The following is a 220,925-nucleotide window of genomic DNA, read 5'->3' as shown; positions in this document are numbered from 1 at the left end:
CGGACCACAACTCGACCGGGCCGCGACTCGGCCGCACCATGGCTCGGGATGCCCGCCGACCGGCGACGCGGGTCGCCGGACCGCACTCGCCAGACCGCCGCTCGCGATGTCCGCCAACCGACCACACCGGTCGCCCGGACCGCGGCTCGGGATGCGGCTAACTGCCCGCAGGTCGGCGAAGCGTGGCTCGGGATGCCCGCCAACCAGCCACGCGGTCACCCGGGCTGCAGCTCGGCCGGACCGCCGCCCGAGATGGCCGCTAACCGACCACGCAGGTCAGCTGAAGCGTGGCTCAGATGCGCTACTGACCACGCAAGTGGGCCGAAGCGGCGCTCGGACGCACTGACCAGCCACGCCGTACGGCAGGATGCAAGATCGGGATGCCCGCAAGCTGACAACGTGGTCGCCTGGACCGCGCCTCGACCAGACCACAGCTCGGCCAGACCGAGACCCAGGATGCCCGCCAAACGACCACACAAGTCGGCTAGACCACGACTCGAGACTCTCGTCGACTGACCACGCGAGTCAGCTACGGAACACCCGCCAACCGACCACGCAAGTCGGCCGAGCATCGCTTGGGATGCCGCTAACCGGCCACGCGGGTCAGCCAGGAGCGCAGCTCCGTGGCCAGCTTCACCGGGGCGTCCAGCTGGATGAGGTGTCCTGCCGCCTCCACCTGGGCGAACGTGGCGCCGGGGATGCCTGCCGCCAGCCGCTTGCCCGTGGCTATCGGGATCCAGGTGTCCTCGGTGCCCCACAGCACTCGTACCGGGAGGTTCAGCCGGGCCAGTCGTTCCTCGTTCGTGGCCAGGTAGGTCTCGTCGTACGCGGCGATCTGGCGGTAGAACGCCGGCTGTCCCTCCTCGCCGAGCCATGGCGCCGTCAGGGCGGCCAGGTCCGCGTCTCGCAGCTGGTGGAAGCTTGCGTTGCTGATGTAGGCCCTGACCAGCGCTTCGTGGATGTACGGGGGCACCTGGGCGAGCACGTCCGGGTGCTGCTTGACCAGCCGGAAGAACGGCGATCCCGCCGGCGGGATCGCCACCACGTCGGCCAGCAGGAGCGAGGCGTACGGCATGCCGTGGACCAGGGTGGTGCGCAGCGACACCGCGCCGCCGTAGTCGTGGGCAACGACGTGGGGGCGGTCCAGGTCCCAGTGCTCAAGCAGGGCCTGGAACGCCTCCGCCTGGACGCCGAAGTCGACGGCGTGCGCGGGGTCCTTCGAGGACCGGCCGTAGCCCGGCATGTCCCAGAGGTACACCTTGAAGTCGCCGCTCAGCGCCTCGGCGAAGGGCCGCCACAGCCACGACGACCACGGCGTGCCGTGGCAGAACACCACCGCGGGCCCGGAACCCGCGGCTTCCCAGGCGATGCGGCGCCCCTGCCAGTCGAAGGTCTCCATGAATCCCAAGCTAGGTCAGCGCGGGGTCAGCACGCAGAACTCGTTGCCCTCCGGATCGGTCAGCACGCGCCACGGCAGGCTGGGCGCACCGACGTCGGCCGGGGACGCCCCGGCCGCCAGGATCTCCGACACCGCGGCCGCGTGGTCGGCGCCCGCCGGGGGTGCCACGTCCAGGTGCACGCGGTTCTTCACCCGCTTCACGTCCTCGTTGCGGAGTAACTCCAGCCACGGGCCGCGGCCCGACGGCGCGCGCAGGCCCACGATGACCTCGCCCTCCCGGGACCGGACCGGCCAGCCCGTGATCCCGGCCCAGAAGTCCGCGAGCCGCGCCGGGGACCGGGAGTCGACCAGGATCGAGGCCACCGCGCCCGTGTCCGCGTACTGCTCGCGCGGTTCCAGGACGCAGAACTCGTTGCCCTCCGGGTCCGCCAGCACCACCCACGGCACCGCGCCTTGGCCGACATCGACGCGCCGGCCGCCCAGCTCCAGCGCGCGTGCGACCAGCTCCTCCTGGTGCGCGGGTGTCTTGCTCGCCAGGTCCAGGTGGACGCGGTTCTTGACCAGCTTCGCCTCCGGAACGGGAACGAACACCAGGTCCAGGTCCCAGCCGTCGGTCTCCGGGGCCCGCACGTCGACCTCGTCCGGCTCTTCGATCGCGACGCGCCAGCCGAGCAGCGCGGCCCAGAAGTCCGCCAGGACCCTCGGCCGCGCCGCGTCGATCACCAGGTTGACCAGGCGAGTGCTCATGCGCCGCACGCTAGCGCCCGCCCCCGACAGTTCCGGTTCGGCTTCCCCGCCGGCCGGTCATCGGGTCGCGAGCCGCAGCAGCGCCCACAGCTGGGCCGCCTGGTCGTGCACGCCCCGCACGGTCACCGAGGTCAGGGACGCCCGGCCCCAGAGCCACAGGTAGATCCGCCAGGGTTCGGCCGTGACGACGTCGTCCGCCGCTTCGGCCTCCTCCGCCGAGCAGTGCCAGGCCTCGGTCGTTTCCGGGCCAGCCCGCGCGATCCAGCTGTGCCCGCCGGCCTTCACTCCGACCGAGCCCGCCTTCGTGCCGGTGAGCCCGAGCAGCGGCAGCTTCTGCCCGAACCAGAGGATCAGCGCCTCGTCGATGCCGTCGAGCGCGAGGTCCTCGGGCACCTCACGCTCCTCCACGCCCGCCGCCTGCTCGACGTCGACGCGGTGCACCACGGTCTCGTGCACCATCCGCCGCCGCCAGAAGCCGTACGTCGGGTCGGCGGGCCACCACGTGTCGGCGGGCTCCGCCGGGTCGTGCGCCGCCAGCTCGTCGATCAGCTCGGCCAGCCCGGTCTCCAGGTACCGCGCCAGGCTCTGGCCGGGTTCGGGGTCACGCTGCCACTCGTCCGGGACGCGGCCTTCGACCAGCCGCCGCCGGACCATCCGGTAGCGGCTGCCGACGTGGCGGGCCACCTCGCCGAGCGACCAGCCCGGGCAGGCCGGCACCGGCGCCTCGAGCGGTGCCGCACGCACCGCCTCGACCAATACCGCGCCTTCGCTCTCCAACGCCGTGAGCAGCCGCCCTTGGTCGACCAGGGCGTGCTCAGGCGACATGGGCGTCCTCGGCGATCGGCAGGCCGTGCACCAGACGGCGGACCAGTTCCAGGAACGGGTGGGCGGCGCGCACCAGGTCCGCGGCCGACTCCGCGGTGACCTTGCCGGTGATGCCGGCCTGAGCGTCGGCGCGCATGGCCGAGTTGCTCGCGAAGAAGGCGGACCACTCCCGCAGCTCGGGGGCGTCGGCGTCGAGCAGGACCCACGTGCTGGCCGGGCGCGACCGGCCCCGGTGCGGGCGGCCGTGGGCGGCGAGCACCGCGGCGGCACCGCGCAGCGCAGCGAGGTACGCGCCGATGAAGCGCTCCGCGGGATCGGTTTCCCGCTCGGCTTCGGCGAGCCCGCGCCGCGCCTGGGCGAGCAGGCCGGCCGCCGCCGGCGAGGCGGGCGGGCGCAGCGACAGGGGCAGCTGGGGCTGCCCGGGATCCGCGGGGGACACGACCGAGACGGACATGACGACCCTCCTCCTGCGCTTCGTGAGCCCGGTCGATGACCGGCGCCGGGCGCTTCCCCCGCCCCGCGCCGGTCACTGACCGGTGCGCGCTCACCAGATGTCGAACGTCTGTTCGAACAATTTCCAGAGTAACCCCGGACGTGGCGTCCGCTCAACCCCGAGGGTGGAATCCCCGGACGTGGTGCGGGACACCCCGTCGCCGGCGTGATCTCATAGGTTCATGAGTTCGCTGGACCACCCCGCCGTCGCCAAGGTGGCGGCCGCGCTGTCCGAAGCCGGGCAGCACGCCGCCGCCGAGGGCATCCGCGTCCTGCCCGCCGAGGTCCGGACCGCCGCCCAGGCGGCCGAGGCACTCGGCGTGCCGGTGGGGGCCATCGCCAACAGCCTCATCTTCCGCGTGGGGTACGACAAAAACGCGCACGCGCTGCTCGCGCTGACCTCCGGCGCCCACCGCGCGGACCCGGAAACGCTCGCCGAGCTGGGCGGCGTCGAGGCCGTGGGCAAGGCCGACGCCGACTTCGTGCGGGCGCACACCGGGCAGCCGATCGGAGGTGTCGCCCCGGTCGGGCACCCCACGCGGCTGACCACTCTCGTCGACACCGCACTGGCCGCCCACGACGTCGTCTGGGCCGCCGCGGGGCACCCGAAGACCGTCTTCCCGACGACCTTCGCCGGGCTGGTGGCGTTGACCGGGGGTACTCCGGGCGCGCTCGCCGGCGCGGAGGAGAATGGCCAGCCGTGACCGCGATGCGCTCCCGTTACGTCCAGCTCTCCGCGGAGGAGTTCCGCGCGCGGCTGCCCGAGGCACTGGACATCTACGTCCGCGCGATGCGGTACCCGGCCGGCACCGCCGAGCAGCGGGCGCCGATGTGGCTCACCCACGCGCTGCGTGAGGGCTGGCGCTGCATGGCCGCGTTCGACGCCGACGACGTCCTGCTCGGCCTGGCCTACGGCTACCGCGGCCGGCCGGGGCAGTGGTGGCACGAGCAGGTGCGCCACGGCCTGAGCCGCCGGTCCGGGGCCGCCGAGGCCGACCGCTGGCTGCTGGACTACTTCGAGCTGACCGAGATCCACGTCCGGCCGGAGAACCAGGGCCACCAGATCGGCGAGGACCTGCTGCGCGGGCTGCTCGACAGCGTGCCGAGCGCGCACGTCCTGCTGTCGACGCCGGAGGGCACGAGCCGGGCGTGGAAGCTCTACCGCCGCACCGGGTTCGTCGACGTCCTGCGCGACTACCACTTCGCCGGCGACCCGCGGCCGTTCGCCATCCTGGGGCGGGCGCTGCCCCTCGAGCCCCTCGAGCCTCGCTGAGGGGCAGCGCCGGGGCTCACCTCGGTTCGGGCCGCCAGTAGCCGACGGCCAGCGCCGCGACCAGCACGGCCGCGCCGCACCACGCCGTGACGGCGAGCCGTTCCCCGAGCAGCACCGCCGAGAGCACCGCCGCCGTCAGCGGCTCGAGCACCGCCGACAGCGCGCCGAGCACCGGGTGCGCGCCGGTGAGGCCGCGCAGGTACGCGGCGTACGCGAGCGCGGTCGGCACCACGCCGAGGTACAGCGCGACCGCGAGAACGTCCAGGTGCAGCGGCAGCGCCATGCCGGACCAGCTCGCCACCGGCGTCAGCAGCAGGCCGCCGAGCAGGCAGCCGAACGCCGTCGTCGACAGCGGGTCGAGGCTCTCGACCGGCTTGGCGGTGACCAGGGTGAGCGTCGCGAAACCGGCCGCCGCGAGCAGCGCGAACGCGAGCCCGCCGAGGGACGCCGTGGTGTCCGGCGACCAGCGGAGCAGCACCAGGCCGGCGAGGGTGCCGGCCAGGGAGACCAGCGTCCAGCGGCCGGGACGCCGCCGCTTGGCCAGGGTGACCACGACGGGCGCCGCGCCGATCGTGGTCATGGTCGCGACGCTCACCGAGCTGAGCGCGACGGCGGCGAAGTAGCTCGCCTGGAACAGCGCGAACAGGCCGCCGACGGCGAGCAGCCGCTTCGCCGCGGCGCGGCCTCGTGGCCGGGCTTTGACGAACAGGCACGCGACGGCGCCGCCGACGAGCAACCGCCAGGCGGCGACGGCGAGCGGATGGAGGCCGGCGAGTTCGCCGAGAAGCGAGCCGGCCAGGCCGCCGGTGCCCCACAGGACACCGGCGAGGACGAGCGCGGCCGACGAACGGGCGCGCACGGGTAGGGCGAGGGACATCGGAAAACGCTCCTGCGTCGAAGGAATCGGGATCGACGACGCGGGACGATCTGCTTCGGAGCACCACGAAGAAGCCGCGGGTCACGCGGCGAAGACCACCCCGCTCAGGCGCGGGGCGGCGGGGTGACGAACAGGATCCGATGCACGGCTTGAAGCTAGTGGCGGCCGGCTGGTGGGCGCGACCGGTTTTCGGGCCGGGCCCACGGACCACGCAGGCAGTAGGATGTCGTCATGGCAGCGGCCGGTGTTGACCTCCTCGGACTTCGGTCCGTTGTAGAGGCGGTAGCACTTCGGTACGAATTGATGGTGACGCGTGAGGCGAAACCGCGCCGGAGTCGCACGAGTCCTTTCGGAGAGCACCGCGTTCCTTCGACGGTTATTCCGTACCCGAAACAGTTCATCACTCACCAGAACGGCACTGGGAAAACCGAGTACCTCTGGCAAATACTGCAGGAAATCCTTCACCGGACGCCCGCCCTCGCCCCGCTGCTCACGGCAAGCGGACCGGATGCGACCGAGAGCAACGCCCCGAAGCCCTGTGACTGCCCGGCTTGCGCCGAGCTCACCGCAACGGCGAGCTGCCTGGGTTCACCCGATCGACTCGACTCGCGCCTGAACTTCGAGAGCTGGAAGACGGATCCTGCCGGTTTCGCGGCGCCGCACGTAGCGGCGCTGATGAATGTTCCGGCCCTGGAAATCGCCGCGGTCCTGGACGACTGGGCCGGCGACATCTTCGACCGAGCTCATCGCGACACCGGGGAATGCTCGTATCCGGTTCACCTCATACTGCCTTGGATCCTGCTGCTCCACCGTCTGCTCATCCTGTCGTGGCGGTCCGGCGCGGCACAGGCATCGCGTGTCGGCCTGGACCGGATCAGGCGTCGTTCGCGAGATCTTCACCCACCAGGTGAGGTCAAATCACGTCCTCGATGTGCCGGTCGTGCGCCCCGAGGCCCCAGCGCACCGCGGATGTCCAGCTCGTTGGTCATCCGCGGCGGAGTGGTGCGCTAGTTCGGCAGCCGGCTCCCCCGCTCATCCGGCAGGGAGCCGTCATGGACTTCACCAAAATCATCGTCGCCGCGGTCGAGTCGGGCGCGATCGGTCACGCAGTACTGCTGTTCGTCGGTGTGCTGGTCTTTCGCGTCGTGCGGCAGGCCCTGGATCCCGCGGTGATCCGGGAGCTGAGCCGCCGGCGGGTGGTGAAGCAGATCCAGAAGTCCGCTCGGGGCAGGTTCACCCCGGCGCAGCTGACGGCACTGCTCGCGCTGCTGGAACTGCACGCCGCGGAGCGCTCGGATCCTAGACGCGAAGAGCCACCGTCCGGGGAACCCTGACTCTGTCGTGCCCCCGCCGCCGGAACGGCGAGGGGCACGACGAAGCTCAGTCCAGCTGGGCCAGCTGGTCCCGCAGCGTGTCCAGGCCCATGCCGCCCATGTTGAGGGCCTGGGTGTGGAAGCGCTTGATGTCGAACGACGCACCGGCGCGCGTCCGGGCGTCGTCGCGGGCGGCCAGCCAGAGGCGCTCGCCGATCTTGTACGCCGGGGCCTGGCCCGGCCAGCCCAGGTAGCGGTCGATCTCGTCGCGCAGGTGCGCGGGGTCGGTGATCGTGCGGGTCAGCATGAACTCCAGGCCCAGGTCCGGGGTCCACGTCGAGCCCTCGTGGAAGCCCGTGCCGGCCGGAATCGTCAGCTCCAGGTGCATGCCCAGGTCGATGATCACCCGTGCGGCGCGGAAGAGCTGCTCGGACAGCATGCCCAGCAGGTCGCCGTCGTCGGAGAGGTAGCCGAGGTCCTGCATCAGGCGCTCGGAATACAGGGCCCAGCCCTCCGCGTGACCCGACGTGAACGCCATCAGCCGCTGGTACTTGTTCAGCGCCTCCGACCGGTCGACCGCCGTCGCGATCTGGAGGTGGTGGCCCGGCGCGCCCTCGTGGTAGACCGTGCTCGTCTCGCGCCAGGTGATGAACTCGTCGCGGCCCGGCGGCAGGGACCACCACATGCGGCCCGGCCGGGCGAAGTCCTCGCTCGGCCCGGTGTAGTACGCGCCGACGCCACCGCCCGGCGGGGCGATCAGGCACTCCAGGCCCATCACCCGGTCCGAGATGTCGAAGTGCTTGCCGCGCAACGACTTCAGCGCGTCGTCGGACAGCTTCTGCATCCAGGCCTCGAACTCCGCGCGGCCCTGGACGCGGTAGCGCGGGTCGGCGTCGAGCTGGGCCGCGGCTTCCGCGGGGGTCGCGCCGGCCTTGACGCGGTGCGCGACCGCGCGCATCTCGGCCTCGATGCGGGCGAACTCCGCCCAGCCCCACTCGTAGGCCTCGCGCAGGTCGAGCGCCGCGCCGACGAAGTACCGCGACCACAGGCGGTAGACGTCCTCGCCGACGGCGTCCTTGACCGGGGCCTTCGGTGCCAGCTCGGCCCGGAGGAACCCGGCGAACTCCGCGAACGCCTCTTCGGCGGCCCTCGCGCCGCGCGTGAGGTCGGTCTTGAGCGCGTCACCCTGCTTCTCCGCGCCGCCGACGAGCTCGCTGAAGAAGCCCTTCTCCTCCTTGAGCCCGGCCCACGTCTCGCACTGCGTCGCGACCTTCGCGACCTGACGCAGCGCCGCGACGTGGCCCGCGTCGGACCCGGCCAGCAGGCCGGTGCGGATCCCGGCCAGTGCCTTCGGCACCTCGCCGATCCGGGTCGCGATGGCCGACCAGTCGGCTTCGGTGTCGACCGGCATCAGGTCGAAGGCCATCCGCAGTTCCTGCACCGGGCTGGAGATCACGTTGAGCTGCGCGACGTCCAGGCCGGCTTCGTGGATCTCCAGCTCGAGCCCGATCCGCTCGGTGAACACGGCCTTCGCGGAGCGCTCGCCCGCGTCGGCGGGCTCGGCCGCGGTCACCGCGGTGAGCGCCCGCGCGGCGATCCCGGCGCGCTCGTCGAACCCGGCGGGTGAGTAGTCGGTCAGCCGGTGGTCGTGGCCGGTGATGCCGAAGGAGGTCGCGGCGACGGGGTCGGCGGCCGCGAAGTCGTCGACGTAGCGGTCACAGAACCCGTGCACGCCATCGGAAGAGGAAGCCATGTCCGGCACGCTACCGGTCCACCAGGGCAGGTGGTACGGACTTAAGTGCGGGCCGGCACCAGTCCGAGGCGCGCGATCACCTCGCGGGTCGCCTTCGACCGGTTGAACGTGTAGAAGTGCAGGTTCGGCACGCCCTCGGCGATCAGCTTCTCGCACAGCTCGGTGATCACGTCGATGCCCGCGGCGCGGAACGCCTTGGGGTCGTCGGCGTGGGGTTCGAGCCGGTCGAGCAGCTTCGCCGGGGCCGGCGCGCCGGACAGCTTGATCGTCGTCTGCAGCGTCCGCAGCGTCGTCAGCGGCATCACGCCGGGCAGCACCGGGACGTCGCAGCCGGTCGCCGCGACGCGGTCGCGCAGGCGCAGGAAGTCCTCGGCGTCGTGGAACAGCTGCGCGATCGCGAAGTCCGCACCCGCCCGCAGCTTGCGGACCAGGTACTTCGTGTCCGTTTCGAGGTCGGGCGAGCGGGGGTGGCCGTAGGTGGACGCCGAGACGCCGACGCAGAAGTCCCCCAGCTCGCGCACGAGCTGGACCAGCTCCTCGGCGTAGTTCAGGCCCTCGGGGTGCGGGACCCAGTCGCCGTAGACGTCACCCGGCGGGTCGCCGCGCAGCGCGAGGACGTTGCGGACGCCGACCGAGGCGTACCAGCCGATGACGTTGCGCAGCTCGGCGACGGAGTGGTTGACGGCGGTCAGGTGCGCCATCGGCACCAGCGTGGTCTCGGTGGCGACGCGGGCGATGCTGCGGATCGTGCCGTCACGGCTGGAGCCGCCGGCGCCGTAGGTGATCGACATGTAGGCCGGGTCGTAGGGCTCGAGCTCCCGGATCGCCTTCCACAGGACGGCCTCGTCCGCCGGGTCCCGGGGTGGGAAGAACTCGATGGAGAACTTCGGCCCGTCTCCTCGCAACCGCTCGATCACCGACGTCATACCCGAATGTTAAGGGCCCGTGCCCGGCATGCGGGAGCCCCCGTCCGCGTCGCGAGACTGACAATCGAGTCACGTTCGAGGCCTAGACTGCCCCAGTGCGGGACGACGACGCGAACTGGGACGAAGACGTGCGCCTGGCCGTCTACCGCGCCTTCGCCGACCGCGGGCGCGGGCCGAGCGCGCCAGAGCTGGCCGACGCCGCGGGCGGATCGCTCGCCGTGGCCAAGCAGGCGCTGCACCGCCTCGCCGACGCCCACCACCTGGTGCTCGACGAGTGGGAGCACGTCGTGCTGGCCCACCCGTTCGCCGCGCGGTCGCTCGGCTTCTCCGTGATGGGCGCGCGCACACTCTGGTGGGGCGGCTGCGCCTGGGACTCGTTCGCCGTCCCGCACCTGGTCGCCGCCGAGCCGGAGGTGCTGATCGCGACCCGCTGCCCCGGCTGCGGGCAGCCGCACGCGCTGGTCGTGAACCGCGCCGCGCCGCCGGAAGGCGCCCAGGTGGCGCACTTCCTCGTGCCCGCCGCGCGGATGTGGGACGACGTGCTGCACACCTGCGGCCACCAGCGGCTGTTCTGCGACGAGTCCTGTGTGGACGCGTGGCTCGCCGCGAGCGGTCACCCCAAGGGGTCCGTGGTCGACCTGGTGACGCTCTGGCGCCTGGCCCGCGGCTGGTACTCGGGCCGGCTGGAGCGCGGTTACCGGCGGCGCGAGCCCGCCGACGCGATCACCTACTTCGCCGAAGCCGGACTCACCGGGCCGTTCTGGGCGCCCGGCGGAAGAGTCTGATTCACCACATCCGGGCGCCCCGGCGGCCCGGCCGCGGCCGGGTTCGGCGAGGATGAGGGCATGAACGCGCCCGTCTCCGACGTCGATCTGCCCGCCAACGTCGAGCGCGCGCTGGCCGGGTTCCTCGGCCGGGCGGGCGAGCGGATCATCGAGACCGAGCCGACCGTGGCCGCCGGGATCGAGGCGCTCAGCGGGTTCGTGCTGACGGGTGGCAAACGTTTGCGGCCCACGTTCGCGTGGTGGGGCTGGCGCGGCGCGGGCGGCGACCCGGCCGGGCCGGACGCCGAAGGCGTGCTGCAGGCGGTGTCCAGCCTGGAGCTGATCCAGGCGTGCGCGCTGATCCACGACGACCTGATCGACTCCTCCGACTCCCGCCGCGGGTTCCCGACCGTGCACATCGCCGGCGCGAAGCTGCACGCCGACCGCGGCTGGCTCGGCTCCCCCGCGACGTTCGGCCTGGCCACCGCGGTGCTGGTCGGCGACCTGGCGCTGGCCTGGGCCGACGACATGTTCGCCGACGCCCCGCTGCCCGCCGAGACGCTCGCCGCGGCCCGCCCGGCCTGGCGCGCGATGCGCACCGAGGTGCTCGCCGGGCAGTACCTCGACGTCCGCACGCAGGCCACCGGCGACGCCTCCCCCGAGGCCGCGCTGAAGATCGACAAGCTCAAGACCGCCGCCTACACCGTGCAGCGGCCGCTGCACCTGGGCGCGGCGCTCGGCGGCGCCTCCCCCGAGCTGATCGAGACGCTGCTGGAGTTCGGCGGCGAGGTCGGCATCGCCTTCCAGCTGCGTGACGACCTGCTGGGCGTGTTCGGCGACCCGTCGGTCACCGGCAAGCCCGCCGGCGACGACCTGCGCGAGGGCAAGCGCACCCTGCTCGTCGCGCTCGGCCTGCAGCTGGCCGCCGAGAAGGGCGAGGAAGCGGCCGCCACCGTCATCGCGGACGCGATCGGCGACGCCGACCTGTCCGACGAGGGTGTGGAGACCGTGCGGATGGCGTTGCAGCAGGTCGGCGCGGTCGACGCGGTGGAGCACCGGATCGACGAGCTGACCACCGCCGCGATGGCCGCGCTCGAGCGCGCGCACCTGGCCGAGCCGGCTCCCGCCGCGCTGACCGGGCTGGTCGTCAAGGCCACCCAGCGGACGTACTGACGTGCGGCGCGTGGAGGGGTCCACCGACCACGTCGTCGTCATCGGGGCCGGGCTGGCCGGCCTGTCGGCGACCCTGCACCTGCTCGGCGCGGGCCGCCGGGTGACGCTGCTGGAGCAGGCGGACACCCCGGGCGGGCGCGCCGGGCAGCAGACCTTCGACGGCAACGCCGTGGACACCGGCGCGAGCGTGCTGACCATGCCCGAGCTGCTGGACGAGGCGTTCGCCGCCGTCGGCGAGTCGCTGTCCAAGAACCTGCGCCTGACCCGGTTGGACCCGGCGTACCGGGCGCGGTTCGCCGACGGCAGCGCGCTTTCCCTGCACACCAGCGGCGACGCGATGGAAGCCGCGATCCGTGAGTTCGCCGGAGCGCGGGAAGCGGCGGGCTACCGGGCACTGCGACGCTGGCTGACCGAGCTGTACACCGTCCAGAAGGACCGGTTCCTCGCCACGAACTTCGACTCGCCGCTCGACCTCGCCCGCCCCGAGCTGGCGAAACTCGCCGCGCTCGGCGGGTTCGGCCGGCTCGGCCCGCGCGTCGCCCGCTACCTGCGCGACGAGCGTGTCCGGCGGCTGTTCACGTTCCAGGCGCTCTACGCCGGCCTCGACCCGGCCCGCGCGATCGGCGCGTACGGCGTCATCTCGTACATGGACACCGTCGGCGGCGTGTACTACCCCGAAGGCGGCATGGGCGAGATCGGCCGGGCGCTGACCGGCGCGGCGGTGCGGGCGGGTGCGGACGTGCGGTTCGGTACCGAAGCCGCCTGGCTCGAGCGCGTCTCGTCCCGGGTCCGCGCGGTCCGCACGCGCTCGGGTGAGCGGATCCCGTGCGACGCCGTCGTGCTCGCCACCGAGCTGGGCACGGCGTACCGGCTCATCGGAGCGCGGCCGCGACGGCCGCTGCCGCTGCGCTACTCGCCCTCGGCCGTCGTCCTGCACGGCCGCACGGCGAAGGCGTGGGACCTGGGGCACCACACGATCTACTTCGGCGCCGCCTGGGAACGGACGTTCGCCGAGATCATCCGCGAAGGACGGCTGATGAGCGACCCGTCCCTGCTGGTCACGCGGCCGACGGCGACCGACCCGGGGCTCGCCGGCAACGGCGGCGAGATCGTCTCCGTGCTCGCGCCCGCGCCGAACCTGCGCCGCGGGCCGATCGACTGGGCCCGGGTTCGCGGGCCGTACCGCGAAGAGCTGCTTCGCACGCTCGAGGCGCGGGGGCTGACCGGGTTCGGCGACGAGTTCACCGTCGACGAAACGCTCACCCCGGCGGACTGGGCCGCCCGCGGGCTCACCGCCGGGACGCCGTTCTCGCTGGCGCACACCTTCACCCAGACGGGCCCCTTCCGGCCCGCCAACCTGGTGCGCGCGGCGGGCAACGTGGTGCTGGCCGGGTGCGGCACGACGCCGGGCGTCGGCATCCCGCCGGTGCTCATCTCCGGACGGCTCGCGGCGGAACGGATCACCGGGAAGTGAACGAGCTCGACGCCGCCGGCATCACCGACCCGGCCCTGCGTGCCTCCTACGTCGCGTGCCGCCGGCTCAACGCCCACCACGGCCGCACGTTCTTCCTGGCCACCCGCCTGCTGCCGGCCCGCGCCCGGCCGGCCGCGCACGCGCTGTACGGCTTCGCGCGGATGGCCGACGAGCTGGTCGACAACCCCGAACCGGGCACCGACCCGGCGGCCGAGCTGGACCGCGTCGGCGCCATGGTCGACGTCGTCTTCGACGGCGGCACCCCGGACGACCCGGTGCTCGCGGCGCTGGCCGACACGGTCCACCGGTACGGCATCACCCAGGACCTGTTCGACGCCTTCCTCCGCTCGATGCGGCTGGACCTGAAGCCGATCGAGTACGCGACGTTCACCGACCTGGGTGAGTACATGTACGGCTCGGCGGCGGTGATCGGGCTGCAGATGCTGCCGGTCTTCGGCACCGTCGGCCCGCTCGCCGACGCCGAACCGGGGGCGATCGCGCTCGGTGAGGCGTTCCAGCTGACCAATTTCCTGCGCGACGTCGGCGAGGACCTCGACCGCGGCCGGCTGTACCTGCCGCTGGACGAGCTGGCCGCGTTCGGCGTCACGCGTGAGCTCCTGGAGCAGCGCCGCCCGGACCCGCGGATCCGCGCGGCGATGGCGTACTTCGTGGCACGGACCCGCGCGGTGTACCGGCGGGCCGAAGCCGGGGTTCCGTTGCTGCGCCCGGAATCGCGCCCGTGCGTGCGGACGGCACTGACGTTGTACGAGGGCATCCTGGACGAGATCGCCGCGCTGGACCACGACGTCCTGACGCGGCGGGCGGTGGTGCCGAAGACGCGGCGGCTGGTGGTCGCGCTCCCCGCCTTCGCCGCGGTCTTGGCGCGCGAGACCCTCGGTGCCGGTCGTAGGCTGCGATCATGACCTCAGCAGCAAAGCGACCGATCCGGATCGGGCTGCAGCTCCAGCCGCAGCACGCCGACTACGACACCATCCGGCGCACCGCGTCGGCCGCCGAAGAGCTCGGCGCCGACATCATCTTCAACTGGGACCACTTCTACCCGTTGTACGGCGAGCCCGAGGGCAAGCACTTCGAGTGCTGGACCATGCTCGGCGCCTGGGCGGAGTCGACGTCGCGGGTGGAGATCGGCGCCCTCGTGACCTGCAACAGCTACCGCAACCCCGAGCTGCTGGCCGACATGGCCCGCACCGTCGACCACATCTCCGGCGGGCGGCTCATCCTCGGCATCGGCTCCGGCTGGTTCGAGAAGGACTACGACGAGTACGGCTACGAATTCGGCACCGCGGGCGGGCGGCTCGACAACCTGGCGGAGTCGCTGCCGCGGATCGAGGCGCGGCTCGGCAAGCTGAACCCCGCGCCGACGCGCAAGATCCCGGTGCTCATCGGCGGCGGCGGCGAGAAGAAGACCCTGAAGCTGGTCGCCAAGCACGGCGACATCTGGCACGGCTTCGGCGACCCGGACGTCGTCGAGCGCAAGGTCAAGATCCTCGACCAGCACTGCGCCGACGTCGGCCGCGACCCGGCCGAGATCGAGCGTTCGTGCGGCGTCCAGGGTGAGCCGGACGAGCTGGGCCCGAAGCTGCTGGGCCTGGGCGTCTCGACGTTCACCGTCGGCGTGGGCGGCCCGGACTACGACCTGGGCCTGCTCAAGTCGTGGATCGCCTGGCGCGACAAGAACAACGGCTGAGTGTTGTTCCCGTGAAGGCCACCTCTGCCGGAGGTGGCCTTCACTTTTTGGTGCGGTGGGCGGCGACGCGCTCCCGGGTCGCGCAGCGGGGCGAGCAGTAGCGGCGCGGGCTGCCGCCGCCGAGGTGGGCGAACGGCTTGCCGCACGACGGTGACGCGCACAGGCCGCCCGGCGGGCCCTGGCGGTCCGCCAGCAGGGTCGCCAGGCCCAGCGCGGACGACGTCACCAGCCAGCGGTCCCACGGGCCGTCGTCGGCGGTGTCGATGTGCAGGTGCCAGCCGAAGCCGTCTTCGTGGTCGGTCAGGCGGGGCGGGCCCGCGTACGCCGCGAAGAGGCGGTTAAGCACTGAAGCCGCTTCGGCGACGTCGGACGCTGCGAAGACTTCGCGGAGTTCTCGTGCTGCTTCGCGCAGCTTCGCCAGGTCTGTCTCCGAGAGCGTCGTCGGAGGCTCGCCGTGGGCTTGGAGCACGCGCCCGACCTCCGCCGCCTCGGCGTGCGGGGGCAGCAGCACGGCGAGCAGGTCCACGGCGCGCTGGACGGAATCCCGGTGCGGAACGGCCATACCCCACTGTAACGTCTTGGCGGTGCCAAGCCGTTACAGACTCGCCGGGTACCTCACCGGCGCAACGCTCGCCCGGACCGGCGACGAGCTGTCCGGGCCCGCGCTCCTGCTGCTGGGCCTGACGGCCGGCCCGGGTGCCGGATCGGCGCTGCTGGCCGGGCTGACGGCGGCGGCCGCGGCGGGTAGCCCGGTGTTCGGAGTGCTGCTGGACCGCAGCCCGGCGCCCGGCCGGCTGCTCGCGGTCGCCTTGGCCGGGTACGCGGGTGGGATCGCCCTGGTGACGGTGGTGTTCGGGCACCTGCCGCTGTGGTCGGTGGTGGGGCTGGCGGTGCTGACGGGCCTGCTCAACCCGGCCATCGCGGGCGGTTGGACGGCGCAGCTGCCCTCCGTGGTGGGTGGGCGGCCGCGCTCAGCCGCGAATCGCGGACCGGCTCAGCTGCCCTCGGTCATGGATGTCGAGCCGGACCGGCCACTCTCGGCCGCGAACAGCGGATCGCACCCGGTCGCACGTCGCGGGTCCGCTCAGCCGCCCTCGGTCGCGAGCAGCGAGCCAGACCGGCCGCTCTCGGCCACGAACAACGGATCTCACCCAGCCACAAGACGCGAGCCGGATCAGCTGCCGACGGTCCTGAGCAACGAGCCGAACCAGCCACCCTCGGCCGCCAACAGCGAATCGCACCCAGCCACAAGACGCGAGCAGGGTCAACTGCCGGCGGTCGCGAGCAGCAAGCCAGACCAGCCGCCCTCGGCCACGAACAACGGATCGCACCCAGCCGCACGTCGCGGGTCCGCTCAGCCGCCCTCGGCCACGAGTGGCGAGGCAGATCAGCCGCCCTCGGCTGCGAGAGGCAGCTCGCGCGGGTGGCCTCAGCTGACCTCGACCACCGGTGACCGGGAGCCCCAGCCGCGCTCGGCCGCGGGCGAACCGCCGACCCGGCCATTCTCGGCTGCCGACAAGCCCTCAGCAGCGGGCACCGCGGCCTCGATCAACCAGCCACCGCCGGTCGGCAACCCCGTCCTCGCGACCGCGAGCCGCCTCGATGCCATGACCTTCACCGCCGCTGCTCTGGCCGGACCGGGGCTCGCCGGGCTGCTCGCCAACCTCGCCGGCGCCTCGACCGCCCTCGCCGTCGCGGTCGCCATGGTCGCCGCCGCCCTCCCCGTCGCGTGGCGACTCCCCCGGAGGCCCCGGCCGAAAGCCACCCGGCTCGAGGAACAGCTCAAGGCCGGCTTCACCGTTGTCCTGCGCAACGCGCCGCTGCGGCGGGCCACCATCACGTCCACACTCTCGTGCGCCGGGATCGGTATGGTCACCGTCTGTTATCCCCTGCTCGGTGCCGCGCACCTCGGCGGGGCCGCGAACGGCGCGCTGCTCATGACCGTGCTCGCCGTGGCGTCGCTGCTGGCCAACGCCGTCTTCCGGGGGAAACCGGACACGGTCGTCTGGGCGAGCACCTTGGTCCTGGCCGCGAGCTGCGCTTTAGCGGCAACAGCGAACAGCCCAGCACTCCTGATCGCCGCCGCGGTACTGGCCGGATTCGCCGAAGGGTCGCAGCTCACGGCCCTGTTCGCGATCCGGCACCGGGAGACTCCCGAGCTAGTCCGGGCTCAGGTGTTCACGACGGCGGCGAGCGTCAAGATCACCGGCCTGGCCGTCGGAGCGGCCGTGGCCGGGCCGCTGTCGGCCGCCGGCACGGGAACGTGCCTGATCACGGCCGCAGCGATTCAGCTGCTGGCCGCGTTCAGCCAGGTCAGAAGGCCATCGCCTGGGCGCGCCGCTTCACCTCGGTGCCGTGGCTCGTCCGCAACGCGTTGACCGGGGTGCTGCCGGGCAGCGAGTCGTCGGTGGTGAAGAGCCAGCGGAGCATCTCGGTGCGGCTGAAGCCGGAGTCGGCGAGCACCGTTATCGTGCCGGACAGGCCCTTGACCACGCCGTCCTTGACGAGGAACGCGCTCGGCACGACCAGTTCGCCGCCGCGTTTGAGGGCGATCAGCTCTCCCTCGCGCAGCAGCTGGCGGACCTTGTTGACCGAGGTCCCGAGGGCGTTCGCCACTTCCGTCAGCGGCAGCACCGCGATGTCGGCGGCGAGGACGTCTTCGGCGACAGGAATCCCACTCACAGGTGACACTGTGCCACATTCGCCCCCTTCTCCCGCTACTGCGCTCGGGTGACCCGCGAGGTCTCCTCCACGCGGCGTGCCGGGTTCCGTACGATCCCTACTCGTGACACGCACCCATCCCAGCCTGGTCGGCACGCTGCTCGAGCGGCGCTACCGCGTGGACAGCCTGCTCGCCCACGGCGGGATGTCGGCGGTCTACCGGGGGACGGACACCCGGCTGGACCGCCAGGTCGCGATCAAGATCATGGATCCGCGCTTCGCGGACGACCGGTCGTTCGTCGACCGGTTCGTGCGGGAGGCGCAGTCCGCCGCCCAGCTGCACCACCCGCACGTCGTGGCGGTGCACGACCAGGGCGAAGAGGGCGGCGTCGCCTTCCTGGTGATGGAGCTCGTCGACGGCGGCACCCTGCGGGACCTGCTGGACGAGCGGGGCCCGCTCGAAGTCGCGCTCGCGCTGAGCGTCGCCGAGCCCGTGCTGTCGGCGCTGGCCGCCGCGCACCGGGCCGGGCTGGTGCACCGCGACGTCAAGCCCGAGAACGTGCTGATCGGCCGGTCCGGGCCGAACACCGGCGGCGTGGTCAAGGTCGCCGACTTCGGCCTGGTGCGGGCCGTGGCCAGCGCCGGGACGACCAGCTCGAGCGTCATCCTCGGCACGGTCGCCTACCTCTCCCCCGAGCAGGTCACCACCGGCGCGGCCGACTCGCGCGGCGACGTCTACTCGGCCGGGATCCTGCTCTACGAAATGCTCACCGGCCGCGCGCCCTACACCGGCGACACCGCGATCTCGGTGGCCTACCGGCACGTCAACGACGACGTCCCGCGCCCGAGCGAGCTGCGCCCGGACCTGCCTCCCGCGCTGGACGAGCTGATCACCCGCGCCACCCGGCGCGACCCCGCGCTGCGGCCCGCCGACGCCGGGGAGTTCCTCACCGAGCTGACCGCGGTGCGCGCGCAGCTGGGCCTGCTGCCGGTGACCGTGCCGGTCCCGGTGTCGCACGGCCTGGGCGACGTCGCCGACACCGAGCGCACGCTGCCGCGGATCCCCCAGGTGCTGCCCGACACCGCCAAGACGATGCCGGTGCATCGCCCGAACGCGACGCGGGCGCTGAACCACCCGGGTACCCCGCCGCCGGGCCTGCCGGCGGCCGGCAACGTCCCGCCGCGACCACCCCGGCGCCGCAGCGAGCCGGAACCCGAGAAGCCGAAGGACAACCGCAAGCGGATCGCGCTGATCGCCGGCGCCGTGCTGCTCTTCGGCGGGCTGCTCACGGCGTTCATCTTCATGCTGACCGACACCGGCGGCGACAAGACCTCGACGGTGCCGCAACTGGTCGGGCTCAACCAGGCGGCGGCGGGTGACGCGCTGCGCGCGGCGAAGCTGACGCCGCAGTTCAGCCAGGAGTTCAGCAACACCGTGCCGTCGAACACCGTGCTGCGCAACGAGCCCGCCGTGGGCACCACGCTGACGCCGAACTCGACGGTGTCGGTCGTGCTGTCCAAGGGCCGCCCGACGGTGCCGGACATCCGCCCCGGCACCGCGCTGCCGGACGCCGAGCAGGCGATCAAGACCGCGCAGCTGACCCCGGTCCGCGGCACCGACGACTTCGACGCCGACGTCCCGCAGGGCGCGGTGATCCGCACCGAGCCGTCCGCGGGCAGCCAGCTGAACATCAACGGCCAGGTCACGATCATCGTGTCCAAGGGCCCGATCCCGCTGCCGCCGGTCCCGGACGTCGCCGGGCGGAGCAAGGACGAGGCGTTCCAGGTCCTGCAGCAGGCCGGGTTCGAGCCGTTCCAGGCCGGCGAGGAGTTCAACCAGAACGTCCCGGGCGGCGCCGTCACCCGGACCGACCCGCCGGCCAACTCGCCGGCGAAGGCGAAGCGGATCGGCGTGTTCGTCAACAACGCCGTCCAGGTGCCGGACGTCCGGTTCAAGTCGTTCGACGACGCCCAGAAGATCCTCGAGCAGGCCGGGCTCCAGGCCGATCGCGACGGCGGCCGCGGCCGCGGTGGTGGCGGCGGGTTCGACTTCGTCTTCCAGCAGGACCCGCAGCCGGGTTCGTTCGTCCAGAAGGGCTCGAAGGTCAAGCTGAAGGGCTTCGGTGGATGATCGGCAGCCGCGGCCGGGTCACCGGCACGATCGGCCCCGGCCTGATCGGTGAGGTGCTGCTGAACGTCCGCGGCGGGACCGAGGCGTTCTACGCCTACCCGATCGACCCCGAAGCGACCTTCAGCTCGGGCACCCAGGTGCTCGTCGTGGACTTCGAACCTCCCCGCACGGTTTATGTCGAACGGTGGCAACCACTGACGCGTTAGCGGCGTCGAAGGGCTACCAACAACAGAAGACTGAGGGGTGTGGGAGGCCAATGAACATCCTGCTGATCGTCGGCATCGCCGTCGTGGCCGTGATCGTGATCTTCGGACTGCTGCGGATCCTGTACAAGGTCGCGGAGCCGAACGAAGCGCTGATCGTGTCCGGCTGGGGGATCCGCGTCGAGCGCAGCGAAACGGCGGACAGCCTGGGCTTCAAGATCATCACGGGCCGCGGCGTGAACGTCATCCCCGGGTTCCAGACCGCGCGGCGGCTGTCGCTCGACACCCGGGGCGTCAACCTGCAGGTCTCGTGCGTGACCCGGCAGGGGCTGCCGGTCACCGTGCGGGCCGTGGTGATCTACAAGGTCGGCGACGACTTCTCGTCGATCGCCAACGCCGCCCGCCGGTTCCTGGACCAGCAGAAGGGCATGAACGACACGATCCACGAGCTCTTCTCCGGGCACCTGCGCTCGATCGTGGGCGGGCTGACCATCGAGGAGATGATCCACAACCGGGACGCGCTCACCGGCGAGGTGCGCCAGTCCTCGGCGACGGAGATGATCAAGCTCGGCCTGATCGTGGACTCCCTGCAGATCCAGGAGATCGACGACGAATCGGGCTACATCCTCAACCTCGGCAAGCCGCACGCCGCCGCGATCGCCGCGTCGGCCCGCATCGCCGAGGCGCAGCGCGACCAGGAGGCCGCCGAGGTCGAGCAGATGTCCGCGGCGAAGAAGGCGGCCGCGGTCCGCGAAAGCCAGATCCAGCAGGCCGGCTACCAGGCCGAGGTCGACCAGGCGCGGGCGAAGATGTCCCAGTCGGGTCCGCTGGCCGAGGCGACCGCGCGCCAGGAGGTCGTCGTCCAGGAGACGCGGGCGGCCGAGCTGGAGGCGGCGCTGGCCGAGCAGCGGCTGCAGTCCCAGGTCCGCAAGCCGGCCGACGCGAAGGCGTACGACACGCGTACGACGGCGGACGCGGCCCGTGACGCTTCGATCGCGAAGGCGCAGGCCGAGGCGAAGGAGACGGAGCTGCGGGCGGCGGCGGACGCGACCCGCGTCAAGACCGCGGCCGAAGCCGAGGCCCAGGCGACGAAGGCCCGTGCGGAAGCGGCGGCCTCGGCGACCCGGGCGACCGGTGAGGCCGAGGCGGCCTCGGCCAGGGCACGCGGTCTCGCCGACGCGGAGGCGGCGCAGGCGAAGGGTCTCGCCGAAGCCGAGTCGGCCCGGGCGAAGGGCCTCGCCGAGGCGGACGCCATCAAGGCGCGCGCCGCGGCGCTGGCGGAGAACCAGGAAGCCGTCGTCGCGCAGCAGCTGGCCGAGCGCTGGCCGGAGATCGTCGAGGCCGGCGCGAGCGCGTTCGGCAACATCGACCACATGGTCGTGCTCAACGGCGCCGACGGCATGTCCGACATGTTCGCCAAGGCGCTTTCGCTCGGCGGAACCGGTGTCGGCCTGGCTCGTCAGCTGATGGACGCGATGTCCAAGCCGACCGACCGGGAGCTCGACGAGGCCGCCCGGAAGAACGGCGAGCTCAAGTTGAGCGAGGGTGACCTCAAGCTGAGCGACTGACCGTTCACTCTGCGTACGGCCCCTGTGTCCCGGATCACGGGAGACCGGGGCCGTACGCCCGTTCGGGGGCGGAAATTCTCGTGACGTTGTCCTACCGTGGGCGCATGGCGCGGGACTCCTTCTTCAGTGGCGGTCCCCGCGAGCGTCCCCTGTTCCCGGTGCCGGAGCAGGAGCTGTACGCCTTCAACGGCCGGCACTGGACCGACGCCCCGCGCGAGCACATCGTCCCGGCCGTGCTGCCGTGGGCGCGGCCGCTGGGCCGGTCCGAACGCACGATCGTCGCGCTGCGGGCCGTCGAGGTGTGGCCGGAGGCGGTCACCCTGCGGATCACCGTCTACTCCCGCGAGAGCCTGGTCGACGACCCCGCCGAGGGACTGATCGACCACCGCCGGGTGGCCGACTACAACGGCCTGCTGATCGGCGTGCTCTACGCCGACGGGAGCCGGGCCAGCTCGGAGACCGTTTCGGTGCCGTCGGCCAGTGAGCCGGACGGGCCGGTGCTGCGGGCGCAGGCGGTCGGCGGGACGCGGTTCGCCGTCGAGCACGAGGTGTTCCTGTGGCCGCTGCCGTCGGCGGGGCCGCTCAAGCTGGTCGTCCAGTGGCGCGACCGGGGCATCGAAGAGACCCGGACGACGCTGGACGGCGGCGCGATCCGCGCCGCGGCGAAGGACGCCGCGGAGATCTGGCCGGGGCTGGGCAAGCGCCAGGCCGGCGGCCTGCCCGTGCGCCGGGTCGGCAAGCAGGTGACCCTGACCCCCGACTGGGGGACCGCCGTGGCCCGTGCGGACGCACCGGAAATCGCGCCCGGGGAGTAAAAAACCGTAAATCTGTGACTCCGGGCACCGCTGACCGGGGTATATCGAATGGATGAACGGGGTGCTTAGTTAGCGTCGACGAAACACGTCGACCACCCGCCCGTCATGTCGGGCTGGTGCAGTGGCTCTCTCCTCCCCCTCGTCGCACGTGGACGTGCAGACCCCGCGAACGCCTGATGGGAAAGGTCGCTTATGGCAGGCTCGCCGCTCAGCGCACTCGACGTCGCTTTCCTTTGCCTGGAAAGCGAAAAGTCCCCGATGCACATGGGCGCGGTGATCACGTTCACCGCGCGACGGCCAGTGGATCCCTCAGCGTTGACCGCGATCCTCGCCGAACGTGCCGCGCAGCTGCCCAAGCTGCGGCAGCGGGCGCGTTCCGAGCTCTTCCCGCCGGGTGCCGCGAGCTGGGCCGAGGACCCGGATTTCGCTGCCGCGGACCACGTTCACCACGAGGCGCTCAGTTCGCTGTACGAGCCGGACCCGCTGGCGGCGTACGCGTCGCGGTGGATCGCCGAGCCGCTCGACACCGGACGTCCGCTGTGGGACCTCACGCTGGTCACCGGGCTCCCGGACGGGAAGTTCGCGCTGCTGATGAAGCTGCACCACGCGCTCACCGACGGCGCCGGGGCGTACGCGGTCGCGGCCGGGCTGCTCGACGGCGTCAAGCTGCCGGAGCGGAAGTCCGCGCCCGCCCGGATCCCGGCCCAGCGGTCCACTTTGGACACCATGAAGGGCGCGCTCGGCACGGTGTGGGACCAGGCGAACGAGGCCGCCGGCATCGCGTCGTCGGTGGTGCGGGCCACGCGCCCGTCACTGTCCCCGGTGTCGGCGCCGTCCTCGGCCGAACGGCGGCTCGGCTTCGTGCGGCTGCCGCTGTCGGAGCTGCGGCAGGTGCGCCAGGCCCACGGCGGCACGACCAACGACGTCGTACTGGCGGTGCTTTCCGGCGCACTGCGCGAATGGCTGGTGAACCGCGGCCACCGCGCCGACGGCCGCACGCTGCGCGCGCTGATCCCGGTGAGCGTCCGCGGCCGGGCGGGTGACCAGCTCGGCGGCAACAAGCTGTCCGGTTACCTGTGCGACCTGCCGGTCGGCGAGGACGACCCGGTCGAGCGCCTGCGCGTGGTCCGCCGCGCGATGACCCGCAACAAGGCAGCGGGCCCGAGCCGCGGCGCGGGTGCGCTGCCGCTGCTGGCCGACCGCGTCCCGTCGCTGCTGCACCGCCTGGGCACGCGCACCGCGGGCCAGGCCGCGCCGCTGCTGTTCGACCTGGTCATCACCACGGTCCCGCTCCCCCCGGCCCGCCTGTCGATCGACGGCGCGGAGCTGTCGGAGGTCTACCCGTTCGTCCCGCTGGCCCCGCGCCACGCGGTCGGCATCGCGGTGGCCACCTACCGCGACTCGGTCCACATCGGACTCCAGGTCAACGGCGCGGCGGTCCCGGACATCGGCTCGTTGCGGGACGCGGTCCTGAAGTCCGCGTCCCGCCTGCTCGACGCCTCCTGACAACTTCTTACTCGCCGCGTGGGGTGTCATTCCCGAGCTGTTTGCCGATGCTTCGCACTTCACGCGCGATGGCGGTGTGGGTCTTGCTGATCGATTCCAAGTACTTGACGGCCTGTCTGAGGCGTTCCTCGGGTTCCCGGGTGGATGTGACGAAGGTGCGCTCACGAATCAAGTCGACGTCCAGCACAAATCGGTCCGTGTGCTGCTGCCCATCAGGCGCGGTCGACTTGATCGTGACCGTGACCTGGTCGGGGAAGGGATCACGGTTCTTCCAGCCACCCGCACCGTCACCTTCGCCATCGAAGTAGATGTTGTCCAGTTCCATGCCAGGCACCAAAGTGGAAATCGGTTTCGCGTAACGTCGCTTGAGGAACGGCCCAACGCTCTCGTGCGCTCGTTCAGGCGGCGGATCTCCCAGCGGCGGGTCGAACGTCACGGAGACGTCCCGGGCAACCGTCGGCCCATAGTTCTTGATGACCAAGATCTGGGTTCCCGGAGAGTAGGGCTGGTCTCGCAGCTCAGCTGCCACCATCGGCCGCGTCCGCGCCCTGGCTGTCACGGTCAGATCGCTTCAACGTCCGGTTGCCATTCGTGGCTGACCAGATAGCCGCGAGCGAACTGATCACCGCACCACCACCGGCAATCCACGCTGGTTCGATCGCCATCTTCACGTCCTCTCGACGAGTGCTGAAAGCCGTCAGGGCCGCTCCCGAAAATTCGGAAGCGGCCCTGACGCCGAGTGGCGGTCCAGGCTCAGCCGCGGAGCATCTCCGCGACCAGGAACGCCAGCTCCAGGGACTGCTGCGTGTTCAGGCGCGGGTCGCACGCCGTCTCGTAGCGGCCCGAGAGGTCGACGTCCGAGATCTCCTGGGCGCCGCCGAGGCACTCGGTGACGTCCTCGCCCGTCAGCTCGACGTGGATGCCGCCCGGGTAGGAGCCCAGCTCGTGGTGGACCTCGAAGAAGCCCTGGACCTCGTCGACGATGCGGTCGAAGTGGCGGGTCTTGTAGCCGGTGGACGACTCGTGCGTGTTGCCGTGCATCGGGTCGCACTGCCAGATGACCTTGTGCCCGGACGCCTCGACCGCCTTGACGATGCCCGGCAGCACCTCGCGGACCTTGCCGTTGCCCATCCGGGCGATCAGCGTCAGGCGGCCCGGCTCGAAGCGCGGGTCGAGCCGCTCGACGTACTCCACCGCCTGCTCGGGCGTGGTCGTCGGGCCGATCTTCAGCCCGATCGGGTTGGCCAGCAGCTCGGCGAACGCGATGTGCGCGCCGTCCAGCTGGCGGGTCCGCTCGCCGATCCAGAGGAAGTGCGACGAGAGGTTGTACAGCTTCGGGTTGGCCGCGTCGGCGTTGTCGAGGCGCAGCATCGAGCGCTCGTAGTCGAGCAGCAGCGCCTCGTGGCTGGCGAAGATCTCGGTCGACTGCAGCGACGTGTCGGTGACGCCGCAGGCCGACATGAACCGCAGGCCGCGGTCGATCTCGTTGGCCAGCGCCTCGAAGCGCTGCGCCGCCGGCGACGCCGACACGAAGTCCTTGTTCCAGTCGTGCACCTGGTGCAGGTCGGCCATGCCGGCGCCGGTGAGGGCGCGGACCAGGTTCATCGCCGCGCCCGCGTTCGCGTAGGCGCGGATCATCCGGCCCGGGTCGGGCACGCGCATCTCGGGCTTGGCGACCAGCGAGTTGATGATGTCGCCGCGGTACACCGCCAGGCCCAGCGCGTCCGTCGCGGCCGAGCGCGGCTTCGCGTACTGGCCGGCGATGCGGCCGACCTTGACCACGGGCAGGCTCGCGCCGTAGGTCAGCACGACCGCCATCTGCAGCAGGGTGCGCAGGTTGGCCCGGATGTGCGGCTCGGTGTTGGACTCGAACGTCTCCGCGCAGTCGCCGCCCTGCAGCAGGAAGGCCTCACCCTGCGCGACCATCGCCAGCCGGCCCTTGAGCCGGTCGATCTCCGCCGGGACGGTGATCGGCGGCACGCTCTCCAGGACACCGCGGACGCGGTTGGTCAGCTCGGGGTCGGGCCACTCCGGCTGCTGCGCGGCCGGGAGGGCGAGCGCCTTGTCCAGGCGGGCCCGCAGTTCGGGCGGCAGCGGCGGCAGTTCGGGCAGCGTGTCGACGGGGACGTCCACAGTCCAGTTCACAGGCTCCAGGATAAGGTTCGCGCCGTGTCGCGTTCCGCCCGGTGGGCCACCGAGCTCCTGGCCCCCTGGGTGTGGGTGCTCACCCTGCCCCTCGCCCTCGCGTGGGACGCCACCGGCCACCGGTGGCTGCCCGCCCTGAGCTGGGGACTCCTCATCGCCGTCACCGGCTCGCTGATCCCGATGGCCGTCATCGTCCGCGGCGCGAAGCGCGGCGAATGGGACGGCCATCACGTGACGAACCGGGCCGGGCGCCGGGTCCCGCTGCTGGTCGCCGGGCTCTCCCTCGGTCTCGGGTTCGTCGTGCTGCTGGTCTGGGACGCCCCGGCGGCGCTGGTCGCGCTGGCCGCGTCGATGCTGGCGAGCCTGGTGGTGGCGGTGGCGATCACGTTCGGGTGGAAGTTCAAGATCTCGCTGCACGCGGCGGTCGCGTCGGCCGCCGTCGTGGTGCTGACGCTCACTTACGGCCCCTGGGCGCTGCTGCTCGCCCTGCTCGTCGCCTGGGTGGCGTGGTCGCGGGTCGAGCTCCGCGACCACACCGCCCCGGAGGTGCTGGCCGGGCTGGTGATGGGCGTCGTCGTGGGCGGCGGCGGTTACTGGGCGCTGCTCACCGCGCTGACCTGAGCCGGGCAGGACGCGTCGGCCGCCGGGAAGACCCCGTCGCGCAGGTAGCGCAGGACGACGTTGTTGCCGCACGCGTTGTCCCGGGTGAACACACCGTGCCCGCCCGCGTCGACCGTCACCATCCGCGCCCGGTTTCCGAACGCCGCTCGCGTTTCGCGCGCACCGGAGAGCGGGGTCGCCGGGTCACGCCGGTTCTGCACCAGCAGGACGTCCGCCGGGCCGGGGCCGCCGACACGCACCGGCGGCTCGGTGCGCTCGACCGGCCAGAACGCGCACGGGTTCACGTTCGCCGCGGCCGGGCCGAACATCGGGTGCGCGACGCGGGCCCGCTCGACCGCGCGCTGGTAGTACCCCACCTGCTCCGGCCAGTCCGAGTCGTTGCACAGCACCTGCAGCTGGAGGGCGGCGCGGTTGTCCCCGTCGAGCGGGCCGGCCGCGGTACGCGCGGTGCCGGCCCATTCCGCGGCCAGCGCGGGGAAGTTCTCGTCGGCGTAGAGGGCGTTCCACGTGTCCGAACGGAACTCCGGCCCGCGCGCGGCGGCCAGTTCGGCGAACTTCGCCGTCACCGCCTCCGGCGTCCGCCCGAGGTGGTAGACGTCGTCACGCGCGGCCGCCCACGCGGCGAAGTCCGGGAACCGGTCGTCGAACCCTTCGGCGAAACGCTGGTTCGCGCGGACGTCGAGGCCCCGCAGGCCGAGCACGCTGTCCAGCACGATCCGGTCGCTGTGCCCGGGGAACATCGACGTGTAGGCCGCCCCGAGGTAACTGCCGTACGAGACGCCGTAATAGGAGATCTTCTTCTCGCCCAGCGCTTCCCGGATGCGATCGAGGTCCCGCGCGGTGTTCGCCGTCGTCATGTGGGGCAGCATGTCCTTTGTGGACGCATTGCCGCACTGCCGCGCCACGGCCCGCGCGGTCGCCGCGGTGGTGACGACGTCTTCGGGGTTGTCCGCGTACGGCCCGAGGACGGCGCCACGCTCTTCCGCGGTGGTCATGCCGCACGTCACCGGGGTGCTGTAGGTCGTGCCGCGAGGGTCGAAGCCGATGACGTCGTAGGCATCCGGCAGGCCGGAGTCGCCCATCCGCTGCATCAGCTGCGCGGGCATGGCGAGCCCGGGACTGCCCGGGCCGCCGGGGTTCATGAGCAGCACGCCGCGGCGTTTGCCCGGGGTGGCGGCGTGCCGGGAGATGGTCAGCTCGATGGTGCGGTCCGGGTGTGCGTAGTCCAGCGGCACGCGCAGGGTCGCGCAGTCGAGCCCGGCGGTCGGCGACGGCGTCATCCCGTAGTCCGGACACGACGTCCACGCGAGCCTCGGTGCCGCGGTGGCCGGCGGCGCGGCGAGCAACGGCAGGAAAGCCAGTAGTACCAGCGTTTTTCGCATGCCCCGAGCCTGCCCCGGCCGGGGCGCGCAAGCGTCAGCCCAGGGGCCGGACCCGCAGGTCCTCCCCTGGGCTGACCGTGCTCAGACGACCGCGAGCGGCAGGGCCGTCGGGTGCACCGGGGACGGGAGGTCGGACGCGCCGGTCAGGTAGGTGTCCACCGCGTTGGCCACCGAGCGGCCCTCCGCGATCGCCCAAACCACCAGGGACGCGCCGCGGTGGGCGTCGCCGCAGACGAACACGCCCGGCGTCTCCGTCTGCCAGTCCGCGCCGCACGAGAGCGTGCCGCGCTTGGTCAGGGAAAGACCCAAGCCGTCCAGCAGCGGCATCTCCTCGACGCCCTCGAAGCCGATCGCCAGCAGGACCAGGTCCGCCGGCACCGTCTCGACCTCGTCGTTGACCGCGATGACCTCGCGGCGGCCGGTCGCCGGGTCCTTCTGGACGCGGACCTGCTGCAGCTCGACCGCCGTGACGCGGCCTTCCGAGCCGACGAACCGCTTGACCGCGACGGCGAACTTGCGCTCGCCCGCCTCCTCGTGCGCCGGGTAGGTGCGAAGGATGTACGGCCACGTCGGCCACGGCGAACGGTCGTCGTCCCTGGTCGACGGTGGGGTCGGGTACTGGTCCAGCTGTGTCACCGAAAGCGCGCCCTGGCGGGTGGCCGTGCCGTAGGAGTCGGCGCCGGTGTCGCCGCCGCCGATGATCAGCACGTGCTTGCCGCGCGCGTCGATCGGCGACGGGCCGTCACCCTCGACGAACTTGTTGGCCGGCACCAGGTGCTCCATCGCCAGGTGGATCCCGGCCAGCTCGCGGCCCGGGGTCACCTTGTCGTCGCGGCCGCGCAGCGCGCCGACCGCGAGCACGACGGCGTCGTAGCGCTCCCGCAGGTCCTCCACCGTCAGGTCGACGCCGACCTCGCAGCCGGTGACGAACTTGGTGCCCTCCTTGCGCAGCTGCGCGAGGCGCCGGTCGAGGACCTTCTTCTCCATCTTGAACTCGGGGATGCCGTACCGCAGCAGCCCGCCGAGCCGGTCGTCCCGCTCGAACACGGTGACCTCGTGGCCGGCGCGGGTCAGCTGCTGGGCGGCGGCGAGCCCGGCCGGGCCGGAACCGACGACCGCGACCCGCTGCCCGGACGACACCTCCGCCACCTGCGGCTGGACGTAGCCCGCTTCCCAGGACTGGTCGGCGATCGTCTGCTCGACGCGCTTGATCGACACCGGCCCGCCCGAGAGCGGCGAGATCGACAGCACGCAGCCCGCCTCGCACGGCGCGGGGCACAGCTTCCCGGTGAACTCGGGGAAGTTGTTGGTGGCGTGCAGCCGATCACTGGCGGCGGCCCAGTCACCGCGGCGGACGAGGTCGTTCCACTCCGGGATCAGGTTGCCCAGCGGGCAGCCGGAGCCACCGGAGTGGCAGAACGGGATGCCGCAGTCCATGCACCGCGACGCCTGCTTGCGGACGTCTTCGTTGCGCTCGCCCGGATCGACGTCCGCGTAGACCTCGCCCCACGAAGAAAGCCGCTCCTCGTAAGACTTCTTCTTCGGCTCGTCGCGGTCGTACTTGAGAAAGCCCGTCGGGTCAGCCACGAGCTGCCTCCATGATCGCCTCGTCGACGTCGCGGCCCGCGGCTTTCGCCGCCTTCGCCGCGTCCAGGACCCGCTGGTAGTCGCGCGGCATCACCTTGGTGAACGCCACGCTCCGGCGCGGCCAGTCGCCGAGCAGCGACGCCGCCACCGCGGAGCGGGTGAGATCGTAGTGCTGTTGCACGGTTTTCTTGAGCCAGACCAGGTCGTCCGCGGTCGGCTTGAGCAGGTCCACCATGTCCTGGTTGACCTTCTTGCGGTCGACGTCGAGCAGGAACGCGATGCCGCCGGACATGCCGGCCGCCAGGTTCCGCCCGGTCGGGCCGAGCACGACGGCACGGCCACCGGTCATGTACTCGAAGGCGTGGTCGCCCACCCCCTCGGCGACGACGGTGGCGCCGGAGTTGCGGACGCAGAAGCGCTCACCGACCTGGCCGCGCAGGAAGATCTCGCCGCCGGTCGCGCCGTAGGCGATCGTGTTGCCCGCGATCGTCTGCGCCTCGGCAGCGAAGGACGCGGCCGGGTCGGGACGGACGATGATCCGCCCGCCGGACAGGCCCTTGCCGACGTAGTCGTTCGCGTCGCCGACCATGTCGAGGGTGATGCCGCGCGGCAGGAACGCGCCAAGCGACTGCCCGGCGGACCCGGTGAGCAGCACGTGGATCGTGCCCTCCGGCAGGCCTTCCCCGCCGTACCGACGGGTGATCTCCGAGCCCAGCAGCGTGCCGACGGTCCGGTTCACGTTGCGCACCGGCAGTTCGAGCCGCACCGGGTGCGCGTCCTCCAGCGCCGCCTCGGCGAGCTGGATGAGCGTGCGGTCCAGAGCGTGCTCGAGGCCGTGGTCCTGGCCGCGGGTGCGCCGCTTCGCGCCGCCGTACGGCGTCTCGGCCGGCACCTCGAAGATCGGCGCCAGGTCCAGACCGGACGCCTTCCAGTGGTGCACGGCCTCGTCGGTGTTCAGCAGCTCGGCGTGCCCGATGGCCTCGTCGAGCGTGCGGAAGCCCAGCGCCGCAAGGGTTTCGCGGACTTCCTGGGCGATGAAATTGAAGAAGTTCACGACGTGCTCGACCTGGCCGGTGTAGCGCTTGCGGAGCTCGGGGCTCTGCGTGGCGACGCCGACCGGGCAGGTGTCGAGGTGGCAGACGCGCATCATGATGCAGCCCGCGACGACGAGCGGGGCCGTCGCGAAGCCGTACTCCTCGGCGCCGAGCAACGCCGCGATGACGACGTCGCGCCCGGTCTTCATGGCGCCGTCCACCTGGACGGTGATCCGGTCGCGCAACCCGTTGAGCAGCAACGTCTGCTGGGTCTCGGCCAGGCCGATCTCCCACGGCGTGCCGGCGTGCTTGAGCGAGTTCATCGGGGACGCGCCGGTGCCGCCGTCGTGGCCCGAGATGAGCACGACGTCGGCGTGCGCCTTGGACACGCCCGCCGCGACCGTGCCGACGCCGAGCGAGGACACCAGCTTCACGTGGATGCGGGCGTGCTCGTTGGCGTTCTTGAGGTCGTGGATCAGCTGGGCGAGATCCTCGATGGAGTAGATGTCGTGGTGCGGCGGCGGGGAAATCAGGCCGACGCCCGGCGTGGAGTGCCGGGTCCGCGCGATCCACGGGTACACCTTGTTCGGCGGCAGCTGGCCGCCCTCGCCGGGCTTCGCACCCTGCGCCATCTTGATTTGGATGTCATCGGCGTTGACCAGGTACTCGCTGGTGACGCCGAACCGTCCCGACGCGACCTGCTTGATCGCACTGCGGCGCTCGGGGTCGTAGAGCCGTTCCGGGTCCTCGCCGCCCTCGCCCGTGTTGGACCGGCCGCCGAGCCGGTTCATCGCGATGGCCAGGGTTTCGTGCGCCTCGGCCGAAATCGAGCCGTACGACATCGCGCCGGTGTTGAAGCGCTTGAAGATCGCCTCGGCCGGCTCGACCTCGTCGAGCGGCACCGGCTCGCGGACGCCGTCGCGGAAGGAGAACAGCCCGCGCAGCGTGCCGCCCTCGCGGTAGAGGCGGTGCACCTCGTCGGTGTACTTGCGGTACACCTCTTCACGGCCGGTCTTGGACGCGTGCTGCAGCAGGAACACCGTCTCCGGCGTGAACAGGTGCAGCTCGCCCTCGCGGCGGTAGGCGTACTCACCGCCGGTGTCGAGTCCACGGTGGACGCGGTCGGTCGGGTTGTCCGGGTACGCGCGGCGGTGCCGGACGGCGACCTCTTCGGCGAGCACCTCGAGGCCGACCCCGCCGAGCTTCGACGACGTCCCGGTGAAGTACTCGTCGAGCAGGTCCTGGGCCAGGCCGAGGGATTCGAAGACCTGGGCGGCGGTGTACGCACCGACCGTCGAGATGCCCATCTTGGACATGATCTTCAGGACGCCCTTGACGAGCGCCTGCACGTAGTTGCGGATCGCCTTGCCCGGCTCGATGCCGGTGACGGCACCCTGCCCGATCATGTCCTCGATGGTCTCGAAGGCCAGGTACGGGTTCACCGCGGCGGCGCCGTACCCGAGCAGGACCGCGATGTGGTGCACCTCGCGGGCGTCCCCGGTTTCGACGACCAGCGCGACCCGCAGGCGTTCCTTGGTGCGGACCAGGTGGTGGTGCACCGCGGAGACCAGCAGCAGCGACGGGATCGGCGCCATCCGGTGGTCGGAGTCGCGGTCGGACAGCACCAGCGTGCGCGCGCCGGCGGCGATCGCCTCGGACGCCTCACGCCGGACGCGCTCGATCGCCAGGGCCAGCGCCTCGGCGCCACCGTCCACTTCGTACAGTCCGGAAAGGACACTGCACGCGAAGCCCGGCAGGTCGCCGTCGTCGTTGATGTGGATGAGCTTGGCGAGCTCGTCGTTGTCGATCACCGGGTACGGCAGCTTCAGGTGCCGGCACGAGGCCGGGCCCGGGGCCAGGAGGTTGCGCTCCGGGCCCATGATCCGCGCCATGCACGTGACGAGCTCTTCGCGGATCGCGTCCAGCGGCGGGTTGGTCACCTGCGCGAAGTTCTGCTTGAAGTAGTCGTAGAGCAGCCGAGATCGCTGGGACAGCACCGCGGGCGGGGTGTCGGACCCCATCGAGCCGATCGGCTCGGCACCCTTCTCGGCCATCGGCGCGAGCAGGATCTTGAGCTCTTCTTCGGTGTAGCCGAAGGAAAGCTGGCGCCGCAGCACCGAGTCGTGGCTCTGCACGACGTGGTCGCGGTCGGGCAGCTCGGCGAGCTTCAGCAGGCCGGCGTGCAGCCAGCCCTCGTACGGCAGGTCCTTGCCCAGCTCGGACTTGACCTCTTCGTCGTCGACGATCCGGCCGGCGTCGGTGTCCACCAGGAACATCCGGCCGGGCTTGAGCCGTCCTTTCGCGACGACGTCCTTCGGCGCGACGTCGAGAACGCCGGCCTCGCTGGCGAGCACGACGCGGTCGTCGGCGGTGCGCCACCAGCGTGCCGGGCGCAGGCCGTTGCGGTCGAGGACCGCGCCGACCAGCGTGCCGTCGGTGAAGGTGACGCAGGCCGGGCCGTCCCACGGTTCCATCAGGCTGGCGTGGAACTGGTAGAAGGCGCGGCGCGCGGGCTTCATGGTGGCGTGGTTCTCCCACGCCTCCGGGATCATCATCAGCACCGCGTGCGGCAGCGACCGGCCGCCCAGGTGCAGCAGCTCCAGGACCTCGTCGAACGACGCCGAGTCCGACGCGTCCGCCGAGCAGATCGGGAACAGCCGGGTCAGGTCGCCGGGGATGAGGTCGGATTCGAGCAGCGCCTCACGGGCCCGCATGCGGTTGCGGTTGCCGCGGATGGTGTTGATTTCACCGTTGTGGGCGACGAACCGGAACGGGTGCGCGAGCGGCCACGACGGGAAGGTGTTGGTGGAGAAGCGGGAGTGCACCAGGGCGATGGCGCTTTCCAGCCGCTCGTCGCGCAGGTCGGCGAAGAACGCGGGCAGCTGCTCCGGGGTGACCATGCCTTTGTAGACGATCGTGCGCGAGGACAGCGACGGGAAGTACGTGCCGCAGCCCGCGATCCCGCTCTCGTGCTCGGTGCGCTTGCGCAGGCAGAACGCGAGCCTGTCCAGCTCCAGGCCGGCGGCCCCGCTGCCGGAGACGAAGAGCATGGCGAAGTGCGGCATCACCGAGCGGGCGCTCGGGCCGATGTCGGCGCGGTCGGCGTCGACCGGAACCTCGCGCCAGCCCAGTACTTCGAGTCCTTCTTCGACGGCGATGCGTTCGGCCAGCTCGACGGCCTTGCGGCGCTGCTCGGCGTCGGCGGGCAGGAAGGCGATTCCGGCGGCGTAGCGGTGGTGGCCGCGCTCGTCGGGTCCGGGCAGCTCGAAACCGGCTTCCGCGCGCAGCAGCTCGTCGGGCAGCTGCAGGAGGATGCCGGCGCCGTCGCCGCTGGTGGGTTCGGCGCCGGCGGCGCCGCGGTGGTCCAGATTGGTCAGCGCGGCGAGGCCGTCGGTGACGATGCCGTGGGAGCGGCGTCCGCGGATGTCGGCGACCATGGCCACACCACAGGAGTCCTGTTCGGTCTCCGGATCGTAGAGACCCTGCTTGCCGGGAATGGCGGAGAAGATCATGAAGGGACCTCCTTCGTCGTCTGTTCGTGCTGGCCGGGCTACCGGCCGGGAAGCTTGCACGGGACGACGATGGCCCGTTCGTTAGCGCGACTTTAACACCTGGGAAACATGCCAGCATCAATTCAGAGCGCCCCGAACGACGTCGGACGGTAACGATCTGGCCGCGTGGAACGACGTAGTTCCTGATGGGTTCCTGGTAGTTCGCTCTGCTAAGTATACGACCCGGAAACCTCCGTCAAGTCTAACGTGACAAGGCCGACGCCGGCCCGTCGAACCGCCGCCACCGCCGGTTCACCTCCGCCGTTCACACCCTGCCGCAACCAACTAGAACGTGTTACTTTTCCTCGCATGATCCTCGACCGGTTCCGGCTGCCAGGACAGGTCGCGGTGGTCACCGGCGCCGGACGAGGGATCGGCGCGGCCACCGCCGTGGCCCTCGCCGAAGCGGGCGCCGACGTGGTCATCGCCTCCCGGACCGCGGCCCAGCTCGAAGAAGTGGCTTCCCGGGTGTTCTCGTCGGGCCGCCGCGCCCACGTCGTCCCCCTCGACCTCGCCGACCCGGCCGCCGCCGCGACGCTCGCCGCGGTGGCCGTCGAGGAGTTCGGGCGGCTCGACCTGGTGGTCAACAACGTCGGCGGCACCTACCCGCGACCCCTGGCCGAGACGACACCGGAGTTCCTCGAGGAAGCGTTCCGCTTCAACGTCTCGACGGCGCACGCGCTGACCGTGGCGGCGGCGCCCTCGCTGGTCAAGACGGGCGGCTCGGTCGTCAACATCTCGTCGATCATGGGCCGGGTCAGCGGCCGCGGCTTCGTCGCGTACGGCACGGCCAAGGCGGCGCTCGCCCACTGGACCCGCCTCGCGGCGGCCGACCTCGCCCCCAAGGTCCGGGTGAACGCGATCTCGGTGGGCTCGGTGGCGACGTCCGCGCTGGAGATCGTGGTCGGCAACCCGGAGCTCAAGGAGAAGATGGAGTCCGCGACGCCGTTGCGCCGGATCGGCGAGGCGGAGGACATTGCGGCGACCGTGGTCTTCCTGGCCTCTCGCGCCGGCGGCTACATCACCGGCAAGATCCTCGAGGTCGACGGCGGGCTCCAGTCGCCCAACCTGGACCTGGGCCTGCCGGACCTCTGACCCTCAGCTCTCGTCGGCCTTCTTCGGTTCGTCCACGACCGGGGTCTCTTCCGCGGGCTTCTCGGCCGGAGCCTCCGCGGGCACCTTCACGGCGTCTTCGTCCTCGGCCACCGCTGCGTCCACTTCCGGCTCCGCTTCCGGCGCGGGCGCCGCGAGCGCGTCCTTGCCCGCCAGCAGCTCCGGGGCCTCCCGCGGGCCGCGCTTGGCCGCCAGCACGAAGTAGATCACCGCGGCCAGGAACAGCAGGATCGACGTCCAGACGTTGACGCGCAGGCCGAGGATGTGGTTCGCGGTGTCGGTCCGCATCATCTCGATCCAGCCGCGGCCCACCGTGTAGCCCGCGACGTACAGCGCGAACACCCGGCCGTGGCCGAGCTTGAACCGGCGGTCCGCCCACACGATCACGGCCGCGACCAGCAGGTTCCAGATCAGCTCGTACAGGAACGTCGGGTGGACCGGGCTCTCCGGCAGCGGGATGTGCCCGGTCGCGACGCCGTTGAGCAGGTTGTCCGGGTCCTCCGGGTTGAAGCGCTGGTAGACCTCCAGGCCCCACGGCAGGTCGGTGTGCGCGCCGTAGAGCTCCTGGTTGAAGTAGTTGCCGATGCGGCCGATGGCCTGGGCGACGACGATGCCGGGGGCGATCGCGTCCGCCATCGCCGGCAGCGGGACGCCCTTGCGGCGGCACGCGATGAGCGCGCCCACCGCGCCGAGCGCGATGGCACCCCAGATGCCGAGGCCGCCGTCCCAGATCGCGAACGCGTTCCAGGGATTCTTGCCCTCGGTGAAGTACAGCTCGGGGTCGGTGATCACGTGGTACAACCGGCCGCCGACCAGGCCGAACGGCACGGCGTACACGGCCATGTCGATGACCATGCCCTTGGTGCCGCCCCGGGCGGCCCAGCGCCGCTCCCCCCACCAGATCGCCACGATGATGCCGGCGATGATGCACAGGGCGTACGCACGGATCGGGATCGGTCCCAGGTGCCACACCCCGCGGTCGGGGCTGGGGATCGTCGCGAGGTAGGCGGAAATCACCGGGCCACCGTAGCGCTAGCCCGGCTCCGCATCCACAGCGGCCAGGTAGCCCGCCACCAGCGCGTGCGCCACCTGGACGACGGCCTCGTCGCGCGGGAGGAACCGGTCGTCGTGGAGGCTGGGCACGCCCGCGGTGTCGCCGAGGCCGACGAACAGCATCAGCCCCCGCGTCGCGCCGCCGCAGTAGTGGGCGAAGTCGTCCGCGCCGAACGAGCGGAACTGGTCGTCGACGGTGAACCCGCCGTGCCGCAGCCAGCGCTGCGCGCCCGCGGCCAGTGCCGGGTCGTTGTCCAGCACCGGCTCGCACGGGTTGATCTTCAGCTCGGCCGTGCAGCCGTGCGCCTTCGCCGTGCCGTGCACGATCTCCGCCAGCGTCTCCAGCGCGCGCTCGCGGTCCTTCTCGCGCATCAGGCGCAGCGAGCCGAGCGCGGTCGCGCTGTTCGGGACGACGTTGGCCGCGGCGCCGGCCTGGATCCGGCCGATCGAGCAGACCGCGCCGAACACCGGGTCGATCCGGCGCGACGCGAGCTGCTGCAGGCTCACGACCAGCTGCGACAGCGCCAGGATCGGGTCACGCAGCAGGTGCGGGTAGCCCGCGTGGCCGCCCTGGCCGTGCATCGTCACCTCGAACTCGTCGGTCGAGGCGTTCACCGGGCCGGGCACCGCCGACACGACGCCGTGCTCGATCCGCGGCTGGACGTGCGCGCCGATCACCGTGGCCACCCCGGCCTCGGCCAGCACGCCGGACTCGACGATGTCGAGCGCGCCGGGCGGCGACGTCTCCTCGCGCGGCTGCAGCAGCGCGAGGATCGGCCGCGGGACGCCGACGCGCACCGCGGCGCGGGCCACCGCGACCAGCGCGGCGAGGTGGACGTCGTGGCCGCACGCGTGCATCAGCTCGTTGCCCGACGCCCAGGGCACGCCGGTGCCCTCCAGCACCGGGAGGGCGTCGAGCTCGGCCCGCAGCGCCACGCCCGGGCCCGCACCGCCGGGCAGCGGGATCGCGCGGCCGGTCTTGGCGACGCGGACGCCGTCACCCGCGCCGATCGCCTCGGTGACCAGCCGGGCGGTGTCCTCCTCGTCGCCGGAGCCGCGCGGGTCGGCGTGCACGGTGTGCCGGAGGGCGACGGCGGCGGGCAGCTCGTCGTCGATCGCCCGGGTCCACCGGGTCCACAGGTCGCTCACGCGTGCTCCAAGCGGTAGATCCTCTTCGCGTTCTCGTGTCCCACCAAAGCACACAGCCGGACGGCGTCCACTTCGGACATCCGGTCGGCGGCCAGCGCGGCACGCACGAAGTCGGACAGGCCCTGCCGGAACAGGGCCGTGCCCAGGTGGTACAGCTCGGCCAGGCCGAACGCGTCGGTCGAGAAGAGCACCTTCCCGAACGGCGCGAGCTCCAGCAGCTCGGCGAGGATCGCGGGCGCCCGGAACCCGGCGTTGTGCGTGATGAGCCCGGCGTCTGCGAACACGTGCTCGAAAACCTGCGCGAGGTACGCGGCGTTGCGGTGGAACGGGTAGTTGTGCAGCAGCAGGATCGGCACACCCCGATCGCGGGTCGCCCGCAGCAGCCCGGTGAGCAGCAGCGGGTCGCAGCGGTGCAGGTCGACGTCGGAGTCGCCGTACCCGACGTGGAACTGCACCGGCAGGCCCAGGTCGAGCCCGGTCCAGACGAGGTGGCGGTGCAGCACCTCGTCGGCCAGCCGGGCGTTCCCGGTGCGCAGCCAGCGTCCGGCCGCGGCCGCGACCTCACCGGCCGTGGGCCGCTCGGGGTTCAGGTCGAGGCCGACCCGGTAGGCGGCGATCGATTTGAACCCGACGGCGGTGGCGGCGCGTTTGCCCAGCTCATCGGCGAAAGCGCTGGCGAACCCGTCCGCGGTCGTGCCCGGGAGCACCGCCTCCGCGACCTGTTCCAGCCGGACGACGTCGTGCACCCGGGCCGCGGCGAGCGCGCCGAACTCCGGCGTCGTCGTCAGCGCGTCCGGGAGGAACCCGCCGTCCAGCAGGAAGTCGGTCGTGCCGGTGCCGCGCAGGAAGCGCCGGGCCACCTCGGCCGCGCCCAGTTCGGCGCGGCGGGCGAGGTAGGCGTCGGCCGGGGCGTGCTTCGGCAGGTCGAGCACGGGCGCGCAGCGTTCCCGGACGGAGAGGCCGATCAGCGAGTCGAACAGGCTGGTGCCGAGCGGCGACGTCGTGTCCGCCTCGGTCAGCATGGCCTCGAAGCCCGCGCGGGCCACGTCTTCGGTGACGACGCCGTGGCAGTGGTGGTCCACCAGCGGCAGGTCCGCGACGAACGGGAGCAGCTCGGTCATGCGCCTCCGTCCAGGGTGCCGATCCTCTCCCCCACCCTACGAGCGTAGGCGGGCGCGGCCAGCACCAAGATCACCGCGAGCACGAGGACACCACCCGCGACCAGCGGGAACCACCGCGCCGGTCCTTCGGTGGGGTACGGCACGACGTTGACGTACACGGTGTACCCGAGCACGGCGAGCGCACCGACGGGGAACACGAGGTGCCACACCGGCACCCGCATCCGGCGCTTGACGAACAGCAGCAGGATCGCGCCGAGCGTCGTCAGCAGGTAGATCACGAGCAGGATCAGCGTGCCAATCGTTCAACAAAGCACCACCCGACTACACAAGAAAGTGCTGGTCAGAGCCCTGGTGCGTAACAGCCGGCCAGGCTCCGGCGAGCTAGTGCCCGTCCCGAACCGAGGAGAAGACCATGTCCCACCCCGTGCGCATGTCCGCCAGCGACGCCGCGCAGAGCCGCATCCTGAACGACGACGACCCGATGCTGCAGGCCGCGTTGGAGCAGCTGGCGGTGACCTACTCGATCAGGACGATCCTGCTCTGGACCCTGGTCATCGCGCCCATCGTCTTGACCATCATCGGCATCGTGCTGGCCATCGTGCTCCACACCCCGGTCGATGACCACGGCATCGCCAGCGTGCCTGATCGGCCGTGACTGGTCCGGCCCCGCCCGAGAAGGCCGGAGCCTGCAGGACCGGTGGGCTCGCCCCTAGGCTGCGTTCATGGCTGTCCACCTTCTCGTGACGACGACCACCCCGGACCGCGCCTCGGGCGCGAAGATCGCCGGATCGGCGGTAGCCGCGCGCTTGGCGGCTACCGCGCAGGTCACCGGCCCGGTGGCATCGTTCTTCTGGCACGTCGGCGAGCAGGGCGAAGGCGAAGAGTGGAACGTGACGTTCAAGACCACGGGCACCCGCTACGCCGAGTTGGAGGCGCACATCATCGCCGAGCACCCGTGGGACAAGCCGGAGGTGACCGCGGTCGAGCTGGTCCGTGGATCCGCCGACTACCTGCGATGGGTCGAGACCTCGACCGGCTCTGAGCCCTAGGCGCCTAGTCGGGTCAGGAGGTCCGCGACGACCGGCGTCGACCGGTACCGCGCCAGCCGCCGAGCAACCACGCCGATCCGGACCGCCGGGCGCACCGAGCTGACTCCGGCGGCCAGGTCCGCAGCGCGAGCAAGGGTCGCGGCGGCCTGCTCGACCTCCCGAGCCTCCAGGTAGGACGTGGCCAGCCAGGTCAGGTACAGCGCCTTGTCCCGGGCGTGGGTGTCGTCGAACCCGGACAGCACCCGTTCCAGCACAGGCACGGCGCGCAACGGCCGACGCAGTTCAGTCCAGCACCGACCAGCCATGATGTCGATCTCGGCTTCGTCGACCCAGAAGACCCAGTCCGGCTCCGGCCGGTCGTCCCGGGTCTGGAGGGCCTCGCGCGCCAGGTTCAGGGCCCTGTCGGCCTCCTGAGCCTCACCCGCTGTCGCGTGTGCCCAAGCCTTCCGTTCGAGCAGCAAGGCGTTCACCTTCGGCGTCGCCATCGGCCGAGCGACGTCGCACGAGTCGATGGCCAGCGCGGTCCCGCTCTGCGATGTTGCGGTCTGCTGGTAAGCGGCATACGCCAGGGCGTTGCCTGCCAAGTCGAGCGCACCGGCTTCTTCGGCGGCCTGCCGGCTATCGCTGTACAGCCGCTGAGCAAGCGCGTGCTGACCGTGGTCGAAGGCGGCCCAGCCCGCCTGCTGCTGTTGCTCGGCCAGCAGCGCTCGCAGCTGCTGTCCGATCTCGATCGCGTGGCTGGATTCGCGGAGCAGACGCTGGGTGAAATCGACCTCGGCGGTGTACACCGGATACGTCTCGGCACCGCCCATGATGTTATCGAGGCGACGGAGGCGAGCTGTCCGGCGGCGCAGCTCGTCTATGTCGGACTGTCCGATGCGGCGCGTGGTCGGCTGTTCGGTACGGGCCAGCGGGATCGCCAGGGCAGCCATTGCTCCGATGAACTCGCGCCGCTGCACTACCTCTCCCGTCTTCGCCCTACGCCGTTCCGCACGGGTTGCCGCGACCGCTCGCCGGATTGCCTGCGCATCGACGTCGAAGCTCGCGGCGAAGTGCGTCTGCCAAAACGGCGTTACCAACCGTCGCTCCGACTCCCACCGCGAGACCTCGTTCCGGGTGACCGCCCGCCCGGACAGCTCGGAAAGCACCTCGGCCTGATCGCCCTGAGAGCGGCCAGCTCGCTCGCGCAGGAGTCGCAGCAGTGCGCCAACTCCTTGCTGATCCACTCGTACTCCTCGCGATCGTGCTCTGCCAGGTGGCCATCATCGCCCCGGCCACCAGTTCTGGCCACCCCATGCAGATGGCCACCTCTCCGGGCTCCTCCTATCAGCCATTATCGCTCCTAGCGTCAACTGCGTGACGGCGCGCGAAGCTGATCAGCCCTTCCCCGACGGGGGTGACGAGAGCGACCTGGTTCCTCTTCAGGAACGGGCCGACGACGATCTCACCCACTCCGCGCCGTCACGCCCGAAGGGGTTCCGGTTCACGATCGACGGCGCGCCGTTCCGCCCGGCCTCGGAGATGTCCGCCCGCGAGTGGGAAGCAGCCGCGCGCGACGTCGCAATCAACTGGCCCAAGGTGAACCGGCGGTACGGCTCATGACCGTGCTCGACGAGCGGCCGAAGTCCTTCGCCCTGCCGCCGCTGAACCGGTGGGAGTGGCACCTCTTCGAAGCCGACGGGTGGGCCCACCTGTATCCCGTCGCGGAGCTAGCGAACCGGCGGTTGGAACTGCTGCGCCCGTGGTGCTTGCTCGGTGCCCCCTTCCCGTTGGAGCACGAGCGGTCGAGCATCGACCCTCAGCCCCTGTTGATCCTGCGGCGCAACTGCTCGCATGTCTGCCCGGCGTGCACGGCGCACGAGTGGGCCGCCGTCCCGCACCCCCGAGCCGGAACGCTCCTCGTGGGCAAGTTCGCCGGTGACCTGGTCGAGGTGGTGACTCACAATGGACGCTCGTGATCGTCAACTGCTGGCCGGTCTCGCCGCAACCAACCAGGAGATCGGCGCGGTAACCCTCCAGCTGCTCACCCTGCAGCCCAACGACGCCAAGTACGCGGCGGCCTTGCGTCACCTCGGCCGGGACCTGGTGCGGATCGGCGCCGAGATGGCCGCACGCGCGGGCGAACTCGACGGCCGGGTACTCGATCCCAGCGAACTCCTGTCGACGGTAGAGCAGCCCGACGGGTCGCCACCCCTTTGATTCCCTGCCGACGAGTCTGACCACCCTCCCTCTGAGGTCGGGCGCGTCGGCAGGGTTCCAGTCCGCCGTACAGGGCGAGCCCCTATCGGACCGACAGACCGAAAGGAAACGGGTATGAAGATCAGGCGTGCGCCGAGCTTGTGGCGGCATGAGACCGAAGACGAGCGGGACGACAGCATCGCCGAGGAACGGACCAAAGACCAGAGGCTCGACCCCGGCGACGACTGAGTGAAACGACGAAAGGCCCCATCCTCCGGCGCGGGAGGATGGGGCCTCTTTGTGCTGTCTAGCCGAAGCTCGGTTCGGCGATCTCGTCGATGTTGAACACCACGATCGCGGTGAGCCAGTGCTTCCCGTCCTTGTCCTGCCCTTCGGACATCGCCATGGACGCTACGGTCCACTCCGGGTTCCGCTCCAGCTCCAGACCGATCTTCAGCGCGATGTCGTCCGCGTTGTCTTCGAAGAATGCCTTCGCGTCCTGCTTCGCCACGTTGCCTCCACGGTAGGGTTCTACCCGAGTAGTCGCCTGCGATCCGGCCGCTGCTACAGCCGGGACATACCCCACCGCTCCAAGTCGAGCTTGAGTCCGCGCCCCGTCACGACGGTCACGCTCTAGCTCAGGTTCGGTTGACTGCTGAGCCTGCCGGAGGACCGCTTCGCGGTTCTCCGTGTTCTCCTGTGCCCTAGCTACGGCCAGGGCATGGAACCGAGCGAAGTCTTCCCTGCGCCGTTCGGCCTGCCAGTCAGTCATCGTCGCCTCCGGTCAAGTACTGCTCGACGTCGTCCAAGTCGAGGGCGGAGAAGCCGAAGTCGCCCACGACTGCCCAACCGTCCTGCGCGATGACCCACCCGCCGTACCCGATGGCGTCTGGGTCACGCAGGCGGGACTTCACCAGAGTGAGGCCCTGCCTCTTCGCCTTACGACGCAACCGGTTCTCGCGAACCTTGATGCTCGACGCGGTGTCCGGGGTGATGCTGGAAGTCATGCCCTGAGTATCCATATCGCCTATCCCTTGTCTGACTGCAAGGTTTTTGAACAGCAAAGAAGGCCCCCGTGCTCAACCCGGCGATCGAGTGCCAGGGAGCGCGGGGGCCTTGGTGACCCGCGTCAGGGCGGGTCGTCTTCGTGGTGCCGGGACCACAGCGGTCAGCGCTTGCGGGTCGGCTTGTCCTGCGTGTTGTCGTCGGGCTCGGCCTTGGCCGGCGTCTGCTCCGCCTTCGGCTCGTCCTCGGCCGTCGGGATGGCCACGTGCTCTTCGGCGAACGCGCCTTCCTTGTACGCCTGCACGATGCCCGCCTCAGCCGGTGGAGCCTGGTCCGGGTCGGTGAAGTCGCGGACGATCTGCGCCTCGGCAGGCAACTGAGGCGGCTTCGGGCCGTTCGCCCAACCGGCGTTGTCCGGGTGGGCCGGGTTGAACTGGGCGCTCGGGTGATACTCCTGCTCGCTCAAATGCGGGGCTTCCTTTCTCTTCGATGTCGCGGGTGCCAGCAAGGGCAGCCCGTCTGGTAACGCGGCCGTGGACCGAACCGACTCAGTGAGGAAGCCGATCAAAGGAACTCAGATGACCCACCTGTGGGAGTACGCTCACGTCACCCGGCTCGTCATCAAACAAGTGCCTACGAATGTGACGTTGTACGCAGAGATCGAGGCGCAGACGACCTGGTCAATCTCCTACATCATCCACGGTCCCGAAGGGACGACACTCACAGAGCCCACCGTCTATCAGGCCGTCGAGCCAAACTACGCTCAGACCTTCGTCGTGTTCATGAATTCCATGGGCCAAAAAGGGTGGCAGTACATGAAGGACGGCGGCGCAAACACCTTCCAATCCCACGATAATGAAGCAAAGGTCAAGGCTTTCAGCACCGAGGAGTACAGCTGGTTCACTCGGCCGGTCCAATCACCCGCCCCGGCGTGAGGTAGCCGGCCAGAGTGGAGGCCGAGCCGACGATGACCGCGGCAAGGGTCGGGTCAACCTCCCAGCCGAAGGCGTGCCCGATGGCGATCACCCCGGCGGAGGTCAGCGCGCCGAAGGCCGTAGCTACGATCTTCCGGATCGGACGCCAGCTCACGCGGCCCAACCCATGAAGTCGTGGTCCGCCGTGTACTCGACGACCACGTGCCGAACGTTCTCTGGAAGGCCGATCGGTCCTGGCCGGTCCGGATCAAGCTTCATCGGGCCGGTGACGCTGGTGGTCTGCGGTTTTACGTTGGTGTCGTGCACGGCCGTGATCCCGTTGATGGCCACCGCGTGCCCGTACGCCGAAGCGAGGAACAACCCGCGCTTGCCGTTGACCGGGACCACTTCGTAGGTCTTCATCGGCTTGCCGTTCGAGTCGAACGAGGCCTTCAAGTTGACCGACATGTCTTCCTCCTCGCTCGGCGTCGGTGCCGGAGTGATCTGCGTGAGCTTCGCCAGAACGGCTGCACAGCGTGCTTCGCTGGCGTTGATCTCGAAGTGCATCGGGTCCTTGCGGCCTGTGTAGTCCCCGCCCCACCGAATGCATCCCTCGGTCTGCGCGACGATCGTGTGGATCGTCGAGATCTGTCCCGTGGTGAAGTTCGAGGACGGGTTGGTGCCAAGCGGGTGCTTCGGGGCGTTGAGGTCCAAGGCCGTACCGCTGGCGTGGTTCGACAAACCGGTAGAACCTCGGATGTCGCGGTAGGCATAGCCCCAGCAACCCGGCCACACCAGAGGCTCGACCCGGGCGTGGAACTGGCGGCCCACCCAGGCGAGCAGGTCCCCGGTCACTCCGGCTCGGAGCGGAACCCTGCCGCCGGGCAGGTCGCGGCTGACCGGAGTGATGGGAGCGGAGAAACCATTCTGGCTCGTGGGCATCAGGTAGCACCCCTCAGATGATCGATCTCGGCCTGCTTCGCCTGGACGTCCTTGGTCAGCCGCTCGAACTCGCCACGGAGCTGCTGGACCTCTGCCTGCGCTTCACGGAGTTGTTGTGTCACGTCGTCGGCGCGCTTCTCGGCCCCACGCAACTTCGTTGAGAGGTCGTCTACTTGGGATTCAGCATCCCGAAGCCGTCGGGTCAGAGGCTCGATCATCGTGGCCGCCGCCTTCCCCAAGACGTCCATCGCGTTGGCTTCAGTGAGATCGGCTTCGGCGCCGATCTTCTTGGCCTGCCGACGGACGGTGATCAGGGAAATGAGCGTGCCGCCGCCGAGGAAGCTCAAGACGCCCACGATGACGGGAATCCAACTATCCACCTGCATCACCGTCCAAAGGGGCCAGTGAATCGATGACAGCTGTCTCCCGTGCCTCCCGACCGATCTGCCAAGCGCGAGCCAAGGACATCACAGCCACCGCGAGCATGTAGCCACCGAACTGGATCCCACGTGCGCCCGAGTTGACCAAGACGGCCCCGCCGTAGCCGATGACCCAACAGGCAAGGGAGACCAAGCCGATCCTCTCAATCAGGAGGCCGGTCACGCCCTTGGTCCACACGCCCCCGAAGGCCACACCTGCGGCCAAGGCCGTGCCGCCATACATGAGCCGGCCGAGGACGGGTCCAAGCTCGCGCGCCGTAGTGGTCGAGACGGACTCGAAGAAAACCATCGGGATCAGTGAAATGAACAGGAGGGCAAGTAGCACGCCTACTTGGAACGGGGAACGGCTGCGCCGCAAGGTAATCGTCATTAGGTCTCCCCTACGTGGCGCCGTTCGAGACGGCGGTTGCCCGGGAGATCCCGGTGGCGAACTGCGGCACCAACGCGACAGCGGAGCTGGCGCCGCCCTGCTTCATCCGGGCCAAGATGTCGATGTAGAGCCGCTGCCCGATGACAGTCGCGGGAAGCGTGAGCGCCCAGGGCGTCACGTACTCAGTCGCTGATCCAGCGCCGACCGTGGCCGAGGTGAACGTCGGCGACACCTGAGCGTAGCTACTGTCCTCGTTGGACAGACGCATGTACGACTCACTGATTGCCGACGGTGCGACGCCGCCGTAGCTGGTGTTCACCACCCACTTGCCCATGAAACTGGAGTTGAGAGCGGTAAATTGGCCCGTCCACAACTGCGTGAAGGCGGTGTTGCCGGTGAAGACGAGCCCAGGGATCGCCTGATACAAAGGAACTGGAGTCTCCGGGGCAGCCAGTCCGAACTTCGCGTCCGGGTCTGTCCGGAACAGCACGTGCCCCGCGCCGTCATAGATCGACACGATCGCCCCGGAGTTGTCAGCGTTTGGCAGAACCGTGAGATCCGGCACCCCAGCGTGCGCTATTGAGACCGGGTACTTCGACTGGCGGGTCAGCTCGTCGACCTGTCGCTGAAGATCACGAAACTGGTTGATCAGGAAGTCCGTCGACTTGGGGCGTTCAATCGGTTGATTCGCAACCACTCACGACCCCCTGACCGCTTGCAGCTGGTGCAGGACCTTGTCCCGCTCGGGCCCGTTCGAGATCCCGAGGATGCGGTAGGAGTACTTGCCGTTCTTCAACCAGTGGTGGTCCTTCACGCTGTAGTCGGCGAAGTGTCCCGGCAGGTACGAGCCAAGTCGCGGTTCCGCGTCAGCGAGCACGGTCGCCTGCCACTGCTCCGGCTGCGAGTTGAACAAGCCCACGTCAGCAGTCGCCCAGCTGTCCAACGTGGACTGCTCGGACGCCGAGGTATGACCGGAGTCGACCATGTCCAGCATCGGCCAGCCCGCCGAAACCAGCGTGGTGTCGGTCGAATAGCCGTACAACTGGCCGGCCTCGTTACCGGTGCCCTTCACGAACGCGGTGTTCGCCTGGTCCGAGCCGTCCCCCGCGATGGTGAGCTTCACGAGGTTCGACCTGTAGTCGAACAGCAGCGGCACGCCCGGTTGCACGAGGTACGGGTTTCCGATCAGCATCCGATGGCGGATGTACCGCAGCCCGTCGACGACGGTGAGGTACGGCTGGAACAGCACGTCCGGGCCGCCGTCGACCTGCGTCAGCTCCTGAAGCCGCTGGCCGGCCATCGCCATCTCGTAGCCGTGATACGTCCGGGTGTTCGTCCCGGTCGGGAACAGTATCGGGAAATCCAGCGGCAGCGCCGAACCGGGCCGATACAGCATCGACGTGGCGTGATAGGCGATGTTGATCGCGATGTTCGGCAAGCTGTCGGTGACCGTGAGATCCGCCGAGCTGTCGGTGATCCGCGCCGTGGCTGGATTCCAGGCGCGGGCGTGACACAGCCGGTGGTTCAGGTTCTCCCAGAACCCTTTGCCGGACACCGTGTGCACCGGGCTGTCGTCATCCGGTGCATAGGGCAGGATCGGCCCGGCCTGGCACACCGTGTCACTCGGTACGCCGCGTCCGCGCACGATCGCGACGGAGAACCGCCACGGCGCGCACCACTCCCGGACCTTCGCCGCTTGTGCCGACCCGTGCAGCGGAACGGTGATCTTCCAGCCGCCCACGTCGTTGATCCGCGCCGACCACTCCGGCTCCTTCGTCAGGTCCAGGTCGAACAGCACGCGGCCGGTGACGGTGTCGTAGGCCAGCGCGGTGTAAGCACGCTCCACGGTGGCCATCAGGCCGCCGCCTGTTGCTTCCAGATCTTCGCCATCGCGTTGCGCAGCGCATTGTTGATCGTCGTGGCTGAGCCGTTGTCGTAGAAATAGAAGCAAAACTGCTGCCCGGCCGCGAGATACGCCGTACCGCTCAATGCGTAGTCCGTGCCGTTGGTGAAGCCCAGGAACGGCACGATGTGTGTGGCGTCGGCATATGTCGTGGCACCTACGCAGATGCCGCCATTGACCCCCGCCGTTGAGCGCAGCTGGCCGAAGAACGAATAGGGCCCTGCTGTCTGGCACGTCCAAGTGTCGGTGCCGTTGAACGTCAGCCCGTTGGGCGGGACGACGTTCGTCGCGAACTGCAGCTTGTTCGCGCCGGTGGACAGCGCGGGCGTCGTCCGGGCGTCCTTCCACTCACCACCGATGTCAACGCCGTAGCGCAGCTTCTGCCACGTGCCGTCGCTCTTCAGGACCTCGAACAAGTCCGTGCTCGGGTTGTACCGCGTGTCCCCGACCTTGCCTGCGGTATCGCTGTCGCCCTCCATCAGCGCGCGGGTGGCGCCGATGACGCCGACCGAGCGACGCAGCCGCGTCAGGGTGATCACGCCGCCGGTGGAGACCTGGGCCCGCGCGAGCGGGATGCCGACGCCGCCGCCAGTGGTCGGGAAGCTGGTGTAGACGCCCAGGCTGTTGACGGTGATCGGGTCGGCCGGGACCGCGCCGGGTGAGCCGGTGATGATCTCGATGCGGCACGGGTTGCCGTCCGGAGATGTGTCGCCCTGCGTCGAGTCGTACCAGCGCATCACAACGATGTCGTTGCGCGGGTTCGTGGCCGGCGCCGGGTCGCATGTCACCGAAGCCGCAGCAGTCAGCCAGCCTTCGTAGGGGCCCTGTCCGGCACGATGGGCCGCCGCAGCGCCGGGTGCGACGCTCATCGTCAGCCCCGAGGTGACCGTCACGAGCAGGTCGGAGAAGCGGAGGTTCGCCACGTCCCACGTGGTCGGTACTACACCGGAGCGGGTTCCGTTCATCGGTGTGGCGTCGTTATTCTGGTAGACGGCCTGGAGCAGGGCACGACCCTGGCGCGCGTTGTTGACGCGCGAGCCGCTCGGCATCGCGGTCCAGAAGCCGGTCGCGACTGCGTTGGTGGGCATCGGGCCCCCTCTCAGTTGTAGGCGTACTGCCAGGTGGCGGTGACGGTTCCTGCACCGGTGCCGGAGAACTGGACGGTCACCTGGCCGCCGGACGGGATCTCGATCCACTGGGCGGAGGCAAGAAACCCGAAACGGTCGACGCCGTTGAGCGCGACCGAGCGTGTGAACGGGCTGGTGTCAATCACCAGCGTCTGTCCGGTTTCGACGGTCCCGGTGTAGGCGATCAGGTCGCCGGTGGCCGGGTTGGTGAACGTCGGGTTGGTCAGCGGCCCGGTGACGGTGAAGACAGGCCACGTCGTTGCGGTGCCGGGGTTGCTGAGCGACAGCACGCCGCTGTTCCCGCTGCTGCCCCAGTCCAGCCCGCCGTTCGCCCAGTCCAGGCCGCCGCTGCCCCAGTCGAGACCGTCAGTGGCAGCGCCGATGACGGTGAGCGGACCGGCCGTTTGCACCGCGGTGTCCAGCCAACGCGGATCGGCGGCGTAGAGCGACAGTTGCCAGTCGAAGCCTTGCGCATCAGCCCAGGGCTCGATCTTCACCGCGGTCGCGTCCAGCTCGACCTTCAGTTGCCGCGCGGATAGACCGTCGGATTTCACCAGCGTGGCTTGGCCACCGTCGGAAAAGACGCTAAGCAACCGGTCACGTGCGGCAGCCGCACCGGTGAAGTCCGGCGCTTGGCACCAACCTTGCAAGGTGTCTGAGCGGGCCGTCAGGTACGAGCGCGCGCGATACGCACCCATCCCGAACGGCCGCTCAGTGGCGTGCGTCTTCCGAGCAGATCCGCTGTGCAGGGTCTGCGAGGTGACCACCCAACGGCAGCTGAAGTCATCGTCCACATTGGCCGACCAACTGCCGATCGTGTACGTCGGCATGATCACCAGAGAAGGCATGTCAGCCTCCCCTCATCGCCCAGCCAAGTTCGCTCGACGTCGCTGCGGCAACGGTGTACGGATCGGAGCTGGCCATGTTCACGGTGACGTTGTTGACGACTCCGCCGCCGCCGGCCATCGCCGGTACTCGGCCCATCCGCGCATTCGTCTCGTCGAGCAGTCGCTGCGACCGCGACGAACGGGGATCGATCGGGATATACGCTTCAGGGAAACGCTGGTTGTCACCGACGACTCGCCATGTGTCCGGAGGGACCACCGTCGCAAGTGGAGACATCGGCGTCAGCGTCCGGCCGAGGTCGTTGAACGCGATGCCGCCCTTCGCGAAGGCAGACACGATGGCACCCTCGGCAAGCCCGAAGGTCGACGCTCCTCGACCTGTTGTAGAAGCGGGGATGTAGACACCCTGGATGTACGCAGTCCTCGTGCGTGCTGCGTTGTTCAGAGATGCTTCAGCAGCGCTGACGTCAGCCCGTGCGTGCGTCTCCGCCCATGTGCCGTCCGCGTTTTGCTTCCACACCCGCACCTGGCCGTTGGCCGGGTTGATGTCGGCGTAGGTGTGCGTCGTCGCGCCGGTGGCGTCGGTCGTGGCCTTCCACTGGCGCACCATCCCGTTCGCCGGGTCGGTGCTCGTGTAGGTCGTCGTCCTGCCGTCCGTCGCCGTGGTCACGCGCTGCCAGTTGGTCACCGCGCCGTCGGCGGGGCTGGTGTTGGCGAAGACCGTTGCCGTGGCGTTGCGGGTACCGATGTGGGTCAGCAGATCCTCGGCGGCCTTTCGGCCCGGCTCGGTATTGGCGAAGACCGCGAACTTTCCGTTCGGCAGCTTCACCACCGTGTCGCCGAGCTGGCCGAGCTGCGCAATAGCCTGATCGGTCAGAGCGTCGACCTTCACGCCCTTCTCCGGGGGCACGGATTTCAGCTGGTTGACGATGTTCGTCAACTGCTGCTGAGTCTCGGTGTCGCCTTCGAGGCCGAGCTGCGTCACGACCTTGTCCGGCAACATCCCGTAGTGGTCGAGGACCTTGCCGATCTGCGTGTCGTTGAGCCCGAGCTGCCGAAGCTGCTTCTCGAACTCGCCCCGCATCGCCGCCAGCTTGGGCGTGATCTCCGCCGCCGGGGTACCCGCGTCCTTGAGCGACTGGGCGTAGCTGGCGAAGTCGGTCACGCCCTTCTGGACGGTGTCCTGGAGCTTCGACCCGGACTCGGTCACGGTGTTGATCGAGCCCGAGACGTCCACCAGGTCCTTCGCGTGGGCCTTGATGTCCAGGCTCTTGAAGGCGTCCCCGATGCCACGCAGGTCGTCGTTCCACGCCTGCAGAGCCTCTTCGACGCTGGGGGTCTGCCCAGCGAGCCGCAGCATCACCTCGATGATCGCCTGGCCCTTGGCCGCCACGTCGCCACCAGCGGTGTTCAAGGCGCCGAAGGCGGTCTCCAGGTCGGCCGTCGCGGCCTTCGCCGCGTACATCGCTGGGGTCATCCCCCGAGCGGTGATGGACTCCACCTTGCGGAGCCCGGCTTCCAGGTCTGCAGCACGCTGCGCGCCCTCAGCGGACGCACCGGACTGTTCGTTGATCGCCCTGACGTTCTGTAGGGTGGTGACCAGCTCGGCCTTCTGCGCGTCGTTCAGGTCCAGCGAAGCCATGCGCGTGGCGGTCATCTTGTCCACCACGTCTTGGGCGGACCCGCCCTGCTTGATGAAGGCGTCGGCCTGCCGCATCACCATGTCGGTGACGTCGCCACCATGCTGGTTCGCCTGGATCAGGCTGGTCAGGTAGCCGTGGAAGTGGTCGTTGACCGTCTTCAGTGCGTCCGCCTGGCCGAGGCCAGCCGCCGAGACCGTGCCCATCGACACACCGAGGCGATCGTTCGACAGGAAGGCGTTCTTGTCCGACAGCGCCTTGAGCGCGGTCTGGCGGACGTTCTCCCCGATGACGCCGTTGTCCCTGCGGTACGCCTCAGTCATGTCGTTGACTGCCTGCGTGTGCTGCGCGGCTCGTGCAGCTGCTTCGGCCTGCTTCTGCCCAAGTACGCCGAGGATCAGCCCGAAGACGCCCACGGCTGCGGTGACCGGGGTGACCCCGGCGACCAGGCTGCCGAGGCCCGTCAGGAACTTGCCGCGCACCCCGTCGGCCGCCTTGATGTCCTGGCCGATGCCCTTGAACCCTGCGCCGACGTCGATGCCGAAACGGCTCGCGATCATCCCGGCCGCCGTCAGCGACCCGGCGAACTGGCCGATCTCCGGCGGCAACATCGAGACCAGCGAGAGGAGCAAGCGCAGCATCGTGACCGTGCCGGTGCCCGTGCTGGTGAAGCCGGACAAGAACCCGATCGCCGCCGAGCCTTCCGCCGTCATGTCGTTCAGGCCGCCTGTGACCTGGTCGACGATCACGTGAAGGGAAGACAGCGGTCCGGCGCTGCCGTTCGCCAGGTTCGCGAAGAGCGTCCCCAGCCGTGCTTCCAGCAGGCCTACGGTGCCGCCCAGGATGGTCAGACCACGGCCGGCTCCCTCGCTGCCAGCCGACAGGTTCGTGAAGAACAAGCCGAGCCCGGTCCCCGCCTGTGAGGCGAGGCTGTGCAGGCCCTTCAGCGCAGGCTCGGAAGCCTTCACCGCGGTGACCACACCCGGCATCGCGTTCTCGGCGAAGTCGGTTGCGGCCCCCGTCAGCTCCCGCACTGCCGGGGCCGAAGCAGCGACTCCGGCGCGGATCTGCGGAGCGAGCCGGTCCCACGCTTGTCCGGCCGAGTCCACTGCCGTGACGGTCTCGTCCTCCAGTACGGAGGACAGACCACGCAGGTCCGAGCTGGCGTGGTTGGACAGTTCCTGGACCTTGGTCTGCACCCGATCCGAGGAGAGCGCCGCATACACACCGAGGGCAGCGAAGCCCCCCGCCACGAGAGCCAGAGACACCGTTGCTCCGGCGGCGCCCACAGCAGCTGCAGCCGGGAGGCCGACCGACAGGCCGGTGAACTTCAGGGCGTCGAACTGCGCGTTCGCCCGCTTCGCCGAGCGTCCCAGCTCGTCCTCTGCGGACTTGCCCGCCTTGCGCGCAGAGTCCCGGGTGGACTTCTCGTCGACCTCCGGCCTGATAACCGGCTTGGTCTCGCGCTCGATCTTCTCCTTGAGGAGTTTGGTGTTCTTCGGGTCCTTCAAGGCGGTGTCGAGCTTGACGGGCTTCTCGCCCTCGATCTTCGCCCGGATCTTCTTCTCGTCGCCGGAGGTCTCGTCCTTCAAGTGGACTTCGACGTAGGCGCCGGCCAGCTTGAAGTCCCCGCCAGGTGCGGTCACCGAGATCTCCTCTCGGTCAACCGAACTGGAAGACGCTCGCCTGGTTCACGCCCTGCGGCCCGTACTCACGGGTCTGATTCAGGGCCTTGAGCTCTTCGGTGGTGTGCGTCCGTACCGGAGCGGACTGCGCCTGCCGTGATGTGGACGCGGGTGTCTCTTCGGCGACGCGGAGCATCGTGTGGCGTACGGCACCGTCGTAGCGAACGAGCCGGACCATGCGCGGCAGGAACACAGCCGCAGGAAGCTGGTCCAACTCGTCGATCCGATGAAAGACCGACATGTCGCTCAGCACGTCGTCGAGGTGCTCGAAGAACCACCCCACGAACGAGAGCCGTTCGTGCCAGGCGTCGGTCACGCTTTTGGGCCGATCGCTCCGCTCGGCAAGATTCGCTCAACCAACGCGTTGAGTACGGTCTCCCACGCCGTCGGCGTCACGGTCTCGCAGTCACCCAGCGCATCCCACGCCTCAGAGGTGAGCAGCTTCTCCACCGCGAACGACAAGGCCGCGGCCTCACCCTGTTCGGTGGCGAGCTTGTACGCCTTCACCGACCATGACGGCGGGACCCGCTTCGGGATTGTGTATGTGACGCCGCCGATGGTGAACAACGGTTCCCGGTCGGAGATCAACTCATCAACTTCCGCTCGCGCGGCTGCATCGTCGAGCACCAGGCCCAGCTCGACAGGCTTCGCCGTTGCACGCTTGCGTGGTGCGGTCTTGCGGGTGGTTGGCTTTCGTGGCGCGGATGCAGCCATGGCGCGGTCCTCCTGACAGGACAAAGGAATGGGCAACCCCGTGCCCGCGGTGGTCAGGCACGCACGGGCAACGGAGCTGCGTTTGGGGAGCTAGCTGGTCTGATCGATAACCCGGATCGGGCTGATCGCCTCGGTGATGAAGAAGGCCTGAAACTCAGCGGCGAGAACCTGCTGATCGGTCTTCGCCCAGTTGAGTGCGGTGTTGCCCGAAGGCAGGCACTTCCGCAGGATCAACCGGCGCTTGAGCGAGGCAGAGCCATCGGTCTTGTCCGGCCCGAGGCCGTCAACCATCAACGTCCGGTACGGCGCGCGGTTCGCGGTCTGACCCGCATTCAGGTCGGACACCGCGTAGTTCGCGCCGGTAGCGCCGGGCGCCATGTTCCAGGCGTACGACAGGTTGACCCTGGTCATCTCGGCGAAGTTCGCGGTGACCTTGATGTCCCGGTCGGTGAGGCGAGCACCGAGCTTGTCCACTAGCTGGTCGCCCTGCAGGGGTGTCCAGGTGGGCGAGATCGTCACGTTCGCGCCGCCGAGCGTGATTCCCGTGTCATACCAGGCGGATGCCGCCGGAGTCAGGTTCACGTCGGTCAACGACGGCTCGTAGCTCAGCGTCGGATCGAATGCGTTCTTGTAGATGTACAGCCGGGCCGGGCCCATGACGAGGTTGCCGGGCTCCAGGCCATTGGTGTCGGCCATGAGGACTCCATGAAAAGGGGGACCGAACGTCCCGAAGGCTTGGGATCGGTTCCCCTCACGGGGTGCTCTTGGCGACTGGCACCCAATGCAGCGCCAGATTCATCGCGTACACGGCGAAGTCGCCGAAGTCGCCGTACGCACGCCTCGGCTTGCCGAGGACGTAAGCCGTCTTCACGACGGCGTTCTCGCTTGCCGCATCGAGCGGTACGAACCACGGCTCAAGCCGGTAGGTTGCCGCCTGGATTGCGAGTGCGAGGTTTCGAGCTTGGTTCCACGGGGGCTCGTCGGTACCCGGAGACGTCGCCCACGTTCGGACGTCCATCACCGGGGACTCGAAGCGGAATTCCGGGACGGTGTCCCCGCCGGCCACTGCGACGGTGACGAAGCCCGAGCCAGACCACGTCGAGACGTCACGGGGCAGCCGCTCGCCGACCATCCCGGTCGTGAAGCCGCTGATCTGCGCGATCCACGCGCGGGTCACCAGCTCGTCCGAGGCAAACAGGAACGGGGGCATCAGGCACCCCGCCTGCGGTAGAGCGCCGGACGAAGGTAGGGCTGAGGCGGGACCACGTCACCCGTGAAGATGGTCTCCCCGTCTGGACCGGCGTAGCCGACCCGGTGGCCCTCTTCGACGTACAGGGCGTAGTTCAGGTCCGCCCCGATCCGCGCGGTGTCGCCGTTGATCTCGCTGGACAGCGACTCGCGCAGGTGACCGGTGTCGACCGGCACCAGACGCTTCGCATCTTCGAGGACGTCGCCGACGAGCTGACCGAACAGCTCACGGACATCGGCGGCGATCTGCTGACGCCAGTCGGGTGCCTCGTGGTACTCGGCCACGGTTCACCCCCCGTCGTCGCCAAGCCGCTTGAGTTCGAGGCGGGTGTCTGGGGAACGACCGGGCATTCGTGGACGGGTGACGTTCTGGACCAGGTACAACACGCCGTTGAGGTCGTCTCTGATCCGGTCGCCCGTGCGGATGTCGGTCGTGGACGGAACAGTGCCGACGACGGTCCGGACCACCCGGGGCGTCTGCGTCGCCGGGTCCCACACGTGGGAGCCCTTCTCGTCCACTGCCAGGAGCACGCCCGTATACAGAGCGGTCACGTTGTTCGGCACCGGGTCGCCGTAGTCCGACGGAGTCGTGCCGCGGTAGATCGAAGCTCGGCACGTCGCGAGGACCCACATGATCAGCCCCCGATCGGGTGCCAGGTGCCCGGCTCCAACTGGTCGTCATCCCCGTAGATCTCTCGGCGAAGGCCGGCCAGCTCGTTCGGCGCTCGGACGTGCACGGACTGCGACCCGAACCACGACACCCGACGCAACGCCTGCGCTGCGTGGGGAGCCAAGGTCAGCCACGTGTCCGTGCCTTGTGTCGACTGGCTCCCGCCGGTCGACGTGATGTCCTGGCGCTCAAACTGATCGGGCTGCGCGGCCTGCCACGCTGCCTGATACGCCACGGCCAGCCTCAACCAGTACTGATCCTTGCTGCCTATCCGATCGGCGTCCGCCGGGATCAGGCCCGTATATGTGTCGATCACCGCCTGCGCCCGAAGCACCTCTGCGTCGTCCACGTCGGACTTCGCGTAGGTCAGGACGTCGGCAGCAGTTGCCCAGGTGTCCGGCATGACGTCCCCCTTCCGGGAGCGGGACCACGCAGTAGGCCCGTGTGGTCCCGCCAACCGAACGTCAGCCGATCACCAGCATCGAGAACGCACCTGGTGCACCGACCGCGAAGCCTTTGCGGGCGCGGAAGTACAGCACGTTCTCGTCGGTGTCGACGCCGACGCCGTTCTTGGCGTCTTGGAAGTTGACCGACAGCGGGTCACGGTCGCCGACCTGCAGAAGCTGCCGGTTGCCGATCACGACGAACGGCTTGCCGGTCGGGCTCGCCGAGCCAGCCGCGCTGGTCTTCGCGCCCATCGAGAACTGCATGTCGTAGCCGAACAGCTTCGACGGAGTCGGAGCCTGGCCACCACCAGCAACGCCCGCAGTGGACTCCTGGAAGATCGGGTCACCGTTGCTGTTCTTGATGCCGCGCAACGCAGCCTTGAAAGACGGGTGCGCGATGACGATGGCTTCGGACTCGTCGAAGTAGTCGCTCTGCTCGTGCTGGCCCAGCAGCGTCGACAGGTTGTCGTACGTGGCAGCAGTCGCGCCGGTCGTCAGGTTGGTGTTGCCGGTGTATCCGGTGACCGTGTCGTTCTGAGTGAGGACGTAGTACAGCGAGTCGAACAGCCAGCCGCTCGTGCCCTTCGCGGCGGTGATGCCGAGGCACACGTTGTCGAACAGCTTCGCGTACGAGGTCGCAGCGTCCACGCTCTTGGTGTCCACAATGGACGCCAGCGAGTCAGCCATGTCCTCCTCGGCCACGGTGACCTTGCCACCGATCTTGTCCGCCGCAAGCAGGATCGAGTCGTTCGCGGTGCTGTCCGCCGGGGCACTGGTGGACTTGGCCCACCGACCAAGGACCACGCCACCGGAGCGGGGGGTGTACTTGGTCGCCGAGCCCATCGGCACGTGATTGCCGAAGCGCTCAACAGCAGAAGTCTGCTGAACTTTTTGGACCACATCGGGGTTGGTCTCGATCGGAATCCAGCCCGCCCCGGTGAAAGAGACAGCCGCCATGACAGCTCTCCGTTTCTGTTGGGATTAGAGGGAAAGGACCGCGAGCCGTCACGGACGCGATCGGTTTTGCCCTCACGGGCTGCTCTGGTACAGATGGGCAGACTGGCGTTAGCTGCCGTAACGGGCAGCGATGATCTCGCCCGCAGTCTTTTCAGCGCTGGAGGTCTGCTTGCCGCCAGGCGTGAGCTTTCCGGGACGGGGCTTGCCGTCGTCCTCGGACTTGAAGAACTCGGGGTACTCGGCGCGAACGCGCTTCACCTCGGCGTCGAGACCGGTGATCTCGCCCTTGTCGTCGATGTCCAACTTGGACATGTCGAGCAGGCCGGCCAGAGCGGTGACGCGCTCGGTCTTCGCCTCGGCTTCCAGGAGAGCAGCACGGGCGCCCGCTCGAACCGCAGTGGGCTTATATCGAGCGGCAGCGGTCTCCTCGGCTTCGCGGCTTGCCTTCTCCGCATCGCTCTCGTTCTTCTGCTTGAGTTCCTTCAGCTCGACCCGGCGCTTCGCGGACTCGGCGTTCACGCGAGACAGCTCGGCCTCGCGCGCCTCCCACTCCTGTTTGGTGGGCGGCTTCCACTCCTGTGTGGCGGTGTCCTTGTCGGACTCTCCACCGCTTTCAGGGGCGTTCTGGGTCTCGTTCTCGTCCGCCATCCCGGCGTCTCCTCTGATTCGTCGGCCCGTCTCGGGCACTACTTGCGACCGGTCGGAACCGACCGGGTGGCGAACGTCCCGTTCAGAAGGGCGCGTTCGGCCCGCTTCCTCACCGAGGCGGGCACGCGCCAGCCGGATGGAGAGCGGGAGTTCTTTCCGGTGCCGATCCGATTCAGCAACCGGTCTGCTGCCTGAACCCGGACTCGCTCGGACTCCGTCGGCAGGGCGTAGCCGTTGAGGACCGAGCGCTCAGCCTCACGCCGGAGAGCGGCGGGAAGGTCGAAGACGGCGGACTCGGAGGCAGCGGCAGCAGCACGACGAGCGGCGTCTGCCGCCACGGTGTCGCCCTTGGCTTCCGCGTCCCGGAGCGCCTCGGCCCAGTCGTGGGTGACTGCACGGGCTGCGTCTTCGTCGTGACCGAGCCACGGCGACACCCGGCATCGGCAGTAGGGATGCCGTGGTGGTCTCTCCAGCTCGATGTCGACCAGCTCGCCGGACTCGTCATAGTCCCTCGGCTGGTAGGCCTTGGACCCGAAGGTCAGCCGCCAGTCGAAGGCGTCTCCGGGTTCGACGACGTGGCCGGACAGGGCCAGGCACATCACGCAGGCGTCGCGCTCGGCGATCCAGACCAAACGGCCCTTCACGTGCTCCGCTGCAGCGGCAAGGCCTTCGTTCAGCTCATCGTTGGTGACCGTCCGCGCGGTGCGCTCGACGATGTTTCCGACCTGGTCGGCAACGGCGAGCTGACGGTTGATGGTCTTGAAGCTCCCGCGCTTCAGGTTCTCCACCCGGTCGGCCGCCTCGGCGAGCTTGGCGTTCGCCCGGTCGACGGCATCGGCAATGTGCTTGCGGGTCTCCTCGCGGATGTCGTCCCCGAGTTGCCGTTGCGGGGCTCCGGCCTCGATCAGGCCTTGCGAGACGCCGAGCACCCGAGCCCGCTGGGCGAAGTCGAGCAGTACCGGGGCCGGGTCGATGCCGACGACTCGGATACGGGCTGCCAGCTCGGCCGTGAAGACGTCGAAGTCCTCGCCGGACCGCAGGCCCGCAGGCTTGCCGAAGCGCTTGGACCAGGTCACGTGCGCCCACGAGAGCGCCGACTTCAAGGCGTCCCGCACGGGGCCGGCCGCGGCGATCGCTGCCGCGTCCTCCAAGGACAGGGCTTCGCCATCGTGCTCGACGATGACGACGGGGATCGCGCTAGCCGGTGCCGTCATCGTTCGAGCCCGTCACGTCGCCGAGCAGCTTCGTGATCACCTGCTGCACGGTGGCTTGGTCCATCAGTCCAGCAGCAACGGCGGATGCGAAGTTGCCCATGGCGTCGCCGAGCTGAGCCAGGAGGTCAACCCGCTGCGGCAAGCCGCCGTCGGTGTCCATCCAGCCCTCGACGTCCTCGGCCTTGTAACCCAGCTCCTTCAAGGACTGGTTGACCGGGACGCCGATGTCCTGCTTCTGCTTTGCCTGGTCGAGCTTCGTCGTCTCGTCCGTCGACTCGATCGGTGCCCAGCTGACCGTCACCGAGGCGTCATCGTGCCCGAGGATCGTCAGGACGAAGCGGTAGAAGTCGTGCCACGTCGGGTCGAAGGCGTTCTTGCGGGTCTCCGCTTTCGCGTCCAACGGGTCGTTGGCGGTCTTCAGGCTCTCCCCGCTGGGGATCTGCCCGGTCCGGTCGAACAGGTGCAGCGGCGTCGAGCTGGCCACTGAGCCTTCACGGAGGTACGCCGCGCGTGGGTCCAGGAAGACCTTCGGGTCTCCGGGCTCCAGCTGCTTGACGTCGCGGTAGCCGTCCAGGTCCCAGAACGAGCCGGGCTCGCTGGACAACTTCGAACGTCGGTCCTCCAAGCCTGTGGACTTTGTCGAACCCCCGTCCGGGCTGACCTCGAAGTCGTCCAAGTCCAGGTCATCCACGGGTGATGGCCCGGGTGTCCCGGCGTCACGCAGACCGAGCCGCTGCGGGAGCGTGTTGAAGTCCACCCCCGCCATGTGCGAGGCCTCCAACTTGATGAGCTTGTTCTGAGTGCCGTAGAAGGTGGCGTGCTCGGGCGTGCCGTACTCGCCGACCAGGCCTGTGCCCTGGAAGTGGAAGACCGGAAACCCGTACGGGTTGGCTTCCACCGCACCCCGGCCGTCGTCCTCGTAGAGCTTGAAGTCACCGGCCTTGCTCGACCGCGCGCCCTGCGAGACGTAGTGCTCGATGCGGTCGGCGTAGAGCAAGTCGACCCGGGTGCGCTTGCCCGCCGGGGTCTTGACGGCCCACTTCTGGATCGACACCCGGGGCTTCTCCGGCTCGTCTTCGTCGTAGAGCACCCGCATCTCACAGGGCCCGTAGACCGATACGCGGACCTTGCCGGGAATCAGGTTGCCGCTGTCGTCGAGCGCCGGCCAGGCAGACAGGTAGCTGTCCCCCAGCTGCAGCGCCCGACGCATGACAGCTGGCCGGACCTGGGCCATGCGGTTGTCCGCGTCCACCTCGGCGATCAGCGCAGTGCGCGCGTCGTCGTTCGGGACGACCACCGCGGTGATCTTCAGCTTGTTCGCCACGGCATCGATGACCACGTTGCCGAGGAGCGTCTGGAAACTGACGCCCATGTCCTGCAGGAGGCGACGCACCCGACGAGAGGTGAAGACCTCCTCCACCGGGCCGTCGGAGTAGGCCTTCGCCCTGCAGTACTTGTCTTCCGCGTCGGCCATCGACTTCAGGGCGTCGTCGAGATCAGTCACGACTCACCCCCTCAAGCAGCGCGTTCACGCACGCTCACCCGCTGCGGCGGGGCGTCGGTCTTCAGGAACGCCTCGACACCGGTTCCCACGGCGTCCACCAGGTCGTCATGGGCATCGAGCGGGAACTTCAGCATCTGGGCTTCGAGCTGGTGCAGCCGTTGCTCGTGGTACACCCGGCCGCGCTGGTACTTCGCCAGCAGGGAGCCAGCTCGGACTTCCTTCGGGCGGGACTGGTGCACCGTCCGGACCCTCACGGGCAGGTCATGCAAGATCGCGGTCCAGGTGTCGCCACCCTGGTTGGTCTCCACCACCACCGCGGCGATCTCCGGATAGGCGTCGAGTACCTGCAGGACGTGGGCGCGCAATTTCTCCCCCGGCGGGATCTTGACCTGCCGGGCGTACCGGACCACGCAGACGCTCTCCGCGCGGCTGTAGCCGATGACGGCCAAGGCGGTGAAGTCGGACTTCTCCTTGGTTGTCACCGCCGGGTCGATGGACAGCAGCTGGTGCGTGATCTCCACGTCGTCGCGGATCACGAAGTCGTTGCCTGACCAGAAGGCGGTGTCGGCTGCCATCGGGTCGTTGCGCATCTGCGACTGGAACGACCGGGTGTGCCGGACCGTGTTGATCCAGTCCATCGACCAGCGCTCCGGCCAGAGCGAGCGTTCGTTGCCGTGCTCGTCGGTCTGGATCACGTCGAAGTACCGCGGTGTGAACCGCTCGTCATCGACCCATTCCGGGTACTGCTCGCCACGCTGCTTCGCGGCGATGTCGTCGATGATCGCGCCCGGGATCGCCACGGTGCCGGCCATCGTCACGGAGGCCCGGTTGTTCATCGGCAGGATGCCGGACACCAGCGTCTTGAGCCGGGAGTCCTTCTGTGTCGGGCTGTAGTTGCCCTCCGTGCCCTCGATGTCGTCGAGGACGATGTGGTCCGGTCGGCGGGAGCCGATCTTCAGGCCGAGCACCTGCGAGTCGATGCCGCGCCCGGTGAACACGAAGCCGGACTCGGCGATGTACATCCGCTGCGAGTCCGAGATGGACACGCCGGACGGCCGTTTGGCTGGTGCGCAGAGCTTCGGGAAGTCGGACCGCAGCAGGGCGTTGGTCTCGACTTCCCTCTTGAACGTCCCCAGGTGGTCCGTCGCCTGCGTGTCGCTGTTGGCGAACGCGGCCAAGAACTTCCGGTGGCCGTGCGCGGCCATCCACATCGGGAAGACCAGGAACCACCACGTGCTCTTGCCGAGACCGCGCGGGGCGATGATCGCGTCACGCAGTTCCCCGGGCTCGAACGTGTTGATCGGCCGGATGTACCTCTTCGCCAGCTCGCACCACTCGAAGTGGGCTTCGCTGAAGCTGGTCGCGTCTCCGGTCTCCGGGCTACGCAGGTGGTGCGGCAGGTAGATCAGGGCGAACAGCAGCGGGTCCAGCTCGGTCAGGACTCGTCGCCCCTCAGGCAGCGTCAGCAGCCTCTCGTCGATCCCGGAAAGCAGCTCGGTGAGGTCGAACATCGGCCTCACCCACCTGTAACAGCCTCGCCAGTGCTCGCGATCTATCGGGAACCAACTCAGCGAGGAGTGATCAATGGCCGTCGAGGTGCGCACCAGCCGCAACTACGAGGACACCTATCCGAACGGCGAGTACTTCGAAGCCGCGCGCGCCGAGGGAATCCTGTACGTGTACGGCGGCAAGGACTCCCGTGGAGACGACAAGGTCATCGCCATCTACTCGTCGGGGAACTGGCAGTCCGCGAAGATCACCGAGAGCAGTGCGGGCTGACGCCCTCCGCGTCCTGCCCGTGAACGGGCCTGGGCCGAGGGCTCTCGCTACCTCCGGGAGCGAGCCGCCGTCACCACGTCGCCGAGAACAACCGCACGTTGGGGTTCTCGGACGTTAGATCGTGGTGGTCCTGCGGGTGCCACAGCTGGATCAGCGCGGTACCCGGGTAGGCCTGCGGCTTGGTGCGCGGAGTGTCCCGCTGCAGGCGGTACCAGAAGTCCACGTCCTCATACGCCCAGCCCTGATACCGCTCGTCGAAGCCACCGACTCGTTCGAAAGCCTGGCGGGTGAAGGCGATGGGTCCGACGCACGGAGACTGGAAGACCTCGGGTTCAGCGTGGTCGAACTCGTGGCCGGCCACCACCCACCCCTTGGTCCCCGCCTCGCTCACCGACGCACCCCGGTCGAACAGTAAGGTCCACGGCTCGGTATCCAGCTCGGCGGCAGCCCACTCGACGGTCGGCAACGACGGGAACATGTCCGCCCCGAAGCACACGAACCTGTCGAACTCCGGCGGGGCGTGCTTCACGGCGCTGTTGATGGCCCGCGAGACCGAGAACTTGCCTCGCACCCTGAACTGCGGGTCAGCAGACACGATCAGGTTGCACCCGGTGCGCTCCCACTCGGCGCGGAGCTTCTGCCAGACGCCTTCGCGGATCTCTCCGGCTTCACCCTGGGGGCGTCCGAAGGGGACGATCACCGCGGTGGTCGTCAGCACGGCCCACCAGTGCCAGCGTCGAGGATGGAAGTGACGTAAGCCGACGCGATCCGGAACGGTTCTACCTTCGGCTGATCTCCAACCACGCGCCACGCACTGGGCTTCACACCGTGCGGCTGCTTGCCGCCGTTCTCGATCGCCTTGACGATTTGTTCCCAGCGCGCCGGGGCTTCCGAGATCTCGGCCTGTTCCCGCGCTGCCTGAGCCAAAACGGACCGTTCCGCCGGGGTGAGGTCGCTGAAGTAAGTGATCACGATGAGTACGCCTCTTCCCAGCGGTGAATGTTCGCTTCGATCGTTCGGGTGGCGGCCCACTCGCGGGCCTGCTTGCCGAGCTGCGTGCGGGCCTCGGGGTCGTCGACCAGGTCCCGGAGTGCGCCTTGCCAGTCCGGGCGTTTGCTGGTGCCGTTGAGCACGAGCACGCTAGGTGCGCCGGCCATGTGAGCCTCGGCGTACGGGCCGACTCCGGACATCACCGAGGGGATGCCGAGCGCGGCCATCTCGACCAAGGCCAAGTCCGACTTGCACGCGTTGAAGACGGAGTCGCGGAGCGGGATCACGGCCAGGTCGAAGTCCACCGCGCGGAGGAAGTCCGCCACGCTGACGTGCCATCCGGTCCACCGAGTACGGCTGTGGTTGCTGGTGACCCGGGGCGTGTAGTCCGCCCCCATGCAGTGCAGCTCCATCCGCTCGCGGTTACGCGGGTGCTGCAGGAACGACCGGAGCGGTCGGGCCAGCTCACCGAAGTCGCGGTCGTGGCTCTTGCCGCCCCGCCAGCCGATCGTGATCAAGCTCGGATCCGGGGTCGCGGGCTTCTCGTGGTCGAGCAGCCAGCCGGGCACCTGGTTCGGCAGGACGTGGATCTGCGCGGTCGGGTTGACCGTCCTCGCGTGCTCGGCCAAGCGGTCTGTGGTCACGGTGATCACGTCGGCCATGGCCATGTTCTCGTGGTACCGGCGGACGGTGTCCGCGTCGTAGAAGAGCACGGCCTGCTTGTTCGACGGGTCGACCTCGGACAAGAGGTCGTCGGTCTCGAACACCAACTTCGTGTGGCCCGCCTTCGCCAGCTTCTTCCAGGTGACCGACGAGCCCTCGTTGCAGATGCGCTGTCCCACGATCACGTCGCACTCACCAGCGTGGGCGTCGGCGGGAACCACTCGACCGTCGGCCATCACATCGTGCCCGCGCTTCGCGAGCTCGCTACCGGGGAGCAAGCACCGGTAGAAGCCGCACCCGGAGTAGTCCGCGACCCAGTAGAAGACCCGCATCGCGATCGACCCCCGATCGTGACCACCGAGACGAAACGAATACGTATCTGCTGACGACTAGTCAGCATGGCCGTTCGCTTTCAGTACTCCGGCGCTCTCTTCCAGATAGATGGTTGGGAGCCAGAACAGCTTCAGCAGCACATAACGGAGCGACTACAACCCGGCCCGTTCTGGCTCGATGCCCGCGATCCAACCAGCTTCCCGGATGAGCGCGGCGCCAGACGCTTGTTAATCACTTCCGGCGTTTCCTTGACTATCTGGCTCGGACCGATTTAAGGCTGCCTTTGGAAACTCCGCCCGGGTTGCCGCGTTGCGCTCTCGGGCCTGACGGATCATGTCGGCCAGCTCCGGCGGTGCCTCGGTGACCGTGGCGTCCACAGTGGCGTCGACCTTCTGCGGAGCGTCCAAGCCCATCAGGCGGGCCATGCGCTCCTCGATCTTCACTAGGCGGTCCACGGCCTTGAGGACGGGCTCGTCGTCCAAGATGGGCTCACCGCGGCCCGGGGCGATCTTCGCCACGGGTTCGCCGGTGTCCTCGTCGAAGTCCACGAAGGGCTCACCGTCGCGGACGATGTGCCCGTGGCTGATGGTCACGTGCGCTCGCTCAAGCACATCGAGCACGGCCTGACGGGCTTGGCCGAGGCGTTCGAGCTGGACCTGCCGCCACTCGTCAACCTTCGGGGCCACCAGTGCTTCGGCGGCTTCCCTGGTCCAGTTCTGGATCGTCGTGTGACTGACTCCCAGCTCGGCAGCGGCAGCTCGGTCGGACAGGCCGCGCAGCTTCAAGTCCCACGCCTTCGCCTGCAGCTCCGCCTTCTGCACCCGGTTGCCTCGGGATTCGTTCCGAGCGCCCACGGCAACCTCCCGGGTGGCAAGGGTCGATCTACTCGTGGTCGTCGCGCAGTTCGGTGGGCGGCACGATCGGGAGGATCTCGTAGTCGGCTTCGACGCAGTGGCGGTTGATGAACAGCTGGGCCAGCTCCTTGTTGGAGAACGGGCCGACATTGCTGGGCATCGACGGCACGCTGATGGTGAAGCGGATGAGCCACCAGACCATCAGAGGACTCCACCGGCCACGAGGGCGGCCAAGACGAAGCATGCGGCCGAGACCACGGTCACGGCGATGCGGGCCGTCACGTTGGAGATCAGGCCGGCCACCACGAATACGGCAAGGCCGATGGCCAACAGCACATCAAACAGGTCCATCCGACACCCCCACGGACAATACGTAACGGTTGTCATGGCGCAAGGGATACTCGCACCATGAACAAGAAGTGGCGGTGGACGATCGGCATCAGCAGCGTCGTCATAGTGTTGGTCGTCTTGACCATCATCAAGATTGGCACGACACAAGGCGCGAAGCCAGACTGGTACAGCGCGTGGGCGTCGGCAGCCAGCTCACTGATCGCCCTGATCGCCCTGGTTGCCGCTGCGGTGGCAGCGAACGCGACCATCCAGACCAACAAGACTCAGACACGTCAGCTCGCGAAGCTCGAAGAGACGCAGCAAAGCGACCGCGCATCGAAATTCGCAGTATGGCGGGCCTTGCATCCCACCAGAGATAGCCAGATCTACCGAACGTTTTTCCACAACGCCGGACCGCTTCCCATGTACGACGTGATCATCCACTATTTCGTGAACGGTCACGAGTACACCTCTAAAGAGGAAACTCTGCCACCTACCAGCACACCCGAACTAGTCAAGAAATCCGACAACAACCTCGAATGGTTCATCAAGAAGCTTGCCATCGAGGAGTATGGGCTCTACCAACCGAAAACGAAAGAGGAGGTCGCCGCAATAGCAGACCTTAAGAAGCGAGCGGAAGCCGAGAATGTCCGAATCGAGCTAGTTCGGGCGATAAATGAGGGAAAGAACCGCTACGTGAAAGATATTCGGATCGAGACAGGCGTCAGCTTCTCAGACGGGGAGAACACTTGGTACCGAGCCCCCAACGGGCGCCTCGAACGCACCTCATGACAGGGACCGCACGCCAGCTCTCACCCGAGACTTCGGCACCAGTGAAAGCTTGACCACAACGCCATCGAACGAGGTCAGGGGCCGGACACCAGCAAGACACCGAAGAGGTTCATCACGGGTTCCTCTCGGATCGATCACGAGGGCAACGTGGGCGGCTTCCCGGACGACTCGTCGACATGGCGCTTGCTGACGAACCGAAGATCACCGACTGGCTGAGCGTGTGGTTCTCGCTGGGGTCCGGCGTGATCGCCCTGCTTGCACTGATCGCTGCAGCCGTCGCCGTACGGGCAACGATCCAAACGAACAGGACTCAGTCAGCACAGCTGCAGACGCTGGAGCAGGATCGCCGCCAAGAGCAGGCCGCGAAATTTTCAGCGTGGCTCACAACAAGCGAAAACGGATCAAGACAATCGATGGTCTACAACGGATCCGGACTTCCAATACACAACGTCCTACTAATAGTAGGGATACAAGAAGACCCTGGCCAACCAGGGAAAGACTGGAAATTGATAATCGGACGCGCCGGTACTGTGCCGCCGACCCCTCAGCCGATAGAATATTCAGATACCACGATCCGGCTCCGATATGCAGCAGAGGCTATCGCCAACTATCAAAACAGGAAATATGCAGACCCGCTTAGCGACTCGTCATACGCGACAGCGGAACATGTCTCCAGTTCGGCGGAAATTGCAGTTCAATTCGAGGACAACAATGGTGTGCCGTGGATCAGATACTCGACCGGCCAGCTTGAATCGCGAAATGACGGCTTCCAAGCAGTCCTCGACGCACTCGAACGAATGAAAGAATCTTCCCCATTAACTAACATTCAGCGGGCGTCGAGGGCCCCAACGAGAGGATCACCCGCTCGACAAGAAACTCCGCCGCAGGAGGAGTGACCCCGTTACCCAACTGACGGACCTGCTCCCGCTTGGTGCCGGTGATGACGTACGACGATGTGAAGGCCATCGCCGCTTGGATCTCCTTCACTGCGAGCATCCGAAACCGGCAGTCCTCCACAGTCGGCGGGAGCGTCGGTTCCACGAGCATGTGGTGGTTGCCGTTGGCGCACACGGTGGCCAACGGGTCCCGGACGCTGCGGGCCTTCGACCCGCCGCCCCGGAGTTCAGCGACGAACGCCAGCGCTGCCCGGTCCACCGTGGTCATGGTGGGCATCGGGTGCGTGGCGGGACGGGCCACAACAGTCCGGTAGTACGGCACCACCAAGGCCGTCTCAGCCCGCGCGGTCTGCGTCCGCATCGGGTTCCAGGTCGGGAACGCTTGCTTGCCGTCCCGGCCTTCCACCGGCACCAGCAAGCCCTCGGACTCCCGGGTGGTGCGGGTGCGGAACGGGTCGGTCACCGGGGTGGTTCCGTCGTTCCAGCTGCCGCCTGCGGGCACGAGCTGCGGGAACACGTACTTCTCCAGGCCGATGGCGATGCGGGCCATCGTCTTCGGGGAGAGCGGCTTCTGCCGGTCCCCGATCCGCTGCGCGGGCAAGTCGAAGTCGATGACCGAGCTGGCCGGCTCGGCGTAGGGCTCAACAACGGTCTTGCACTTCGCGAAGCGAGGACACCGGTAGGCGTACTGCTGGCGGTACCTGCCGACGGTCCGACCTGGCTTCCAGGACTGGACCGCGTGGACCTCCTGCTCACACGTCGGACACCAGGCAACCGGGCGGATGTCGAGGTCGGGACGCCGGTTGCCTTTCCTGCTGAAGACCACGTACATACGGTCTCGGCTCTGCGGCGCCCTCGGGGCGTTGACCGCTGGGGCGAACATCGAGTTCAGCGAGACGATCTGGTGGTCGTACCCGAGCGAGTCCATCGCGCCGAGCCATGCGTGGAACGGTGGCCACTTGGCCGCGTCCACCACGTTCTCGACGATGACCGCCTGGTACCGGTGGACCTCGGCGAACCGCGGTACGTCCCACATCGTCGACCGAGACCGCTGCGCCACGTCGGCGGACAGCGTCTCGCCGTTCTCGTCGGGGCCGTAGCTCTTCTTCCGACCCTGGGCGATTGAGTGGTTCGTACACTCGGGACTCGCCCAGAGGATGTCTGTGCTCCGATATCGTCGGGGCTCAACCTGGCTGATGTCCGCGCAGTCGTGCTCGGCGCCCGGGAAGTTCAGCGAGTGCGTCTCGATCGCACGTGGACTGTGGTTCGCGGCCATCACCAGTTCGACGCCGGGAACCGACGTCGCACCAAGCCCTGAACCACCTGCGCCACAAAACAAATCCGTAAGGGTGTAAACCATTTGCGCCTTGCCCCTGACAGCAAGAAGCCCCCGCCGGGTGGCTCCGACGAGGGCCAGCGAAGAATGCATTTAGGAAAATGCGCAGAATGCGTCTTATCGAGAGCGTAGCTCTCCTGCTCCTATCCAGAGAGTTTAAGCGCTCACCACGGTCAATGTCACCTTGCCCCGCCTTCGTGTCTGCTTCGTGATCACCAGGGCTACCAGGTCGTCCACGAGGAACAGGGAGTGCCCGCGCTCATTCCTGCCAGCTGGGATCAGCTGCCCTTTACGCACCCAGGTCTTCACGCTCTCCACGGAGATCGGGCGGCCGAGGAGGTCCGGCAGCGCGCGGGCCAGCTCGGTGACAGTGCCCTTCTGGGAGCCGACCGCGTTCAGCAGGATCCGGCGACGCTCCTCTACATCGTGCAGCGAGCCGCACTCCCGACACTGAACGAAGGCCTTATCCGGCGGTGCGTACAAGTCCGCTTCGCAGGGTTCTCGGTCATCGTTCAACGTCGAGCAGATCCCGAGGAACCGGTTCATCGGCTGCGTGTCGATGACCTTGCGGACTTCCTTGGCCAACCAGATCACCTCGTCGGCCAGCTGCCCACCGTCCGGCATCACCGAGATGCGTCCGACGAAGAGCGAGAGCCAGCCGGCCAGCTCGCGCGGGGTTGCCGCACTGCCGGGGTGCCGAAGCTCGGGCTGATCAGCGTGCACCTCCCGGGCCCATGCCCGCAGGCTGTTGGCCGCGGTGTCTGCCAGCGAACTGGCCGTTGCATGGAACATCAGCGCCGAGGTGGCCGAGCGGGAGACCGTCCCGGTGTTCGCCGTGGACCTGCTGAGCCGCCAGCGGGTGACGTTCAACTCGGTCAGCAGATCGTCCGCGAGATCCCGAAGAGCGACACGAAGCTCATCCTGATGGGTTCGACAGACGAAGTCTTCGGCAGGACGGATGCAACCGTCCACAGTGCAGTCGTTCATTCCTGGTGCTCCTCGGTCAGTCGAGTCTCGTCGCCGTACTCGCGTAGGACATCGCAGAGCGAGGGTTCCTTGCAGAGCTTGATCCGCACGATGTCGATGCGGGCGGCGATCCGGGCCAAGTACTCGAACGTCAGCCCGTTGGCCACCAGATCGTTCGTCTCGTCGTCGTCGAGTCCGAAGACGATGCGAGACCCGGCGAGATCGGCAGCGAAGGTCCGGTCCTCGTTCAGGCACGCGAAGTGCTTCTCCCACAACTCGGCGTCGGTGGCGGTTCGATAGCGGAATTCAGTCACGAGCCGTCTCCTTCAGCTCTCGGATCTCCTCGCGGAGTCGGTCAATCTCTTGCCGGGCGACAAGCGTTATGAGCACGGCCAGCCCGACGACGAGCCACAGCAGCACGGTGGCGAAGACGGCGCTCACCGCTGGCTCCGTGTCCGTGCAGCGGACCTGCGGGCGTTGTCTTCGATGTGGAGCAGGAACAGTTCCTTCGGGGCAGGCTCCCGGCGGCGGAGGCAGGCCGCCACCAGCTCGGCCCGCAGCGCGGGTGACATCAAGGCGAACGGGTTTTCGTGGTCAAGCTGACAAGGGTTCATCGGTTCTCCCAAGGAGTTCATTGGTCCTCACCACTTAAGGGGTTCTGGGGCTGGCCGGACAGGACGGGGCGGTCCGACCGCGCCATTTCCTTTACAGGCGAACGGTTTATAAGCGGAGCGGGGACTGCCGGTTACCGAAGTTACGGGGTTGGAAGTTGTTCCAGATTTTTTTGGATGGCTGATCTACTGGTTATCACTCGCGTACGTGAAGAGTGATCAATAGGGATGTCCCAACCTGGGCTTTTAGGTGGTTCTCCCATTCCGGTTCCTTAGGTGACTCACAACCGCCCGACCGAGCCAGGGGAATTTCGGATCAACCTCCAGCCCCGTAACTTTTGTAACCGGTCCGGGTTTCCCCTGCTCAGCCCCAGGTCAGGGGGTGCTTGGCGGGCCTGGCTGCCCCTGACCCGGGAAGTAAGGTTCACCTAACTTCTCGGCGATCCTCGTCAGGGGAGTGCACGACACTCAAGTGCGGCTCGTTCTCGCGCCGCCAACGGAGCCCAACCCAAGCTCGCACCGTCTTGTTGCTCGCGGGCACGGTCACCCCTCCGAGCGTCGTCACGGTCCAGCTCGTGCCATGCTTGATTGCCTTGCGCTGCACCCCCGCAGCCCGCAGCGCGGGACTGGCCTCCAGCCGACGGGCGAACAGGTCCGCCGACCAAGCGGACTTCCCCGCGTCGCCGAGGAAGGTACGGAAGCCTTCGAACAACTCCGTGATCCGCACCGCGCAACCTTCCTCGATGACAAGGTTTTCTTCGATGAATCGACCCACGTGATCCTCGTCGTTCCGCCACTTCGTCGTCAGCGCGATGACCGACTCCGGCGTCTCGGGTAGCCCTTCTTGCGCGAACCAGTTGACGGCACCTTCGACAACCCACGCCAGAACGGCTTCACGTGCCCCGGGTTCGCTCGCGAGACGCCGCTTCAGGGTCGGGTCCCCCCGAAGGTCCGTCGGCCCTCCCAGAGCCACGCCACGCGGCCGGAACGTGTGCGGCCACGGAAGTGCTGCGAGCCGTCGCCATGCGCCGTGACCCGGTTCGGCGATCTGCGGCAGGAAGTTCGTGTTGATCAGCAACGTGTGCGTCAGCGTGAAGGTCAACGGATCCTGTCGCATTGCCCGAGCCTTCAGGCTCGGGCTGTCAACGAGCTGCTTGAAAATGTTCGGGTGCAGGTGCCTGCCCTCAGGAAGCTCTTCCAGGACGGCGAGCCGAGCCCCACGCCATTCCATCATCTCGGTTGCGTGGTCACCCTTGTTGGCCTGCAAGGCTTTGTGGTGCACTGTTGTGTGGTAGTCACCGAGCGCGGAGGCAAGCGCGCCCATCACCAGCGACTTGCCGTTGGAGCCGTCGCCGACCGAAACCAGCAGCTGCTCGCCGACGTATCCGGTCACCGCCTGGCCAACAAAGGTTTGCAGCCAGGCAATTGCATCAGGTGCCACAGCTCGAAGAGCCTGCGTCCACAGGGGATCGGTGTACTTCGGGCGGTACGCCGTCGGAGCAAGCTTGGTGATCTTCCGTGCCGGGTCGTGAGGCAGCAACTCCCCCGTGCACAGGTCGACGACGCCATTCAAGCAGCACAGCCACTCGCGGTCCTGGTCGAATTCGGCTCCGTCCGCGAAGACGCCTTCGATTTCCGCCACGAACCGCAGGATCGCCGTCAGCCGGCCGAGCTTCAACAGCTTGCTGCCGAGGTGCTCGACGGCGACCCACACGTCACGAACCCGGTCGAGTTCCCGCAGCCGAGCACCCTCCTCGGAGAGCCCATAGAACCGCTGCTTCAACCGCTCGATCTGCTCGACGCTGGCGTCCGCTCCGCCCTCCGCTTCCAGGAAGCGCGACCACAGGTCGTCGAGGCGCTGGTACTCGTCGGTCTCCAGCAGGTCAGCAACTCGGACACCCGCGACGCACTTCATCTCGATCGCGAACTGCCGCAGGTGCTCCTGCGGCGTCACCGCGGTGATCTGCGCCCATCGCCTGCTGTCCCACATCAGCCACCCGAGTCCACGCGCGTGCACGTACCGACCGACGAAGGCGCGTTCAGCGACCCACTCAGCAACGAGCCCTTCTTCCTCAACGGGAGGTGGAGCATCCCAATTCGACAGTTCGTCGAACGCTGGCCACTCGTGAATCATCGGTCCCCTCGATCGCTGTAGCGCTGCACCACAAGTGCGGCGGCTTGGTCCCGGGTCAGGCGGAAGGGCCGCGAACGGCCCCGCTGCTTGGCTTCTCGTTGTGCCCGCCACTCATGAGCAGACACGCCAAGACGTTCTTCGGCTTCTCGTCGTCGCTCGTCACCATCGTCCGCGAGTGCAGCAGCGACGGCATGTCGCTGCAGACCCACCCACTCACGGGCAGTGTTACCACCACCCCGGTGGAACAGCGGCTCCAGTGCGCTCAGAGCGGAGGCAGCCGAGTACCAGCCCCACGAAGCTTCGCGAAGTGCTTGCGGGAGAACACGAACGAGAACTTCGTGTCGAGGTTCGCCTTCGCCAAGCGCGTCTTCAGCTCGCCGAACGAGGGCACCGAGCATCCCCGGTCGGTCAGCGACGGTGTGGAGGTCGAGGAACCGCCGCACCTCGTCCACGCCCGCCGAACCAGCGGAGAGCTGGGAAACCGGGTTGTACTCCGGCAGCCGTTCGGCCAGCTCGGCAGGAAGCTCGGGCACGTCTCCGCTCCGCATCCACAGGTACATGCCGCCGGGTCGGGTGTGTGGTGTCGGCTGGGCGACGATGAAGCCGGACATCGACTTGACCTCGCCCCACCCTGCGCCGAGAAACCTTGTGGGACAACCAATCTTTCGACCTTCGGGAAGGCGGTACACGTGGTGGCCCCGTAGCGGAATATTGCTACGCGTTGCCTGGTACGGGTGGTCATCGCGGGTCAGGTGACGGCGGAGCTTCAGCGGCAGCACGTCCGCGTCGTCCACATCGAACACCAGTAGCCCGGATTGCCCCAGCACCAAGCCGACGCCCGCCAAGGGGCGGAGCCCGAACCAATGCATGACCCTGCCCGGATCGGCCGAAGCTTGGTCCTGCCAACCAGCGCCCAAGATCGAGCCCGGATGTTTCGTCGCCGGATCGATTGGAAGGACACGGATCCCGTGCCGTGCGTACTCCACCGCCGCTTCGGGGACGGTCAGGCCCGACACGTCCGGAATTCGTGTGCACGGTGGCGACTCCGGGCGGGGCCTACCGTTGAAGTTGATCAGTGTCACGGTGTTCACCCTCTCCAGGGGACGAAGGTTTCTCTTGTGCAGGCGGCAAGAGGTTTCGAAGGATCGCGCGAACCTCGGACGTGACCGGTGGCGTCGAGGAGACCAGCTCCGCCAGCGTGACCGTCCGAGTGGTGGGAACGGCAGCCACGGATCACCCGGCAGACGGCGGAAGAACCCGGTACGTCACGACGGCTTGCCCTGACGGCACTCGACGGAAGTTCGTCACCGCGAGCCCCTCGGCGGCAAGCTGGGCCAGCGCGAGCCGGATCGTCCGGTGGTCGAGCCCGAGAACCCCTTGAAGATCAGTCGGGGCGACGAACTGGTCAGGGAATTCGGCCCGGCAGATCACCAGGGTGCGGAGGGCAGCGGTGCCGAGACCCCGGCCACGGAAGGCGCGCACGGGTACAGAAACGGCTGTCAACATGACAACTCTTTCACTTCGAGGAGTGACAAGAGCCGGAACATGCGTTGCTGGCTGACGCTCTGTCGGGGATGTCAGCGACAGTACGCAGATTTGGGAATAGTCGTCAACTCGGACGCGAATCGCGTGACCGACTCGTGATTGGCATTCTGTGAATGCATTCTTGAAACTCTTACCCTGCTGACAAGAGAAAACCCCCGCCGCGAGACGGGGGTTTCGACAGGCCCAGCGCGACTACGGGACCGCATGCAGGCGCAGGTAGACCGGTTCCCCGTCCACATGCCGGAAGAAGCGCACGCGCTCTTCGAGGGGCGGGCCACCGTGCCGCGCGTTGCCCCTGCCGACCGGGGACACGTGGATCTCCCCGATCAACGAGGGACTGAAGAGCAGCTTCGCAGCGACGCGCTTCGACGAGACAGACGCGTCCTTCCACCGGGCGCGGACGTCCTCCCGTCGCCCGCCGAGGATGTCGACTAGGGTTGTCGGCGCAGACAGCTCTCGCTCGCGGCCTTCAAGCTCGGCCACCTTCTTCTCGGTCCCGGCCGCAGCACGCGCCTCGATGGCGGATAGCTCGCCGCGATCGGCTCGATCTTCGTACTCGGCAAGGTCACGTCGGGCGTGGGCGAGCTGACCCCGAACCTGCTGTAGCTCGGCTGTCACCGTCTCCCCCGGCTGAGCCAGCGCGTCGTAGTTCTCGGGGACTTCAAGCCAGCCGAGCAACACCCGCTCGGCGAGCGTATCCAGCGGCTCGCGCTCGATGCGCAAGTGGCCGTGGGAGTGGCAGGCGTAGTGCGGCACACCAGCCAGGCGAGGCGCGTTCGACGGGCCGAGTTCCCCGGGGCAGGTGTGCTTGCCCAGGCACTCCGGACACCCGTCGCACCGAAACGCCTTGCGGTGCCGGTGGTCATGCTCACCAACGCAGGATGCGCAGCGTGCGGCCGTGCTCATGCTCAGCAGGTACCGGGCGCGACCGTCGAGAGCCGTCCGGCGCGTGGGGTCCTCCAGGATGCCCTTCACCGTGAACCACGTGTCCGTCGACACGATCCCCTCCCACTGCGCGTCGACGTACTCCACGGAGCCGTCAGGCCGCTTTACGGCTCGAAGCCCGGCGTACGTCGGACTCAGCAGCATCGACCTGATGTGTGCCGTCTTGAAGAAGCCCGTGGAGTGCCGGACGCCTTCCTGCTGCCAGGCGGTCTCGATCGACCGCAGCGATTCCCGGCGGGCAATCCTCTCGAAGGCGTCGCGCATCCGGAGTGCCCATTCAGGGTCGTGGATCTGCTCGGTGAACTCGCGGCTTTCGGGGTCGTACAGCCGGATGAACCCGCGAGGTGCCTCGCCCCACGGTCGCCCCTCCAGGGCGCTGGCGAGGATGTCCCGGCGAACGCGCTCGGACGTCTCCGCGCTCGACAGCTCGTCCTTCACGGCAGCGGTTAAGAAGTCAGCGCGATCATGCGCGTTCCGGAGATCGAGCACCCGCCGAAGGGTGTGGACCCACACTCGGACTCCGGCAGCGGCCAGAGCGTTAGCCAGGGGCACCGCCTGCTCCATCTGCCGGGTGCCCCGGCTGGTCTCCCAGAGGCCGAGCAGGTCCGCGCCGAACGTTCCGTTGGCGAGGTCCTTCATCAAGCGTTCGAAGTCGTCCCGCTCCTTCTGCGCGTACTTGGATGCCGACCGGTCGTTGTCCAGGTACGGATCGGGGTGCACGGCCCATCCGTTCTCGCTGGCGTCGGTGCCGAGCACCGTCAGCTGTTGGGCCGGCGAGCGCCCCTTCTTCCGCCGGTCCTGCGAGACCCGAGCGTACGGACGAAGAATCGGCTGGTCAGAGGGCATGTCAATTATGGTACATTCTCAAACTGTCAGCGTGCCGATCGAGCCGGACCAGGCGAAGGTGTCCGACGCCGTCGCGCCGAAGAACACCGCGCACACCACGATGATCAGCACCGCCACGGCGGTCACCACGCTGACCGCGGCCACCGGCGTCCCCTTCGCCGACGTCCGGCCGATGCCGCGGCCGCCCACCGCGTCGCGGCCCAGGGCGAACAGCAGCCGCGAGCCGCCGACCACGCAGGCCAGGCAGCAGCCGAACGCGCTGATCGCGGCGCCGGCGCTGATCACGTCGCCCACCCAGGAGCCGACGAAGCGGCCGCCGAGGTCGCCGAGCAGGGACGGCGAGTCGTGGAAGGCCGTCGCGTCCGAGCCGAACGCCATCATCTCGACCGCGGTGACCACGACGAAGTAGGCGCCGCCGAAGATCGCCGTGCCGAGGATCGCGCGCGGGATGTTGCGCTTGGGGTCGTGCGTCTCCTCGCCGAGCGTCGCGGCGGCTTCGAACCCGGCGAAGGACAGGAAGCCGAACACCGCGCCGAGGAACACCCCCGACAGGCCGGTTTCCGGGACGAACACGTCCAGGGTGAACCGGCCGCCCCCAGGTGCGTCGCCGGCGAGCAGCCGGACCAGGATCACCACGGTGACCAGCAGGATCAGGGCGATCGTGGCGCCTTCGACGACGAGCAGGGTGCTGGTGCCGCGCCGGGCGGGCGCCACCGCGAGGAGCCAGCTGCCGACCAGGGCCACGCCGGTCAGCACGAACGGGCCCCAGGACGGCGGGTCCGGCCAGATGCCGACTTGGGTGAGGAACGCCGTCCCGAGCGTGCCCGCCGCGGAGCTGGTGACGACGGCGTAGAAGGTGTACGTGCCGAGGAGGCCGATGCCGGAGACGACGCCGGCACGCGGGCCGAGCGTGGCGCCGACGAACGCGTAGACCGAACCCGCGTGCTGGTAGTACTGGCAGAGCTTGACGAAGCCGTACGCGACCAGCAGCACGCCGACCGCCGAGAGCAGGAAGGCGAGCGGGACCGCGCGGCCGGCGGCGGCCGCGGTCTGCTGGGGGTTGATGTTGGCGGCCATGCTGGGGGCCATCAGCGCCACGGACAGGCCGACGGCCTGCCAGACGGACAGTGATCGGCGCAGGCCTGGACGGGTTTCGACGGTGTCTGACACGATCTCCACCTCTTCCTGTGTGGAAGTATCCAGTGAACATCGACGGGAGTGGAATGAGCCAGCTCGATCGGGCGGAACTCGCACAGCAGGGCGCCATCCGGGCCGACGGCCTGCGCGCGGCCGGGGTGGAGCTGGTCGCGCTGACCTTCGTGGACAACAGCGGCATCACGCGCACGAAGGCGGTCCCGGTCGACCGGCTGTGGTCGGCGGCCGCGTGGGGCGTCGGCGCGTCCAACTCCTTCGACTTCTTCCTGGCCACCGACGAAATCGTCGGCGGCCTCTACTCGCACGGCCCGGTCGGCGATCTGCGGCTGCACCCGGACCTCGACGGGCTCGTGCCGCTGGCCGCGCAGCCGGGCTGGGCGTGGGCCCCGGCGAACCGCTACGACCAGGAGGGCACCCCGCACCCGCAGGACGCGCGGGCGCTGGCGGCCGCGGCGACGGCGCGGCTCGCTTCGCTGGGGTACAACGTCCGCACGGCCTTCGAGATCGAATGGGTGATCACGGCCGCGGGCGCGCCGGACGACCCGCGCTCGGCGACGGCCGGCCCGGCCTACGGCTACGCGCGGCTTTCCGCGCAGGCGCCCTACCTGCGCGCGCTGGTGTCCACCTTGGCCGCGCAAGGTGTTGCGGTGGAACAGATCCACCCCGAGTACGCGGCCGGGCAGTTCGAGCTGTCGGTGGCGGCGGACGACCCGGTGCGCGCGGCCGACATCGCGGTGCTGACGCGCGAGACGATCCGGACGGTCAGCGAGCAGCACGGGCTGCGCGCGTCGTTCACGCCGAAGTTCGCGCCGGGCGGCGTCGGCAACGGCGGCCACGTGCACCTGAGCCTGTGGGACGGCGACCGCAACCTGTGCGCCGGCGGCGACGGGCGGTTCGAGCTGACCGCGACGGCGGAGGCGTTCGCTGCCGGCATCTACGCACGGCTGCCCGCGCTGCTGGCGATCGGCGCGCCGTCGGTGATCAGCTACCTGCGGCTGGAGCCGCATCACTGGGCGGGCGTGTTCCTGGCCTGGGGCCTGGAGAACCGCGAAGCACCGCTGCGGCTGGTGCGGGGTGCGGCCGGCCAGCGCGACCGGGCGGCGAACTTCGAGGTCAAGTGCTTCGACCTGACCGCGAACCCGTACCTGGTGGTGGCCGCGCTGCTGTTCGCCGGGCTGGCGGGCCTGGAGTCCGGGGCGACGCTGCCGGACCCGGTCGACGTCGACCCCGGCACGCTGCCCTCGGCCGAGCGGCTGCCGCGGACGCTCGCCGAAGCCGTCGCGGCGTTCAAGGCGGACGACGAGCTCACGAAGGCGTTCGGCCCCGAGCTGGCCACGACGCTGATGGACGTGCGCCACGGGGAGATCGACCGGCTCGGCCGCCTGTCGCCGGACGAGCTGTGCGCCGTGATGCGGTACCTACACTAGGGCTTTCGCGACCTCGGTCCGGAGCTGCGGAAGTTTGGCGTAGAGGCGGTCGCCGGGGCATTCGGTGTTGTAGTAGTCGCGGTGGCCCTTGATCTCCTCGACCGGGATGCCGTACTGGCGGCAGATGTAGGCGCAGAACACGACGAGCGAGTCCCATTGGGACTGCGGCGGTTCGACGCTGGTGTAGAGCCCTTCGTTCTCGATGCCGATGGCGTTGGTGTTCTGCCCGGGACAGTGCGCGCCCTGGATCATGGTGGTCCGGCCGCGCAGCGCGTCGAGGCTGCCGTGCCGCCCTTCCATCCGGTACCCGCCGCGGCTGACGGTGAAGTGCTGGCCGGTGTCGGACCAGCCGTTGTTGTCCATGTGGTCGTGCTGGTCGTCGCGCGCGACCTGGAAAGCGTGCTCGAGCGAGTAGTCGGTGCTGTTGGCGCTGGCGATGTGGTGGATGAGGATGCGGTTCGCCGGGTGGTCGAGGGTGACCAGCTCGTCCGACGGCGGCCGGGCACCCCACTCGGCGCAGCTGTAGATCCGCGGTGCTGCCGCGGCGTCCGCCGCGCGGGGCAGGAACAGGCCGGCGGCCCCGGCGACGGCGAGACCGGTGGCGCCGCGGAGGAAGGTGCGCCGCGGGAGGTGTCCGATGTCCATGCGCCGGACTCTGCCGCGGGCGCGTACAGCTTTTGTACAAAGCGCGGTCAGGCCAGGGTGATCTCGGCTGCGAAGGGCCGGGTGAAGGAGAGCTTCCCAGCTTCACTCTTGGCGACGGGTTCGTAGTCCTCGCCTTGGAGTTCGAACAGGGTCGCGGTATCCGGCTCGACCAGGAGGTAGAACGGGATCAGGGCTTCGGCGTAGATGGCCCGCTTGAGGATCCGGTCCTGCACCCTGGAGGACGGCGACACGATCTCGACGACGAGAACGACCTGCTTCTCGGTCAAGCTCACGCCCGTCAGACCACGCTCATCGGCCACCACGAGATCCGGTATCAGCAGACGGTTGCCTCGGTTCCCGAGAACCAGGTTGGCGCCGGGGAAGGCTTCGAACCGGTCCCCCGCGCCCGCCGCGAGCTGGCCCGCCAAGGAGCCCACGAGGCGCTGGTGCTCGAGTCCGTCCAGCGCGCGCACGAGAAGAGTGCCGTCGACGAGTTCGATCCGGCACGACGAAGATTGCTCCTCAGGCAGCCTGAGTTTCCGGCTCAACCCGTGGACGCCAGCTCGGACGCGCCGCTGTACAGCTTGATCTTGAACTGGATGTGCTCCTGGTGCTCGCGGAGCCGGTCGATCTGGGCCTCGACGCGGGCCTCGTGCTCGCGCAGGACCTCGAGGCGCTCGGCCTGGGTCGCGTCACCGGAGCGCAGCAGCTCCACGAACCGCAGCATCTCCGCGACCGGCATGCCCGTGTACCTCAGGCAGCGCAGGAGCTGCAGGAACTCCACGTCGTGGTCGGTGAACGTGCGGCGGCCGCCCGCGGTGCGGCCGACGTGGTGCAGCAGGCCGATGCGCTCGTAGTACCTGAGGGTGTCGATGGTGAAGCCGGTCTTTTCGGTCACCTGGGCCGGGGTGTAGGACGTCACCGGCCCAGGGTGGCACCTGGAGTGGACTCCAGGTCAAGAGAACGGGTCAAGCGGTGGCAACCGCCCGGCGCACTCCGTCGGCCAGCTCCGCGGACAGCCGGTGCACCCCGGACGGGCCCTCGGCCGCCGCGGTGACCAGGGCCGAGCCCACGATCACCGCGTCCGCGAACGACGCCACCTGGGCCGCCTGGTCGCCCGAACGCACGCCGAGGCCGACGCCGATCGGGAGGCTCGTGTGGGCCCGCGTGCGGCGGACCAGCGTCTCCGCGCCCGCGCCGACCTGGTCACGCGCGCCCGTCACGCCCATCACCGCGGTCGCGTAGATGAACCCCGAAGCCGCGTCCACCGTCCGGGCGAGCCGCTCCTCCGACGACGACGGCGCCACGAGGAAGGTCCGGTCGAGGCCGTGGGCCTTCGACGCGGTCATCCACTCGCCCGCTTCGTCCGGGATCAGGTCCGGGGTGATCAGGCCGAGCCCGCCCGCCGCGGCGAGGTCCCGCGAGAAGCGGTCGACGCCGTAGCGGTGCACGGGGTTCCAGTACGTCATGACCACCGCACGGCCGCCGCGCGCCGAGATCGACTCGACGACCTCGAACACGTGCTTGAGGCGGAAACCGTTGTCCAGCGCGGTCACCGACGCGGCCTGGATGGTCGGGCCGTCCATCACCGGGTCCGAGTACGGGACGCCGACCTCGATGAGGTCCGCGCCGCCGTCGACGCACGCCGCGATGAGGTCCTTCGACGCGGCCACCGTCGGGAAGCCCGCCGGGAGGTAGCCGATCAGGGCGCCGCGGCCCTCCGCGCGCGTCGTGGCGAAGAGGTCGTCGATCCCGCTCACTTGTCCACCAGCCCGAACCACTTCGCCGCCGTGTCCATGTCCTTGTCGCCGCGGCCGGACAGGTTGACCACGATCAGGCCGTCGGAGCCCAGCTCGCGGCCCAGGTCCAGCGCGCCGGCCAGCGCGTGCGCCGACTCGATCGCCGGGATGATGCCCTCGGTGCGCGAGAGCAGCATGAACGCGTCCATCGCCTGGGCGTCGGTGATCGGGCGGTACTCGGCGCGGCCGGAGTCCTTCAGCCACGCGTGCTCCGGGCCGACACCCGGGTAGTCCAGCCCGGCCGAGATCGAGTGCGACTCGACCGTCTGGCCGTCCTCGTCCTGCAGCAGGTACGTCATCGCGCCGTGCAGGTTGCCCGGGGTGCCCTTGGTGAGCGTCGCGCCGTGCCGGTTGCCGTCGATGCCCTCGCCGCCCGGCTCCAGGCCGACCAGCCGCACGGACGGGTCGTCGTAGAAGCCCGAGAAGATGCCGATCGCGTTCGATCCGCCGCCGACGCAGGCCGCGACGGCGTCGGGCAGGCGGCCGGCCTGCTCGAGGATCTGCTCGCGGGCCTCGGTGCCGATGACGTGGTGGAAGTTGCGGACCATCGCCGGGAACGGGGCCGGGCCGGCCGCCGTGCCGAACAGGTAGTGCGTGGTCTCCGAGTTGGTCACCCAGTCGCGCAGTGCCTCGTTGATCGCGTCCTTCAGCGTCCGCGAGCCGGTTTTGACCGGGATGACCTCGGCGCCGAGCAGTTTCATGCGGGCGACGTTCAGCGCCTGGCGCTCGGTGTCGACCTCGCCCATGTAGACGACGCAGTCGAGGTCGAGCAGCGCGCACGCGGTGGCCGTGGCCACGCCGTGCTGGCCGGCGCCGGTCTCGGCGATGACCCGCTTCTTGCCCATGCGCTGGGTGAGCAGCGCCTGGCCCAGCACGTTGTTGATCTTGTGCGAGCCGGTGTGGTTCAGGTCCTCGCGCTTGAGGAACACGCGCGCCCCGCCGGCGTGCTCGCCGAAGCGCTTGGCCTCGGTGAGCAGCGACGGGCGGCCCGCGTAGTCCTTCAGCAGGCGGTTGAACTCGTTCAGGAACTCGGGGTCGTGCCGGGCCTTCTCGTACTCGGTGGCGACCTCGTCGACGACGCCGATCAGCGCCTCCGGCATGAACCGGCCGCCGTACGGGCCGTAGTAGCCACGCTCGTCGGGGTCGTGTTCGGGGTTGGGCTTGTCGGTCACCGGGAGGGCCTCGGGCAGGCGGGGTGCGATCCGGCGGTGACCAGCTTGACCAGGGCGCCCTTCGGGTCGCCCGAGGCGACGAGCCCTTCGCCGACCAGCACCGCGTCGGCGCCGTGCCCGGCGTAGGACATCAGGTCGCCCGGCCCGCGAACCCCCGACTCGGCGACCTTGTAGACGTCCATCGGCAGGCCGGGGGCCAGCCGCGAGAAGACGTCGCGGTCCACTTCGAGGGTGTGCAGGTTGCGCGCGTTGACGCCGATGACCTTGGCGCCCGCTTCGAGGGCGCGGTCGGCCTCTTCGGCGTTGTGGATCTCCACCAGCGCGGTCATGCCCAGCGACTCGACGCGGTCGAGCAGCGCGGCGAGCGCGTTCTGCTCCAGCGCGGCGACGATCAGCAGCACCATGTCGGCGCCGTGCAGGCGGGCCTCGTGCACCTGGTAGGGGCTGACGACGAAGTCCTTGCGCAGCACCGGAATGTCCACGGCGGCGCGGACGGCGTCCAGGTCGGCCAGCGAACCGCCGAAGCGGCGCTGCTCGGTGAGCACGCTGATCACCCGCGCGCCGCCGTCCTGGTAGTCCTTGGCCAGTGCGGCGGGGTCGGGGATGTCGGCCAGATCGCCCTTGGACGGGCTGCGGCGCTTCACCTCGGCGATCACGCCGATGCCGGACTCGCGCAGGGCGGTCATGACGTCGCGGGGCGGCTGTGCGGCGGCCGCGCGGATCTTCAGTTCGTCGAACGGCAGCGCGGATTCCCGCACGGCGAGGTCTTCCCGCACGCCGGCGACGATGTCTTCGAGCACGGTCACCGGGCGCCCCCGCCCGGGCTCGTGGTCACGGATTCACTCGCAAGGTCGCTCACAAAAACCTTCCCCTTCCCGCCGAAACGATGCTAACCCCCGCATCCGAAGCGCCCGGTTCCGGGTGTGCGCGTTACTCCGAATGCCTGTCACGGGCATCCGTCGGGTCCTCGCCCTCCGACAGGGCTTCCCACAGCTCGGCGTCCGGATCGCGCACCTTCTTCCGGGTGGCCGGGGCCGCGTACTTCGCGCCCAGCCGGGCGCCGCGCCCGGCGCCCTTGACCGCTGCCAACCCGCCGAGCGCGACGAGAATTCCCCCGAGCACGGCCAGACCGCGCCCGAGCAGCATCTGCGCCACCGGGAGCCCGTCGGCGAAACCGCCGAAGCGGACGCCGGCCACGCCCGACCACACCGCGGCGACGCCGGCCAGCGCCAGGACGACGCCGAGCACGCGCCGGGCCCAGCCGCCGGTGGCGATCACCCCGGCCACGCCGGCGAGCGCGAGCAGGGCCAGCGGCACGAGCGCCGTCGCGCGCTGCTCGCCGGTTTCGCGGTAGAGCACGGTCCCGCGCACGCCGCCGTCGCGGAACTCGGCGAACCAGGTCAGCCGGGACGCGCCCCACAGCGCGAGCGCGCCCAGCAGGAGCGCCACGACGGTCATCCACAGTGGACGGCGGCCCGGCTTCCCGGTGCCGGTCCCGGCCGGGGCCGCGGCGTCCTCGGCTCCCGGTCCGGCGGCCTCGGTGGTCCGTCGCTCAGACACGAGCGGCGTCCGCGGCCGGGTCGAGCGGTCCCGCCGCCACCATCGTCTGGGCCGCCGCGACCGCCGACAGCACGGTCCGCGCCTTGTTCAGCGACTCGGTGTCCTCGTAGTCCGCCACCGAGTCGGCGACCACCCCGCCCCCGGCCTGCACGTGCGCGATCCCGTCCTTCACCAGCGCGGTGCGGATCGCGATCGCGGTGTCGGCGTCGCCGGCGAAGTCGAGGTAGCCGACGACGCCGCCGTAGAGCGCGCGGCGCACCGGCTCCAGCTCCTCGATCAGCTCCATCGCGCGGACCTTCGGCGCGCCGGACAGCGTCCCGGCCGGGAAGCACGCGGTGACCGCGTCGAAGGCCGTCTTGCCCTCGGCCAGCTCGCCGGTGACGGTCGACACGATGTGCATGACGTGGCTGTAGCGCTCGATCTGGAAGAAGTCGACGACGCGCACGGTGCCCGGCTTGCAGACCTTGCCCAGGTCGTTGCGGCCGAGGTCGACGAGCATCAGGTGCTCGGCGCGTTCCTTCTCGTCGGCCAGCAGGTCCTTGGCCAGCTGGGCGTCCTCCTCCGGGTCGGCGCCGCGCCAGCGGGTGCCCGCGATCGGGTGCGTGGTCGCGCGGCCGTCCCGCACGGTGACCAGGGATTCGGGGCTGGACCCGACGATGTCGAAGCCCTCGAGCCGCAGCAGGTACATGTACGGGCTCGGGTTGGACGTCCGGAGCACGCGGTAGATGTCGAGCGCGTCGGCGGCGGTGGCGATCTCGAACCGTTGCGAAGGCACGACCTGGAACGCTTCGCCGGCCTTGATCGCCTCCACGGCCTTCTCGATCGCCGCGTGGAAGTCCTCCTTGGACCGCTTCCGGGTGAACTCCGGCTCGGGCCGGTCGAACGCGGCGACGGTGGCGGGCGCGGGCACCTGCAGCTGCTCGGTCATCGCGCCCAGCCGGGCGACGGCGTCGTCGTAGGCCGCGTCCACGCGCTCGGGCGAGTCGTCCCAGTTGACGGCGTTCGCGATGAGCGTGACCGTGCCCTCGTGGTGGTCGAACGCGGCCAGGTCGGTGGCCAGCAGCATGGTGAGCTCGGGGATGTCGAGGTCGCGCTCGGCCAGCTCGGGCAGCTTCTCGAGCCAGCGGACGGCGTCGTAGCCGATGTAGCCGACCATCCCGCCGGTGAGCGGCGGCAGGCCGGGCAGCGCCTCGGTGTGCAGGGCCTCGATGGTCTCGCGCAGCACGTTCAGCGGGTTGCCCTCGACAGGCAGGCCGACCGGCGGGGTGCCGGTCCAGACGGCTTCGCCGTCGCGGACGGTGAGCGCGGCCGGGCTGCGGACGCCGATGAACGACCAGCGCGTCCAGGAGGCGCCGTTCTCCGCGGACTCGAGCAGGAACGTGCCCGGCCGGTCGGCGGCGAGCTTGCGGTACACGCCGATCGGCGTCTCGCCGTCGGCGAGCACCCGGCGCACGACCGGGATCACGCGGCGGCTTTCGGCGAGGGCGCGGAAGTCCGCTCGGGACGGGCTGACCGAGCCGGGGCCGGTCGAACCGGCGAAAGCGCTGACCATGAACCTCATTGTGCTGCACCCCGGGAGCCGGGACGCGCGGGGTCCCAAATTCAGCAAATGTTGAATTAAAGACCGGGAATGAGTCATGATGGAGGCGTGAGCACCACCGACAACCCCGAGACTACGGCGCGGCGGCGCGGCCGGCGGCCCGCGGGCCAGGACACGCGCACGGCGCTGATCGACGCCGCGCGGTCGGTGTTCGCCGAGAACGGCTACGACGGGGCGACCGTGCGCGCGATCGCCACCCGCGCCGGGGTCGACGCGGCCATGGTCAACCACTGGTTCGGCAGCAAGGAAGGCCTGTTCGCCCGCGCGGTGCTCGAGCTCCCGTTCGAACCCGAGGAGCTGATGGAGACCCTGCGCGACGGCCCGGACGAGGAGTTCGGCGAGCGGATCGTCCGCACGTTCCTCACCCGCTGGGACAGCGCGGGCGGCGGGGTGTTCGTGGCGCTCATCCGCAGCGTCGCCGGCCACGAGCAGGCCGGCCACGTGCTGCGCGACTTCTTCCAGAACTTCTTCCAGCACGTGCTCGCCTCGGTCGGCTCCGACCAGATCCCGCTGCGCACGACGCTCTGCGCGTCCCAGCTGGTGGGCATGGGCATGATCCGGTACGTCGCGAAGTTCGAGCCGCTGGCGACCACGGAGATCGAGACGCTGGTCGCCGCGGTGGCCCCGAACGTGCAGCGCTACATCAGCGGCGACATCGGCTAGGCGGCGCTCCCGGTGCGGGACGTCCGGCCGAACGCCGGGACCGCGTACGGCCGGCGCCGGTCGCCGCGCGAGAAGAGGACGACCATGTCCGGGCCCGAGCCGCCCACCCACGCCGGACGGGCGGGCTGGTGCCACAGGTGGGTGCTGCCGTGGCACGACATGGAGGCCCGCAGCTCGGCCCGGCTGCCGTCGCGGTACTCGACCAGGAGGTCCGGCAGGTGCCGGAGCGTGCGGACCGGGTAGTCGGGCCGCACGGTGACCGCGGCCGGCCGCCAGCCGGTCCGCAGTACCGCCCGGTACCGCCGCCGCCACCCGGCCGTGGCGGCCAGGCTCACGCCGGCGAACGCCAGCAGGAACAAGCCGAGGACCCAGCACAGGACGGGCACAAAGGGATCGAGGCGGTCCTCCAGCGTGGTGCGCGCCCGGGACGGGTTCGCGGGGTCGTAGATCACCGTGAGCGTCCCGCCCACGGTGTAGCGCCGTCCCGAGGTGACGGGGATGGTGGCGTAGACCGGTTCGCCCCGCACGTCGTAGGAGACGCGGATCGCCCGCGGGTGGTCGGCGAACCACAGCACCTTCCCGGTCACGTGGACGCCGTCACGCAGGAGCGCGCGGGCGGGGTACTCGTAGGCGACCAGGCCGGCGAACACCCCTCCGGCGGCGACCAGCCAGAGCACCGTGATGACCAGCGCCCGCCGGGCCAGCACCCGCAACCGGGGAACCTCGGCGGCCGGGTCCGGCTGCGTTACTTCCGGCGGTGTTTCCTCCGGCTGCGCTTCTTCCGGTGACGGCAGCCACGCCGTGTCTTCCCCCATCGGCTCAGATTACGCCCGGCGGCGCGGAAACCGGGCACGTCGCCGCGGCCGGTCCGGCGGTGTCCAGCGGTACGTCCGCGCGACGGCCGGGATCACGTGCGGGCGCGTCCACCAGGGCGGCCGCGGGAGGACGAGCAGCACCATCGCGGACCCGTGACCACCGGCGAGCGCGGGCAGGCCGGGCAGCCCGCCGAGCCCGCGGACGGCCAGGCCCGCGCCGGCCATCAGCACGACGATCCGGCTGCCGTCCGGGAACTCCACCTGGGCCGCGGGACGGCGACTGCCCCCGGCCGACACCTCGATCGTCACGGTGGCCTGCCGCCAGCCCGTGCGGCGCACCGCGTGGTAGCGGCGCCGCCACGTCACCAGGGTGGCCAGGCAGCCGGCGATGCCGATCAGCCCGGCCAGCACGAGCGCGCCGGCGAACCCGGCGCCGGCGAGTCCGATCGGGACGGCGGCCAGCAGCACCGCGAGCGACACGATCGCGAAGAACACCTGCCGGTCGCTTCGCTCGCGCACCAGCCGGGTGTACTCCGGCGCGGCACCGTGCTCTCCGGCCGGGGGCAGCCAGTCCGTGGTGTCCGTCTTCGCCGCCCGCTCCCGGCGAATCACCGGGTCGTCTTCGCGAACGCCGGCACCGCGTAGGGGCCCTTGCGCCACCGCCCGTGCGGGACCAGCACCACCATCGCGCTCCCCCAGCCGCCGACCCAGGCGCGGCGGTCCGGGCGGTCCTTCAAGGAGGTCGCGCCGTGCGTCGAGGACGCCGCGCGCAGCCTGATGCCCGAGCCGTCGCGGTACCCGACGTGGATGTCCGGCGCGTGCCGTCCCTGGCGGACCGGGTAGTCGGGCACCACGGTCACCGAGGCGATCCGCCAGCCCGTGGCCCGCACCGCGCGGTACCGCCGGGCCCAGCCCGCGGCCGCCACCAGGGAAAACGGCACCCCGGCGAGGGCGAGCAGCAGCGGCACGACCAGGAACCCGACGCTGTACTGGTTTTCGTTCCGCTCCTCGACGGTGCGGGCGTCCGCGGGATCGTCCCGGTCGTAGACGACCGTCACCTCTTCACCGGGCCGGTACCGGTGGTCGGTGTCCCGCACGATCTCCTCGGTCAACGCCGTGTCGCCGACCTGGTAGCGCACCCACATCGACGGCGCGCCGTCACCGCTGCGCGGGTCGACGACGCGCTCGACCACACCGCCGGTGCGGGCCCCGGTCGCCAGGAGGTCGTCGGCCGAGTACTCGACGAGATCGAGGCCCACGATGCAGCCGGCCAGCACCCCGGCCCAGAGCAGCGCGATCACGAAGGCGCGCCGGCCGAGCGACCGCAGCCGCCGGATCTCCCGGTCGAGGTCGACGCGGCCTTCGCCGTTGAGACCTTCCCGCGGCGGCAGCCACGGCTCGAAGTCCAGCCGCGCCAGCACGGTGGCCGCCCGCCGGTCGCCGACCCGGATCCGGAGCGCGGCCAGGGCCGTGAGCGCCGCCGAACCGGCGAGCACGCCGATGTCGGCCGCGAGTTCACCGTCTTCGAACGGGTACCCCGGCTCGGCCAGCGAGAAGGCCGTGCCGATCACGAACACCACGAAGACCAGCGCGCCGAGCGCTTCGGTCAGCAGCCAAGCCAGTCTCCTCCGCGACAGCCGTCGCGCGGCGTCCCGCCCCAGGTCCATTGGGTGAACCTAGAACGGAAAACCGCGTCCCGGCGGGGTTCGGGAGGTAACCGACACCAGGGCAACCGAACGGCCCGCCCGGGCGTGCAAGCGGGCAGTGCCTGCGTCAGCGGGACAGCAGCAACGCGATCAGCGTCACCACGCCCGGCACCACCTGCACGAACAGGATCCGCTTGTTCGCCGTCGCCGCGCCGTAGATGCCCGCGACGATCACGCAGACGATGCCGTAGAGCTTCAGCTGGAAGCCCGTCGGGTCGCTCGCGATCAGGCCCCAGACCAGCGCGAGCGCCAGGAAACCGTTGTACAGCCCCTGGTTCGCTGCCAGCGGCGCGCTCTCCTTGGCGAACTCCTCGGTGGTCCCGAACGCCGCGCGGGCGCGGGGTGTGGTCCAGAGGAACATCTCCAGGACGACGATGTAGACGTGGATCAGGGCGACCAGCCCGACCAGGACGTCGGCGGCGATCTTCACGCGGTGTGCTCTTTCTCGTCGGCCAGGAGCAGGCGCTCCTCGGTGTCGAAACAGGTGTGCGTGCCGGTGTGGCAGGCCGGGCCGGTCTGGTCGACGCGCAGCAGGACGGTGTCGCCGTCGCAGTCGATCCGCACCTCACGGACGTGCTGGTAGTGCCCGGACGTCTCGCCCTTGACCCACAGCTTCTGCCGGCTGCGCGAGAAGTACGTGCCGCGGCGGGTGGACAGGGTCGCCGCGAGGGCGTCGTCGTTCATCCACGCCATCATCAGCACGTCCGAGGTGGCGTGCTCGACGACGACCGCGGCGATCAGGCCGTCGGCGTTGCGCTTGAGGCGCGCCGAGACACCGGCGTCGAGGGTCATGCGTCGACTCCCAGCAGGTACCGCTTCAGCGGCATCGAGTTCAGCAGGACGAAGGCGTAGCCGTACCCGGCGAAGGACAGGCCGGAGAACAGCTTGTTGAACCACAGTTCGGCGCCCAGCAGCAGGAACGCGTGCAGCAGCGCGAACACCACGGTGATGATCAGGCCGGCGATGCGGGAGCTGCCCATCTTCACCGCGAGCCCGGTGGTGACGACCCCGCCGAGGATCAGCGCGAGCGCGGGCACCCGGTAGATGCTCAGGCTGGATCCCGCGCTGAGCACCGGGATCAGGTCGAGCAGGGCCCACGCCACCGGCAGGCCGATCAGCAGGGCCGCGACGACCTTGACCTCGACGGGTGCTTGCCAGGACTTCATCGGACCTCCACCCCGCCTTCGCGCAGCGCGGTCTTGACCTCGCCGATCTTCAGCTGACCGAAGTGGAACACGCTGGCGGCGAGCACGGCGTCCGCGCCGGAACGCACCGCGGGCAGGAAGTGCTCCAGGGCGCCCGCTCCGCCGCTGGCGATCACCGGCACCCGCACGGCCTTGCGCACCATGTCGATCAGCTCGATGTCGAAGCCGTTCTTGGTGCCGTCGGCGTCCATCGAGTTCAGCAGGATCTCCCCGACGCCCAGCTCCTCGCCGCGCGCGGCCCACTCCACGGCGTCGATGCCGGTGCCGCGGCGCCCGCCGTGGGTGGTGACCTCGAACCCGGACGCGGTCGGCTCGCCGCCCTCGGGCACGCGGCGCGCGTCGACCGACAGCACGATGCACTGGGCACCGAACCGGCGCGAGGCCTCGTGGAGGAACTCGGGCCGGGCGATCGCGGCGGTGTTGATGCTCACCTTGTCCGCGCCGGTGCGCAGCAGCCGGTTGACGTCGTCGTTGCTGCGGACGCCGCCGCCGACGGTCAGCGGGATGAACACCTGCTCGGCGGTGCGGCGGACCACGTCGTAGGTGGTTTCGCGGTCGCCGGAGGACGCCGTGACGTCGAGGAACGTCAGCTCGTCGGCGCCCTCGGCGTCGTAGCGCCGGGCCAGCTCGACGGGGTCGCCGGCGTCGCGGAGGCCGGCGAAGTTGACACCCTTCACGACCCGGCCCGCGTCGACGTCGAGACAGGGGATCACCCGCACCGCGACAGACATGGTCACCAGCGTAGTCAAGGGCGTTCAGAGAGCCTTATTCAGCCGTCGCCCTCCGCACGACTTCCGCGCAGACCGCCGGCACCCGTTCGGGAAGCGGCGGGCTAACCAGAATAAGGCTCTAAGCTCGGCCAATGGCACAGGCGGGGCGGCGGCCGGGGCAGACGGAGACGCGGGAGAAGATCCTCGACGCGGCCCGGCACCGGTTCGCGGAGCTGGGGTACGACGGCGCGACGGTCCGCGGGATCGCCGCCGACGCCGGGGTGAACGCGGCCCTGCTGCACCACTTCTTCGGCAGCAAGCAGCAGCTGTTCGCGGCCTCGATGAACCTGCCGGTGAACCCGGCCGACCTGGTCCCGGCGATCCTCACGGGCCCGCGCTCGGGGCTGGGCGAACGGCTCGTGCGCGCCTTCCTGGGCGTCTGGGCGGCCCCCGAAGGCCGGACGCCGTTCCTCGCGATGCTGCGGGCCGCGGCGACGAACGAGCAGGTCGCCGTCATGATGCGCCAGTTCATCGAGCGCGCGGTGCTGGCCGAGGTCGCCCGCGCGCTGGACGTGCCGAAGGTCCGCGTCGCCGGGATCGCCGCGCAGATGATCGGGCTGGCGCTGCTGCGGTACGTGATCAAGCTCCCGCCGCTGGCCGACGCGGACGACGAGGAGATCGTCGCGCTGCTCGCGCCGGTCGCGCAGTACTACCTCGACCCGGCATCCGGCGTTCACGTCCCGGCCACCCGATTCGTCTAGTTTGCCCGGGTGCGCAGACTGCTCCCGGTGGCCCTCGCCGCCGTCACCCTGCTGACCGCCGTCCCCGCCTCCGCCACCCCTCGTGACCCGTCGCCGGTGGCGCAGACCGAGGCCTTCGCCGAGCCCGCCGACGCCGACGACCCCGCTATCTGGGTCCACCCGGGCGACCCCGCGCGCAGCATCGTGCTCGGGACGCTGAAAGAGGGCGGCCTGGCGGCGTTCGGCCTGGACGCGCGCACCCTGCAGCGGGTCCCGGCGGGGCCGGGCGGGCGGTTCAACAACGTCGACGTCGTCGGCGACCTGGCCGTGGTCAGCGACCGGGGGCGCGACCGGATCCGCGTCTACCGGATCGACCCCGACGGCCCGCAGGTCCTGCGGGACGTCACCGACCCGGCCGCGGCGCCGGTGTTCTCCGCGTCCGAGTCCGAAGTGGACGAGCAGCGGACCGCCTACGGCCTGGCGGCGGGACGCGACCCGCGCACCGGCCTCCGCTGGGTGGCGGTGACCCGCCGGCACGAGACGCGAGTGGCGCTGCTGCGGCTGGTCGACCGGCCGGGCGGCACGATCGGCACGGCTCCCCTCGCGACGGTGGACCTGCCTTCGACGTTCCGGCTGCCGGGCGGCACGTCCTGGTCGCCGTGCGAGGAGCCGGGCGAGCGGCCCCAGCTCGAGGGGTCCGTCCTCGACGGCCGGGTGCTGTACACCGCACAGGAGGACGTCGGGATCTGGCGGATCCCGCTGTCCCCGGCCGGTTTCGGGCGGCCGGAGCTGGTCGACCGGGTGCGCTCGTACGGTGTCCCGCAGCGCTGGGACGCGGCTGCGGAGGAGTGCGTGCCCGACGGCGCCGACCCGGGCTTCGGCGGGCAGTGGCTGGAAGCCGACGCGGAGGGCCTGGCGGTGGCGCACGGGAAGCTGTTCGCGTCGAGCCAGGGCGACTCGCGGTTCGTCGTGTACGGCGGCGGCCGCACACGTGACCTGCGGATCGTCGCGGGCCGCGGCACGGACTCGGTGGAGCATTCGGACGGCTCGGCGATCAGCACGGCCTCCCTGGGCCGCCGGTTCCCCCACGGCCTCCTGGTGGTCCACGACGGCGAACGCCGCCCCACGGCGGGCGACCTCGCGACGACGGGCTTCGCCTTCGTCCGGCTCGAGGACGTCCTCTAGGAAAAGTTCCCACCCGCGTGCAGCAGCCCGTCCCCCTCGTGCGTCCATAGGGTGACGGAAGGGACGTACGTGGGCTTCGAAGAGTTCGTGGAGGAGCGGCTGGACGGGCTGCTCCGCTACGCGACCGTCCTGACGAACGACCCGCACCTCGCGCAGGACATCGTGCAGGACGTCCTGCTGCGCGCGCAGCAGCGGTGGGACGGCATCGACGCCCCGCCGACCTACGTCCGCCGGATGGTCACCAACGAGTACCTGTCGTGGCGCCGCCGGGCCGTGCGGCGGATGGTGCCGAGCAGCCACGAAGTCCTCGACGCGCTCTCGCCGCCCGAAGCCGATCCCGCCACCGCCTACGACGAACGGGACGCGATGCTGGGCCTGCTCGCGACGCTGCCGCGCAAGCAGCGCGCCGCCGTTGTCCTGCGCTACTACGAGAACTACTCGGACGCCGAGATCGCCGCCGTGCTGCGCTGCGGCACGTCCACCGTGCGCAGCCAGATCTCCCGCGCGCTGGCGGCCCTGCGCGAAGCGCCCCAGCCCGAACCCCTGATCGCGTCCCTCAAAGCCGGAGCCCCCGAATGACCCGCAGCGACCACGACACCGAGACGCTGATCCGGGAGAGCCTCGACCGCCTCGCCGCCCGCGCGCCGGACGGCCACGCGGTCCGGGACGCGCTCGCGGACGCCCGGCGCCGCCGCCCCGTCGCGCGGCTGACCCTGGTGGCGGCCGCGGTGGTCGTGCTGGTGGCCGGGGTCTTCGTCGGCACGCAGGTGCTCACGAGCCCGCCGGACCTCGAACCGGCGGCGGGCCGCCCGGTGCTCGGGTACACGCCCGGCTGGCTGCCCGAAGGCTTCACCGAGCAGTACCGCGAGGGCGGCCCGGGCCTCACGCCGCAGGTCCGCCGGTGGTCGGCCGGGCCGGCGGAGATCACGCTGTCGGCGTATTCGACGGCCGATCCCGAGTGGTCGGGGCCCGTGCCGAAGCTCGCGTCGGCCCGGGACCAGACCATCGTGCACGGCCGGATCGCCATGGTCACCGGCGACACCAGCACCGCCGCCCTGCTCACCTGGACCGCCGACGACGACGGCCACGTGCTCACCGCCCGGGTCGGCGGGGTGCCGGACGCCCGCGCGGTCGCCCAGCGGGTCGCCGACTCGGTCGAGGCGGCGCCGGTCGGCGTCCGCGGCGAGCTGCGGTTCGGGCCGCTGCCGGCCGCGCTCGCCGAACGCTCGGCCGCCGTCCGCGGCACCGGCCCGGACGACGCGAGCACCGAGCTGACCGCGGCCGACCCGGCCCGCCCGTCGGTCCCGGCGGTGACGGCCGCCGTCGGCGCCGGCTCCCCCGGTGTCGGTGGCGCCGCGCCGGTCACCGTGCGCGGCGGCCCGGGGTTCTACTCGGCGCCGAAGCCCGGCGAGCCCGCGATGGTCGCGGTCCGGCTGCCGTCGGGGCGCTGGCTGACGGTGTCGGGAGCGCGGCCGGAAGCCGTGCTGGTCGCCGTCGCGGACGGCGTCCAGCTCGACCCCGCACCCGACTACCGCTGGCTCGGCCGGGCTACCAGCTGACCGTCGGGAACCAGATGATCCCGAGCCTGCCGAGCACGCGCACGTCCCAGTAGAGCAGCGTGAACGTGCCGCCGACGAGCAGCGCCGCGCCCGTCACGGCGGCGACGCGGCCCGGCTTCGCGGCCAGCCAGCGCTGCACGCGCCCGCCCGTCGCGTGCGTCAGGATCAGGAACAGCACGCCCATGATCACGATGTTGCCGAGCGACTGCAGGGCGAACGCGGCGGCGCCGTAGAACACGTTGTGCTGCTCGGCGGCGCTGCGGAACATGATCCGGAACAGCGGGTACGGCCGGCCGATGAGGAACCCGCCGATCAGCGCGCCCATCAGGACCAGCGGGGTGGCCGGGTGGCGCCGGGTCAGCCCGCCGATCGGGTTGCCGATCACCCCCAGGGAAACCAGGCCCAGCACCAGGAACACGAGCCCGACGACGCCGAAGGCGACCATCGACTGGATGCTGCGCGGCGTCAGCCCACTGGCCGTCGAGGTGTCGAACTGCGGCATCCGCGTGCCGACGAGCGCGACGATCACGCCGTAGACGATCGACACCGTCAGCATGCCCGCCGCGATCCAGCCGAGCGGCTTGAGCGTGGTCGCGAACCGCCGTTTCTCCCCCGCCTGCCCGCCGACCAGCGGCGCGACCGCGCCGAACGCGGCGATGTTGCACGCGGTGAACGAGCCGGCGAGACCCGAGACGAACGCGAACAGCGTCCCGGCCAGCACCCCGCCGATCGGGGTGGCCTTCGCGTCGTAGCCGAGCAGCGTGTTGGCCACGCTGTCGCCGATGACGGAGTCGACGAACGGCGCCGACCAGAGCGCGGTCAGCGCGAACCCGGCCAGGACCGCGAGCACCACGACCCTCGCCCGGTGCGCGGGATACGGCCCCGAGCCGAAGAAACCCGCTTGCGGATGAACCGGTACTTCGTGTGTGACGGCCATCTACACCCTCCAGTGTGCGGGAAAAACCCAGCCCGCAAAGCGTTGCAAATATTCCATTGAAGCGCTTCCGCCGAACTGCGCCTCTGGGTTGGTCCGGAAGCGTGCTTGACGCCGTGACCTCGGCGAGCGCAGAATTAAACGCATGACTAATTCTGCGCTCGAGGTCACCGGCCTGCGGGTCCGCCGCGGCGGACGGCCGGTGGTGCGCGACGTGAGCTTCGCGGTGCCGCGCGGCTCGGTCACCGGGCTGCTCGGCCCGAGCGGCTGCGGCAAGACGACGCTGATGCGCGCGGTCGTCGGCGTGCAGATCGTCGAAGGCGGCACGGTCACCGTGCTGGGCCTGCCCGCGGGCAGCCCGCCGCTGCGGCGCCGGATCGGCTACGCGACGCAGAACCCGGCGATCTACGCGGACCTGACCGTCCGCGAGGCGCTGCGCTACTTCGCCGCGGTGCTGCGCGCCCCGGCGTCCGATGTGGACCGGGTGATCGCCGAGGTCGGGCTGTCCGACCACGCCGGGAAGCTCGTCGGCTCGCTGTCCGGCGGGCAGCACAACCGCGCGAACCTCGCCGTCGCCCTGCTGGGCAAGCCGGAGCTGCTGGTGCTCGACGAGCCGACCGTCGGGCTCGACCCGGTGCTGCGCGACGAGCTGTGGGCGCTGTTCCGCCGGCTCGCCGAAGGCGGCGCGACGCTGCTGGTGTCCAGCCACGTCATGGACGAAGCCGCGCGCTGCGACCGCCTGCTGCTGATGCGCGAAGGCGTCCTGCTGGCCGACGACGCCCCGGCGGAGCTGCGACGGCGGACCGGCGCCGCCGACCTCGAGCAGGCGTTCCTCCACCTCGTGCGGGTCGCGTCGTGAACCCCGCGCTGAAGCTGGCCACCACGCGGCGCATCCTCACCCAGCTGCGTCACGACCCGCGGACCGTGGTGATGCTGATCCTGGTGCCGACGCTGCTGATGATCCTGCTGCGGTTCGTGTTCAACTCGACGGCGGTGTTCAGCCACGTCGCGCCCGCGCTGCTCGGCGTCTTCCCGTTCCTGATCATGTTCCTGATCGCGTCGATCACGACGTTGCGCGAGCGCACCACGGCCACCCTGGAACGGCTGATGACACTCCCGATCGGCCGGCTCGACCTGCTCTTCGGGTACGCGCTGGCGTTCGGCGCGATCGCCGTCGTCCAGGTCGCGCTCGCGGCGGGCGTCTCGCTGTCGTGGCTCGGCCTCGACCTGGCCGGGTCCGTCGGGCTGCTGCTGGTGATCGCCGTGCTCGACGCGCTGCTGGGCATGGCGCTCGGGCTGTTCGTCAGCGCGTTCGCGCGCACGGAGTTCCAGGCCATCCAGTTCATGCCGGTGTTCGTGCTGCCGCAGATCCTGCTGTGCGGGCTGTTCGTCCCGCGCGGGGACATGGGCTGGCTGCTGCGGTGGCTGTCGGACGTGATGCCACTGTCGTACGCGGTCGAAGCGCTGAACCGCGTCACGGCGTCTTCGACGGTGGACGCGGTGATCCTGCGGAACCTGGTGGTCGTCGCCTGCTGCGCGCTGCTGGCGCTGGTCCTCGGCGCGGCGACGCTGCGGCGCCGGACGCCGTGACTACCGTGGGCGCATGGCATCCGAAACGGACCGGCTCGCGGCCGAGCGCTACGTCGTCCTGACCACGTTCCGCAAGGACGGCCGCGCCGTGCCGACCCCGATCTGGGTGGCCGGCGACGGCGGCGAGCTCGTCTTCAACTCGGTCCGGGACGTGGGCAAGGTCAAGCGGATCCGCAACAGTGGCCGCGTCGAGGTCCAGGCGTGCGACCTGCGCGGCAAGAAGACGCACGGCGCGGTGGTGAGCGGCCAGGCCCGGCTGCTGGACCTCGAGGAGACCAAGCGGGCCCAGCAGGTGATCGGGCGCAAGTACGGCGTCCTCGGGCGCGTGTCGATGTTCTTCTCGAAGCTGCGCGGCCCGGCGGACCGGACGGTCGGGATCGCCGTCAAGCTGAGCGAGTGAAGCTCCGGAACCCGCGGCGCAGGTAGTTCGGCAGCGCGTTCGGGTGGTCGAGGGTCGAGGTGTGCAGCCAGACGCGCCGCGCCCCCGGCACCGCCCACGCGTCCGCGACGACGAGGGTGAGCGCGTACCCGCCGAAGCCCTTCCCGACGAACTCGGGCAGCAGCCCGAACGTCGTGATCTCGACGTCTTCCCCGTGCTGCGGCTCGAAGTCCGCGGCACCGGCGACCTCACCGCGGTACTCGACGAGCCGGTACCGCCGCTCCGGTTCGGCGAGCCAGTGGGCCCACTCGTCGTCGCTGCGGTCGGCACTCGGCCAGCGGTACGGCGTCCCGATGCGCACGTGCAGGTCGCGGATGAGCGGCGAAGCCTCGACGGCCCGCAGCGTCACCCCGTCGACCGGCGGAGCCGGGTTGAGCTGGTCGGCCGCGGTCATCTCGAGCTGGGTGACGATCTCCTCCACCGCGGCAACCTAGTGGGTCGACGTGGTCCTGTCAGCCGCTTTTCGGCGTCAACCGGCCGCGCGCATCGCCGCCGCCATGGCCGCCGAGTCGTGGTCCGGGCCGCAGCCTTCGACGATCACCAGGTCACCCGGGATGTGGTCCGCGCGCAGGCGCAGGATCGCCCGGTAGGCGGGCGAGTCGTACCACTCGCGCGCCACCTCGGCACTCGGGAACTCGATGATCACGAGCGCGCCGGGCCACTCGCCCTCCAGCACCTGCACCTCGGCGCCGTGCACGACGAACCTGCCGCCGTACGGGTCGAGCGTGGCCTGGATGCGTTCGAGGTACTCGAAGACGTCCTCCGGCAGCACGGCCGGCGGACGCAGGTGCGCGATTCCGTAGGCGTTCATGGTGATCCTTTCGTTGTCCTGAAAGGAATCCTGCCCGCCCGGGCGCACCGCGTCGATTACCCCGGAGGTAACCCTCAGACCTTCGCGACCGCCGCCAGCGCCTCGGGCAGCGTGAACGCGCCCGCGTACAGCGCCTTGCCCACGATCGACCCCTCGACGCCGTCCGACTCCAGGCCGGCCAGCGCGACCAGGTCGTCCACACTGGACACCCCGCCGGACGCGATGACCGGGGCGTCGGTGCGGGCGACGACCTCGCGCAGCAGGTCGAGGTTCGGGCCCTTCAGCGTGCCGTCCTTGCTCACGTCCGTCACGACGTAGCGGGACGCGCCGTCGCGGTCCAGGCGGTCGAGGACCTCCCACAGGTCGCCGCCGTCGGAGGTCCAGCCGCGGGCCGAGAGCCGGTGCCCCGCTTCGGTGATGCGCACGTCGAGGCCGATCGCGACGCGGTCGCCGTACTCGCCGATCACGCGCGCCGTCCACTCCGGATCCTCGAGCGCGGCGGTGCCGAGGTTGACGCGCCGGGCGCCGGTGGCCAGCGCGGCCTTCAGCGAGGCGTCGTCGCGGATGCCGCCGGAGAGCTCGACCTGCACGTCGAGCCGGCCGACGACCTCGGCGAGCAGCTCGCGGTTGCTGCCCTTGCCGAACGCGGCGTCGAGGTCGACCAGGTGGATCCACTCGGCACCGTCGCGCTGCCAGGCCAGCGCGGCCTCCAGCGGGCTGCCGTAGGAGGTCTCGGTGCCGGCCTCGCCCTGGACGAGTCGCACGGCCTGGCCATCGGCCACATCAACGGCGGGAAGCAGCGTGAAAGTCACGCCGTAACTCTAGGGCGGAGACCCGCGTCACCCGGTCAGAGGGTCGCGAGCCAGTTGCGCAGCAGCTGGGCACCGGCGTCACCGGACTTCTCCGGGTGGAACTGGGTCGCCCAGAGCGGCCCGTTCTCCACCGCGGCGACGAAGTCCTCGCCGTGGTTCGCCCAGGTCACCTTCGGCTCGCGGCCGGGCAGGCCCGACTCCAGCTCCCAGGTGCGGGCGGCGTAGGAGTGCACGAAGTAGAAGCGCTCCTCCGGGTCGAGACCCGCGAACAGCTGCGAGTCCGCCGGCGCGCGCACGGTGTTCCAGCCCATGTGCGGCAGGACGTCGGCCTTCAGCCGGTCGACCGTGCCGGGCCACTCCCCGGTGCCCTCGGTCTCCTCGCCGTGCTCGACACCGCGCTCGAAGAGGATCTGCATGCCGACGCAGATGCCCAGCACGGGACGGCCGCCGGCGAGGCGCTTGCCGATGATCCGCTGCCCCTTGACCGACAGCAGGCCGGCCATGCAGGCGGAGTAGGCACCGACGCCGGGCACGACCAGGCCGTCGGCTTCGACGGCGGCATGCGGGTCGGCGGTGACCTCGACTTCGGCCCCGGCGCGCGCCACAGCGCGTTCGGCGGAGCGGAGGTTGCCGGAACCGTAGTCGAGAATCACCACACGAGACACGCCACCCAGCGTAGCCGGAGGGCTCAGCCGCGCTCGAAGGAATAGACGTCGGTCACCGTGTTGCACGGCGACGGCGGCACGACCTCGACCCGCAGCACCCCCGTCGGCGCGTCGTAGTCGACCCCTTCCGGGGTGAACGTGCCGGTGCAGGTGCTGACGAGCGGCACCTGGCCGATCTCGCGGACCTTCGCCGTGACGTCGTGGCCGTTGAGCGGCCGGGCGAGGTCGACCTGCAGCAGCTGAAGGTTCGTCGGGTAGAGGTCGTCGTTGTTCGGGTCGGAAGTCGCGCAGACCAGCCGCGTCGAGCTGACGAAGTCGCAGCCCTGCGCGCTGCGGATGTGGTGGTCGAGGTGGATGCGGGCGGCGACGGGCAGGTCACCGGCGACGCGCGGGGCGCGCGGGTTGAGGAACGGCGTCGGCGAGACGTAGAGCCGGTCGATCTCCCCGAGCGGGCCGGAGACCAGCCACTGACCGTCCGGGGTGGCCGCGACCTGGGCGTTCGCGTTGGCGGCCGGCTCGTCGGGCAGCAGCGGGTGGACGAACTCCGTCGTCGTCCCGTCCGGCTTCGTGACCAGGTACATCTTCTTCGTCGGCGTCGGGGTCACGGTGTCCTGGTAGACGTCGAAGACGTAGCCGCGCAGGGAGTCGGGGTCGCCGACGTGGCCCCAGCCCTCGTCCTTGAGCGGCTGCGGGATGGTGGCGCCGTTGCGGTAGACGGTCTCGGGCGCGTGCCCGGGCAGCCGGAGGGTGGTGATGCCCTCACCGCTGACCCGGTTCTCCGCGGTCGTGTGGCCAACCTGACGCCAGTGGCCGGTCTGCGCGGTGGCGATACCGGTGGTGGCGAGCAGGGACGCGGTGGTCAGGGCGAGCAGACTTGCCGTCCGCAGTGCGCGCATGTGCGCTCCTTGAGGAGTTGAGCCATGGCGGCGGCGACGCGATTCTGCCATGGGTGGGTGACGCGCCGGAAGAATCTTGAAGAACCGCGTTTCGGCGTCCCGGTCGCTGGGTATCTAGCCACCCGATCGTGTGAGCGCGCTTCCGCGCGCCCGAAACGCCAGGAGGCGGAGATGGCCGAGAACGATGTGCTGTCCCAGATGCTCGACGCCTGGCGCGACGACGTCGAAAGCGTCCCGTTCCCGCAGTTCAACGAGCTGCTGATCCCCCGTCAGCAGGTCCGGCCGCTGGCCGAGCGCCGCTGCACGGCCCGGCCTTCTGTCGCCCGCGTGACGAACGCCACGCGGAGAACAGACGCCTGACTGTGGTTTCCTGCGGGGACCGCATCGACGCGTCCCCTTGGAGCCCTCATGAGCCGCACTCCGGACCCGCACGATTTCCTGGACCTCGACGCCGGGCTCGCCGACGAGGAACGCGCCATCCGCGACGCCGTGCGCGCGTACGCGAAGGACAACCTGCTGGACCGCGTCGCCGACTGGTACGAGACGGGCGCGCTGCCCGCGTCCGAGCTGGCGAAGGACTTCGGCTCGCTGGGTCTGCTGGGCATGCACCTGGAGGGGTACGGCTGCGCCGGCACCAGCGCGGTCGCCTACGGCGTCGCGTGCCGTGAGCTGGAGGCCGTCGACTCGGGCCTGCGGAGTTTCGTGTCGGTGCAGGGCTCGCTGGCGATGTACGCGATCCACAAGTGGGGCAGCGAGGAGCAGCGGCAGGAGTGGCTGCCGCGGATGGCCACGGGTGACGCGCTGGGCTGCTTCGGGCTGACCGAGCCGGACGCGGGCAGCGACCCGGGTGCGATGCGGACGCGCGCGGTGCGCGACGGGTCCGACTGGGTGCTGTCGGGCTCGAAGATGTGGATCACCAACGGAACCGTCGCGGACGTCGCGGTCGTCTGGGCCCAGACCGACGACGGCATCCGCGGCTTCGTCGTCCCGACGTCGACGCCGGGCTTCACGGCGAACGAGGTCAAGCACAAGCTGTCCCTGCGGGCTTCTCTCACCGCCGAACTGGTCCTGGACGGCGTACGGCTGCCTTCGGACGCGGTGTTCCCCGAGGTCCGCGGCCTGCGCGGCCCGCTGTCCTGCCTGAACGAGGCCCGCTTCGGGATCCTGTTCGGCGTCGTCGGCGCGGCGCGGGCGTGTTACGAATCGGCGTTGGAGTACACGCTGTCCCGCTCGCAGTTCGGCAAGCCGCTCGCGGGGTTCCAGCTGACCCAGCGCAAGCTGGCCGACCTGGTCGTCGAGGTCAACCGCTCCGGCCTGGTGGCCCTGCAGATCGGCCGGCTCAAGGACAGCGGTCAGCTGCACCACAACCACGTCAGCTTCGGCAAGATGGCGAACGTCCGGTCGGCGATCGAGGTGGCCCGCACGGCGCGCACGATGCTGGGCGCGAACGGGATTTCCCTGGAGTACCCGGTGATGCGGCACATGGCCAACCTCGAGACGGTGCTGACGTACGAGGGCACCGAGGAGATGCACGCGCTGTCGCTGGGCCAGGCCGTGACGGGGCTGGCGGCGTTCCGCTGATCCGTTTTTGTCGGTGGTGCGCTTTATGGTGCCGGCATGACGTTCGGTGATTTCGAGACGGTCCTGGAGCTACGTCGCTACACCCTGCACCCGGGGCGTCGTGACGAGCTGATCGAGCTGTTCGAGCGGGAGTTCGTCGACCCGCAGGAAGAGGCGGGCGCGCACCTGTTCGGCCTGTTCCGCGTGCCGTCGTCCCCGGACGAGTTCCTGTGGCTGCGCGGGTTCCGTTCGATGGCTGCCCGCAAGGAGGCCTTGGAGGCGTTCTACTTCGGCCCGGCGTGGAAGGAACACCGCGAGGCCGCGAACGCGACGATGATCGACTCGGACAACGTCCTGCTGCTGCGCCCGGTCCAGCCTGGTCTGACGTCTCCGCCACCGGGCTCGGAGCTGTACCTGTCCCTTCCGGCGGAGCCATCGGACGCCTTCGCGGTGTTCGAGACAGAGCCGTCCCCGAACAACTTCCCCCAGCTGCCGGTCCGCGAAGACGGCCCGTTCACGGTGTCGTTCAGCCGCCTCGCTTCGCGTTCGGGGGTGTTGCTGGAGCCGACGGCGAGGTCACTGCTCCGGTGAGAGCAGCCGGGTGAGCCCTCTGGGGTAGAGGATCTTGGTCCCGTCACGGAAGTCCGCGAAGTCGACCCACCGCGCGGTGGCGTCGTCGTCGAGGATCTTGAACTCGTCTTTGGCGTAAAGGCCGGGATCACTGAACTCGGCGTCGAACATGAAGGCGATCTCGTGCCCTTGGCGGCCCCGCCAGGTGTAGACGTTCTCGAGCACGCCGATCCGCTCGCCGACGGTCACGTCCGCGGCGAGCTCCTCGACGAACTCGCGTTTCAGGGCGTCCTGACTGACCTCACCGAACTCGATCCCACCCCCGAGCGGCCGGTAGAAGGTCTCGTCCTTGAGCTCATCACGCCCTTCGAAGACGAGCAGAGCATCACCCCGCCAGATGACCCCGAGCGCAATCGGCCGAATCGTGGACGCCATGCCACCCACGCTATCGGCCCGGCGTTCCCGAAGCACCACCCAGCAGAGCGCCCCCACCCCACCGGCAACCAGCACCCCGGCGGCCAGCCACGCCCACCCGGCCCCGAACACCCCGGCAAGAGCGACCACCACGATGCCGAAAGCAGGCACCGCCCAGGGCGAAACCCCCATCCCCACCCCACCTCAAGCAGTCGACTGAGCCTGAATGCTGGCCTAACATGGTCCATTCCTGGAGGGCGGGGTGAGGCGATGCGCAGACTCCGGCTCCTCCTCGGGTTGGCGGTACTCAGCTCTGACAAACCTCCCGCAGACCTTCCTGGCTTCGGCAAGTACGACGGACCCGGCCGTTGCCCGCAGCATCCGAACGTCTACCTCGTCGTCGAGAGCGACGGCTTCTACTGCCAAAGGCATGAACACTACGTCGACGAAAAAGATCGCCTGCGGCCATGACGGCCCCCTCGCTCGCTGACGCCGCCCTCGGGACGGGCGCCCGGATCGGCCGCTACTTCAGCCTGGTCAGCGTGCTGCCGGCGCTGTTCCTCTCCGCATGGACAGTGGTACTCATCGCCAGCGGCGCCTGGTCGGGGGCTCCCGATCCGAAACAGCTACCCTCCGAGCTGGGCAGGATCGGGCTGGGCGGATATGCGTGGATTCTGCTGGCGACGATCGTCATCGCACTGTTCCTTCACCCGCTACAACTCGGTATGACCCGGGTGCTTGAAGGCTACTGGGGGAGTTCGAGAATCGCCACGATTCTGCTCCGGCTCCGCATCACCCACTACCGCAGGAAAAAGGCGCAGCTCAACAAGCGGCAGACCCGGCTCGACCGGCAACGCGAACGTGTGCTGAGGAGGATTCTGGTCCGCAACTACCTGACCGAAGTCGCCAATTCTCCCGATACCGCCAAAGACCCGTCGGCGTGGAACCCGGAAGAATTCCGAAGAGAGGTTCTCAAACTCCTGCCCAATAAGGCAGCGCACGCCGCGAGTGGCGCGCACGCCGCCTTGGCGTCGATCCCGCACCGGTTGGACCGGTTTCCGGTGGCCAGTCGCATGATGCCCACTCGGCTCGGCAATGCGTTGCGGTCCGCCGAAGATCGAATCGGGCGGCAGTACGGGCTCGACGCGATACGCACCGCGCCCCACATCGCGCTTCTGGCGCCGGAACTGCACCTGAGCTATTTGCAGGACACGCGGCAACAGATGGACACCTCGATCCGGCTCTGCGTGGTCGCCTTGCTGGCCACACTGGAATCGGTCATCGCGCTACTGACCGATCGCTGGTGGTTGCTCATCGCGCTCGGCCCGTACCTGCTCACGTGGATCGCCTACAGCGCGGCTGTCGCCGGAGCCGACGAGTACATGGGCATGGTACGCACCGTGCTCGACCTGAACCGTTTCAAGCTTTACGAGGAGTTGCACGTAAAGCACCCGGAGAACAGCGAAGAAGAGCGCAAGAACAACGAACGACTGATGGAACTGCTCAACGGCAAACGCGAATTCGTCGAGTACCAGGCCCCCGCCGGTACCCCCAGCACCGGCGCCGCGCCGCCTACTCCCCCAGGAACTCCCTGATCGACAACCCCAATGACCCGGCATCCAACCCATGCGCCAGGTCGTGGTCCGCGATCTCCCCGTACGACCGCACCTCCGCATCCCGCCGCACCCCTAGCGACCGCAGCCGATGCGGCACGTCCGACAGCGCCTCCGAAACCCAATACGCCGAAGTCCCCGCCAAATACGGCTCTACCATCACCACGGAAGACGCAGAAGAAAGTACCGCCGAACGCAACCCGGCCGCGTCGAAAGGCCGGATCGTCGACGCGTACAACACCGTCAGGTCCAAGCCGGAAACCGCTCGCAGCACCCGGTCCAGCACCGGCCCGACCGCCACCACGACCCCGCGAGCACCCGACCGCAGCCGCGTGAATCCCACACCAAGGTGCGGCGAAGCGTTCTCCTGCGCCGAAAGCCGCAGATAGACGCGCCCGTCCCCGGGAATCGACTCCAGCAGAAGGCGACGAGCCTCAGCGGGATGCCCCGGGACGTGCACCGTCCAGCTCGGCAGCGAGTCGATCAGCGCGACGTCGCCCGGAGACTGGTGGGTGCGGCCCGCCGTCGGCATGTCGTACGACGCTCCGTACGACACCAGGACCCCGCCCAGCTCCTGGTGCGAAAAGTCCAGCTTGATCTGCTCGAACCCGCGCTCCACCAGGAACGACGGGAACGTGTGCACGATCGGCCGCAACCCCGCCAGCGCCAGGCCCGCGCCGGCGCTGACCAGCAGCTGCTCGCGGATCCCGACGTTGATCACCCGGTCCGGGTGCCGCCGCGCGGCGCCGGCCAGCTGGGCCGCCGAAATGTCGGCGAGCACGATCGCGACGTCCGGGTCGGCGTCGAGGATCTGCTCCGTGGTTTCCAGGAAGGTTTCTCGCATCGAAAGCATGTCAGCCCTTCGGTTCGACGACGGCGACGACCGCGAGCGGCCGGCCCGGGTGCGGGGCGGTGAAAGCGTCGTACAGCGCGTCGTGGTCGCGGCCGGACACCGTGCGCGTCTCCCAGCCCTCGACGTCGAACCGGCGCGCGATGCCGCCCGGCCAGCCGCGCGTCGACGACTGGTTGTCGACCACCACCGTCGTGAGGTTCTCGAGTGCACCACGCGCGGCGACGACGATCGCTTCGTGGTTCGAGCCCTCGTCGAGCTCGGCGTCGCCGATCAGCGTCACCACCTTCGGCGTGAGCAGGCCGCGGGCACGCAGGCCCAGCGCCGTGCCGAGCGCGATCGGCAGACCGTGCCCCAGCGATCCGCTGGAGATCTCGACGCCCGGGATCCGGCGCCGGTCCGGGTGGTGCCCGAGCCGGGACACCGGGTCGGACCACGTCGGCAGCTCCGCCTCGTCCAGGAAGCCTTTTGCCGTCAGGACGGCGTAGTACGCCATCGGACCGTGCCCTTTGGACAGCAGGAACCGGTCGCGGTCCGGCTCGCGGAAGTTTTCGGTCGTGATGTCGAGCACGCGGTCGTAGAGCACCCACAGGACGTCCACAGTGGACTCGGCAGCGGCGCGGTGCTTGTCGTCGCCCGTCATCAGCGAGATCAGTCGGGGCAGCTCGGCGTAGCCCGGTTCGGTCGCAGTGGTCATCCTTCGACGATGCAACCTCGACTAAACTCGAAGTCAAGGATAGCCTGAACTGGTGACGAGGCTCGCTGAACATCTCAGCATCGGACAGGTGGCCGACCGCAGCGGGGTGCCGCACACGGCACTGCGGTTCTACGAGGAGAAGGGGCTGATCGCCTCGGAGCGCTCGGCGGGCAACCAGCGCCGCTACGCGCGCTCGGTGCTGCGGCGGATCGCGTTCATCCGCGCCGCGCAACGGGTCGGGCTCTCCCTCGAGGACATCAGCGCGGCGCTGGCGACCCTGCCCGTCGACCACGCTCCGACGAAGGCCGACTGGGCGCGCCTTTCCCGCGACTGGCAGCACGAGCTCGACGCACGGATCGACGCCCTGCAACGCCTTCGCGACCGCCTCACGGGTTGCGTCGGCTGCGGTTGCCTCTCCCTGCGCAGTTGCGCGCTCTACAACAACGACGACGAGCTCGCCCGCTTCGGCCCGGGCGCCAGCAAACTGCGTCCCGCGATCGAGGGCGGTATCTAAAATCGCTTGCCCCCGGCGGGATCCTGGGGAAACAATGAACGAAAAAGAAAAGACCCGCATCTCGAAGCGGCTGGCTTTGCACCTACGCCACGACCCCGCCGCGATCGGCCTCACCCTCGCCCCCGGCGGCTGGGTGCCGGTCGACGCACTGCTGCGCGCACTGGCGATCACCCGCGAGCAGCTCGACGAAGTCGTCGAGACGAACAACAAGCGCCGGTACGCCTTCGACGAAACCGGCACGAAGATCCGGGCGAGCCAGGGCCACAGCGTCGAGGTCGACCTCGGCCTGGCGGACGCGGTGCCGCCGGACGTGCTCTACCACGGCACGGTGGCGAAGTTCCTCGACGCCATCCTGCGCGAAGGCCTGCGCCCGATGCACCGGCACGCGGTACACCTTTCGGCGACGATCGACACGGCCCGGACGGTCGCCGCCCGCCGCGGCAAGCCGGTCATCCTGCACGTGGACGCCGCGGCGATGGCCGCCGCGGGCCACCCATTCCAGGTGAGCGCGAACGGCGTGTGGCTGACGGCCGCGGTACCGCCGGAACACCTCCGCCGCCTGAACTGACACGGGCAGCTCGCGTACCTGGGCGGACGACACGCGCACCTGGACGGACGACACGGCTGCCCGGGCGGGCGGTTCGCGCGACCGGCTGGTGGGCTCGCGCACCTGAAGGGTCGGCTCGCGTACCCGAGCAGTCGGCTCACGTACCTGAAGAGTCGGCTCACGGACGCGGGCAACGGCCCACGTACCCGAAGTGTCAGCTCACGTACCCGAGCAGTCGGCTCGCGCACCCGGAGGGTCGGCTCACGTACCCGAGCAGCCGGCTCACGCACCTGAAGGGTCGGCTCGCCTACCCGAGCGTCGGCTCGCGCACCTGAAGAATCGACTCACGGACGCGGGCAACGGCCCACGTACCCGAAGAGTCGGCTCACGTACTCGACAGACGGCTCGCACACCCGGTCAGTCGGCTCGCGCACCGGAGGGTCGGCTCGCATATCTGGCGGGTCGGCTCACGCACCCGGACGGTCGGCTCACGTACCCGGACGGTCGGCTCATGTGCTCAGAGGCAGAACTCCCATCACCGGGTGCATAACTCGCACGCTTGAGGCCGGAACCGCGTGACTGTGGGCGGAACTCGCGTGGCCGGGCACGTAACCCGCGCGCTTGGGGCGGGACTCGCGATCAGAAGCGGAACTCGCGTGATTGAGCGCGTAGCTCGCGTGATCAGGGAGGCATCGCGCGTGATTGGAGGGGCATCGCGTGTGATTGCGGAGCCGACTCGCGTGATTGGGGAGTCGACTCGCGTGATTGAAGGGTCGACTCGTGTGATTGGGGAGTCGACTCGTGTGATTGGGAGGTCGACTCGCGTGATTGAAGGGTAGGCTCGCGTGATTAGAGGGTCGACACGGGGAGGGGGGTGCGGCGGCGGGGGCGGCCCAGGAGGCGGCGGCCGACGTCGAGGAGTTCCGTGCGGAGTTCTTCGTCGTCCAGGCCGGCCAGGTCCGGGGAGCCGCCCGCCATCGCGATGCCTGTCAGGGCGACCATCGCGTTGACGCGGGCCGCCGTGTCCGGGGCCGGGCCCGACAGGATGCCCAGCAGCGCCTGGCCGAAGCCCTCCATGCCACCGTGGGCCGACTTCTCGATCGCGCGGATCAGGCCCGGGTCGCTCGAGAACAGCGCCACCAGCGTGCGGTGCCGGACCACCAGATCGACGAACCCCTCCAGCAGCAGGTCCACCTGCGCGCCCCGGCGCTTCTGCGCGCCCGCGCGCAGCACCAGGTCGTCCAGGTCCCGGATGCCGGGCTCGGCGACCGCCTCGGTGATCTCCGCCTTCGTCTTGAAGTGGTAGTAGACCGCGGCCTTCGTGATGCCGAGCGCGTCGGCGATCATCTGCAGCGACGTGCCTTCGACCCCGTGTTCGGTGAACAGCCGCAGCGCGGTGTGCAGCAGTCGGGTCCGGGTGTCCTCGGCCGGGCCGGCGGTCATTCTTCCTCCTCAGCGAGTCGTCGGAGCGTACGTCACGGCCTCCTCCGCGAGCAAACCGGTTACTTGCCGATCGGCTAGCGAACTGCTTGCTGTTCGACAAGTCACATACTTGCCGATCGGCTTGGACGCCTCCTTGCCGATCGGCTAGCTTGGGAAGTAACCAGATTGAGTGAACCCACCCCGTTCGGGCGAAACGGAGCTGACTCGTGGCAACCTTCCTGTACCGGCTAGGCCGGGCGTCCTTCCGGCGGCGCGCGCTGGTCGCGGCCGTCTGGGCGGCCGTACTCGTGGCCCTCGGACTGGGGGCGCTGACGCTGTCGGGCCAGCTGTCCAACTCGGTGACGATCCCCGGCACCGAGTCGCAGCGGGCGATCGACCAGCTGACCGAGAAGTTCCCGCAGGCCAACGCCGGTGGCGCCACCGCGCGCGTCGTGATCGAGGCCCCGGCGGGGACCACGGTGACCGACGCCAGGGGCAAGGCCGCCGTCGAATCGCTCGTCGGGCAGCTGAAGACCGCGCCCAAGGTGTCGAGCGTCGTCGACCCGTTCCAGGCCCAGTCGATCTCGCCCGACAAGCGCGTCGCCCTCGCGCAGGTCAGCTACGGCGCGAAGGCCTACGAGCTCACCGACGAAGACCGCCAGGCGCTGCTCAACACCGCGAACGCCGGCCGCGACGCCGGGTTCACCGTCGAGTTCGGCGGCGACGCGGTGCAGGGCATCCCCGAAACCGGCGCGACCGAAGGCCTGGGCGTGGCCGTCGCGGCCGTCGTGTTGATCATCACCTTCGGCTCGCTGATCGCGGCCGGGATCCCGCTGCTCACCGCCCTGATCGGGGTCGGCACCGGGATGGGCGGCATCTTCCTCGCCTCCGGCTTCCTCGAGCTGAACTCGAACACGCCGATCCTCGCGCTGATGATCGGGCTGGCCGTCGGCATCGACTACGCGCTGTTCATCGTCTCGCGCTATCGGCACGAACTGAGCCTCGGCCGCGATCCCGAGGAGGCCGCGGGCCGCGCCACCGGCACCGCCGGGTCCGCCGTCGTCTTCGCCGGGCTCACCGTGATCATCGCGCTGGCCGGGCTGACCGTCATCGGCATCCCGTTCCTCGGCCAGATGGGCGTGGCCGCCGCGGTCACCGTCGCGGTCGCCGTGGTCATCGCCCTGACGCTGCTGCCCGCGATCCTCGGCTTCGCCGGGAAGCGGGTCGCCGGGAACCGCATCCGGCTGCGCCGCAAGCCGGTCACGACGACGCACGGCGAGCGCTGGGCGCGGTTCGTCGCCCGCCACCGGTGGCCGGTGCTGCTCGTGGCGGTGGCCGGGATGGCCGTCGTCGCGCTGCCCGCGCTCGGCATGCAGCTCGGCCTGCCCAACGACAGCACCGCCGCGCCGGAGTCCACGCAGCACAAGGCGTACGAGATCGTCAGCCGCAGCTTCGGCGAAGGCGCGAACGGGCCGCTGCTGGTCGTCGTCGACGTCGGTTCGAGCACCAACCGCCAGGCCGCGCTCGGCCAGGCCGCGGCCGACATCCAGAAGCTGCCGGACGTCGCCGCCGTCACCCCGCCGAAGGTCAACCAGAACGGTGACACGGGGTTGCTCTCGGTGATCCCGAAGAGCGGGCCGAGCAGCACCCAGACCGAGGATCTCGTCGCCGCGATCCGCACCGAATCCGGCACGCTGCAGGAGGCGACCGGCGCGAAGCTGGCCGTCACCGGGCAGACCGCGGCGAACATCGACGTCTCGGAGAAGCTGTCCGACGCGATGCTGCCCTACCTCGCCCTGATCGTCGGGCTGGCGTTCATCCTGCTGATGCTGGTGTTCCGCTCGGTCGTGGTGCCGCTGAAGGCGACGATCGGCTTCCTCGGCTCGGTCGCCGCGACGTTCGGTGCCGTGGTCGCGGTGTTCCAGTGGGGCTGGCTGACCGACCTGCTCGGGGTCGAGTCGACCGGGCCGATCATGAGCATGCTGCCGATCCTGCTCATCGGTGTCCTCTTCGGACTCGCGATGGACTACCAGGTGTTCCTGGTGACGCGGATGCGCGAGGAGCACGTCCACGGCGCCGAACCGCAGGAGGCCATGGTCACCGGCTTCCGGCACGGCGCCCGCGTGGTCGTCGCGGCCGCGCTGATCATGATCAGCGTGTTCGCCGGGTTCGTCCTGGCCGAGTCGACGCTGATCCAGTCGATCGGGTTCGCGCTGGCGTTCGGTGTGCTGGTGGACGCGTTCGTCGTCCGGATGACGCTGGTGCCGGCCGTGATGTCGCTGCTGGGCCGCGGTGCCTGGTGGCTGCCGAAGTGGCTGGACCGGATCCTGCCGGACGTCGACGTCGAGGGCGAAAAGCTCACGAAGCACCTGGACGACGCCCCTGGTGACGACCCGCGCGAGCTGGTCGGCGCGAGCCGCTGAGCTTGGTTGTCCACAACCCGGCGGGGTTGTGGACAACCAGGCTTCGGCCGGGGGTTTTGTCGGCCACCACCGATAGACTGGACGTGGGACGCCCCCCGGGGAGGGTGGGGGCTGCTCTGGGGCGGGCGGCGGCCGCTAGCTGGCGAACCAGAAGATGGCGCCGCCGATGGCCAGTACCGCGGCGATGCCCAGGACGACCGCCATGAACTTGGCCGTCTTCCAGGCCGAATAGACGCCGCCCACCAGGAAGCCGCCCAGGGCCAGCAGCAGGACGCCGACGACTTCCTTGCTCACAGGACGCCCTTCGTGGAGGGGATGCCGCCCGCGCGCGGGTCCGGCTCGGTTGCCGCGCGCAGGGCGCGGGCCACCGCCTTGTACTCGGCCTCGGCGATGTGGTGCGGGTCGCGGCCGTGGATCACTCGGACGTGCAGCGCGATCTGGGCGTGGAACGCCAGCGAGTCGAACACGTGCCGCGTCAGCACGAACGGGTAGTTGCCGCCGATGGTGAACGTGGTGAACTGCTCCGGCTCCCCCACGTGCACGCAGTACGGCCGCCCGGAGACGTCGATCGCCGCGTGGGCCAGGGTTTCGTCCATCGGGATCCAGGCGTCGCCGAAGCGGCGGATGCCGCTCTTGTCGCCCAGCGCCTGGCGGATCGCCTGGCCGAGCACGATCGCCGTGTCCTCCACCGTGTGGTGCGCGTCGATGTGGACGTCGCCGGTCGCCTCGACCTTGAGGTCCAGCGAGCCGTGCACGCCGAACGCCGTCAGCATGTGGTCGTAGAACGGGACGCCGGTCGAGATGTCGACCTCGCCCGTGCCGTCGAGGTCCAGCTGCACGGAGATCGAGGACTCCTTGGTGGTCCGCTCGACCTTGCCGATGCGCGTCATCGGGAAACTTCCTTACTCGCCTCGAGGAAGGCGTCGTTCTCTTCCGGGGTGCCGATGCTGACGCGCAGGTGCCCGTCGATACCCGGGTCGCGGATCAGCACACCCCGGTCCAGATAGGACTTCCACGCCGCCGAAGGCGAAGCGAACCGTCCGAAGAGGACGAAGTTCGAGTCGCTCGGCACCGGGTCGAAACCCAGGCCCGCCAGCGCTTCCACGACGCGGTCGCGTTCGGCGGCCAGCTTGTGGACGGTGCTCAGGGTCGCGTCCGCGTGCCGCAGCGCCGCGCGCGCGGCCGCCTGGGTCAGCCGCGAGAGGTGGTAGGGCAGGCGCACCAGCTGCAGTGCGTCGACGACCGCGGGTGCCGCCGCCAGGTACCCGAGGCGGCCGCCGGCGAAGGCGAACGCCTTGCTCATCGTGCGCGACACGATCAGCCGCGCCGGGTAGTCCGCCAGCAGCTCGACGGCGCTGGGCTGCGACGAGAACTCCGCGTACGCCTCGTCGACGACGACGATCCCGGTGGCCGCGTCCAGGATCGCACGGAGCTCGGAAAGCGGGATCGAGCCGCCGGTCGGGTTGTTCGGGCTCGTGACGAACACGATGTCCGGACGCCGTTCCGCGATGAGGGACGCCGCCGCGGCCGTGTCCAGCGTGAAGTCGTCGCGGCGCGGGGCCGGCACCCACTCGGTGCGGGTGCCCGACGCGATGATCGGGTGCATCGAGTACGACGGCTCGAAACCGAGCGCGCTGCGCCCGGGGCCGCCGAAGGCCTGCAGGATCTGCTGCAGCACCTCGTTGGACCCGTTGGCGGCCCAGACGTTCTCCTCGGTCAGCACGACCCGCGTCGACACGCTCAGGTAGTCGGCCAGGTCGTGGCGCAGCTCGAGGGCGTCGCGGTCCGGGTAACGGTGCAGCTCGACGGCTTCCGCGCGGACGGCCTCGGCGACGTCCGCGACCAGCTCCGGCGGCGGCGGGTACGGGTTTTCGTTGGTGTTGAGCCGGATCGGGACGTCCAGCTGCGGCGCCCCGTACGGCGACTTGCCGCGCAGGTCCTCGCGCAGCGGCAGCTCGTCCAGGGTGATCTCTTCGCCGATGGTCATCGGGCCTCCCCCGCGAAACGCGCCGTCACGGCCTCGCCGTGCGCGGGCAGGTCCTCGGCGTTGGCCAGCGCGACGACGCGGCCGGCGACCTCGCGCAGCGCGTCCTCGTTGTAGTCCACGACGTGGATGCCCTTGAGGAAGCTCTGCACCGACAGGCCCGAGGAGTGGCGGGCGAACCCGCCGGTGGGCAGCACGTGGTTGGAGCCGGCGCAGTAGTCGCCGAGCGAGACCGGGGCGTACGCGCCGACGAAGATCGCGCCCGCGTTGCGGACCCGGGCGGCGACCGCGCGGGCGTCCGCCGTCTGGATCTCCAGGTGCTCGGCGGCGTAGGCGTCCACGACGCGAAGGCCGTCGTCCACAGTGGACACCAGGATGACGCCGGACTGCTTGCCACCCAAGGCTTCGGTGACGCGCTCGGTGTGCTTCGTCGCCGAGACGCGGCCCACGAGCTCCTTGTCGACGGCGTCGGCCAGCTCGACGGACGTCGTCACCAGGACGCTCGCGGCGAGCGGGTCGTGCTCGGCCTGGCTGACCAGGTCGGCGGCGACGTGCACCGGGTCGGCCGTCTCGTCGGCCAGGATGGCGATCTCGGTCGGGCCGGCCTCGGAGTCGATCCCGATCAGGCCGCGCAGCATCCGCTTCGCCGCGGTCAGGTAGATGTTGCCCGGCCCGGTGACGACGTCGACCGGGGTCAGCTCGGTGCCGTCGGTGTCCGTGCCGCCGTAGGCCAGCAGCGCGACGGCCTGCGCGCCGCCGACCGCCCACACCTCGTCGACGCCGAGCAGCTCGGCCGCGGCGAGGATGGTCGGGTGCGGCAGCCCGGCGAACCCGGCCTGCGGCGGCGAGCAGACGACCAGCGAGCCGACGCCGGCGATCTGCGCCGGGACGACGTTCATCACCACGGTCGAGGGGTACACCGCGAGCCCGCCCGGCGCGTACAGCCCGACGCGCTCGACCGGCACCCACTTCTCGGTGACCGTGCCGCCGTCGACGACCGTCGTGGTGACGTCTTGGCGGCGCTGCTCCGCGTGGACCTTGCGGGCGCGGGTGATCGACTCCTCCAGCGCGGCGCGCACGGCCGGGTCGAGCTGGGCGAGGGCCTGGGTGAGCCGCTCCCGCGGCACGCGCACGCTGACCGGGCGGACCTTGTCGAACTTCTCCGTGTACTCGAGGACCGCTTCGACACCGCGGTCACGGACCGCCTCGACCACCGGCCGCACGTGATGCAGCGCCGCGTCCACGTCGTATTCGGCGCGTGGGAGAGTGGCGCGCAGTTCGGCGGCGGTCGGGACCTGCCCGCGCAGGTCGGTGCGGTTCAACATGCCCCCAGGGTACGAGGTCACGCCGAGCGGGTTTTCAGCGATACTCCCCGGTGACGGCGGATCCCAGCATGCAGGAGGCAGCAGTGGCGCGCATCGCGTTGTGCCAGCTCAACTCGGGTGACGACCCGGAGGCGAACCTGAAGCTGGTTCGCTCCGGCGTCGAAGCGGCGGTCGCGGACGGCGCGCGGATCGTCGTGTTCCCCGAGGCGACCATGGCGCGCTTCGGACGTCCCCTGGACGGGGTCGCCGAGCCGCTGGACGGGCCGTGGGCGACGGCGGTCGCGGCGGTCGCGGCCGAGCACGGTGTGGTGATCGTCGCCGGGATGTTCACCCCGGCGGACGGGCGGGTGCGCAACACGCTGCTGGTCACCGGCGCCGGGCACCACCGCGGTTACGACAAGATCCACCTCTACGACGCGTTCGGCTTCGCCGAGTCCGACACCGTCGCGCCCGGTGCCACGCTGGCGACGTTCGAGTTCGAGGGTGTCGTCTACGGCGTCGCGACGTGTTACGACGTGCGGTTCCCGGAGCTGTTCCGGGCGCTGGCCGACGACGGCGCCGACGTCGTGCTGCTGCCGGCGTCCTGGGGCGCGGGCGAGGGCAAGCGCGAGCAGTGGGAGGTCCTGGTGCGGGCCCGCGCGCTGGACTCGGGCTGCTGGGTGCTGGCGTGCGGCCAGGCCGACCCGGCGGCGACGGGCGTCACGGTCAACCCGAAGGCGCCGACGGGCATCGGCCACTCGCTGGCCGCGGACGGCTTCGGCCGGGTGCACGCGGCCGCGGGCGCGGGCCCGGAGACCCTGCTGGTGGACGTCGACCCGGCGGTCTCGGCGCGAGCCCGCACCGCGACGGGCGCCCTGGCCAACCGGCGGCTTTGAACCGCAAAGCGGCACTTTCACGTGAAAGCGACCACCAGGGGGCGGCACTTTCACGTGAAAGTGACGTCTTAGCGGAGCAGGCCTTCGCGGATCGCCACCCGGACGAAGCCGGCTCGGCGGCGCTCGCCCGTCTTGTCGCGGATGCGGTCCAGGTAGGACCGCACCGTGCGGACGCTGATGTTGAGGATCTCCGCGACGTCGACGTCGCGCTCCCCGGCCGCCACCAGGCGCAGCACCTGCTTCTCGCGCTCCGACAGCACGATCTTCGGCCCCGCGTGCCGCTCTTCGCTGTCCTGGATGATCATCCCGGCCAGCGTCGGCGAGACGTACGCGTTGTCGTCGGCGATGGTGCGGATCGCGCGCAGGAGCTCGTCGCCGTCGACGTCCTTCGACAGGAAACCCTTGGCGCCCGCCTGCATGGCGCCCAGCACCTCCGGCTGCTCGGCGTGCGCGGACACCACCAGCACCTTGTGCCCCATGGCCCCCACCTCCAGGACCGCGGCCGCGTCCTGGACGCCGCGCAGCTTGAGGTCGAGGACGACGACGCTGCCCGCCGGCTGGTCCTGCACCGCGAAGCGGGCCACCGAGTCGGCGACCGCGCCCAGCTCGATGTCCGGGGCCTCGGTGAGCACGCGGGTCAGCGCGTACCGGTAGAGCGGGTGGTCCTCGATCACCCCGACGTGGATGCGCCGGGGGGCCGGGGTCTGCTCGCCGGGGTCGCTCACTTGCGACCGCCGCGCCGCGGGCCCGACCCGCCGATGAGACCGCGCCGGATGGCTTCCTTGACCAGGCCCGGCCGGCGCCGTTCGCCCGTCTTGTCGCGGATCCGGTCGAGGTAACCCCGGACCGTCCGGACGCCGATGCCGAGGATCAGCGCGATGTCGACGTCCCGCTCCCCCGCCGCCACCAGCCGCAGCACCTGCTCCTCGCGCGGCGACAGCTCGACCTCGGCCGCGGTCACCGGCCGGTCGGCGTTGTCCTTGATGATCATCCCGGCGACCACCGCCGAGACGTACGCGCCGCCGTCGGCGACCGTCTTGATCGCGATCAGCAGCTCCTCGGCGTCGACGTCCTTGGACAGGAACCCGCGCGCGCCGGCCGCGATCGCGCCGAGCACGACGTCCGGTTCCGCCTGGGCCGACACCACGAGCACGTGGTGCCCCAGTTCGCAGACCTCCAGCACGGCCGCCGCGCCCGCGACGCCCGGGAGGCCCAGGTCGAGCAGCACCACGCTGCCCGGTGGCTGCCGGTGGACGTGGAAGCGGGCGACCGAGTCGACCACCGCGCCCAGCTCGACGAATTCGGCCTCGGCCAGTACGCGCTCCACGGAGACGCGGTACAGCGGGTGGTCCTCGACGACCGCGACCTGGACCCGCCCCGGCCCGGTCACTGCGTCTTCGGTCGAGCGCTCTTCTGTCATGTGCACGACTTTCACCCCGTTCCACCCGACGGGGCCGGCCGGCCGGCGGTGGCCGGATCCAGCGCGGAGCCCGTCGGCACCAATGCGAGCAAACTACCTGCGATCGGCTGGCGGGCCACCCCTCCGTACCCCAGTGAGGCCAGCGCCTGGGCGCTGACCACCGGGTACTTGCGGCCCGTGTCGGTCACCAAGTACGTCGTGGCGGAGCCGGCTTCGACGACCACCGCCCCTCCGGACGGCGGCACGTAGACCTCGTCCGCCACCCGTGCTTCGGACCGGGTCGCGACTTGGATGGCTCGCGCGCCTCCGGGAAGCGGAAGTTCGGCCGAAACGAGTAACCGGGACCCCTGCGAGCACAGCGTCACCGAGTTGCCGGTGATCGGCGCCTTGCCGGGGATGCGGTCCGGGAAGGCGGCCGGGTCGGCGCCGCCCGCGCGGGGCGCGGCGACCTTCCGCGCCCCGGCGACGTCGGCCGCGCGCACCTCGACCGGGGCCGGAGTCCCGGAGTAGGCCGCGGCGTTGGCCCCGGTCGTCACCAGCAGGCTGGCCTCGGTCTGCCCGACCGGCTCGAGCCCGTCGGCGCGGACCAGGTAGTACGACGTCGCGGAGCCGGGCGCGGCCATCGCGTCCACCACCGAGAGCACCTCGCCGACGCGGGTGTCGCGGCCGCCCACGGACGGGCCGCGGTCGCCGGCGCCGTCGACCGGCAGCGCGGTGAGGTCGCGCCCGGACGGGACGGTGTCGATCCAGCGGGCGGACACCGCGATCGTCGGGTAGCTGTCGAACTGCAGCGCGGTCGCGGCCTCGTCGCTGAGCTTGTAACGACGGCCGCCGTTGAGCAGGAAGCGGTCGCCCTCCGGCAGCTTGACGATGACACCCTGGTCGCGCGGCAGCTCCACGCCGGACGCGGGCCCGGTGAGCAGGACGGCGGTGCGCGGCTCGGCCGATGCGGGCGCGTCCTGGGTGGTCCGGCTGCAGCTCGTCCACGGTGTGGTGACCAACGCGGGCGAGGCGGGCAGCGAGTCGGGGGCGCCGGGGATGCCGATCTGGGCGCCGCGGCCGGCCGTGCCGAGGTTCTCCGACGAGACGGAGACGGTCGCGTCGCCGTTGCCGCCGGCCAGCAGCCGGGCGGAGGCGTAGTTGAGGACCGGGTGCAGCACGCCGTCGGCCCCGAGGACGAACCGCGCGCCGGTGCCCTCTTCGACGATCACCTTGCCGCCGGCCAGCCAGTCCTTGCCGCCGTTCGGGTTGAGCAGGCCGATGATGCCGAACACGGCGGTGACGAGCAGCGCGGCCACGAGCCCCAGGACGGTGCCGAGCACCAGGCGGCGGCTGGGGGCGACGGGGTGGTTGGCGTCGGCGGCGACGAGCGCGGAGACCAGCCTGCGGCGGAGGAACTGGTACGCCTGGATCTGGTCCCGCTGCGTCCACACGCTTCTCGTGCCCCCGGCTGTGCGTCCTGTCTGCGTCCCGAACCCTCCGAGCGCCTGATGCTAAGCACCCGATCCGGGGGCGGCGAGGGTAATTTTTACGCCCACGCCGTATCTGGGGAGGTACTAGCGTCCGGAGGCAGGGAAAGGGGAACCTGTGTCCGTCGGAACCGCTGAATCCGCTGTCCGCCCGGCGCCGCCGCGACCCGCACGCACGCCGCTGCCGTGGCTGCTGCCGATCCGGCCGCTGCAGGCCGCGGTGTGGGAGATCGCCGGCATCGCCGCGCTGCTCGCGTGGACGCTGGACGGCCTCGCGCAGCCCGTCCGGATCGGCTTCAGCGCCGCCGCCGCGGCCGTGGTGCTGCTGACGTCGGTGCGCTTCGCCGGGCGGCACCCGGCCAGCTGGGCGCTGACGTGGATCGCGTACCGCCTGCGGCGCCACGACACCCGCCACGACAGCCCGGACGCTCTCATGCGCGTCGCGGGGCCGGTGAAGGTGCGCCAGCACGTCGACCGCGCCGGGAACCGCTTCGGCGTCGCCGAGGTCGACGGCGGGTGGAGCGCCCTGGTGCGGCTCACGCCCGGGTCGGGCGAGCCCTCCCCCGAGGCGCTGGTGGGCATCCTGCGCGCGGCCTACCGGCGCACCGACGTCCCGCTGGCGTCGGCGCAGCTGCTCACGTGGGCCGTCCCGCGCGGCGACCAGGTGCTGCGGGTGCGCTGGCTGGCCGTGCGTTATCGTCCGGACCTCGCGCCGATCGCCGCGCTGGCCCGCGGCGGCGGCGACCTCGGAGCGTTGCGCAGCACGGCGTCCGCGGCGCTGAGCCTGATGGGCGAGCTGGCCGAGGCCGGCTACCCGAGCACGGTGCTGGAGGCGGGCGAGCTGGGCAAGGAGCTGCGGGTGGCACTGGGCGTCCAGGGCCCGTCCCCGGAGCCCAGCGACCACTGGCGGTCGTGGACGTGGGGCGACGCGAGCCAGATGTGCTTCACGCCCCGCTCGGTGCGCTCGCTGGACGTCTCGGTGCCGGAGGCGGCGTTCACGGCGACGTCGTACACGCTACGGCGCACAGCGGGCGGCAAGGAGCACGAGGAGCTGACGATCCGGGTGGGTTCCCGCTCCGGTGCCCCCGTGCCTCCACCGAGCGGATCAGCGGTGCCGCTGCACGGCCGTCACGGCGAAGGAGTCCGCCGGACGCTCCCGCTGGCCCTGGATTCCTAGCGACAACGAACACGCTGCGACAGACCTCGCCCGACACTCCTACTTGGCGGGTGGCGTCTTCGCAGCCTTCGGCGGCGGCTTGGGCAGCGACCCAGTCGGTCCACCAGTGGACTTGGGAGTCGTCGTCGGCTTCTGACTCTCCTCCTTTCTGATGGGACTCATCGAAAACTCAATCGAGCGGAGATGTTTCTCATCTCATTCCCTTTCACTACTTGGCCGGAGGCGTCTTTGCCGGCTTCGCTGGCGCCTTCGGCATGGCCCCCGTCGGCCCACCGGTCGACTTAGGAGTTACCGTGGGCTTCTGACTTTTCTCTTCGGTACCCTGAGCATCCAGCGTGGTCGCCTGCGCAACCAAGCGAGCGGGGTCGATATATTCAGCCATCTTCCTACCTCTTCTTCAGGGTCATCAGCCGTTCCCGGAGGAGTCTGGATAAATTCCACACTGATAGCATCTTCGCAATTCACCCAAACTCCGAAACCATCGTGTGGATAATTCCTTTCCGACTCCTCCTTGCTTGCAAAGTTTCCAGAGTCATCCAACGCCCACAGGTTAGCAACATAGAGGTCACGACGACCAGGCGACTGTGACATGTGACCGAAATCTTTCTCCACAAAGCCGCCTAGCTGAGTTCCATCTTTATATCGAATCCGAACCCAGTTGGCCGCAAAGGCATGCTCTGCGGCATAATCCCATGAAGTCTGGTAGCGAGACCCGCGAAGCAATTCTCTAGACGGAAACTTAAAGCTTCCCACGCGCAAGGAAACTCTCCACCAGTGCCATACGAGAGCAGAACTGCTAGGCACAATGAATACCAATAACAACACGGCCAAGCCAGCAAGACGAGCAAAGCGAAGCGGATCCCCCAACTGCGCCAGCACGTACCGGATCGGACCGCCAAACGCCCACACATAGAAGACGTCGAAAATCGCCGTCAAGCTGATAAGCGCAAAGAGTCTGGACGAAACCGGACGATCGGAATCAGCCGTACCTCGAAGCCAGCCACTTACAACCTGAAACACAAACCCGGGCAGCACTGCACCGATGATGACGATCAACTGCTGCCAGGTCTTCGCGTCCACTGTCGTCGATCAACTTCCGTCGTAGTCCACGGACCTGCTGATGGTAGACGCACCCACCGACAGAAATTGAAAGGCCGCCACGATCGCTCGTGGCGGCCTTCACGGACTTTGGAGCAGGTCAGCCGCGGACGGCTTCGTAGACGCCGGCGATCATGCCGACGAACGGGACCAGCGAGAGCAGCACCAGGAACTCCGAGACGTCCAGCAGCCGCGACCAGTAGGGCGAACGCAGGCCGCGGGCCACCCGGGTCGCGTAGATCAGGCAGATCGCCGCCGACAGGACCACCGCGCAGCCCGTCGCGAAGATCGCCGTGCGGTTGCCCGAGGCCACCAGCCAGACGCCCGCGACGACCAGGCTCGTGACGCCGAAGGCGACCAGGACCAGGCGCTGCGCTTTGCCCGCGTACGACCGGGACCGCAGGATCCACGCGACGCCCAGCACCGCGGCCAGCCCGGCGTCCCACGGCCCGCCCGTGGCCAGGACGACCGCCGAGAAGAGCACCACCAGGCCCAGCGCCACCAGCAAGCCGGTCAACACGGCCTGGGCGCGGGACGTGCGGCCGAACATCTCGGTGCCCAGCGACGGCTGTTCGTCGGCGCGGAAGGCCTCCATGTCGTCCGGCACGCGCGGGAGCGGGAGGCGGGCCAGGCGCAGCGCCATCATCGGGGCCACCGCCGCCAGCGCCGTGCAGAGCACCGCGACGACCGCCGCGGCCGAGATCGGGGAGACGCCCGCCAGCAGCACCACCCCGGTCGTCACCGCGCCGAACGCGGACGCGACGGTGATCGCGACGAACCACGGCAGGCGGTCGGCGACCGAGACCGCCGCGAGCACGCCGTACACCGTCACCGCGGCGAAGCCCGCGGCCAGCGGGCCGGCCGACAGCGAGAACAGCGGATGCGGTGGCAGCACGGACATCCCGGCCAGCAGCGCGACGCCGACCCCGGCGAGCGACCCGGCCGCGCCGGCCTCGGCGTCGCCGTACGCGCGGCTCAGCGCGCCGCCGCCCAAGAGCAGCACCAGCGCCAGCAAGCCGGTCCCGATCGGGGCCAGGACGCTGCCGGACGCCGCGGCCTGCACCAGCAGCCCGCCGGCGAGCAGCAGCACCACCGCGGCCACCAGCCCGGACCGCCGCGCGACCGAAGGACCCCAGCCGCCGGTGGCGTCGGCGGCGCTGGCGATCGAGTCGACGACGTCGTCGAACAGCAAGGGACCCCGCGGGCGCTCCCGCGGGGTCAGGTGGAGGACTTCGCCGTCGCGGATCTGCGCCGCGGCGACGCTCAGGCCGAGCGCCAGTGGCGCCCCGCCCAGCCGGGAGAGCACCCAGCCCGGGTGGTCGGCCGAGGCCTGCCCGGACGCCCCGGCGAGCCGCACCAGCTGCGGCACCAGCTCGGCGAACGTCGACTGCTGCGGCAGGGCGACGTCCACCCGGGCCCGTGGCGTGACCACGGTGACCCGGCGGGTCGTGCCGGTGAGAGAAGCCGTCATCAGATGTTCTTGGCGGCCGAGATGACCGGCGCGAACTTCGCGTTCGACGCCTCGGCGAGCTTCGTGAGCCCGGCGTTCACCGCCTCCAGGACGATCTCCGAGAGGTTGCGGGCGTCGTACTCGCGGATCGCGCGCGGGTCGATGTCGATCGAGGTGAACCGGCCGTCGCCGCGGAGGGTGACGGTGACCTCGTTCTGCCGCGAGTGCGCCTTGATCTCCATCGCCTCGACCGTGCGCTGGATCCGCTGGACCTCTTCGGTCTGCTTGCGCACCTGCGCCAGCAGTTCGTCCATGTCCGGCACCGCGTACGGATCGGTCATCGGGTTTTCCCTTCGTGCTGGCGGACGTGGACGCTGCCCACGAACCGCTGGAAACCGGGTGAGAGCGCCCGCGCGGTCGCGGGCGCGGCCGTGCAGGCGAGCTCGAGCACCAGCCGCTGCTCCGGCGTGGCGCCGGGCACGGTCAGGTGCACCTGGGTCTGGATCAGCTCGGTGCCTTCGCCGGTGCGCAGGCGCAGCAGCTGCATGACACCGGGCGCGGCCGGGGCGCCGACGTCCCGGTGGCTCAGGACGTCGAGCCCGGCCGAGGTGAGGGACAGGCGTTCGACGGCTTCGGCGGCGATGTCGTCGATCGACTTCGCGTCGGGCCGCTGCTGGACGCTCACCGTGATGTTCGGGACGAACTCGCCGGGCGGCGCGTCGTGCACGGCGACGAACACCGCGCCCGACTCGCCGGGGTCGACGGCGGTCCAGCCGTCGGGGATCACGAAGTCCAGGGGAAGGGTCATCACAGCCCCACGTACGACGTGGCGTCGTCCCAAGCGGATCCGACCGCGTTGGCGGCGTCGTGCGCGGCGGTCCCGACGTAGTCCGCGGCCGCGCCGCCGTACTCGCCGATCGTGTGGCCGAGCTTCGGCAAATCAATATCGATCTTCGCGCCGACACCGGCGCCGAAGCCGAGCGCGGCCCCGGCCTTGAAGTTGACCTTGATGTGGCCCGCGTCGTAGACGGCCTGGGCGTCGAGCTGCGCGCCGACGCCGTACTGCAGCGTGCCGTTCGCGCCGACGCCGATGCCCGCGACGTCCGCCGCGACCTCACCCTCGACCTTGCCACCGGCGAAGGCGTTCAGGTGTGCGCCGGCGCCGTGGGCGCCGATCGTGCCGGACGCGCTCGCCTCACCGCCGGCGAACAGCGTGCCCTTGGCGTGCGCCGAGGAGACGCCCCAGTCGCCCTTGAGCTCGCCCTCTTCCTTCACCGCGGCCAGCTCGGTGTGGCCGGACGCGCCGACGTCCCAGCCCTTCGACGTGATCTTCCCGTCGTACTCCGGGGTGAGCCCGTCCTGGTCGTGCTTGAACTTGTAGTAGGTGATCTCGGTGTTGTTGCCCAGCTTGTCCTTGAGGCTCTCCGGCTTCGGCTGCCCGAACGGCGTGTCCGCCTTCTTCGGCGCGCGCGTGCCTTCGAGGCCGTCCCAGGTGAGCTTCTTCCAGCCCGAGTTCTTGAACCACGACGGCGCGTCGCGCGGCCGCTTGCGCCCGTCGAGCGGGCTGCCGTTGAGCCAGCCCAGCGGGCCGCCGGTCTTCTTGCCCAGCTTGTATTCCAGCCGCTGGGTGCCTTCGGGCGGGAACAGCTCGGCGAGCGCTTCGGAGAACTCGTCGACGACCTGCCGCGCCGCCTGGACGCTCTGCTCGCCGAGCTGGCGCGCGGCCTGGATGAACGCGCCGACCGAGCCCGAGTTCACCGCGCGGGCCTGCGCGGTGAGCTGCTGGGCGTACTGGTCGAACTGCGCGATGATCGAGTCGACCGCGGCCTTCGCCGACTGCACGAGCTGTGCCGCCGTCGCGAGCCGTTTCGCCTGGTCGTCGAGCTTCGTGGCGGCGTCGGTCAGCTCTTGGCCGAGTTCGCCGGCCGCGGTGGCGAACGCGGTGTAGGCGTCGCCGTCCCAGTCCGCGTGCAGCGTCTTCGCCGAGTCGCCGACCTCCTTCGCCTTGCCCGAAACCGTCGTGGCCTGGGTGGCGACCCGCTGCGACGCGGCGCTCAAGGCGCCGGGATCCCCCGTGACGCGCCGCTGGCACTCGAGAAGGACCTGCCGGTACCCGGACAGCACGGAGCTGACCACCCCGGACGCGTCGACGACCCCCGAGCCCGTCATCGGCTAGTTCCCGGCCGCGTCGTAGCCGACGTGCTGGCTGAAGTGCTGGCCGTTGTAGTCGAGGTTGATGTCGACGTCGAAGTCCTGGCCGCCGGGAGCCTCCACAGTGGACTCACCGGTGGTGAGGTTGGTGTGGATGGTGACTTCGTTCGCGCCGCCCATCGACCCGGCGCCGCTGGTGACCGGGGCGGGCTGGGTGACCGGCTGGGTGACCGGCGCCGGCTGGGTCGGCACGGTGGCGCCGTTCTGCGACGGGTCCACCGCGATCCAGCTGTTCGACGGGTCGAGCGGGGTGCCGTTGGCCGTCACCGGGACGGTCGCGCCGCCGGTGCCTGTGCCCGTGCTGGAACCGCCGCCGGTGGCGAGCGCGGGCGGGGTGTAGTCGGTGAACGAAGGCTGCTGCGGGATCCCCCCGCCGCTCCCGCCCGCCACCGCCTGCTGCCCGGCCGGGCTCGCCACCGGCGACGGGGCCTGCGGCGCCGTGACCGGGGTGGTCCCCGCCGACGGTGTCGTCGCGCCCGTGGTGCCGGTGTCGTGGTGGAACAGCTTCTCGATCTCGCCGATGACCGTCGCCAGCTGGGTGATCTGCTGGGCGAGGTCGGTCGCGCCGAGGGCCTTGAGCAGCGCGCCGATCGAGGTGATGAAGGCACGCAGCGACGCGCTCGTCCCGGTCGACAAAGCGACCGCCGCGCCGTAGGTCCACGGGTTCGACATCAGCGAGGCGACCGTCGGGTTCACCGCGGAGACGACCGCGCGGTAGGCCTCCTGCGCCGTCTTGATCAGCGTGCCCGAGATGCCGAGCAGCTCGGCGCCCTTCTGAACCACGCCGATGATCTTGGTGAGCTGGTCGAGGGAGTCGGTGATCTTCTTCAGCGCCGACTCGCTCGCCGCGCCCGACCAGATCTTGCCGAGCTGGTCGGCGGCCTTGGTGAGCTCGGTGTACATGCTCAGGAACTGCTCGGCCTTCTTGACCAGGTCGAGCACGTGCTTCGCGATCTGCTCCGGCTGGCCGGTGACGATCTGCGGCAGGATGGTGATCGGCCCGCCCGAGGACGCGGTCGCGTCCATCGCGCTGGAGTTCGGGAAAGTCAGCATCGGACCTCACAGAGTTTCATGGGGCACACGGCAGGAATCAGACGACGGAAGCGGGCCGGTACACACTGACCTTCGCCAGTCCGCTGATGCGGGCGTCGAGGAGCCCGTGGTTGTACAGGCGGCCGCCGTCGCCGGCGACGCCGATGACCGGCTGGCGGTCGGAGAACAGCAGCGGTTCGACCACCACGACGTCCCCGCTGTGCACGCCGCCGGGGACGTCGGAGAACGTGCGGGCGGTCCCCGCGTAGACCTCGATCAGCCCGATCCGCGCCTGGTTGTCGGCGTCGCCGGCCAGCCAGTCGTTGAAGTCGGCGACCCCGTGGAAGCGGGTGTCGGTGATCGGGTGGTCGCCGAGCTTGCCGAGGTCCGCGTCCCCCAGGTAGCGCAGGACGTTCCCGACCGACGACGGTTCGCCGTGGGCGCCCGCGCTGTCGTTGATCGCCAGGGTCGCCAGCTCGGAGGCGTGCGAGTTGCCCCAGATCGACGAGGTCGTCGTCCCGCCGGTCGCGGAGCCGCCGCCGTAGCCGGTGGCGATGTCCTGGTCCGCCGCCTGGTAGGCGTCGGCGCTGGCCTTGACGAGCCCGTTGATCTGCTGCAGCAGCTGCAGGAGCGTGCGGACGGCGGTGATCTGGCCGGAGTGCAGCGCCGCGTTGGCGGCGGCCACCGCGGTGCCGAACGTCGCGAACGACGTCGGCTGCACGACCAGGCGTTCGAGGTCGGCCACGGCGTTGATCCCGTGGGCGATGATGCCGCCCACGTTCCCCACGGCGGAGCGCATCGCCTCGGGCTCAGCCCGGTACTCGCCGGCCATGGGTCTCCTTCCGCGGGTGGCTGCTCGGCAGAGCGTAAGTTCGTCCCCGGAAGCGGGCGGACGGCAAAAGTACCCACCGCGAGCGGGCGGTGAGTGGCCAAAATACCGGGCAGAGCCGTCCCGGATCTGGAGTCTTCGCCGCATGAGCCTGTCGCCCGAGCGCCCCACCGAGATCGTGCTGCAGTCGCCGCCGATGCTTCCGAAGAGCTCGTCCGGCGGGATGATGCAGCTGATGATGTTCCTGCCGATGATGCTCGGCATGGGCGCGATGTCGTTCGTCTACATCGGACGCGACGGCGGGGTGATGACCTACATCTTCGGCGCGCTGTTCATCTGCGCCATGGGCGGCATGGTCGTGATGTCGCTGGGCCGCGGCGGCATGGCGAAGAAGGCGCAGATCAACGACGAGCGCCGCGACTACCAGCGGTACCTCACCGGCCTGCGCGGCCAGGTCCGCGACATCGCCGACGGCCAGCGCGCCGCGATGGTCGCCGTCCAGCCCGACCCGGCCGACCTGTGGGCCTACGTCGAGACCGGGCAGCTGTGGGACCGGCGGCGCACCGACTCGCAGTTCGCGCAGGTCCGCGCCGGCACCGGGCCGCAGCGGCTGGCGACGCCGTTGAAGGCCCCGCAGACCGTGCCGCTGGAGGACCTGGACCCGGTCTCCTCGACCAGCCTCAAGCACTTCATCCGCACCTACTCGACCGTCGACGGCCTGCCGGTGGCGCTGTCGCTGCGGTCGTTCGCCGCGGTGACCCTGGCCGGGCGCCGCCCGGACGTGCTGGGCCTGACGCGGTCGCTGCTGTGCCAGCTCGCCACCTTCCACTCCCCCGCCGACCTGCGGATCGCGCTGTGCGTGCCGCAGGACCGGCAGCACGACTGGGAGTGGGCGAAGTGGCTGCCGCACGCGACGGCGGCGACGGCGTCCGACGCGGTCGGCTCCCGGCGGCTGGCCGCCGAGGCCGCGGCCCCGCTGGCCGAGCTGCTCGGGCCGGACCTCGGCGAGCGGCCGGTGTTCAGCCGCCGCGCGGCGAGCGAGCTCGACCTGCCGCACCTGGTCGTGGTCGTCGACGGCGGCAACGCCCACGGCGAGCCCCGGCTGATCGGCGAGGACGGCAGGCTCGGCGTCACGGTGATCGAGATCGGCTCGGAGCACCCGCGGACGTTCTCGACCGAGAAGCTGCTCAGCCTGCACACGACCCCGGACTCGCTCGGCATGGTCGTCGGCGACACGACCGAGCAGCGGCTCGGCTTCCTCGGCCGCCCGGACGTGCTCGACCGCGGCGCCGCCGAGGCGCTGGCCCGGATGCTGACGCCGTTGCACACCCCCGCCGCGGTCGTCGGCGAGGCGCCGATGTCGGCGACGTTCGGGCTGTCCGGGCTGCTCGGCATCGGCGACCCGCGCGACACCGACACCGCCGTCACCTGGGCGCCGCGCGCGGCGCGGGACCGGCTGCGGATCCCGCTGGGCGTCAACCCCGAGGGCCGTCCGGTGGACCTGGACCTCAAGGAGTCGGCCGAGGGCGGGATGGGGCCGCACGGCCTGGTCATCGGCGCGACCGGATCGGGCAAGAGCGAGCTGCTGCGGACGCTGGTGACGGCCCTGGCCGTGATGCACTCGTCGGAGACGCTGAACCTGGCGCTGATCGACTTCAAGGGCGGCGCGACGTTCGCCGGGATGACCGGGCTGCCGCACACCTGCGCCGTCATCACGAACCTGTCCGACGACCTCGCGCTGGTCGACCGCATGGCCGACGCCCTCAACGGCGAGCTGCTGCGGCGGCAGGAGCTGCTGCACGCGGCCGGGAACTACGCGTCGGTGCGCGACTACGAGAAGGCCCGCGCGGACGGCGCGCCGCTGGACCCGCTGCCGTCGCTGCTGGTGATCATCGACGAGTTCAGCGAGCTGCTGTCGGCGCGTCCGGAGTTCATCGACCTGTTCGTCGCGATCGGCCGGCTCGGGCGCTCGCTCGGGATCCACCTGCTGCTGGCGTCGCAGCGGCTGGAAGAGGGCCGGCTGCGCGGGCTGGACTCGCACCTGTCCTACCGCGTCGGCCTGCGGACGTTCTCCGCCGCGGAAAGCCGTGCGGTGCTGGGGGTCGCCGACGCCTACCACCTGCCGCCGGTGCCCGGGTCGGCGTACCTGAAGGCCGACACCGACACGCTGATCCGGCTCAAGGCGGCCTACGTCTCGGGTGAGCTGCCGCCGCGCAGCACGGTCGTCCGCGAGGACGGCCAGGAGCTGGGCGTGCTGCCGTTCTCGCTGGCCCCCGTCGAAATCCCGGTGACGACCGAGCTTTCCGAAACCCCGGCCGCCGACGGCACCGGCGAGACGATCATCCACGCGATGCTGTCGCGCCTGGAGGGCAAGGGGCCCGCGGCGCACCAGATCTGGCTGCCGCCGCTGAACGAGCCGCCGACGCTGGACCAGCTGCTGCCGCCGCTGGGCGAGGACGCCGCGCGCGGCCTGTGCCCACTCGGCTGGGGCGGCAACGGCAAGCTGACCATCCCGGTCGCGCTGGTGGACAAGCCGTTCGAGCAGCGCCGCGACCTGCTGTGGGCCGACTTCTCCGGCGCGGGCGGGCACGCGCTGATCGTCGGCGCCCCGCAGACCGGCAAGTCCACGCTGATGAAGGACATCGCGGGCATGCTCGCGCTGACGCACACCCCGGCCGAGGTGCAGCTGTTCGTCCTCGACATGGGTGGCGGCGCGCTGGCGCCGATCGCCGGGCTGCCGCACACGTCCGGCTACGCGACCCGCCGCGACGCGCAGCGCTGCCGCCGGGTCGTCGCCGAGCTGACGACGCTGCTCGAACAGCGCGAGGAGTTCTTCGCCGCCAACGGGATCGAGTCGATCACGACGTTCCGGCAGCGCCGCGCGGAGTTCACCGAGAGCACCGACGGCCGCGAGTTCGGCGACGTCTTCCTGTTCGTGGACAACTGGACCACGATCCGGCAGGAGTACGAGCAGCTGGAGGAGCAGATCACCGGGCTCGCCGCGCGCGGGCTCGGGTTCGGCATCCACGTGATCGTCTCGCTCAACCAGTGGATCGGCGTGCGCGCGCAGCTGCGCGACGCCATCGGCACGCGGTTCGAGCTGCGGCTGGGCGACCCGATGGACTCCTCGATCGACCGCAAGGTCGCGATCAACGTGCCCGCCGACCGGCCCGGGCGCGGCATCACCGCGGAGAAGCTGCATTTCCTGGCGGCGCTGCCGCGGATCGACGCGGACCAGCGCCCGGAGACGATCGGCGCGGGCGGTGTCGACCTGACGCGCCGGATCTCCGAGGCCTGGAAGGGCCCGCGCGCGCCGCAGGTCCGGCTGCTGCCGCCGGAGGTCCCGCTGGACACGCTGGCCGCCGGCCCGTCCCGCCAGGTGACGCTGGGCATCGCGGAGTCGACGTTGCGCCCGGTCCACCTGGACTTCGCGGCGGACCCGCACTTCGTGGCCTTCGGCGACGTCGAGTCGGGGAAGTCTTCGCTGCTGCGCGCGATCGCCCGGGGCATCACCGCGAAGTACACCCCGTCCGAGGCGGCGATCATCGTCGCGGACTACCGCCGCGGCCTGCTCGGCGCGATTTCCGAGGAGCACCTGCTGGGTTACGCGGGCGCCGAAGGCAAGCTGACGGAGCTGATCGCGGACTGCGCGACGGCGATGCGCAACCGCCTGCCGGGCCCGTCGGTGACCCCGGAGCAGCTGCGCAACCGTTCGTGGTGGCGGGGTCCGGAGCTGTTCGTCCTGGTGGACGACTACGAGCTGGTGGCGACGGTGGGCCGCAACCCGCTGCAGCCGCTGCTGGAGTTCCTCCCGCAGGCCCGGGACATCGGCCTGCACGTGATCATCGTCCGCGGTTCCGGCGGTGCCGGGCGCGCGCTGTTCGAGCCGGTGCTGCAGCGGCTGCGCGAGCTGGGTTCGCCGGGGTTGATCATGTCGGGCACGAAGGACGAAGGCGCGCTGCTGGCGGACGTCAAGCCGTCACCGCAACCGCCTGGCCGCGGGACACTGGTGTCTCGGCGGCACGGGACCGGGCTGGTTCAGGTGGCGTGGACGAAACCCACGGAGTCCTGAGCGGGAAAGTGAATCCGGCCCCTCCCGGGCGGGAGGGACCGGATCCGGTCGTCACATCGACGACGACAGCGCATCCCTGGCGTCGAACAACGCCCGGTGGGCCTCCCGCTCGGAGGTCATCGCGATCCCCGAGCGGTCGAGGACGACCAGGCTGGTCACCAGGAACCCGCGAGCCAGCTCGGCGTACACCTCGTTCGTGACCACCGAACTCGCGAGCAGCGTCCGGACGAACTCGGCGAACACCGGCGGGTTCACGTAGTAGTAGTCGCTCGCCATCATCTCGAGCCCGGTGGCGCCGGGCTCGACACCCGCGTCACCGGCCAGCGTGTCCGCCAGGGTGACGAACAGATGGCCGACCCGGAGCGCGGGACTCCAGACGACTTGGCCGTCGACGTCGAAGATGTAGCTCACCTAGGAAAACTCCAGATAGACGGTCACGTCCGGGTGCGCGGTGCGGAACTGGCTCACCGCGTCCTCGATGGCCCCGCGCAGCTCCGTTTCCACGCCGGGAACGGTCATCCGCAAGCCGATCGGGGCATCACGGTACCCCGCGAGCTCGGGACTGATCGCGCGCGCCTCCAGGTACGAGTTGAACTTGGCGGTCACCTGCTTGTCCACCCACTGGGGGACGTCACCGGCCCACGTCGCGGATTTCTCCTCCCACAGGACACCGCCCTCGACGTGGTCGACGTCGGTGATCATCCGGCCGTTGTTGGGCACCTTCGGGTCGAAGACCTTGACGTCCTTCGAGCCCTCCAGCGGTCCCTTGTTCTGCACCAGCTTCTCGACGTCGCCGGCCGCGCCCTCGATGCCGTCCATCGCCATCTTGAGACCGCCGAGGATCCCGGCGATGCCACCGGCGATTTCCGGGCCACCGGTGAACACGCAGGCGACCAAGCCGCCCAGGAACCCGATCGCGCCGCCGGGGATGGCCCCGACCCCGCCTTCCGGCAACCCGATGAGGGCCCCGGCCGCGGTGGCGCCGGCGATCTCCTCGCCGCACGTGGCCGCGCCGCCGGCGACCGAGCTCGCGCCGGCCAGCGCCAGCCCGATCCCGCCGCCGATCTCCAGCAGGTGCGCGATGAGGGCCAGCAGCTCCCCGGCGTGGTCGCGCACGAAGTCGAGAGTGCCGCGGGCCATCGCGTCGATCATCGCCAGCAGCTGGTCGGCCGCGTCCCGCAACGCCGCCAGCTCCGGCCGGTCCTGTGCTCCCGCCGCGGCTTGGTCCCGGAGCTTCTGCACCGAGGACCGCATGTCGGTGACGGCCTGGCGGGTCGATTCTTCCCGCTGCTTCTCGACCGCCGCGTTCTGCGCGGCCGCCGCGGCTTCGGCGGCCTCGGCGGCGGACTTGCCGGCGGCGACCGCGTCGGCCAGTGCCTGCGCCGCCGACGCCCTGGCCTGGGCGGCGTACTGCGACGCGAGCGCGGCGGACTGGGCGGCGTGCGCGGCGGAGTTCTTCGCCGCCTGCGCGCTGCCCTGGGCGGCCGCCGCGGCATCCCGGGCCTGCTTGGCCGAGTACGCCGCCTCCGCGGCCGACTTGCTCGCGTCGTCGGCCGAGGCCTTCGCCTGCGCGGCGAACTCCGCGGCCTGGGTCGCGGACGTCTTCGCCTTCTCGGCCCACTGAGCCGCCTCGTCCGCGGCACCACGGGCGGTCGCCGCGTACTGGGCGGCGAGCGCGGCGTTCTGCCGGGCCAGCGCCGCCGACTGCGCCGCATCGGCGACGTAGCCGTTGACCTGCGCGACGTGCTCGGCCGCGTCGGCGTCCCGGAGGGCGGCGTCGAACTGCCCGGTCCCCAGGAACTTCTTGACGTAGGACCACGGTCCGGACAGGGCCGCGTTGGCCGCCGCGCGGACCTCTTCGCCGCCGGCGTCGAGGACCTTCTGGACGGCGACCCGGTCGTCGTCCTCGGCCGCGTGGTAGCGGCCGGTCGCGAGGAACGCCCGGACGTCGTCGGGGGTGCCCGACAGCGCGCGGTTGGCCGCGTCGCGGGTGATCGGCCCGCCGGTGTTGAGGATCTTCTGGACGGCGACCCGGTCGTCGTCGTCCTTGTGCGGGTAGGCCCGCGTGCGCAGGAACTCCTTGACCTGGTCGTAGTTGCCGGCGTTGGCGGTGTTCGCGGCCGTGCGCTGGGCGGGGATCGTGGTCGCGCCGGCGACGATGGTGACGCTCAGCCGGTCGTCCTGCTCGATCGCGGCGGCGAGCCCGGCGCGAGCGAAGCCGACGACCTGCGCGTCGGTGCCACCGAGCGCGTCCGACGCGGCGAGCCGCACCTTCGGCCCGCCGTTGTGCCACAGCGCGGCTGCCGCGCGCCTGCCGTCCGAGACCGCGGTGGCCGGGGCCGTTGCCGGGTCGGCCGCCGCCGTCACGAGCTGCTGGGTGGCCGCGTCGACCTGCTCGGCGGCGCCTGCCGTCCAGTGCGGGGTGCTCACCTGGTCGGCTTCGGCCTGCTTGGCATCCTCGGCGTCCCGCGTCGCCTGCGACTGCTGTTCGGCCAGCCGCTCGGTGTCCGCGCGGCGAGCCAGCTCGGCCGTGGTCTTCGCCTGGTCGGCCGCCACCTGCGCGCTGTCGGCTTCGTTCTTGGCCTCGGTGGCCGCCGCCTGCGCGCGGTCCGCCGCGCCGGCCGCTTCACCGGCGTGCTGTGCGGCTTCGTCGGCCGCCTTCGCCGCGTTGTCGGCGTGGGTGGCCGCGTCCGTCGCGGCCTGCCGCGCCTGACCCGCGGCCACGGCCGCGTCGTTGGCGAGGGACATCGCCGCACCGGCGGCCCGCTTGGCCTCGTCGGCATTGCGCTGCGCCCGGTTGGCGGCGGCCGCGGCTTCGGCGGAGCTGGCACCGGCCTGCTGGGCCCACCCGCCGGCGTCCCGCGACGCCTGGGCGGCGGCCGCGGCGTCACCGGCCGCGGAGGCGGCGGCCTGGGCCGCCACCGAGACCTGGCGAACGGCCTCGACGGCCTGGGCGACGGCGTCCGCGGCGGTCCGTGCCCCGATCGCGGCGTCGCGGGCCTTCTGCGCGGCGTCACGGGCGGCGTCCGCCTGCCCGCGGTCGGTCGCGGCCGCGGCGGCGGCGTTGCGTGCCCTGGCGGCCGCCTGGCCCGCCATCGACGCGGCCCACGCCGCCTGGCTCGCGGCGTGCGACGCCTCGCGCGCGGCACTCGCGGCCGCCGAGGCGGCGTTGATCGCCTTCTGCGCGGCTTGCGCGGCCCGGTTCGCGGCGTCCGCCGCGCGTCCGGCGGCGCTCGCCGCCTGGGCGGCCGAGCCCTGCGCCTGCCGGGTCTCCTCCGCCGCGGTCTCCGCGGCGGCCCTGGCGGCCGCGGCGGCCGCCACCGCCTGGTCGGCGGCGTCCTTCGCGGCCTGGGTCTGCACCGCGGAGCGCGCCTGCGCGCCCTTCGCCAGATCGGCCAGCGCGCTGACGGAAAGCGTTTCCGCGTCCCGCTGGGTGGCCACCTGGTAGCCGGTGCGGAGGAACTCCCGGACGCTCTCGATGGTCGACGACAGCGCCTGGTTCGCGGCCTTCTTGACTTCCGGGCCGCCGTTGGTGAGCAGCAGCTGCACGGCGATCCGGTCGTCGACGTCCTGCGCCTGCTGCCAGCCGGACTCGAGGAAGGCCAGCTGGGCGTCGGTGGTGCCGTTGAGCGCGGTGTTGGCGGCCGCCTTCACCCGCGGCCCGGTCGCCGCCGTGAGCAGCCGGGTGACCTGGATGCGCACGTCGTCGCGCCACGGCTGCTGCCAGCCCGCGGTGAGGAACGTCCGGACGTCACCGATCGCGCCGCTCAGCGCCCCGTTGGCCGCGTGCTGGGTGGCCGGCCCGCCGGCCGTGAGCATCTTCTGGACCGAGACCCGGTCCTCGACCTCCTGCATCCGCGCCAGCCCGGAGCTGACGAACGCCCGGACGTCGTCGTCGGTCCCGCACAACGCGGCCTCGGCCGCGCGGGACACCACGGGGCCGCCCGTGCGCAGCAACGCGATGAGCTGCTGCCGGTCGGTGAGCGGCGGCGGAGTGCCTTCGGCCGCCGCCGCGGGCACCAGGCCCACGGTGAGCGCCACGGCGGCGACGAGCCCCACCGCGGCGCGGGCTCTGCCCGGCCATGACCATCTGATTCTCATGTGCGGTCGCTTCCTTCCCGGAACCGGAACGATTCATCGTCGACGCGGAAGGCGACCCGGAAAAGCATATGAAGAAGACCCACGAATCCCCCACCCACTTCGGGAAAGGGTAGCCAGCAGGAACCCGGTGGCGCAAGTTTTTCACAAGCGGACAAAACCGGCGGCATCCGAAATGTGAACGGACCGCGGTCTTCTCTCCGGATTCAGGAGGAATTCGGGGAGGCGACCACGGTCCGGTTCACGGCAGCGCGGAACACACCGGCAGCCAGCTCGAAACCGTCGCGGCGGACCCGGTGTCACCCAGGTGGTCCCGCAGGCCCAGCGCGAGCCGGATCAGCTGCTTCAAGTGCCGCAGCCGCAGGATTTCCGCGCTCTCCAGCGTGGTCCACACCGGACCGAGCCGGCTCGCCTCGGCCAGCCGGTCCGGCGTCACCACGGCGATCACCTGCCGCACCACCCGATCGGCCGTGAGCGGTGAATCGGGCAGGGAAATTCCCGATTCGGCGAGTGCCGACGCCAGTGCGAGCCTGCGCGTCAGCACTTCGTGCCCGCTCATCAGCCGGCACTCTTCGAGAAACGACAGCACTTCGTCGGCCACGCGGAGAAACCGGTCGAATTCGGCCTCGGACAATTCCTCGGCCGATTCCTCCGGGTGCCGGAGCTCCCGCACCAGCGGCATGGTCAGCGCCTGCACCACACCCAGCCACGGGCTTTCCCCGGCGGCGGCCGGGAGCCGGCCGCCGCCCTGCCACCAGCCGAAGCGCTCCCGCAGCGACAGCCGGTCGAGGTCCTCGACCCCGGTGACCATCAGAAGTGGATCCCCAGCTGGCCGAACGCGTCCTTGCCCAGCTTCATGATCGGCTCCCAGAGCGCTTCGTCGCTGCCGACGAAGTGCCCGCTGCGGCTGGAGATCTCGATGCCGAAGTACCCCATGTCGGCCGAGCCCGCGATGGTCGCCTCACCGGCGGCCCGCACGGACGCCCCGCCGCTGAGCACGGCGTGCGAGATCTCTTCCCCGTGGACGGTGTGCGGCATGACCACGAGCCTACCGTCGTCGAGGATCGCCCACTTGATCTTGCCTTCCAGGTCCGACCGGGCCAGCACCGAGTCGAGCTCGGCTCCGGGCGCGGCGGACACCGGCCGGACGTTCAGCCGCTCCGCGGTGGCGAGTTCCTGGGGCAGGTCCCCCGGGAGCTTGTTCGGCAGCGGCTTGCACGTGTTGTGCACCAGCAGGCCGAGCGGTGTCACCCGGTAGTCGTGGTCGGTGTCGACCTCGAAGTTGTAGACGGTGGCGGGCGCCGCCTCCCGGGTCAGCGACGTGACCGCCGCCCGGCCGCCGTCCTGGGCGTCGAGCTCGTCACCGGCCTTCAGGTCGGCCGCGCGGGTCCACCCCTTCCCGGTGACCCAGAACGGGTGCTCGGTCGTGGCCTTCACGACGGTCGTCCCCACGGTGACGGCGATCAGCGCGTCGGTCTTCTTGGTGAAGGTGGCGACGACCGCGCGCAGTTCCGAACGCCCGGTCACCGGGTTCTTCGCCCAGACCCGCTCCCCCTTGGCGACCTGCTCGATCGGTTTCGGCCCGGTGGCGGTCCGCACGATCGTCCCGGCGGGGAAGCAGTTCCCGACCCGCGCCGCTTCGATGATCTCCTTGCCCCGGCCCAGGAAGGTGCGCGCCCGGGCCACGTCCTCGACGAACTTGCCGATGCCGGAGATGACCCGCCACAACGCCTTGCCGACCTCGAACGCCTTGATCGCGGCCAGGCCCAGCGACGCGATATCGACCGCGCCCATGATGCAGTTGACGATGCCCGGGTCGTTGATGCAGGCCTTGATGCCGCCGATGAACAGATCGATCAGGATCTGCCCGCCGTTTTCGATGATCCAGTCGATGATGGACTTCTCGGTCAGCGCCTTCGCCTGGTTGTACTGGTCGACCAGCTCCTGGCCGCCCTGCGCGCGCAGGGCCGCCTCGTCGTCCGGGGTCAGCGGCCCGGTGCTCGGGCCGGCCGCCTGGTTCTTGGCGTCCTCGGCCGCCCGCTTGTCCGCGGCGATCTTCGCCGCGTCGTCGGCGGCCTGGGCCGCCTCGGCCGCGTCCTTGCCCGCGGCGAGGGCCGAAGCCCGCGCCTGCTCGGCGTACGTCTGGGCCGCGGCGGCCGAGTCGTTGGCCCGCACCGCGGACGCCCGGGCCCGGGTCGCCGACGAGGCGGCCGCTTTCGCGTCCCGCTGCGCGTCCTGCGCGGCTCCCCTGGCCTGCCGAGCCGACTGCGCCGCCTGGTCCGCCGACTTCTGGGCGTCGGCCGCGGACTTGCGTGCCTGCTCGGCGTAGATGCCGGCCTGGTCGGCCTGCTTGCGCGCCTCCGTGGCCGCTTGCGTGGCTTCGTCGGCGGCGTTGCGGGCCCGGGCCGCCGCCTCGGCGGCGAGCGCGGCGTTCGCCTGGGCCGTCGCCGCGACGCTGGCGGCCTCGGTGACGTACCGGTGCACGTCGGCCGCGTGCGTGGCGGTGTCGATGTCCCGCTGCTCGGCGTCGAACCGCTCGTTGCCCAGGAACTTCTTGAGCGACGAAACGGGTCCGGACAGCGCCGCCTGGGCCGCGGCCTGGACCTCGGGCCCGCCGGTGGTGAGGAACTGGGTGACGGCGATGCGGTCGTCGTGTTCGGCGGCCACGTACTGCCCGGTGCGCAGGAACCCGGCGATGTCCGCCGCCGTGCCGTTGAGCGCGCGGTTGGCCGCTTCCTTCGTCGCCGGCCCGCCGTTGTTGAGGATCAGCTGGACCGCGACGCGGTCGTCGTCGGCCTTGCCCGCGTAGTCCCGGGTGCGCAGGAAGTCGGAGACCTGCGAGGTGGTGCCGGCGAACGCGGTGCGCGCGGCCTGCTGGTAACGCGGGTTGTCCGAGGTGTCCCGCAGCACGGCGACGCTCGTCCGGTCGTCCTGCTGGGCGGCGGAAGCGAGTCCACTGCGGACGAACTGCCGCAGCCCGGCTTCGTCACCCGAGAGCGTGGCCGCCGCGGCCGCCTTGGTCCACGGGCCACCGGACCGCAGCAGCTGGACCGCCGCCTTGCGGGTGTCGAGGACCACCGTCTCCGGGGCCGTCGCCGGGTTGGCTGCTTCGTCCAGCAGGCGCTGGGTCTCCGCCGATCGGGCCGCTGCCTCGCCCGCCTTCCACTCGCCCGCGGCCTTGCGGGTGTCCTCCGCCTGCTTGGCCGCCTCCGCGTCCGCGATCGCCTGGTCCCGCTGGGCCTCCAGGCGCGCCGCGTCCGCGTCGCGGGAGGTCTTCTCCAGGTTGGCCGCCTGGGTGGCCGCCGTGGTCGCCGTGTCCGCCGAGGCCTTTGCTGACGCCGCATAGCGAGACGCCGCTTCCGCGTCCTTCTTCGCCTGGTCGGCCGCCGCCGCGGCCTGGTCGGCTGCCGTGGCCGCCGCTTCTGCGTGCGCCGCCGACGCGTTGGCCGCGTCACGGGCCTGGCGGGCCGCCGTCGCGGCCTGGCCGGCCAGGGACTCCGCCGCGTTCGCCGCGCGGTTCGCGCGCGCCGCCGCCGCGCGGGCCGTCGCCGCCGCGCTCTCCGCCTGGCTCGCGTCCGCACCCGCCGACCGCGCGTACCCGGCCGCCTCACTCGCCGCGGACGCCGCCGCGTCGGCGTTCGAGCTCGCACTCCGCGCCGCACCCGCGGCCCGGCCCGAAGCGTCCGCCGCCTGGCCCGCCGCGTTCGCCGCGTCGGCCGCCGCACGGGCGCCGGCCGCGACGTTGCGCGCGTCCACCGCGGCCTGACGGGCTTCGGCCGCGTGGGCGCCGTCCGCCGCCGCGGCCGAAGCCGCCGAGTACGCCCGGGAACACGCCTGCTCGGCCATCGACGCCGCCGTCGCGGCCTGGGCGGCCGCGTTCGCCGCCACCCGCGACGCGCGGTTCGCCTCCGCGGCCGCGCCGATCGCGGTCTTCGCCGCGTCGGCCGCACTGCGCGCGGCGTTCGCGGCCCGGCTCGCCGCGCCGGCCGCCTGCACCGACGAGTCCCGCGCGGCCTGCGTCTCGGCCGCCGCCCGCTGGGCCGCTTCCTTCGCCCGCTGCGCCGCGGCGATCGCGCGGTCGGCCGCGTCCTGCGCCTGCTTCGTCTGCGCCGCAGCCTGCGCTCCGGCGTCGCGCGCCAGGTCGGCGAGGTGCGCGACGGTCGCGGTCTCCTGGTCCCGTTCCGCGGCGAGCGCGTAGCCGGTCTCGAGGAACGCCTGGATGTCCTCGACCGTGCCGTCGAGCGCGCGCTGCGCCGCCTTCTTGACCTCCGGGCCGCCGGTGGTCATCAGCTGGCTGACCTTGATCCGGTCGTCGTCGTTCTGGGCCTGCTGCCGCCCGGAGTCGAGGAACTTGCGGACGTCGTCGTCGGTGCCGTCGAGGGCCTTCTGGCCGGCCACCTGGACCCAGTGCCCGCCGGTGGTGATGTACCGCGAAACCTGCGCGCGGTCGTCGTTGCGCCACGGCTGCTGCCAGCCGGTGGCCAGGAACGTGTGGACGTCGGCGGCCGAACCGTTCAACGCCGCCTGCGCCGCGCGCTGCAGCCCCGACCCGGCGACGGTCAGCAGCTGGCTGACCTTGATCCGGTCGTCGTGCTCGGCCGCGACGGCCTTGCCCGTGGCCAGGAACGTGTGCACCTCGGCGTCCGAGCCGATCAGCGCCGCGGCCGCCGCGTCCTTCGTCGCCGGCCCGCCGGCCTGCCACACCGCGACGACCTGCGCGCGCTCGGCCGGCCCGGCCGCGGGTTCCGCCGCCGCCGCGGGTACCGAGAGCGGCCCCGCCCCCACCGCGGCCACCAAGGTGACCACCAGCGCTGTGCGCGCTCTCGCGCCGAACCTCTTGACTCTCACTCCGCCCAGACCTCCCGTGCGCACCGGAACTCGTCGCCGTCACGGGGGAAGCGCGCATGAGAAACCCGGCACCGCACACCCGGGTTCCCCGCGCACAAGAAAGAAAGGGCTTTCCGCCCTGGCTATGCCCTGGATCCTCCCCCCAAAGCGGTCAAAAAGTAGCAGAAGTAAGGAACACTCCGGAAGCCGCAATCGGGTGAGCCGGTGATCACAGTCAAGATCACGGTGGTGTCCGAGCCCACTGGCGGGCATTTGTTGACTCCGCGCCGAGGTCGTGATTAGAGTCCGGATCGCGTCCGCTCGGGGTCGGCCGCGATCTCTTGATGTCCTGTCGCGGCGTGTGCAGCGCCGCCGGCCGGTCATGCCGTTTTCGATCCGTAGGGGGAGTCATGCGCACACGCGCGCGTTTCATCGCACTGGCCGTGGGGATCACCGCTCTGGCCGCCACCGGCTCGGCCGCCGCGGCGTCGGCCGCCACCGGCGCGGCACCGGCCGACGACACGCCGCCGCCCATCGTCGAGGACTACTCCTACCCGGGCGCGGCGCAGATCTTCCAGGACCGCGCCCTCACCCTGATCAGCGGCGACGGGCACATCCTGCTCGCCGACTGCGGCCCGGCCGGCCTGCTCGAGGTGCACGCCTACAACTCCGCCGACCACAGCCCGGACCCCGGCCACTACTGCTTCCGGGTCACCGGCACGACCGGCTACCTCCGTCTCGAGGTGCCGTTCGCCTACCAGGTCAAGGGCGACAACCACACGGTGCAGGCGACCATCGAGATCAACGGCCAGAACAGCACCGTGCCGGTCGCCAAGAACGGCTGGACCGGGATCGGCGAAGGCGCCGGAACCGACCCCTCGACGCTTCTGGAGCTGCGCGCTTCGGCCTGACCGGGCATTCGGAGTATCGGCATATACGTCCTTCGCCGCACTCCGCGGCAATTCCTGAAACGGCACGCCCGCCGATTCCGCGGGCGCGGTTTTTCGCGCCCGCGGAATCGGCGCGCACACCGCGTCAACCGCCGGGAAATCGCAGCCGGCACCTTTTCCGACCGTTCTCGTCCCAGGGGGGAACCATGCGCACCCGAGGCCGGATCACCGCCCTCTCCGTGACGCTGCTCGCCGGCGGTCTCCTGACCGCCGCACCCGTCGAAGCGCTGTCCGGCGGCACCGCCGTCCCGGCAGGCACCCATCCGTTCCTCGCGCGGATCACCACGCCGACCAAGGCCTGCTCCGGCGCCCTGATCGACCCGTCGTGGATCCTCACGTCGGCGGCCTGCCTGACGCCGGGCCCCCTTGGAGCCCCGGCCGAAGCCGCCACGGTCTCGGTCGGTGACGTCGACGTGAGCACCGGCGCGGGCCACACCACGAAGGTGACCAAGGTCGTGCGCCGCGCCGACCGGGACGTCGTCGTCGCGAAGCTCGAGGTCGCGGCGGCGGGTGTCGCCCCGGCGGCCGTGGCCACCACCGCGCCGCAGGCCGGGGAAACCCTGCAGGTGGCCGGATTCGGCCGCACCACGACCGAGTGGGTGCCCGCGCGGCCGCGGGTCGCGCCGTTCACCGTCTCGGGCGGCACCGGCGCGGCCGTCACGCTCACCGCACCCGGCGGCGTCGACACCTGCAAGGGAGACGCGGGTGGTCCGGCCCTGCGCGGCAGCGGCGCGGCCGCCCAGATCGTGGCGCTGAACAGCGGTTCGTGGCAGCACGGCTGCCTCGACGTCACCGAGACCCGCCAGGGCAGCGTGGAAACCCGCGTCGACGACCTCGGCGACTGGATCCGCGGGACGATCGTGCCGACGCCGGTGTCGTGCCCGTCCGGCGCCGCGGTCTGGACCGTGCACCCGGACGGCAGTCTCTGGCGCTACGTCCACGCTTCCGTCGCCGACGGCGGGCTGAACTGGTCGACGCCGAACGCGTCGATCGGCTCCGGCTGGACCGGCCGCACGCTGGCCGGCAAGGGCGGCGTCGTCTGGGACCTGCACCGCAACAACGGCTCGGCCGACCAGTACGCCGACGGCGCGCTCAAGCGCTGGGTGTGGACCGGCTCGCACTGGACCGGCGGCGGCCAGGTCGGCAGCGGCTGGCAGCGCTACCTCACCGGCGAGTACAAGAACCGCGTCACGATCGACGAGCAGGGCCGGATCTTCATGGTCGACGACCAGGGCCGGCTGAAGGTCTACGTCTGGGACGACACCGCAGGCTCGTGGGTCAACGGCGGCGGCGACGTCCTCGACACCGGCTGGGCGCGCTTCGACTCGGTCACCGCGGCCGGCGACGGCGTGCTGTACGCCCGGAAGCCGGGCGGCGAGCTGCTCCGCTTCAAGTACGACTTCGCGACGTCGGCGTGGACCCAGAAGGACAAGCCGGTCGGGGTCGGCTGGCACATGTTCAGCGAGATCTTCTCGCCGGGCGGCGACATCCTGTACGGCCGGGGCAGCCAGGGCCACAGCCCGTGGTCGGGCGCGGCCGGGCCGGTCCTGCGCTGGTACCGCTACTCCGACAACACCGACAGCTGGGCCCCGTCGGGCCCCGACCACATGGGCGTGACCGTCGGCTCGGGCTGGGACACCGAGATCCACGTCACCGCCGCACCCGATTCCTGCAAGCTCAGCGGCTGACGCCGCGTCACCTCGTACCAGGAGCAGTTCCCCATGCGCAGAACCACCGGACTGAGATTCGCGGCGGCTTCGGCCGTCGTGCTGGCCGCGACCGCGGCCGGCGCCGCCCCGGCGTCCGCCGTCTCGGCGAGCACCCCCACCGACTCCTACGGCTTCGCCGCCAAGCTGACCGCCGACGGCCGCGCCTGCAGCGGTGCGCTGGTCGCCCCGAGCTGGGTGGTCACCGCGGCGAGCTGCTTCCCGGAGACCCCGCAGGGCGGCGTGCCCGCCAAGGCCACGGGCGCGCTCGTCGGCCGGCCCGGTCGCACCGCGAAGGTGACGAACGTCGTCGTCCGCGGCGACCGCGGTGTCGCTCTGGCCCGCCTGGACACCGCGTTCACCGACGTGCCCGCCGTCGCGCTGCCGGCGACCTCCCTGGTGGTCGGCGAGAAGCTGCGCCTGATCGGCTACGGCCGGACGTCGGACGAGTGGGTCCCGGACCAGCCGCACACCGCGACCTTCACCACGACGTCGGCGACGACGACGGCCTCGCTCGCGCTGACCGGCGACAACGGCGCCGACGCCTGCAAGGGTGACGCCGGCGGGCCGGTCGTCCGCGAGATCGGCGGGGTCACGGAGCTGTTCGGGGTGGCGGGCACGTCGTGGCAGCACGGCTGCTTCGCCGAGACCGAAACCCGCCAGGGCACCACCGCACCGCGTGTCGACGACCTCAACGCCTGGATCCGCGGCCAGGTGCTCGCGCCCACCGCGAAGGGCGGCAACCACAGCGTCACGGTCTCGTGGTCGCCGCTGCGCGCGGAGGACCACGCGTCCTACACCGTCTACGGCGGCACCACCGCGCAGGTCCCGATCGACGCGGCGCACCTGCTCGGCGGCACCTCCGCCACGTCGTACGTCCACACCTCCGTGCCGTCGAAGCAGACCTGGTACTACCGGGTCGTAGCGCGGCCGTCCGGCGGCTCGTCGAGCGAACCGAGTGACACCGTCTCCGCCACCACGACCGCCCGGTCGGTCAGCGACTTCACCGGCGACGGCAAGGACGACATCGCCACCTTCACCCGCGGCACCGCCGGTGACGTCTTCGCCGCGGGCTCGGACGGCACCAAGTTCGTCGGCACCACCGCCCAGTGGGGCAGCAACCTCGGGGCCGGCACCGAGGTCCCGCTGAGCGGCGACTTCAACGGCGACGGCAAGGTCGACGCCGTCGTCTTCAAGCGCGGCACGAGTGGCGACGTCGTCGTCGCGCTGTCCGACGGCACGAAGTTCGGGCCCGCCACCCTCTGGCACGACTTCTTCGGCATCAACGACGAGATCCCCGCCGTCGGCGACTTCAACGGCGACGGCAAGGACGACATCGCGGCCTTCAAGCGCGGCAGCACCGCCGACGTGATCGTGTCGCTGTCCGACGGCACGAAGTTCGGCACCGCCACCCTCTGGCACGACCACTTCGGCATCGGCAGCGAGCTGCCGTACGTCGGGGACTTCAACGGTGACGGCAAGGACGACATCGCCGTGTTCACCCGCGGCACGGCCGGCGACGTCTTCGTCGCCCTGTCGGACGGCACCAAGTTCGCCGGCGACGGCGTCAAGTGGCACGACAACTTCGCCTTCAACGACGAGGTCCCGGCCATCGGGGACTTCAACGGCGACGGCAAGGCCGACATCGCCACCTTCACCCGCGGCACGGCCTCGGACGTCTTCGTCGCGCTGTCGGACGGCACCAAGTTCGTCGGGACCACCGTCAAGTGGCACGACCACTTCACGATCGACGGCGAGGTGCCCGGCGTCGGGGACTTCGACGGCGACGGCAAAGCCGACATCGTGACGTTCACCCGCGGCTCGGCGGCGGACGTGTTCGTCTCGCCCTCCGACGGCACGAAATTCGTCGGCAACAGCGTCAAGTGGCACGACAACTTCGCCTACAACAGCGAAGTCCCGGTGCCCCGGGCGATCGAGCTCCTCTAGCAGACGGGCCTTCCCCCGGGACACGCGTCCCGGGGGAAGGGTCCCACGTCCGGGAGTCCGGCAGCGTGCGCTGATGCATCTCGGTTCGTTGATTCCTGAGCCGCGATCACCACGGCAACAGCTCCCCCCGGGTCACTGCCGGTCCAGTTCCCAGCCGGCCAGTAGCACCCGCCACCGTTCGTTGATCACCTCGGGCGACGCGATCGGGTCCATGCCGGGGTTGAAGTGCTCGAGGATGTCCCGGGTCTTGGTGAAGGAGATCCCGGCTTCCTCCTGCAGAATCCGCAGGAACCCGCCGGGTGAGAGCTTTCCTCCGGCGCGTCTCTTCAGGTGTTCGAGGAGGTCGAGGAACGGAGTCCCCGCGACGACCATCGCCCGTAGTCCGGACTCTTCACTCGGCATTGCGTCCCCCTGCGGGCGAGAAACTCTGACTCGGCATTGGTGTAATGATCGTATTCACCCCTGAGCGTCCGCCGCCGCGGTCCAGGCGCCCGCCGACGCGTTCCGGTCGAGGTGCTGTGCGGTGGATTCGATCGTCCGGGGACCGTCGGCGAGTTACCGACTTCGGTAGGTACCCGGAAACCTCCCACGAACTTACGTTTGTGCTCGTTGCCCGGATCTCGGGGCGACATCCGGATCACCTGGCCGAAGGGCATTTTCATGCGAATGTCGGTGCTTCGAAAGGCTTCGAGGGCAGTGGCCGCGGTAGGAGCCGCCGCCGCGGCGTTGAGCTTGGTCTCCGCGGGGATCGCGGACGCCCAGCAGGACATCATCGGCGGGAGCACGGTCTCCTCCGCCCCGTGGGGCGCCCAGATCTACTGGAACAACGTCACCACCTACGGCGGTTTCGAGTGCTCCGGGACGATCATCGCCCCGCAGTGGGTGCTCACCGCCCAGCACTGCCTGAACTCGCCCGGCATGCACGTGAAGGTCGGCAACGTGACCCTCCAGCAGGGCACGAACGCCGTCGTCGACCAGCAGAAGGCCTCGCCCAACGGCGACATCGCGCTGCTGCACCTCTCGACCGCGGTGAACACGACGTACATGAAGCTCGGCACCGGCAACCCGCCGTCCGGGGCCACCAACCAGATCTACGGCTGGGGCCGCACGCAGGGCACCAGCCCGCCGTCGAGCACGCTGAAGACCGCCAACGTCCGCGTCACCGGCACCAGCACGGACGCCTTCGGCGGCACGGCGATCGCCAGCCAGGGTGTCAACGGCTCGGCCTGGCACGGCGACTCGGGCGGCCCGGAGCTCTCCAACGGCGTCCAGGTCGGCGTCTGCTCCACGGGCAACAACTCCGGTTCGAACCCGCAGGGCACGCAGAACTACGCGAGCGTCGCGTCGAGCCGCAGCTGGATCCGCACCACCGCGGGCGTCTGAGCCCGCCGCCGTGACGGCCTCACCGCCCGGGAGGCCGTCACGGCGCGGCCGGGGCATACTCGCCCCATGAAGTTCCGCACCACGGTCCTGCTCGGCGGCAAGACGGCGACCGGCCTGCCGGTCCCCGACGACGTCGTCGAGGCACTCGGCGCCGGCAAGAAGCCCGCGGTCACCATCACCCTCGGCGGCCACAGCTACCGCACCACGGTCGCGAGCCGCGGCGGGCAGTACCTCGTGCCGCTCAGCGCCGAGAACCGCGAGAAGGCCGGGGTTTCCGCCGGTGACGACGTCGACGTCGAGATCGTCCTCGACACCGCGCCGCGCGAGCTGGAGATCCCCGAGGACTTCACGACGGCGCTGGCCGCCGATCCCGAGGCGCTGAAGCGCTTCGAAAGCCTGTCCTACAGCGGGAAACAGCGGTACGTGCTGCCGATCGGGCAGGCGAAGACCGAGGAGACCCGGCAGCGCCGGATCGCCAAGGCCGTCACGGACCTGCACGCCGGGAAGTAGTGGACGCCCGCACGGTCCTGCGGGTGCTCGAAACCCTGGCCCCGGCCCAGGTCTGGGTCCTGGGCGGCTGGGGCGTCGACGCGCTGCTCGGCCGCCGGACGCGCGAACACCGCGACCTCGACCTGGCGCACCGCCGGGACCAGGAACCCGCCGTGCTCACGGCGCTGGCCGCGCTCGGCTACCGCGAGACGCTCGACCTGCGCCCGGTCCGGTTCGTGCTGTCCGACGGCCGCACCGAACTCGACCTGCACCCGCTGGTCTTCGCCGAGGACGGCTCGGCCGTCCAGGCCGCTCCCGACGGGACCTTCCCCTACCCCGCCGGGTGTTTTGTCACCGGCCGGATCGGCGGCGTCGACGTACCGTGCGTTTCGGTGGCCCAGCAGGTGTTCTTCCACCAGGGTTACGAGCCGGCCGAGCACGACCTCGCGGACATGCGCGCCCTACGCGAAGAATTCGGCGTCGAAACGCACTTCTAGTCCACAACGGACGCTCGCAGCGCCGCCTTGTCCGGCTTCCCGGACGGCGCCACCGGCACCGAGTCCACCAGCTCGAACCGCGCCGGCACCGCCGCCTCCCCCAGCTCGGCCGCCACCGCCTTGCGCACCTCGCCGAGGTCCGGCGAGTGCCCCGGCACCGGCAGCACGAACGCGACCGCCGCCTCGCCGGTGTGCGCGTCCGGCACCGCCACGACGTAGGCCTGGTCGACGTCCGGGTGCGCGGCGATCGCCTGCTCGATCGGGCCGGTGTAGTGGATGATCGCGTTGACGATCACGACGTCGCGGGCGCGCCCGGACAGGTGCAGGTACCCCTCGGCGTCGAGGTGCCCGAGGTCCTGGGTGCGGACCCAGCCCTCGCGCAGCACCTCGGCCGTGGTGGTCTCGTCGCGCCAGTAACCCGCCAGCGCCGACGGCGTGCGCACCCAGACCTCGCCTTCCCGCCCCTGAGGCAAAGAGGCACCGGCCTCGTCGCGGACCTCGATTTCGACCGTGTCGCACGCCTTGCCGACCGACCCGGCCCCCTCGTCCGCCCCGCACACGGTCAGCATCCCGGTCTCGGTCTGGCCGTACGCGTGGTGCATCGCGGGCCCGATCAGCTCGGCCGCCTCGGCGAGCTTGTGCGGCGGCACCGGCGAGCCGGCCACGATCAGCGTCCGCAGGTCGCTCAGGTCGACGTCCTCGGCCCGCAGGACGTCCAGCACCTGGTGCAGCCGCGGCACGGTCATCAGCGCCGCGCTCACCCGCAGCCGCGGCAGGATCCACGGGAAGTCCGGGAGCCCGTCCGGGATCACCGCCGTCCCGCCGGAGAGCAGGCAGAGCGCGGTCTGTTCGAGCATCACGGCGCTGGAGAGCGTGCCGAACAGCAGGAACCGGCCGAACCCCGCGCCGAGCTTCTCGTGGGCCGAGCCCGGCTCGGGCGCCCGCCACACCCGGCCCTCGGTCAGCGCCCGGTAGTCGAAGGCGACACCCTTCGGGACGCCGGTGCTGCCGCTGGTGAACACGACGGTCGCGATGTCGCCGGGCCGCCCGGCGGGCACCGGCTCCTCGTACGCGGAGAGCAGCTCCGGCCCGATTCGCAGGATCAGCGCGCCGGCGACGGTGCCGAGCAGCTCGGGTGACTCGGACGCCTCGTCGACCACGAGCGCGCCGACGTCCTCGACGATGTGCCGCAGCTGCGGCACCGGCAGCCCGGCCCGCACACAGACGACCCGGCAGCCGAGCACGTGCGCGGCGACGATCGCGGCGAAGCCCTCCGGCGTGACGGCGGTGGCGATCCCGACGCCGTCACCCGGCCCCAGCCCGGCGGCCCGCAGCCCCGCGGTGAACCGGCCGATCAGGTCCTTCACCGACGCGCGGGTGGTCACCTCGCCGCCGCGTTCGAACGCGGCCACGTCCGGCGCGCGGTCCAGTTCGGTGAGCAGCGCCTGCGGGTGGACCATTTCGACCGCCTTCCGTCCGGGGCCCCCGGTCTACCGGGCGGATCTCAGAATTTCGGCAGAGACCACACGGTCGCGCACCCGCACCGACAGCACCGCCGACGCCGTGACCAGCACGGCCAGCGTGGCCGCCGCGGTGAGCGTCCGGAAGTCCGGGTGGACGATCGACTGGCCGCGCTGCGCCTGCCAGGTCAGCAGCACGATCAGCCCCGCGTAACCGAGCCCCGCCGTCCGGACCAGCCGTCGCCGGACGAGGTCCGACGAGAGCTGCGGGTACCGGCGGGCGAGCAGCAGGAGCCCGAACGCGACCAGCGGCAGCACCTGCAGGCCGTGGATGCCGACGAAGTGCGGGATCCGCATGTCGCCGCCGGCCGTGCTCCAGCCGAGCACCGGCAGCCCGGGCCCGCCGTCCGCGACGCCGACCGAGTGCGCACCGAACGTCGCGGGCTTGCCACCCGCGTCCAGCACCGCCTGCTGCGCCGGGGTCGGCGAGAACATCAGCATCGCGACGGCCATCCCGGCCAGGGCGAGCCCCGTCCCCCACCGCAGCGCCGAGGCCAGCGCGCGGTCCGGCAGGCGCTGGAACAGCAGCAGCACGACGACGGCCGCCGTCATCAGGAACGCCGCGTAGGCCCCGCCGGCGACCACGTTGTTGATCATCACGTCGGCCGGGGTCGCCTTGTTGAAGTGCAGCGTGTGGTCGCGGAAGATCATCTGGACCACGATCAGGCCGACGTCGACGCCGATCCCGGCCGCGAACACCGTGCCGAACCACCAGCCCGCCCGCCGTCCACGGCGCAGCAGCGACAGCAGCCAGGCCAGCGTCAGGGCGTACGTCCCGATCGACACCGAGAACTTGAGCGGCTTGAGCCAGATGGGTGCGTTGACCAGCGTGCGATCATCGACGAGCAGCCCGAGCAGCGACGCCGCGCACAGCAGCGCCATGGCCCCGGCCAGCACCACCAGCGGGCGGTGCCACGACCGGAGCGTGACCAGCGGATTTCCCTTGTCTGCCATGGTTCACAGCCTGGCCGGGAGGGCGTGCGCGGGCACTGGAGCGCGCCCCCGTCCGGAGGTGGGGCCCTCCCTACCGGGCCCCTGTGGGTAATAGTGCCGTCAGTACGACCGGCAGTTGTGCCGTTTGACCACACCCCCCTTCTTTCTAGCGTGACTTTCACACCGCGCGGATCACCGCGCCAGGGGAATTCGCTTCAGGAAGGAGGTGGCCCGTCGATGTCCAGTCCGGGATTCCAGGCAGATTCCGCTGCCATGACGCGCGCCGTCCAGGGTTTCGAGGAAACCGCGACGAACGCCAAGTCCACGATGGCCAGCTTGGAGTCCGAGCTGACCGAGGCCCTGCGCAACTACAAGGGTGACCAGGCCGTGGCGTTCTGGGACCTCCAGCGCCGGCTGCAGGAGAAGATGACCACGGCGGTCAAGGAGCTCGACACCATGTCGCAGCTCGTCCACACCAGCCACGCGAACTACGGCCGCGGCGACGCCGACGTCCACCAGAGCTTCCAGGGGGTCGGCAACACCCTCGAGGGCTCGGGCGTGATCCCCCGCCTCAACCCCTGACCCGAGAGGACGTACCGATGGCCGACGTCGTCGAAATCAACTTCGCCGCGCTGCAGCACAGCTCGGCGTCCCTGGCCGCCAAGGCCAAGGCGCTCACCTCGCAGCTGGAGCAGCTGCACCAGAACCTCCAGCCCATCACCGCCACCTGGTACGCCTCCGGCAGCTCCGCCGGTGACGCGGCGCGCCAGTCGGAGACCCGGCTGCGCCAGGCCACCGCGGACATCGTCGCCATCATCGCGCAGTTCGGCGGCAAGGTCGGCGAGGCCCACGACCTCCAGCAGCAGCTGGAGAACCGCAACCAGGGACTGTTCGCGGGCTGATCCGCGCCCAGACGTCGGTCGGCCGGTGCGGGAAACCCCCCGCTCGCACCGGCCGACCGGCTTTCCCACATCCCCAAGCGTGCGACGAGAGAGCCGGGACCCGATGCACGACCAGTCGTACTACGTCCACCTGGAATCGCTGAAGGACTTCGTGCGGGAGCTGGAAACCCAGATCCAGGCGATGTCCAAACCGAACGACTTCCTCCTCACCCTCGGCGACGAGCCGCTGCTGTTCGGCGAGTTCGGCGAGGCCGGGTCGCTGGCCGACGCCAACCGCGCCGCGGTGTCGGAGATGCAGGGCCTGCTCGACCAGGTCCGCAGCGCGATCGGGTTCGCGCAGGACGTCACGAACACGGTCGCCGACGGCTACGCGAACGCCGACCAGTCGGTGGCCGGCGACCTGCACAGCTCGGGTGCCGTCACCGGCCTGCTGGACCCGGTGCTCGGCCTCCTCGGCCTCGGTGACAGCAACGGGAGCAAGGGATGACCCACCACCACGACACCGCGCACACGAACTTCGCCGCGTACAGCCATCAGCAGCTGTACGCGATGCTGCAGGCCGGCGACCCGAACAGCGCGCGGCACGCCGCCGACAAGTGGAAGTCCGCCGCGCTGCACCTGCACGAGCAGGCCCACAACCTGAACTCCGAGCTCACCGAGTTCAAGGACCAGTGGACCGGTGGCGCCGCCGACCAGTACCAGCACATGATCGTCGACCTCGCGAACGGCATCGCCAAGGTGGCGCAGACCGCCGAGGCGATGAACGTGATGCTCGACGACGCCGCCGACGCGCTGGTCAAGGCCAAGAAGGAGATGCCGCCGCCGGTCTCGGTGCCGGACGTCTCCCCCTCCGACGTCGCGCTCGCGGTGAACCCGCCGCTGCTGCCGCCGGACGCCTCGCCCGCCGTCATGCAGGCCGCCGCGCAGCAGCGCCAGCAGGCGATCACGAACGTCGAGGCGCAGCAGTCCGCCGCCAACGCCGCGGGCTCCGCGCACGGCAAGGCCATCGCCGTGATGACCACGCTGGCCGGTGAGTACAACGTCGCCGAGGACTCGATCCCGGCGTCGCCGAACGCCGTCGAGACGCCGGTCGCCCCGCCCGCCGGCGGTGGCGCGGGCAGCGTCGGCTCACCCGGCCTCGTCGGCAACGGCACGGCCGACCCCGGCGTCGTCGTCACCCCGACCGACGGGCACCCGCTGCCCGGCGCCGACGGCACCACGCAGCAGCCCGGCACGACCGTGCCGACGTCGAACCCGCTCTTCGGCGACATGTTCACCGCCGGGCTCGCCGCGGCCTCGGCCGCCGCGTTCGGCCGCTTCGGTTCGATCATGCCGAAGGTGCCCGGCTGGGCGTCCGGCAAGGACCCGAAGGAGAACAAGGACGAGGCGCCCGGCACGAAGCTCGGCGGCGGCGCCGGTGTCGAAGGCGGGGCCGGTGGCGGCATCCCGATCGGCGGGGGCGACGCGCCCTCGCTCGGCGGCGGTATCCCCGGCGGTGGCGGCCTTTCGGCCGGCGGCGGCGCGGACGCCCCGGCGGCGCACTCCGGCCTGGCCGGCGACGGCGGTTCGGGCAACGCGCTCAGCGGGCTCGCGGGCAGCGCGGTCGGCGCCGCCGGTGCGGCGGCCGCCAAGAGCGCGATGCCGATGATGCCCATGATGCCGATGGGCATGGGCGGCGGCGGGGACATGGGGTCCGGCCGCCGGATCCCGGCCTGGCTGGTCGAGACGGAGAACGTCTGGGGCCAGTCCGCCCCGGTCGCGCCGCCGGTGATCGGCGAAGAGCCGGACGTCTACTAAGAGAAGAAGAACGGAGGCGACCCGGTGACGGGATCAGCCACGGGTTACCGGGTCGCCCCCGCTCGCCTCGACACGGCGGCGGGAGAGTACGGCACGCGGGCGGACGCCCTGGCCAAGGCGCAGTCCGCGGTCGCCGGGGAGAAGGTGCCGGCCGCGGCCTTCGGGAAGGTCGACGCGTCCGCGGCCGCGGCCAAGACGTTCGAGAAGACGATGACGGAGCTGGGTTCGAAGCTCAGCGACCACGTCGCGCGCGTCAAGAAGCTCCAAAGTGGACTGACCGAGTCGGCGGCCGGGTACCGGCGGGCCGACGCGCAGGTCGCCGCGATGTACCGGGCGCTGATGCCCGAGGATCCCTTGCCCAAGGCGGGAAACCCGGCGGGCATCGGCGGCGCGGCCGACACCGGCGCGTGGGGCCAGGCGATCGCGGCCAACCGCACCAAGGTCTCCGACGCGCTGACCGCCGAGCGCTCGCGGCTCGCGCAGCTCACCGACAAGGACGAGATCGCGCGGTCGCAGGCGCGGATCAAGCTCTACGAGGACATCCTCGCGAACAACCGGCAGATCCTGAAGTTCGATCCGTCGGGCAACGGCCGGATCGCCGAGCTGGTCGGGCACATCGAGCCGGGGACGCGCAACGTCGGGCTGTTCGTGCCCGGCGTCAACACGCAGATGTCGAACTTCGACGCCTACGCCGGCCTCGGGCGCAGCCTGGTGGCCGCCGACCCGACCGGGCGCACCGCGATGGTCGTCTGGGCCGACGGCGTCTTCCCGCAGAACCCGGTGGTGCAGGGACCGTCCGCGAGCTACGCGCAGACGATGGCGCCGGACCTCAAGCACTTCACCGACGACCTGCGCGGCGAGATCTCGAGCCACGCGGGCGACGACGTCACGCTGACCGCGATCGGCCACAGCTACGGCGGCGCGACCGTCGGGCTGGCCGAGACGCAGGGCCTCGACGTCGACCGCGTGCTGCACGTCGAGTCGGCGGGCATGGGCCACGGCGTGTGGTCGCCGTCGGACCTCCCGGCGAGCCAGGCGGGCGTGCAGCGGTTCTCGATGACCGCGCCGCTCGACCCGATCGAGATCGCCCAGGGCAACGCGTGGGGCCTGGAGTGGACCGGCATCGGCCACGGCGCCGACCCGGACACCTTCCCCGGCGTCACCGACCTGGAGACCGGCCGCGACGCGTCCGGCAACGAGCTGTGGGGCCTCTCGTCGCACAGCGACGTGCTCAAGCCGGGCTCGGAGTCGTGGACGAACATGTACCGCGTCATCACCGGCGGCCCGACCACGGCCGACGGCACCTTCGACCCGCATGGCATCCTCGAGAACGGCGTCGAGTTCCTCAACGACGGAGGTGTGCTGCGATGACCACCGAGCTGACTCGCCTGGCCGGCGAGCTGACGGACGTGATCGACAGCGTCGCGGCCGTCTTCGGCTCACCGGCGGACCCCACGGTCGACGGCGAGCTGGACGTCGACCCGACCAACCCCGGCCACCTGCGGTGCTGGCAGTACGGCGTCCGCCTGGAACAGACCGGCGAGCCGGAACGCCGCCTCACCGAAGAGATCCTGCCGACCCTGGAACAACGCGGCTGGCAAGCCCACGACCGCAGCACGGCCCGCGAGCTGATCGCCCGCTTCAGCCGCGAAGGCGCCGACTTCACCGTCCACGTAGCCCGAGCCAGCCACGCAGTGGCGATCATCGGCTCCACCCGCCCCGTCCCGGCCTGACCCACTTCGTGTCGACCCCCCAATCACGAGTGTCGACCCTCTAATCACCCGTGTCGGCTTCCTGATCACACGAGCCGACCCTCCAGGCACGCGAGTTCGCCCTCCCGGTTCAGGGCGTCCGTGATGGGAAAGCCGACTCGCGTGATTGAGGGGTCGACACTCGTGATTGGAGGGTCGACACGGGTTACGGGGTGAAGCGGGAGGGGCGCCAGCCCCGAGCGCGGGCCCGTCGGACCGCGGCCACCGTGATCCCCGCCGCGGCCGCGAGGGCCACGCCGGCCAGGGCGATCGTGCCGGCCGCGACGTCGGACGTCGGACGCGCGGGGGCCGCGGCCGGGATCACCGCGGGCAGCGGGGCCGGGGCGACGGCCGAGCCCGGCGGGGAGACGTCGGCCGGCAACGTGGAGGAGACCGCGGCGTAGGCGTCCAGGACTCCCCAGCCCAGCCGCGGGTCGTGGGCTCCGGACGGCGGGCGGTGGGCCGTCAGCGTGAGCCGGGTGACGACCTGGTCGCCGGTCAGGTTCGGGTGGTACGCGCGGACCAGCGCCGCGACGCCCGCGACGTACGCCGCCGCCAGCCCCGGGTCCGTGACCGGCCAGCGGTGCGCGACCGCGCCGCCCGCCCCGGCCGACGTGCTGACCAGCTCCGCGCCCGGCGCCGCGACGCCGACGTAGTCGCCCGCCTCGGTCTGCACCGGCTCGCCCGCCTGGTTCACCGAGCCGACGCCCAGCGCCCCGGACGTCGCCGTCGGGTACGTGCGCGCGCCCTGCTGGGTCGCCGTCGCCGCCGAAACGACCACCGCGCCTTGAGAACGTGCCCGCGAAACCGCGCCGGACAACGCCGGGCTGTCGAACGCCGCGGGGACGGCCACGAGGATGACGCCCGCGTGCCGGTCGACCGCCGTGTCGATCGCGCCGGCCAGCGCGCCCGGGTCGCCGCCGTCGTTGGACGAGCCGTTCGCCTGCGTGTAGCGGATCGGCAGCAGGTGCGCGCCGGGCGCGACACCGGCGAAGGTCGTCGACGGATCGGGCTGGGCGCCGACGATGCCGGCCGCGATCGTGCCGCGGCCGTCGCAGTCGGTCGCCTCGGTGCCGCCGCCACCCTCGAGCTGGCCGGGCGCGAACTGGGAGTTCTGCCCGTCGACGCCGGTGCCGATGACGGCGACCAGCTGCCCCTCACCCCGCGTCAGCGGCCAGAGCCGCGCCGGGTCGACCAGCCGCTGCCCCCACGGGACGCCGCCGGTGTAGGTGCCGGACGGGTTCGCGCACTGCGCCTCAGGGGCCGCGAAAGCGAGAGTGGGCGAACCGGTCAGCATCAGGCCCGCCACCGCGAGCACCGCCGGAAACCGCACCCCAACCCTCCCCAACGCACGACCGGAAGCCGGTGGCGGAAAGGAACTTCCGCCACCGGCAGTCTAACGGGGAAACACCGTTCAGCGAAGGTCCATGCCGAGATCCAACGCGGGGGAAGAGTGGGTCAGACCGCCCACCGACAGATAGTCCACACCGGACTCGGCGTAGGCCCTACCACGGTCGAGGGTGAGCCCACCAGAGGATTCCAGCCGCGTCTTCGGGGAGACGTCGTCGCGGCGCGCGACCGCCTGGGCGCACTCCTCCGGCGTGAAGTTGTCCAGCAGCACCTCGTCGGCGGCCGCCGCGAGAGCTTCTTCCAGCTGCGCAAGCGAGTCGACCTCCACCTCGCACGGCAGCTCCGGCGCGTGCGCCCGGGCCGCCTCCAGCGCGGCCGTGACCGAACCGGCGGCGACGACGTGGTTGTCCTTGATCAGCACCGCGTCGCCCAGCCCCATGCGGTGGTTGACCCCGCCGCCGCACCGGACGGCGTACTTCTGCAGCAGCCGCAGCCCCGGCAACGTCTTGCGGGAGTCCCGGATCGCGGCGCCGGTACCGTCCACTTCGGACACCCACGCGGCCGTCGCGGTGGCGACGCCGGAGAGGTGGCACAGCAGGTTCAGCGCCGTGCGCTCGGCCGTGAGCAGCCCGCGGACCGGCCCGCGCAGCACCAGCGCGGGCTCCCCCGCGACCAGCCGGTCACCGTCCTCGCGCCCGGCCAGCACCTCGTAACCGTCACCCAGCACCATGTCGAACACGGCCAGCGCGACCGGCAAGCCGGCGACCACACCGTCGACCCGCGGAGTCAGCTCCGCGACGGCGATCGCGTCGGCGGGCACCGTCGACGCGGTCGTCGCGTCGGGCCCGTAGCGCAGGTCCTCGCCCAGCGCCGTCGTGACGACCCGCGTCACGTCGTCGACGTCGAGGCCCGAAGCCGCGATCAGGCGGCGGACCGGTTCGGAGATCGGGAACGTCATGCCACGCCCTCCAGGGGGATCGGGTCGGCCAGCACCGGCTGGCCGGAGAGGCTGAGCCGGATGTGCTGGCTGCGCCGCCAGGTCTCCGACGGCGCGGGGAAGTCGGTGCGCACGTGGCAGCCGCGCGACTCGGTGCGCCGGTCGGCCGCGGTGAGCAGCGCCTGCGCGACCACGGTCAGCGCCGCGTCCTCGACGGCCGCGTGCGTCCACAAGGGACTGTCCTGGGTCGACAGGTCGAGCACGGAACCGGCGGCCGCCAGGCCGTCGGCGTCGCGGCCGATCGCCGCGTACCGGCTCATCACGCGCTGCAGGGCGTCCCGCTCGGCCGTCGGCGCGGTCGTCCACGACGGCAGCCGCCCGCGCGACGGGTCGGCCAGCAGCCCGGCCGCGAGGTCCGCCGCGACGGCCTCCGCGACCCGCTGCCCGACGACCAGGCCTTCGAGCAAACTGTTGGACGCCAAGCGGTTCGCCCCGTGCAGACCGGTCCGCGCCACCTCACCGGCGGCGTACAGACCGGGCACCGACGAGCGTCCGTCCACAGTGGTCACCACGCCACCGCACGAGAAGTGCGCCGCGGGCGTCACCGGGATCGGGTCACGGGCCGGGTCGAGCCCCAGCACCGCGCACGCGGCGAACACGGTCGGGAACCGCTGGGCGAACCCGGCGATCCCGGTGGCGTCGAGGAACACGTGGTCGTCGACCCCGCCCGGCGCCGTCATCATGCGCCGGGTGATCGCCGCCGAGACGACGTCACGCGGGGCGAGGTCGCCGAGCGGGTGCACCCCGCGCATCACGGACTGGCCGGCGCCGTCGACCAGGGTCGCCCCCTCACCGCGCACCGCCTCGGTGACCAGCGGGCAGCGCCCGCGCGCACCCGGCGTGTAGAGGACCGTCGGGTGGAACTGGACGAACTCGACGTCCGCGACGGTCGCCCCGGCCCGCAGCGCGAGCGCGAGGCCGTCACCGGTGGCGATCTCCGGGTTCGACGTCGCCTGGTAGAGCTGCCCGACCCCGCCGCTGGCCAGCAGCACGGCCGGCGCCCGGACGACCCCGGGCACACCGTTGCGGTCGAGCACGGTGACCCCGGCGACCCGGCCGCCGGGCGTGCGCAGGGCGTCGACGGCGATGTGGTGCTCCAGCACCGGCACCCGCGCCTGCCCTGCCTGCGCGACCAGGGCGCGCTCGACCTCGGCGCCGGTCGCGTCGCCGCCCGCGTGGATCACGCGGAACGCGCTGTGCCCGCCCTCGCGGGTCCGGGCCAGCAGGCCGTCGCCGGACGCGGCGGCGTCGAACTTCGCCCCGTCCGCCCGGAGCCGGGCGATCGCGGCCGGGCCGCCGTCGAGGATCGACCGGGCGGCCGCCTCGTCGACCAGCCCGGCGCCCGCGGTGAGGGTGTCCTCCGCGTGCTTTTCCACCGAGTCGTCGAGGTCGTGCTCGTTTTCCAGGACCACGGCGACCCCGCCCTGGGCCCAGCGCGTGTTGCCGTCCGCGACCGCCGCCTTGGTGACCACCAGGACGTGCAGCCCGAGCGCCTGCGCCCGCAGCGCCGCGGTCAGGCCGGCGACGCCGCTGCCGATCACGACCAGGTCGGCGCGAGCTTCCCAGACCGGGGTTTTCGCCTGTGGGTCATTAACCGGCGTGCTCATTCGGCGCCGCCGGGCTGCCCGATCTCGATCATCCGCTGCACCGAAGCGCGGGCGCGAGACGCCGTTTCGGGGTCGACGTGGACCTCGTCGAGACCGTCACGCAGGCACCGCAGCAGGGCGGCCGGCGTGATCATCTTCATGTACCGGCAGGACGCCCGGTCGTTCACCGCGCGGAAGTCGATGCCCGGCGCGGCCTTGCGCAGCTGGTGGATCATGCCGATCTCGGTGGCCACCAGCACGGTCTTGGCCTTGGTGTCGCGGGCCTCGTGGACCATGTCGCCGGTCGAGAGGATCTTGACCCGCTCCGGCGCCACCGCGCCCTCGCCGGCCAGGTAGAGCGCCGACGTCGCGCACCCGCACTCCGGGTGGATGAACAGGTCCGCGTCCGGGTTCGAAGCCGCGCGCTCGGCCAGCTCCGCGCCGTTGATCCCGGCGTGGACGTGGCACTCCCCCGCCCAGATGTGGATGTTGTCCCGGCCGGTGACGCGCTTGACGTGCGCCCCGAGGAACTGGTCCGGCAGGAAGAGAACCTCCTGGTCAGCGGGGATTGAGGCGACGACGTCGACCGCGTTCGAGGACGTGCAGCAGATGTCGGTTTCGGCCTTCACCTCGGCCGTGGTGTTGACGTAGGAGACGACGACGGCGCCCGGGTGCTCGGCCTTCCAGGCCCGCAGCTCGGCGCCGGTGATCGAGTCGGCGAGCGAGCAGCCGGCCCGCGCGTCGGGGATCAGGACGGTCTTCTCCGGGGCCAGGATCTTCGCGGTCTCGGCCATGAAGTGCACACCGCAGAAGACGATGGTGGACGCGTCGCTGCTGGCCGCGATGCGGCTGAGCGCGAGCGAGTCGCCGGTGTGGTCGGCGATGTCCTGGATCTCCGGGACCTGGTAGTTGTGCGCGAGCAGGACCGCGTCGCGCTGCTTCGCCAGGCGCCGCACCTCCTCCGCCCAGGCCGCGTTCGCCTCGACGCCGCCGAACGGCGTGAGACCTTCCGGAACCAACGTGGTGGTCATCTGGCCCTCCTGGACCTGTCTCCGGTTTTCGCCTTATAATCGAAAACCGTGCGAAGTCATCTTAACACCCAGACCCCCTTGGCCCACGAGGTTTTGGGAGCGGTCCTTCAAGTGCGCTCGGACACACTCCGGGTCCTGCTGTGGCGCCGCGCGCTCGACCCGCACCTCGGCCGCTGGTCCCTGCCGGGCGGGCGGCTGCGGCCCGACGAGGACGTCGAGACGTCGATCCGGCGCCAGCTGAAGGAGAAAGTGGACGTCCGCCAGCTGAAACACGTCGAGCAGCTCGCGGTGTTCAGCGACCCGCGCCGCGTCCCCGGCCCGCGGGTGGTGGCGACCGCCTTCCTCGGCCTGGTCCCCTCCGACGTCGACCCGGAGGTGCCCGAGGACACCGAGTGGCACGACGTCGCGAAGCTGCCGCGAACGGCGTTCGACCACGAGTCGATCGTGCTGCGAGCCCGCGACCGGCTGCGCTCGAAGCTCTGTTACACGAACCTCGGGTTCGCACTGGCGCCCGAGGAGTTCACGGTGTCGGCGCTGCGCGGGCTGTACTCGGCCGCGCTGGGCTACAAGGTGTCCGCGACGAACCTGCAGCGCGTGCTCTCGCGGCGTGGCCTGCTGGTCCCCACGGGCCACACGGCGCCACCGGGACGCGCGGGCGGACGTCCCGCCGCACTGTTCTCCTTCGCCGGCAAGGGCATGCAGATCACCGATCCGTTCGCCGTGTTCAAGCCGCCGAACCGGTGACCATCCTGCGGGAGGACCGTTCTCCCCTTACCGTGGGACGCGTGACCGAGCCGGAATCGGAAAGTGACGCGACGACGACGATCCTGCCGTTGTTCCCGCTCCAGACCGTGCTGCTGCCCGGCACCCGGCTCCCGCTGCACATCTTCGAACCGCGGTACCGGCAGCTGACGGCGGACCTGGTGAGCGGGACGGTGCCGGGGCGCGAGTTCGGCGTGGTCGCCCTGCGCTCGTCGCTGACCCGCGAGGTCCGTGGTCTGGACCAGCTGTACGACATCGGCTGCAGCACGGTGCTGCGCGAGGCGAAACGCCTGCCGGACGGCCGGTTCGACGTCGTCACGCTCGCCCAGCGCCGGTTCCGCCTGCGTGAGCTCGACTGCGTCTCCGCGCCGTACCTGATCGGCTCGGTCGAATGGGTCGACGACGAGCCGGTGGCCCCGAGCGGCGGCATGGCCGAGCGCCTCGCGGCGGTCGCCCGGACGGCCCACCAACGCTACTGCGAAACGGCGTGGCGCAGCGACGACTGGACCGAGCCGGACGCCGACGCCGAGATCGCCGACCTGGCCTACCTGCTGGCCGCGGACTGCCTGCTGCCGCTCGAAGACCGCCAGCGGCTGCTGGAGGAACGCCACCCGCTGCGCCGCCTGCGCATCGCCTGCCGCCTGCTGACCCGCGAAACCGGCTTCCTGAACACGCTCGGCGCGGTGCCCCTGCCGCCGGGCGAGCTCACCGACCTGAGCCGCCCGGCCAGCCTGAACTAATGCGGGTCGGCGGAGCTCTCGGACGAGCCGTTGCCGAACTTGTTCCAGACCTTGCCCGCCGCGCCGGAGACCGCCTCGCCGACGTCGCTGAACACCTTGGTCAGCGGGTCGGCCGAGGTGCTCCACGAGTCCTTGTACGACTTCGCGGCCGACTTCAGGTCGTCTTTCCAGTCGGACGCCGGGGTGTCGTCGTCACGGCGCGGGTAGTCGCCCGCGAGGATCCCGCGGTACTCCGCCGACGCCGCCCACTTCTGCAGCTGGGCCGCGCGGACCACGGCGAACGGATGCGACTCCGTCTCGACGTAACGCAGCTTCAGGAAGCTGTCGCGGATGTCGTCGACCGACTCGTACTCGGTCGCCTGCTGCAGGAACGACGGGATGTCGATGCGGGCCGGGTCGATGCCGCCGGCGACCTGGATCTGGGCGCGCAGCGCGGCCGTCGGGTCCTGGCTGCAGAGCAGGCCCGCGCGGTCGCAGGACAGCTCGGCCTTGCGGTACCACTCGCGCAGCGCCGCGATGACCGCCCGGATGCCGAGCGCGCTGACCGGCGTCCACGACAGCGACATCTGCAGGCCGATCAGGCGCACCATGATCGTGCGGTACACCGTGTGCCCGGAGAGCACGTGGCCCATCTCGTGCCCGAGCACGAACCGCTGCGCGTCGTGGCTCATCAGCTCGACGAGCCCGGTGCTGAGCCGGATGAACGGCTCGTCCATGCCGACGGCCGCGGCCTGGACCCGCGGGTCCTGGTAGACGAACACGTTCGGCACCGCGGGCAGGTCGAGCGTCTCGGCGCACTCGTGGCGCAGCCGCTCGAGCTCCGGGTACTGCTTCGGCCCGACGCGGATCGACGACGCGAGCGCCATCAGCCGCTCACCGCGTTCGTTGTAGAACCCCGAAACGGCCTTCACGACCTGAGCGAACCCCGGCACCGCGCGCAGCGTGGCGAGCGCGCCGCGGTCCACCGGGTGCTCGTAGGCACGCGGGCTGATGCCGGGAAAACGGACGGCGTTGTGCCGCGAAACCTCGATGTCCTCGGTCACTGCTGGAACCCCCTGTGGTTTTCGAGGGGGCCCAGCCTATTGAATGCTCAGCCGAGGCGGCGGCCGAGGTCGTCCCGGCCGTTCCAGGTGGTCAGCAGGCTGTAGGTGACCGCCACGCCGAACGGGCCGGTGATCAGCACCCACCACGTCTCCAGGCGCGGTGCCAACTCGACCACCGAGCCGAGTGCGGGCGCGCTCGTGATGGCGTAGTGGCCGTCGGCCAGTGTCGGGCCCAGCCACATCCCCATCGCCGCGGCGGCGGTCACCCCGAGCACGGCGCCGAGGAAGACGACCGGCCCACGGCGCTCGCGCAGCAGCCACACGACGAGCCCGACGACGATGCCCAGGCCCAGCGTCAGGAAGCCGAAGATCGCGAGGTCGTCGAAGCGGTGCCAGCTCTCGAGCTCGAGGGCGCCGGTGGTGCCGTCGGAGGCGACGACCCGGACCCGCTCGGGCGGCGCGATCCGCGACCAGAGGAAGCCGATCGGGACACCGAAGACGGTCAGCGTGAAGAACACGCTCAGCGCGGGCAGCAGGTCGGCCTTGACGACGACCCGCGGCTGGCGCGGGCGCAACAGCACCGGCACGGACCACGGTCCCGGCACGGCCGACGGCCGGTGCGCGGGGCCCGACGACTCAGTCACCCGGTCTCCCTCCTGCAACACGTGCGACCGAGCGTAACCGGTCGGTGTGCGAGGAGCGTCAGCCGCTGGCCGTGTCGCCGTGGCGGCTGCAGCGGGCCGTCCAGCCCAGCGGGGTCACCTGGACCACCAGGCGCCGGGCGCAGTGCCCGCAGAACCGGGGCGGCTGCAGGTCCTGGCCCGGGATCCGGCAGGCCGGGTGGTCCGCACCACCCGGCCACTCCTGTCCACAGTGGACGCAGAAGGCGAGCTCAGAGGCTGTCACTGACGGCCTTGATGGGCATCTTGAGCTCGTCCAGCATCGCCAGGTCCTCGCCCGGCGACCGGCCGAGGCTGGTCAGGTAGTTGCCGACGATGATCGCGTTGATCCCGCCGAGCATGCCCTGCCGGGTGCCCAGGTCGCCGAACGTCAGCTCGCGGCCGCCGGAGAACCGCATCAGCGCCTTCGGCATCGCCAGCCGGAACGCCGCGACCGTGCGCAGCGCGTCCTTGCCTTCGACGATCTCGTAGTGCTCGTACGGCGTCCCCTGCTGCGGGATGAGGAAGTTCATCGTGCACTCGTCCGGGCCCAGCTCGGCCAGCTGCGCCGCGAACTCGGCGCGCTGCTCGACCGTCTCCCCCATGCCGATGATGCCGCCGCAGCAGACCTCCATGCCCGCCTCGCGCACCATCCGCAGGGTCTCCCAGCGCTCCTCCCACGTGTGCGTGGTGACGACCTCCGCGAAGTGCGAGCGCGCCGTCTCCAGGTTGTGGTTGTAGCGGTGCACGCCCATCTCGACGAGCTCGTCGACCTGCTCTTGGGTGAGCATGCCCAGCGAGCAGGCGATCTGGATGTCGTTGCCGTCCTCGCGGATGGCCTGCACGCCCTCGCGGACCTGGGAGAGCAGCCGCTTGTCCGGGCCGCGGACGGCGGCGACGATGCAGAACTCCGTCGCGCCGGTCGCCGCGGTCTCCCGGGCGGCCTTGACCAGGTTCGGGATGTCGAGCCAGGCCGAGCGCACCGGCGTCGGGAAGCGACCCGACTGGGAGCAGAAGTGGCAGTCCTCGGGGCAGCCGCCGGTCTTCAGGCTGATGATGCCCTCGACCTCGACCTCGGGCCCGCACCAGCGCATCCGCACGTCGTGGGCCAGGGCCAGCAGGTCGGAGAGCCGGTCGTCGGGCAGCCGCAGCAGCTCGAGGATCCCGGCTTCGTCCAGGCCGACGCCGTTTTCGAGGACCTGCTCGCGCGCGTAGGCGAGGACATCGGTGTCCGGGACTGCGGTCACGGGCGTCTCCTTGGTCGTGGTGGTGCGGAAAGCGTCTCTCATCGTGCACGAAGCGCAGTCGAGGCGACAGCGACGCAGGTCACTTCTGGGCGGACGCCCGTCCGGTGAACAGCTCGGGGTCGAACTCGCCGCCGAACCACGGCGAGAGCCCGGCCCGCGCCGCCTCCAGGAAGTCTTCGGGGGACGCGGTGCCGAGTCCAGCGGGCAGCACACCTAACAGCGGCGCGCCGGCCGCCACCGGCAGGTCTTCGAGGTTGGACAGCGCCGCGAGGTCCGGCTCGGCCGGCCAGGAGCCGATGATCACCCCGGCCACCGTGAGCCCGCGCCTCGTGGCGACCTCGGCCGTCAGCGCGGTCGCGTTGAGCGTGCCCAGCCCGGCCTCGGCCACGACGATCACGAGCGAGCCGAGCGACCAGGCGACGTCGGCCAGGCTCGAGCCGGTGCCGTCGAACCGCACGAGCAGCCCGCCGGCCCCCTCGATCAGGGTGAGGTCGTGGCCGGTGTCCAGGTCGGACGCCGCCCGCGCGATCTCGCCGGGGTCGAGCGTCGGCAGGCCGCTGCGGCGGGCGGCGGCCTCCGGCGACAGCGGGTCGGGGTAGCGGCGCAGCTCGCGGGTGGTCACCTCGGGCCCGGCCAGGCGGACGACGTCGGCGAGGTCGCCGGGCTCGTCCGGGCCGACCCCGGTCTGGGCCGGTTTCAGCACGGCCACCCGCTGCCCGCCGGCCGCGGCCAGCGCCGCGATCGCCGCCGTGGAGATCGTCTTGCCGACCCCGGTCCCGGTCCCCGTCATCACCAGCATCGTCACGAACCATCAACTTAGTGACCCCCGCGGACGGCGACCACGCGGGCGTCAGGTCTCGGGCACCACCACCGCGGCCCCGGCCGGCCGGAACGAGCGCGCGTCGCCGTCGAGCAGGTGCACCCGAGCGGCCCCGACGTCGAAGTACATCCCGGTCAGCTGCAGTTTCCCGGCCGCTTCGGCGGCCGCCACCGACGGGTACTCCCGCAGGTGCTCGAGCTGCTGCAGCACGTTGTGCAGGGCGAGCCGGTCACCTTCGCGCTCCGGGACCGCGCCGTCGAGCGTGGCGGCGCCGAGGCGGTGGGCGCTCGGTTCCGCGTGCCGGAGCCAGACCGACAGCGGCCCCGGCGGCGGGCCGTCGGCGAGCGCGGCCATCGCCCCGCAGCCGGAGTGGCCGCAGACGACGATCTCCTCGACGCCGAGCACCCCCACCGCGTACTCGATCGACGCGTTCATCGACGGGTCGGCCTGCCCCGGCGGGACCAGGTTGCCGATGTTGCGGATGGTGAACAGGTCACCCGGTCCGCTGGTGGTGATCAGGTTCGGCACGATCCGGGAGTCACCGCAGGTGATGAACAGCGTCCGCGGCCGCTGGCCGTCGGCGAGCCCGGACAGCGTGTCCCGCAGCAGCGGCGCGGCCCGGCGGTGGAACTCGGTGGCGCCGCGGCGGGTCTGCTGGGCCGGGATGTCGACGCTTTCCACCGCCTGCCAGTCCGACCACGGCGCCAGCCAGCGCGGCACCGCCCGGCTCGCGGCGAACCGCGACCGTGTCGGGCGGCCGGCCTTGCCCTCGCCGAACCACGGGTGGCCGACCTCGTCGACGTCCACCGTGCCGCCGGCGCGCTCGTGCGCCTGCTGCCAGGTGGTGAGGCTTTCGAAGGCGGCGTGGTCCAGGTAGTCGACGACCAGCTCCAGCCGCACCGGCATCCCGGCCGGGACGGCGCCGAGGACCTTGGACAGCCGCGGCACCGACAGGAACGTCAGGACGCCTTCGACGACGACGCGGTGGCGGTCACCGTCGCGTTCGACGTGGATGCCCGACCAGACCGTGCGCCGCAGCATCAGCACGAGCGCCAGCCCGATCCCGGCGAGCACGCCGGTGAGCAGGTCGAACACCACCACCCCGGCGAGGGTGAGCAGGTAGACGGGCAGATCGCCGTGCCTGAGCGCGGTCTTCACGTGCCCGGGGTCGACCAGCTTCGCCCCGACGTGCACCAGCAGCCCGGCCAGCGCGGCCAGCGGGATGTTCTGGATCAGCCCGGCGAGCAGCACGACGAACACCAGCACCCAGACGCCGTGCAGGATCGCCGACGCGCGGGTCTTCGCGCCGGCCGTGACGTTGGTGGAGCTGCGGACGATGACGCCGGTGACGGGCAGCCCGCCCAGCGCCCCGGAGACCATGTTGGCCGCGCCCTGGCCGACCAGCTCGCGGTCGAGGTTGGCACGCGGGCCGGTGTGCATGCGGTCGACGGCGACCGCCGAGAGCAGGCTCTCCACGCTGGCGATCAGGGCGATGGTGACGACGGCGAGCGCGACCGCGCCCCAGCCGCCGTCGGGCAGCTGCGGCACGAGGTGGACGTTCAGCAGGTCACCGGGCAGTTCGACCCGCGGCAGCGTCATCCCGAGGGCGACCGACGCCACGGTGGCCAGCGCGATCGCGGCCAGCGGGCCGGGCACCTTCCGGACGGCCTTCGGCAGCCGCGGCCAGACCAGCAGGATCACGATGGTGAGCAGGCCGATCATCGTGGCGGAGTCGTGGTGGGCGACGATCTGGCCGGGCAGCTCGGCGATGTTCTCGATGGCCGAGCTCTGGGCCTTGCCGCCGAGGATGACGTGCAGCTGGCCCAGCACGATCGTGACGCCGATGCCGGCCAGCATGCCGTGCACGATCGCCGGAGAGATGGCCAGCGCGGCACGCGCGATGCGGCTCAGCCCGAGCAGGATCTGGAGCGCACCGGCGGCGACGGTGATCAGGCACGTGACGGCCCAGCCGAATGTGCTGATGGTTTCGGCCATGATCACGGTCAGGCCGGCGGCGGGCCCGCTCACCTGGAGCGCGGAGCCGCCGAGCGCCCCGGCGACGACCCCGCCGACGACGGCGGCGATCAGTCCGGCGGCGACCGGCGCACCCGAGGCGAGCGCGATGCCGAGGGACAGGGGGACGGCGACGAGGAAAACGACCAGGGAGGCCGGCAGGTCGTGGCGGAGCACGGCGAGGGGTCTCATGATCACCATGCAACCGGAAATCGTGTGAAATGTCCGCTATGCACCACCCGATCGAGTGAACAACTGGCCAGATTTTGCCCGAACGACACAAATCGGGCACCCGGTTAACCGCACGTTCACGCCGAGCGTGCCTGTCGGGCGACCGGTAAACCCCTGCGCCGCAAAGGGTTCCGAGCGCCCCAAGGTGGCGCTGGGTGCATCCAACGCCCCCAAGGCGGACCTCCGATGCGCCCCACTCACCCCACGCGGCGTTCAGTGCCTGCTGATGCCGCCGCGCGGCATCCAGCCCATCTCAATGTGGCGTTGGTTGCGTCTCACGCACCCAAGAAGCCTCCGGTGCACCCAGCGCCCCAATGCGGCGTTGGGTGCGTCCCACGCACCCAAGGCGGCCCTCGGTGCGTCGAGCGCACTCAAGGCGGCCTTCGGTGCGCCCAACCACTCAAGGCGGCCCTCGCTGCATCCACCGCACCCAAGGCGGCCCTCGCTGCATCCACCGCACCCAAGGCGGCCCTCGCTGCATCCACCGCACCCAAGGCGGCCCTCGCTGCATCCAACGCACCCAAGGCGGCCCTCGCTACGCCCAACGCACCCAAGGCGGCCCTCGGCGCATCCACCGCACCGAAGGCCGCCTTGGGGCGCTTGCGGTCAGGGCGTGAGCGAACCCGCCGGAACAAACCCGCGCGAAGCGTCGTCCAAAAGCGACACCTGGGCAGCTCCCACGTCGAAGTACATCCCGGTCAGCCGGAGCCCACCACGCTCCAGGGCCGCGGCCACCACCGGGTAGCCGCGCAGGGTTTCCAGCTGCTGCACGACGTTCTGCAGCGCGAGCTGGTCGGCCTCGGCGGCGGGACGGCGGCCGCCGAGCAGCAGCGGTGCCTCCCGGGCGCGGCGCTGCAGCGTCGGCTCGCCGTGGCGCAGCCAGGCGCCGAGCTGGTGCAGGCCGGGGGGCGCCTGGCCGAGCAGCGCCTTCATCGCCCCGCAGCCGGAGTGCCCGCAGACCACGATCTCCGCGACCCCGAGCACCCCGACGGCGTACTCGATCGCGGCGCCGACCGACGAGTCGGCCCCGCCGTCCGCGGGCGGGACCAGGTTGCCGATGTTGCGGACCGTGAACAGGTCGCCCGGCCCGCTGGTGGTGATGAGGTTCGGCACGATCCGCGCGTCGCCGCAGGTGATGAACAGGGTGTGCGGCTCCTGGCCGTCCGCGAGGCCGGTCCAGGTGTCGCGCAGCAGCGGCGCGGTGCGGCGCTGGAACTCCGACGCGCCGCGGCACAGCAGCGAGCTCGCGGTGCGCTGCGCGGGCAGCGCGACGTGCTCGGCCTGCCACTCCGACCACGGCGCCAGCCAGCGCGGCACCACCCGCGCGGCGAGGCCCCGCCGCACGGTCGGCGTGCCCGCGCTGCCGCGTTCGAACCACGGGTGGCCGATCTCGTCGACCGTCACCGGCCCGGCGTGCGCCTGCTGCCAGCCGCGCAGGCAGTCGAACGCGGCGTGGTCCAGGTAGTCGACGAGCAGCTCCAGGGTGACCTCGGCGTGCGCGGGCACCTCGGCGAGCACCCGGGTCAGCCGGGGCACGGACAGGAACGTCAGCGCGCCTTCGATGACGACGCGGTGGCGGTCACCCTGCCGTTCGACGTGGATGCCGGAGAAGATCATCCGCCGCAGCATCAGCGCGAGCGCCAGCAGTATCCCGGCCGCGACGCCGGTGAGGAGGTTGACCGCGACCGCGCCGGCCAGCGTGACGACGTACACCGGGAGGTCGCCGTGCCGGTAGACGTCCTTGAGCGCGGCCGGGTTGACCAGCTTCGTCCCGACGTAGACCAGCAATGCCGCGAGCGCGGCCAGCGGGATCAGCCGCAGCGTCCCGGTGAGCAGCAGGCACGCGGCGAGGATCCAGACGCAGTGCAGGATCGCCGACATCCGGGTGCGCGCGCCGGCTTCGTAGTTGGTCATGCTGCGCACGACGACGCCGGTGACCGGGAACCCGCCGAGCGCGCCGGCGGCGACGTTCGCCGCGCCCTGCCCGATCAGCTCGCGGTCGAGGTCGGTGCGCGGGCCGCCGCGGCGCTTGTCGACCGACACCGCCGACAGCAGGCTCTCGAGGCCGGCGATCAGCGCGATGGTGACGGCGGCGAGGGCGAACCCGCCCCAGCCGCCGTCGGGCAGCCGCGGCACGACGTGCAGCGACGGCAGCCCGGCGGGCAGGTCCACACGCGGCAGGACCATGCCGGTCGCGACGGACAGGCCGGTGGCCAGCCCGATCGCGGCCAGCGGCGCGGGCACGCGGCGGACGAGCTTCGGCAGCCGCGGCCAGGCGACCAGCACGGCGAGGGTGACGACCCCGATCAGCACGGCCTGGTCGTGGTGCGCGGCGATCCGGGCCGGCAGCGCGACGACGTTGGCGAGCGCGGAGCCCTGCGCGGTGCCGCCCAGGACCACGTGCAGCTGGCCCAGGACGATGGTGACGCCGATGCCGGCCAGCAGGCCGTGCACGATGGCCGGTGACACCGCGAGCGCGGCGCGTGCGGTGCGGGTCAGGCCGAAGAGGATCTGGAGCAGGCCGGCGGCGACGGTGATCGCGCAGGTGACGGGCCAGCCGTGGGTGGCGATCGTGTCGGCCAGCACCACGGTGAGGGCGGCGGACGGGCCGCTGACCTGCAGCGGCGATCCACCGAAGACGCTCGCGACCAGGCCGCCGACGACGGCGGAGACGAGTCCCGCGAGCACGGGGGCCCCGGCGGCGAGCGCGATGCCGAGGGAAAGCGGTACGGCGACGAGGAAAACGACTATCGAGGCTGGCAGGTCGTGCTTGAGGTTCTCCAGGAACGGCTTGCGGGACGGGGGGCCGGTGTCGTGCTCTCCACGAACGATCTCGATCATGGGGGCAGGATCGCCGATACCGCGCGAAAAGTCCGCTATGCAAGCATTTCTCGCGTTTACCTCGGTACGGGATCAGCTCCGAGAAGCCGGCCTTTCACACTCGCCGACTCCGCCGTTCGCGTGGTGTAGATGATGGGTTTGCACACAGAGCGACGATGAGGGACCTTCGGGTCTCGCTGTGCGCGCGGTCACACCCGATGTGCTGAAATCCAGTGTTTACACGGCCCGTCAGTCTCCTGCGGGTGATCACGCCTTCTCCGCCACCGCCAGCATGGCGGCGGTGATCACACCCAGATCGGCGTCACTCGTGACGTACGGCGGCATCGCGTAGACCAGGTCGCGGAACGGCCGCAGCCACGCGCCCTGCGCCGTCACGACGTCCGTCGCCACCGCCATGTCCACCGGGTGGTCGAGCTGCAGCACGCCGATCCCGCCGAGCACGCGCACGTCGATCACCGACGAGAGGTCGCGGGCCGGGGCGAGGCCGTCGAGCAGGCCCTTCTCGACGCGGGTGACGTCCCGCTTCCAGGCCCCGTCCGCCAGCAGCCCGAGGGACGCGTTCGCGACCGCCGAAGCGAGCGGGTTGCCCATGAACGTCGGGCCGTGCGCGAGCACCGGCAGCGCGCCGCGCGAAATGCCGTCGGCGACCTCGGGCGTGCACAGCGCCGCGGCCATGCTCAGGTAGCCGCCGGTCAGCGCCTTGCCGAGGCACAGCACGTCCGGCGTCACGCCCGCGTGCTCGGCGGCGAACAGCGTGCCGGTGCGGCCGAACCCGGTGGCGATCTCGTCGAAGATCAGCAGCACGCCGTGCGCTTCGGTCAGCTCCCGCAGCGCGCGCAGGTACGCGGGGTGGTGGAAGCGCATCCCGCCGGCGCCCTGCACCACCGGCTCGACGATCACCGCGGCCAGCTCCCCGGCGTGCCGCGAAATCTCCTCGGCCAGCATGTCCACATAGGACTGATCGGGCGAGGTGTCGAAGCCGGACGGCGGCGCGGGCACGAAAACCTGCTCCGGCAGCACCCCGCGCCACAGCGAGTGCATGCCGCCGTCGGGGTCGCAGACGCTCATCGGCGTGAACGTGTCGCCGTGGTAACCGCCGCGCCAAGTGAGCAGCCGGCGCTTCTCCGGCAAGCCGCGGGAACGCTGGTACTGCAGGCACATCTTGGCCGCGACCTCGACCGACACCGAGCCGGAGTCGCAGAGGAAAACGTGCTCGAGGCCGTCCGGGGTCAGGTCGACCAGCGTCTTCGCCAGGGTGATCGCGGGCTCGTGCGTCAGGCCGCCGAACATCACGTGGCTCATCCGCCCGGCCTGGCCGGTGAGCGCGGCGTCGAGCACCGGGTGCCGGTAGCCGTGGATCGCCGACCACCACGACGACATCCCGTCGACCAGCTCCCGGCCGTCGGCGAGCTTCAGCCGCACCCCGCTCGCCTCGGACACCAGCAGCGACGGCGCCTTCGCCGGCATCGGCGCGTACGGGTGCCACACGTGCTGGGCGTCCAGGGCGAGGAGGTCGGCGGAGTCCATCCGCCGATTAAATCAGCGCAGCCGGACCGGCAACGACTCCAGGCCGTGGATCAGCGAGCTGGGCCGGTAGACCAGCTCGTCCGGCTTCGCGTCCAGTGCGAGGTCCGGGAACCGCGCGATCAGGCCGCCCAGGGCGATCTCGGCCTCCAGCCGGGCCAGCGGCGCGCCGACGCAGTAGTGGATGCCGTGCCCGAACGCCAGGTGGCCGCCCGCGGCGCGCGTGATGTCGAGCTTGTCCGGCTCGGCGTAGCGCTCCTCGTCACGGTTGGCGCCCAGCAGCGAGATCAGCACGAACTCGCCCTCCGGGATCGTCACCCCGCCCGCCTCGACCGGCTCCACGGTGAACCGCAGGGTGGCCAGGTGGATCGGGCCGTCGAAGCGGAGGAACTCCTCCACGGCGTTCGGCAGCAGCGACGGGTCGGCACGCAGCAGAGCCAGCTGCTCCGGCCGGCGAAGCAGCGCCAGCACACCGTTGGCGATCAGGTTGACCGTGGTTTCGTGCCCGGCGACCAGCAGCAGGAAGGCCATCGACACCAGCTCGGGCTCGGACAGCGAATCGCCGTCGTCGCTCGCGTGCACCAGGTCCGACAGCAGGTCCTCGGCCGGCTCGGCGCGCTTCTGCGCGATCAGGCCGGTGAGGTAGCCGAACATGTTCTGGGCCGCGGCCTGCGCGTCTTCCGGTTCCGACGAGCTCAGCAGCGTCTTGGACCAGTCCGCGAACTCCGTGCGGTGCTCCGGCGCGACGCCGAGCAGCTCGCAGATCACCGTGATCGGCAGCGGCGCGGCGAAGGACGGCAGCAGGTCGGCCCGCTCCTGCCCGGCCAGCGCGTCGAGCAGCTCGGCGGTGATCTCCTCGATCCGCGGCCGCAGCCGCGCGACGGTCCGGCCGGTGAAGGCCTTGTTGACCAGCTTGCGCAGCCGCGAGTGGTCCGGCGGGTCGGTGTTGAGCATGTGGTGGCCCAGCGCCTCGCCGAAGCCGCCCTGCGCGGTCGCTCCCGCGGGCAGCTTGGACTCGAACAGCGCGTGCGCGCGCACGTTGTCCTTCTGCAGCCGGGAATCGGCCAGCAGCGCGCGGGCCTGCGCGAAGTCCGTCACGATGTAGCAGTCGAGGCCACGCGGCATCCGGGCCAGGCGCACCGGCCCGCCCGCGCGCAGCAGCTCGGCGAACAGGTGCGCGTCCTGCGCGAAGTCCTCGGCCACTTCAACCGTCGTCATGCTTCCCCCTGGAAGTCGGCCGCGTCAGCGCTCGGCGAGTGCCGCCACCACGCGATCGGTCACGTCCTGCCAGTATGCCCGCTGTTCCTCGCGCTCTTCCGCGCCCGAAAGCCATTCCTGGTGGAACCGCAGCGTGGTCTTGGACCCCGAGCCGCTGAGGCGCACCTGGACCGTGGAGTCGTGGTCCCAGTCCTGCGGCCGCCAGGTGAGCCGGACGCGGTCGCCCGCCACGAAACTGCGGATCTCGCCGACCGTGCCGTTTTCGGTCTCGTACTCCGCGCCCGTTTCCCGCGGCAGCTCGACGCCGGGGCCCAGCCAGATGGCGACGCCCTCCCGGCTGACCAGGAAGTCCCAGACCTCCGCGCCCGGGTGCGGCAAGGTGCGGGAAACCCCTATGTTCCAACCGACATCGGCCGTCTTGCCCGTGGAGGAGCTGACTGAAGAAGTCATGCCCGCATCATCCCATCGGGGTACGACGAAAACCGTCCCCGGTCCGGGTGGAGGATCTCTTCCCGTGCGCTACCGTCCGATTTCCCCCGCCGTCCTGGCCGAAGAGCTGACCGAACGCATCGGCGCGCTCACCGAGCGCCCCCGGATCGCGGTCGCGATCGACGGCGCGGCGGGTGCGACGGAAACCACAGAACTCGCGGACGCCCTGGTCGAGCCGCTGCGCCTGCGCGGCCGTGCGGCCCTGCGCGTCTCGGCGCGCGACTTCCTGCGCCCGGCGTCGCTGCGCTTCGAACACGGCCGCACGAACCCCGATGCCCGCTACACCGACTGGCTCGACCTCGGCGCGCTGCGCCGCGAGGTGCTCGACCCCCTGGCCGGCGGCGGTTCCGGCGAGATCCTGCCGTCGCTGTGGGACGCCGACCGCGACCGCGCGACCCGCGCCGCCCGCGTGCCGGTGCCCGAAGGCGGCGTCGTCATCCTCGACGGCGAGCTGCTGCTCGGCGCCGGTCTGGCCTTCGACCTGGCCGTGCACCTGTGGCTCTCCCCCGCCGCGCTGCGCCGCCGGGTGCCGGACACCTGGGCGGTCCCGGCCTACGAGCGCTACGAGGAGGAAGCGGACCCGAGCGCGCTGGCCGACGTCGTGGTGCGCGTCGACGACCCGCGGCACCCGGCGCTGTACACGCCCTGACGGCTCAGTCTCCGCGGACGGCGGCCACCGGATCGCCGTCCAGCAAACCGGACAGCCGGTCCGCCATCACGTCCCAGCGCCAGTTCTCCGTCACCCACGCGCGCCCCGCCTCACCCATCCGGCGGGCCCGCACCGGGTCCGCGAGCAGGCTGGCGACGGTCTCGCCCAGCTGGCCGACGTCGCGGCCGTCGACGACGTGCCCGGTCACCTCGTCCAGCACGGCTTCGGGCGCGCCGCCGGAGTTGCCCGCGACCACCGGCAGGCCGGTCGCCGACGCCTCCAGGTAGACGATGCCGAGGCCTTCGACGTCGAGGCCCCGGCCGCGGGTGCGGGCGGGCATCGCGAAGACGTCGCCGGCCGTGTAGTGCGCGGGCAGCTCGGCCCACGGGACCGACCCGGTGATGACGACGTCCCGCTCGACGCCGTGCTCGGTGACCAGCTGGGTCAGCCGCTTGCGGTACGGGCCGCCGCCGACGATCAGCAGCGCCGCGCCGGGCACCCGTTCCTTCAGCTTCGGCATCGCGCGGATCAGCTGGTCCTGGCCCTTGCGCGGGACCAGCCGCGACACGCACACCACCGTCGGCCGGTCGCCGAGGCCGTGCCGCGCGCGGATCTCCTCGCGCGCGGCGGGGTCCGGCCGGAACAGCTCGGTGTCCACACCGGACGGCAGCAGCTCCAGCCCGGCCATCGCGCCGAACGCGGCGGCGAACCGGCCGCGGGTGTAGCGGCTGACGTAGGTGACGACGTCCACGGTGTCGCCGATGCGCCGCAGCGCCTGGCGCGAGCCCGGGAGCATGGACCAGCCGACCTCGTGGCCGTGCGTGGACGCCACGACGCGGCGCGCCCCGGCCTGGCGCAGCGGGTGCCCCAGCAGCGCCAGCGGCGCGGCGGCGCCGAACCAGACGGCTTCGCAGTCCCGCGCGCGCATGATCTGCTTCGCCCGGCGGAGCACGTCCGGCGTCGGCAGCATCAGCGACGTCGGGTGCCGGACGACCTCGAACGGCGCCTCGGCGTCGAACTCCTCGTGCGACCCCGTCCGCGACTCCCACGACGGCGCGTAGACGACCAGGTCGTCCGCCGGCAGCCGGGTGGCGAGGGAGTTCAGGTAGTTCTGGATCCCCCCGGGCCGGGGCGGGAAGTCGTTGGTCACGAGCAGGGTCTTGAGCACGCCCCAGAGGCTAGCGGCCGCCACCGACGGCGAAGGGGCGGCACCGCGTGTGCGGTACCGCCCCTTGCGTTGTCTCAGTGGTGCGAATTCACGACGTCGGGCGTCGCGCTCCCGCGTACTGGCTCTGCAGCGGCGAAATCTTCACGACGTCACCGGTGTCGGGCGCGTGCACCATCTTGCCGTTGCCGACGTACATGCCGACGTGCGAAACGGGCGAGTAGTAGAACACGAGGTCGCCCGGCTGGAGCTGGTCCCGCGGCACCGCGGCGCCGAAGGTGGACTGCTCCCGGCTGGACCGGGGCAGGGTGATGCCGGCCTGCCTGTACGCCCAGAGCATCAGGCCCGAGCAGTCGAACTGGCTCGGCCCGGTGGCACCCCAGCTGTACGGGCTGCCGAGCTTGCTCAGGGCCGCGTCGAGCGCCTTCTGGGCGGCCGCGGTGGGAGCCGCGAGCCCGGGAGGCGCCGAGCCGGTGTCGCGCTGCGAGGCCTTGTCGAGCGCGCTCAGGCTCTTGTTGGCCGCCTTGAGCTGCTCGATCTGGTCGTTCAGCGTCTTCTGCTTGGCCTGGATGTCCGAGGTCAGCTTCGCCGCCGCGTCACGGGCGTCGGTCGCCCGCTTCGCCGCGTCGCTCGCCTTGGTCTCGGCGTCCGTGGCCTGCCGGACGGCGCCGGTGAGGTTGCCCATCGCGCCGTTCTTCTCGGTCGCGATGACCTCGAGCGCCGAGGAGCGGTCCAGGAAGTCCTGCGTGGACGTCCCGGCCAGCAGCGCCGACAGCTTGTTCAGCTGGACGCCGCTGGTGAACGACGCGCCGGCGAACTTGTCGACCTCGGTCTGGTACTTCTTCTGGTTCGTGCTCGCCACCGCGGCCTGGTCCTTCGCCGCGTTGACGTCGTTGGTGGCCTTGTCGAGGTCACCCTGCTTGGCCTTCAGGTCGTCCTGGGCCTTGAGCAGGTCCTCGTTGAGTTTCTCGGCCTGGGCCGCGAGATCGCGGTACTGCGCGAGCGCGTCCGAACCGGTGGGCGGGGCTTGGAGAACGGGGATGGGGGCGGCGGAGGCCGTCGGCTGGGCCAGGGTGACGAGGGTGATCACCGAAGCCGCGGCGAGGGCACCTGACACCACGCGCCTGACTGGATGCGACTGCACGGTCGCGCGGGTCTCCTTTGCGTCTCGGCCGCCGAGGGGGACCGGGGCACGAAGAGGTCGGGGGTTCCTCTTCGCCGCTCGTCCCGCCGATCGCTCGTCTTCTCCCGCAACAGGTTCTCCCGCAACAGGTGAAGCGCGCGATGGTGGTTCCGGCTCCCAGCTTCCCGACAAAGCTGCGTCCGGCGGCAATCTCGCGTCGCCGCCTCATCGACGGCCAGGGGCCACGAGATCTCGGACAGGTTACGAAAAGACCGCCACCACGTCCACCACCCCCGGCGCAAAAACTCTGCGTGACGCCGCTAAACACCATCGGACCAGCGGGGGAGAAAACATGTGATGGGCGTTACACGCTGGGGATATTCCCTTCGTCTTTTCGACTACCGACCGTTCACCTGATCCGATCGACCACTCGGCGCGCCGACACGAAACGGCCGTGTCAGGCGGTGCGCAAAGCCGGTCCCTCCACCAGACGGAGCCGGGGCACCATCCCCGCCTCGGCCAGCGCGTCCACGGCGCGGCGCTCGTCGGCATCCCACACGACGGCGGGCGGCGCGCCGAGCAGGACGGTCACCACGCAGTCGTGGCAGGAGATGCCGCGCACGACGCAGCGGTCGCAGTCGACCACGACGTTCTCGATGTCGGATACGGAAATGTGCGAGACGTCCACTTCGGACAACTCGGGGGTGCCGGTCATGTGGTCCTCCTCACGTCGGAACTGCTGCTCCGCACGTTAGGCGGCACCACCGACAGTTTCCGGCGCCCAGATCGCCCACAGCGGCTCCGATTCACCCGATCGGGGTTCCGGGACGCGGAGACCTCAGACGCGGCTGAGGCGCGTCACGAGCACCGCAGAAGGCATCGGGTGCGCCCCGCCGCCACGTCGCAGTCGACTTCGAACGGGTGAACCTCCCGAGCCGGCGCTCACCACGTCGGGGAGCGGCCTGCGCGCGGAGCTCTCAGACGCGGCTGAGGCGCGTCACGAGCACCGCGGACGGCGTCGGGTGCGCACCGCCGCCGCGGACCGAGTCCGCCACCGCGCGGTCGGACGTCGCGACCACCATCGGCCGGCCCGCGGGCTCGGCCGCGACCAGGTTGCGGATCACGTCGTCGGCCAGGACCCCGCGGTCGGAGAACAGCACCCGGACCCCGCGCGGCACCGAAGCCGGGACCGACAGCACGCCGGCGCCGTCGAAGACCACCGTGACCTCGGCCGACGTCCGCGCGGCCAGCGCGGAGAGCTGGTGGATCAGGCGGTCGCGCTGGTCGGCCAGCGCGAGCTCGGGGTAGCCCGTCTTGGTGACGTTGTACCCGTCGACGATCAGGTGCACGTTGGGCAGCGCGAGGTAGCGGTCCAAGGTGGACACGTCGGCGATCTTGCCGCCCTGGCCGAGGCCCGAGCTGGCACCGCGGACCATGTCCGCCGGCCGAGCGCCGCGGGCGCCGAGGGCCAGTTCGCGGCGCAGGCCGGTGACCGCGCCGTCGATGGTGTCGACGAGCAGGGCCAGCCGCACCTCGTCGGCTTCCCGGGCCTCGCGCGCGGACTGGCGGGCGATCTCGGCGTCGGCGACCGCGCGCTCGGCGCGCTTGTGCTCGTTCGCAACGCGCTGGCGTTCGCGCGCGAGCTGGGCGTTGAGGGCCGCGATCTCCTCGGCACGCGCCGAGGACCCGCGTTCGGCCTCCGCGGAGGCCACTTCGGCCGCGTCCTTGGCCTGGCGGAGCTGCACACCCTGCTCGCGCAGCCGTTTCAGGAGCTTCTCGACTTCACCTTCACGCTCGCCGCGGACACTGGCGGCGGACGCCTTCGCCTCGGCGAGCTCGGCGCGGACCTGGACCAGCTCGGCTTCGAGCCGCTGGCTGCGGGCGAGCGCCACGTCCCGTTCCGCGCGCAGCGAGTTCTCCTCGGCGTTCTTCGCGACCAGCCGGACGCGCCCGGCGGCACCGGACTCGCCGAGCAGCACGGCGGCCGCCGCCGCGGCGACCGACTCCGCGGCGTTGGGGTCGAGGGCGTCGGTCCGGTGTTCACGCAACCACTCGATGACCGCCGTGCGGAACTGGGACGACTCGCCCAGCGCGGCCAGCAGGGCGGCCCCGCCCAGCTTGGCGCGCTTGGCCGGCGCGAACTTGGCGACGGGCCGCAGCTGACGGGGCACGTCGGTGTTCGGCAGCTTGGCGACGGCGGCCGCGGCCAGCTCGGCGATCCGGTCGCGGACCGCCTCCGGCAGCGCGGGCCAGGAGGCGGGCTCGGGCCGCTCACCCGCGTCGTCGGCCTCCGGGCGCGGCGCGACACCCGAGGGACCGGCGGGGTCCCCGGGCGGCTCCGGCACGAGCGGCTGCGGGTGCATTGGTCCAGGGTAGGCCCCGGCCCCGGATCCCGCGTCGCACGCCATGCCAACCCTGCGCGACCGGCCGGTCGCCGAAAATTGTCGGGGGTGGCCTCTAGGGTCGCGGCCATGCGTTCGGTCCAGGCACAGCTCGCGTTCGACGAGCTCGGAACTCCGTTGCGGGACACGACTTTCGTGGTGTTCGACCTCGAGACGACCGGGGCCGGGCCCGGGCCGAGCGAGATCACCGAGATCGGCGCGGTGAAGGTGAGCGGCGGCCAGGTGCTGGGCGAGTTCGCGACACTGGTGAACCCCGGGAAGGTGATCCCGCCGCAGATCGTCTCGCTCACGGGCATCACGCAGGCGATGGTCTACGACGCGCCGCCGATCGAGGAGGTGCTGCCGGCGTTCCTGGAGTTCATCCGCGGGGCGGTACTGGTGGCGCACAACTCGGGGTTCGACACCTCCCACATGCGCGCGGCCTGCGAAGGGCACGGTTACGTCTGGCCGAAGGCGACCGTGGTGTGCACGGTCCGGCTGGCCCGGCGGGTGATCCCGCGTGACGAGGTGGGCCGCTACAACCTGCTGGCCCTGTCGCTGCTGTTCGGGGCCCGCACCCGGCCGTCGCACCGGGCGCTGGACGACGCGCGCGCCACCGTCGACGTGCTCCACGGGCTGCTGGAGCGCGTCGGCAACCTGGGCGTCCATTCGCTCGAAGAGCTGATGGGCTACCTGCCCGAGGTCACGGTGGCCCAGCGCGCGAAGCGGCACCTGGCCGCGGACCTGCCGGCCGCGCCGGGCGTCTACCTGTTCCGGGGCCCGAAGGAGGAGGTCCTGTACGTCGGCACGGCGAAGGACCTGCGGCGGCGGGTGCGGACCTACTTCACCGGCTCGGAGGGGCGCAGCCGGATCCGGGAGATGGTCGCGCTGGCCGAGCGCGTCGACCACGTCGCGTGCGCGCACTCGCTGGAGGCCGAGGTGCGGGAGCTGCGGCTGATCGGTGCCCACCGGCCGGCCTACAACCGGCGCTCGAAGAACCGGCACCAGGGCTGGTGGGTGGGCCTCACGGACGAGGCGTTCCCCCGGCTGTCGGTGGTGCGGCTCCCCCGTCCCGGCGTGCTGGGGCCGTTCCGCAACCAGGCCGACGCCCGCACGACCGCGGACACCCTGGCCGGCGCCTCGGGCCTGCGGACGTGCACCCAGCGGATCTCGCCGAAGGCGCCCAGCGGCACCCCGTGCGTCCTGGCCGAGCTGGGCCGCTGCGGGGCGCCGTGCGCGGGGCGGCAGAGCGTCGAGGCGTACGGCCCGGCGGTCGAGTCGGTGTCGGGCCTCATCGCGGGCCTCGACGGCGCCCCGCTGCGCGCCGCGGCGGCCCACCTGGAGCGGCTGGCGGAGGGACAGCACTACGAGCAGGCGGCCCGCCACCGCGACGAGCTGGCCGGCCTGATCAAGGTGCTGGGCCGAGCCCACCGCCAGGCGGCCCTGGCCGCGATCGGCGAGCTGATCGCGGCCGCCCCGGACGGCGCGGGCGGCTGGGAGCTGTCGGTGATCCGCTACGGCAGGCTGGCTTCGGCGGGCGTCGCGCGCCGAGGGGTGCCGCCGATGCCGGTGGTGGAGGCCCTGGTGGCATCGGCCGAGACGGTCATGCCGGACCCGGGCCCCCTGCACGGCGCGCCCCCGGAGGAGGTGGGAGTGCTGCTGAGGTGGCTGGCCCGCCCGGGAGTCCGCCTGGTCCGGACAACCCGCCCCTGGGCCGAACCGGCAACGGTAGCCGGGTGGCGGGCGTGGCTGGACCTGGTCACGGAGGCCCACTCCCTGGAACACGCCGGCTGAGGGCCGGAGTCCTCGGCGGCAAGCACCTCGGCGATCCACACCGCGAGCTGGCTCGACCGCCGCATCGCGCCTGGCGTGGCTCTGCCGCTGGCCGGCGCACAGCGGCAGAGCCGGCCGAAGCCGACCCCGTCGCAGCCCGGTGAACCGCTTGGCCAGCGACCGACCGGCCACATCGTGCTCGGTGCGGCCTCCCCGCCGCCGACCGCAGCGGCAACAGCCGGAGAACGAAAGGCTCAGGCCCCCGGTGTCGAGTCAGGGCAGGCCGAGCGCCCCGGACTGACTTGACCAGCGGCCCGCCGTATCGCGCTCGGCCCGGTCTCACCCGCCGGAGCGAGCCGGAGAACCAGGGTTCAGAGCGCACACGGCGGCTTAGCGGAGCCACGCGGCCGCGGGCTCACTAGGATCGCGGGCGACACCCCGCAGACGAGTCTTGGAGGACCCAGGTGATCACCGCGATCGTGTTGATCCAGGTAGAGGCGGACGCGATCCCGGACGCCGCGCAGGCGATCGCCGACCTCGAAGGCGTCGGTGAGGTCTACTCGTGCGCCGGGGACGTCGACCTCATCGCCACCGTGCAGGTCGCCGCGCACGAGGACCTCGCCGACCTGATTCCCGGGCGGATCGGGAAGGTGCCGGGTGTGCTGGACACCGTCACGCACATCGCGTTCCGCTCCTACTCCCGCGCCGACACCGAGTCGGCCTTCTCGATCGGCGCCGAGGAGTGAGAACCGAGGTGCCGCCGGAGCTGGCCGACGCGCTCGCGGCGGCCCCGGACGCGGCGGCGCTGTTCGCGGCGCTGCCGCCCTCCCACCAGCGCGAATACACGAAGTGGGTCGCGGAAGCCAAGAAGCCCGAGACCCGCGTCTCCCGCGCCGGGAAGACCGTCACCAGGCTGCGGGAAACGCACTGAAGGCCACCTCCCGACCGGGGAGGTGGCCTTCAGCGTCAGTGCCAGTACCGCCTAGTGCTCCGAGCCGCCCTTGGCGACCTCGACGCTCTCGATCTCGCCGTGCTGACCGTTGCCGTTCGCGTGACCGTTGCCGTTGGAGTGCCCGTTGCCGTGGGCCCGCTCCAGCGCGGCGGTCTCCTCGGCCGGGTCCGGCGACCAGAACGTGCCCGGGACGGCGTGGCCCGCCGACCCCAGCTTGTTCATCTTCTTCGGCACGGACGCGCCCTGGTACTCGAGCGGGACCGCGTGGCCGTGGCTGTCGACGCCGCCGAGCGGCTGGTGGATCTCGATGAACTCACCGTGCGGCAGCCGCTTGATGATGCCCGTCTCGACGCCGTGCTCCAGCACCTCGCGGTCGGCCCGCTGCAGGCCCAGGCAGAGCCGGTAGGTCAGGTAGTAGGCGACCGGCGGCACGAGCAGGACGCCGATGCGGCCGGCCCACGTCGTCGCGTTCAGCGAGATGTCGAACTGGTCGGCGATGATGTCGTTGAAGCCCGACAGCTCGATCACCATGAAGAAGCCCAGCGCCATCGCGCCCAGCGCCGTGCGGACCGGGACGTCCCGGGGCCGCTGGAGCAGGTTGTGGTACGCGGTGTCCTTGGACAGCTTCCGCTCGATGAACGGGTAGCTGATGAACAGGCCGATCAGGATCGGCATGCCGACCGCGCCGGGGAAGAACACCGCTGGGATCGTGTAGTTCCCGAGGTAGACCTCCCACGCGGGCCAGATCCGGAGCATGCCGTCGGCCCAGGCCATGTACCAGTCGGGCTGGGACCCCGCCGAGACCTGCGCCGGGTTGTAGGGCCCGAAGTTCCACACCGGGTTGATCTGGAACAGGCCCGACATGAGCGCCAGCACGCCGATGACCAGCGTGAAGAACGCGCCGCCCTTGAGCGCGAAGTACGGCATGATCCGGACGCCGACGACGTTGGTCTCCTTGCGGCGCACACCCGGGAACTGCGTGTGCTTCTGGTACCACACCAACGCCAGGTGCGCGCCGACCAGGGCGAGCATGATGCCCGGCAGCAGCAGGATGTGCAGCGTGTACAGCCGCGGGATGATCTGATCGCCGGGGAACTCCCCGCCGAACAGCGCCCAGTGGATCCAGGTGCCGATCACCGGCACCGAGAGCACGATGCCCGAGAGCGTCGCGCGGATACCGGTACCGGACAGCAGGTCATCGGGCAGCGAGTAGCCGAAGAAGCCTTCAAAGCAGCCCAGGACCAGCAGCAGGCCGCCGATCACCCAGTTGGCCTCACGCGGCTTGCGGAACGCGCCGGTGAAGAACACCCGCAGCATGTGCACGGCCATCGACGCGACGAAGATCAGCGCGGCCCAGTGGTGCAGCTGGCGCATGAACAGGCCGCCGCGGACGTCGAAGGAGATGTCCAGCGTCGTGCGGAAGGCCTGCGACATCTCCAGGCCCTGCATGTTCGTGAAGCTGCCGTGGTAGACGACCTCCTGCATGGAGGGGTCGAAGAACAGCGTCAGGTACACCCCGGTGAGCAGCAGGATGATGAAGCTGTAGAGCGCGATCTCGCCCAGCAGGAAGGACCAGTGGGTCGGGAACACCTTGTTCATCTGGTGCCGCAGGCCCTTGGCCAGGCGGTAGCGCTGATCGGCGTTGTCCGCGGCGTCGCCCACCGCCCGCTCGATCGCGCTCGACCCCTTGGTCGGCGTGGTGAGTGAACTCATGACTTACGCTCCCAAAAGGCCGGACCGATGGCCTCGATGAAGTCGCCTCGCGCGATCAAGTATCCCTCTTCGTCCACCGTGATCGGTAGTTGGGCCAGCGGACGGGTCGCCGGGCCGAAAATCGGCTTGGCGTAGTGGAGGGCGTCGAACTGCGACTGGTGGCACGGGCACAGGATGCGGTTGGTCCGCTGCTCGTACAGGGAGGTCGGGCAGCCGACGTGGCTGCAGATCTTCGTGTACGCGTACAGGTCGCCGAAGTTGAAGTCCTCCTGGCCGGACCGCTTGACCACCTTGGCGGCGTCGGTCGGGCGCAGGCGGATCAGCATGACCGGGTTGTCCACCCGGGTCAGCGCGGCGGCGAGCAGCTCCGGCTTGTCCTTCTCGGAGTCGCGGTACGGGAAGACCGTCTCCATCGCGCCGGCGTCGAGGTCCTCGGCCTTGACGAGGCTGGCTTCCTGGCCCTCTTCCAGCGGCTTGCCGGTGTTGCGGCGCAGGTAGACCTTCTCGCCGGGGAAGTTCGGCTGCCAGCCGGTGTGCCAGAGGGAGTCGCGGCCCTCGGTGTCCTTCCACGGGTTCTTGATGAAGGACGCGAGCGGCAGCGCGGCGGCCGCGAGGCCCAGCGTGCCGGCACCCGCGATGGCCGAGCGCTTGATCAGCGAGCGGCGGGCGATGGTGCTGCGGCTCCCGGCGTCGGACAGGTGCGCGAGGATCGTGGCGCGGTCGACCTCGGCCGACCCCTTGCCGTCACCGTCGTGACGCTCCTGCACCGAGACCTCGGCGGGCACGAACTTCTTCGTGTAGAGGATCACGCCGATGCCCAGGCCGAGGATGGCCAGGCCGAGCGTGAGCCCCAGCATCGGGGTGTAGAGGCTGTACCAGAAGTGGCCGCTCTCGTTGTCCGGCGCCTCGTACTGCCACGGCCACCAGATCAGGGAGACGACGAACGCCAGCCCGGCCACCGCGGACAGCGCGAACCAGAACGCGACCAGGCGTTCGGCGCGCTTCTCCGCCCGGGTGCCCTCCACGGGCCACGGGGTCGGGTACTCGGCGATCTCGACACCGTCGAGCTGGCCGCCCAGCTTGAGCAGCTGGTCACGGTCCATGTCCGCCAGCTCCGCCTCCGTCGGCGGCTTAGGCCCCTCGGCACTCATGCCTTCGATCCAATCCACAACGTCACGCCGATCAGCGCGGCGATCCCGACGATGAAGGCGATGACGCCCTCGGAAGCGGGGCCGACCCCGCCGAGGCCGTTACCACCCGGGTCATTGTTGCCGTCGGACACCGACTTCACGTAGGCGACGATGTCCTTCTTCTCCTCGGGCGAAAGCTGCCGGTCGGAGAACTTCGGCATGTTCTGGGGGCCGGTGAGCATGGCGGTGTAGATCTGCTCTTCGCTCGCCGGGTCCAGGTTCGGCGCGTACTTGCCCGCCGACAGCGCGCCGCCGCGGCCGGTGAAGTTGTGGCACGAGGCGCAGTTGAGGCGGAACAGCTCGCCACCGCGGGCCGGGTCGCTGCCGCGCAGGGCCTCGCCCTTCTCGGTGGGACGCTGCGCGCCGCCGCCGTGGGCCTGGATGAAGGCGCCGACCGCGTCGATCTCGGCCTCGCTCAGCTTCGGCGGCTTGCGCTCGATCTGCGCTTCCTGCCGCGCGGCCGGCATGCGGCCCGAAGAGGTCTGGAAGTACACCGCGGCGTCACCGATGCCGATGAGGCTCGGGCCGCGGTCCTGCACGCCCTCGAGGTTCGCGCCGTGGCACGCGATGCAGGTGTTGTTGTAGACCTGCTCGCCGAGGCGCAGCTGCGCCGGCGTGCCCTGGGCCTGCGCGGTCTGCGGCTCGGGGGCGAACACGGCGTACAGGGCACCGGCGCCCACCAACGCGACACCGAGTGCGAGCAGGCCGGCGAACCGCCTCCGCAGCTTCGACCGCGCGCGGTAGCGGCGCTCCGACGATTTGGTGCTGGTGGTCATCTTGCGGCAACCCTTGCTGTCAGTTCAGGCCGATGGAGAAGGTGGTGGCGGCTGGCGGTGCGGGCCTCACGGCAGGAGGTAGATCACACCGAACAGGCCGACCCACACGATGTCGACGAAGTGCCAGTAGTAGGACACGACGATCGCCGACGTGGCCTGGGCGGGCGTGAACTTGCTCAGCTTGGTGCGGATGAGCAGGTACACGAAGGCGATGAGCCCGCCGATGACGTGCAGGCCGTGGAACCCGGTGGCGAGGTAGAAGACCGTGCCGAACGGGCCGGACGGGATCGTCATCCCCTCTTCCACCAGGTTGTGGTACTCGTTGGCCTGGCCGCCGACGAAGATCGCGCCCATGATCAACGTGATGATGTACCAGCGGCGCAGCCCGTAGACGTCACCGCGCTCGGCGGCGAAGACGCCGAACTGGCAGGTCAGCGAGGACAGCACGAGGATCACCGTGAACGGGATCGCGTAGCCCACGTTGAGGTGGAACGGTTCGCCGTGCAGCGGTGGTGGCCACGCGCCGGTGGAGTTCTGCGCCTTGACGGTGAAGAACATCGCGAAGAGTCCGGCGAAGAACATCAGTTCGCTGGACAGCCACACGATGGTGCCGACACTGACCATGTTCGGCCGGTTCAGCGAGTGAACCCGCTGACTGATGGTGGGAGCTGCCGTTGTCACGCGTCGCATTATGTCCTCCCGCACGACCGTCCCGCCGGGTGGGTCCACGGCAAGTCGCGTGCGGAACCGATCACACCCCCGGAAACCGGCACTGCGGAAAGGTGAGAGCTACTCATGGGTTTACTCGACCGGCTGCGTGACCTGGTCAAGAAGGGCGAAACCGCTGTTCTGACGCCTGATACGCCCGAGTTGAAGATCGTCGCCGAGGCCTTCGACCCGGTCGTCGCGGACTCCGCCGTGCTCGCCGGTTCACCCGCCTGGGTCAGCACGGCACCGGCCGTTCTGCGGCACCACCTCCTGCTGCCACCGGGCCGGCTGGCCGAAGCGGCGTCGGTCCTCGCCCAGGACGGCTACGAGCTGCGAGAAGAGTCACCCGATGGTGGTCTGACGCGGGTGCTCGCGGTCCGCGTCCAAGTGCTCGACGCCCTCCACTGCGCCCAGGAACGGTCCCGGATGGCGGGCCTGGCGCAGCGGCTGGGCGGCGACGCGCTCGGCTGGGACGCGCTCCAGCCGGAGGCGCCCGCGTGATGTCGGTCTCGGCCGATACGATCGGCGGAGTCGTGCTGTAACCGGGGCTCCGCCCCGGACCGGGGGCTCCGCCACCCGGACCCCCCAAAGAAAGTTTGTGACGAGACGGAGGCAGCTCAAATGGCCGAGCAGTCGATGCGGGTCCTGGTGTTCAGCCACAAGGCGGAGGTGCGCGAGGCGATCGTGAACGCGGTCGGCCGGCGGCCCGCCGCCGACGTGGGCCGCGTGGACTACGTCGAGGCGGCCGGCATCGCCGACGTGCTGTCCGAGGTGGACGCCGGGAACGTCGACCTGGCGATCCTCGACGGCGAGGCGCAGCCCACCGGCGGCATCGGGCTGTGCCGCCAGCTGAAGGCCGAGATCACCGACTGCCCGCCCATCGTGGTGGCCGTGCGGCGGCGGGACGACCGGTGGCTGGCCACCTGGTCGCAGGCGGACGCCGTGCTGGTGCACCCGCTGGACCCGCTGACCGCCGCGGAGACCGTCGCCGACGTGCTGCGCGCGCGACGGGTCCCCGTCGTGAACGGCTGAGCCCGGTGACCACCCCGGTCCCCCGCACCTGGCCGCCGCTGCTCAAGCAGCTCATCGCACGCGTCGACCTGTCCGAGGACGACACGGCGTGGGCGATGGACCAGATCATGAGCGGCGCGGCGAGCCCGGCCCGGATCGCCGGGTTCGCGGTGGCGCTGCGCGCCAAGGGCGAGACGCCCGCGGAGATCGCCGGCATGGCCGCGACGATGCTGGCGCACGCCCGCCGCGTCGAGCTGGACCGGCCGGCCGTCGACATCGTCGGCACCGGCGGTGACGGCTCGAACTCGGTGAACATCTCGACGATGGCGACCATCGTCACAGCGGCGGCGGGCGCGCCGGTGGCCAAGCACGGCAACCGCAGCGCGTCGTCGAAGTCCGGGGCGGCCGACGTGCTGGAGACCCTCGGCGTGCGGATCAGCCTGCCGCCGGAGGACGTCCAGCGCAGCCTCACCGAGGTCGGCGTCGGGTTCTTCCTGGCGTCGGCGTTCCACCCGGCGCTGCGCCACGCGGGCCCGGTGCGGTCCGAGCTGGGTGTGCCGACCACGTTCAACCTGCTGGGCCCGCTGACCAACCCGGCCCAGCCGGGCAGCGCCCTGATCGGCTGCGCGTACCAGGACAAGACCCGGGTGCTGGCCGAGGTCTTCGCCCGGCGCGGCACGCGAGCCCTGGTGGTCCGCGGTGACGACGGACTCGACGAGATCACCACCACGACGACGTCGACGCTCTGGGTGGTCGCGGATGGCGAGGTCACCGAGCGCACCTTCGACCCCGCCTCGGTGGGCATCCCCCGGGCGACGGCGGAGGACCTGCGCGGCGGCGACGCGGCGGCGAACGCGGAAGTGGTCCGCGAACTGGTGGGCGGCAAGCCGGGCCCGGTCCGCGACGCGGTCCTGATCAACGCGGCGGCGGCCCTGACGGCCTTCACGGGCTTCTCAGCGTCCCTGGAGGACGACCTGCGAGCGGGTCTGGTGCGAGCAGCCGAGGCGATCGATTCGGGAGCGGCGGCGGCCCTGCTGGACCGCTGGATCGCGTTCCAGTAGCCGGGCAGGTCAGCCGCGGAAGGCCGTGCGGTACGAAGACGGGCTCGTCCCCCGCAACCGGGTGAACTGGTGCCGCAAGGCCGCCGCCGAGGCATACCCGCACGCCACCGCGATGTCCTCCACCGACAGCCTGCCCTCCTCCAGCAGGGCCTGGGCGCGGTCCAGGCGGCGCTCGGTCAGCCAGCGGTGCGGTGTCGTGCCCGTCGCGGCCGAGAAGCGGCGCAGGAACGTCCGCTCCCCCAGGCCGCTGCGGCGGGCCAGCTCCGCCACCGTGAACGGCTGGTCCAGCCGCCGCTCCACCCACTCCAGCGCTTCGGCCACCACCGAGTCGTCCGGCAGGGACGGGACCGGGGCCTGGACGAACTGGGCCTGGCCGCCCGCGCGGAAGGGTGCCGCCACCATGCGGCGGGCCAGCGTCGTCGCCGCCGTGACGCCGCGCAGCCGGCGGACCAGGTGCAGGCACAGGTCGACCGCCGCGACCGTGCCCGCGCTGGTCAGGATGCCCTCGTCGTCGGCGTACAACGCCTGCGGGTCCACGAGCGCCGCCGGGAACTTCTGCCGGAACTCCGCCTCGTACACCCAGTGGACGGTGCACCGGCGGCCGTCGAGCAGGCCCGCGTACCCCAGCGTGAACACACCCGCGCAGAACCCCGCCACCCACGCGCCCCGCGCGGCCGCGTCGCGCAGGACGTCCAGCACTGGCGCAGGTGGCGGTGCCGTCCGCGGGGCACACGTCGGCACGATCAGCAGGTCCGCCGACGCCGCGAAGTCCAGGTCCGCCAGCCCGGACAGCCCGAACCCCGACCAGCTGGCGATCGGCGCGCCGCCCGGCGAGCAGACGGCGAAGTCCCAGCCCTCGATGCCGTCGGCGCTGCGGTCGGTGCCGAACACCTCGCACGCGACCCCCAGCTCGAACGGCGAAACGTGGTCGGCGAGCACCACCGCGACCCGGTTGACGTCCATCGGCCGAGTGTGTCACAAGTTTTGCGGCCGTTGTCATCTCTGACACTGGTCACGCGCGGCCGCCGCGACGAACGTGGTCACCATGATGAATTCGGAAACCCGCCCGCTGCTCCAGTGGTCCGCGGCGATGGCGATGTCCGGGACGATCGGCGCGGTCGTCCTCGAAAGCGGTGCGGCGGCACCGGCCGTCGCGTTCGCCCGCTGCTTCGTCGGCGCGACGCTGCTCGTGCTCTGGTGCCTCGCGCGCGGCTGGCTGCAGGCCTGGCGGCCGACACGCCGCGACCTCGGCCTGGCGGTGCTGGGCGGGCTCTTCCTGGTCGGGAACTGGGTGCTGCTGTTCGCTTCCTACGCGCTGTCGTCGATCTCGGTCAGCACGGTCGTCTACCACACCCAGCCGCTGATCCTGGTCGGCCTGGCGGCGGCGTTCCTCGGCGAGAAGTTCGCGAAGAGCACCCTGGTCCGGGCCGGGATCGCGTTCGGCGGTGTGGCGCTCATCTCCCTGTCCGCCCACGGCGAGGACGGCAAGCCGGTGCAGCTCGCGGGGATCGGCCTCGCGCTCGGCGCGGCCGTGCTCTACGCCGGCGCGTCCTTCGTCGCGAAGCAGCTGAAGCACGTCCGCCCGCACCTGCTCGCGGCCGTGCAGACCACGGTGGGCGCGCTCGTGCTGGCGCCCGTGCTGCTGGTGACGCCACTGCCGTCGACGACGTCGGGGCTGCTCTGGCTGGTGCTGCTCGGCACGGTGCACACCGCGCTGATGTACGTGCTGATCTACGCCAGCATCGGCAAACTGCCCACGACGACGGTGGCGCTGCTGTCCTACGTCTACCCGGTGGTCGCCGTGCTGGTCGACATCGCCTTCTACGGCCACCGCCCGGCCTGGCCGGAGGCCGTCGGCATGCTCGCGGTGCTGGCCGCCGCGCTGGCCCCGCAACGGACGAAAACCGGCCGCCACACTGTCGAGCAGCGTGACGGCCGGTCAGCAGAGCCTGAGGTCAGTCGTGGGACGGACCCGTGTGGTACTCGAACACCAGCCCGCCGATCGTGATGAGCAGCGCGACCAGCGCGATCACCAGCAGCCAGATGTGGAAGAACGCCAGCGCCAGCGCGGCGAGGGCGGCGGTGGCCGCCATGCCGATCGGCCAGTAGCTGCCCGGGCTGAAGAAGCCCAGCTCACCGGCACCGTCGCTGATCTCGGCGTCCTCACGGTCCTCCGGGCGCGGCTCGATGCGCCGGGAGACGAACTGCATGTAGCTGCCGGCCAGGAAGGCCAGCCCGCCGGTCAGGATCAGCGCGACGATGCCCACCGGCTCGGGCTTGCCACCGAAGTCGGGATCCAGCACGGCCCACGCCCAGTACACACCCGACATGAGCACGGCGAAGACCGCCACGATGAAGAAGATGCGCGCTTCGACCTTCATGGGTCTTTTCCTAACTCCTGTTGTCGCCGGGCGTCAGTTGGACGCGGTCCGCGCCGTGCGGTCGGTGTTGAACGGCTGGGTGGTGACCGCGTGCGGGGTGCACAGCTCGCCGCAGTTCATCTTCGCCAGCGCTTCGGATGCGGTGAACGTCTGGTTCGTGGCCGGGTTCACCTGCTTGCGCAGCGCGATGTACGCGTCGTACTTGTCCGGGGACAGCGCGCGGACCTCGAAGTTCATCACCGAGTGGTACGTGCCGCACAGCTCCGCGCACCGGCCGACGAAGGAGCCTTCGCGGTCGATCTTGTTCTGGAAGGAGCTGTCCTGGTTGTTCTTGTCCGGGTTCGGGAAGACGTCCCGCTTGAAGTGGAACTCGGGCACCCAGAAGGAGTGGATGACGTCGGTGGAGAGCAGGTCGTACTGGATCGTCTTGCCGACCGGCAGCACCAGCAGCGGGATCTCGCCGGACGAGCCGACCGTGCTCACCTGGCCGCTGCCGTCGGGCTTCGCGGCACTGGGGTCCTCGTACTTGAACTCCCAGTTCCACTGGAAGGCCACGACCTGGACCTTGACGTCCGGGTTCGGGATCTTGTCGAGGACCTTGTTCTCCGTGGTCGCGGTGAAGTAGAACAGCACGCAGACCATGATCGTCGGGACGACGACCGTGAACAGCTCGAGCGGGATGTTGTACTGGAACTGCCGGGGCAGCTCCTCCGGCTCGCCGTCGACCGTCTTCTTCTTGCGGTGGAACGTCGCGGTCCAGAAGATCAGGGCCCACACGATGACGCCGACGACGAGCGCCGCGATCACGGTCCAGGTCCAGAGGTTCCGCATCTCGTTCGCCTGCTCGGTGACACCCACCGGCCAGCCGAACCGCAGGATCTCGTCGCCGGAGCAGCCCGTCGCGGTCAGCGCGACCAGCACGGCCAGCGCGGCGATCCGCACGGTCCGCTTACCCGGGGTGCGCTCGGGTTTTCCCACTGCGCCTCGCCCTTTCACCCAGAGCCTCCTACGACCGATCTTTGTGACAGGGCGGAGCCTAGCCGAGTTGGCGTGGTCCGCTGACCAAGGGGTAACCATCGACGCGCGTGGTACGCGCCACCACGCGCCCGGCATACTGGGCGCTCCCCAGCCCCGCGAAGACCCCTGAAGGTGTGTGAGTACCCGTGTGCGGCCTGCTTGGACTGATCTGCGCGACCGAGACCGGTGCGGCCAACGCGCGTGACGCCGTCGGCGCGGCCATGCGCTGCCAGCGCCACCGCGGCCCCGACGAGCAGGACACGTGGGCCGACGCCGAGGTCGTCTACGGCTTCAACCGGCTCGCCTTCATCGACGTCGAGCACTCCCACCAGCCCCTGGTCTGGGGGCCGCCGGAGGCGCCGGGCCGGTACACGATGAACTTCAACGGCGAGGTCTACAACTACCTCGAGCTGCGGGCCGAGCTGGCCGAGAAGTTCGGGGCGAAGTTCGAGACCGAGGGTGACGGCGAGGCGGTCGTCGCCGGCTACCACTACCTGGGCGCCGAGTGGGTCGAGCGGCTGCGCGGGATGTTCGCCTTCATGATCTGGGACTCGCAGGAGAAGCGGGTCTTCGGCGCGCGGGACCCGTTCGGGATCAAGCCGCTGTTCTACTCGGCCGGCCCCGGCGGCGTGGCGTTCTCCAGCGAGAAGAAGAGCCTGCTGGAGCTGTCGGACACCCTCGGCGTCGCGCAGGAGCTGGACCGCAAGGCGCTGCAGCACTACCTGGTCCTGCAGTACGTGCCCGAGCCCGAGTCGCTGCACACCGCGATCCGCCGCGTCGAGTCCGGGACGTCGTTCGAGGTGGTCCCCGGCGGTGAGGTGAAGTTCACCCGCTACTTCCACCCGCAGTTCGCGACCAAGCCGGTCAACGGGCAGGCCGAGGCCGAGGCGCTGTACGAGCGCATCGCCGACGTGATGCGCGACTCGGTCGGCAAGCACATGATCTCCGACCCGGACGTCACGGTCGGCGCGTTCCTCTCGGGCGGCATCGACTCCACGGCCACCGCCACGCTGGCCAAGGAGCACAACCCGAACCTGATCGCCTTCACCACCGGGTTCGAGCGCGAGGGGTACTCCGAGGTCGACGTCGCCGCCGAGTCGGCCGCCGCGATCGGCGTGAAGCACGTGGTCCGCACGGTGTCGGCGGACGAGATGATGGAGGCCCTGCCGCTCATCGTCTGGTACCTCGACGACCCGGTGGCCGACCCGGCGCTCGTGCCGCTGTGGTTCATCGCGCGCGAGGCCCGCAAGCACGTCAAGGCGGTCCTTTCGGGTGAAGGCGCCGACGAGCTGTTCGGCGGCTACACGATCTACAACGAGCCGATCTCGCTGGCGCCGTTCGAGAAGATCCCGGGCGGGATGCGGAAGCTGATCGGCAAGGTCTCCACGAAGATCCCCGAGGGCACCCGCGGCAAGGACCTGCTGCGCCGCGGCGCGCTGCCGCTGGAGGACCGCTACTACGGCAACGCCCGCAACTTCCGCGACGACCAGCTGCGCCAGGTGCTGAAGACCTACCAGGAGGGCGTCGGCTTCAAGGACGTCACGGCGCCCTGGTACGACGTCTCGCGCGGCTGGGACCCGGTGGCCCGGATGCAGCACGTCGACCTCTACACCTGGCTGCGCGGCGACATCCTCGTCAAGGCGGACAAGGTGACCATGGCGAACTCGCTCGAGCTGCGGGTGCCGTTCCTGGACGCCGAGGTGTTCAAGGTCGCCGCTTCCATTCCGCTGGACCAGAAACTCGCCCACAACACGACGAAGTACGCGCTGCGCCAGGCCCTGGCGAAGATCATCCCGGCGCACGTGCTGAACCGCCGCAAGCTCGGCTTCCCGGTGCCGATCCGGCTGTGGCTGCGCAACGAGATGTACGACTGGGCCAAGGGCATCATCAGCGACTCGAAGACCGAGGAGCTGCTGGACAAGAAGGCCATCCTGGCGCTGCTCGAGGAGCACAAGGCGGGCCAGCTGGACCGCAGCCGCCAGCTGTGGGCGCTGATCGTGTTCATGCTGTGGCACGGCATCTTCGTGGAGCACCGCATCAAGCCGGAGATCCCCGAGCCGGTGTACCCGGTCAAGCTCTGACCGTCCGTTGTAGACGGTCCGAACGCGAAAGGCCCCCGCACCCGGTGGTGCGGGGGCCTTTTCGTGCCGGGGTCAGGCGGGCAGGACCACCGAGATCTCCTCGGCGGCGTCCGGCCCGAAGGCCTCGCCGATGCGGGCGAGCGCGTCGGCGCGGTCGAACGTCCACTCCTGGGTGCCCACGGTCTCCAGCACCAGCACCGCGATGAGCGAGCCGAGCTGGGCGGCGCGCTCGACGTTGAGGCCGCCGTCGAGACCGGCCAGGAAGCCCGCGCGGAAGCCGTCGCCGACGCCGGTCGGGTCGGCCTTGGCGCGCTCGGGCACCGCGCCGATCTGCAGGGCGACGCCGCCCTTGCCGACGATCTCGACGCCCTTCTCCCCCAGCGTCGTGATGCGCACGCCGACCTGGTCGAGGACGTCGGCCTCGGTCCAGCCGGTCTTCTGGAGCAGCAGCTCCCACTCGTAGTCGTTGCTGAACAGGTACTTCGCGCCGGCGACGAACGCCCGAGCCTGCTCCCCGCTCATCCGGGCCAGCTGCTGCGACGGGTCGACGGCGAAGGTGTAGCCGCGCTGGCGGCACTCCTCGGCGTGGCGGACCATGCCGTCCGGGTCGTCCGGGCTGATGAGCACCAGGCTCAGCTCACCGGCGCGCTCGGCGATCGGGGCCAGCTCGATGTTGCGGGACTCGGCCATCGCGCCCGCGTAGAACGTCGCGATCTGGCAGAGGTCCTCGTCCGTCGTGCAGACGAACCGCGCGGTGTGCGCGGTCTCGGAGACGTGCACCCCCGAGGTGTCGACGCCGTGGCGCTCCAGCCAGGAGCGGTAGTCGGCGAAGTCGGCGCCGACCGCGCCCACCAGCACCGGCTTGACGCCCAGCACGCCGAGGCCGAACGCGATGTTCGCGCCGATCCCGCCGCGCCGCACCACGAGGTCGTCGGCGAGGAAGCTCAGCGACACCCGGTGGAGTTGCTCGGCGACCAGCTGTTCGGCGAACCTTCCCGGGAAGTGCATGAGGTGGTCGGTTGCGATACTGCCGGACACTGCGATCCTGGCCCTGTCTGCCACCGGCTGCTCCTTTGTGGTCGACCTCACGGCAAACGGCACGAAGTTACCCCTGGGTCATGACCCATCCGGGTAGTTCGCGCGTACCACCCGAGACTACCGGCTGGTACTCCTTCACCAGTCGAGCCGCGATCAATAGCGTTACGAATCGTGAACGCCGTCACCGAACCCGAGACCCTGTCCGAGCTGATCGCCGACTGCGCCCTCATCCCGACGACGCTCCGCGCCGACAACGTGCCGTTGCCGCGCGTGACCGCGCCGCCGTGGCAGGTCGACGAGGCGTGCCACGCCCAGGTCGCGGAGCTCGACGCGTACGTCTGAGCCCGCCCGGCGCGGCACCCCGAAACCGAGCAGCAACGAAGAAGGCCCCGTCCTCCGTTCGGAGGCGGGGCCTTCTCGCGTCGTGCTCAGGCTCGGCGCGCGGGACTCAGTGGAACGAGTCGCCGCAGGCGCAGGAGCCGGTCGCGTTCGGGTTGTCGATCGTGAAGCCCTGCTTCTCGATCGTGTCCACGAAGTCGATGACGGCTTCCGAAACGTACGGCGCGCTCATCCGGTCCACGGCGACCTTGAGGCCGTCGAAGTCCCGGAACAGGTCACCGTCGAGCGTGCGCTCGTCGAAGAACAGCTGGTAGCGCAGGCCCGCGCAGCCACCGGGCTGGACGGCGATGCGCAGGTGCATGTCGTCGCGGCCCTCCTGGTCGAGCAGGGCCTTCGCCTTGGCAGCCGCGGTGTCGGTCAGCGTGACGCCGTGGGTCTCCTCGGCGGTCTCGGCCTGCGTCGCGCCGGCGTGCTCAGCGGTCGTCATGGCACTCCTCATAGGTTCGAACTCACTGCGGATACTCCTGGTGCCCTACGTCCAACACCCGTCGCGTCCGATCTGTTCCCCCTCCATCGTCGCACATCGATCGACCTGGTGAACGGCGGCGTGACGCCTGCAATACCCTGGTGACGTGAGGTTCCTGCGCCGAAGCACCACAGACACCGCCGCCGACGAGCCGGCCACGACCGAAGCCGTCGACGTCGGCGGCAAGTCGTTCACGCCCGGTAAGGGCAAGGCCACGCCGAAGCGGCGGGAGGCGGAGGCCAAGCGGCGCGGCCCGGTCGCGCCCCCGCCGACCACGATGCGTGAGGCGATGAAGCGCAACAAGGAGCTGCGCAAGGCGAACCCGCAGACGAAGGAAGACCGCCGGGCGGCGGCGAAGTCCCGCCGCGAAGCGATGATGCGGGGCGACGACAAGGCCCTGCTCCCCCGCGACCGCGGGCCGGTCAAGGCGTACGTCCGTGACCTGGTGGACAGCCGGCGCAACCTGCTCGGCCTGTTCATGCCGCTGGCCATCCTGGTGTTCCTGGCGCTGCTGGTGCCGCTGCCCCAGGTCCAGTCGTACATCACGCTGCTGTGCACCGCGATGCTGCTGGTGATGGCCATCGAGGGCGTCGTGAACGGCCGCAAGATCGGGAAGCTGGTGCGCGAGAGGTTCCCCAAGGAGACGGTGAACGGCCGCTCGGTGGGCTGGTACGCCTTCGTCCGCGCCTCCCAGATCCGGCGCCTGCGGGTCCCGAAGCCGCGGCTGAAGCCGGGCGACCCGATCCCGAACTGAGCTTGTGGTGAAAAGCCGGGTGAGACGCGTCTCACCCGGCTTTTCGCTGCCCTGATCAGGCCATCTGACAGCTGGAGTCACTCCAGGTCGTTAGCAAAGCAAACGATTACCGCCTAGGCTGAACCCATGGAGTTTCGTCGTCTCGGCCGCAGCGGCCTCAACGTCAGTGAGATCTCGTACGGGAACTGGCTCACCCACGGTTCCCAGGTCGAGGAGGACCAGGCCCACGCCTGCATCAAAGCCGCGCTCGACGCCGGCATCACCACCTTCGACACCGCCGACGTCTACGCGAACACCGCCGCGGAGTCGGTGCTCGGGCGCGGCCTGAAGGGGCAGCGGCGGGAGAGCCTGGAGATCTTCACCAAGGTCTTCTGGCCGACCGGCCCCAAGGGCCCGAACGACAAGGGCCTGTCCCGCAAGCACATCCTCGAGTCGGCGAACGCGTCGCTGCAGCGGCTCGGCACCGACTACGTCGACCTCTACCAGGCGCACCGGTTCGACCGGAGCGTGCCGCTGGAAGAGACCATGCTCGCCTTCGCCGACCTGGTCCGCCAGGGCAAGGTGCTCTACGTCGGCGTCTCGGAGTGGACCGGCGAGCAGATCAGCCGGGGCGCGGCGCTGGCCCGCGAGCTGAAGGTGCCGTTCGTGTCGAACCAGCCGCAGTACAACATGCTCTGGCGCGTCATCGAGGACCAGGTCATCCCCGCCTCCGAGCGTGAAGGCCTCAGCCAGATCGTCTGGTCGCCGATCGCGCAGGGCGTGCTGACCGGCAAGTACAAGCCGGGCGCGGCGTTCCCAGAGGGCTCGCGCGCCACCGACGAGAAGGGCGGCGCCAACATGGTCCGCCGCTTCCTCGACGACGAGGTCCTCAAGCGCGTCGCCGAGCTCGAGCCGCTGGCCAAGCAGGCGGGCCTGTCCATGGCGCAGCTGGCCGTCGCTTGGGTGCTGCAGAACCCGAACGTCGCCTCGGCGATCATCGGCGCCTCGCGCCCGGAGCAGGTCGTGGACAACGTCCAGGCCGCGGGCAAGAAGCTCGACGCCGACCTGCTCACCGCCATCGACGACGTCCTCGGCGACGTCGTCGAGCGCGACGCGAGCCTCACCAAGAGCCCCTGACGCAAGTCCGTGAATGGCCCATTGAGGGACTCTAAGTCCCTCAATGGGCCATTCACGGCTTTCAGTCCTGGTTGATCCGGGCCTGGTAGGGCACGTGGCCGTCCAGGTCGAGGCCGTCTTCCGGGGAGACGCGGGGTTCGACGCCGAAGCCGCGCAACAAGCGGCTCGCCCCGGCCAGCCGGTCACCGCCGCGGCCCGGGAGCCGCTCGGGGGTGAACCCGCGCTCGGCCAGCAGGCTCTCGACGTCGTCGATCAGCCGGTACGGGTCGTAGCCGCGCGGCTCACCCACGGGGCCAGGTCTTCCCGGTGATCCGCTCGTAGACCTCGGTGTAGCGCTGCCGCGTCTGGTCGACGATGTCCGCCGGGATCTCCGGCCCGGGCGGGGTCTGGTCCCAGCCGGTGCCGCGGGACCAGTCACGCACGAACTGCTTGTCGAAGGCGTGCTGCGGGCGGCCCGGCTCCCACTCGTCGGCGGGCCAGAAGCGCGACGAGTCCGACGTCAGGACCTCGTCGCCCAGGGTCAGCGTGCCCTCGGCGTCGAACCCGAACTCCAGCTTGGTGTCGGCGATGATGACGCCCTGCTTCGCGGCGTGTTCGGCGCCCTTCGTGTAGATCTCCAGCGTCAGCTCGCGAAGCCGCTTCGCGGTGTCTTCGCCGATCTCGTTCAGCACCTCGTCGAAGGTCATGAACTCGTCGTGGCCGGTGTCGGAGATCTTCGTCGTCGGCGTGAAGATCGGCTCGGGCAGCTTGTCGCCCTCGACCAGGCCCGGCGGCAGCGGGACGCCGGAGATCTTGCCGTCACGCTGGTACTCCCGCAGGCCCAGCCCGGCGAGGTAGCCGCGCGCGATGCACTCGACCTGGACCATCTTCAGCGGCTTGCAGCGCATCGCCCGGCCGGCGAACTCGTCCGGCACGTCGGTCGCGGAGACGACGTGGTTCGGGACGACGTCGGACATCCGGTCGAACCACCACGCGGACAGCTGGTTGAGCAGCTTGCCCTTGTCCGGGATCGGCGTCGGGAGCGAGACGTCGTAGACCGACACGCGATCGGTGGCGACCAGCAGGAGGTCGCCGTCGAGCTCGTACAGGTCACGGACCTTGCCCGCGTGGATGTGCTTCATTCGCCGTCCTCAGTCGTGTACTCGTGGAAAACCCAGTGGTCGGGCAGCGCGGCGGACTCACCGTATTCCACGACCGTCCCGTCGGCCGCGAGGAAGGTGCTCCGGCCGAACAGCACCGGCGACCCGGCGGGCAGCCCCAGCTCGGCCGCCTCCACCTCGTCCGCCAGGCCCGCCGCGTGCCGTTCCTGCGTGATCGCGATCCTCGTGCCGAGCCGCAGGGCCGCGTAGGCCGACGTGCCCTCGAGGATCCGCTCGGGCACCAGCAGCGCCGGCGCCTTGGCCGACAGCGCGCCGTCGAACCACGAGGTCGACGTCGACAGCGGCCGCGAATCCGGCCCGTAGGTGGTACGCCGCCGCCGGATGGCCGGGGCGCCCTCCTCCAGGCCCAGCGCGCCGGCGGCCCGCTCGGTGACGGGCTCCAGGCCGGCCGACCGGATCACGGCGTAGTGGCCGGGCGGGTAGATCTTGCCGGTGCGCGCCGACGCGGTGCTGCGGTCGAGCGCGCTGCGGTGCAGCCCGCCGCGGTCGACGACCGTGCCGACCCCGCGCACCGGGCGCACGAGGCCCTGCGAGCGGAGGGTGGCCAGCACCTTGGTGGCCGTCGCCATCGCGACGGTCCAGGTACGCGCTATCTCGCGGGCGGACGGCACCGCGTCGCCCTCCTGCAACCGGCCGGACAGGATGTCGTCACGGATCCGGCCCGCGATCTGCAGGTACGGCGGCTCAGGACGGTCGAGGGTGGGCAAGGCGGCTCCTCACGAGGACTACGCACAAGTGTTCTAGCACGCCAGGGGGTCTCCCTCAAAGCCCTGCTCAGAACCACCCAGGTGTACTAGTACACGCGCTGGACTGCGCTCTAGTACGCAAGTTACCCTCGAAAGTGTGTCCCCGCCCACATCCCACACCGGATCAGGCGGCCCGGACCTCGAGGAACTGCTCGAGGAGCTCCGGCGCCGCAAATGGGTGCTGCACCTGTTCGGCGGCCGGGAGGCGCCGGAGATCTACGCGGCGGTCTTCCAGTGGCAGACCTGCGCGGACGTGGTCGTCATCCGGGACGAACACCGGGCCAGCGCCTACCGGGTGCCGACCTTCCCGGGTACCGACGTGTTCAGCCCGCGGGTGGTGACGTGGCAGTACCACGCCACCCCGGTCTGGACGCTGCGGGCGGCGCTGACGCTGGCGGAGCCGGGCACCCCCGGCGCCCCGCTGCAGGCACTCCGGCCACAGCCGGGCTGCCACATCCCGATGGAGCTCCGCGCGGACGTGACGATCCGGCCGACCGGCACGGGCTTCGACTTCGACGACCGGAGGGGGGACGACGGCGGGCCTCCGGCGTGTGCCTAGCGGGCGAGCAGCCGCTCCGCGACCACCAGGTCGTGGGGGTAGGTGATCTTCAGGTTCTCGGGCGCACCGGGGACCCACCGGATCGGCAGGGAGGAGAACCGCTCCATGCACGACGAAGTGTCCGTTCCCACGAAACCTTCCCGTTCGGCCTGTTCATAGGCCTCGAGCAGCGGTCCGGCCCGGAAGCCCTGAGGCGTCTGGACGCGGATCGCGCCGGGCACCTGGGCGACCAGGTGCCCGGCATCCACCTCGACGACGTCGTCCGCGGCCAGGCCCGGCACAGCCCCCCCGTCCTCGCGTGTCCGGGCCAGCACCGCACCGACCAGTTCGGGGTGGACCAGCGGCCGGGCCGCGTCGTGCAGCAGCACGGCGTCGACCCGGCCGCCTGTTATGCGCGGGGCGAGGTGGCGCAGCGCGTTCAGCTCGGACGCCTGCCGCGTGTCCCCGCCGTGCACGACCTCGACGTTGTCTTCGAGGCCGGCGAGAACCTCTTGAGCAAGTTCGGTGTCCTGCGGCCGGATCACGAGCACCAGCACGCCGATCCCGGGGACGCGCGCGAACGCCTCGAGCGACCAGGCGACCACCCGCCGGCCGGCGAGCGGCAGGTAGACCTTGTTCACCTTCGCGCCGACGCGGGTGCCCGCGCCACTGGCCAGCACCACCGCGGCCGCAGTCTTCTCCACGAGCGGCGAGACTACTGGGAGCGACGGATCCCGGCTCACACGGCGAGCCGAGCCCCGGTCCACCGGTGCCGGCCAATGCCATGAAGGGCACCTTCAGGGCTTATTTGTCCCTGAAGGTGCCCCTCACGACCTCTTTGTCCCTGAAGGTGCCCCTCACGGCGCCGCAGGAGGGCCACGGGTGACGCGGCCCACCGGCGGTTTCCGGCGGCCCGGTAGGTTGGGCGCCAGCAGCGCCGTAAAAGGACTGCCGTTACAAGAGAAAGGGCCTGGTGTGGAGCCGGACGACATCGAGTTCCCCGAGATCACCCCGCCCGACGAGCACGCCCGGTCCGCGGCGATCGTGCTCCACGAGAAGCTGGTCAAGCCCGCCGGGTCGCTCGGCAGGCTGGAAGAGCTGGGCGTCTGGATCGCGGCCTGCCAGGGCCAGTCGCCGCCGCGGCCGTTCACCCGGCCCCGCGTCGTCGTCTTCGCCGGGGACCACGGCATCGCCGCCAAGGGCGTCTCGGCCTATCCCGCCGAGGTCACCTCGCAGCTGCTGGGCACGATGCTGACCGGCGGCGCCGTGATCAACGTGCTGGCCGCCGCCGCGGGCGCGAGCGTCCGCGTGGTCGACATGGCCGTGGACGCCGAGGCACCGGCGACCCGCTCGATCGGCGAGTTCAAGGTCCGCCGCGGCTCCGGCTCGATCGACGTCGAGGACGCACTGAGCGCCGACGAGGTCAAGGCCGCCCTGCGCGCCGGGATCACGATCGCCGACGCCGAGGTCGACGGCGGCGCGGACCTGCTCATCCCCGGCGACCTCGGGATCGGCAACAGCACGCCGGCGTCCGTGCTCGTCGCGGCCCTGACCGGCACCGAGCCGGTGGCCGTCGTCGGGCGCGGGTCCGGCATCGACGACGACGCCTGGATGCGCAAGGCCACCGCGGTGCGCGACGCCCTGCGCCGGGCCCGCGTCGTGCTCGCCGACCCGACCGCCCTGCTGCGCACCACCGCGGGCGCCGACATCGCCGCGATGGCCGGGTTCCTGGCCCAGGCCGCGGTCCGGCGGACGCCGGTGGTGCTGGACGGCCTCGTCGCCTGCGCGGCGGCCCTGGTCGCCGAGGACCTCGCCCCGGGCGCCCGCCGCTGGTGGGTCGCCGGGCAGCGCACGGCCGAGCCGGCGCACGTCCTCGCGCTGGAGCACCTGGACCTGGGCCCGCTGCTGGAGCTGGACGTCCGGCTCGGCGAGGGCACCGGCGCGGTGACGGCGTTGCCGCTGCTGTCGATGGCCGCGCGCGTCCTGGCCGAGACGGCCACGCACGAGCAGGCCGGCGTCTCCGGCCCGCTCATCCCCGCCACCGCCACCTGACCCCGCGAATGCCGTGAGGGGCACCTTCAGGGACATCCGGTCCCTGAAGGTGCCCCTCACGGCATTTCAGCAGAAACTCAGCCGAGCGGGATCATCCAGTGGTCGGCGTCCGGGCGGGTGCCCTCCTGGATGCCGGTCAGCTCTTCGCGCAGCTTCATCGTCAGGGTGCCCGGCTGCCCGTCGCCGATCGTGAACTCGCCGTTCGCGTGCTTGACGTGCCCGACCGGCGTGATGACGGCCGCCGTGCCGCAGGCGAACGTCTCCGTCAGCTCACCCGAAGCCGCCGCCTTCTCCCACTCCTCGGTGGAGATCCGGCGCTCTTCGATGCGGTAGCCGAGGCGGGAAGCCAGCTGCAGCAGCGATTTGCGGGTGACACCGGGCAGCAGCGAGCCGGTCAGCTCGGGCGTGACGAGCCGGGCGTTCTCGCCGGAGCCGAAGACGAAGAACAGGTTCATCCCGCCCATCTCCTCGACCCAGCGCCGCTCCACCGCGTCGAGCCAGACCACCTGGTCACAGCCCTTTTCGACGGCCTGCGCCTGCGCGACGAACGACGCCGCGTAGTTGCCGGCGCACTTGGCCGCGCCGGTGCCGCCGGGGGCCGCGCGCACGTACTCGGTGGACAGCCAGACGCTCACCGGCTTGATGCCGCCGGAGAAGTACGACCCGGCCGGGGACGCGATGACGGTGTAGAGGTAGTCGGCGGCGGGGCTGTTGACGCCGAGGCCGGTGGACGTCGAGATCATGAACGGCCGCAGGTAGAGCGCGTCACCCTGGCGGGTGGGGACCCACCGGTTGTCGACGGCGATCAGCTCGCGCAGCGACTCGAGGAACAGCTCCTCGGGCAGCTGCGGCATGGCGAGCCGCTCGGCCGACTGCCGGAAGCGCACGGCGTTGGCGTCCGGGCGGAACGACGAGATCTCACCGCCCGGCTGGCGGTAGGCCTTGAGACCCTCGAAGATGGCCTGGCCGTAGTGCAGCACCGACGTCGCCGGGTCGAGGGTGAACGGGGCGTAGGGGCCGACCTGCGCGTCGTGCCAGCCTTCGCTCTTGGACCACTTCACGGTCACCATGTGATCGGTGAAGTACAGCCCGAAACCGGGGGCGGCGAGTACCTCCGCGACGCGTTCCTGGCTCGCAGGGCTCGAGTGCGGGACAGTGGCGAACTGCGTCGTGATGGTCATGGCCAGAGAATACCTGTTGGTCGGAAGGGCGTTAGTCGGATGTCCATCTGTTTTCCCGACCGGCCTGGCCTCCCGCGTCCGCGCCGTTATCACTCTAGGATGACGCCGTGACCTTTCACTCCACCGAGCCGGTCCCCCGCGCCACGGGTGCCGGGGCCGGCGTCAAGACCTTCGTCACCGCGGTGCTGCTGACCTTCGGCGTCGGCCTGCTCGGCATGGTCGGCTGGGCCGTGCTCAGCAGCGGCTTCGGCGGCTTCCTCGGCCTCGTCGCCGGCGTCTTCGGCGTCGTGTGGTGGCGGAGCATCCACGACAAGACGGTGTTCCCGAAGGTGATCCCGACGAAGTCCGTCGTGATCCTCGCGGTCGTCAACGCCGTGCTGGCGCTGGTCCTGATCCTGACGGCGGGCTGAGCTCCTCCAGCAGCCCCGCGGGCAGCTCCGGCACCGGCCAGCCCGGGTCCGGGCGGAAGTCGGTGCCCGTCCCGTCGAACGGGTAGGCGCCGCGCTCGGCCAGCGCGCCGATCCGCTCGCCCTCGGCGCGCAGCCGGTCGAGCTGCTCCGAGGTGAGCCGCCCGGCGTCGATCGCCACCTCGGCCTCGTCCTCGTCGTCCCAGCGCCAGGTGCCGTCCCGCTCGACGACGACGTCGAGCACGCCGTCGATCCGGTCGACCGCGCCCGGGCTGCGGCCGAGCGGGACCTCGAGGTTGACGTACCAGTTCGTGAACCGGCCGTCGGCGTCGAAGAACCACCAGACCGACGACCATTCGTCGTCGGCGATCCGGCGCAGGTTCGACGTGCGGTGCCAGAAGTCCGGGACCACGACGCGCGGGATGCGGAACCGCTGTTCCAGGGGCGCGTCCGCCATGTGCCGGCCGTCGGCGAGCCTGCTGCCGACGATCGGCGTGCCCGCCGGGATCCAGCCGAGCAGGACCCGGCCGTCGTCTTCGAGGACGCGCAGCGGGTGGACCTGCCCGATCGAGCCGTCCGGCCGGTGGAACCGCTCGAGCACGGTCTGCCCGGGCCTCCGGCGTCGATCACTCACGCGCCCCACTGTACCGGCGGGCACGCACGCCCAGTAGCAGTTCGATCACCGTCACCAGCCCCGCGACGACGAGCACCGGGAGCGCCGGCAGGAAGTACGCGGCCACCGCGGCGACGGCCAGGCCCGCGAGGCCGGGCACGCCCGCCCGCGTCCGGACCTCCGCGCCCGCGGCGAGCGCCGGCACCACGGTCGCGACCACGGCGAACGCGGTGAGGACCGGCTGCAGCGAGTCCGCGTCGGCGGCGGACAGCAGGTCGCGCAGCGAGGTCAGCGAAAGCCCGAGCCGGACCGCGCCGAGCTGGTACAGCGCGGCGAAGGCGGCCAGCACCGCGATCCCGCCGAGCAGCAGGACCCGCAGCCCGGCGTGTTCGCGACCGCGAGGCCGCAGGAACGGAAGCGTGAGCACGGCCACGACGAGCACCCCGGCGAAGTCGGGCGGCTGCAGGCCGCCGCCGACGGTCGAAACCGGCGTCACGGCCACGCAGAGCGCGACCAGGACCAGACCGGCCACCAGGAGCACCACGCCCGCGGCGCGTGCGACGAACGTAGGGATCTTGATCCCGGCGAACCCGGCCCCGGCGACCACGACGACGAACGCCGCCGCGGCGAGTTCGCGGTGCAGCGGGAAGACGTACGCCCCGAAGGCGATCGCGTAGACGGCGATCTCGGCCAGCCGCGCGACGGCCACGACGACCCGGTCGACCAGGGCGTCCCCCGGTTCCGGCACCCTCGCCGCCGCACCGGCGGCCACCGCCGCCAGCACCAGGCCGGCCAGCAGCCACCAGCCCGCCCCCGCCGCGCCGGCCGCCAGCGCGACCAGCAGCCCGCCACCCAGTCGCACGCCGCCCTCCCTCTCCCTGTGTTCACCCCTGGTCCGCCTGTCATTAGCATGGCTCACGATCCCGACCGGGCCGGTGCCCGGTACCACGTGAACGCGCGAGGAGCCAGAAGTGACCGTGCCCAAGCTCGCCCTGTCCGACAACACCGGGGAGGCACTGGCCAAGACGCGCGCCGACGTGGTCGTCATCGGCACCGTGGCCGGCGAGGACGGGCCCGTGCTCGCCGCGGGTGCCGCGGCCGTGGACGCCGCCTTCGACGGCCGGCTCGCCGGCCTGCTCGCCACGCTCGGCGCGAGCGGCAAGGCCGAAGAGGTCGTCAAGGTGCCGACGCTGGGCAAGCTCGGTGCCGGTGTCGTCCTGGCCGTCGGCCTGGGCAAGGCGGGTGCCGGCGTCACCCCCGAGCAGGTCCGCCGCGCCGCCGGTGCCGCCGGCCGCGCGCTGGCCGGCACCGACCGCGCGTTCGTCACGCTGTCGGAGCTCGACCTGCAGGCCGCCGTCGAGGGCACGATCCTCGGCTCGTACGTCTTCACCGACTACCGCTCCGAAAAGGGTGACGCGCCGGTCGCGAAGGTCGACTTCGCGAGCCCCACTGCCGGCACGTCCCGCGACCACAAGGCGACGCTGAAGGCGGCCGGCAGCATCGCCGAGGCCGTGCTCACCGCCCGCGACCTGATCAACACCCCGCCGAACGACCTCTACCCGGCGTCCTTCGCCGAGCGCGCCAAGAAGCTCGCCGAGGACAACGGCCTCGAGTTCGAGGTGCTCGACGAGAAGGCCCTCAAGCGCAAGGGTTTCGGCGGCATCCTCGGCGTCGGCGGCGGCTCCTCGCGCCAGCCGCGGCTCGTCCGCGTCGCCTACAAGCCGGCCAAGGCCGCCAAGAAGGTCGCGCTGGTCGGCAAGGGCATCACGTTCGACTCGGGCGGCATCTCGCTCAAGCCCGCCGCCAACATGGACCACATGACCTCGGACATGTCCGGCGCCGCCGGTGTGCTCGCGTCGGTCGTCCTGGCCGCGAAGCTGAAGTACCCGCTCGAGATCGTCGCGCACATCCCGCTGGCGGAGAACCTGCCGTCCGGGACGTCGTACCGCCCGGGTGACGTCCTCACCATGTACGGCGGCAAGACCGTCGAGGTGCTCAACACCGACGCCGAAGGCCGCCTCGTGCTGGTCGACGCCATGGTGCGCGCCGCGGAGGAGAACCCGGACTACCTGATCGAGACCTCGACGCTGACCGGCGCCCAGGTCGTCGCGCTCGGCAACCGCACCGCGGGCGTGATGGGCTCGGACGACTTCCGCGACCGCGTCGCCGCGATCATGCAGGCCACCGGCGAGAACGGCTGGGCGATGCCGCTGCCCGAGGAGCTGCGCGCCGACCTCGACTCGCGGCTGGCCGACCTGGCCAACGTCACAGGGCACCGCTGGGGCGGCATGCTCGCGGCCGGGATCTTCCTGCGCGAGTTCGTCGCCGACGGCCTCGACTGGGTGCACATCGACATCGCCGGCCCGTCGTTCAACTCCAGCGCGCCGTGGGGCTACACCGGCAAGGGCGGCACCGGCGTCCCGGTCCGCACGATCGCCGCCGTGCTGGCGGACATCGCCGCCAACGGCTGAGTGGACGCAGGCGAGTACCTCGAAGCGGCGGTCAGGGACATCCTGACCGCCGTTTCGTCCACTGTGGACGACCAGGTCGGGTACGCGGCCCTGCTGCTCGCCACCGCCGGCGCCCTCGGCGAAGCCGACCGCGTCGTCGCCCACTGGCAGGCCCGCACGGAACGGCCCGTGAGCGCGCTGGCCGCCGACCCGATCCGGGCCCGTGCCTGGGAAATGCTCTTCGAAGCCCGCGGCGGGCGTCCCGGGTGGGCCGCGGGCCTGCCGCTGCTGGACCTCGACGCCGAGGAGCGCGCGCACACGGCGTCCCTGCGCCGTCCGGTCTCCGACCTCGACGGTGTCCTCCCGCCCGGGGTGATCGCCGAAGTCGTCAAGCACGTCGCGCCGTCCCGGCCGGACAAGGTCCGCACCGCGCTCGCCGACGGCGACCTCGCCCGCTGGGCCGAGCTGGCCGGGCCGCGCCCCGACGTCGCGATGCTGGCGGCGACCCGCGCACTGGCGCCGGCTCTGGTGGCCGGCGCGGACCCGCTCGGCCTGGGCGACTGGGCCGAGGCGGGCGCGCTGGTCGCGGCCCTGAACGAGCGCCACCCGCCGGACCTGGGCACCTGGCCGGAGCTGGTCGCGGAGATCCTGCGCCTGCGCGGCGGCGTCACCGCCCCTCCCCCGGCGTCGGCCGCGGCGATCCGTTCGGCCGAACAACGGCTCGGCGTCGCACTGCCGGACGACCTGCGCGAGTTCCTGCGCACCTGCGACGGCCTGCCCGCCGACGTCGTCTTCCCGCGCCTGCTCGGCACGGCCGACCTGCGCGCCGAGAACGGCGTGGTCGTCCTGGCCGAACCGGCCGTGCTGCTGCTGTCCGCGTCGCACGTCGTGGAGGTCGACCCGGTGCTCGGCACCACCGTGCACCCGTCGTTCCGCGCGGTGCTCGAACACCACGCCACCCTGTTAGCGTCGGCGCAGTGACCACCCTCACCGTGGAGAAGATCACTCCCGAGAACGTCGCGGCCACCTGCCAGCTGGCGGTCGAAGAGCACCAGAAGGACTTCGTCGCGCCCGTCGCCGTCTCGCTCGCCGAGGCCTACACCCGGCCGGAGATCGCCTGGCCGCGGCTGATCCGCGCCGACGGCGAGCCGGCCGCCTTCGTGATGGGAGCGTTCGACCCCGGCGCGGAGCTCGATTTCTTCCGCTGCGGGATCTGGCGGCTCAACGTCGGCGCCGGCGTCCAGGGCCGCGGCTACGGCCGGTTCGCCGTCGAAGCCGTGCTCGGCGAAGCTCGGCGGCGCGGCGAAAAGGCCGCGACGGTGCTGTGGATCCCGGCCGAAGGCGGCCCGGAGGACTTCTACCTGCGGCTGGGCTTCCGGCCGACCGGCCAGACCTTCAACGGCGAGGTCGTCGGCCGGATCGCCCTCTAGACCTGCCCGCGCTTCTTCCGCTCCGTGTACTCACGCATCCGCTTCGGGTAGCCGATCCGCGCGACCTCGTAGACCGGGATCGAGCGGCGCTGGCCGAACGACTGCGCCGACTCCAGGCTGCCGATCCGCCGCCGGGTCCACTCGCCGTCGTGAGCGACCAAGACCACTGTGGTCTCCGTGACGTTGGTCTTGGGCTCGACGAACGCCTCGACCCCGCGCCGCGTGGCCGCCCACTCCTCGAGGTGCCGGGTGTCGTCCGAATTGGCTTTCCGCAGCGTACCGGCCCGCTGACCGCCCTTGGCGCGCCTGCGCAGCGAGTCGAAGAGCCCCACCACGACCACCTCTCCTCCAGGTACTTTGCCTCCTCATTATCCCGGACTCCCCGTGTGGTCGGTGTCGCACACCCGGCTAGGTCGCAGCCCCGTCCGGCGTAGTGACAAGATGGCGGAGTCGCGCGCGCGGTTATACCGGGAACGGGCGACGACAGAGCATCACCCCACTGCTTGCCGAGGAGCTATTGAAGTGACCGACACCTCCGCCGACCTCGTGATCCTGGGAGGCGGATCGGGCGGCTACGCCGCGGCGTTCCGCGCGGCCGAGCTGGGCCTTTCCGTCACGTTGATCGAGAAGGACAAGCTCGGCGGGACCTGCCTCCACCGGGGCTGCATCCCGACCAAGGCCCTGCTGCACGCAGCCGAGGTCGCCGACGAAACCCGCGAAGCCGAGGCGGTCGGCGTCAAGGCCGTCTTCGAGGGCATCGACATCGCCGGGGTCAACAAGTACAAGGACGGGATCGTCTCCCGGCTGTACAAGGGCCTCCAGGGCCTGGCCAAGGCGCACAAGGTGAACCTCGTCGAGGGCAGCGGCACGTTCGTCGGCGGCACGACCGTCGAGGTGGACGGCACCCGCCACACCGGCAAGAACGTCATCCTCGCCACCGGCTCCTACTCGCGCACGCTGCCGGGTCTGGAGCTCGGCGGCCGCGTGATCGCCAGCGAGCAGGCCCTCGCCCTGGACTACGTCCCCAAGAAGGTCGTGGTCCTCGGCGGCGGCGTGATCGGTGTCGAGTTCGCCAGCGTCTGGGCCTCCTTCGGCGTGGACGTCACCATCGTCGAGGCGCTGCCCCGGCTGGTCCCGAACGAGGACGAGTTCGCCTCCAAGCAGCTCGAGCGGGCCTTCCGCCGCCGCAAGATCGCCTTCAAGACCGGCGTGCGGTTCACCGGCGCGAAGCAGGACGACAACGGCGTGAGCGTCTCGCTGGAGTCCGGCGAGACCCTCGAGGCCGACCTGCTCCTGGTCGCCGTGGGCCGCGGGCCGAACTCGGCCGGCCACGGGTACGAGGAGGCCGGCGTCAAGATCGAGCGCGGCTTCGTGCTCACCGACGACCGGCTGCGCACCAACCTGCCGAACGTCTACGCCGTCGGCGACATCGTCCCGGGCCTGCAGCTCGCGCACCGCGGGTTCCAGCAGGGCATCTTCGTCGCCGAGGAGATCGCCGGGCTCGCCCCGCGCGTGATCGACGAGAGCGGCATCCCGCGGGTCACCTACTCGCACCCGGAGGTCGCGTCGGTCGGGCTGACCGAGTCGCAGGCCAAGGAGAAGTACGGTTCGGACGTCACCACGTTCACCTACGACCTCGGCGGCAACGGCAAGAGCCAGATCCTCAAGACCTCCGGTGGGGTCAAGCTGGTCAAGGCGCCCGACGGACCGGTCGTGGGTGTACACATGGTGGGCGACCGCGTCGGCGAGCTGATCGGCGAAGCGCAGCTGATCTACAGCTGGGAGGCCTTCCCCGAGGACGTCGCCCCGCTCATCCACGCGCACCCCACCCAGACCGAGGCCCTCGGTGAAGCGTTCCTCGCCCTCGCGGGCAAGCCGCTGCACGTGCACAGCTGACGTCTCACCAGCAGAATCCAGACCACGCAGAATCTTGAAAGAGGAGTCAGCGAACGATGGCCTACTCCGTCACACTGCCGGAGCTCGGGGAGAGCGTCACCGAAGGCACCGTCACCCGGTGGCTTAAGCAGGAGGGCGACACTGTCGAGGTCGACGAGCCGTTGCTCGAGATCTCGACCGACAAGGTCGACACCGAGGTGCCCTCCCCGGTGGCGGGCACGGTCGTGAAGATCAGCGCCGCCGAAGACGAGACCGTCGAGGTCGGCGCCGAGCTCGCCGTCATCGACGACGGATCCGGCGGCGCGCCCGAGTCTTCCGCCCCCGCGCAGGAAGAGCCGAAGTCCGAGCCGGAGCCCGAGCCCGAATCGGCCCCCGAGCCCGAGGCCCAGGAGAGCGCACAGGACAGCGCGCCGAGCAAGCCGGACACCGCGCCGGCCGCCGGTGGCGAAGGCACCGAGGTGAAGCTGCCCGAGCTGGGCGAGAGCGTCACCGAGGGCACCGTCACGCGGTGGCTGAAGCAGGTCGGCGACTCGGTCGAGGTCGACGAGCCGCTGCTCGAGATCTCCACCGACAAGGTCGACACCGAGGTGCCGTCGCCGGTCGCCGGCACGGTGCTGGAGATCCGCGCGGGCGAGGACGAGACCGTCGAGGTCGGCGGCGTCCTGGCCGTGATCGGCGACGCGAACGCCGCGCCGAAGGCCGAGTCCAAGCCGGAGCCGGTCCAGGAGTCCAAGCCCGAGCCGAAGCCGGAACCCAAGCCGGAGCCGAAGCCCGAGCCGGTCCAGGAGTCCAAGCCGGAACCGAAGCCCGAGCCCAAGGCCGAGCCGGCCGCGGCGAAGGAGAGCTCGGCGGACGGCCCGTACGTCACGCCGCTGGTGCGCAAGCTCGCGTCGGAGCACGGCATCGACCTGTCGAGCCTGACCGGCAGCGGGGTCGGCGGCCGGATCCGCAAGCAGGACGTGCTGGCCGCGGCCGAGGAGAAGCAGAAGGCGGCCGCTCCGGCCCCCGCTGCCGCTGCTCCGGCGGCGTCGGCTCCCGCGGCCTCGTCGGCCCCGGCCGCCCCGCGCCCGACGGCCGTCTCGGTCTCCCCGGAGGTCCAGGCGCTGCGCGGCACGGTGCAGAAGGCCAGCCGGATCCGGCAGATCACGGCCACCAAGACCCGCGAGTCGCTGCAGATCGCCGCGCAGCTCACGCAGGTCCAGGAAGTGGACGTGACGAAGATCGCCAAGCTGCGCCAGCGGGCGAAGGGTGCCTTCAAGGAGCGCGAGGGCGTCAACCTGACGTTCCTGCCGTTCTTCGCGAAGGCGACCGTCGAGGCGCTGAAGCAGCACGCGAACGTCAACGCGTCCTACAACGAGGACACGAAGGAGATCACCTACCACGGCGCCGTGCACCTGGGCATCGCGGTGGACACCGAGCGCGGCCTGCTCTCGGTCGTGATCCACGACGCCGGCGAGCTGAGCCTGGCCGGTATCGCGCACCGCATCGCCGACCTGGCGGGCCGGGCGCGGGCCAACCAGATCAAGCCCGACGAGCTGTCCGGCGGCACGTTCTCCATCACCAACATCGGCAGCGTCGGCGCCCTGTTCGACACGCCGATCATCGTGCAGCCGCAGTCCGGCATCCTCGGCACGGGCGCGGTCGTCAAGCGCCCGATCGTCGCGACGGACGCCGACGGCAACGACACCATCGCCATCCGGTCGATGGCGTACCTCCCGCTGACCTACGACCACCGCCTGGTGGACGGGGCCGACGCGGGCCGCTTCCTGATGACGATCAAGCAGCGTCTGGAAGAGGGCAACTTCGAGGACGAGCTCGGTCTCTGATCCGAACGCACGAAGGCCGCCACGGGACTCCCGTGGCGGCCTTCGCCGTTTCCGGACCCGGGGTGCGGCGCGGACTCCGATGGGCGACGATCGACCCATGCGAGTACTGATCGCCGGAGCGAGCGGGTTGATCGGGTCGGCGCTGGGTGAACGCCTGCGGCGCGACGGCCACGACGTCCGCAAGCTGGTGCGGCGCGAAACCCGGGCGGCGGACGAACACCGCTGGGACCCGCCGGCCGGCACCATCACCGCCGGCGCGTTCGACGGCGTGGACGCCGTCGTCAACCTCGGTGGCAAGCCGCTGTTCCCCGGCCGGTGGAGCGCGATGCGCAAGCAGGAGCTCATCGACAGCCGGGTCGAACCGACCGAGGTGCTCGCCGAAGCCGTCGCCGAACACGGGGTCGGCGTCCTGGTCAACGCCTCCGCCGTGGGCTACTACGGCGATCCCGGATCGTCCACTGTGGACGAATCGGCGAAGCGCGGGCAGGGTTTCCTGGCCGAGCTGTGCGAAGCGTGGGAATCCGCGACGGCGGCGGCATCGAACGCGCGCGTCGTGAACATCCGGACCGGGTTGGTGCTGTCGGCGAAGGGCGGCCTGTACGGCTTGCTGCGCCCGCTCTTCCAGTTCTGCCTGGGCGCGCGCCTCGGCGACGGCCGCCAGTACATGCCCTGGATCGCCCTCGAGGACGAGGTCGGCGCGATCGTCCACGCTCTCACCAAGGAAGAACTGTCCGGCCCGGTGAACCTGACCGGGCCCGCGCCGGTAACCAACGCCGAGTTCACCCGCGCGGTCGGCCGCGCCGTGCACCGGCCCGCGCCGTGGTTCGTGCCCGGGTTCGCGCTCAAGGCGGTGCTCGGCCAGGCCGGCGAGGAGATGGCGCTGTTCGGGCAGCGCGCCGTTCCGGCCGCGCTGGAAGGCTCCGGCTACACCTTCCGGCACCCGACGCTGGACAGCGCGCTCGCCGCGGCATGACCGTTCTCGTCCGGCGCTGGCTCGTCGTCGGCTTGGTGCTGACGGCCGCGTTCGTCCTGCTCGGGCTGAGCGTCGCGCGACAGCCGCTCGCCCTGGACGTCGCGGTCGCCGACGCCCTCCACGGCGTCTACGCCCAGCCGCTCGGCCGGGTCGCCCAGGCCGGCAGCGACGTCCTCGGGCCGGTGCTCCCGTTCGTCCTCGGCACGGCCCTGGTGGCGCTGGCGCTGCGCCGCCGTGAGCATGTCGGCCTGTGCGTCCGGCTGGCGGTCGTGCTGGTGCTCTGCCGGCTGACCAGCCTGGTGTTCAAGCCGGTCTTCCTGCGCGAACGTCCCCGCGACTACCCGGACCTGAGCTACCCGAGCGGGCACGTGACGTCGGTGGCGAGCACCGGGTTCGTCGTGCTGCTGCTGTGCGCGTGGCTGTGGCCGCGGCTGGTGAAACGCGTCGCGGTGGCCGTCGTCGTGGCGACCGTGCTGATCGCCGTCTTCCGCGTCGTGCTGGGCGTGCACTGGGTCACCGACACGGTCGGCGCGGTGCTGGCGGTGACCGGTGTCGGGCTGCTCTCAGCATGCGCCTTGCGCCTGCTTCCGGCGGGTGACGGGCGTAGCCTCGACGGGTGAGTTCTTCCCGGATTTCCTGCCGCGCCAGCACCGAACCCGTCGACGTCCGCGAGCTCGGCACGATCGACTACACCGAGGCCTGGGAGCTCCAGCGGAGCTCGCTCACCGCCCGGGCCGACGGCACCGCGCCGGACACGATGCTCCTGCTGCAGCACCCGTCGGTGTACACCGCCGGCAAGCGCACCGAACCCGAAGACCGGCCTGCGGACGGCACTCCGGTGATCGACGTCGACCGCGGTGGCAAGATCACCTGGCACGGCCCCGGCCAGCTGGTCGGCTACCCGATCGTGAAGCTCGCCGACCCGATCGACGTCGTGCACTACGTGCGGCGGCTCGAGGAGGCGCTGATCCACGTGTGCGACCAGCTGGGTGTGCGCAGCGGGCGCGTCGAGGGCCGCAGCGGCGTCTGGATCCCGGCCGACGAGCGGGGCATCGAGCGCAAGATCGCCGCGATCGGCATCCGCGTCCAGCGCGGCGTGACCATGCACGGCTTCGAGCTGAACTGCAACGCCGACCTCGCCGCGTTCGACAACATCGTGCCGTGCGGCATCCGCGACGCCGGCGTCACGTCGCTGTCGTACGAGCTGCAGAAGGACGTCAGCGTGGAAGCGGTCCTGCCGCTGGCCCGCGACGCCGTCCTCGCCGCCCTGGAAGGCGAGCTGCCGGTGAGCGACGACCGCTGGCTCCCGCGCCCCGAGGCCCCGCAGGCCGCGGGCGTCACCTTCGCCCTCCAGAACTGAAAGCCGTGAATGGCCCATTGAGGGACTTAGAGTCCCTCAATGGGCCATTCACGGCTTTGAACCTCAGTCCAGCTGCGGGGCGACCTCGGACGCGATGAGGTCGATCTGGTCCAGGTCGGACAGGTCCAGCAGCTGCAGGTAGACGCGGGTGATCCCGGTCTTCTCGCGCCACTGCCCGATCCGGTCGACGACCTCGGCGGGCGAGCCGGCCAAGCCGCTCTTCCGCAGGCCTTCGACGTCACGCCCGATCGCCGACGCCCGGCGCTCGACCTCGGCGTCGTCGCGGCCGACGCCGACGACCAGCGCCACCGAGCGCAGGATCTCCTTCGGGTCGCGGCCGATCTCCTGGGCCGCCGCCTCGACGCGGGCGAACTGCGCGGCCGCGGTCTCCTGGTCGGCGAACGGGAGGTTGAACTCGTCGGCGAAGCGCGCGGCCAGCGCCGGGGTGCGCTTCTTGCCCGAGCCGCCGATGATCACCGGCGGCGCCGGTGACTGGGCCGGCTTCGGCAGCGCCGGCGAGTCGGTCAGCGTGTAGTGCTCGCCCTTGAAGGAGTACGTCTCCCCCGCCGGCGTCTTCCACAGCCCGGTGATGACCTCGAGCTGCTCGGCGTAGCGGTCGAAACGCTCCTTCAGCGGCGGCAGCGTGAGGCCGTACGCCTCGTGCTCGGCGTCGTACCAGCCGGCACCGAAACCGAACTCGACCCGGCCGCCGGACATCTGGTCGACCTGCGCGACGGAGATCGCGAGCGGGCCGGGGTGCCGGAAGGTCGCCGCGGTGACGAGCGTGCCGAGCCGGATCCGGCTGGTCTCCCTGGCCAGGCCGGCCAGGGTGATCCAGGCGTCGGTCGGGCCGGGCAGGCCGTCGGCCGAGCCCATCCTCAGGTAGTGGTCGCTGCGGAAGAAGGCGTCGTAGCCGGCGGCTTCGGTCGCCTTCGCGACACGCAGCTGGTCGTCGTAGCTGGCCCCTTGCTGGGGCTCGGTGAAGATCCTCAAGTCCACCGCGTCAGCCTATCGACGGAGTGGCCTCTTCGCCGTCGGTGCGCCGCAGCCGGACCAGCATGCGGACGATCACGTCCTCGATCTCGGCGCCGACCTTCTTCGGGTCGGGCGAGCTGGCGATCTCGGTGGCCGCGCTCGACAGCGCGCCGAACAGCAGCCGCGCGGTGACCTCGACGGGCACCGGCTCGACCTCCCCCGCGTCGATCAGCGACTGCAGGCCCGAGCGCACGAGCCCGAAACTGCACCGCTCCTCGGCCTCGCGCCAGCGCTCCCAGCCCATCACGACCGGCGCTTCGTGGATGGCGATCCGCTGGTAGGCGGGGTCGAGGCAGGCGCGGATGAACGCGTTGAGGCCGGCGAGGGCCCGTTCCCACGGGGTGCCGTCGCCGTTCATGATCTTGTCCAGGCGGTCGTAGACGAGGCTTTCGACCGAGTCGAACGCGGCTTCGAAAAGGGCCTGCTTACCGCTGAAGTGGTGGTACAGCGCACCCTTCGTCACCCGGGCGCGTTTGGCGATCTCGTCGAGCGAGGTACCCGCGTAACCGCGTTTGGTGATCAGTTCCACCGCGCTGTCGACCAGCGCCGACCGCGTCGACTCGGAGTAGTCGAGTCGCCTGGACCTCATTGTCGCCACCTTCACAACTTTACGCCCGGAGGATCTCTCCATACCCATGGTATGTTCACCGGGTCAGGTCCGTACCGGGAGTATGCCGCAGACCCGCGGTATGACCCCCGCCACGGAAGGGGAGCCACACCATGAGCTGGACCGACTTCTACCGACGTCAGGAAATCCTCGAAGCCACCGTCCGCCAGGGCGGCCGGAACCCGGGCGCGCCGCTGCCGCTCGACGAGGTCCCCGGTGCCGCGGACCACTTCGGCTGTGAAGAGAACGTCCTCGCCGCCCTGCAGTACAAGTGGACGCAGGTGCTGAGCGGACGGCTGCGCACCGAGGTCACCGACCCGGACGACGCCGACGGCCTGGGTGACCACGTCGACGCCGTCACCCGCGCCTGGCGCGCCACCGTCGAAGAGCACGAGACGCTGCGCGCGGTGCTCGACGGCGGTCTCGAGCGCCACGCGTCGCTGCGCCGCATGCACGAAGGCGAGCTGCGCATGCTCGCCGTCACCTCCGGGCTGGCCGACCCGCGCGAGGCCGCCGACGAGATCACCAAGGTGGGCCACGCGCTCGAGGCGCTGCTGCGCACGAACCGCCAGGAGACCAACTGCCCGCGCCGTCCGATGATGAACGGCTTGCGCCGCCTGCTCGCGCCGAGCGCGTAACCAGGGTTAAGTAAGCGCATGACTCAGCGTTGGTCCGAAGCCGACATCGCCGACCAGACCGGCCGCACCGCGGTGGTCACCGGCGCGAACTCCGGCCTCGGCCTCCGCACGGCCGAGGTGCTCGCGGGCAAGGGAGCCCGCGTGCTCCTCGCGTGCCGCTCCGCCGAACGCGGCGCGAAGGCCCTGGACCAGGTGCGCGCGGCCGCGTCGGGCGTCGCACCCGAGCTCGTCAAGCTGGACCTGGCCGACCTCGGCTCGGTGCGCGAAGCCGCCGCGTCGGTGCGCGAGCTCACCGGTGACCGGCTGGACGTCCTGGTCAACAACGCCGGCCTGATGATGACGCCGCGCGGCAAGACCGCCGACGGCTTCGAGACCCAGTTCGGCACCAACCACCTCGGCCACGCGGCGCTGACCTGGCTGCTGCTGCCCGCGTTGCGCGGCGGCAGCGGCTCCCGCGTCGTCACGCTCTCGAGCGTCGCCGCGACCGGGGCGCGCATCGACGTCGCCGACCCGAACTTCGAGCACCGCCGCTACAACCCGGGCGCCGCCTACGGCCAGTCGAAGCTGGCCAACCAGGTCTTCGCGCTCGAACTGAACCGCCGGCTGCGCGCCGCGGGTGAAGACATCATCAGCCTCACGGCCCACCCCGGCTACACATGGACCGGCCTCGGCCAGGGCATGGCCCGCTCGTACCGCAACCCGGTGCTGCGCGCCGTGATCGGCGGCGGCAACCGGCTCGGCGAGATCCTGCTGGCCCAGGGCCCTCGCATGGGCGCACTCCCCCAGCTGTACGCGGCCACCGCGGACGGCGTCGAAGGCGGCGAATACATCGGCCCGCGCGGGGTCGGCGGCCTGCGGGGTTACCCCGTGAAGGTGAACCCGCTCGCCGCCGCCCGCAGCGAGGCGATCGGGGCCGCGTTGTGGGATCTCACCGCGAAGTTGACCGGCGTCACCCCCGACCCCGCGTAGTCCGGACGGGCGTACGGTTGAGGGCGTGAGTGCTGCGCCTGAAGGCCGGAAGCTGCTGCGTCTGGAAGTCCGCAACAGCGAAACGCCGATCGAGAAGAAGCCGCCGTGGATCAAGACGCGGGTGCGGATGGGGCCGGAGTTCACCGAACTCAAGGGCCTGGTGCGCCGCGAAGGTCTGCACACGGTTTGTGAAGAAGCGGGTTGTCCCAACATCTACGAGTGCTGGGAAGACCGCGAAGCCACGTTCCTCATCGGCGGGGACCAATGCACCCGCCGGTGCGATTTCTGCCAGATCGACACGGGTAAACCGGCCGAGCTGGACCGCACCGAGCCGCGGAAGGTCGCCGAATCCGTCCAGGCCATGGGCCTGCGGTATTCGACAGTCACCGGTGTTGCGCGTGACGACCTTCCCGATGGTGGGGCGTGGCTGTACGCCGAGACCGTCCGCCAGATCCACGACCTGAACCCGGGCACCGGCGTCGAGCTGCTGATCCCGGACTTCAACGCGGACCCGGCGCAGTTGGCCGAGGTCTTCGGTTCGCGACCGGAAGTCCTTGCCCACAACGTCGAGACGGTGCCGCGGATCTTCAAGCGCATCCGTCCCGGCTTCCGCTACGCGCGGTCCCTCGAGGTCATCACCGCCGCGCGCGAAGCGGGCCTGGTGACGAAGTCGAACCTGATCCTCGGCATGGGCGAGACGCCCGACGAGGTCGCTCCCGCCATGCAGGACCTGGTCGACGCCGGGTGCGAGATCCTGACGATCACCCAGTACCTGCGGCCTTCCCCGCGGCACCACCCGGTCGATCGCTGGGTGAAGCCGGAGGAGTTCGTCGAGCACTCCCAGGCCGCCGAGGCGATGGGTTTCGCCGGTGTCATGGCGGGTCCGCTTGTGCGCTCGTCGTACCGCGCGGGACGGCTGTACGCCCAGACCAAGGCCCACCGCGGTGAGGTCCTGCCGGAGAACCTGCGGCACCTCGCCGTCGAAGGCCCCGCCGCGCAGGAAGCCGCGTCCCTGCTGGCCCGGTGATCGACGCCACACCACCGACCTTAAAGGATCGGTAAAGTGGCGCGCATGGCCCTGGTTTCGGATCTCTTGAGCTGGCTGCAAGGACTCCCGGAACCGGGGCTCGTCGCGGCGACCGGCGGCCTGGTGTTCGCCGAGTGCACGATCGGGCTGGGTTTCCTGGCCCCGGGCGAATCCGGGCTGCTCATCGCCGCGACGACCGCGAACACCGTCGCGCGGTTCCTGGCACTGTGGACGGTCGTCACGCTCTGCGCGACCGCGGGTGACGCCCTCGGCTACGCCATCGGCCGCCGCTTCGGGCCGCGGCTGCGTGAGACGAAACTGATCCGCAAGTACGGCCTCGAAGCCTGGGACAAGGCCACGTCGGTGCTGGAACGCCGTGGCGCCTGGGCGGTGTTCTTCGCCCGGTTCCTGCCGGTGATCCGCACGCTGACCCCGGCCGCGGCCGGGACGTCCGGCCTGCCGTTCCGCCGGTTCCTCCCGGCGGCCGCGGCGGGCGCGTTCTGCTGGTCGCTGGTCCACATCAGCATCGGCGCGGCCCTGGGCGAAGCCGCGAAACGCATCGAAGGCGCGTTGAACACGGGCGGCTTGATCGTGGTCGGCGTGCTGGCGGCGGCCGCGGTGTTCTTCTTGCTGCGCTTGAAGAAGCGCAAGACCCTCGCCGCCGCCGAACCCGAACCCGAGCGCGTCCCCTGACAGCAATGCCATGAGGGGCACCCTCAGGGACTTCAAAGCCATGAAGGTGCCCCTCACGGCTTGCAAGCCGTGAGGGGCACCTTCCCGGCGTCAGCGACGGGCGCGCGTCACCGTGCCGGTGGCCCAGCCGATCAAGCCGAGCGCCAGCAGCGCCCCACCGGCGACGAACGGCCAGGAACCGGAGCCCGGCGCAGGCGCCGGAGCAGGAGTGGCGGCGAGGTCGTAGCCGCCGAGCTTGCCCTGCGCGCGGTACGCCGAACCGGGCAGCTTGTCGCCGTAGAGCCGGTGCACCAGCTGCTGGTACGCCGGGAGCGCGAGACCCTCGCCGACCCGCGACCGCGCCGGGTCGTTGAGCGGCAGCACCCGGCCGTCACGGATCCGGTACCACGCGTTGACCTGCGGCTCGGTGAACACGACGTCACCGTGGGCCTGCGCCGGGTACGTCAGCTCTTCGGTCCCGGTGGTGAAGTTGGTCGCGGCCCAGCCGGCGGGTTCCGGCGTCAGCCAGACCGTCGCCTGACGGCCCGTCGAGGCCTGCGTCCGCACGGCGAAGTAGGCGAACGTCGCCGGCGTCGCGCCCGGCGTCCCGGCGACGAACGCCGGGTCGAGGGAGTAGACGCGCAACGGCTCGCCGGTGACCTTCGGCTCCTGCGCCGAGTCGGCCCGTGCGACACCGGAACGCTGGTCGAGCTGGCCGAAGAACGACGACAGCTTCGCCGTCGTGTCCGCCGAGGCGAGCGCCTGCTTGGCCGCCGCGACGTCCGTGTTCGAGGGCTCCGAAGCCGAAGCCGTACCACCGAAACCCAGCACCAGCGCGGAGCCGGCGAGGAGGGTGACGAGTCCGCGGAAGACGTTCATGTCACGCCCCGATCCGGTAGAGGGACTGGGCCCACTGGAACTGCCCGTTGCGGACGTAGCTCGAGTGCGCCATCGCGCTGTAGCGCTGGCTGCTCGGCCACGGGTCGCCGTAGTAGACGAGCCCGCTGGTGTCGTAGCCGTAGATGACCTGGGCGTGCCCACCGCCGGCGGTCCAGTAGATGCCGGTCTCGATCGGCCGTCGCGCCCCGATTTCGCTTTGCACGGACGCGAAGCTCAGCGCGCTGGTCACGGTGCCGGGCCGCAGCCCGAGCGCCTGGTAGCCGCGCTGCACGTACGTCAGCTCACCGGCCTGGTTGGGGCACTGCGAGCCGGCCGGGTAGCCGCGGGAATAGTCGCAGAACGTGTTCTGGCTGACGTTCGAGCCGTAGCCCAGGAACCGTGCGATGGTCAGGCCGCTCGCGGCCCAGCACCACTGGTTCTGCTCCTGGACGAGCTGGCTGATGGCCAGCGTGGTGGCGGCCCGCGGCGCGGCCGTCACGGGTGGGGCGAACAGACCGGCCAGCGCCACGCACAGCACGCCGATCGCCATTGATCGTCTGAGGTGCATCGTTGCTCCTTGTCGGCAACAGGTGGGGACCCGGTGAGCGTCTCCCGTTGCCGCGCCGGGCAGTAATCCCAGCGGGGATAACACCGGCGTTATGCCGCCTATCGGGCGGAGACGAGCCGTTCGCCCGGTTCCTCCGGATGCTGCCGGCACCACCGCGCGAAGTGCGGGTTCCGGCGCTTCGACGCCTCGTACGCGACCTCCGCGCAGCGGAACACCTCGTCGGTCGCCGGGGTGCGGGCGTCGTCCTCCCGCGTCGCGAACAGCAGCGTCGTCCAGAGCGGGTCCCCGGCGAGCGGCAGCGCGACCAGCCCGGGCGGCGGCGCCGACGCGGCCTGTGCGAGACATACCGCACCCTGCGCGATCAGCGTGCCCGCCGTGCCCGCCTCGGACGTGAAGTGCCGCACCCGCGGGGTGAACCCGGCGGCCGCGCAGGCCTGCAGGAACCGCACCCGCACGCAGTTCTCGTGCGGCGGCGGCAGGATCCAGTCGACGTCGGCCAGCTCGGCGAGGTCGACGACACCGCCTCGGATGGCCGGATGCCCCTGCGCGATCCCGACGAAGATCGGCTCGGTCGCCAGGGTCCGCACGGTCAGCCCGGCGTAGTGGTGTGCCTCGGCCCCGTCGAACCGTTCGAGCAGGGCGACGTCCACCCGGCCGGTCGAGAGCAGCTTCAGGAGGGTCAGCGAGGCCGGTTCGGCGTAGGTCTGGACGTCGAGCGTCTTCCCCAGCTCTTCGATGAACCGGCCGATGATGAGCAGCGGCACGTACCCGATCTTCAGCGTCTCCGCGACGCCTTCGCCGTGGCTCCGCGCGGTCGCGACGAGGGCCTGCATGTCGGACAGCAGGGCGTCGGCGCGGGCGAGCACGAACCGGCCGAGCTCGGTGGGGCGCACCCCACTGGGCTCGCGGACGAACAGGTCGCCGCCGAGGATGCGTTCGATGCGCTTGAGCTGCGCGGTGAGGGCGGGCTGGCTGACGCCGAGCACGGTCGCGGCACGGCTCACACTGCCGCCGTCGGCCACCGCCCGGACGGCCCTGAGATGGCGCAACTCCAGCTCGGCCACGTCCAGCAGGTTAACGCCGCCTTCACGGCCGGCACGACCCGCGAAAGTCGGGCTTACTACATTCGGCGGTATGAGTTTCGCGGATCTTCCCCGGCCGATCGGCTTCGTCCTCGGCGGTGGCGGCAGTCTCGGCGCCATGCAGGTCGGCATGCTGCGCGCGGTCGCCGAAGCCGGGATCACCCCGGACCTCGCGGTCGGCACGTCGGTCGGCTCGCTCAACGCGGCCGTCCTGGCCCTGACCCACGACGACCCGATCGAGCGACTGCGCGGCATCTGGGCGCACATGACGCGCGACGAGGCGTTCCCCGGCGGCGTGCTGAGCCGGGTCCGGACGCTGACCCAGAGCAAGACGCACCTGTTCCCCAACAGCGGGCTCACGAAGATCGTCAACGAGCACGTCGGCCCCGGCCGCCGGTTCGAGGACCTGGCGCTGCCGCTCGGTGTCGTCACCACGCAGGTCGACACGGCCGAGCCGCTGCTGATCCGGTCCGGGCCGCTCCTGGAGCCGCTCCTGGCCAGCTGCGCGATCCCGGGGATCTTCCCGCCGGTCGCCTACGAGGGCCGGCTGCTGTACGACGGCGGCCTCGTCGCGAACGTGCCGATGCGGCAAGCGCTGGCCATGGGGGCGAAGTCGCTGGTGGTGTTCGACTGCGCGTTCCCCGGGAAGCTGCCGGCCGAGCCGCGGACGTTCGCCGAGGTGATGATGTTCACCGCGATGATCAGCATGCGGAACCAGGCCGTGCTGGAGGCGCCGCTCGCGGCGTCCCAGGTGCCGGTGGTCTACCTGCCGGGACCGGCACCCGTGCGGGTGAACCCGCTGGACTTCGGCCACACGGACGCGCTGGCCGCCGAGGCGTACGACGCGGCGCGGGAGTTTCTCGACGGAATTTCGGTGTCCGGCGCGGGGCTTTACGGCGCTCCTGGTCTGGTCGTCACGTGATCCACGTCACGACGATGCACCGATCCGGTCGGAAGGACGTCATCGCTATCGCGTAGTTTTGATGGTAATGCCCGCCGATCCCAATTCCTCAAAAAGAGATAATATGCTCCCCAAGAAGACTTTACTTTCGGTGGCCGGGATTCTCGCCGGAGCACTGCTGCTTTCCGCCTGCTCGTCCGGTGACGACGGTGGTTCGCCCGCCAGCGGGGCGCCCACGTCCGGATCCGAGGCGCCGTCCGCGACCCCGGTGGCGGTGACGTTCGAGCCGGCGGGCGGCGCCAACGTCAACCCCGCGACCCCCGTCGTCGTCAAGGCGGCCAACGGGAAGCTCATCGACGTCACCGTGACCAACACGGCGAAGGGGAAGGCGGTGGCCGGCAAGCTGGCGACGGACTCCCTGAGCTGGACCTCGAGCGAGCCGCTCGGCTACGGCGCGACGTACAAGATCGTCGCGCACGCCCAGGGCGCCGACGGGAAGCCGATCGAGCAGGACAACCAGATCAGCACGGTCGCCCCGAAGAAGCAGGCGAACGCCAACCTGATCCCGGCGCCGTCCGCGGTGGCGAGCACGGGTGTCGGCGTCGGCCAGCCGATCGTCTTCAGCTTCGGCAAGATCGCCGTCAAGAACAAGGCGGACGTCGAGAAGGCCCTCACGGTGGAGTCGTCGCCGAAGCAGGAGGGCAGCTGGTACTGGATCGACGACTCGAACGTCCACTACCGGCCGAAGGAGTACTGGAAGGCCGGCACCACTCTGAAGGTCACGGCGAAGATCTACGGCGTCGATTTCGGCAACGGCGTCTTCGGCGCGGAAGACCGCACGGAGACGTACAAGGTGCACGATTCCTGGATCGCGAAGGCGGACGGGAACACCGAGCAGATGCAGATCTTCCACAACGGCTCGATGGTGAAGTCCATGCCGATCTCGATGGGCAAGGACGCTACGCCGACGCATTTGGGCGCGCACGTCATTTCGGACAAGCAGGCCAACTACACGATGGACTCGTGCACGTACGGCGTCTGCCCACCCGACCCGAAGGCGTACCGTTCTGATGAGAAGTTCTCGCAGCGCATCTCGAACGACGGCGAGTTCGTCCACGAGAACCCGAACAGCGTGGGCCAGCAGGGAAGCTCGAACGTCTCCCACGGTTGCATCAACCTGAACGCCGCGAACGCCCAGTGGTTCTTCCAGAACCTGGGCCTGGGCGACGTCGTGGAGGTAACCAACTCGGGCGGCCCCCAGCTCCCGGTCTGGGACCTGTACGGCGACTGGTCCAAGTCCTGGGCCGACTGGCAGGCCGGCTCGGCCGTGAAGTAATTGGTCTGGCTTTGAGAAAGGGCCGGGAGCCTTGTGCTCCCGGCCCTTTTTCGTGCTTCCCTTTGACATGATTGGCCGAGTCATGCGGCCGGTGGCTTCCTCGGCTCTCCAACGTGACAGGCGAGGCATCACGCGTGCCCGCAGGGGCATCGGGTGCGTCTGGGGAGGCGTCTCGAGTGATCAGCGGGGCATCACTCGTGAGTGGGCGGACATCACTCCGGGCTGGGACGCGGGTTTCGCATTACCAGCGCCGGGCTCGCGTGCTCGAAGCCGGAACGCGCGAACCTTGGCCGACCGGCTCAGGTACCCGGCCAGCCAGCTCCCCCGCCTGGAGGGTCGGCTCGCGTACTTGGACGGTCGGTTCGCGTACCTGGAGGGTCGTCTCGCGTACCCAGACAGCCGGCTCGCGTACCTAAACAGTCGGTTCACGTACCCGGCCAGCCGACCCTCGCACCTGGCCGGCCAGCTCGCGTACCTGGACGGTCGGCTCGGGGGATGGGGAAGCAGCTCGCGTGGCTGAACGGTGGCAGGCGTGATCAGGGGGTCGACACGTGACCCCAGCGAGCCGGTACTCGTGATCGCCGGTGCCGGCTCGCGTGGATTCGAGCGCCGGCACTGGTGACCAGAGCGCCGGCGCACGTGACCAGCGAGCCGGGCCCTGTGATCCGGAGGTCGACACACGTGATCCGGGAGCCGACACGTGATTGGAGGGTCGACACGCGTGAGTGGAGGGTCGGCTCGTGTGATTGGGGAGTCGACACCTGTGATTGCGGGGACGACACGCCCGTGTGTGGGGATAAAGAAAAGGGCCCGGCCGGGAGAACCATGGTTCTCGACCGGGCCGGGCCCTTCACTAACGTAAGTTCGGCGGTGTCCTACTCTCCCACAACCCTTCGGTTGCAGTACCATCGGCGCTGTCAAGCTTAGCTTCCGGGTTCGGAATGGGACCGG

Annotated in this window: 233 protein-coding genes and 1 rRNA gene; 88 read left to right on the top strand and 146 right to left on the bottom strand. The window is 70.8% G+C overall.

What is annotated here, in order from left to right; genetic code table 11:
- Positions 1–586: 586 nt before the first annotated feature.
- From ACIOD2_RS27545 to ACIOD2_RS27530, 4 genes are read right to left on the bottom strand one after another with little or no spacing between them, the layout of a single operon-like run.
- A complete protein-coding gene (locus ACIOD2_RS27545; protein WP_400543900.1) occupies positions 587–1,399 on the bottom strand; it encodes an alpha/beta fold hydrolase in 813 nt (270 codons plus the stop codon).
- Positions 1,400–1,414: 15 nt separating this feature from the next.
- Entirely contained in the window at positions 1,415–2,146 is a 732-nt protein-coding gene (locus ACIOD2_RS27540) for a VOC family protein (protein ID WP_400543897.1), read from the bottom strand.
- 57 nt (positions 2,147–2,203) lie between these two features.
- Complete coding sequence (locus ACIOD2_RS27535; RefSeq protein ID WP_400543894.1) at positions 2,204–2,971, bottom strand: maleylpyruvate isomerase family mycothiol-dependent enzyme; 768 nt, start codon at positions 2,969–2,971, stop codon at positions 2,204–2,206.
- Positions 2,961–3,425, bottom strand: a complete 465-nt coding sequence (locus ACIOD2_RS27530) for an SAV_6107 family HEPN domain-containing protein (protein ID WP_400543891.1) — start codon at positions 3,423–3,425, stop codon at positions 2,961–2,963. The genes ACIOD2_RS27535 and ACIOD2_RS27530 overlap by 11 nt, the downstream gene beginning before the upstream one ends.
- A gap of 220 nt (positions 3,426–3,645) precedes the next feature.
- Between ACIOD2_RS27530 and ACIOD2_RS27525 the strand changes: the two genes are divergently transcribed.
- Both ACIOD2_RS27525 and ACIOD2_RS27520 read left to right on the top strand, forming a co-directional pair.
- Complete coding sequence (locus ACIOD2_RS27525) at positions 3,646–4,167, top strand: YbaK/EbsC family protein (RefSeq protein WP_400543888.1); 522 nt, start codon at positions 3,646–3,648, stop codon at positions 4,165–4,167.
- 5 nt (positions 4,168–4,172) lie between these two features.
- Complete coding sequence (locus ACIOD2_RS27520) at positions 4,173–4,736, top strand: GNAT family N-acetyltransferase (protein ID WP_400546115.1); 564 nt, start codon at positions 4,173–4,175, stop codon at positions 4,734–4,736.
- A gap of 16 nt (positions 4,737–4,752) precedes the next feature.
- Here the strand turns inward: ACIOD2_RS27520 and ACIOD2_RS27515 are convergent, their stop codons facing one another.
- Complete coding sequence (locus tag ACIOD2_RS27515) at positions 4,753–5,613, bottom strand: DMT family transporter (protein WP_400543885.1); 861 nt, start codon at positions 5,611–5,613, stop codon at positions 4,753–4,755.
- Positions 5,614–5,844: 231 nt separating this feature from the next.
- Between ACIOD2_RS27515 and ACIOD2_RS27510 the strand changes: the two genes are divergently transcribed.
- Together ACIOD2_RS27510 and ACIOD2_RS27505 are read left to right on the top strand one after the other, a co-directional pair.
- Complete coding sequence (locus tag ACIOD2_RS27510; protein WP_400543882.1) at positions 5,845–6,624, top strand: hypothetical protein; 780 nt, start codon at positions 5,845–5,847, stop codon at positions 6,622–6,624.
- A gap of 41 nt (positions 6,625–6,665) precedes the next feature.
- Positions 6,666–6,947 (top strand): hypothetical protein, encoded by a 282-nt coding sequence (locus ACIOD2_RS27505; RefSeq protein ID WP_400543879.1) that lies wholly within the window; start codon positions 6,666–6,668, stop codon positions 6,945–6,947.
- A 46-nt stretch (positions 6,948–6,993) separates the two neighbouring features.
- Here ACIOD2_RS27505 and ACIOD2_RS27500 read toward each other — a convergent pair whose 3' ends face one another.
- Positions 6,994–8,679, bottom strand: coding sequence for a DUF885 domain-containing protein (locus ACIOD2_RS27500; protein WP_400543876.1), 1,686 nt, complete (start codon positions 8,677–8,679; stop codon positions 6,994–6,996).
- A 41-nt stretch (positions 8,680–8,720) separates the two neighbouring features.
- Positions 8,721–9,605 (bottom strand): methylenetetrahydrofolate reductase, encoded by an 885-nt coding sequence (locus tag ACIOD2_RS27495; protein ID WP_400543873.1) that lies wholly within the window; start codon positions 9,603–9,605, stop codon positions 8,721–8,723.
- Positions 9,606–9,700: 95 nt separating this feature from the next.
- On the opposite strand from ACIOD2_RS27495, the gene merB reads away from it, so the two are divergent.
- Genes merB through ACIOD2_RS27470 form a run of 5 tightly spaced genes read left to right on the top strand, consistent with a single transcriptional unit; the run spans position 9,701 to position 14,724 of the window.
- A complete protein-coding gene (gene merB, locus ACIOD2_RS27490; RefSeq protein ID WP_400543870.1) occupies positions 9,701–10,390 on the top strand; it encodes an organomercurial lyase in 690 nt (229 codons plus the stop codon).
- 60 nt (positions 10,391–10,450) lie between these two features.
- Positions 10,451–11,542 carry a polyprenyl synthetase family protein gene (locus ACIOD2_RS27485; protein WP_400543867.1) on the top strand — a complete coding sequence of 364 codons (1,092 nt, stop codon included), beginning with the start codon at positions 10,451–10,453 and terminating at the stop codon, positions 11,540–11,542.
- Position 11,543: 1 nt separating this feature from the next.
- A complete protein-coding gene (gene crtI / locus ACIOD2_RS27480; protein WP_400543864.1) occupies positions 11,544–13,016 on the top strand; it encodes a phytoene desaturase family protein in 1,473 nt (490 codons plus the stop codon).
- On the top strand, positions 13,013–13,939 hold the full coding sequence (locus ACIOD2_RS27475) for a phytoene/squalene synthase family protein (RefSeq protein ID WP_400543861.1): 927 nt from the start codon (positions 13,013–13,015) through the stop codon (positions 13,937–13,939). Before crtI ends, ACIOD2_RS27475 begins: the two co-directional genes overlap by 4 nt.
- Positions 13,936–14,724: an LLM class F420-dependent oxidoreductase gene (locus ACIOD2_RS27470; protein ID WP_400543858.1), complete on the top strand. Its 789-nt coding sequence runs from the start codon at positions 13,936–13,938 to the stop codon at positions 14,722–14,724. Before ACIOD2_RS27475 ends, ACIOD2_RS27470 begins: the two co-directional genes overlap by 4 nt.
- Positions 14,725–14,764: 40 nt before the next feature.
- On the opposite strand, the gene ACIOD2_RS27465 is transcribed toward ACIOD2_RS27470, so the two are convergent.
- A complete protein-coding gene (locus tag ACIOD2_RS27465) occupies positions 14,765–15,286 on the bottom strand; it encodes a CGNR zinc finger domain-containing protein (protein ID WP_400543855.1) in 522 nt (173 codons plus the stop codon).
- Between the two features lie 22 nt (positions 15,287–15,308).
- On the opposite strand from ACIOD2_RS27465, the gene ACIOD2_RS27460 reads away from it, so the two are divergent.
- Positions 15,309–17,102: a hypothetical protein gene (locus tag ACIOD2_RS27460; RefSeq protein WP_400543852.1), complete on the top strand. Its 1,794-nt coding sequence runs from the start codon at positions 15,309–15,311 to the stop codon at positions 17,100–17,102.
- Here ACIOD2_RS27460 and ACIOD2_RS27455 read toward each other — a convergent pair.
- Positions 17,038–17,406, bottom strand: coding sequence for an Rv2175c family DNA-binding protein (locus ACIOD2_RS27455; RefSeq protein ID WP_323332772.1), 369 nt, complete (start codon positions 17,404–17,406; stop codon positions 17,038–17,040). The genes ACIOD2_RS27460 and ACIOD2_RS27455 overlap by 65 nt on opposite strands.
- 103 nt (positions 17,407–17,509) lie before the next feature.
- Between ACIOD2_RS27455 and pknB the strand changes: the two genes are divergently transcribed.
- The 5 genes from pknB to ACIOD2_RS27430 all read left to right on the top strand — a co-directional run bounded on the left by pknB (position 17,510) and on the right by ACIOD2_RS27430 (position 23,608).
- Positions 17,510–19,516, top strand: coding sequence for a Stk1 family PASTA domain-containing Ser/Thr kinase (gene pknB, locus ACIOD2_RS27450; RefSeq protein WP_400543848.1), 2,007 nt, complete (start codon positions 17,510–17,512; stop codon positions 19,514–19,516).
- Positions 19,513–19,722 carry a hypothetical protein gene (locus ACIOD2_RS27445; RefSeq protein WP_328442949.1) on the top strand — a complete coding sequence of 70 codons (210 nt, stop codon included), beginning with the start codon at positions 19,513–19,515 and terminating at the stop codon, positions 19,720–19,722. Before pknB ends, ACIOD2_RS27445 begins: the two co-directional genes overlap by 4 nt.
- Before the next feature lie 50 nt (positions 19,723–19,772).
- Positions 19,773–21,287, top strand: coding sequence for an SPFH domain-containing protein (locus ACIOD2_RS27440; RefSeq protein ID WP_400543844.1), 1,515 nt, complete (start codon positions 19,773–19,775; stop codon positions 21,285–21,287).
- Positions 21,288–21,391: 104 nt separating this feature from the next.
- Positions 21,392–22,102, top strand: a complete 711-nt coding sequence (locus ACIOD2_RS27435; protein ID WP_400543841.1) for a hypothetical protein — start codon at positions 21,392–21,394, stop codon at positions 22,100–22,102.
- A gap of 258 nt (positions 22,103–22,360) precedes the next feature.
- Positions 22,361–23,608 carry a wax ester/triacylglycerol synthase family O-acyltransferase gene (locus ACIOD2_RS27430; RefSeq protein WP_400546112.1) on the top strand — a complete coding sequence of 416 codons (1,248 nt, stop codon included), beginning with the start codon at positions 22,361–22,363 and terminating at the stop codon, positions 23,606–23,608.
- A 7-nt stretch (positions 23,609–23,615) separates the two neighbouring features.
- On the opposite strand, the gene ACIOD2_RS27425 is transcribed toward ACIOD2_RS27430, so the two are convergent.
- From ACIOD2_RS27425 to ACIOD2_RS27415, 3 genes are all read right to left on the bottom strand, one after another.
- Positions 23,616–24,044, bottom strand: a complete 429-nt coding sequence (locus ACIOD2_RS27425) for a hypothetical protein (RefSeq protein WP_400543838.1) — start codon at positions 24,042–24,044, stop codon at positions 23,616–23,618.
- An 82-nt stretch (positions 24,045–24,126) separates the two neighbouring features.
- On the bottom strand, positions 24,127–24,273 hold the full coding sequence (locus ACIOD2_RS27420) for a hypothetical protein (protein WP_400543835.1): 147 nt from the start codon (positions 24,271–24,273) through the stop codon (positions 24,127–24,129).
- Positions 24,274–24,361: 88 nt separating this feature from the next.
- On the bottom strand, positions 24,362–25,753 hold the full coding sequence (locus tag ACIOD2_RS27415) for a class II 3-deoxy-7-phosphoheptulonate synthase (RefSeq protein WP_400543832.1): 1,392 nt from the start codon (positions 25,751–25,753) through the stop codon (positions 24,362–24,364).
- Positions 25,754–25,777: 24 nt separating this feature from the next.
- On the opposite strand from ACIOD2_RS27415, the gene ACIOD2_RS27410 reads away from it, so the two are divergent.
- A complete protein-coding gene (locus tag ACIOD2_RS27410; protein WP_400543829.1) occupies positions 25,778–26,374 on the top strand; it encodes a phosphatase PAP2 family protein in 597 nt (198 codons plus the stop codon).
- Here the strand turns inward: ACIOD2_RS27410 and ACIOD2_RS27405 are convergent.
- The 3 genes from ACIOD2_RS27405 to gltB all read right to left on the bottom strand — a co-directional run bounded on the left by ACIOD2_RS27405 (position 26,344) and on the right by gltB (position 33,889).
- On the bottom strand, positions 26,344–27,756 hold the full coding sequence (locus ACIOD2_RS27405; protein WP_400543826.1) for an alpha/beta hydrolase: 1,413 nt from the start codon (positions 27,754–27,756) through the stop codon (positions 26,344–26,346). The genes ACIOD2_RS27410 and ACIOD2_RS27405 overlap by 31 nt on opposite strands.
- An 81-nt stretch (positions 27,757–27,837) precedes the next feature.
- A complete protein-coding gene (locus tag ACIOD2_RS27400) occupies positions 27,838–29,343 on the bottom strand; it encodes a glutamate synthase subunit beta (RefSeq protein ID WP_400543823.1) in 1,506 nt (501 codons plus the stop codon).
- The gene (gene gltB, locus ACIOD2_RS27395; protein WP_400543820.1) at positions 29,336–33,889 is read right to left on the bottom strand and encodes a glutamate synthase large subunit; all 4,554 of its coding nucleotides are present in this window, start codon (positions 33,887–33,889) and stop codon (positions 29,336–29,338) included. The genes ACIOD2_RS27400 and gltB overlap by 8 nt, the downstream gene beginning before the upstream one ends.
- Positions 33,890–34,237: 348 nt before the next feature.
- On the opposite strand from gltB, the gene ACIOD2_RS27390 reads away from it, so the two are divergent.
- Positions 34,238–35,023: an SDR family oxidoreductase gene (locus ACIOD2_RS27390; protein WP_400543817.1), complete on the top strand. Its 786-nt coding sequence runs from the start codon at positions 34,238–34,240 to the stop codon at positions 35,021–35,023.
- Between the two features lie 3 nt (positions 35,024–35,026).
- On the opposite strand, the gene lgt is transcribed toward ACIOD2_RS27390, so the two are convergent.
- From lgt to ACIOD2_RS27370, 4 genes are all read right to left on the bottom strand, one after another.
- Positions 35,027–36,058, bottom strand: coding sequence for a prolipoprotein diacylglyceryl transferase (lgt, locus tag ACIOD2_RS27385; RefSeq protein ID WP_400543814.1), 1,032 nt, complete (start codon positions 36,056–36,058; stop codon positions 35,027–35,029).
- A gap of 15 nt (positions 36,059–36,073) precedes the next feature.
- Positions 36,074–37,243 carry a M20 family metallopeptidase gene (locus ACIOD2_RS27380; RefSeq protein ID WP_400543811.1) on the bottom strand — a complete coding sequence of 390 codons (1,170 nt, stop codon included), beginning with the start codon at positions 37,241–37,243 and terminating at the stop codon, positions 36,074–36,076.
- A complete protein-coding gene (locus tag ACIOD2_RS27375; protein ID WP_400546109.1) occupies positions 37,240–38,265 on the bottom strand; it encodes an amidohydrolase family protein in 1,026 nt (341 codons plus the stop codon). Before ACIOD2_RS27375 ends, ACIOD2_RS27380 begins: the two co-directional genes overlap by 4 nt.
- Positions 38,266–38,360: 95 nt before the next feature.
- The gene (locus ACIOD2_RS27370; protein WP_400543808.1) at positions 38,361–38,642 is read right to left on the bottom strand and encodes a hypothetical protein; all 282 of its coding nucleotides are present in this window, start codon (positions 38,640–38,642) and stop codon (positions 38,361–38,363) included.
- A gap of 134 nt (positions 38,643–38,776) precedes the next feature.
- Here ACIOD2_RS27370 and ACIOD2_RS27365 point away from each other — a divergent pair, with 134 nt between their 5' ends.
- Both ACIOD2_RS27365 and cutA read left to right on the top strand, forming a co-directional pair.
- Positions 38,777–39,019 carry a hypothetical protein gene (locus ACIOD2_RS27365; RefSeq protein WP_400543806.1) on the top strand — a complete coding sequence of 81 codons (243 nt, stop codon included), beginning with the start codon at positions 38,777–38,779 and terminating at the stop codon, positions 39,017–39,019.
- 67 nt (positions 39,020–39,086) lie between these two features.
- The gene (cutA, locus tag ACIOD2_RS27360) at positions 39,087–39,413 is read left to right on the top strand and encodes a divalent-cation tolerance protein CutA (RefSeq protein WP_400543804.1); all 327 of its coding nucleotides are present in this window, start codon (positions 39,087–39,089) and stop codon (positions 39,411–39,413) included.
- On the opposite strand, the gene ACIOD2_RS27355 is transcribed toward cutA, so the two are convergent.
- Positions 39,410–40,639: a hypothetical protein gene (locus ACIOD2_RS27355; protein WP_400543802.1), complete on the bottom strand. Its 1,230-nt coding sequence runs from the start codon at positions 40,637–40,639 to the stop codon at positions 39,410–39,412. The genes cutA and ACIOD2_RS27355 overlap by 4 nt on opposite strands.
- Positions 40,640–40,769: 130 nt before the next feature.
- Between ACIOD2_RS27355 and ACIOD2_RS27350 the strand changes: the two genes are divergently transcribed.
- From ACIOD2_RS27350 to ACIOD2_RS27340, 3 genes are read left to right on the top strand one after another with little or no spacing between them, the layout of a single operon-like run.
- A complete protein-coding gene (locus ACIOD2_RS27350) occupies positions 40,770–41,015 on the top strand; it encodes a hypothetical protein (protein WP_400543800.1) in 246 nt (81 codons plus the stop codon).
- Positions 41,012–41,371, top strand: a complete 360-nt coding sequence (locus ACIOD2_RS27345) for a hypothetical protein (RefSeq protein WP_400543798.1) — start codon at positions 41,012–41,014, stop codon at positions 41,369–41,371. Before ACIOD2_RS27350 ends, ACIOD2_RS27345 begins: the two co-directional genes overlap by 4 nt.
- Positions 41,358–41,612: a hypothetical protein gene (locus ACIOD2_RS27340; protein ID WP_400543796.1), complete on the top strand. Its 255-nt coding sequence runs from the start codon at positions 41,358–41,360 to the stop codon at positions 41,610–41,612. The genes ACIOD2_RS27345 and ACIOD2_RS27340 overlap by 14 nt, the downstream gene beginning before the upstream one ends.
- Positions 41,613–41,898: 286 nt before the next feature.
- Here ACIOD2_RS27340 and ACIOD2_RS27335 read toward each other — a convergent pair whose 3' ends face one another.
- The 3 genes from ACIOD2_RS27335 to ACIOD2_RS27325 all read right to left on the bottom strand — a co-directional run bounded on the left by ACIOD2_RS27335 (position 41,899) and on the right by ACIOD2_RS27325 (position 43,062).
- Positions 41,899–42,102, bottom strand: a complete 204-nt coding sequence (locus tag ACIOD2_RS27335; RefSeq protein WP_400543793.1) for a hypothetical protein — start codon at positions 42,100–42,102, stop codon at positions 41,899–41,901.
- 253 nt (positions 42,103–42,355) lie between these two features.
- Positions 42,356–42,598 carry a hypothetical protein gene (locus tag ACIOD2_RS27330; RefSeq protein ID WP_400543791.1) on the bottom strand — a complete coding sequence of 81 codons (243 nt, stop codon included), beginning with the start codon at positions 42,596–42,598 and terminating at the stop codon, positions 42,356–42,358.
- A 161-nt stretch (positions 42,599–42,759) separates the two neighbouring features.
- The gene (locus ACIOD2_RS27325; protein ID WP_400543788.1) at positions 42,760–43,062 is read right to left on the bottom strand and encodes a hypothetical protein; all 303 of its coding nucleotides are present in this window, start codon (positions 43,060–43,062) and stop codon (positions 42,760–42,762) included.
- 112 nt (positions 43,063–43,174) lie between these two features.
- Here ACIOD2_RS27325 and ACIOD2_RS27320 point away from each other — a divergent pair, with 112 nt between their 5' ends.
- On the top strand, positions 43,175–43,531 hold the full coding sequence (locus tag ACIOD2_RS27320; RefSeq protein ID WP_400543785.1) for a hypothetical protein: 357 nt from the start codon (positions 43,175–43,177) through the stop codon (positions 43,529–43,531).
- Here the strand turns inward: ACIOD2_RS27320 and ACIOD2_RS27315 are convergent.
- From ACIOD2_RS27315 to ACIOD2_RS27215, 21 genes are all read right to left on the bottom strand, one after another.
- The gene (locus ACIOD2_RS27315) at positions 43,497–43,685 is read right to left on the bottom strand and encodes a hypothetical protein (RefSeq protein ID WP_400543782.1); all 189 of its coding nucleotides are present in this window, start codon (positions 43,683–43,685) and stop codon (positions 43,497–43,499) included. The genes ACIOD2_RS27320 and ACIOD2_RS27315 overlap by 35 nt on opposite strands.
- Positions 43,682–44,452 carry a M15 family metallopeptidase gene (locus tag ACIOD2_RS27310; RefSeq protein ID WP_400543779.1) on the bottom strand — a complete coding sequence of 257 codons (771 nt, stop codon included), beginning with the start codon at positions 44,450–44,452 and terminating at the stop codon, positions 43,682–43,684. Before ACIOD2_RS27310 ends, ACIOD2_RS27315 begins: the two co-directional genes overlap by 4 nt.
- Entirely contained in the window at positions 44,452–44,799 is a 348-nt protein-coding gene (locus tag ACIOD2_RS27305; protein ID WP_400543776.1) for a hypothetical protein, read from the bottom strand. Before ACIOD2_RS27305 ends, ACIOD2_RS27310 begins: the two co-directional genes overlap by 1 nt.
- A 25-nt stretch (positions 44,800–44,824) precedes the next feature.
- Positions 44,825–45,262, bottom strand: a complete 438-nt coding sequence (locus tag ACIOD2_RS27300; RefSeq protein ID WP_400543773.1) for a hypothetical protein — start codon at positions 45,260–45,262, stop codon at positions 44,825–44,827.
- Between the two features lie 10 nt (positions 45,263–45,272).
- Complete coding sequence (locus ACIOD2_RS27295; protein WP_400543770.1) at positions 45,273–45,959, bottom strand: hypothetical protein; 687 nt, start codon at positions 45,957–45,959, stop codon at positions 45,273–45,275.
- Entirely contained in the window at positions 45,960–47,117 is a 1,158-nt protein-coding gene (locus tag ACIOD2_RS27290; protein ID WP_400543767.1) for a hypothetical protein, read from the bottom strand.
- Positions 47,117–48,253, bottom strand: a complete 1,137-nt coding sequence (locus tag ACIOD2_RS27285; protein ID WP_400543764.1) for a hypothetical protein — start codon at positions 48,251–48,253, stop codon at positions 47,117–47,119. Before ACIOD2_RS27285 ends, ACIOD2_RS27290 begins: the two co-directional genes overlap by 1 nt.
- Positions 48,254–48,264: 11 nt before the next feature.
- A complete protein-coding gene (locus ACIOD2_RS27280) occupies positions 48,265–49,140 on the bottom strand; it encodes a phage distal tail protein (protein WP_400543761.1) in 876 nt (291 codons plus the stop codon).
- A gap of 1 nt (position 49,141) precedes the next feature.
- Positions 49,142–52,423: a hypothetical protein gene (locus ACIOD2_RS27275; RefSeq protein ID WP_400543758.1), complete on the bottom strand. Its 3,282-nt coding sequence runs from the start codon at positions 52,421–52,423 to the stop codon at positions 49,142–49,144.
- Between the two features lie 16 nt (positions 52,424–52,439).
- Positions 52,440–52,778, bottom strand: a complete 339-nt coding sequence (locus ACIOD2_RS27270; RefSeq protein WP_400543755.1) for a hypothetical protein — start codon at positions 52,776–52,778, stop codon at positions 52,440–52,442.
- Positions 52,775–53,176 (bottom strand): hypothetical protein, encoded by a 402-nt coding sequence (locus tag ACIOD2_RS27265; protein WP_400543752.1) that lies wholly within the window; start codon positions 53,174–53,176, stop codon positions 52,775–52,777. Before ACIOD2_RS27265 ends, ACIOD2_RS27270 begins: the two co-directional genes overlap by 4 nt.
- A 90-nt stretch (positions 53,177–53,266) precedes the next feature.
- Complete coding sequence (locus tag ACIOD2_RS27260; RefSeq protein WP_400543750.1) at positions 53,267–53,872, bottom strand: hypothetical protein; 606 nt, start codon at positions 53,870–53,872, stop codon at positions 53,267–53,269.
- Between the two features lie 55 nt (positions 53,873–53,927).
- Complete coding sequence (locus tag ACIOD2_RS27255) at positions 53,928–54,386, bottom strand: hypothetical protein (RefSeq protein ID WP_400543747.1); 459 nt, start codon at positions 54,384–54,386, stop codon at positions 53,928–53,930.
- Positions 54,386–54,709: an HK97 gp10 family phage protein gene (locus tag ACIOD2_RS27250; protein ID WP_400543744.1), complete on the bottom strand. Its 324-nt coding sequence runs from the start codon at positions 54,707–54,709 to the stop codon at positions 54,386–54,388. Before ACIOD2_RS27250 ends, ACIOD2_RS27255 begins: the two co-directional genes overlap by 1 nt.
- A 3-nt stretch (positions 54,710–54,712) precedes the next feature.
- The gene (locus tag ACIOD2_RS27245; RefSeq protein ID WP_400543741.1) at positions 54,713–55,057 is read right to left on the bottom strand and encodes a hypothetical protein; all 345 of its coding nucleotides are present in this window, start codon (positions 55,055–55,057) and stop codon (positions 54,713–54,715) included.
- A 2-nt stretch (positions 55,058–55,059) separates the two neighbouring features.
- Positions 55,060–55,497 (bottom strand): hypothetical protein, encoded by a 438-nt coding sequence (locus ACIOD2_RS27240; RefSeq protein ID WP_400543738.1) that lies wholly within the window; start codon positions 55,495–55,497, stop codon positions 55,060–55,062.
- 61 nt (positions 55,498–55,558) lie between these two features.
- Positions 55,559–56,497: a phage major capsid protein gene (locus ACIOD2_RS27235; protein WP_400543735.1), complete on the bottom strand. Its 939-nt coding sequence runs from the start codon at positions 56,495–56,497 to the stop codon at positions 55,559–55,561.
- A 108-nt stretch (positions 56,498–56,605) separates the two neighbouring features.
- A complete protein-coding gene (locus ACIOD2_RS27230; protein ID WP_400543732.1) occupies positions 56,606–57,145 on the bottom strand; it encodes a phage scaffolding protein in 540 nt (179 codons plus the stop codon).
- A gap of 38 nt (positions 57,146–57,183) precedes the next feature.
- Entirely contained in the window at positions 57,184–58,359 is a 1,176-nt protein-coding gene (locus ACIOD2_RS27225) for a hypothetical protein (protein ID WP_400543729.1), read from the bottom strand.
- The gene (locus ACIOD2_RS27220) at positions 58,343–59,863 is read right to left on the bottom strand and encodes a hypothetical protein (protein ID WP_400543726.1); all 1,521 of its coding nucleotides are present in this window, start codon (positions 59,861–59,863) and stop codon (positions 58,343–58,345) included. Before ACIOD2_RS27220 ends, ACIOD2_RS27225 begins: the two co-directional genes overlap by 17 nt.
- A gap of 11 nt (positions 59,864–59,874) precedes the next feature.
- A complete protein-coding gene (locus ACIOD2_RS27215) occupies positions 59,875–61,374 on the bottom strand; it encodes a hypothetical protein (RefSeq protein ID WP_400543723.1) in 1,500 nt (499 codons plus the stop codon).
- 73 nt (positions 61,375–61,447) lie between these two features.
- On the opposite strand from ACIOD2_RS27215, the gene ACIOD2_RS27210 reads away from it, so the two are divergent.
- Positions 61,448–61,642 (top strand): hypothetical protein, encoded by a 195-nt coding sequence (locus ACIOD2_RS27210; RefSeq protein ID WP_400543721.1) that lies wholly within the window; start codon positions 61,448–61,450, stop codon positions 61,640–61,642.
- A gap of 70 nt (positions 61,643–61,712) precedes the next feature.
- Here ACIOD2_RS27210 and ACIOD2_RS27205 read toward each other — a convergent pair whose 3' ends face one another.
- From ACIOD2_RS27205 to ACIOD2_RS27180, 6 genes are all read right to left on the bottom strand, one after another.
- Entirely contained in the window at positions 61,713–62,360 is a 648-nt protein-coding gene (locus ACIOD2_RS27205) for a galactosyltransferase-related protein (RefSeq protein ID WP_400543718.1), read from the bottom strand.
- Positions 62,354–62,614, bottom strand: a complete 261-nt coding sequence (locus tag ACIOD2_RS27200; protein WP_400543715.1) for a hypothetical protein — start codon at positions 62,612–62,614, stop codon at positions 62,354–62,356. The genes ACIOD2_RS27205 and ACIOD2_RS27200 overlap by 7 nt, the downstream gene beginning before the upstream one ends.
- The gene (locus ACIOD2_RS27195) at positions 62,611–63,480 is read right to left on the bottom strand and encodes a hypothetical protein (protein ID WP_400543712.1); all 870 of its coding nucleotides are present in this window, start codon (positions 63,478–63,480) and stop codon (positions 62,611–62,613) included. The genes ACIOD2_RS27200 and ACIOD2_RS27195 overlap by 4 nt, the downstream gene beginning before the upstream one ends.
- 375 nt (positions 63,481–63,855) lie before the next feature.
- Positions 63,856–64,449 (bottom strand): hypothetical protein, encoded by a 594-nt coding sequence (locus ACIOD2_RS27190; protein WP_400543709.1) that lies wholly within the window; start codon positions 64,447–64,449, stop codon positions 63,856–63,858.
- 61 nt (positions 64,450–64,510) lie between these two features.
- Entirely contained in the window at positions 64,511–64,684 is a 174-nt protein-coding gene (locus ACIOD2_RS27185) for a hypothetical protein (RefSeq protein WP_400543706.1), read from the bottom strand.
- Positions 64,684–64,833 carry a hypothetical protein gene (locus ACIOD2_RS27180; protein ID WP_400543703.1) on the bottom strand — a complete coding sequence of 50 codons (150 nt, stop codon included), beginning with the start codon at positions 64,831–64,833 and terminating at the stop codon, positions 64,684–64,686. Before ACIOD2_RS27180 ends, ACIOD2_RS27185 begins: the two co-directional genes overlap by 1 nt.
- Positions 64,834–64,890: 57 nt before the next feature.
- Here ACIOD2_RS27180 and ACIOD2_RS27175 point away from each other — a divergent pair, with 57 nt between their 5' ends.
- Entirely contained in the window at positions 64,891–65,604 is a 714-nt protein-coding gene (locus ACIOD2_RS27175; RefSeq protein ID WP_400543700.1) for a hypothetical protein, read from the top strand.
- A 176-nt stretch (positions 65,605–65,780) separates the two neighbouring features.
- Positions 65,781–66,500, top strand: a complete 720-nt coding sequence (locus ACIOD2_RS27170) for a hypothetical protein (protein ID WP_400543697.1) — start codon at positions 65,781–65,783, stop codon at positions 66,498–66,500.
- Here the strand turns inward: ACIOD2_RS27170 and ACIOD2_RS27165 are convergent.
- The 9 genes from ACIOD2_RS27165 to ACIOD2_RS27125 all read right to left on the bottom strand — a co-directional run bounded on the left by ACIOD2_RS27165 (position 66,424) and on the right by ACIOD2_RS27125 (position 76,053).
- A complete protein-coding gene (locus ACIOD2_RS27165) occupies positions 66,424–67,929 on the bottom strand; it encodes a DNA cytosine methyltransferase (RefSeq protein WP_400543694.1) in 1,506 nt (501 codons plus the stop codon). The genes ACIOD2_RS27170 and ACIOD2_RS27165 overlap by 77 nt on opposite strands.
- A 63-nt stretch (positions 67,930–67,992) precedes the next feature.
- Positions 67,993–68,823 (bottom strand): hypothetical protein, encoded by an 831-nt coding sequence (locus tag ACIOD2_RS27160; RefSeq protein ID WP_400543691.1) that lies wholly within the window; start codon positions 68,821–68,823, stop codon positions 67,993–67,995.
- Positions 68,820–69,116 (bottom strand): hypothetical protein, encoded by a 297-nt coding sequence (locus ACIOD2_RS27155; RefSeq protein ID WP_400543688.1) that lies wholly within the window; start codon positions 69,114–69,116, stop codon positions 68,820–68,822. Before ACIOD2_RS27155 ends, ACIOD2_RS27160 begins: the two co-directional genes overlap by 4 nt.
- Positions 69,109–69,243, bottom strand: coding sequence for a hypothetical protein (locus ACIOD2_RS27150; RefSeq protein WP_400543685.1), 135 nt, complete (start codon positions 69,241–69,243; stop codon positions 69,109–69,111). Before ACIOD2_RS27150 ends, ACIOD2_RS27155 begins: the two co-directional genes overlap by 8 nt.
- A gap of 594 nt (positions 69,244–69,837) precedes the next feature.
- A complete protein-coding gene (locus ACIOD2_RS27145; RefSeq protein ID WP_400543682.1) occupies positions 69,838–71,547 on the bottom strand; it encodes a phage/plasmid primase, P4 family in 1,710 nt (569 codons plus the stop codon).
- Positions 71,544–72,629 (bottom strand): bifunctional DNA primase/polymerase, encoded by a 1,086-nt coding sequence (locus tag ACIOD2_RS27140; protein WP_400543679.1) that lies wholly within the window; start codon positions 72,627–72,629, stop codon positions 71,544–71,546. Before ACIOD2_RS27140 ends, ACIOD2_RS27145 begins: the two co-directional genes overlap by 4 nt.
- A gap of 151 nt (positions 72,630–72,780) precedes the next feature.
- Complete coding sequence (locus ACIOD2_RS27135) at positions 72,781–73,053, bottom strand: hypothetical protein (protein WP_400543676.1); 273 nt, start codon at positions 73,051–73,053, stop codon at positions 72,781–72,783.
- Between the two features lie 231 nt (positions 73,054–73,284).
- Entirely contained in the window at positions 73,285–74,883 is a 1,599-nt protein-coding gene (locus ACIOD2_RS27130; RefSeq protein WP_400543673.1) for a recombinase family protein, read from the bottom strand.
- A gap of 18 nt (positions 74,884–74,901) precedes the next feature.
- Complete coding sequence (locus ACIOD2_RS27125) at positions 74,902–76,053, bottom strand: APC family permease (protein WP_400543670.1); 1,152 nt, start codon at positions 76,051–76,053, stop codon at positions 74,902–74,904.
- A 53-nt stretch (positions 76,054–76,106) separates the two neighbouring features.
- On the opposite strand from ACIOD2_RS27125, the gene ACIOD2_RS27120 reads away from it, so the two are divergent.
- The gene (locus ACIOD2_RS27120; RefSeq protein ID WP_400543667.1) at positions 76,107–77,465 is read left to right on the top strand and encodes a glutamine synthetase; all 1,359 of its coding nucleotides are present in this window, start codon (positions 76,107–76,109) and stop codon (positions 77,463–77,465) included.
- Here the strand turns inward: ACIOD2_RS27120 and ACIOD2_RS27115 are convergent.
- From ACIOD2_RS27115 to ACIOD2_RS27080, 8 genes are all read right to left on the bottom strand, one after another.
- The gene (locus ACIOD2_RS27115; RefSeq protein ID WP_400543664.1) at positions 77,457–78,110 is read right to left on the bottom strand and encodes a peptidoglycan recognition family protein; all 654 of its coding nucleotides are present in this window, start codon (positions 78,108–78,110) and stop codon (positions 77,457–77,459) included. The two genes, ACIOD2_RS27120 and ACIOD2_RS27115, sit on opposite strands and share 9 nt — an antisense overlap.
- A 47-nt stretch (positions 78,111–78,157) precedes the next feature.
- Positions 78,158–78,658 (bottom strand): Uma2 family endonuclease, encoded by a 501-nt coding sequence (locus ACIOD2_RS27110; RefSeq protein ID WP_400543661.1) that lies wholly within the window; start codon positions 78,656–78,658, stop codon positions 78,158–78,160.
- A complete protein-coding gene (locus ACIOD2_RS27105; RefSeq protein WP_400543658.1) occupies positions 78,655–79,032 on the bottom strand; it encodes a MerR family transcriptional regulator in 378 nt (125 codons plus the stop codon). The genes ACIOD2_RS27110 and ACIOD2_RS27105 overlap by 4 nt, the downstream gene beginning before the upstream one ends.
- Positions 79,033–79,078: 46 nt before the next feature.
- Positions 79,079–79,870 (bottom strand): tryptophan synthase subunit alpha, encoded by a 792-nt coding sequence (gene trpA / locus ACIOD2_RS27100; protein WP_400543655.1) that lies wholly within the window; start codon positions 79,868–79,870, stop codon positions 79,079–79,081.
- The gene (gene trpB / locus ACIOD2_RS27095) at positions 79,867–81,099 is read right to left on the bottom strand and encodes a tryptophan synthase subunit beta (RefSeq protein WP_400546106.1); all 1,233 of its coding nucleotides are present in this window, start codon (positions 81,097–81,099) and stop codon (positions 79,867–79,869) included. The genes trpA and trpB overlap by 4 nt, the downstream gene beginning before the upstream one ends.
- Entirely contained in the window at positions 81,078–81,887 is an 810-nt protein-coding gene (gene trpC, locus ACIOD2_RS27090; RefSeq protein ID WP_400543652.1) for an indole-3-glycerol phosphate synthase TrpC, read from the bottom strand. The genes trpB and trpC overlap by 22 nt, the downstream gene beginning before the upstream one ends.
- Positions 81,888–82,011: 124 nt before the next feature.
- On the bottom strand, positions 82,012–82,539 hold the full coding sequence (locus ACIOD2_RS27085) for a Trp biosynthesis-associated membrane protein (protein WP_400546103.1): 528 nt from the start codon (positions 82,537–82,539) through the stop codon (positions 82,012–82,014).
- 94 nt (positions 82,540–82,633) lie between these two features.
- Positions 82,634–84,193 (bottom strand): anthranilate synthase component I, encoded by a 1,560-nt coding sequence (locus ACIOD2_RS27080; RefSeq protein ID WP_400543649.1) that lies wholly within the window; start codon positions 84,191–84,193, stop codon positions 82,634–82,636.
- Between the two features lie 96 nt (positions 84,194–84,289).
- Here ACIOD2_RS27080 and ACIOD2_RS27075 point away from each other — a divergent pair, with 96 nt between their 5' ends.
- Positions 84,290–84,904, top strand: a complete 615-nt coding sequence (locus tag ACIOD2_RS27075) for a TetR family transcriptional regulator (RefSeq protein ID WP_400543646.1) — start codon at positions 84,290–84,292, stop codon at positions 84,902–84,904.
- On the opposite strand, the gene ACIOD2_RS27070 is transcribed toward ACIOD2_RS27075, so the two are convergent.
- The 7 genes from ACIOD2_RS27070 to hisF form a co-directional block, all read right to left on the bottom strand.
- Complete coding sequence (locus ACIOD2_RS27070; RefSeq protein ID WP_400543643.1) at positions 84,901–85,719, bottom strand: DUF3592 domain-containing protein; 819 nt, start codon at positions 85,717–85,719, stop codon at positions 84,901–84,903. The genes ACIOD2_RS27075 and ACIOD2_RS27070 overlap by 4 nt on opposite strands.
- Before the next feature lie 9 nt (positions 85,720–85,728).
- Positions 85,729–86,331: a hypothetical protein gene (locus ACIOD2_RS27065; protein ID WP_400543641.1), complete on the bottom strand. Its 603-nt coding sequence runs from the start codon at positions 86,329–86,331 to the stop codon at positions 85,729–85,731.
- On the bottom strand, positions 86,328–87,386 hold the full coding sequence (locus tag ACIOD2_RS27060; RefSeq protein WP_400543638.1) for a DUF3592 domain-containing protein: 1,059 nt from the start codon (positions 87,384–87,386) through the stop codon (positions 86,328–86,330). Before ACIOD2_RS27060 ends, ACIOD2_RS27065 begins: the two co-directional genes overlap by 4 nt.
- Positions 87,387–87,492: 106 nt before the next feature.
- On the bottom strand, positions 87,493–87,855 hold the full coding sequence (locus tag ACIOD2_RS27055) for a DUF1304 domain-containing protein (protein WP_400543635.1): 363 nt from the start codon (positions 87,853–87,855) through the stop codon (positions 87,493–87,495).
- Positions 87,852–88,217, bottom strand: coding sequence for a phosphoribosyl-AMP cyclohydrolase (gene hisI / locus ACIOD2_RS27050; protein ID WP_392776174.1), 366 nt, complete (start codon positions 88,215–88,217; stop codon positions 87,852–87,854). Before hisI ends, ACIOD2_RS27055 begins: the two co-directional genes overlap by 4 nt.
- Entirely contained in the window at positions 88,214–88,591 is a 378-nt protein-coding gene (locus ACIOD2_RS27045; protein ID WP_400543632.1) for a hypothetical protein, read from the bottom strand. Before ACIOD2_RS27045 ends, hisI begins: the two co-directional genes overlap by 4 nt.
- Positions 88,588–89,361, bottom strand: a complete 774-nt coding sequence (gene hisF / locus ACIOD2_RS27040; RefSeq protein ID WP_400543630.1) for an imidazole glycerol phosphate synthase subunit HisF — start codon at positions 89,359–89,361, stop codon at positions 88,588–88,590. Before hisF ends, ACIOD2_RS27045 begins: the two co-directional genes overlap by 4 nt.
- A gap of 131 nt (positions 89,362–89,492) precedes the next feature.
- Between hisF and ACIOD2_RS27035 the strand changes: the two genes are divergently transcribed.
- From ACIOD2_RS27035 to ACIOD2_RS27020, 4 genes are all read left to right on the top strand, one after another.
- The gene (locus ACIOD2_RS27035; RefSeq protein ID WP_400543628.1) at positions 89,493–90,101 is read left to right on the top strand and encodes a TetR family transcriptional regulator; all 609 of its coding nucleotides are present in this window, start codon (positions 89,493–89,495) and stop codon (positions 90,099–90,101) included.
- Between the two features lie 27 nt (positions 90,102–90,128).
- Positions 90,129–91,265, top strand: coding sequence for a phytase (locus tag ACIOD2_RS27030; protein WP_400546100.1), 1,137 nt, complete (start codon positions 90,129–90,131; stop codon positions 91,263–91,265).
- 69 nt (positions 91,266–91,334) lie between these two features.
- A complete protein-coding gene (locus tag ACIOD2_RS27025) occupies positions 91,335–91,844 on the top strand; it encodes a SigE family RNA polymerase sigma factor (RefSeq protein ID WP_400546097.1) in 510 nt (169 codons plus the stop codon).
- On the top strand, positions 91,841–92,824 hold the full coding sequence (locus ACIOD2_RS27020) for a hypothetical protein (RefSeq protein ID WP_400543625.1): 984 nt from the start codon (positions 91,841–91,843) through the stop codon (positions 92,822–92,824). The genes ACIOD2_RS27025 and ACIOD2_RS27020 overlap by 4 nt, the downstream gene beginning before the upstream one ends.
- On the opposite strand, the gene ACIOD2_RS27015 is transcribed toward ACIOD2_RS27020, so the two are convergent.
- Positions 92,814–93,761, bottom strand: a complete 948-nt coding sequence (locus ACIOD2_RS27015) for a hypothetical protein (RefSeq protein ID WP_400543622.1) — start codon at positions 93,759–93,761, stop codon at positions 92,814–92,816. The genes ACIOD2_RS27020 and ACIOD2_RS27015 overlap by 11 nt on opposite strands.
- A 142-nt stretch (positions 93,762–93,903) precedes the next feature.
- Between ACIOD2_RS27015 and ACIOD2_RS27010 the strand changes: the two genes are divergently transcribed.
- From ACIOD2_RS27010 to ACIOD2_RS27000, 3 genes are read left to right on the top strand one after another with little or no spacing between them, the layout of a single operon-like run.
- A complete protein-coding gene (locus ACIOD2_RS27010; RefSeq protein ID WP_400543619.1) occupies positions 93,904–94,617 on the top strand; it encodes an ABC transporter ATP-binding protein in 714 nt (237 codons plus the stop codon).
- The gene (locus ACIOD2_RS27005; RefSeq protein ID WP_400543616.1) at positions 94,614–95,348 is read left to right on the top strand and encodes an ABC transporter permease; all 735 of its coding nucleotides are present in this window, start codon (positions 94,614–94,616) and stop codon (positions 95,346–95,348) included. The genes ACIOD2_RS27010 and ACIOD2_RS27005 overlap by 4 nt, the downstream gene beginning before the upstream one ends.
- 13 nt (positions 95,349–95,361) lie before the next feature.
- Positions 95,362–95,748 (top strand): PPOX class F420-dependent oxidoreductase, encoded by a 387-nt coding sequence (locus tag ACIOD2_RS27000; RefSeq protein ID WP_400543613.1) that lies wholly within the window; start codon positions 95,362–95,364, stop codon positions 95,746–95,748.
- Here the strand turns inward: ACIOD2_RS27000 and ACIOD2_RS26995 are convergent.
- From ACIOD2_RS26995 to ACIOD2_RS26975, 5 genes are all read right to left on the bottom strand, one after another.
- Positions 95,732–96,208, bottom strand: coding sequence for a GNAT family N-acetyltransferase (locus ACIOD2_RS26995; RefSeq protein ID WP_400543610.1), 477 nt, complete (start codon positions 96,206–96,208; stop codon positions 95,732–95,734). The two genes, ACIOD2_RS27000 and ACIOD2_RS26995, sit on opposite strands and share 17 nt — an antisense overlap.
- A gap of 48 nt (positions 96,209–96,256) precedes the next feature.
- On the bottom strand, positions 96,257–96,598 hold the full coding sequence (locus ACIOD2_RS26990; protein WP_400543607.1) for a DUF1330 domain-containing protein: 342 nt from the start codon (positions 96,596–96,598) through the stop codon (positions 96,257–96,259).
- A 74-nt stretch (positions 96,599–96,672) separates the two neighbouring features.
- Positions 96,673–97,410 (bottom strand): bifunctional 1-(5-phosphoribosyl)-5-((5-phosphoribosylamino)methylideneamino)imidazole-4-carboxamide isomerase/phosphoribosylanthranilate isomerase PriA, encoded by a 738-nt coding sequence (gene priA / locus ACIOD2_RS26985; protein ID WP_400543604.1) that lies wholly within the window; start codon positions 97,408–97,410, stop codon positions 96,673–96,675.
- Positions 97,411–97,445: 35 nt separating this feature from the next.
- Complete coding sequence (gene hisH, locus ACIOD2_RS26980) at positions 97,446–98,066, bottom strand: imidazole glycerol phosphate synthase subunit HisH (RefSeq protein ID WP_247064093.1); 621 nt, start codon at positions 98,064–98,066, stop codon at positions 97,446–97,448.
- Positions 98,067–98,098: 32 nt separating this feature from the next.
- On the bottom strand, positions 98,099–98,971 hold the full coding sequence (locus ACIOD2_RS26975) for a hypothetical protein (RefSeq protein WP_400543601.1): 873 nt from the start codon (positions 98,969–98,971) through the stop codon (positions 98,099–98,101).
- 171 nt (positions 98,972–99,142) lie between these two features.
- Between ACIOD2_RS26975 and ACIOD2_RS26970 the strand changes: the two genes are divergently transcribed.
- The 3 genes from ACIOD2_RS26970 to ACIOD2_RS26960 are packed head-to-tail and all read left to right on the top strand — an operon-like array spanning position 99,143 to position 101,122.
- Positions 99,143–99,331: a hypothetical protein gene (locus tag ACIOD2_RS26970; RefSeq protein ID WP_392777597.1), complete on the top strand. Its 189-nt coding sequence runs from the start codon at positions 99,143–99,145 to the stop codon at positions 99,329–99,331.
- Between the two features lie 48 nt (positions 99,332–99,379).
- On the top strand, positions 99,380–100,552 hold the full coding sequence (locus ACIOD2_RS26965; protein ID WP_400543597.1) for an acyl-CoA dehydrogenase family protein: 1,173 nt from the start codon (positions 99,380–99,382) through the stop codon (positions 100,550–100,552).
- A gap of 36 nt (positions 100,553–100,588) precedes the next feature.
- On the top strand, positions 100,589–101,122 hold the full coding sequence (locus ACIOD2_RS26960) for an NIPSNAP family protein (protein WP_400543594.1): 534 nt from the start codon (positions 100,589–100,591) through the stop codon (positions 101,120–101,122).
- Here ACIOD2_RS26960 and ACIOD2_RS26955 read toward each other — a convergent pair.
- Entirely contained in the window at positions 101,108–101,536 is a 429-nt protein-coding gene (locus ACIOD2_RS26955) for an NUDIX hydrolase (RefSeq protein ID WP_400543591.1), read from the bottom strand. The two genes, ACIOD2_RS26960 and ACIOD2_RS26955, sit on opposite strands and share 15 nt — an antisense overlap.
- A gap of 446 nt (positions 101,537–101,982) precedes the next feature.
- On the opposite strand from ACIOD2_RS26955, the gene ACIOD2_RS26950 reads away from it, so the two are divergent.
- Positions 101,983–103,110 (top strand): hypothetical protein, encoded by a 1,128-nt coding sequence (locus ACIOD2_RS26950; protein WP_400543588.1) that lies wholly within the window; start codon positions 101,983–101,985, stop codon positions 103,108–103,110.
- On the opposite strand, the gene ACIOD2_RS26945 is transcribed toward ACIOD2_RS26950, so the two are convergent.
- Both ACIOD2_RS26945 and ACIOD2_RS26940 read right to left on the bottom strand, forming a co-directional pair.
- Complete coding sequence (locus tag ACIOD2_RS26945) at positions 103,088–103,981, bottom strand: transketolase family protein (RefSeq protein WP_400543586.1); 894 nt, start codon at positions 103,979–103,981, stop codon at positions 103,088–103,090. The two genes, ACIOD2_RS26950 and ACIOD2_RS26945, sit on opposite strands and share 23 nt — an antisense overlap.
- A 1-nt stretch (position 103,982) precedes the next feature.
- Positions 103,983–104,675, bottom strand: coding sequence for a thiamine pyrophosphate-dependent enzyme (locus ACIOD2_RS26940; RefSeq protein ID WP_400543583.1), 693 nt, complete (start codon positions 104,673–104,675; stop codon positions 103,983–103,985).
- A 52-nt stretch (positions 104,676–104,727) separates the two neighbouring features.
- Here ACIOD2_RS26940 and soxR point away from each other — a divergent pair, with 52 nt between their 5' ends.
- Positions 104,728–105,189, top strand: coding sequence for a redox-sensitive transcriptional activator SoxR (gene soxR / locus ACIOD2_RS26935; protein ID WP_400543580.1), 462 nt, complete (start codon positions 104,728–104,730; stop codon positions 105,187–105,189).
- A 34-nt stretch (positions 105,190–105,223) separates the two neighbouring features.
- A complete protein-coding gene (locus ACIOD2_RS26930; RefSeq protein WP_400543577.1) occupies positions 105,224–105,757 on the top strand; it encodes an RNA 2'-phosphotransferase in 534 nt (177 codons plus the stop codon).
- An 828-nt stretch (positions 105,758–106,585) separates the two neighbouring features.
- On the opposite strand, the gene ACIOD2_RS26925 is transcribed toward ACIOD2_RS26930, so the two are convergent.
- Complete coding sequence (locus tag ACIOD2_RS26925; protein ID WP_400543574.1) at positions 106,586–107,179, bottom strand: TetR/AcrR family transcriptional regulator; 594 nt, start codon at positions 107,177–107,179, stop codon at positions 106,586–106,588.
- A gap of 206 nt (positions 107,180–107,385) precedes the next feature.
- Here ACIOD2_RS26925 and ACIOD2_RS26920 point away from each other — a divergent pair, with 206 nt between their 5' ends.
- Complete coding sequence (locus tag ACIOD2_RS26920) at positions 107,386–109,581, top strand: MMPL family transporter (protein WP_400543571.1); 2,196 nt, start codon at positions 107,386–107,388, stop codon at positions 109,579–109,581.
- Between the two features lie 135 nt (positions 109,582–109,716).
- Here the strand turns inward: ACIOD2_RS26920 and ACIOD2_RS26915 are convergent, their stop codons facing one another.
- Genes ACIOD2_RS26915 through hisD form a run of 4 tightly spaced genes read right to left on the bottom strand, consistent with a single transcriptional unit; the run spans position 109,717 to position 112,890 of the window.
- Positions 109,717–109,875: a hypothetical protein gene (locus tag ACIOD2_RS26915; protein WP_247062838.1), complete on the bottom strand. Its 159-nt coding sequence runs from the start codon at positions 109,873–109,875 to the stop codon at positions 109,717–109,719.
- Positions 109,872–110,471 carry an imidazoleglycerol-phosphate dehydratase HisB gene (gene hisB, locus ACIOD2_RS26910; RefSeq protein WP_400543568.1) on the bottom strand — a complete coding sequence of 200 codons (600 nt, stop codon included), beginning with the start codon at positions 110,469–110,471 and terminating at the stop codon, positions 109,872–109,874. The genes ACIOD2_RS26915 and hisB overlap by 4 nt, the downstream gene beginning before the upstream one ends.
- On the bottom strand, positions 110,468–111,568 hold the full coding sequence (locus tag ACIOD2_RS26905; RefSeq protein ID WP_400543565.1) for a histidinol-phosphate transaminase: 1,101 nt from the start codon (positions 111,566–111,568) through the stop codon (positions 110,468–110,470). Before ACIOD2_RS26905 ends, hisB begins: the two co-directional genes overlap by 4 nt.
- Positions 111,565–112,890 (bottom strand): histidinol dehydrogenase, encoded by a 1,326-nt coding sequence (gene hisD, locus ACIOD2_RS26900; protein ID WP_400543562.1) that lies wholly within the window; start codon positions 112,888–112,890, stop codon positions 111,565–111,567. The genes ACIOD2_RS26905 and hisD overlap by 4 nt, the downstream gene beginning before the upstream one ends.
- A gap of 83 nt (positions 112,891–112,973) precedes the next feature.
- Between hisD and ACIOD2_RS26895 the strand changes: the two genes are divergently transcribed.
- Positions 112,974–113,765, top strand: a complete 792-nt coding sequence (locus ACIOD2_RS26895; RefSeq protein ID WP_400546093.1) for a carbon-nitrogen hydrolase family protein — start codon at positions 112,974–112,976, stop codon at positions 113,763–113,765.
- Positions 113,766–113,833: 68 nt separating this feature from the next.
- Here the strand turns inward: ACIOD2_RS26895 and ACIOD2_RS26890 are convergent, their stop codons facing one another.
- The 3 genes from ACIOD2_RS26890 to eccB are packed head-to-tail and all read right to left on the bottom strand — an operon-like array spanning position 113,834 to position 116,618.
- Complete coding sequence (locus tag ACIOD2_RS26890; RefSeq protein WP_323332676.1) at positions 113,834–114,490, bottom strand: response regulator transcription factor; 657 nt, start codon at positions 114,488–114,490, stop codon at positions 113,834–113,836.
- Positions 114,487–115,185, bottom strand: coding sequence for a response regulator (locus tag ACIOD2_RS26885; RefSeq protein WP_400543558.1), 699 nt, complete (start codon positions 115,183–115,185; stop codon positions 114,487–114,489). Before ACIOD2_RS26885 ends, ACIOD2_RS26890 begins: the two co-directional genes overlap by 4 nt.
- Before the next feature lie 11 nt (positions 115,186–115,196).
- Positions 115,197–116,618, bottom strand: coding sequence for a type VII secretion protein EccB (eccB, locus tag ACIOD2_RS26880; protein WP_400543555.1), 1,422 nt, complete (start codon positions 116,616–116,618; stop codon positions 115,197–115,199).
- A 154-nt stretch (positions 116,619–116,772) separates the two neighbouring features.
- Between eccB and ACIOD2_RS26875 the strand changes: the two genes are divergently transcribed.
- The gene (locus ACIOD2_RS26875) at positions 116,773–117,831 is read left to right on the top strand and encodes a type VII secretion protein EccE (protein WP_400543552.1); all 1,059 of its coding nucleotides are present in this window, start codon (positions 116,773–116,775) and stop codon (positions 117,829–117,831) included.
- Between the two features lie 288 nt (positions 117,832–118,119).
- Here ACIOD2_RS26875 and ACIOD2_RS26870 read toward each other — a convergent pair whose 3' ends face one another.
- From ACIOD2_RS26870 to ACIOD2_RS26840, 7 genes are all read right to left on the bottom strand, one after another.
- Positions 118,120–118,911: a DUF6338 family protein gene (locus ACIOD2_RS26870; protein ID WP_400543549.1), complete on the bottom strand. Its 792-nt coding sequence runs from the start codon at positions 118,909–118,911 to the stop codon at positions 118,120–118,122.
- Positions 118,912–119,029: 118 nt separating this feature from the next.
- Entirely contained in the window at positions 119,030–120,400 is a 1,371-nt protein-coding gene (gene eccD / locus ACIOD2_RS26865) for a type VII secretion integral membrane protein EccD (protein ID WP_400543547.1), read from the bottom strand.
- Positions 120,400–120,720 carry a YbaB/EbfC family nucleoid-associated protein gene (locus ACIOD2_RS26860; protein WP_323332665.1) on the bottom strand — a complete coding sequence of 107 codons (321 nt, stop codon included), beginning with the start codon at positions 120,718–120,720 and terminating at the stop codon, positions 120,400–120,402. The genes eccD and ACIOD2_RS26860 overlap by 1 nt, the downstream gene beginning before the upstream one ends.
- Positions 120,717–121,187, bottom strand: coding sequence for a hypothetical protein (locus ACIOD2_RS26855; RefSeq protein WP_400543543.1), 471 nt, complete (start codon positions 121,185–121,187; stop codon positions 120,717–120,719). Before ACIOD2_RS26855 ends, ACIOD2_RS26860 begins: the two co-directional genes overlap by 4 nt.
- Positions 121,187–122,548: a WXG100 family type VII secretion target gene (locus tag ACIOD2_RS26850; RefSeq protein ID WP_400543540.1), complete on the bottom strand. Its 1,362-nt coding sequence runs from the start codon at positions 122,546–122,548 to the stop codon at positions 121,187–121,189. Before ACIOD2_RS26850 ends, ACIOD2_RS26855 begins: the two co-directional genes overlap by 1 nt.
- A gap of 3 nt (positions 122,549–122,551) precedes the next feature.
- On the bottom strand, positions 122,552–123,643 hold the full coding sequence (locus tag ACIOD2_RS26845) for a hypothetical protein (protein WP_400543537.1): 1,092 nt from the start codon (positions 123,641–123,643) through the stop codon (positions 122,552–122,554).
- Positions 123,644–123,680: 37 nt separating this feature from the next.
- Positions 123,681–124,454: a WXG100 family type VII secretion target gene (locus ACIOD2_RS26840; RefSeq protein WP_400543534.1), complete on the bottom strand. Its 774-nt coding sequence runs from the start codon at positions 124,452–124,454 to the stop codon at positions 123,681–123,683.
- 142 nt (positions 124,455–124,596) lie between these two features.
- Here ACIOD2_RS26840 and eccCa point away from each other — a divergent pair, with 142 nt between their 5' ends.
- Positions 124,597–128,523 (top strand): type VII secretion protein EccCa, encoded by a 3,927-nt coding sequence (eccCa, locus tag ACIOD2_RS26835; protein WP_400543531.1) that lies wholly within the window; start codon positions 124,597–124,599, stop codon positions 128,521–128,523.
- 51 nt (positions 128,524–128,574) lie between these two features.
- Here eccCa and ACIOD2_RS26830 read toward each other — a convergent pair whose 3' ends face one another.
- The 4 genes from ACIOD2_RS26830 to ACIOD2_RS26815 form a co-directional block, all read right to left on the bottom strand.
- Positions 128,575–128,934, bottom strand: coding sequence for a DUF6086 family protein (locus ACIOD2_RS26830; protein ID WP_400543528.1), 360 nt, complete (start codon positions 128,932–128,934; stop codon positions 128,575–128,577).
- On the bottom strand, positions 128,935–132,624 hold the full coding sequence (locus tag ACIOD2_RS26825; protein ID WP_400543525.1) for an ALF repeat-containing protein: 3,690 nt from the start codon (positions 132,622–132,624) through the stop codon (positions 128,935–128,937).
- Positions 132,625–132,862: 238 nt separating this feature from the next.
- A complete protein-coding gene (locus ACIOD2_RS26820) occupies positions 132,863–133,432 on the bottom strand; it encodes a hypothetical protein (RefSeq protein ID WP_400543522.1) in 570 nt (189 codons plus the stop codon).
- On the bottom strand, positions 133,432–137,469 hold the full coding sequence (locus ACIOD2_RS26815; protein ID WP_400543519.1) for a polymorphic toxin-type HINT domain-containing protein: 4,038 nt from the start codon (positions 137,467–137,469) through the stop codon (positions 133,432–133,434). The genes ACIOD2_RS26820 and ACIOD2_RS26815 overlap by 1 nt, the downstream gene beginning before the upstream one ends.
- Before the next feature lie 389 nt (positions 137,470–137,858).
- Here ACIOD2_RS26815 and ACIOD2_RS26810 point away from each other — a divergent pair, with 389 nt between their 5' ends.
- The 3 genes from ACIOD2_RS26810 to ACIOD2_RS26800 all read left to right on the top strand — a co-directional run bounded on the left by ACIOD2_RS26810 (position 137,859) and on the right by ACIOD2_RS26800 (position 142,051).
- Positions 137,859–138,359: a hypothetical protein gene (locus tag ACIOD2_RS26810; RefSeq protein ID WP_400543516.1), complete on the top strand. Its 501-nt coding sequence runs from the start codon at positions 137,859–137,861 to the stop codon at positions 138,357–138,359.
- 185 nt (positions 138,360–138,544) lie between these two features.
- The gene (locus tag ACIOD2_RS26805) at positions 138,545–140,086 is read left to right on the top strand and encodes a tachylectin-related carbohydrate-binding protein (protein ID WP_400543513.1); all 1,542 of its coding nucleotides are present in this window, start codon (positions 138,545–138,547) and stop codon (positions 140,084–140,086) included.
- Positions 140,087–140,119: 33 nt separating this feature from the next.
- A complete protein-coding gene (locus tag ACIOD2_RS26800) occupies positions 140,120–142,051 on the top strand; it encodes an FG-GAP-like repeat-containing protein (RefSeq protein ID WP_400543510.1) in 1,932 nt (643 codons plus the stop codon).
- A gap of 132 nt (positions 142,052–142,183) precedes the next feature.
- On the opposite strand, the gene ACIOD2_RS26795 is transcribed toward ACIOD2_RS26800, so the two are convergent.
- The gene (locus ACIOD2_RS26795; protein WP_400543507.1) at positions 142,184–142,453 is read right to left on the bottom strand and encodes a hypothetical protein; all 270 of its coding nucleotides are present in this window, start codon (positions 142,451–142,453) and stop codon (positions 142,184–142,186) included.
- 264 nt (positions 142,454–142,717) lie between these two features.
- On the opposite strand from ACIOD2_RS26795, the gene ACIOD2_RS26790 reads away from it, so the two are divergent.
- The 3 genes from ACIOD2_RS26790 (at position 142,718) to ACIOD2_RS26780 (ending at position 144,420) form a co-directional block, all read left to right on the top strand.
- Positions 142,718–143,434: a S1 family peptidase gene (locus ACIOD2_RS26790; RefSeq protein WP_400543504.1), complete on the top strand. Its 717-nt coding sequence runs from the start codon at positions 142,718–142,720 to the stop codon at positions 143,432–143,434.
- Between the two features lie 66 nt (positions 143,435–143,500).
- Positions 143,501–143,944 carry a YdeI/OmpD-associated family protein gene (locus ACIOD2_RS26785; RefSeq protein WP_400543501.1) on the top strand — a complete coding sequence of 148 codons (444 nt, stop codon included), beginning with the start codon at positions 143,501–143,503 and terminating at the stop codon, positions 143,942–143,944.
- The gene (locus ACIOD2_RS26780) at positions 143,944–144,420 is read left to right on the top strand and encodes a nucleotidyltransferase domain-containing protein (RefSeq protein WP_400543498.1); all 477 of its coding nucleotides are present in this window, start codon (positions 143,944–143,946) and stop codon (positions 144,418–144,420) included. Before ACIOD2_RS26785 ends, ACIOD2_RS26780 begins: the two co-directional genes overlap by 1 nt.
- Here the strand turns inward: ACIOD2_RS26780 and ACIOD2_RS26775 are convergent.
- Positions 144,417–145,880 (bottom strand): class I adenylate-forming enzyme family protein, encoded by a 1,464-nt coding sequence (locus tag ACIOD2_RS26775; RefSeq protein ID WP_400543495.1) that lies wholly within the window; start codon positions 145,878–145,880, stop codon positions 144,417–144,419. The two genes, ACIOD2_RS26780 and ACIOD2_RS26775, sit on opposite strands and share 4 nt — an antisense overlap.
- A 30-nt stretch (positions 145,881–145,910) precedes the next feature.
- Positions 145,911–146,894 (bottom strand): hypothetical protein, encoded by a 984-nt coding sequence (locus ACIOD2_RS26770; protein WP_400543492.1) that lies wholly within the window; start codon positions 146,892–146,894, stop codon positions 145,911–145,913.
- A 216-nt stretch (positions 146,895–147,110) separates the two neighbouring features.
- Between ACIOD2_RS26770 and ACIOD2_RS26765 the strand changes: the two genes are divergently transcribed.
- The 6 genes from ACIOD2_RS26765 to ACIOD2_RS26740 all read left to right on the top strand — a co-directional run bounded on the left by ACIOD2_RS26765 (position 147,111) and on the right by ACIOD2_RS26740 (position 151,305).
- A complete protein-coding gene (locus tag ACIOD2_RS26765) occupies positions 147,111–147,455 on the top strand; it encodes a WXG100 family type VII secretion target (protein WP_323332635.1) in 345 nt (114 codons plus the stop codon).
- Between the two features lie 17 nt (positions 147,456–147,472).
- Entirely contained in the window at positions 147,473–147,775 is a 303-nt protein-coding gene (locus ACIOD2_RS26760; protein ID WP_072480751.1) for a hypothetical protein, read from the top strand.
- 103 nt (positions 147,776–147,878) lie between these two features.
- A complete protein-coding gene (locus ACIOD2_RS26755; RefSeq protein WP_400546090.1) occupies positions 147,879–148,262 on the top strand; it encodes a hypothetical protein in 384 nt (127 codons plus the stop codon).
- On the top strand, positions 148,259–149,572 hold the full coding sequence (locus ACIOD2_RS26750) for a WXG100 family type VII secretion target (RefSeq protein ID WP_400543488.1): 1,314 nt from the start codon (positions 148,259–148,261) through the stop codon (positions 149,570–149,572). The genes ACIOD2_RS26755 and ACIOD2_RS26750 overlap by 4 nt, the downstream gene beginning before the upstream one ends.
- A 24-nt stretch (positions 149,573–149,596) precedes the next feature.
- A complete protein-coding gene (locus tag ACIOD2_RS26745) occupies positions 149,597–150,943 on the top strand; it encodes an alpha/beta hydrolase (protein WP_400543485.1) in 1,347 nt (448 codons plus the stop codon).
- Complete coding sequence (locus tag ACIOD2_RS26740) at positions 150,940–151,305, top strand: hypothetical protein (protein ID WP_400543482.1); 366 nt, start codon at positions 150,940–150,942, stop codon at positions 151,303–151,305. The genes ACIOD2_RS26745 and ACIOD2_RS26740 overlap by 4 nt, the downstream gene beginning before the upstream one ends.
- Positions 151,306–151,489: 184 nt before the next feature.
- On the opposite strand, the gene ACIOD2_RS26735 is transcribed toward ACIOD2_RS26740, so the two are convergent.
- The 4 genes from ACIOD2_RS26735 to nadA form a co-directional block, all read right to left on the bottom strand.
- The gene (locus tag ACIOD2_RS26735; protein WP_400546087.1) at positions 151,490–152,620 is read right to left on the bottom strand and encodes a S8 family serine peptidase; all 1,131 of its coding nucleotides are present in this window, start codon (positions 152,618–152,620) and stop codon (positions 151,490–151,492) included.
- A gap of 117 nt (positions 152,621–152,737) precedes the next feature.
- Entirely contained in the window at positions 152,738–153,631 is an 894-nt protein-coding gene (gene nadC, locus ACIOD2_RS26730; RefSeq protein WP_400543479.1) for a carboxylating nicotinate-nucleotide diphosphorylase, read from the bottom strand.
- Entirely contained in the window at positions 153,628–155,277 is a 1,650-nt protein-coding gene (locus ACIOD2_RS26725; RefSeq protein WP_400543476.1) for an L-aspartate oxidase, read from the bottom strand. The genes nadC and ACIOD2_RS26725 overlap by 4 nt, the downstream gene beginning before the upstream one ends.
- Positions 155,274–156,287 (bottom strand): quinolinate synthase NadA, encoded by a 1,014-nt coding sequence (gene nadA, locus ACIOD2_RS26720; RefSeq protein WP_400543473.1) that lies wholly within the window; start codon positions 156,285–156,287, stop codon positions 155,274–155,276. Before nadA ends, ACIOD2_RS26725 begins: the two co-directional genes overlap by 4 nt.
- A gap of 111 nt (positions 156,288–156,398) precedes the next feature.
- On the opposite strand from nadA, the gene ACIOD2_RS26715 reads away from it, so the two are divergent.
- Positions 156,399–157,031 (top strand): NUDIX domain-containing protein, encoded by a 633-nt coding sequence (locus ACIOD2_RS26715; RefSeq protein WP_323332620.1) that lies wholly within the window; start codon positions 156,399–156,401, stop codon positions 157,029–157,031.
- Positions 157,032–157,072: 41 nt separating this feature from the next.
- Positions 157,073–157,789 carry an LON peptidase substrate-binding domain-containing protein gene (locus ACIOD2_RS26710; RefSeq protein ID WP_400543470.1) on the top strand — a complete coding sequence of 239 codons (717 nt, stop codon included), beginning with the start codon at positions 157,073–157,075 and terminating at the stop codon, positions 157,787–157,789.
- Here ACIOD2_RS26710 and ACIOD2_RS26705 read toward each other — a convergent pair.
- From ACIOD2_RS26705 to ACIOD2_RS26660, 10 genes are all read right to left on the bottom strand, one after another.
- The gene (locus ACIOD2_RS26705) at positions 157,786–158,832 is read right to left on the bottom strand and encodes a M48 family metallopeptidase (RefSeq protein WP_400543467.1); all 1,047 of its coding nucleotides are present in this window, start codon (positions 158,830–158,832) and stop codon (positions 157,786–157,788) included. The two genes, ACIOD2_RS26710 and ACIOD2_RS26705, sit on opposite strands and share 4 nt — an antisense overlap.
- A 47-nt stretch (positions 158,833–158,879) precedes the next feature.
- On the bottom strand, positions 158,880–159,476 hold the full coding sequence (locus ACIOD2_RS26700) for a DUF2567 domain-containing protein (protein WP_400543464.1): 597 nt from the start codon (positions 159,474–159,476) through the stop codon (positions 158,880–158,882).
- A gap of 58 nt (positions 159,477–159,534) precedes the next feature.
- Positions 159,535–159,738 carry a hypothetical protein gene (locus ACIOD2_RS26695; protein ID WP_400543461.1) on the bottom strand — a complete coding sequence of 68 codons (204 nt, stop codon included), beginning with the start codon at positions 159,736–159,738 and terminating at the stop codon, positions 159,535–159,537.
- Complete coding sequence (gene bioB, locus ACIOD2_RS26690; RefSeq protein WP_400543458.1) at positions 159,725–160,738, bottom strand: biotin synthase BioB; 1,014 nt, start codon at positions 160,736–160,738, stop codon at positions 159,725–159,727. The genes ACIOD2_RS26695 and bioB overlap by 14 nt, the downstream gene beginning before the upstream one ends.
- Positions 160,739–160,817: 79 nt before the next feature.
- Positions 160,818–161,543, bottom strand: a complete 726-nt coding sequence (gene bioD, locus ACIOD2_RS26685; protein ID WP_400543455.1) for a dethiobiotin synthase — start codon at positions 161,541–161,543, stop codon at positions 160,818–160,820.
- A 45-nt stretch (positions 161,544–161,588) separates the two neighbouring features.
- Entirely contained in the window at positions 161,589–163,772 is a 2,184-nt protein-coding gene (locus tag ACIOD2_RS26680) for a SulP family inorganic anion transporter (RefSeq protein ID WP_400543452.1), read from the bottom strand.
- A gap of 636 nt (positions 163,773–164,408) precedes the next feature.
- Complete coding sequence (locus ACIOD2_RS26675; protein ID WP_400543449.1) at positions 164,409–166,643, bottom strand: bifunctional SulP family inorganic anion transporter/carbonic anhydrase; 2,235 nt, start codon at positions 166,641–166,643, stop codon at positions 164,409–164,411.
- 246 nt (positions 166,644–166,889) lie between these two features.
- Complete coding sequence (locus ACIOD2_RS26670) at positions 166,890–168,170, bottom strand: adenosylmethionine--8-amino-7-oxononanoate transaminase (protein ID WP_400543446.1); 1,281 nt, start codon at positions 168,168–168,170, stop codon at positions 166,890–166,892.
- A gap of 12 nt (positions 168,171–168,182) precedes the next feature.
- Positions 168,183–169,385, bottom strand: coding sequence for a cytochrome P450 (locus ACIOD2_RS26665; RefSeq protein ID WP_400543443.1), 1,203 nt, complete (start codon positions 169,383–169,385; stop codon positions 168,183–168,185).
- A 24-nt stretch (positions 169,386–169,409) separates the two neighbouring features.
- Entirely contained in the window at positions 169,410–169,835 is a 426-nt protein-coding gene (locus ACIOD2_RS26660; RefSeq protein ID WP_400543440.1) for an SRPBCC domain-containing protein, read from the bottom strand.
- A 64-nt stretch (positions 169,836–169,899) separates the two neighbouring features.
- Between ACIOD2_RS26660 and ACIOD2_RS26655 the strand changes: the two genes are divergently transcribed.
- Positions 169,900–170,523, top strand: coding sequence for a uridine kinase (locus ACIOD2_RS26655; RefSeq protein ID WP_400543437.1), 624 nt, complete (start codon positions 169,900–169,902; stop codon positions 170,521–170,523).
- Positions 170,524–170,527: 4 nt separating this feature from the next.
- On the opposite strand, the gene ACIOD2_RS26650 is transcribed toward ACIOD2_RS26655, so the two are convergent.
- The 4 genes from ACIOD2_RS26650 to ACIOD2_RS26635 form a co-directional block, all read right to left on the bottom strand.
- Positions 170,528–171,691, bottom strand: coding sequence for a glycosyltransferase family 4 protein (locus ACIOD2_RS26650; protein WP_400543434.1), 1,164 nt, complete (start codon positions 171,689–171,691; stop codon positions 170,528–170,530).
- An 88-nt stretch (positions 171,692–171,779) separates the two neighbouring features.
- Positions 171,780–172,832 carry an NlpC/P60 family protein gene (locus tag ACIOD2_RS26645; protein ID WP_400543431.1) on the bottom strand — a complete coding sequence of 351 codons (1,053 nt, stop codon included), beginning with the start codon at positions 172,830–172,832 and terminating at the stop codon, positions 171,780–171,782.
- A gap of 436 nt (positions 172,833–173,268) precedes the next feature.
- Positions 173,269–173,526 carry a hypothetical protein gene (locus ACIOD2_RS26640; protein WP_323332594.1) on the bottom strand — a complete coding sequence of 86 codons (258 nt, stop codon included), beginning with the start codon at positions 173,524–173,526 and terminating at the stop codon, positions 173,269–173,271.
- A 262-nt stretch (positions 173,527–173,788) separates the two neighbouring features.
- The gene (locus ACIOD2_RS26635) at positions 173,789–175,174 is read right to left on the bottom strand and encodes an NYN domain-containing protein (protein ID WP_400543428.1); all 1,386 of its coding nucleotides are present in this window, start codon (positions 175,172–175,174) and stop codon (positions 173,789–173,791) included.
- Between the two features lie 108 nt (positions 175,175–175,282).
- Between ACIOD2_RS26635 and ACIOD2_RS26630 the strand changes: the two genes are divergently transcribed.
- From ACIOD2_RS26630 to ACIOD2_RS26620, 3 genes are all read left to right on the top strand, one after another.
- Positions 175,283–176,986 carry a DEDD exonuclease domain-containing protein gene (locus ACIOD2_RS26630; protein WP_400543425.1) on the top strand — a complete coding sequence of 568 codons (1,704 nt, stop codon included), beginning with the start codon at positions 175,283–175,285 and terminating at the stop codon, positions 176,984–176,986.
- Between the two features lie 443 nt (positions 176,987–177,429).
- On the top strand, positions 177,430–177,711 hold the full coding sequence (locus ACIOD2_RS26625; protein ID WP_400543422.1) for an Lrp/AsnC family transcriptional regulator: 282 nt from the start codon (positions 177,430–177,432) through the stop codon (positions 177,709–177,711).
- Positions 177,708–177,896, top strand: coding sequence for a YdeI/OmpD-associated family protein (locus tag ACIOD2_RS26620; RefSeq protein WP_400543419.1), 189 nt, complete (start codon positions 177,708–177,710; stop codon positions 177,894–177,896). Before ACIOD2_RS26625 ends, ACIOD2_RS26620 begins: the two co-directional genes overlap by 4 nt.
- Before the next feature lie 51 nt (positions 177,897–177,947).
- Here ACIOD2_RS26620 and ACIOD2_RS26615 read toward each other — a convergent pair whose 3' ends face one another.
- From ACIOD2_RS26615 to ACIOD2_RS26600, 4 genes are all read right to left on the bottom strand, one after another.
- Positions 177,948–179,630, bottom strand: a complete 1,683-nt coding sequence (locus tag ACIOD2_RS26615) for a cytochrome bc complex cytochrome b subunit (RefSeq protein WP_400543416.1) — start codon at positions 179,628–179,630, stop codon at positions 177,948–177,950.
- Positions 179,627–180,781, bottom strand: coding sequence for a ubiquinol-cytochrome c reductase iron-sulfur subunit (locus ACIOD2_RS26610; protein ID WP_400543413.1), 1,155 nt, complete (start codon positions 180,779–180,781; stop codon positions 179,627–179,629). Before ACIOD2_RS26610 ends, ACIOD2_RS26615 begins: the two co-directional genes overlap by 4 nt.
- On the bottom strand, positions 180,778–181,596 hold the full coding sequence (locus ACIOD2_RS26605) for a c-type cytochrome (RefSeq protein WP_400543410.1): 819 nt from the start codon (positions 181,594–181,596) through the stop codon (positions 180,778–180,780). Before ACIOD2_RS26605 ends, ACIOD2_RS26610 begins: the two co-directional genes overlap by 4 nt.
- 66 nt (positions 181,597–181,662) lie before the next feature.
- Positions 181,663–182,286, bottom strand: coding sequence for a heme-copper oxidase subunit III (locus ACIOD2_RS26600; protein ID WP_400543407.1), 624 nt, complete (start codon positions 182,284–182,286; stop codon positions 181,663–181,665).
- A 105-nt stretch (positions 182,287–182,391) separates the two neighbouring features.
- Here ACIOD2_RS26600 and ACIOD2_RS26595 point away from each other — a divergent pair, with 105 nt between their 5' ends.
- From ACIOD2_RS26595 to trpD, 3 genes are all read left to right on the top strand, one after another.
- The gene (locus ACIOD2_RS26595; protein WP_400543404.1) at positions 182,392–182,805 is read left to right on the top strand and encodes a hypothetical protein; all 414 of its coding nucleotides are present in this window, start codon (positions 182,392–182,394) and stop codon (positions 182,803–182,805) included.
- Positions 182,806–182,925: 120 nt separating this feature from the next.
- Positions 182,926–183,336: a hypothetical protein gene (locus ACIOD2_RS26590; protein WP_400543401.1), complete on the top strand. Its 411-nt coding sequence runs from the start codon at positions 182,926–182,928 to the stop codon at positions 183,334–183,336.
- A gap of 5 nt (positions 183,337–183,341) precedes the next feature.
- Positions 183,342–184,376 carry an anthranilate phosphoribosyltransferase gene (gene trpD, locus ACIOD2_RS26585; protein ID WP_400543398.1) on the top strand — a complete coding sequence of 345 codons (1,035 nt, stop codon included), beginning with the start codon at positions 183,342–183,344 and terminating at the stop codon, positions 184,374–184,376.
- 9 nt (positions 184,377–184,385) lie between these two features.
- Here trpD and ACIOD2_RS26580 read toward each other — a convergent pair whose 3' ends face one another.
- Positions 184,386–185,339: a GlxA family transcriptional regulator gene (locus ACIOD2_RS26580; protein ID WP_400543395.1), complete on the bottom strand. Its 954-nt coding sequence runs from the start codon at positions 185,337–185,339 to the stop codon at positions 184,386–184,388.
- Positions 185,340–185,421: 82 nt separating this feature from the next.
- Here ACIOD2_RS26580 and ACIOD2_RS26575 point away from each other — a divergent pair, with 82 nt between their 5' ends.
- Positions 185,422–186,384, top strand: a complete 963-nt coding sequence (locus tag ACIOD2_RS26575) for a DMT family transporter (RefSeq protein ID WP_400543392.1) — start codon at positions 185,422–185,424, stop codon at positions 186,382–186,384.
- On the opposite strand, the gene ACIOD2_RS26570 is transcribed toward ACIOD2_RS26575, so the two are convergent.
- Together ACIOD2_RS26570 and ACIOD2_RS26565 are read right to left on the bottom strand one after the other, a co-directional pair.
- Positions 186,332–186,757: a cytochrome c oxidase subunit 4 gene (locus tag ACIOD2_RS26570; protein ID WP_400543389.1), complete on the bottom strand. Its 426-nt coding sequence runs from the start codon at positions 186,755–186,757 to the stop codon at positions 186,332–186,334. The two genes, ACIOD2_RS26575 and ACIOD2_RS26570, sit on opposite strands and share 53 nt — an antisense overlap.
- A gap of 33 nt (positions 186,758–186,790) precedes the next feature.
- A complete protein-coding gene (locus tag ACIOD2_RS26565; protein ID WP_400543386.1) occupies positions 186,791–187,735 on the bottom strand; it encodes a cytochrome c oxidase subunit II in 945 nt (314 codons plus the stop codon).
- Between the two features lie 185 nt (positions 187,736–187,920).
- Between ACIOD2_RS26565 and asnB the strand changes: the two genes are divergently transcribed.
- Positions 187,921–189,855 (top strand): asparagine synthase (glutamine-hydrolyzing), encoded by a 1,935-nt coding sequence (gene asnB, locus ACIOD2_RS26560; RefSeq protein ID WP_400543383.1) that lies wholly within the window; start codon positions 187,921–187,923, stop codon positions 189,853–189,855.
- Positions 189,856–189,927: 72 nt separating this feature from the next.
- Here asnB and ACIOD2_RS26555 read toward each other — a convergent pair whose 3' ends face one another.
- Complete coding sequence (locus ACIOD2_RS26555; protein WP_400543380.1) at positions 189,928–190,917, bottom strand: carbohydrate kinase family protein; 990 nt, start codon at positions 190,915–190,917, stop codon at positions 189,928–189,930.
- A gap of 147 nt (positions 190,918–191,064) precedes the next feature.
- Here ACIOD2_RS26555 and ACIOD2_RS26550 point away from each other — a divergent pair, with 147 nt between their 5' ends.
- On the top strand, positions 191,065–191,235 hold the full coding sequence (locus ACIOD2_RS26550) for a hypothetical protein (protein WP_392775038.1): 171 nt from the start codon (positions 191,065–191,067) through the stop codon (positions 191,233–191,235).
- 106 nt (positions 191,236–191,341) lie between these two features.
- On the opposite strand, the gene ACIOD2_RS26545 is transcribed toward ACIOD2_RS26550, so the two are convergent.
- Positions 191,342–191,719 (bottom strand): iron-sulfur cluster assembly accessory protein, encoded by a 378-nt coding sequence (locus tag ACIOD2_RS26545; RefSeq protein ID WP_247062697.1) that lies wholly within the window; start codon positions 191,717–191,719, stop codon positions 191,342–191,344.
- A 145-nt stretch (positions 191,720–191,864) separates the two neighbouring features.
- Between ACIOD2_RS26545 and ACIOD2_RS26540 the strand changes: the two genes are divergently transcribed.
- Both ACIOD2_RS26540 and ACIOD2_RS26535 read left to right on the top strand, forming a co-directional pair.
- Positions 191,865–192,512, top strand: coding sequence for a DUF3043 domain-containing protein (locus ACIOD2_RS26540; protein ID WP_400543376.1), 648 nt, complete (start codon positions 191,865–191,867; stop codon positions 192,510–192,512).
- Positions 192,513–192,638: 126 nt separating this feature from the next.
- Positions 192,639–193,628 carry an aldo/keto reductase family protein gene (locus ACIOD2_RS26535; RefSeq protein WP_400543373.1) on the top strand — a complete coding sequence of 330 codons (990 nt, stop codon included), beginning with the start codon at positions 192,639–192,641 and terminating at the stop codon, positions 193,626–193,628.
- A gap of 61 nt (positions 193,629–193,689) precedes the next feature.
- Here ACIOD2_RS26535 and ACIOD2_RS26530 read toward each other — a convergent pair whose 3' ends face one another.
- The 3 genes from ACIOD2_RS26530 to ACIOD2_RS26520 are packed head-to-tail and all read right to left on the bottom strand — an operon-like array spanning position 193,690 to position 195,495.
- Positions 193,690–193,917, bottom strand: a complete 228-nt coding sequence (locus ACIOD2_RS26530; RefSeq protein ID WP_323332556.1) for a hypothetical protein — start codon at positions 193,915–193,917, stop codon at positions 193,690–193,692.
- Complete coding sequence (locus ACIOD2_RS26525; RefSeq protein ID WP_400543369.1) at positions 193,910–194,749, bottom strand: phosphoribosylaminoimidazolesuccinocarboxamide synthase; 840 nt, start codon at positions 194,747–194,749, stop codon at positions 193,910–193,912. Before ACIOD2_RS26525 ends, ACIOD2_RS26530 begins: the two co-directional genes overlap by 8 nt.
- Positions 194,746–195,495 (bottom strand): GntR family transcriptional regulator, encoded by a 750-nt coding sequence (locus ACIOD2_RS26520; protein WP_400543366.1) that lies wholly within the window; start codon positions 195,493–195,495, stop codon positions 194,746–194,748. Before ACIOD2_RS26520 ends, ACIOD2_RS26525 begins: the two co-directional genes overlap by 4 nt.
- 136 nt (positions 195,496–195,631) lie before the next feature.
- Here ACIOD2_RS26520 and ACIOD2_RS26515 point away from each other — a divergent pair, with 136 nt between their 5' ends.
- Positions 195,632–196,093: a hypothetical protein gene (locus tag ACIOD2_RS26515; RefSeq protein ID WP_400543363.1), complete on the top strand. Its 462-nt coding sequence runs from the start codon at positions 195,632–195,634 to the stop codon at positions 196,091–196,093.
- Here ACIOD2_RS26515 and ACIOD2_RS26510 read toward each other — a convergent pair.
- Positions 196,090–196,776: a 2-C-methyl-D-erythritol 4-phosphate cytidylyltransferase gene (locus ACIOD2_RS26510; protein WP_400543360.1), complete on the bottom strand. Its 687-nt coding sequence runs from the start codon at positions 196,774–196,776 to the stop codon at positions 196,090–196,092. The genes ACIOD2_RS26515 and ACIOD2_RS26510 overlap by 4 nt on opposite strands.
- 271 nt (positions 196,777–197,047) lie before the next feature.
- On the opposite strand from ACIOD2_RS26510, the gene cobT reads away from it, so the two are divergent.
- Positions 197,048–198,124, top strand: coding sequence for a nicotinate-nucleotide--dimethylbenzimidazole phosphoribosyltransferase (gene cobT, locus ACIOD2_RS26505; RefSeq protein ID WP_400543357.1), 1,077 nt, complete (start codon positions 197,048–197,050; stop codon positions 198,122–198,124).
- Between the two features lie 77 nt (positions 198,125–198,201).
- Here cobT and ACIOD2_RS26500 read toward each other — a convergent pair whose 3' ends face one another.
- Positions 198,202–199,305 (bottom strand): branched-chain amino acid aminotransferase, encoded by a 1,104-nt coding sequence (locus ACIOD2_RS26500; RefSeq protein ID WP_400543354.1) that lies wholly within the window; start codon positions 199,303–199,305, stop codon positions 198,202–198,204.
- A gap of 107 nt (positions 199,306–199,412) precedes the next feature.
- Between ACIOD2_RS26500 and ACIOD2_RS26495 the strand changes: the two genes are divergently transcribed.
- The gene (locus tag ACIOD2_RS26495; RefSeq protein ID WP_400543351.1) at positions 199,413–199,715 is read left to right on the top strand and encodes a hypothetical protein; all 303 of its coding nucleotides are present in this window, start codon (positions 199,413–199,415) and stop codon (positions 199,713–199,715) included.
- On the opposite strand, the gene ACIOD2_RS26490 is transcribed toward ACIOD2_RS26495, so the two are convergent.
- On the bottom strand, positions 199,672–200,346 hold the full coding sequence (locus ACIOD2_RS26490; protein ID WP_400543348.1) for a DUF402 domain-containing protein: 675 nt from the start codon (positions 200,344–200,346) through the stop codon (positions 199,672–199,674). The two genes, ACIOD2_RS26495 and ACIOD2_RS26490, sit on opposite strands and share 44 nt — an antisense overlap.
- A complete protein-coding gene (locus tag ACIOD2_RS26485) occupies positions 200,339–201,187 on the bottom strand; it encodes a hypothetical protein (protein WP_400543345.1) in 849 nt (282 codons plus the stop codon). The genes ACIOD2_RS26490 and ACIOD2_RS26485 overlap by 8 nt, the downstream gene beginning before the upstream one ends.
- A gap of 109 nt (positions 201,188–201,296) precedes the next feature.
- Here ACIOD2_RS26485 and ACIOD2_RS26480 point away from each other — a divergent pair, with 109 nt between their 5' ends.
- Genes ACIOD2_RS26480 through ACIOD2_RS26470 form a run of 3 tightly spaced genes read left to right on the top strand, consistent with a single transcriptional unit; the run spans position 201,297 to position 204,205 of the window.
- Positions 201,297–202,796, top strand: coding sequence for a leucyl aminopeptidase (locus ACIOD2_RS26480; protein ID WP_400543342.1), 1,500 nt, complete (start codon positions 201,297–201,299; stop codon positions 202,794–202,796).
- The gene (locus ACIOD2_RS26475) at positions 202,797–203,756 is read left to right on the top strand and encodes an SMI1/KNR4 family protein (RefSeq protein ID WP_400543339.1); all 960 of its coding nucleotides are present in this window, start codon (positions 202,797–202,799) and stop codon (positions 203,754–203,756) included. It begins immediately after the preceding gene.
- Positions 203,753–204,205 (top strand): GNAT family N-acetyltransferase, encoded by a 453-nt coding sequence (locus ACIOD2_RS26470; protein ID WP_400543336.1) that lies wholly within the window; start codon positions 203,753–203,755, stop codon positions 204,203–204,205. The genes ACIOD2_RS26475 and ACIOD2_RS26470 overlap by 4 nt, the downstream gene beginning before the upstream one ends.
- Here the strand turns inward: ACIOD2_RS26470 and ACIOD2_RS26465 are convergent.
- Positions 204,202–204,546, bottom strand: coding sequence for an oxidoreductase (locus ACIOD2_RS26465; protein ID WP_392775010.1), 345 nt, complete (start codon positions 204,544–204,546; stop codon positions 204,202–204,204). The two genes, ACIOD2_RS26470 and ACIOD2_RS26465, sit on opposite strands and share 4 nt — an antisense overlap.
- A 181-nt stretch (positions 204,547–204,727) precedes the next feature.
- On the opposite strand from ACIOD2_RS26465, the gene lpdA reads away from it, so the two are divergent.
- The 5 genes from lpdA (at position 204,728) to lipB (ending at position 210,260) form a co-directional block, all read left to right on the top strand.
- A complete protein-coding gene (lpdA, locus tag ACIOD2_RS26460) occupies positions 204,728–206,101 on the top strand; it encodes a dihydrolipoyl dehydrogenase (protein WP_400543333.1) in 1,374 nt (457 codons plus the stop codon).
- A 56-nt stretch (positions 206,102–206,157) separates the two neighbouring features.
- Positions 206,158–207,927 (top strand): 2-oxoglutarate dehydrogenase, E2 component, dihydrolipoamide succinyltransferase, encoded by a 1,770-nt coding sequence (gene sucB / locus ACIOD2_RS26455; RefSeq protein ID WP_400543330.1) that lies wholly within the window; start codon positions 206,158–206,160, stop codon positions 207,925–207,927.
- Between the two features lie 97 nt (positions 207,928–208,024).
- Positions 208,025–208,900 (top strand): TIGR01777 family oxidoreductase, encoded by an 876-nt coding sequence (locus ACIOD2_RS26450; RefSeq protein WP_400543327.1) that lies wholly within the window; start codon positions 208,025–208,027, stop codon positions 208,898–208,900.
- Positions 208,897–209,520 (top strand): phosphatase PAP2 family protein, encoded by a 624-nt coding sequence (locus tag ACIOD2_RS26445; protein ID WP_400543324.1) that lies wholly within the window; start codon positions 208,897–208,899, stop codon positions 209,518–209,520. Before ACIOD2_RS26450 ends, ACIOD2_RS26445 begins: the two co-directional genes overlap by 4 nt.
- Complete coding sequence (lipB, locus tag ACIOD2_RS26440; protein ID WP_400543321.1) at positions 209,517–210,260, top strand: lipoyl(octanoyl) transferase LipB; 744 nt, start codon at positions 209,517–209,519, stop codon at positions 210,258–210,260. The genes ACIOD2_RS26445 and lipB overlap by 4 nt, the downstream gene beginning before the upstream one ends.
- Before the next feature lie 63 nt (positions 210,261–210,323).
- On the opposite strand, the gene ACIOD2_RS26435 is transcribed toward lipB, so the two are convergent.
- Both ACIOD2_RS26435 and ACIOD2_RS26430 read right to left on the bottom strand, forming a co-directional pair.
- Positions 210,324–211,259: an LLM class F420-dependent oxidoreductase gene (locus ACIOD2_RS26435; protein WP_400543318.1), complete on the bottom strand. Its 936-nt coding sequence runs from the start codon at positions 211,257–211,259 to the stop codon at positions 210,324–210,326.
- Positions 211,260–211,263: 4 nt separating this feature from the next.
- Positions 211,264–211,884: a TetR/AcrR family transcriptional regulator gene (locus ACIOD2_RS26430; protein ID WP_323332523.1), complete on the bottom strand. Its 621-nt coding sequence runs from the start codon at positions 211,882–211,884 to the stop codon at positions 211,264–211,266.
- Between the two features lie 131 nt (positions 211,885–212,015).
- Between ACIOD2_RS26430 and ACIOD2_RS26425 the strand changes: the two genes are divergently transcribed.
- Genes ACIOD2_RS26425 through ACIOD2_RS26410 form a run of 4 tightly spaced genes read left to right on the top strand, consistent with a single transcriptional unit; the run spans position 212,016 to position 215,229 of the window.
- The gene (locus ACIOD2_RS26425) at positions 212,016–212,540 is read left to right on the top strand and encodes a hypothetical protein (protein ID WP_400543315.1); all 525 of its coding nucleotides are present in this window, start codon (positions 212,016–212,018) and stop codon (positions 212,538–212,540) included.
- Between the two features lie 18 nt (positions 212,541–212,558).
- Positions 212,559–213,509 carry an oxidoreductase gene (locus tag ACIOD2_RS26420; RefSeq protein WP_400543312.1) on the top strand — a complete coding sequence of 317 codons (951 nt, stop codon included), beginning with the start codon at positions 212,559–212,561 and terminating at the stop codon, positions 213,507–213,509.
- Positions 213,510–213,534: 25 nt separating this feature from the next.
- Complete coding sequence (lipA, locus tag ACIOD2_RS26415; protein ID WP_400543309.1) at positions 213,535–214,536, top strand: lipoyl synthase; 1,002 nt, start codon at positions 213,535–213,537, stop codon at positions 214,534–214,536.
- 45 nt (positions 214,537–214,581) lie between these two features.
- The gene (locus ACIOD2_RS26410) at positions 214,582–215,229 is read left to right on the top strand and encodes a DedA family protein (RefSeq protein ID WP_400543306.1); all 648 of its coding nucleotides are present in this window, start codon (positions 214,582–214,584) and stop codon (positions 215,227–215,229) included.
- 90 nt (positions 215,230–215,319) lie between these two features.
- On the opposite strand, the gene ACIOD2_RS26405 is transcribed toward ACIOD2_RS26410, so the two are convergent.
- From ACIOD2_RS26405 to ACIOD2_RS26395, 3 genes are all read right to left on the bottom strand, one after another.
- Positions 215,320–216,087, bottom strand: coding sequence for a hypothetical protein (locus tag ACIOD2_RS26405; protein ID WP_400543303.1), 768 nt, complete (start codon positions 216,085–216,087; stop codon positions 215,320–215,322).
- Between the two features lies 1 nt (position 216,088).
- The gene (locus tag ACIOD2_RS26400; protein WP_400543300.1) at positions 216,089–216,655 is read right to left on the bottom strand and encodes a papain-like cysteine protease family protein; all 567 of its coding nucleotides are present in this window, start codon (positions 216,653–216,655) and stop codon (positions 216,089–216,091) included.
- 98 nt (positions 216,656–216,753) lie between these two features.
- On the bottom strand, positions 216,754–217,719 hold the full coding sequence (locus ACIOD2_RS26395; protein ID WP_400543297.1) for a LysR family transcriptional regulator: 966 nt from the start codon (positions 217,717–217,719) through the stop codon (positions 216,754–216,756).
- Positions 217,720–217,789: 70 nt separating this feature from the next.
- Here ACIOD2_RS26395 and ACIOD2_RS26390 point away from each other — a divergent pair, with 70 nt between their 5' ends.
- Both ACIOD2_RS26390 and ACIOD2_RS26385 read left to right on the top strand, forming a co-directional pair.
- Complete coding sequence (locus tag ACIOD2_RS26390) at positions 217,790–218,659, top strand: patatin-like phospholipase family protein (RefSeq protein ID WP_400543294.1); 870 nt, start codon at positions 217,790–217,792, stop codon at positions 218,657–218,659.
- Positions 218,660–218,762: 103 nt separating this feature from the next.
- Positions 218,763–219,974: an Ig-like domain-containing protein gene (locus ACIOD2_RS26385; protein WP_400543291.1), complete on the top strand. Its 1,212-nt coding sequence runs from the start codon at positions 218,763–218,765 to the stop codon at positions 219,972–219,974.
- 862 nt (positions 219,975–220,836) lie between these two features.
- Here ACIOD2_RS26385 and rrf read toward each other — a convergent pair.
- Positions 220,837–220,925: ribosomal RNA gene (rrf, locus tag ACIOD2_RS26380) — 5S ribosomal RNA — on the bottom strand; the annotation flags it as partial.

This window comes from Amycolatopsis sp. NPDC088138 (assembly GCF_044741685.1).
Lineage (GTDB): Bacteria > Actinomycetota > Actinomycetes > Mycobacteriales > Pseudonocardiaceae > Amycolatopsis.
This window is presented reverse-complemented; position numbering and strand designations above follow the sequence as displayed.

Coding starts and splice junctions, on each gene's coding strand:
- ACIOD2_RS27545 (WP_400543900.1), bottom strand. CDS start 1,399: ATGGAGACCTTCGACTGGCAGGGGCGCCGCATCGCCTGGGAAGCCGCG.
- ACIOD2_RS27540 (WP_400543897.1), bottom strand. CDS start 2,146: ATGAGCACTCGCCTGGTCAACCTGGTGATCGACGCGGCGCGGCCGAGG.
- ACIOD2_RS27535 (WP_400543894.1), bottom strand. CDS start 2,971: ATGTCGCCTGAGCACGCCCTGGTCGACCAAGGGCGGCTGCTCACGGCG.
- ACIOD2_RS27530 (WP_400543891.1), bottom strand. CDS start 3,425: ATGTCCGTCTCGGTCGTGTCCCCCGCGGATCCCGGGCAGCCCCAGCTG.
- ACIOD2_RS27525 (WP_400543888.1), top strand. CDS start 3,646: ATGAGTTCGCTGGACCACCCCGCCGTCGCCAAGGTGGCGGCCGCGCTG.
- ACIOD2_RS27520 (WP_400546115.1), top strand. CDS start 4,173: ATGCGCTCCCGTTACGTCCAGCTCTCCGCGGAGGAGTTCCGCGCGCGG.
- ACIOD2_RS27515 (WP_400543885.1), bottom strand. CDS start 5,613: ATGTCCCTCGCCCTACCCGTGCGCGCCCGTTCGTCGGCCGCGCTCGTC.
- ACIOD2_RS27510 (WP_400543882.1), top strand. CDS start 5,845: ATGGCAGCGGCCGGTGTTGACCTCCTCGGACTTCGGTCCGTTGTAGAG.
- ACIOD2_RS27505 (WP_400543879.1), top strand. CDS start 6,666: ATGGACTTCACCAAAATCATCGTCGCCGCGGTCGAGTCGGGCGCGATC.
- ACIOD2_RS27500 (WP_400543876.1), bottom strand. CDS start 8,679: ATGGCTTCCTCTTCCGATGGCGTGCACGGGTTCTGTGACCGCTACGTC.
- ACIOD2_RS27495 (WP_400543873.1), bottom strand. CDS start 9,605: ATGACGTCGGTGATCGAGCGGTTGCGAGGAGACGGGCCGAAGTTCTCC.
- ACIOD2_RS27485 (WP_400543867.1), top strand. CDS start 10,451: ATGAACGCGCCCGTCTCCGACGTCGATCTGCCCGCCAACGTCGAGCGC.
- ACIOD2_RS27470 (WP_400543858.1), top strand. CDS start 13,936: ATGACCTCAGCAGCAAAGCGACCGATCCGGATCGGGCTGCAGCTCCAG.
- ACIOD2_RS27465 (WP_400543855.1), bottom strand. CDS start 15,286: ATGGCCGTTCCGCACCGGGATTCCGTCCAGCGCGCCGTGGACCTGCTC.
- ACIOD2_RS27445 (WP_328442949.1), top strand. CDS start 19,513: ATGATCGGCAGCCGCGGCCGGGTCACCGGCACGATCGGCCCCGGCCTG.
- ACIOD2_RS27440 (WP_400543844.1), top strand. CDS start 19,773: ATGAACATCCTGCTGATCGTCGGCATCGCCGTCGTGGCCGTGATCGTG.
- ACIOD2_RS27435 (WP_400543841.1), top strand. CDS start 21,392: ATGGCGCGGGACTCCTTCTTCAGTGGCGGTCCCCGCGAGCGTCCCCTG.
- ACIOD2_RS27430 (WP_400546112.1), top strand. CDS start 22,361: ATGCACATGGGCGCGGTGATCACGTTCACCGCGCGACGGCCAGTGGAT.
- ACIOD2_RS27420 (WP_400543835.1), bottom strand. CDS start 24,273: ATGGCGATCGAACCAGCGTGGATTGCCGGTGGTGGTGCGGTGATCAGT.
- ACIOD2_RS27405 (WP_400543826.1), bottom strand. CDS start 27,756: ATGCGAAAAACGCTGGTACTACTGGCTTTCCTGCCGTTGCTCGCCGCG.
- gltB (WP_400543820.1), bottom strand. CDS start 33,889: ATGATCTTCTCCGCCATTCCCGGCAAGCAGGGTCTCTACGATCCGGAG.
- ACIOD2_RS27390 (WP_400543817.1), top strand. CDS start 34,238: ATGATCCTCGACCGGTTCCGGCTGCCAGGACAGGTCGCGGTGGTCACC.
- ACIOD2_RS27375 (WP_400546109.1), bottom strand. CDS start 38,265: ATGCTGACCGAGGCGGACACGACGTCGCCGCTCGGCACCAGCCTGTTC.
- ACIOD2_RS27365 (WP_400543806.1), top strand. CDS start 38,777: ATGTCCCACCCCGTGCGCATGTCCGCCAGCGACGCCGCGCAGAGCCGC.
- cutA (WP_400543804.1), top strand. CDS start 39,087: ATGGCTGTCCACCTTCTCGTGACGACGACCACCCCGGACCGCGCCTCG.
- ACIOD2_RS27345 (WP_400543798.1), top strand. CDS start 41,012: ATGACCGTGCTCGACGAGCGGCCGAAGTCCTTCGCCCTGCCGCCGCTG.
- ACIOD2_RS27340 (WP_400543796.1), top strand. CDS start 41,358: ATGGACGCTCGTGATCGTCAACTGCTGGCCGGTCTCGCCGCAACCAAC.
- ACIOD2_RS27330 (WP_400543791.1), bottom strand. CDS start 42,598: ATGACTTCCAGCATCACCCCGGACACCGCGTCGAGCATCAAGGTTCGC.
- ACIOD2_RS27320 (WP_400543785.1), top strand. CDS start 43,175: ATGACCCACCTGTGGGAGTACGCTCACGTCACCCGGCTCGTCATCAAA.
- ACIOD2_RS27310 (WP_400543779.1), bottom strand. CDS start 44,452: ATGCCCACGAGCCAGAATGGTTTCTCCGCTCCCATCACTCCGGTCAGC.
- ACIOD2_RS27300 (WP_400543773.1), bottom strand. CDS start 45,262: ATGACGATTACCTTGCGGCGCAGCCGTTCCCCGTTCCAAGTAGGCGTG.
- ACIOD2_RS27290 (WP_400543767.1), bottom strand. CDS start 47,117: ATGGCCACCGTGGAGCGTGCTTACACCGCGCTGGCCTACGACACCGTC.
- ACIOD2_RS27285 (WP_400543764.1), bottom strand. CDS start 48,253: ATGCCCACCAACGCAGTCGCGACCGGCTTCTGGACCGCGATGCCGAGC.
- ACIOD2_RS27280 (WP_400543761.1), bottom strand. CDS start 49,140: ATGCCTTCTCTGGTGATCATGCCGACGTACACGATCGGCAGTTGGTCG.
- ACIOD2_RS27265 (WP_400543752.1), bottom strand. CDS start 53,176: ATGGCTGCATCCGCGCCACGAAAGCCAACCACCCGCAAGACCGCACCA.
- ACIOD2_RS27260 (WP_400543750.1), bottom strand. CDS start 53,872: ATGGCCGACACCAATGGCCTGGAGCCCGGCAACCTCGTCATGGGCCCG.
- ACIOD2_RS27255 (WP_400543747.1), bottom strand. CDS start 54,386: ATGCCCCCGTTCCTGTTTGCCTCGGACGAGCTGGTGACCCGCGCGTGG.
- ACIOD2_RS27245 (WP_400543741.1), bottom strand. CDS start 55,057: ATGTGGGTCCTCGCGACGTGCCGAGCTTCGATCTACCGCGGCACGACT.
- ACIOD2_RS27240 (WP_400543738.1), bottom strand. CDS start 55,497: ATGCCGGACACCTGGGCAACTGCTGCCGACGTCCTGACCTACGCGAAG.
- ACIOD2_RS27235 (WP_400543735.1), bottom strand. CDS start 56,497: ATGGCGGCTGTCTCTTTCACCGGGGCGGGCTGGATTCCGATCGAGACC.
- ACIOD2_RS27230 (WP_400543732.1), bottom strand. CDS start 57,145: ATGGCGGACGAGAACGAGACCCAGAACGCCCCTGAAAGCGGTGGAGAG.
- ACIOD2_RS27225 (WP_400543729.1), bottom strand. CDS start 58,359: ATGACGGCACCGGCTAGCGCGATCCCCGTCGTCATCGTCGAGCACGAT.
- ACIOD2_RS27215 (WP_400543723.1), bottom strand. CDS start 61,374: ATGTTCGACCTCACCGAGCTGCTTTCCGGGATCGACGAGAGGCTGCTG.
- ACIOD2_RS27210 (WP_400543721.1), top strand. CDS start 61,448: ATGGCCGTCGAGGTGCGCACCAGCCGCAACTACGAGGACACCTATCCG.
- ACIOD2_RS27185 (WP_400543706.1), bottom strand. CDS start 64,684: ATGGTCTGGTGGCTCATCCGCTTCACCATCAGCGTGCCGTCGATGCCC.
- ACIOD2_RS27180 (WP_400543703.1), bottom strand. CDS start 64,833: ATGGACCTGTTTGATGTGCTGTTGGCCATCGGCCTTGCCGTATTCGTG.
- ACIOD2_RS27175 (WP_400543700.1), top strand. CDS start 64,891: ATGAACAAGAAGTGGCGGTGGACGATCGGCATCAGCAGCGTCGTCATA.
- ACIOD2_RS27170 (WP_400543697.1), top strand. CDS start 65,781: ATGGCGCTTGCTGACGAACCGAAGATCACCGACTGGCTGAGCGTGTGG.
- ACIOD2_RS27165 (WP_400543694.1), bottom strand. CDS start 67,929: ATGCATTCTTCGCTGGCCCTCGTCGGAGCCACCCGGCGGGGGCTTCTT.
- ACIOD2_RS27160 (WP_400543691.1), bottom strand. CDS start 68,823: ATGAACGACTGCACTGTGGACGGTTGCATCCGTCCTGCCGAAGACTTC.
- ACIOD2_RS27145 (WP_400543682.1), bottom strand. CDS start 71,547: ATGATTCACGAGTGGCCAGCGTTCGACGAACTGTCGAATTGGGATGCT.
- ACIOD2_RS27135 (WP_400543676.1), bottom strand. CDS start 73,053: ATGTTGACAGCCGTTTCTGTACCCGTGCGCGCCTTCCGTGGCCGGGGT.
- ACIOD2_RS27130 (WP_400543673.1), bottom strand. CDS start 74,883: ATGCCCTCTGACCAGCCGATTCTTCGTCCGTACGCTCGGGTCTCGCAG.
- ACIOD2_RS27120 (WP_400543667.1), top strand. CDS start 76,107: ATGAGCCAGCTCGATCGGGCGGAACTCGCACAGCAGGGCGCCATCCGG.
- ACIOD2_RS27115 (WP_400543664.1), bottom strand. CDS start 78,110: ATGGACATCGGACACCTCCCGCGGCGCACCTTCCTCCGCGGCGCCACC.
- ACIOD2_RS27085 (WP_400546103.1), bottom strand. CDS start 82,539: ATGACCGTCGTGGCGCTCCTGCTGGGCGCGCTCGCGCTGTGGGGCGCG.
- ACIOD2_RS27080 (WP_400543649.1), bottom strand. CDS start 84,193: ATGGTCAGCGCTTTCGCCGGTTCGACCGGCCCCGGCTCGGTCAGCCCG.
- ACIOD2_RS27070 (WP_400543643.1), bottom strand. CDS start 85,719: ATGGGGGAAGACACGGCGTGGCTGCCGTCACCGGAAGAAGCGCAGCCG.
- ACIOD2_RS27060 (WP_400543638.1), bottom strand. CDS start 87,386: ATGGACCTGGGGCGGGACGCCGCGCGACGGCTGTCGCGGAGGAGACTG.
- hisI (WP_392776174.1), bottom strand. CDS start 88,217: ATGACCCTCGACGCCGGTGTCTCGGCGCGCCTCAAGCGCAACGCCGAC.
- ACIOD2_RS27045 (WP_400543632.1), bottom strand. CDS start 88,591: ATGAAGTCCTGGCAAGCACCCGTCGAGGTCAAGGTCGTCGCGGCCCTG.
- hisF (WP_400543630.1), bottom strand. CDS start 89,361: ATGTCTGTCGCGGTGCGGGTGATCCCCTGTCTCGACGTCGACGCGGGC.
- ACIOD2_RS27035 (WP_400543628.1), top strand. CDS start 89,493: ATGGCACAGGCGGGGCGGCGGCCGGGGCAGACGGAGACGCGGGAGAAG.
- ACIOD2_RS27020 (WP_400543625.1), top strand. CDS start 91,841: ATGACCCGCAGCGACCACGACACCGAGACGCTGATCCGGGAGAGCCTC.
- ACIOD2_RS27015 (WP_400543622.1), bottom strand. CDS start 93,761: ATGGCCGTCACACACGAAGTACCGGTTCATCCGCAAGCGGGTTTCTTC.
- ACIOD2_RS27010 (WP_400543619.1), top strand. CDS start 93,904: ATGACTAATTCTGCGCTCGAGGTCACCGGCCTGCGGGTCCGCCGCGGC.
- ACIOD2_RS27000 (WP_400543613.1), top strand. CDS start 95,362: ATGGCATCCGAAACGGACCGGCTCGCGGCCGAGCGCTACGTCGTCCTG.
- ACIOD2_RS26990 (WP_400543607.1), bottom strand. CDS start 96,598: ATGAACGCCTACGGAATCGCGCACCTGCGTCCGCCGGCCGTGCTGCCG.
- ACIOD2_RS26975 (WP_400543601.1), bottom strand. CDS start 98,971: ATGCGCGCACTGCGGACGGCAAGTCTGCTCGCCCTGACCACCGCGTCC.
- ACIOD2_RS26970 (WP_392777597.1), top strand. CDS start 99,143: ATGGCCGAGAACGATGTGCTGTCCCAGATGCTCGACGCCTGGCGCGAC.
- ACIOD2_RS26965 (WP_400543597.1), top strand. CDS start 99,380: ATGAGCCGCACTCCGGACCCGCACGATTTCCTGGACCTCGACGCCGGG.
- ACIOD2_RS26960 (WP_400543594.1), top strand. CDS start 100,589: ATGACGTTCGGTGATTTCGAGACGGTCCTGGAGCTACGTCGCTACACC.
- ACIOD2_RS26955 (WP_400543591.1), bottom strand. CDS start 101,536: ATGGCGTCCACGATTCGGCCGATTGCGCTCGGGGTCATCTGGCGGGGT.
- ACIOD2_RS26950 (WP_400543588.1), top strand. CDS start 101,983: ATGACGGCCCCCTCGCTCGCTGACGCCGCCCTCGGGACGGGCGCCCGG.
- ACIOD2_RS26945 (WP_400543586.1), bottom strand. CDS start 103,981: ATGCTTTCGATGCGAGAAACCTTCCTGGAAACCACGGAGCAGATCCTC.
- ACIOD2_RS26940 (WP_400543583.1), bottom strand. CDS start 104,675: ATGACCACTGCGACCGAACCGGGCTACGCCGAGCTGCCCCGACTGATC.
- ACIOD2_RS26930 (WP_400543577.1), top strand. CDS start 105,224: ATGAACGAAAAAGAAAAGACCCGCATCTCGAAGCGGCTGGCTTTGCAC.
- ACIOD2_RS26925 (WP_400543574.1), bottom strand. CDS start 107,179: ATGACCGCCGGCCCGGCCGAGGACACCCGGACCCGACTGCTGCACACC.
- hisB (WP_400543568.1), bottom strand. CDS start 110,471: ATGACGCGCATCGGCAAGGTCGAGCGGACCACCAAGGAGTCCTCGATC.
- ACIOD2_RS26905 (WP_400543565.1), bottom strand. CDS start 111,568: ATGACCATCGGCGAAGAGATCACCCTGGACGAGCTGCCGCTGCGCGAG.
- hisD (WP_400543562.1), bottom strand. CDS start 112,890: ATGTTGAACCGCACCGACCTGCGCGGGCAGGTCCCGACCGCCGCCGAA.
- ACIOD2_RS26885 (WP_400543558.1), bottom strand. CDS start 115,185: ATGACAGAAGAGCGCTCGACCGAAGACGCAGTGACCGGGCCGGGGCGG.
- eccD (WP_400543547.1), bottom strand. CDS start 120,400: ATGACGGCTTCTCTCACCGGCACGACCCGCCGGGTCACCGTGGTCACG.
- ACIOD2_RS26860 (WP_323332665.1), bottom strand. CDS start 120,720: ATGACCGATCCGTACGCGGTGCCGGACATGGACGAACTGCTGGCGCAG.
- ACIOD2_RS26855 (WP_400543543.1), bottom strand. CDS start 121,187: ATGACCCTTCCCCTGGACTTCGTGATCCCCGACGGCTGGACCGCCGTC.
- ACIOD2_RS26850 (WP_400543540.1), bottom strand. CDS start 122,548: ATGACGGGCTCGGGGGTCGTCGACGCGTCCGGGGTGGTCAGCTCCGTG.
- ACIOD2_RS26845 (WP_400543537.1), bottom strand. CDS start 123,643: ATGCTGACTTTCCCGAACTCCAGCGCGATGGACGCGACCGCGTCCTCG.
- ACIOD2_RS26840 (WP_400543534.1), bottom strand. CDS start 124,454: ATGGCCGGCGAGTACCGGGCTGAGCCCGAGGCGATGCGCTCCGCCGTG.
- eccCa (WP_400543531.1), top strand. CDS start 124,597: ATGAGCCTGTCGCCCGAGCGCCCCACCGAGATCGTGCTGCAGTCGCCG.
- ACIOD2_RS26825 (WP_400543525.1), bottom strand. CDS start 132,624: ATGAGAATCAGATGGTCATGGCCGGGCAGAGCCCGCGCCGCGGTGGGG.
- ACIOD2_RS26820 (WP_400543522.1), bottom strand. CDS start 133,432: ATGGTCACCGGGGTCGAGGACCTCGACCGGCTGTCGCTGCGGGAGCGC.
- ACIOD2_RS26810 (WP_400543516.1), top strand. CDS start 137,859: ATGCGCACACGCGCGCGTTTCATCGCACTGGCCGTGGGGATCACCGCT.
- ACIOD2_RS26805 (WP_400543513.1), top strand. CDS start 138,545: ATGCGCACCCGAGGCCGGATCACCGCCCTCTCCGTGACGCTGCTCGCC.
- ACIOD2_RS26800 (WP_400543510.1), top strand. CDS start 140,120: ATGCGCAGAACCACCGGACTGAGATTCGCGGCGGCTTCGGCCGTCGTG.
- ACIOD2_RS26795 (WP_400543507.1), bottom strand. CDS start 142,453: ATGCCGAGTGAAGAGTCCGGACTACGGGCGATGGTCGTCGCGGGGACT.
- ACIOD2_RS26790 (WP_400543504.1), top strand. CDS start 142,718: ATGTCGGTGCTTCGAAAGGCTTCGAGGGCAGTGGCCGCGGTAGGAGCC.
- ACIOD2_RS26785 (WP_400543501.1), top strand. CDS start 143,501: ATGAAGTTCCGCACCACGGTCCTGCTCGGCGGCAAGACGGCGACCGGC.
- ACIOD2_RS26775 (WP_400543495.1), bottom strand. CDS start 145,880: ATGGTCCACCCGCAGGCGCTGCTCACCGAACTGGACCGCGCGCCGGAC.
- ACIOD2_RS26770 (WP_400543492.1), bottom strand. CDS start 146,894: ATGGCAGACAAGGGAAATCCGCTGGTCACGCTCCGGTCGTGGCACCGC.
- ACIOD2_RS26765 (WP_323332635.1), top strand. CDS start 147,111: ATGTCCAGTCCGGGATTCCAGGCAGATTCCGCTGCCATGACGCGCGCC.
- ACIOD2_RS26760 (WP_072480751.1), top strand. CDS start 147,473: ATGGCCGACGTCGTCGAAATCAACTTCGCCGCGCTGCAGCACAGCTCG.
- ACIOD2_RS26755 (WP_400546090.1), top strand. CDS start 147,879: ATGCACGACCAGTCGTACTACGTCCACCTGGAATCGCTGAAGGACTTC.
- ACIOD2_RS26750 (WP_400543488.1), top strand. CDS start 148,259: ATGACCCACCACCACGACACCGCGCACACGAACTTCGCCGCGTACAGC.
- ACIOD2_RS26740 (WP_400543482.1), top strand. CDS start 150,940: ATGACCACCGAGCTGACTCGCCTGGCCGGCGAGCTGACGGACGTGATC.
- ACIOD2_RS26735 (WP_400546087.1), bottom strand. CDS start 152,620: ATGCTGACCGGTTCGCCCACTCTCGCTTTCGCGGCCCCTGAGGCGCAG.
- nadC (WP_400543479.1), bottom strand. CDS start 153,631: ATGACGTTCCCGATCTCCGAACCGGTCCGCCGCCTGATCGCGGCTTCG.
- ACIOD2_RS26725 (WP_400543476.1), bottom strand. CDS start 155,277: ATGAGCACGCCGGTTAATGACCCACAGGCGAAAACCCCGGTCTGGGAA.
- nadA (WP_400543473.1), bottom strand. CDS start 156,287: ATGACCACCACGTTGGTTCCGGAAGGTCTCACGCCGTTCGGCGGCGTC.
- ACIOD2_RS26680 (WP_400543452.1), bottom strand. CDS start 163,772: ATGGTGATCATGAGACCCCTCGCCGTGCTCCGCCACGACCTGCCGGCC.
- ACIOD2_RS26675 (WP_400543449.1), bottom strand. CDS start 166,643: ATGATCGAGATCGTTCGTGGAGAGCACGACACCGGCCCCCCGTCCCGC.
- ACIOD2_RS26670 (WP_400543446.1), bottom strand. CDS start 168,170: ATGGACTCCGCCGACCTCCTCGCCCTGGACGCCCAGCACGTGTGGCAC.
- ACIOD2_RS26665 (WP_400543443.1), bottom strand. CDS start 169,385: ATGACGACGGTTGAAGTGGCCGAGGACTTCGCGCAGGACGCGCACCTG.
- ACIOD2_RS26660 (WP_400543440.1), bottom strand. CDS start 169,835: ATGACTTCTTCAGTCAGCTCCTCCACGGGCAAGACGGCCGATGTCGGT.
- ACIOD2_RS26640 (WP_323332594.1), bottom strand. CDS start 173,526: ATGACCGGCACCCCCGAGTTGTCCGAAGTGGACGTCTCGCACATTTCC.
- ACIOD2_RS26635 (WP_400543428.1), bottom strand. CDS start 175,174: ATGCACCCGCAGCCGCTCGTGCCGGAGCCGCCCGGGGACCCCGCCGGT.
- ACIOD2_RS26630 (WP_400543425.1), top strand. CDS start 175,283: ATGCGTTCGGTCCAGGCACAGCTCGCGTTCGACGAGCTCGGAACTCCG.
- ACIOD2_RS26615 (WP_400543416.1), bottom strand. CDS start 179,630: ATGAGTTCACTCACCACGCCGACCAAGGGGTCGAGCGCGATCGAGCGG.
- ACIOD2_RS26610 (WP_400543413.1), bottom strand. CDS start 180,781: ATGAGTGCCGAGGGGCCTAAGCCGCCGACGGAGGCGGAGCTGGCGGAC.
- ACIOD2_RS26605 (WP_400543410.1), bottom strand. CDS start 181,596: ATGACCACCAGCACCAAATCGTCGGAGCGCCGCTACCGCGCGCGGTCG.
- ACIOD2_RS26600 (WP_400543407.1), bottom strand. CDS start 182,286: ATGCGACGCGTGACAACGGCAGCTCCCACCATCAGTCAGCGGGTTCAC.
- ACIOD2_RS26595 (WP_400543404.1), top strand. CDS start 182,392: ATGGGTTTACTCGACCGGCTGCGTGACCTGGTCAAGAAGGGCGAAACC.
- ACIOD2_RS26590 (WP_400543401.1), top strand. CDS start 182,926: ATGGCCGAGCAGTCGATGCGGGTCCTGGTGTTCAGCCACAAGGCGGAG.
- ACIOD2_RS26580 (WP_400543395.1), bottom strand. CDS start 185,339: ATGGACGTCAACCGGGTCGCGGTGGTGCTCGCCGACCACGTTTCGCCG.
- ACIOD2_RS26575 (WP_400543392.1), top strand. CDS start 185,422: ATGATGAATTCGGAAACCCGCCCGCTGCTCCAGTGGTCCGCGGCGATG.
- ACIOD2_RS26570 (WP_400543389.1), bottom strand. CDS start 186,757: ATGAAGGTCGAAGCGCGCATCTTCTTCATCGTGGCGGTCTTCGCCGTG.
- ACIOD2_RS26545 (WP_247062697.1), bottom strand. CDS start 191,719: ATGACGACCGCTGAGCACGCCGGCGCGACGCAGGCCGAGACCGCCGAG.
- ACIOD2_RS26535 (WP_400543373.1), top strand. CDS start 192,639: ATGGAGTTTCGTCGTCTCGGCCGCAGCGGCCTCAACGTCAGTGAGATC.
- ACIOD2_RS26525 (WP_400543369.1), bottom strand. CDS start 194,749: ATGAAGCACATCCACGCGGGCAAGGTCCGTGACCTGTACGAGCTCGAC.
- ACIOD2_RS26500 (WP_400543354.1), bottom strand. CDS start 199,305: ATGACCATCACGACGCAGTTCGCCACTGTCCCGCACTCGAGCCCTGCG.
- sucB (WP_400543330.1), top strand. CDS start 206,158: ATGGCCTACTCCGTCACACTGCCGGAGCTCGGGGAGAGCGTCACCGAA.
- ACIOD2_RS26450 (WP_400543327.1), top strand. CDS start 208,025: ATGCGAGTACTGATCGCCGGAGCGAGCGGGTTGATCGGGTCGGCGCTG.
- ACIOD2_RS26445 (WP_400543324.1), top strand. CDS start 208,897: ATGACCGTTCTCGTCCGGCGCTGGCTCGTCGTCGGCTTGGTGCTGACG.
- ACIOD2_RS26430 (WP_323332523.1), bottom strand. CDS start 211,884: ATGAGGTCCAGGCGACTCGACTACTCCGAGTCGACGCGGTCGGCGCTG.
- ACIOD2_RS26425 (WP_400543315.1), top strand. CDS start 212,016: ATGAGCTGGACCGACTTCTACCGACGTCAGGAAATCCTCGAAGCCACC.
- ACIOD2_RS26420 (WP_400543312.1), top strand. CDS start 212,559: ATGACTCAGCGTTGGTCCGAAGCCGACATCGCCGACCAGACCGGCCGC.
- ACIOD2_RS26410 (WP_400543306.1), top strand. CDS start 214,582: ATGGCCCTGGTTTCGGATCTCTTGAGCTGGCTGCAAGGACTCCCGGAA.
- ACIOD2_RS26405 (WP_400543303.1), bottom strand. CDS start 216,087: ATGAACGTCTTCCGCGGACTCGTCACCCTCCTCGCCGGCTCCGCGCTG.
- ACIOD2_RS26400 (WP_400543300.1), bottom strand. CDS start 216,655: ATGCACCTCAGACGATCAATGGCGATCGGCGTGCTGTGCGTGGCGCTG.
- ACIOD2_RS26390 (WP_400543294.1), top strand. CDS start 217,790: ATGAGTTTCGCGGATCTTCCCCGGCCGATCGGCTTCGTCCTCGGCGGT.
- ACIOD2_RS26385 (WP_400543291.1), top strand. CDS start 218,763: ATGCTCCCCAAGAAGACTTTACTTTCGGTGGCCGGGATTCTCGCCGGA.